The sequence below is a fragment of the Aeromonas sp. DNRA1 genome (genome assembly GCF_963888745.1).
GTDB lineage: Bacteria > Pseudomonadota > Gammaproteobacteria > Enterobacterales > Aeromonadaceae > Aeromonas > Aeromonas hydrophila.
Window position 1 is genome coordinate 285,002 of sequence record NZ_CAWPKQ010000001.1, and the last position, 229,326, is coordinate 514,327.

Consider the following 229,326-nt stretch of genomic DNA (forward strand, 5'->3'; position numbering starts at 1 on the left):
CGCCAGTTCGAACTGCTGCAGTCGCGCCTGCCCTTCCCGCTGGTGACCAATCAACTGGAGATCTCGCCGCTCAACCAGAGCACCACCCTGGACGGTACCCTGGACCAATGCCAGCAACTGCGCATCAAGCCGATGGCCTGGTCCTGCCTCGGTGGCGGGCGCCTGTTCCAGGCCCCCGAATATGCCCCGCTGCGCGCCGAGCTCGAGCAGATCCGCCAGGAAGTGGGCGCCGAGCAGATCGAACAGGTGGTCTACGCCTGGGTCATGATGCTGCCAAGCCAGCCGCTGCCGCTGATAGGCTCCGGCAAGCGGGAGCGCATCGCCGCCGCCGTGGCCGCTGAAGCCATCGTCCTCAATCGCCAGCAGTGGTTCCGCATTCGCAAGGCGGCGCTCGGTTACGACGTACCCTAATTCATCCCGTAAACGCCAAAAACAAAAACGGCATGGGGGAAACCCATGCCGTTTTGCGTTATCGAGGCAGCTCAGCGATGACGCTGGGGGCGACCACGTGGTGCATCTGTCTTCGGCTTGGCCTGGTTGACTGTGATGGTACGGCCACCGATTTCGGTGCCATGCAAACCGGCGATGGCCTTTTCAGCCTCGCCATTGACAGGCATTTCAATGAAGCCAAACCCCTTGGACTGACCGGTATCGCGATCGATGATGATATCGACCTTGTCTACCTGCCCAAATTGGCTGAACACGGTTGTCAGTTCGTCGGCCGTCATCCGGTACGACAGATTACCTACGTAAATCTTCATGCCATCCACTCTCGATTCAAGGTGCCTTCTCTATCCAATCACCAACACAAAGGTAAGGGCACAACCCCCATGCCGGACCTGCCAGGGCATCATGCCTGGGCACTCCCCCGTACGGTTCACTCAAGTCATTGATCTCTTGGGTGAACAGAACGGGCAAGATCAATTCGAGTCACTGGCAGTATCTGAGCTTTGGGGAAGATTGTCGAGAAAATAGTCAGCTCATATTGGGAGCAGAGTATCCAGCAGCCCCTGCAGCGTGCGTCGACCATGCCAGGCGTGCTTAAAGCCAAAGCGATAGATACCGGGCGCCACGACATGGGTGCCTTCCCGACTCAACCCCATCAGCGCGGTGGCGGCCGCCAGCTGCTCATCGTTGAGCGCCAGATCCAGGCTGAAGGCCAGCCACTGACCATCGTGGCCCACCTTGCGATCCCGCTCGACCCCGACCAGTGCCGATCTTGGCAGGGCCTGTGCCCGATCACTGCTGCCATTGAGCAGGTAAAGGTGCGTCTCGTCCCAGGCCAGCTCCGCCAGCCGCCAGCGCTGCCAACTGCGAGGAAGTACCATCATCAGCAGCACTATGCCGCCAAACACCAGCCCCACCCAGGGCAGCAGACCCATGTGCGGATAACCCAGACCGACGGCGGCCAGCACGGTGATCAGGCTCGCCAGCAACAGCACAACCATCACCGGATAGAAACGGCGAGCAGGGGGCATCAGCCAGACCAGTCCCTCTTTGTTCACCAGCTCACTGACCTTCATTCTCTTCTCCTCTTGCCTGTGCGTTTACACGCCCTGGATGCGCCAATTTTGTCGCGCATTGTGCGCGAGCCCGGCACCGGGATGCAACCGGGCTCGCTCATCGGGTGACGGCCTCACCGGACTCTTGGTATCATTCTCTTCATCTGAGCCCATTCGCATGCTTGTCGGGAGTCTCATGCTTGCCACCACCCTGCTCTTCATGGCCAGTACTTTTCTTGCCGAACCTCATCCCCACCAGGCCGAAGCGATTGGCGGCTACTCCGCCGGCTGCCTCAAGAACGGGGTAGCGCTGCCGCTGACCGGCCCCGGCTATCAGGTGATCCGCACCAAGCGACTGCGCTACTACGGCCACCCCGAGCTCATCGCCTACCTGACCACCCTGGCCAACCAGACCCGCATGGCCGGCATGCCGGATCTCTATATCGCCGATCTCGCCATGGCCCACGGCGGTCCCTTCACCTCCGGGCACCGCAGCCACCAGACCGGCCTCGACGCCGACATCTGGTTTCGCATGGCCAACCAGCCCATCTCAACATGGGAGCAGGATGCCCCCAAGGAGTGGGCCCTGATCGATGAGCCCAGCTACCGGGTGCTACCCGGGCGCTTCGGCCCCCAGCAGCTAAACCTGCTGCGCCTGGCAGCCAGCAAGCCCGAGGTCGCCCGCATCTTCATCAATCCTGTGCTCAAGGCCGAGGTGTGCAAACGGGCGCCCGATGAACCCTGGGTCGGCAAGTTGCGTCCCTGGGTCGGCCACTTCAGCCACTTTCATGTGCGTCTGCGCTGCCCGGCCGGCAGCCCGGATTGCCAGCCTCAGGCGCCGATCCCGCCCGGCAACGGCTGCGGCGCCGAGCTGGCCTCCTGGCTCAAAGACAAGCCGCAACTGCCCAAGGTTTCGATGGCTTACCACAAACCCAGGCTGCCCGCCCGTTGTGGCGGTTGACCACATGCTGGTATGGTGAGCCGTTATCTGCAAAAAATGTCAATGGAGAACAACAAGATGGCCACTTCACTCTGGCAGAGGGCAACCCAGTCCCTGTTGGTTATGAGCCTGCTGCTGGGCCTGACCGGTTGCGGCATGAACAATATTCCGACCCTGGATGAGCAGGTCAAGGCGAGCTGGGGCCAGGTCGAGAACCAGTATCAGCGCCGCGCCGATCTGGTCCCCAATCTGGTGGCCACCGTCAAGGGCTACGCCAGCCACGAGCAGGAGACCCTCAAGGCGGTGACCGATGCCAGAGCCCGGGTGGGCAGCCTGCAGATCAGCGATCCCGCCCAGCTCAAGGAGTTTGAAGCGGCCCAGAACCAGCTCTCCGGCGCCCTCTCCCGGCTGATGGTGGTGGTCGAACGCTATCCGGAGCTCAAAGCGGATCAGCAGTTCCTCACCCTGCAGGCCCAGCTGGAAGGCACCGAAAACCGTATCTCGGTGGCCCGGCGCGACTACATAGAAGCGGTTCGTCAGTTCAATACCGAGATCCGCACCTTCCCCGGCGTTATCTGGTCCAAGCTGCTCTACTCGGATCTGGAGGCCAAACCCACGTTCAGCGCCAAGCCCGGTGCTGATGAGGCGCCCAAGGTCAGCTTCCAATGAAGCGCGTGATCCATGCCTTGTTGTCCTGCCTGCTGTTGTGGACGGCGGTGGTGTCCGCCGCCCCCACCTTCCCCGCCTTGAGCGGGCGAGTGGTGGACGAGGCCAACCTGATGTCCCGCAAGCAGGCCCACCAGCTCACCCAGCAGCTGGCGGCATTTGAGAAGCGCAGCGGCATCCAGCTGGTGGTGGTCTCCATCGACACGCTGGCGGGCGACACCATCGAGGAGTACGGCTATCAGCTCGGCCGTCACTGGGGCATCGGCCAGAAGGGAAAAGATAACGGGGTGCTGCTGCTGATCGCCCAGGATGAACGCAAGGTGCGCATCGAGGTGGGTTACGGGCTGGAAGGTGCCCTGCCCGATGCCATCGCCGCCAACATCATCCAGACCCGGATCCTGCCCGCGTTCAAACGCGGCGACATGGTGGCCGGGGTAGTCGCCGGCAGCCAGGCGATCATGCAGGCGCTGGCGGGCGAGTACAAACCGGTAGAGAACGCCAGCAAGGATAAGCTGGGCGGGCCCTGGCTGTTCATTCTGATGGTGATTGTGATGATCGTGCTGCACAACCTGCGTGGCGGTGGTGGCGGCGGCAGAGGTGGCCGGCGCCGCGCCGCTTACCTTGCCGGTGGCTTCGGTGGCGGTCGCTCCGGTGGTGGCTTTGGTGGCGGCGGCGGTTTCAGTGGAGGGGGCGGCAGTTTCGGCGGCGGCGGTGCCTCCGGTGGTTGGTAACAGGGATTAAGAGACAACACATGATTTCGAAACAGTTCTTTCACACGCTGCAGGCCAAGGTCAAACAGGCGGAGCAGGCAACCGATGCCGAGCTGGTGACCGTACTGGCCCCCGCCAGCGACGGCTATCGCTACATCCCCACCCTGTGGGCGGCGCTGCTGGCCATGCTCACCCCGCTGCTGGTATTCGAGCTCGGTTTCTGGCTCGGCTGGTACGAAATCCTGCTGGTGCAGTGGTCGGTCTGGCTGGTGCTGAGCATCCTGTTCCACTGGACCCCCATCAAGATGTACCTGATCCCCAAACAGGTTCGCCAGCACAGGGCCGCCCTGATGGCACGCCTGCAGTTTGTCGAACAGGGGTTGCATCGTACCCGGGACAGGCTGGGGGTGCTGATCTTCGTCTCGGTGGCCGAGCACTACGTGGAGATTCTGGTGGATGACGGCATCGCCCAGCACATCGACAATGGCCAGTGGCAGGAGATCATCGATGACTTCACCCGCCGGGTGCGCAACAAGGAGGTGGAGCAGGGTTTCCTCGAGTGCATCGAGCGGACCAGCGCCATTCTCACCGACGCCTTCCCCGCTACCCGTGACCAGAACGAGCTGCCGGACAGCCTGATCATCCTCGACAAGCCCTGATCCGGTTTAAAAAACCGGCATTCTGCGCAAGGGTTAGGCATTCGGAAAAGATTATGAAAAATAAGGGGAAAAGTGGTTGACCCACACAGCCCTTTCCCCTAAATTACGCCCCGTTCCAGCGCAACGACGCTGCGAGCGAAAATTTGGTGAGGTGTCCGAGTGGCTGAAGGAGCACGCCTGGAAAGTGTGTATACGGCAACGTATCGAGGGTTCGAATCCCTCCCTCACCGCCAAATTTAAAGAACCGACCTGATGGTCGGTTTTTTGCTTCTGGGAGCACAGCAAATCTGATGCTCACAGCGGGTAGGTGAGAACCCTCGCCGGGTTCGAGCAGAGCAGCTTGCTGCGATGAACGGCCGCAGGCCGCCCCGAAGGGGTGAGCCACGCAGTGGCGAATCATCCCTCCCTCACCGCCAAATTTAAAGAACCGACCTGATGGTCGGTTTTTTGCTTTTTGGGTTTTCAGATGCGTAACTCCCGTTAGAAAAAGCAACCCCCCACAGGGGCAAGCAACGTTACCTGTGGCGAACGGCTGGCTTCCACCCCGAAAGGATCACGCAGAGTGACGCATCTCTCCCCATCACCCAATCTAAAAAAAACCGGCTCAGGTGCCGGTTTTTACCTTTCAGCATTTGCAGTCTGATATGCCAGACCCCCTTCTCGTCAAAATCCCGCGACAGCCCCCTCTTTTTCGGTAAAACGCCCTTCGTGGCCCGGCTCCTTGCCACCCGGGAAAGAAATCTGTCCATCAAGGTCAAGGCTCTGACTTTATTGCTCATCGATTGGATATCATTTTGAAAAACTGATACTTAAATAGCTACACTAGCCATTATCAATATTCAGGGATGTATAAAAAATGAGTTTAATCGGCTTGGTCCTGGCATTGATCGCCATCCTGGGCGGCAACATGATCGAGGGTGGACATCCCAGCGCCCTGCTCGATCTGCCCGCCTTCCTCATCGTGATCGGAGGTACCATAGGTGCCGCCTTGACCCAGTTCCCCTTCTCCGTTGTCGGCAGCACTCTCAAGCGTTTCAAGTGGCTGCTGGCCCCCCTCAAACTCGACATGCAGCAGCAGGCCGAACTGCTGGAAAACCTGGCCGGTAACGCCAGACGCAGCGGCATGCTGGCCCTTGAAGGCATGATCGACGAGATCAAGGATCCCTTCCTGCAAAAAGGGGTGCAGATGATGGTCGATGGCTACGAGAAGACCAAGATCCACGAGGTGCTGGAGAACGAGATCGAGTTCGAGCAAGAAGATCTCGAGCAGACCGTCAAATTCTATGAAGCCATGGGCGGCTACTGCCCGACCATGGGGATCGTCGGCGCCGTGTTCGGCCTGATCCACGCCATGGGCCTGCTGGATGCCCCTGACAAACTGGGTGGCGCCATCGCGGTGGCCTTTATCGCCACCATCTATGGGGTATCGGCCGCCAACTTGATCTTCCTGCCCTTCGGCAACCGTTACAAAGCGTTTGCCCATCAGATCCGCCACTACAAGGAGATGACCCTCACCGGTATCCTCTGCATCGTGGACGGCGAATCACAGCAACGCCTGCAAGTCACCCTAGAACCCTACCTCGGAGGCCATGGTGGCAAAAAAGAAAAAGGCTGAAGCGCCGGAGAACCACGAACGCTGGCTGGTCTCCTATGCCGACTTCATGACACTGCTGTTCGCCCTGTTCGTGGTGCTCTACTCCTTTGCCATGGCCAAACAGTCTGAAACCCGGGTGCTGATCCAGGGTTTCATCGAATCGCTGGGCAAAATTGGCCTCATCTCCCCTCCCGCGGGCTCCCCCGTGATGCAGGGCGGTACCGGGATCCTGGAACCCGAGTCCAAGACCACCCCCAGCAGCCCGAAGAAAGAGACGGTATTGGAGAAGGATGCCCCCATGGCCGCCTCGGACCCCTTCAACGAGACCATCGGCGCCTCGGAAAAGCCGAGCGCAACGGAGTCATGGCCTCACAAAACCAAGGAACAGGAGTGGGTACAGGTCACCAAGAAGAAGCTGGAGCAGCAGCTCAAGGCACAGATTGAATCCAAGGACCTGGAAGTGGAACAACTGGGCAGCCAGCTGGTGATCCGCATCGGCGAGAAGGCACTGTTTCCGGCCGACTCAGCCTTCCTGCAGCCCCAGTTCATCCCGCTGGTCAGCAAGATCTCCGGCATTCTGGCTGACATTCCGGGCAAGGTGGTGGTCACCGGCCACACCGACAACTCCCAGGCCCCGGTTGAGCTCTATCGCAGCAACTGGGAACTGTCAGTATTGCGCTCTGCCTCCATCGTGCACACTTTGCTGACCAACCCCAAACTCGACGCCACCCGGGTCATCGCTCAGGGGGTAGCGGATGCCCAGCCCCGCTATCCCAATGACACACCTGAGCATCGTCAGGCAAACCGCCGGGTCGAGATCACCCTCTCCCAGGGCAAGGCTGCCGAAGAGGCGCTACCCATCCTCAAACCCTGATCAAGCAGACCCCGCCTGGCGGGGTCTCTCCTTTCACGATTAGTTTATTTTTCAAACGATCCCGCCATTTCCGCAGCCCCATAAAAGCGAGTGAAAATGATTCTCAAACAGGAAAATTGACTCCGCTAGCAAAATACGTTTTTCCTCCCGCTGATTAATAATTAATCCTTTGAAATGACATGTAAATCAGTACGAAAGTGGCATAATAAGTAACATCCTTGTTAAGTCACGTGATTAATTCGGTTAGGGAAAACTCCTATGTTTGCTGATATAGCTGTCCAGCATTGGGCTTTTGCTGTCTATGTAGTTGGGGCCATCTGCATCTGCCTGACCATGATTGGCCTTGCCGCCCTGCTGGGTGGTCGAGCCTATGGTCGTGCCAAGAACAAACCCTTCGAATCTGGCGTCGATTCGGTGGGCAATGCCCGTCTACGCTTCTCCGCCAAGTTCTATCTGGTTGCCATGTTCTTCGTCATCTTCGACGTCGAGGCACTCTACCTCTTCGCCTGGTCCGTCTCCGTTAGGGAAAGCGGCTGGGTCGGTTTCATCGAAGCCACCATCTTTATCTCCCTGCTGCTGGTAGGACTCGTCTACCTGTGGCGCATTGGCGCCCTCGACTGGGCACCGAAAAAACGCGTCCTGACCGACAAGAAGCCAGACTGAATTACTGATTATCCCTTTGAGGTTGCACCATGAAGTACACCCTGACCCGGATCGACCCAGATGCGCCCGTTGAGCGCTACCCCCAGGAACAGCGCCAGACCGTCGAGGATCCCCTGGCTCAAGAGGCCTCACGCGGCATCATGATCGGGCGCCTCGAAGAGGTGCTGCAAGACACGGTCAACTGGGGCCGCAAGAACTCCCTCTGGCCTTACAACTTCGGCATCTCCTGTTGCTACGTAGAGATGTGTACCGCCTTCACCTCCCCTCATGATGTGGCCCGCTTCGGTGCCGAAGTCATTCGTGCCTCACCGCGCCAGGCCGATTTCATGGTGATCGCCGGCACCCCCTTCATCAAGATGGCCCCCGTCATCCAGCGTCTGTATGAGCAACTGCTCGAACCCAAGTGGGTTATCTCCATGGGTGCCTGTGCCAACTCCGGCGGCATGTACGACATCTACTCGGTCGTTCAGGGCGTCGACAAGTTCCTGCCGGTCGACGTCTATATTCCGGGTTGTCCGCCCCGTCCCGAGGCATTCCTGCAAGCGCTGATGCTGCTGCAGGACTCCATCGGCAAGGAGCGCCGTCCACTCTCCTGGGTGGTTGGCGATCAGGGCATCTATCGCCCCCAAATGCCTGCCGAGAAGGACCGCAAGCGTGGCGAGCGGATCAACGTCACCAACCTGCGCACGCCGGATGAGATCTGACCATGAAACTGACTCGAGAATTTCCCAGCAACTACGCCATGGCCCAGTGGCAACCGAGTGATCACAAAGACGCTCAGGTGATCGGCGAGCTGTTCGCCCATTTCGGTGCCGAACGTTTCACCATCCAGAATACCCGCACCGGCGTACCGGTGGTCTGGCTCTCCCGCGAGCTGCTGCTGGATGTCATGGGCTTCCTGCGCAAGCTCCCCTCCCCGTTCGTGATGCTGTTCGATCTCAGCGCTACCGACGAGCGGATGCGCAGCCATCGCCACGACCTGCCCGACAGCGACTTCACCGTCTTCTATCACCTCATTTCCATCGATCGCAACGCCGACCTGATGCTGAAGGTGCCGCTCAAGGAGGGTGACCTGACGCTGCCCACCGTCAGCCGCCACTTCCCCAACGCCAACTGGTATGAACGGGAAGTGTGGGATCTGATGGGCATCAACTTCGATGGTCACCCCCACCTGACCCGCATCATGATGCCCAAGAGCTGGCAGGGTCACCCGCTGCGCAAGGATTATCCGGCGCGCGCCACCGAATTTGATCCCTTCATGCTCGATGCGGTCAAACAGGATCAGGAGCAGGACAACCTGCTGTTCAAACCGGAAGAGTGGGGCATGAGTCGCGGTAACGAGAACGAGGACTACATGTTCTTGAACCTCGGCCCCAACCACCCCTCCGCCCACGGCGCCTTCCGCCTGGTGCTGCAACTCGATGGCGAGGAGATCCGCGACTGCGTGCCCGACATCGGCTATCACCACCGCGGTGCCGAGAAGATGGGCGAGCGCCAGTCCTGGCACAGCTACATCCCCTACACCGACAGGGTCGAGTACTTAGGCGGGGTGATGAACAACCTGCCCTACGTGCTGGCGGTCGAGAAGCTGGCCGGCATCAAGGTGCCGCAGCGGGTCGACATGATCCGGGTGATGCTGGCTGAGTTGTTCCGCATCCAGAGTCACCTGCTGTTCATCGGTACCTATATCCAGGACGTGGGCGCCATGACCCCGGTCTTCTTCACCTTCACCGACCGGCAGCGGATTTACACCATCATCGAGGCCATCACCGGCGCCCGTATGCATCCGGCCTGGTTTCGCATCGGCGGCGTGGCCCACGATCTGCCCGTCGGCTGGCAGCGACTGGTCCAAGACAACCTGCTGAGCTGGCTGCCCAAGCGGCTGATGGACTATGAGAAGGCCGCCATACGCAACAGCATACTGCGTGGCCGCACCATCGGCGTCGCCGCCTACAATACCGAGCAGGCGCTGGCCTGGGGCACCACGGGCGGTGGTCTGCGTGCCACCGGCCTCAACTTCGACGTGCGCAAGTGGCGCCCCTATTCCGGCTACGATCAGTTCGAATTCGAGGTGCCGGTCGGCGCCAACGGTGATGCCTACGATCGCGCCCTGGTGCGCATCGAGGAGGTGCGCCAGAGCATGCGCATCATCGAGCAGTGCATGAAGAACATGCCGGAAGGGCCGTTCAAGGCAGATCACCCGCTCACCACGCCACCGCCCAAAGAGCGCACCCTGCAGGACATCGAGACCCTGATCACCCACTTCCTGCAAGTGTCGTGGGGCCCGGTCATGCCGGCCGCCGAGTCCTTCCAGATGATCGAGGCGACCAAGGGGATCAACAGTTACTACCTGACCAGCGATGGCTCCACCATGAGCTACCGGACCCGGATCCGCACCCCGAGCTTTGCTCACCTGCAACAGATCCCCTCGGTGATCCGTGGCCAGATGGTGTCGGACCTCATCGTCTATCTGGGCAGTATCGATTTCGTTATGTCGGATGTGGACCGTTGAGTAACGGCTGTTACCAAGACCCGTTACACGACAAAAAGGACAAGCCACAAAAGGTTAAGCCATGAGCCAGCAATGTCAGTGCCAACACAATCAGTCCCCGCAGGGACAGAGTTCATGCCAGGGCAAGGGGAACGATTTCGCCCTGAGCCAGGCAGAACGCGATGCCATCGAGCATGAGAAACACCACTACGAAGATCCCCGTGCTGCCAGCATTGAAGCGCTTAAGATAGTGCAGCAGGCCCGCGGCTGGGTACCTGACGGTGCCATCCACGCCATCGCCGCCGAGCTCGGCATCCCCGCCAGCGACGTGGAGGGGGTCGCCACCTTCTACAGCCAGATCTTCCGCCAGCCGGTTGGTCGCCACATCATCCGCGTCTGCGACAGCATGGTCTGCTACATCAACGGCCACGAACAACTGCTGGCCGGGCTGAAAGAGGTGATGGACCTGGCCCCCGGCCAGACCTCCGCCGACGGCCGCTTCACCCTGCTGCCGGTCTGCTGCCTCGGCAACTGTGACAAGGGGCCGGCGCTGATGATCGACGATGACACCTACGGTGGGCTCGACGCCGTCAGCCTGCTCAAGACCCTGGAGGCTTACCCATGAGTCTGGCATCCCTTGGTACCGCCAACCGCATCGCCCGCGCGGCCGAGACCCATCCCCTCACCTGGCGGCTGCGCGACGACGGCCAGCCGGTCTGGCTGGATGAATACCAGAGCAAGCAGGGTTACGATGCGGCCCGCAAGGCACTGAGCCAGATGAGCCCGAACGAGATCGTCGGCACCGTCAAGGATGCCGGCCTCAAGGGTCGCGGCGGCGCCGGTTTCTCCACCGGTGTGAAGTGGGGCCTGATGCCCAAAGACGAGAGCATGAACATCCGTTACCTGCTCTGCAACGCCGACGAGATGGAGCCGAACACCTACAAAGATCGGCTGTTGATGGAGCAACTGCCCCACCTACTGATCGAGGGGATGATCATCTCGGCCAAGGCCCTCAAGGCCTACCGTGGCTACATCTTCTTGCGCGGCGAGTACGTCGATGCCGCCGCCAACCTGCGCCGCGCGGTGGAGGAGGCCAAGGCTGCCGGTCTGCTCGGCAAGAACATCCTGGGCTCGGGCTTTGACTTCGAGCTGTTCGTCCACACCGGCGCGGGTCGCTACATCTGCGGCGAAGAGACGGCGCTTATCAATTCCCTAGAGGGTCGCCGCGCCAACCCGCGCGCCAAACCCCCTTTCCCCGCCGTTTCCGGCGTCTGGGGCAAGCCGACCTGCGTCAATAACGTCGAAACGCTGTGCAACGTACCCGCCATCATCGGCAACGGTGTGGCCTGGTATCAGGGGCTGGCGCTGCCGGGTTCGGAAGATCACGGCACCAAGCTGATGGGCTTCTCCGGCAAGGTCAACAACCCCGGCCTGTGGGAGCTGCCGTTTGGCATCACCGCCCGTGAGCTGTTCGAAAACTATGCCGGTGGCATGAAGCCCGGCTATCGCCTGAAAGCCTGGCAACCGGGCGGAGCCGGTACCGGCTTCCTGCTGCCCGAGCACCTGGATGCCCAAATGTACGCCGGCGGCATCGGCAAGGTCGGCACCCGGATGGGCACGGGCCTTGCCATGGCGGTGGATGACAGCATCAACATGGTCTCCCTGCTGCGCAACATGGAAGAGTTCTTCGCCCGCGAGTCCTGCGGCTGGTGCACTCCCTGCCGCGATGGCCTGCCCTGGAGTGTCAAGCTGCTGCGCGCGCTGGAGCGAGGCGAAGGTCAGCCAGGGGATCTCGCCACCCTGGAGCAGCTGGTCAGCTTCCTCGGCCCAGGCAAGACCTTCTGCGCCCATGCCCCTGGCGCCATCGAGCCGCTGGGCAGTGCGATGAAGTATTTCCGGTCCGAATTCGAGGCCGGCGTCAAGGCGCCGCAGGATAATCGCAAGCAGCTCAAGGGTATCCAGCCCAACCTGCTGGGCGAGCGCTGGTAAAGCGCGCAGTGCGCCCGCTGAACCGGCGCGAGCCAAAGAATTTATCTCATTGAAGTCAGGGAAGTTGTATGGCCACCATTCATGTAGACGGTAAAGAGTACGAGGTAGACGGGGCAGATAACCTGCTGCAAGCCTGTCTGTCCCTTGGTCTGGACGTCCCCTATTTTTGCTGGCACCCGGCGCTCGGTAGCGTCGGCGCCTGCCGCCAGTGTGCGGTGAAGCAGTATCAGAATGCCGACGACAAGCGCGGCCGCCTGGTCATGTCCTGCATGACCCCCTCCACCGATGGCACCTATATCTCCATCGAGGATGAAGAGGCGAAGGAGTTCCGCAAGACGGTGGTGGAGTGGCAGATGACCAACCACCCCCACGACTGCCCGGTGTGCGAAGAGGGTGGCTCCTGCCACCTGCAGGACATGACGGTGATGACCGGCCACAACAGCCGCCGCTACCGTTTCACCAAGCGCACCCACCAGAATCAGGAGCTAGGCCCCTTCATCAACCACGAGATGAACCGCTGCATCGCCTGCTATCGCTGCGTCCGTTACTACAAGGACTACGCCGGTGGCGAGGATCTCGGGGTCTACGGCGCCCACGACAACGTCTACTTCGGCCGGGTCGAGGACGGCACCCTGGAGAGCGAGTTCTCCGGCAACCTGGTGGAGGTCTGCCCCACCGGCGTGTTCACCGACAAGACCCACTCCGAGCGCTACAACCGCAAGTGGGACATGCAGTTCGCCCCCAGCATCTGCCAAGGGTGTTCGGTCGGCTGCAACATCAGCCCGGGTGAGCGTTATGGCGAGCTGCGCCGCATCGAGAACCGTTATCACGGCGCCCTCAACCACTATTTCCTGTGCGACCGCGGCCGCTTCGGCTACGGCCACGTCAATCTGACCGACCGCCCGAGCCAGCCCCTGCTGCAGGATGGCAATGACAAGCTGGCCATCACGGTGGACGGTGCCCTGAACCGGGCCGCCGATGCCCTGCGCACCGCCGCCGGCGTCATCGGCATCGGCTCGCCCCGCGCCTCGCTGGAGAGCAACTTCGCCCTGCGCGAGCTGGTGGGTGCCGCCAACTTCTACAGCGGTGTCGAGCAAAGCGAATGGGAATGCCTGCAGAAGATGCTGCAGATCCTGCAGCACGGTGGCGTGCGCACCCCCAGCCTGCGCGACATGGAAGAGGCCGACGCCGTGCTGGTGCTCGGCGAGGATGTCACCCAGACCGCCGCCCGCATCGCCCTGGCCCTGCGTCAGGCAGTCAAGGGCAAGGGCCGCGAAATCGCCCGCAAGCTGAAGGTGGACCTGTGGCAGGTCGCCGCGGTACAGACCCTAGCCCAGAACGAGCGCTACCCGCTGCTGATCACCAGCCTGGACAGCACCCGACTGGACGACGTGGCGAGCGGCACCCTGCACGCCCCCCACGCGGATCAGGCGCGCCTCGGCTTCGCCATCGCCCATCTGCTCGATGGCAGCGCCCCAGCCCTGACCGATCTCGCCCCCGAGCAACAGGCCTTGGCCGCCAGCTGGGCAGCGCTGCTCGGCAACGCCAAGAAGCCGCTCATCATCGCCGGCACCGGTGCCCGCAGCCAGGCGCTGCTCGAGGCGGCCAGCAACATCGCCCGCGCCCTCAAGGGCCGTGGCCAGGCCGTGGAGCTCGCTCTGGTAGCCCAGGAGACCAACAGCCTGGGGCTGGCCATGCTGGCCGGCAATGCCGCCCCGCTGGAAGCCGCGTTTGATCGTATCGAAAGAGAAGAGAAGCTCGCGCTGGTGATGCTCGAGAACGATCTCTACCGCCGCGCACCGCGCAGCCGGGTCGATGCCGCCATCGACCATCTTCAGCACTTGCTGGTGATCGACCATCAGGACACCGGCACCGCCCAGAAGGCTAACCTGGTGCTGCCTGCCGCCAGCTTCGCCGAGGCCGATGGTACCCTCATCAACATGGAAGGCCGCGCCCAGCGTTTCTTCCAGGTCTATGCCCCCGCCTTCTACAACGCCGACATCCAGGTGCGCGAGAGCTGGCGCTGGCTGGCCGCCCTGCAAGGCGTGCTGGATCGCAAACCGCTGCGCTGGAACACCTTCGACGAGGTGAGCAGTGCCTGCGCCGCCAGCGCCCCGCTGCTGACCAGCATGCGCGAAGCCGCACCCAACGCGGGTCTGCGCATCCGTGGCATGAAGCTCGCCCGCGAGCCGCACCGCTACAGTGGCCGCACCTCCATGCTGGCGGATCAGAACGTGAGCGAGCCCAGAGTCGCTCAGGATCCCGACTCGCCCTTCAACTTCTCCATGGAAGGCTACGCCGGTGCCCGCCAGCCGCTGCAACAGGTACCGTTCGCCTGGGCGCCGGGCTGGAACTCCCCGTCCGCCTGGAACAAGTTCCAGGATGAAGTGGGTGGCAACCTGCGCGCCGGGGATCCCGGTCGCCGTCTGCTGGAAGCGGGCGAGGACAGCCTCGGCTGGTTCGACGCCGTCCCCGCCCCGTTCAGCGCCAAAGAGGCGCTGCAGGTGGTGAGCTATGACCAACTGTTTGGCGGCGAAGAGCTGTCTGCCAGAAGCCCGGTCATCCAGGCCCGCATGAGCGAGCCCGTGCTGGTAATGAACCCGGCCGACGCCAACCGTCTCGCCCTCAATGCCGGCAGCCAGGTTGCCTTCTCCTGGGGTGGCCACCACTGGCGACTGACCCTGCGTCTGAGCGAGCATTTGAGCACAGGTCTGGTGGGCCTGCCGCTTGGTGTCAACGGTCTGCCGACCGCCCTGCACCAGCAATATCTCGCTAACCTACAGGAGGCCATCGCATGAGCGACTCTCTGATCGATCTGTTGCTGGAAATCGGCAAAGCATTGATCGTGCTGGTGGGGATCGTGGGGGCCGGCGCCTTCATGAGCTTCATCGAGCGCCGTCTGCTGGCGCTGTGGCAGGATCGTTACGGCCCCAACCGGGTAGGCCCCTTCGGCTTGCTGCAGCTGGCGGCCGACATGATCAAGATGTTCTTCAAAGAGGACTGGATCCCGCCGTTCGCCGATCGCCGGATCTTCGTGCTGGCCCCCATCATCGCCTTTACCGCCTTCATCCTGGCGTTTGCGGTGGTGCCCATCACCCCCACCTGGGGCGTGGCGGACCTCAACGTGGGGCTGCTCTACATCCTGGCCATCGCGGGGCTGGCGGTCTACGCCGTGCTGTTCGCAGGCTGGTCGAGCAACAACAAGTACTCATTGCTCGGCAGCCTGCGCGCCTCGGCCCAGACCCTCTCCTACGAGGTGTTTCTCGGCCTCTCCTTGATGGGCATCGTCATCCAGACCGGCAGCTTCAACCTGCGGGATATCGTAGAAGCCCAGGCAGGACTGTGGAACGTGATCCCCCAGATCCTGGGTTTCATCACCTTCCTGTTTGCCGGCGTCGCCGTCACCCACCGCCATCCGTTTGACCAGCCGGAAGCCGAGCAGGAGCTCGCCGACGGTTATCACATCGAGTATGCGGGCATGAAATGGGGTCTGTTCTTCGTGGGCGAGTACATCGGCATCGTGCTGATCTCTTCGCTCATCGTGACCCTGTTCTTCGGTGGCTGGCACGGCCCCTGGCTGCCGCCCTTCATCTGGTTTGCCCTGAAGACCGCCTGTTTCATGGTGTTCTTCATCCTGCTGCGGGCCTCCCTGCCCCGCCCGCGCTTTGACCAGGTGATGTCGTTTGGCTGGAAAGTCTGCCTGCCGTTGACCCTGCTCAACATGCTGGTCACCGGCGCCGTGGTGCTGATGAATGCGCAGTGAGGCCGCAATGGACAGAAAAATTGTGATGCCGTTTGGCTGGAACGTCTGCTTGCCCGCCGCCCTGCATCCCGCTCGGGATGCAGCCGGTGCGGGCTGTGGTGCTGATGAATGTGCAGTGAGGCACGACTATGAAAATTATTAACATCATCAAGGGTGTCGGCACCCAATTGCGCAGCCTGGGGATGGTGTTCTCCCATGCCTGGAGCCCCCGCGAGACCCTCAACTATCCGGAACAGGCCGTCTATGCGGCGCCCCGCTATCGCGGCCGCATCGTGCTGACCCGCGATCCGGACGGCGACGAACGCTGCGTGGCCTGCAACCTGTGTGCGGTGGCCTGCCCGGTCGGCTGCATCTCGCTGCAGAAATCCGAGCGGGAAGATGGTCGCTGGTACCCGGAGTTCTTTCGCATCAACTTCTCCCGCTGCATCTTCTGCGGCCTGTGCGAAGAGGCCTGCCCCACCACCGCTATCCAGCTGACGCCGGATTTCGAGATGGGCGAGTACCGCCGCCAGGATCTGGTGTACGAGAAGGAAGATCTGCTGATAAGCGGACCCGGCAAGTATCCGGATTACAACTTCTACCGCATGAGCGGGATGGCCATCGACGGCAAGCCGAAAGGGGATGCCGAGAACGAAGCCAAGCCCATCGATGTCAAGAGCCTGCTGCCCTGAGGAGTCAATCATGGAACTGGCATTCTATGCCGCGGCCCTGGTCGCCATTTACAGCACGCTGCGGGTGATCAGCACCAGCAATCCGATGCACGCGCTGCTCAATCTCATTATCTCCCTCATCGCCGTGGCCATGATCTTCTTCTGCCTGGGCGCCTCCTTCGCGGGCGCCCTGCAAGTGATCGTCTATGCGGGCGCCATCATGGTGCTGTTCGTGTTCGTGGTGATGATGCTGAACTTGGGCTCGGCCCAGGATCAGGAAAAGAACTGGCTCACCCCCACCACCTGGGTGGGCCCCGGCCTGCTTTCGCTCATTCTGCTGGGTTTTCTGGCCTACGGCATTCTCGGGGTCACCGGCGGTGAACTTGGTCTGACCGACGTCAGTGCCAAAGCGGTCGGCATCGCCCTGTTCGGTCCTTACGTGCTGGCGGTGGAGCTTGCCTCCATCCTGCTGCTGGCGGGTCTGGTCACCGCCTATCACCTGGGCCGTGAAGACAAGAGCGGGGAAGTGCTCTCCGTGCCAAAAGCCTCGGCACATCCGTCTCAAGAAGGAGGTCAATGATGAACGGAATCCCGATGGAACACGGCCTGCTGCTGGCTGCCGTGCTGTTCTGTATCGGCCTGTGCGGCCTGCTGATACGTCGCAACTTGCTGTTTATCCTCATGAGTATCGAGATCATGATGAACGCGTCGGCACTGGCATTCGTGGTGGCTGGCAGCCGCTGGGCCCAGGCTGATGGCCAGATCATGTACATACTGGTGATTTCTCTGGCGGCAGCGGAGGCCAGTATCGGCCTCGCCCTGTTACTGCTGCTCTATCGTCGTTACCACACCCTCAACGTGGACACTGTGAGCGAGATGCGCGGATGAGCCTCCTATACCTGACTTTTCTGTTTCCGCTGCTGGGATGGCTGGTGCTGGCCTTCTCCATCGGTCGTTTCGGCGAGCGTACTGCTGCGCTCATCGGCGTCGGCAGCATAGGGCTGTCGGCCCTCACTACCCTGTGGGTCGGCATCGATTTTCTCAACACCATGCCAGCTGGCGGCGCCTATACCCAGACCCTGTGGCAGTGGATCTCGGTGGGTGAATTCACCCCGACCTTCCGCCTGGCGCTGGACGGCCTGTCGCTGACCATGCTCGGCGTGGTCACCGGGGTGGGTTTCTTCATCCACCTGTTCGCCTCCTGGTACATGCGCGGGGAAGAGGGCTATTCGCGCTTCTTCACCTACACCAACCTGTTCATCGCCAGCATGGTGTTTCTGGTGCTGGCCGATGACCTGCTGTTCGTCTACCTCGGCTGGGAAGGGGTGGGGCTGTGCAGCTACCTGCTGATCGGCTTCTACTACCGCAACCCGGCCAACGGCGCCGCCGCCCTCAAGGCGTTCGTGGTGACCCGGGTCGGCGACGTGTTCCTCGCCATCGGTCTGTTCGTCCTCTACCGGGAGCTGGGTACCCTCAACATTCACGAGTTGCTGGTACGCGCACCGCTGATGTTTGCCGAGGGCTCCCCTGCCCTGTCGTTTGCCTGTCTGATGCTGCTTGGCGGCGCCGTCGGCAAATCGGCCCAGCTGCCGCTGCAAACCTGGCTGGCGGATGCGATGGCGGGCCCGACCCCGGTCTCGGCGCTGATCCACGCGGCCACCATGGTGACCGCCGGTGTCTATCTCATCGCCCGTACCCACGGTCTGTTCCTGCTGGCCCCCGAGATCCTGCATCTGGTGGCGCTGGTCGGTGCCATCACGCTAGTGCTGGCAGGCTTTGCCGCCCTGGTGCAAACCGACATCAAGCGGATCCTGGCTTACTCCACCATGAGCCAGATCGGCTACATGTTCCTGGCCCTCGGTGTTGGCGCCTGGGAAGGGGCCATCTTCCACCTGATGACCCACGCCTTCTTCAAGGCGCTGCTGTTCCTCTCCGCCGGTGCCGTGATCGTCGCGACCCACCATGAGCAGAACATCTTCAAAATGGGAGGCCTGCGCAAGAGCCTGCCGCTGGTCTATGCCTGCTTCCTGGTAGGGGGCTCGGCCCTGGCCGCGCTGCCGCTGGTGACCGCAGGTTTCTACAGTAAAGACGCCATCTTGTGGCAGGTGCAGGCCAGTGGCCAGAGCGCCCTGCTGTGGGCCGGTCTGGGCGGTGCCTTCCTCACCTCCCTCTACACCTTCCGCCTGATCTTCATCGCCTTCCACGGCAAGGAGCAGACCCAGGCTCACGCCGGTCATGGTCTGGCCCATCAGCTGCCGCTGCTGGTCCTGCTGGTGCTCTCCACCGGTATCGGCGCACTGATCGTGCCGCCGCTGGCAGGGGTACTGCCGGCAGGGCCGGGGGATCACATCGAAGAGGGGCGCCATGGGCTGGAGATCACCTCCGCCATCATCGCCATCGCCGGCATTGCCCTGGCCGCCTTCCTGTTCCTGGGTGAGCGCCGTCTGGCCAGCAGCGTGGCCAACAGCGCGCCGGGCAAGTTGCTCAGCACTCTCTGGTTCAATGCCTGGGGCTTTGACTGGCTTTACGATCAGCTGTGGGTCAAGCCGTATCTGCTGGCGACCCGGCTGCTCGGCAAGGATCCGCTGGACTGGATGATGAACCTGCCGGCCTGGCTGGCACAGAGTGGCCACCAGCTGTTGGCCTGGACCGTTTCCGGCAAGTTGCGCTGGTATGCAGCCTCCATGGGGATGGGCGCCGCCCTGATCCTGGCCCTGCTGCTGCTCGGCTGATTCCGTGATGCAGCCCCTGAACTCGCAGCAAGCCCACGGGCCTGCACAGTGACTAGAACATAGACGAGAGCTGATATCGTGACCTTACTCTGGATCTTGTTAATACCCTTCATCGGCGGTCTGCTCTGTTGGCAGACCGAGCGATTCGGCGAGTACTTCGTACGCTGGGTCGCCCTGCTGTCGATGAGCGCCTGCCTGCTGCTCTCCTGCGCCATCTGGTGGAGCGGTGACTTCACCCTGGCAGCCCAGGGCGGCGTGCCCGTCTGGGCCGCCGAACTGCAACTGCCCTGGATCCCCCGCTTCGGCATCTCATTGCACCTGGCGGTGGATGGCTTGTCGCTGTTGATGGTGATCCTCACCTGCTTCATCGGCGTGCTGGCCATCCTCTGTTCCTGGAAGGAAATCGTGCAGCGCATCGGCTTCTTCCACCTCAACCTGTTGTGGATTTTGGGTGGCGTACTCGGCGTCTTCATGGCGCTGGACCTGTTCCTGTTCTTCTTCTTCTGGGAGATGATGCTGGTGCCGATGTACTTCCTGATTGCGCTGTGGGGCCACTCGGTCACCGACGGCAAATCCCGGATCAACGCCGCCACCAAGTTCTTCATCTACACCCAGGTCAGCGGCCTCATCATGCTGGTCGCCATCCTGGGCCTGGTGCTGACTCACCATGCCGCCACCGGCGTGTTCACCTTTGACTATCAGGACTTGCTGAATACCCCGATGAGCAAGGGTGTGCAGTGGCTGCTGATGCTGGGCTTCTTTATCGCCTTCGCGGTCAAGATGCCGCTGGTACCGCTGCACGGCTGGCTGCCGGATGCCCACAGCCAGGCACCGACCGCGGGTTCCGTGGACTTGGCGGGGATCCTGCTGAAAACCGCCGCCTACGGCCTGCTGCGCTTCGCCCTGCCGCTGTTCCCCGAGGCGTCCGCCGAATTTGCCCCCTACGCCATGGTGCTGGGTCTCATCGGCATCGTTTACGGCGCCATCGTGGCGTTCGCCCAGACCGACATCAAACGGTTGGTGGCCTACACCAGCATCTCCCACATGGGCTTCGTGATGATCGCCATCTACTCCGGCAGCGAACTGGCCCTGCAGGGTGCCGTGGTACAGATGATCGCCCACGGCCTCTCCGCCGCCGGCCTCTTCATCCTGTGCGGTCAGCTCTACGAGCGGCTGCACACCCGGGACTTGCGTCTGATGGGCGGGCTGTGGGGTCGTCTGCGCTACCTGCCCGGCGTGATGCTGTTCTTCTCGGTCGCCTCTCTGGGGATGCCGGGCACCGGCAACTTCGTCGGCGAGTTCCTGATCCTCATCGGCAGCTTCCAGGTTGCCCCCGTGCTCACCATCATCGCCACCTTCGGCCTGGTGCTGGCCTCGGTCTACTCCCTCATCATGCTGCAGCGCGCCTGCTTCGGTACCCCCAAGGACGAGAGCGTCCTCAAGGGACTCGACAGCCGCGAGCTGGTGATGATGATGACCATTGCCGGTCTTTTGGTGCTGCTCGGTGTCTATCCCCAACCTGTGCTCGACACCGCGGGCAACAGCCTGCTGAGCGTGCTGCACTGGTACGCCCTGCCCTTCGCAGGAGCATTGCAATGAGAGTGACCGCTGTTAAACCGCTGGCCCTGTTGCCTTCCTTGTCCATTACAGGAGCACTGCAATGACCTTCACCGCTTCGCAACTGCTGGCCCTGCTGCCCCTGTTGCTGACAACCGGGGCCATGGTGGCCCTGATGCTGGCCATCGCCTGGAAACGGTGCGATGACACCGCCTTCGTGGTCACCATCGCCGGTCTCAACCTGGCACTCTTCTCCCTGCCCATCGTGATGGCGCAAGGAGATCAGGGGGTCACCCCGCTGCTGCAGATCGATGGCTACGCCGTCTTCTACATGGGCCTGGTGCTTATCGGCGCCCTGGCGACCTGTACCTTCGGCCGCTCCTGGCTCAAGGGCTATCCGGACAACCGGGAAGAGTTCTACCTGCTGCTGCTGATCGCCACCGCCGGTGGCCTGGTGCTGGCCGGCTCACGTCACCTCGCCTCCCTGTTTATCGGGATCGAGATGCTGACCCTGCCGATGTTCGGTCTGGTGGGCTACGCCTATCGCGAGCGCCACTCGCTGGAGGCCAGCATCAAGTACATGGTGCTCTCCGCCGCCGCCACCGCCTTCCTGCTGTTCGGCATGGCGCTGCTCTATGCCCAGGCCGGCAGCCTGAGCTTCAGCGATCTGGGGCTGACCCTAGCCACCACCCCGGCCCACCACCCGCTGCTGATGGGCGGTCTGGGTCTGATGCTGGTCGGCTTTGCCTTCAAGCTCTCCCTGGCACCGTTCCACCTCTGGACCCCGGACGTGTACGAAGGGGCGCCGGCACCGGTGGCCACCTTCCTCGCCACCGTCAGCAAGATCGCGGTGTTCTGCGTGCTGCTGCGCTTCTACCTGGCGGTGCCCGCCGCAGCGGATCCCATGATCCACTGGCTGCTGGCCGCCATGGCGGTGGTTTCCATCGTCATCGGCAACCTGCTGGCTCTGCTGCAGACCAACATCAAGCGGATGATGGGTTACTCCTCCATCTCCCACTTCGGCTACCTGCTGGCGGTGATCGTGGCGAGCCGTCTCGGCCAGATGCCGGTGGAAGCGGCCGGCGTCTATCTGCTGATGTATCTGTTCACCAGCCTGGGGGCCTTCGGCGTCATCAGCATGATGTCCAGCCCCTATCGCGGCAAGGATGCGGACTCCCTGCACAGCTACCGCGGCCTGTTCTGGCGCCGTCCCTACCTGACCGCCGTGCTGACCGTGATGATGCTCTCGCTGGCCGGTATCCCCATGACGCTCGGCTTCATCGGCAAGTTCTACCTGATCGGGGTGACCGTCGATGCGAAGCTGTGGTGGCTCTCCGGCGCTATCGTGCTCGGCAGTGCGCTGGGTCTCTACTACTATCTGCGGGTCATGGTCACCCTCTACCTGCGCGAACCCGGCATGCAGCTGCGCGACGCCAAGGGAGACTGGGCCATCACCTCCGGTGGTCTGGTGGTGCTGCTCTCCGCCGCGCTGGTGGTGGCGCTGGGTCTCTATCCCCAGCCGGTCATCAGCCTGGTGCAGGGCTTCCAGAACGTGGTGCTGCACTGATTTCACGCCACCCAAAAAAACCGGCCCAAGTGGCCGGTTTTTTTATCTGCCCAGCGCGACTCGCCGAGTCCCCGCCTCGCCTCTCGGGAGCCTGAAGCGGGACGGAGCGTTATCTTTCTCGACCGTCGGCCCACAGCCCCATGCCCCGCTACAACCACCGACCCCCTCTCATCTTCGAAGTGGCGGCACCATGAAGCAGCAGCGCGCTGTCTGCCTCGCCCTTTTCCCCCGCTTCCCTTTGTCCTGCAACGCCCTTTACTGGTCTCACTCCCATAAAAAAACCGGCCACAGGGGCCGGTTTTTTGTTTTCATTGCGAACTTAACCCAGACGTACCCGGGCGTTGCGGAACATCCGCATCCAGGCGCCGTCCTCGCCCCAGTTGTCCGGGTGCCAGGAGTTGGCCACGGTGCGGAACACCCGCTCCGGGTGCGGCATCATGATGGTGGCGCGCCCGTCCGTGGTGGTGACCGCGGTGATACCCGCCGGTGCACCGTTCGGGTTGGCCGGGTACTGCTCGGTCACCTGACCGCGGTTGTCGACGAAGCGCAGCCCCACCAGCCCGCTCTGTTGCAGTGCCGCCAGGTGAGCGGCATCGCGCACCTCCACTCGCCCCTCCCCGTGGGAGACGGCAATCGGCATCACCGAGCCCGCCATGCCGGCGAAGAAGGCCGACGGGGAGTCCTGCACTTCCACCAGGCTGAAGCGGGCCTCGAAGCGCTCGGAGCGGTTGCGCACGAAGCGCGGCCACAGATCGGCCCCCGGGATCAGCTCGCGCAGGTTGGACATCATCTGGCAACCGTTGCACACCCCCAGGGAGAGGGTGTCGCTGCGCTCGAAGAAGCGCTGGAACTGCTCGCGGGCACCGTCGTTGAACAGGATGGACTTGGCCCAGCCTTCGCCCGCCCCCAGCACGTCGCCGTAGGAGAAGCCGCCACAGGCCACCAGGCTCTGGAACGCATCCAGCTTGATGCGCCCCTCGAGGATGTCGCTCATGTGCACGTCCACCGCCGCAAAGCCGGCGCGGTCAAACGCCGCCGCCATCTCCACGTGAGAGTTGACCCCCTGCTCGCGCAGCACCGCCAGACGGGGGGATACCCCGCGGGCAATATAGGGTGCAGCCACATCCTCGGCCGGGTTGTAGCTGAGCTTGGCCTGCAGGCCAGGGTCGGCTGCGTCCTGACGGGCGGCATGCTCCTGATCTGCGCACTCCGGGTTGTCGCGCAGGCGCTGCATCTGCCAGCTGGTCTCGCCCCAGATGGTACGCAGAGCGGTACGGCTGGCGCGGTAGACCTCCTGACCGGCCCGCTGCAGGGTGATGAGATCCCCTTCACGCACCGTACCGAGCACATGGGAGCAAGCCGCCAAGCCGTGACCGGCCAGCAGGGTCATCACCGCTTCTTTATCTTCACGACGCACCTGGATGACGGCGCCCAGCTCTTCGTTGAACAGGGCCGGCAGCAGTTCGCCGCCGATGCGATCCAGCTGCAGGTCGAGGCCGCAGTGACCGGCGAAGGCCATCTCCACCAGAGTGACGAACAGGCCGCCGTCGGAGCGGTCGTGATAGGCGATCAGCTTGCAATCCGCCACCAGCGCCTGAATGGCGTTGAAGAACCCCTTGAGCTGGACCGGGTTGTCCAGATCCGGGGCCTTGTCACCCAGCTGGCGATAGACCTGGGCCAGCGCAGAGGCACCGAGGCGCTGCTTGCCGTTGCCAAGGTCGATGAGGATAAGGTCGGTCTCACCGAGATCGGTACGCAGCTGCGGCGTGACGGTGTTGCGCACATCCTCCACCCGGGCAAACGCCGAGATGAGCAGGGAGAGCGGCGAGGTGACGCTGTGCTCCTTGCCATCCTGTTGCCAGCGGGTCTTCATGGACATGGAGTCCTTGCCCACCGGGATGGTGATGCCAAGGGCCGGGCAGAGCTCCTCGCCCACCGCTTTGACCGCCTCGTAGAGGCCGGCATCTTCGCCCGGGTGACCGGCAGCGGCCATCCAGTTGGCGGAGAGCTTGACCCGTTTGAGCGAGCCGATGTGGGCCGGCGCCAGGTTGGTGAGCGCTTCCGCCACCGCCATACGGGCAGAGGCAGCGTGGGAAAGCAGCGCCACCGGGGTGCGCTCGCCCATGGACATGGCTTCGCCGTGGTAGCTGTCGTAGGTGGCGGCAGTGACGGCGCAATCGGCCACCGGGATCTGCCAGGGACCGACCATCTGATCGCGGTTGACGAGGCCCGTTACGCTGCGATCGCCGATGGTGATGAGGAAGGACTTCTCCGCCACGGTGGGCAGACGCAACACCCGCTCGGCAGCCTCGCCCAGGGTGATGCCATCAAGCGCCAGCGGCTTGCCCTGCGCCGGCAGGCTTGCAACCTCGCGGTGCATCTTAGGGGTCTTGCCCAGCAGCACGTCCAGCGGCAGGTCGATGGGGTGGTTGTCAAAGTGCTCATCCGAGAGAGTGAGATGCTTCTCTTCGGTAGCGGTACCGATGACAGCGTAGGGTGCGCGCTCGCGCTCGCACAGCGCCTTGAACAGCGGCAGCTTCTCCTGGGCCACCGCCAGTACGTAACGCTCCTGGGATTCGTTGCACCAGATCTCGAGCGGGCTCATGCCCGGCTCGTCGTTCGGAATGGCACGCAAGGAGAAACGACCACCGCGATCGCCGTCGCTCACCAGCTCCGGCATGGCATTGGAGAGGCCACCGGCCCCCACGTCGTGGATGAAGACGATGGGGTTGTCGTCCCCCAGCTGCCAGCAGCGGTCGATCACCTCCTGGCAACGACGCTCCATCTCAGGGTTGTCACGCTGCACCGAGGCAAAGTCGAGATCTTCTGCCGACTGGCCGGAGGCCATGCTTGATGCGGCGCCGCCACCCAGACCGATGTTCATGGCCGGGCCGCCCAGCACGATGAGGGCAGCCCCCACCGGGATCTCCCCTTTCTGGACGTGCTCGCTGCGGATGTTGCCGATACCACCTGCCAGCATGATCGGCTTGTGGTAGCCACGCACCTCGACGCCGTTGTGGCTCGGCACCTGCTCTTCGAAGGTACGGAAGTAGCCGAGAATGGCCGGACGGCCGAACTCGTTGTTGAAGGCGGCGCCGCCGAGCGGCCCCTCCTGCATGATGTCAAACGCGCTGACGATGCGGCTCGGCTTGCCGAAATCCTGCTCCCAGGGCTGTTCGAAGCCGGGGATGCGCAAGTTGGAGACCGAGAAGCCCACCAGACCCGCCTTGGGCTTGGCACCGCGACCGGTGGCACCCTCATCGCGAATTTCACCGCCGGAGCCGGTAGCGGCACCCGGGAAGGGGGAGATGGCAGTCGGGTGATTGTGGGTCTCCACCTTCATCAGGATGTCGACGCGCTCCTGATGATAGTGATACTCGCCGCTGGCGGGGCTCGGGAAGAAGCGGCCACCCTGGCTTCCTTCCATCACCGCAGCGTTGTCTTTATAGGCAGACAGGACATGATCCGGCGTCTGCTCGAAGGTGTTCTTGATCATTTTGAACAACGACTTGGGCTGCTGCTCACCGTCGATGGTCCAGTCGGCGTTGAAGATCTTGTGGCGGCAGTGCTCGGAGTTTGCCTGGGCAAACATGTAGAGCTCGATGTCGTTGGGGTTGCGACCCAGCCTGGTGAAATTCTCCACCAGATAGTCAATTTCGTCGTCGGCCAGCGCCAGACCGAGCGCCACGTTGGCGTCGGCCAGCGCGGCGCGACCACCGCCCAGCACATCCACCTGGGTGAAGGGGCGCGGCTCGTGATGGGCAAACAGGGCAACTGCCTCGTTCATCTCGCCAAACACCATCTCCATCATGCGGTCGTGCAGCACGGCGGCCACGTCGGCACGCTGGGCGGCGCTCAGCTCACCCTTGGCCTGCACGTAATAGGCGATGCCGCGTTCGAGCCGCTTGACCTGATTCAGGCCGCAGTTGTGGGCGATGTCGGTTGCTTTGGAAGACCAGGGGGAGATAGTGCCGGGGCGGGGGGTAACGAGAAACAGCTGACCGCTGGGGGTGTGTTCGGGGATGGTCGGGCCGTAGCGCAGGAGCTGGCCCAAGGTCGCTCGCTCCGGGGGCGACAGCGGGCTCGAGAGCTCGGCAAAGTGCACGTATTCGGCATAGACATCCTCTATCTCTACTCCTCTCTCCTGTTTCATCTGCGCGAAGCGTTGCAGCAGTTTTTGGACACGAAACTCAGACAGTGCGGGGGCACCACGCAAGATATCCATATGACCTTTCTCACCAAGTGTTGAAGTGGGGGGGAATTGAGACGCGCGTATTATAGGGATCAGGCCCATGCCGGACAAACGTTTTTCTTGTTTTACCCAGTGTGACTCGGTGCACACTCTCTGGTATAAAGGTGCCTCTTTTTTGACAAATGCCGATTTTTTCAACAAGGGTACTCACCTACTTGCGCTGCATTTTTCGACTGTTTATCGGGCTGATGTTGCTGCTGACCCTGGTCGGTTGCGACTTCTACACCCCCTCCAGCCAGCTGGAGCAGATCCGCCAGCGAGGCGAGATCCGGGTTGGCACCATCTACGGCCCCACCTCTTATTACCAGCGTGACGACACCGCCCAGGGGTTCGATTACGAGCTGGCGAAGAGTTATGCCGACTGGCTGGGGGTCAAGCTGACCATTGTGCCGGTCTACTCCACCGCCGAACTGGTGGAACTGCTGAGAAAGGGCAAGCTGGATCTGGCTGCCGCCGCCATTGTGGTCACCCCGGAGCGACGCCAGCTGTTTCGCTTCGGTCCCGGCTTCTACCAGGTCTCCCCCAAGCTGGTCTATCGCAACGGTTCTCCCAAGCCCAAGGACATCGGCGATCTCAAGGGCAACATAGTGGTGCCGGCCGGTTCCACCGGCGAAGATCTGCTCAAGGAGCTGGCCAAGCAGTACCCCAACCTGAAGTGGAGCACCAATCGGGATGCCGACGTGGAGGAGCTGCTCAAGCAGGTGGCCGACGGCAAGATTGACTACACGGTAGTGCAGGATACCGTGCTGGCCCGCACCCAGCGCTACTACCCCGAGCTCACCGAAGGGATGACCCTGGCCAAGAACCAGACCGTGGCCTGGGCCATGACCAAGCTGCCGGACGACAGCCTCTACGCCAGCATCATCGACTTCTTCGGCCAGCGCTTCATGGACGGCGCCATCGCCAAGCTCGACGAGAAGTACTTTGGCCACGTGCAGAATTTCGACTTCGTCGACACCCGCACCTTCCTGCAGCGGGCCAAGAGCCTGCTGCCCAAGTATCAGGATCTGTTCAAGACCCACGCCAACGTGGTGGACTGGCGCCTGCTGGCCGCCATCAGCTATCAGGAATCCCACTGGGATCCGGAGGCGCGCTCCTACACCGGGGTGCGCGGCATGATGATGCTGACCGAGCCCACCGCCAAGGCGATGGGGGTCAACAACCGGCTGCACCCGGAGGAGAGCATCAAGGGCGGCGCCCGTTATCTGGAGCAGATGATGGAGAAGGTGCCGGCTTCGGTACCCGATGACGAGAAGGTGTGGTTTGCCCTCACCGCCTACAACATCGGTTACGGCCACATGATGGATGCCCGCCGCCTGACCAAGGAGCTCGGCAAGAATCCCGATGCCTGGAGCGATGTGAAAGAGGTGCTGCCGCTGCTGCAGCAGTCGCGCTGGCATCGCAAGGTACGCTACGGCTATGCCCGTGGCGGCGAGGCGCGCAACTACGTCAACAACGTGCGCCAGTACTACCAGAGCCTGCTCTGGCTCGACAACGAGCAACAGAAAGCCCACCGCCGTGAAGAGCTGGACGATGACGACAGCAGCGAGCCGCCCAGTGCCGAGCGCCCCACCGTCATCGCCGAAGTGGTCAAGCAGATCACCCTGCGCTGATCCCTTGTTGACAGGTTTGTTTTTCGGGTGGTTTCTCTGTTACCATCCGACCATACCGGAGCCTATCCGAAACTGTTTTTATCGCGCTATTTCATCCACTTGCACTCGGGATGACAGCACTTTCAGATAGGCTCCCATCATCACCCAAGGCCGGGATGGCCACCCAATGGGAGGAGACCAAGATGCGAGCTCGCAGAAGAACGACACTGGTCAGAAAAGCAAAGTGCGGCTGGAGCCCCAGACGCAAACTCAAGCTCAATGACATCAAACGCAAGATATGGCGGAGAAACCGCTCCTTCACCTTGCTGATAGCAGAACACACAGCATAAACCCGGCAATTGCCGGGTTTTTTATCGCCTCAATTCCCCGCCTGCGGGCTCACCTCAAAGACCACTGCCCGCTTCGATACCAGGCTGTTGCAGTGATTGCAGAAGTAATCCACCGCACCGCAGGCCTTGAGCCGTTCCAGCTCCTGCCGGCAGGTCGGGCAGAGAGCCCGGATCTGGAAACGGGCCTGGCACTGGCTGCAGGTGGTCTCGCGGCTGCGACTGTCCAGCTCGCCCTGACAGGCAGGGCAGTGAAGGTGGCTCATGGTTGGCTCCTTGCAAAGTGAATGTGCAGTGGGCCCACCCACTGCACATTCCCCTCCCCTTTTCCTAGAAAAAACGGCTGCCGGTGAGGGCAGCCGCTGGGCCTTATTTCTTGGCTTTGGCCTTGAGCAGGCGCTTGCGTTGACGCTCCTGGCTCAGGGTCAGGGTATTTTTCTTACCCTCGAACGGGTTGGCCGACTCCTGGAACTCGACCCGGACCGGCGTCCCCATGATCTTCAGCGACTTGCGGAAGTAGTTGATGAGGTAGCGCTTGTAGGAATCCGGCAAGTCGTTGAGCTGGTTGCCGTGGATCACGATGCGCGGCGGGTTGTAGCCACCGGCGTGGGCATATTTGAGCTTGACCCGGCGACCGTTCACCATCGGCGGCTGGTGGTCTTCCTGCGCCATCTGCATGATGCGGGTCAGCATGGCGGTGCTGGTACGGCGGGTGGCAGACTGGTAAGCCTCCTGGATGGACTCGAACAGGTGGCCGACGCCACTGCCGTGCAGGGCGGAGATGAAGTGCACGCGGGCGAAGTCGATGAAGCCCAGACGACGATCCAGCTCGTTCTTGACGTCCTCTTTCACCTTCTGATCCAGACCATCCCACTTGTTCACCACCAGTACCACGGAGCGGCCGGTGTTGAGCACGAAGCCAAGGATGCTCAAGTCCTGATCGGTGATGGTCTCCTGGGCGTCGATCACCAGCAGGCAGACGTTGGCATCTTCAATCGCCTTGAGGGTCTTGATGACGGAGAACTTCTCCACCGTCTCGTGCACCTTGCCGCGACGACGCACACCGGCGGTGTCGATGATGACGTACTTCTGCTCGTCACGCTCCATCGGGATGTAGACGGAGTCGCGGGTGGTACCCGGCATGTCATAGACGATGACCCGATCTTCACCCAGCATGCGGTTGGTCAGGGTGGATTTGCCGACGTTGGGGCGACCGACGATGGCAAACTTGATGGGCAGGTCGGCGAACGGCGTCTCCTTGGTATCTTCCTTGGTGTCCAGTTCACCGGCAGCCACCATGCGCAGCAGGGCTTCTTCGTCGAAGTCCTCTTCTTCCTCATCCTGCGCGGTTTCTTGTGTGGCGGCGTCGACCAGGGTCTCCAGATGGGGGGCCAGCGCCAGCTCCAGCAGGCTCAGTACACCACGACCGTGGGCGGCCGCCATCTGGTAGACCTCGCCCAGGGCCAGACCGTAGAACTCGGACACGGCGGAGTCACCGTCGATGCCGTCGGTCTTGTTGGCCACCAGAAACACCTTCTTGTGGGTCTTGCGCAGGTGCTCGGCGATGGCCTGATCCGCCGCGGTCAAACCGGCACGGGCATCCACCATGAACAGCACCACGTCGGCCTCTTCGATGGCCAGCAGGGACTGTTCGGCCATCTTCAGCTCGATCCCCTCTTCGGTGCCATCGATACCGCCGGTATCCACCACGATAAATTCCAGCTCGCCCAACTTCGCCTGGCCGTACTTGCGGTCCCGGGTCAGACCGGGGAAGTCAGCCACCAGGGCATCCCGGGTACGGGTCAGGCGGTTAAACAGGGTGGATTTCCCCACGTTGGGGCGGCCCACCAGGGCTACTACAGGAGTCATAAAAGCCTCATTCTCAAGACGACAAAGGCTCCGGGTCCGAAGACCAGGAGCCGGATATTCAGATTGACGGGCGATCAGGGACGCTGCAAAGCGTACAACTTGCCGCCACGGCTCTGCACATACAGGGTGTCACCATCCACCAGAGGGGCGGCGTACAGACCACTGCTGTCGAGCTGCTGCATGGCCTTGATGGTACCGTCGGTACGATCCAGCCAATACAGGTAACCTTCCACATCGCCGACCACCACATAGTCACCCAGGATGACGGGGGCGGTCACGGTGCGGTTTTCCAGCTGGGTATTGGACCACAGCTCGAGACCATTGCGACGGTCGACCGCAAACAGGTGGCTGCGGCTGTCGGTCAGCACGATGGCATTGCCGGTCACCGCCATGTCGCGGTAGCCGGAATACTTGCGCTTCCATACCTCGTCACCGGTCATCAGCTTGCGCGCCATCAGCTGGCCATTATAGGCGATGGCATAGAGCTCATCGCCGGCGATCAGCGGGGTGGCGTCCACGTCGACCATCCGATCCAGTTCGGTGGCACCACGCGGGTCGGCGACCTTGGACTGGCGCACCGGCTGACCGTTGCTGAGCAGGGCGATGCCCACCTTGCCATCGGCGCGGCCGTACAGCACGGCGCCGTTGGTGATGATGGGGGCGCCGGCGCTGCGCAGGGTCAACGGCGGCTGTTCTTCCGCCAGGGTCCACTGCAGCTTGCCTTCATCGGTATCGAGCGCCACCAGACGACCCGAAGTCGTCAGCACCACCACCCGGCCATCTTCGACGGCAGGGCTCGCCACCACTTCACCCGGGACCGTAGTCTGCCAAAGCACTTCACCGTTCTCCTGGTTCAGGGCGTACACCACCCCGTTCTCGGAACCCAGGAACAGCTTCCCGTAACGGGATACCAGGCCACCGGAGAGGCGGGCGCTGCGCTTGTCGGCGTTGATCGGCAAGTCAGCCAGATCCACGCTCCACAGCTCCTTGCCGCTTTCGCGGTCAAAGGCGGTCACGTCGCCATCGCGGGCCGCCGCATAAATGCGCTCCTCTTCCACCACCGGCTTGAGCTGGGAGTAGAAGTCGCCGATGCCATCACCCACCGAGGAGGACCAGTTGGTATCGGCCGTGAAGGCGGACTCGACCTTGGGCAGTGGCGCCATCGGGTTGAGATCCTCTTCCGAACTGAACAGGGAGCACCCCTGCAGGGCGAAGGAGACCGCAGCCCCCAACACCACCATCTTGAACAGATTACGCATCCGGAGCCTCACCCGTGGTCACCGCTGGCAACGCCAGATCGTCCATTTTCAGCTTGAGCTCGGCGCTGCCCTGCAGGCCGCCGGCATCGGCCGCCGCCTGATAGGCATCGCGCGCCTCTTCGGCCTTGCCCTGCTTGAGCAGCACGTCGCCGCGCACTTCCGCAACCTGAGCCTTGAAGGCATCGTTGTTGATCTTGCCAAGCTGGGCCAGCGCCTCGTCAGCCTTGCCCTGATCATTCAAAACCCGGGCCAGACGCAGGGCAGCGATGGGACGAATGCTCTCGTCACCGCTGGTGGCCACCTGGGTCAGCTGCTCGGCGGCCAGATCCAGCTTGCCAGCCTTGACGGCGGCGGCGGCCAGCTGCAGGGCAGCCAGTTCGGCATAGGAGTCACCCTTGTGGGCGCTGATGAAGCTTTGCGCCTGCTCGAAGCCGGCGGCATCGCCCTTGGCAAGCTGGGCGGCCATCTCGTTGTAAGCCTGGGAGGCGGCCTCCTGGCTGGTCTGCTGATGCTCGTTGTAGTAGCGCCAGCCAAAGAGTCCAACCAGACCGATAACAGTTCCTGCGATCACCGAGGTTCCGTTCTCTTTCCACCAGCTCTTGATGACCTCAACCTGTTGTTCTTCGGTGGTATAAACTTCCACAGCTTACTCTCCTTTGGCTGCCAGCAGGGCAATGGCGGCGTCGACCGTGACGGTCTGTTGCTCGGCCTGGCCACGCAGATATTTGATGGTGATCTCCCCGTTTTGCACCTCGGTCTCGCCAAGGATCAGGGCAATGGCCGCGCCGCTCTTGTCGGCACGCTTGAGTTGTTTCTTGAAGTTGCCGCCGCCGCAGTGGCTCATCAGGCGCAAGTCAGGCAGGGCATCGCGCAGCCGCTCGGCCAGCTGGAAACCGGCCTGTTCAGTGCCCTCGCCCACCATGGCCAGGTAGACATCCACCGCCGGGCGGATATCAGCGTTGAGTTCGAGGGTCTCGAGCATCAGCACCAGTCGCTCCATGCCCATGGCAAAACCCACAGCCGGCGTCGGTTGACCACCGAGCTGCTCCACCAGACCGTCGTAACGACCACCGGCACAGACGGTGCCCTGAGCGCCCAGACTGTTGGTGACCCACTCGAACACGGTGAGGTTGTAGTAGTCGAGGCCGCGTACCAGCCGCTCGTTCACTTCATACTGGATGCCGGCGGATTCGAGCAGGCGCTTGAGCCCCTCGAAGTGGGCCAGGCTCTCTTCGCCCAGGTGATCGAACAGACGCGGGGCGCCGACCAGAATGGCTTGTACCTTCTCGTCCTTGGAGTCGAGCACCCGCAGCGGGTTGCTGTACATGCGGCGCTGGCTCTCTTCGTCCAGCTGATCCTTGTACTGCTCCAGGTAGGCGACCAGCGCATCGCGGTAAGCGGCGCGTTCGCTGCTCTGGCCGAGGGTGTTGAGCTGCAGGGTCACGTGTTCGCTGATGCCGAACAGACGCCACAGGCGGTGAGTCAGCATGATGAGCTCGGCATCGATGTCCGGCCCGTTGATGCCGAACAGCTCGACCCCGAACTGGTGGAACTGGCGATAACGGCCCTTCTGGGGACGCTCGTGACGGAACATGGGGCCCATGTACCACATCCGGCGTTCCTGATTGTAAAGCAGACCGTGCTCGATGCCGGCCCGCACGCAGCTGGCGGTACCTTCCGGACGCAGGCTCAGGCTGTCGCCGTTACGGTCTTCAAAGGTGTACATCTCTTTTTCGACCACGTCGGTCACTTCACCGATGGCGCGCTTGAACAGATGGGTCTGCTCGACAATCGGCATGCGCACTTCGCTGTAGCCATAGCTGGCCACGACCTGGCGCAGGATCTGTTCTACTTTCTGCCATACCGGGCTCTGCTCCGGCAGGCAATCATTCATACCGCGAATAGCTTGGATCTGTTTTGCCACGTTGATACTCGAGAAAAAGAGGTAAAATTTGGCCGCATTATAGGGATTTTCGACCCCGAGGTAAAATCAGGGTATTCCAATGCGGGATGTAAAATCAGCAACCTAAAGACAGGGCCACCCTGAGTGGCCCTTGGTTGCTCAACCCTCGTCCACCTGGATCTGGTTGGCCGGATCCAGCATGGCGGCCCGGGCGCGAATGCGGCGCTCCAGGGTCGGGATGAGATCCTTGTTGTCGAGCCGGTCCACCCGCTGACCACCCTCGTAGAAGGCGCTCTTGTTAGCCGCCCCCGCCAGACCCAGATCCGAGACCAGCGCCTCGCCCGGGCCGTTCACCACGCAACCGATGATGGAGACATCCATCGGAGTGATAATGTCTTCCAGTCGCTCTTCCAGGGCGTTGACCGTACCGATGACGTCAAACTCCTGGCGGGAGCAGGAGGGACAGGCGATGAAGTTGATGCCGCGGGAGCGGATACGCAGGGATTTCAGGATGTCGAAACCCACCTTGATCTCTTCCACCGGATCGGCCGCCAGCGAGATGCGCAAGGTGTCGCCGATGCCTTCGCTCAGCAGCATGCCAAGACCGATGGCGGACTTCACCGCGCCGGCGCGAAAACCGCCCGCTTCGGTGATGCCAAGGTGCAGCGGCTGTTCAATCTGCTTGGCCAGCAGGCGATAGGCGCCGACTGCCAGGAAGACGTCGGACGCCTTGACGCTCACCTTGAAGTTGTCGAAGTTCAGGCGATCCAGATAGTCCACGTGACGCATGGCTGACTCGAGCAACGCCTCCGGGGTCGGCTCGCCGTACTTCTCCTGAATGTCTTTCTCCAGCGAGCCGCCGTTGACGCCGATGCGGATCGGGATGTTGTAGTGACGGGCACAGTCGACCACGGCGCGGACCCGCTCCTCGTTGCCGATGTTGCCCGGGTTGATGCGCAGGCAATCGGCACCGTACTCGGCCACTTTCAGGGCAATACGGTAGTCGAAGTGGATATCGGCGACGATGGGAATACGGGTCTGCTGCTTGATGAGCTTGAAGGATTCCGCCGCTTCCATGGTGGGCACCGAGACCCGCACGATGTCGGCGCCAACCCGCTCGATCCGCTGGATCTGCTCGACGGTGGCGGCCACGTCCGTGGTCTTGGTGTTGGTCATGGTCTGCACCGTGATGGGGGCATCGCCCCCAACCGGTACATTACCGACCATGATCTGCCTGGATTTACGACGAATGATGGGAGATTCGTGAGCGGACATGGCGGACAGATTACTCCTGCGGCAGTGAGAGGCGAGCAGTCCGGCCGTTGTTGTAACGGCTCATGTCGATGGACTTGCCCTGATATTCGATATTGACGGCCATGGGCGCACCAATGATGAATTTGAGCGGCTCGGGTCCTTCCAGTACCAGTTCGTCATTGGCCTTCTTGAGGCCGCTGAACAGGGTCTTGCCCTTGGCATCCTTGACATCCAGCCAGCAGTCGGCGGTGAAGCTCATCTTCAGCTGGGGCACCTTGGCCGGCTCGCTCGCGGCGGTGTCGGCAGCCGGTTGCGTGGCAGTGGCGGCAGAGGTCGCAACAGCCGTGGTCGCCACGGCGCTGCTGGCATCGACCGGCATCGTGGTCACGGCGGCGCTCGCCACGGGGTCAACCGAGGTCGCGGCCGCAGCGGAAGTTGCCGGAGCAACCACAGGGTCAGCCACGTCCACCGCCGGCGGCACGGTGGCGCTCGGGGTGTTGCTGGTTGCGCCCATTTCAGTCGCGGCCAGGGCCTCGTCACCGGCGGAGCGACGCGCCGTGCTCTGCCACCACCAGGCGACGGAGAGCGCGATCAGCACCAGGATCACCAGCCAGGTGACAACCTTGAGGCGGCTGTCGTTGGCCTGCTGACGGGAGCGACGAGAGAAGCTCTGCATGTCGATGTTGTCGGGGGGCGTCAGCCCCAGCTTGTCATAAGCCGCGAGGATGGTCTCTTCCGGGATACCGACCAGCTTGGCATAAGTACGCAGATAGCCGCGAATGAAGGTATGGGACGTATGCTTGTCATACGTATCCGATTCGATCGCGGCAATCAGGGTCAGACGAAGGTGAATGCGAGACGCAACCTGTTCTCGCGTCCAGCCGAGCTGTTCACGGGCGTTGCGCAGCAGCTGGCCTGGGCCAACTGCCTGGGAGTCGTCTTGAAAATCGTGTGGCTGTTCAGTAGTCATTGGCTAAGTAACGCTTGGCTTGTTGCGAAGTGGGATATTGCCTTACCAGCTCAGTCCCGAATTGGTGAAGTAATGCTGGTTTGTCCATGGCCTGCGCCAGCCGCAATCTCAACCAGAGACTGTTCTCGTTCTCGTCTGACACATCAGCAAAACGGGCGAGATAGGCCTGCACATCAGGCAGCTTGCCATCTTTCATGGAAAGCTCAGCCATGTCCAGCAATAACCTTGGATTGCGGGGATTATACCCCAAGGCCAAGCGATAATACTCGCTTGCTTTATCATTTCTGCGATTTTGCGCGGCGCAAAGTGCCGCGTTTTCATAGGTATCGGCAATCTTGATGTAGTTGGGCTGGCTGACAGCCTGCAGGAAGGCCTTTTCCGCCTCGTCGAAGCGACCACGATTGCAAAGGAAGGCGCCATAGTTGTTCATCGCGTCAGCATTGGACGGATCCATGGCAAGGGCTGTCTTGTAGCTCTCTTCGGCCGCCTTGAAATCCTCCACCTGCTGGTAGAAGTAGGCAAAACCGATGTAAACCTGAGGGTTGGCAGGGTCATACTGCAGCGCGCGGTCAAGATTGAACTTGGCCTGCTCGGCGTTGCCCTGTTGCAGATATTGAATACCCAAATCCAGACGGGTCTGGGCTGCCGCCTTGAGATCGGGCCCCACTTCACGCTGGGTGGAATTCTGGCCAGCGTAAGTGGTCTCGGTAACACAACCAGGCAGCGCGCAGAGCGCTGCCACTACGATCAATGTACGTGTATCCATTCCCTGACTATACAATGGCTTAGCAAGTTAAACCATTTTGACGGAAATCCCATCCTGTTGCATCCGATTTTTCATGGTGCGCTTGGTACGATCGATCACCTCCCCCACCAGCTGGCCGCAGGCCGCATCGATGTCGTCGCCACGGGTCTTGCGCACGATGACGGTGAAGCCGTACTCCATCAAGACCTTGGAAAAACGGTCGATACGGCTGTTGCTCGGCTTGCCGTAGGGATTGCCCGGGAAGGGGTTGAACGGAATCAGGTTGATCTTGCTCGGGGTATCCTTGAGCACCTTGGCCAGCTCGTGGGCGTGCTGCATGTCGTCATTGATATGATCGAGCAGCACATATTCCACCGTCACCCGGCCGCCGTTGGCGTTGGACTTGCCGAGGTAGCGACGAACACCGGCGAGGAACTCCTCGATGTTGTACTTGTCGTTGATCGGCATGATCTCGGAGCGCAGCTTGTCGTTGGGTGCGTGCAGGGATATGGCCAGGGCCACGTCAATCTGGTCGCCCAGCATGTCCAGCGCCGGCACTACGCCGGAGGTGGAGATGGTCACCCGGCGCTTGGAGATACCGTAGCCAAAGTCGTCCATCATCAGGCGCATGGCCGGTACCACGTTGGCGAGGTTGAGCAGCGGCTCACCCATCCCCATCATCACCACGTTGGTGATGGGACGCTTGCCGCCGACGATCTTGGCAGCGCGCCATACCTGGCCGATGATCTCGGAAACTTTCAGGTTGCGGTTGAAGCCTTGCTGGGCGGTAGAGCAGAACTTGCACTCCAGGGCGCAGCCTACCTGGGAGGAGACGCACAGGGTCGCCCGATCCTCTTCCGGAATGTAGACAGTCTCCACCTCCTGACCGCCAACCTGCAGCGCCCACTTGATGGTGCCGTCGGAGGAGCGCTGTTCGCGGCTCACTTCCGGCGCCCGGATCTCGGCGATCGCCTTGAGGCGCTCGCGCAGCACCTTGTTGACGTTGTTCATCTGATCGAAATCATCACAACCAAAGTGATAGATCCACTTCATCACCTGATCTGCCCGAAACGGCTTCTCGCCCAGTTCGACGAAGAAGGCACGCATGGCATCTCGATCAAGATCCAGCAGGTTGGTTTTTGTTTCGCTCATCAAGGGCCTCAGCTCACACACTTCATAAATTATCGGCTGACCTACGTCAGGGGGCGGCATTGTACAAATTATGGGTCCGGCTTTCCACCTGGAGAATAAGTGGATATTGACCGAATGACCAAAAAACAAAAGGGAGCCGAGGCTCCCTTGGGGTTCTTTCGACAGAAATCAGCCGCGCGGGCAGATCTCGGCGTCGGAGAAGAAGTAGGCGATTTCACGGGCAGCGGAGGCCGGTGCATCGGAGCCGTGTACGGCGTTGCGGTCGATGCTCTCGGCGAAGCAGGCACGCAGAGTGCCGGCCAGGGCCTCTTTCGGGTTGGTAGCGCCCATGATTTCACGGTGGCGGCGGATGGCCTCTTCGCCTTCCAGCACCTGGATCATGACGGGGCCGGAGGTCATGAAGCTGACCAGGCCGTCATAAAAAGGCTTGCCCTGGTGCTCGGCATAGAAACCGGCGGCTTGCTCGCTGCTCATGTGCAGCATTTTTGCGGCGATGACTTTCAGGCCAGCGCTCTCGAAACGGTTGTAGATGGCACCGATCAGGTTCTTGCTGACGGCATCCGGCTTGATGATGGAGAAGGTACGTTCGATGGCCATTGAGATCTTTCCTTAACTACAGAGATTTATTGTTAGAATCCATGTTCGGCGGCGATTATACGTAAACAAAAAGCGAAATAACACACAGAAAAGCAACTTTTTATTAAACAAATTCTTCCCTAAAACAACATCACCACTCATCTTGGCCCAGGCCGGCAGGAAAAAATGTGCGCTTGTGCACGATAGTCGTGTTAACCCCCTGAAACCCAGGCTATTGTTCACCCTCTCCCTGTCGAAAGGGCACCCGCAGGTGCCCTTGTCGTTGCCGGTCAGCGGACCTCCGCCAGCAGGGTGTGGGCGATGGTGCGCATCCCCAGGGTGTTGGCCCCCGGTGCCCACAGGTTGTCTCCGTTCTCGCTGAAACAGGCGGCGAGATCGACGTGCAGCCAGCCCTGCCCCTCATTGGCGACGAAGCGGGAGAGGAAGCCCGCAGCGTTGGAGGCACCACCCGGACCGCCGCCCGGCACGGGCCGGCTGTTGGCGGTGTCGGCATAGTGGGACGGGCACTGCTGGCGATGCCAGGGTTCCAGCGGCAGTGGCCAGGCGGGTTCCTGCTCGGCATCCGCATAACCCATGGCACGGCTCACCAGCCCCTTGTCCAGTCCGAACAGGGCGTTGTAACGTCCCCCCAGCGCCATCACCGCCGCCCCGGTGAGGGTCGCGGCGTCGATGACCAGCGGGGCGCCGGAATCCCCGGCCAGCTGCAGGCCGTCGGCCAGCACCAGTCGCCCCTCGGCGTCGGTGTTGACGATCTCCACCGTGGTGCCGTTCTTGTAGGTGAGGATGTCACCCAGCTTGTAGGCGTGGCCGGAGACCAAGTTCTCGGCGCAGCAGAGGATGAGCTTCACCCGCTTGTCGAGGCCACGCAGAATGGCCAGTGCCAGGGCGCCGGTGACGATGGCGGCACCGCCCATGTCGTGCTTCATGGTCAGCATGCCCTGAGAGGTCTTCATGGAGTAGCCGCCAGAGTCGAAGGTGATGCCCTTGCCCACCAGCGCTGCCGCCACCGGGGCTTTGGGATCCTTGCTCGGGTTGAAGTCCAGCTCAAGCAGCACGGGCTCGCGCTCGCTGCCACGGCCGACCTGGTAGAGACCGACCCAGCCCGCCTGCTGCAAGGCTTCGCCCTTGAGGATGCGATGACTGATCCGGTCCGGCGCCAGCTCGGTGATAAAGGCAGCAGCTTCAACCGCCAGCTCCAGCGGCCCCAGCTGTTCCGGCGTTGCATTGGTCATCTCCCGCACCCAGCGCCCGCACAGCCAGCGCGCCTCCAGCTCCTCTCGATCCTCCTCGGACGAAGTGGCCCACTGCAGTTCGACCTCCACCTTGGGGGTCTGCAGCCCTTGGGCAAAGGCCCACTGCTGCTCGCGCTCCCAGTGACCGGCCAGCACCACCTGCTGGATCCCCTGACTGCACAGACGCCGTGCCGCCTGCTGGATATCCAGCAAGGGGCTGGCGGTCACCAGATGGATCACCATGCCGTCGGCGCGGTGGGAGAGCAGCGCCCCCTCACCCCACTCGGCCGGCGCAAACTCTCTGCTCAACCAGACGTTCATGCGCTCACCTCCTGCAACCAGCGGGCAATCGTGCGCAGACCATGGCCCTTGGCCCCGGTCGCCCACAGATCATTGCCCGACTTCTGATAGGAAGCGGCCAGATCCAGGTGCACCCAGCCCTTGCCTTCGTCACGCACGAAGCGCGACAGGAAGGCCGCCGCGGTGGTGGCACCTGCGGTGCCTTCGGCGGACGCCACGTTGCCCAGCTCGGCAAACGCGGAGGTAAGCTGGCCCGCATGCCAGGGCTCCAGCGGCAGCGCCCAGGCCTGCTCGTTTTCGGCTTTGGCGGCAGCCAGCGCGCGTACCTGCTCGGCCTCATCGAGGGCAAACACGGCGTTGTAATCGCGACCCAACGCGGTCTTGGCGGCGCCGGTCAGGGTGGCGGCGTCGAGGATGTAGGCAGCCCCGCTTTCGCTGGCGGCCAGCAGGCCGTCAGCCAACACCAGGCGACCTTCCGCGTCGGTGTTCTGGATCTCGACCGAGATGCCGTTGCGATAGGTGAGGATATCGCCGAGCTTGAAGGCATGGCCGGAGACCAGGTTTTCGGCGCAGCAGAGGATGAGTTTCACTCGCTTGTTCAGGCCGCGGCTGATGGCCAGCGCCAGCGCGCCGGTCACCATGGCGGCGCCGCCCATGTCGGACTTCATCGGCAGCATGTTGTCGGAGGACTTCATGGAGTAGCCACCGGAATCGAAGGTGATCCCCTTGCCCACCAGCGCAGCCTGCACGGGGGCATTGGCATCCCCGGTCGGGTTGTAGTCGAGCTCCAGCAGCACGGGCTCGCGCTCGCTGCCGCGGCCCACCGACCAGATCCCGATGTGACCGGCCTCCTGCAGCGCCTCCCCGGCGGTAATGCGGGCGGTCACCTTGTCACCGGCGAGACTGCGGATGAGCAGCAGGGCGGATTCCGCCAGGCTCATGGGGTAGATCTCCTGCGGGCACCCGTTGGTCACCTCGCGCACCCAGCGGGTCGCTTTGAGCAAAGCCGCCAGCTCGGCAGCCTCCTGATCGCTCTGCTCGCCGAAATCGAGCTCGCGAACCCCCTTGGCGGCATAGAAGCCTTGGGCAAAGGCGTAGCGACGTTCCCCATTCCAGCCCTCACCCACCAGCTTGACGCGCTTGATGCCGCTCGCCTCGAGGCGTCTGGCAGCGCGCTGGATGGCGCGCAGCGCCTCCTTCTCCTGGCCGCAGCCCAGATGGAGATGGGCTTCGTCTCCGTTGAAACTGAGCAGGGCACCCTCGCCCCAGTGGGCGGCAGCAGCCTGGGAAGACAACCGTACGTTCATCATGTCAGCCATGTTCTCTTGCTTCCTTTTTATTGGCACTTTCATCAACGAATAGGGAAATCACGGGCACAAAAAAGGCCGCTCCCTCAAGGGTCACGGCCTTCACCATATCATTACTGCACCACGAGATGCTGCACGCGCAATTCACTCATGTGTAATTAAGGGGTCATCAGTGGCGCTCAGACGCCAGATTCAGGGTGTACTTGGGCAGTTCCACCACCAGATCCTCGTCCGCCAGTCTGGCCTGGCAGCTGAGACGGGATTCCGGCTCCAGCCCCCACGCCTTGTCCAGCATGTCGTCTTCCAGCTCGTCGCTCGGCTCGAGGGAGTCGAAGCCTTCACGCACCACGCAGTGGCAGGTGGTGCAGGCACAGGACTTCTCGCAGGCATGCTCGATCTCGATGCCGTTGCGCAGCGCGATGTCCAGAATGGTTTCACCGGTCGCGCCTTCGAGGGCCGCGCCGTCCGGACAGAGCTCGGGATGGGGCAGAATAATCAGTTTTGGCATATTACACCTTGTTGACGTTTTGTCCGGTCAGCACCTTGCGGATGGAGGCATCCATCCGGCGGGCTGCAAATTCGCCACTGGCAGCGTCCGCCGCCTCGATGGCCTCTTTGATCTGGTTGGTGGTGCCCGTGCTGCGCATGGTCAGCAGATGGGCAATGGCGGCATCCAGCTCGGCTCGCTCGGCGGGGCTCAATAAAGCCTCGCCATCGGCAGCCAGCGCGGCGTTGAGACTCTCGACCACCCGGTCGGCCTCGACCTGCTGCTCCGCCAGCATGCGGGCGTCCATGTCCTGCTGGGCATTGGCGATGGAGGCGCTCAGCATGTTGAGGATGTCATCCTCACCAAGTCCATACGAGGGCTTGACCTGGATCTCGGCCTGCACGCCGGAGGATTTTTCCATGGCGCTGACCGACAGCAGACCGTCCGCATCCACCTGGAAGGTGACGCGAATGTGGGCCGCCCCCGCCGCCATGGGCGGAATGCCGGTCAGGGTGAAGCGGGCCAAGGATCGGCAATCGGCCACCAGCTCGCGCTCGCCCTGCACCACGTGGATCGCCATCGCGGTCTGGCCATCCTTGAAGGTGGTGAACTCCTGGGCGCGGGCCACCGGAATGGTGGTATTGCGCGGGATCACCTTCTCGGCAAGGCCACCCATGGTCTCAAGACCCAGGGAGAGCGGGATGACATCCAGCAGCAGCATCTCGGCGTCGGGCTTGTTGCCCACCAGGATGTCGGCCTGGATGGCGGCACCGATGGCCACCACCTTGTCGGGGTCGATGCTGGTCAAGGGCGGACGCTGGAAGAACTCGCCCACCAGCTCGCGCACCAGCGGCACCCGGGTCGAACCGCCGACCATCACCACTTCCAGCACCTCTTCCTGCTCGAGCCCCGCATCGCGCAGGGCGCGGCGGCAGGCCAGCAGGGTGCGCTTGACCAGCGGCTGGATCAGCTCGTCAAACTGACTGCGGGTGACAGAGCCCTGCCAACAGGCAAAGGTGCAGGGAACGGTGTCGGCGTCGGTCAGACCGTGTTTGACCGCGGCGGCCACATCCAGCAGCTCACGCTGCAGACGGGCATCCAGCTCGCCAGTCAAACCGGCTTGTTCTTTCAACCAGTCTGCCAGCAGGTGATCGAAATCATCGCCGCCGAGGGCCGAATCGCCACCGGTGGCCATCACCTCAAATACCCCGCGATGCAGACGCAGGATGGAGATATCGAAGGTGCCGCCACCCAGGTCATAAACAGCGATCACCCCTTCCTGACCGGAGTCGAGGCCATAGGCGATGGCGGCGGCGGTCGGTTCGTTGAGCAGGCGCAGCACGTGCAGACCGGCCAGGCGGGCCGCATCCTTGGTGCCCTGGCGCTGGGCGTCATCGAAATAGGCGGGCACTGTGATGACCACGCCGTCGAGATCGCCACCGAGGGCGGCAGCGCCCCGCTCGGCCAGTTTCTTGAGGATCTCGGCCGAGACCTGAACCGGGTTGACCAGCCCTTGACGGGTCTGCAACTGCGGCATGCCGTTGTCGGCTGCCACGAATTGATAGGGCTGCTGGCGGGTATCAATGTCGGCCAGCGCCTTGCCCATCATCCGCTTGGCGGAAACGATGGTGTTGTGCGGGTCGAGGGCGGCCTCGCGCTTGGCATCGACGCCGACCCGGATGGTGTCAGCCTGGTAATGCACGACGGAGGGCAGCAGATCACGCCCCTGCTCGTCGCAGAGGGTATCGGCCTGACCGCTGCGCACGGCGGCGACCAGCGAGTTGGTAGTGCCAAGATCGATGCCAACGGCACGTTTGTGCTGATGAGGTGCGGCGCTCTGGCCGGGCTCGGCGATTTGCAGTAATGCCATGGGTAATCAAACTTCCAGCGTTAAAGGATCAAGACTCGAACAGCGAGTCTTCGAATCGTTCCAGCTCCTCGAGGAGCTTGTCGACAAACTTGAGTTTGCGAACACAATCAGCCGCTCGCGGATCCTCGCCTGTGGCGAGGGCCTGGGTCAGCTGCTGCATCAACAACTGGTGATCATGCCTGATCTCCTGGCGAAAATCCTTGATGGCACGCTCAGGGTCAGTCTCCCCTTTCAGGTCGGCCAGCCGCTCGCGCCACTCCAGTTGCTGCATCAGAAACGCGGTATCTTGCAACGTCTGTTGCTCGCCACGAAGTTCAGTGCCACGCAGGGAGAGCAGGTACTCGGCTCGGCGCAGGGGCGCCTTGAGGGTAGTGAAGGCATCGTTGATCTGGGCGGCACGTTGCACCGCAGCCAGCTGCTCCCGCTCGGGGGCGGTGGCAAAACGATCGGGATGAAACTGGGTTTGCAACTGGCGGTAGGTCTCTGCCAGCTGACGGGTATCGAGCTCGAAGCCTTCAACCAGCCCAAACAGCTCGAAATAATTCATGCAGACCTCTTAGACACTGATGCTGCCCCCATGCCGCTCGCGCTCAGGTGGGCGAAGCGGCATGGTTGAACCGGCCGTGGCCGGCCAGTTCAACGGACAAGCGATCATGTGTTGCACACATCTCAGACACTGAAGCTTTCGCCGCAACCACACTCGCCCTTGGCGTTGGGGTTGTTGAACTGGAAGCCCTCGTTGAGGCCCTCCTTGACGAAATCCAGTTCGGTGCCATCCAGGTGGATCAGACTCTTGGCATCGACGATGATCTTAACCCCGTCCTGCTCGAATACCTGATCTTCATCTGCCAGCTCATCGACGAACTCGAGCACATAGGCAAGACCCGAGCAGCCGGTGGTCTTGACGCCTAGGCGCAGGCCGATGCCCTTGCCCCGGTTGGTCAGAAACGAGGAAACCCGTGCCGCTGCGGCATCTGTCATGGTAATGGCCATACTGCGCTCCTGACCTTAGAGACCTTTCTTCTGCTTGTAATCGGCGATGGCGGCCTTGATGGCATCCTCGGCCAGAATGGAGCAGTGGATCTTCACCGGTGGCAGCGCCAGCTCTTCGGCGATGTCGGTGTTCTTGATACCGGCCGCTTCATCCAGGGTCTTGCCCTTGACCCACTCGGTCACCAGAGAGCTGGAGGCGATGGCGGAACCACAACCGTAGGTCTTGAACTTGGCATCTTCGATGATGCCATCGTCGCTGATCTTCAGCTGCAGCTTCATCACGTCACCACAGGCCGGTGCACCGACCATGCCGGTAGCGATGCTGGGATCGTTCTTGTCGAAGCCGCCTACGTTACGGGGGTTCTCGTAGTGGTCGATTACTTTTTCACTGTAAGCCATATCTAACTCCTGCTAATTCCGTTGAACACCGATCCCGCGGATCAGTGATGAGCCCATTCGACCGTGTTCAGATCGACGCCGTCCTTGTACATCTCCCACAGGGGAGACATCTCGCGCAGACGACCGATGGAGTCACGGATAAGCTTGATTGCGTAATCAATCTCTTCCTCGGTGGTGAAGCGACCCATGCTGAAACGGATGGAGCTGTGCGCCAGCTCGTCGTTCAGGCCCAGTGCGCGCAGCACGTAGGAGGGCTCCAGGCTGGCCGAGGTACAGGCAGAACCGGAAGAGACCGCCAGATCCTTCAGCGCCATGATGAGGGATTCCCCTTCCACATAGGCGAAGCTGACGTTGAGGTTGCCCGGCACCCGCTGTTCCAGGTCACCGTTGATGTAGACCTCTTCGATATCCTTGATGCCGTCCCACAGACGCTGACGCAGGGCCATGATGCGCTGACCTTCGCTCACCATCTCTTCCTTGGCGATGCGGAAGGCTTCGCCCATGCCGACGATCTGGTGAGTCGGCAGGGTGCCGGAACGCATGCCGCGCTCATGGCCACCACCGTGCATCTGGGCTTCCAGGCGCACACGCGGCTTGCGACGCACGTAGAGGGCACCAATGCCTTTCGGGCCGTATACCTTGTGAGCGGACATGGAGAGCAGGTCAACCTTGAGCGCCTCCACGTCCACCGGGATCTTGCCCACGCTCTGTACCGCATCCACGTGCAGCAGGATTTTGCGGGAGCGGCACAGCTCGCCGATGGCGGCAATGTTTTGCACCACGCCGATCTCGTTGTTGACGTGCATGATGCTGACCAGGATGGTGTCATCACGCAGGGCGCCTTCGATCTGTTCTTGGGTGAACAGGCCATTGGGCATCGGCTCGAGGTAGGTTACCTCATAGCCTTCGCGCTCCAGCTGGCGACAGGTATCCAGTACCGCCTTGTGTTCGGTCTTGGAGGTAACGATGTGCTTGCCCTTGCCGGCGTAGAAATGGGCGACGCCCTTGATGGCGAGGTTGTTGGATTCAGTCGCACCGGAGGTGAAGACGATCTCGCGCGGGTCGGCACCGATCAGCTCTGCCACTTGATTACGGGCCAGATCGACCGCCTCTTCGGCTTGCCAGCCAAAGCGGTGGGAACGGGAAGCTGGATTGCCGAACAGGCCATCCATGGTGAGACACTGCATCATTTTTTCTGCGACACGCGGGTCCACCGGACAGGTTGCCGAATAATCAAGGTAAATAGGCAGTTTCATGTTTTTCTCCGTTACAGCCAGGGTCATACATCGACCAGCTGTGGAAAGCACGTTTGTTTATAGTTGGACTTTCAAGCTCACATCGCCGCGTTCTGCCCGGTCTACCAGGGACAACACGGTTTTCATTTGTTCATCTTGCTTGCCGGCAATCCGGCGCACATCGGCCTGATCAACCAGCTCGGCCAGGGTGATGTCCCCCAGGAAGCTGGAGATCCGCTCGCTCAGGTCACGCCACAGGGAGTGAGTGAGGCACTGGGTGCCGCCGTGGCAGCCGCCCTTGCCGAGGCACTTGGTGGCATCCACCGATTCGTCGACCGCGGTGATCACCTGACCGACCGAGATGGCATTCGGCGCCAGGCCGAGGCGATAACCGCCGCCCGGGCCACGCACGCTGCTCACCAAGCCATGCTTGCGCAGGCGGGCAAACAGCTGCTCCAGATAGGACAAGGAGATGCCCTGGCGCTCCGAAATATCAGCCAGGGGCACGGGCCCCTGCTCAGCATGCAACGCCACGTCGAGCATGGCAGTCACAGCGTAACGTCCTTTTGAGGTCAGTCTCATATGCCTTACCGTTTTGCGAACCAATCAATATGGGCATATGGTCACATACCCGACTAAATCAGTCAAGTATATGGTTGAGTAATACGGTCGGGTTTAATCCTGCGGTCTCGGTTTTTGTACCGAGGTCAATATGCCGCGCAGGATGTTGAGTTCCACCGCCTCCGGCCGAGCCCGGTTGAACAGGCGGCGCAGCTTGCTCATGACCTGTCCCGGATGGTCATCGGCGATGAAGCCGGTCTTGAGCAGCGTCTGCTCCAGATGCTGATAGAAGCCTTCCAACTGCTCGGCGCTGGGATAATCCACCGCCATGTCGCTCTCGCCGACCTGTTCCTGCTGCAGCCAGTGCATTCGCACCTCATAGCAGAGGGTCTGCACTGCCATGGCCAGGTTGAGGGAGCTGTACTCCGGATTGGCCGCAATGGCCACGTGGTAATGGCACTTTTGCAGCTCGTCGTTGGTCAGGCCGGTGCGTTCACGGCCAAATACCAGCGCCACCGGATGCTGCATCCCCTCGGCTACCAGCTTCTCGCCCGCTTCGCGGGGGTCGAGCATGGGCCAGCTCAGGGTGCGGGAGCGTGCACTGGTACCGATGACCAGACCACAATCCGCTATGGCTTCATCCAGGGTCGACACGATACGGGCATTGGCCAGCAGATCGCTGGCACCGGCGGCCAGCGCATAGGCGTTGTCATCGGGCTGTGCTTGCGGATCAACCAGCACCATCTGGCTCAAGCCCATGGTCTTCATGGCGCGCGCCGCAGAGCCCATGTTGCCGGTGTGAGAAGTGTTTACCAACACGATACGAATCTGATCCAACATGCCCAGTCAATCTTCAGTCAAAAATGGCGCGCAATTGTAACATAGCCAATCGCTATTTTGGCACCGTAAATGGCGCGCCAATTCACAACAATGACGCCGTTTTGCAGAACAAAGCGGTATGAGACGGGTGCGCTGACTGGCTAGACTTGAAGGATGGGAAGGTGAAAAGTGGAGGCAACATGTGCCCACGCTGGCTTTATGAGAGGTTGCCGGTCTGCTATCTGCTGGTGGCGGTCGGCATCATCCTGCTCAGCCACTCCCCGCTGCTCTGGCTGGCGGGCACCTTGCTGTTTGTCGCCGGTGCCACCGTCTGGATGATGCGATCCAGCTATCGGCGTACCGATCTGGTCATCTTCCCGACCAAACGCTGGTTCCAGCCGGAGTGGCTCTACGAGGCCCAGCCGTTCATCTGGCTGGCGCTGGGTCTGCTGCTCTCGCGCCTTCCCAACGCCGGCGCCCTGCTGGCACTGCTGCCCTGTCTGTGGGCCTGTCGCTGCCTGTGGGCTCGCAATCACTACCGCCACCATGCCGATGGGCTGGTCTCACAACTGAGGCGCAACCCCACCCGCCGGCGCAGAGTGCGCCTCTTGCGCTGATCCCGCCTTTGCCCGCTCGATGAAGGTGGCGAGATCCAGCAAGGGATAACGCACCAGGCTTGGCAAACCGTCCAGATCCAGGCTGTCCATCAGGTTTTTCACCTCCAGCCCCAGCTCGGTGTTCCCTTCAATCTTCAGCTTGCGCTGGAAGAAGAGAGAGTCGGGATCTTCCTTGCGTCCGGCAATCAGGATGAGGTCGTTGGTGGTGCCGCTGAAACAGACATCGGCCTGCTCGCAGTAGCGAGCCACCACCAGCTTGCCATCCTGCTCGCTGATGAACCAGCAGAGCTCCAGATCCGAGACTTCGACCTTGAGCCACTTGCCCGCCAGAAATTCAAAGTCGCCATCTGCGATGGCCTCTTTGAACACGCTGGCCAGCAGGCGCTCCATCAGGCTCTGCTGCAAGGAAAATGGCACCAGTTTGAGAGGATGGCGCAGAATGCGGGGAGCCTGTTCGACCAGGCGACGTTGCAGTTGTTGAAACACGATAAACTCCCAGTTTTTTGCGCATTCAAGCACAGGGCCGCAGCCATGATCCTGTTGGAAATCAAACTTGTGCCCACTTACCTCAAGAAGGGTAAAGCCACACAAAGCTGCCTCAGGTCAAAAAGTGGAAGGACGCCGGTGAATACAATCGAGCCACTTTTGCATTTTTACCCTCTCGGAGCGTACCCGATGGAATTACTCTGTCCGGCAGGCAGTTTGCCGGCACTGAAAACAGCCGTGGATAACGGGGCCGATGCGGTCTATATCGGCTTCAAGGATGACACCAACGCCCGCCATTTCGCCGGGCTCAACTTCACCGACAGCAAGCTGGAGAAAGCGGTCGACTATGTGCACCAGCATGGCCGCAAACTCCACATCGCCATCAACACCTTCGCCCACCCGGGCTACGATGCCCGCTGGCAGCAGGCGGTGGACAAGGGCGCCGCACTGGGTGCCGATGCCCTGATCATCGCCGACCTCGCCGTGCTCGACTATGCCAGCCGCCGCTACCCGGATCTGGAACTGCACGTCTCGGTGCAGGCCAGTGCCACTAACGCCGCCGCCATCCGTTTCTACCAACAGCACTTCAACGTCGGTCGGGTGGTGTTGCCGCGCGTCCTCTCCATGCATCAGGTGAGGCAGCTGGCCCGCGAGACCGACGTCGGCCTCGAGGTGTTCGCCTTCGGCAGCCTCTGCATCATGGCGGAGGGGCGCTGCTACCTCTCCTCCTACATGACCGGCGAGAGCCCCAATACCGTCGGCGCCTGCTCACCGGCCAAGTTCGTGCGCTGGGAGGAGACCCCGAGCGGCCTCGAGTCTCGCCTCAACGAGGTGCTGATCGACCGTTACGGCCCCGGGGAAAACGCCGGCTACCCGACCCTGTGCAAGGGCCGCTTCGAGGTGGATGGCCAGACCTACCACGCGCTGGAGGAGCCCACCAGCCTCAATACCCTTGGCCTGTTGCCCGAGCTGTTCCAGACCGGTATCCAGTCGGTCAAGATTGAAGGACGCCAACGCAGCCCCGCCTATGTGGAGCAGGTCACCCGGGTCTGGCGCGCCGCCATCGACGCCTATCAGGCCAATCCGGAAGCCTATCAGGTCAAGGCCGAGTGGGATGCCCAGCTCGCCCGCGTCTCCGAGGGGAGTCAGACCACCCTCGGTGCCTATCATCGCCAGTGGCAATAAGGAGCCCTGTTCATGAAATTCTCTCTCGGCCCCCTGCTCTTCTACTGGCCCAAGGCCGACACCCAGGGCTTCTATCAGGCGGCCGCCGCCAGCCAGGCCGACATCGTCTATCTGGGGGAAACCGTCTGCAGCAAGCGCCGCGAACTGAAAGTGGATGACTGGATTGCCCTCGCCCGTCAGGTGGCCGGCTCGGGCAAGCAGGCGGTGCTCTCCACGCTGGCGCTCATCTCCGCCCCCTCCGAGCTCAAGGAGGTCAAGCGGCTGGTCGACAACGGCGAGCTGATGATCGAGGCCAACGATCTGGGAGCGGTCCAGCTCGCCAGTGAAGCCGGGCTGCCGTTCGTCTGCGGCCCCGCCATCAACGCCTACAACGCCGACGTGCTGCGCATGCTGCTCAAACAGGGGATGCAGCGCTGGGTGATGCCGGTGGAGCTATCCCGCGACTGGCTGGTGCAGCTCAATCAGGATCTGGGCAGGGAGCGCCAGCAGTTCGAGGTGGAGGTGTTCGCCTACGGCCACCTACCGCTCGCCTACTCGGCGCGCTGCTTCACCGCCCGCTCCCTCGACCGGCCCAAGGACAACTGCGAACTGGCCTGCATCGACTACCCCACCGGCCGGCTCGCCAGCAGCCGCGAGGGGCAGAAGGTGTTCAACCTCAACGGCATCCAGACCCAGTCCGGTTATTGCTACAACCTGGGCAACGATCTGGCCGGGATGGAGGGGCTGGTGGATGTGGTGCGTCTCTCCCCCGAGGGGCTGGACACCCTGACGATGCTGGATCGCTTCAAGGCCAATGAACAAGGCCTGGCCCCCCTGCCCCTGCAGCAGGAGCGCGACTGCAACGGTTACTGGCGCCAGATCCCCGGCATGATGCTGGCCCAGTGAGCCGGCGGCATACCATCTGACGGGGGTGACTTACACCGTCGCGTCTGACACCCGGACAGCAAAAAGGCCTCGCAATGAGGCCTTTTCTACATCATTCAAACCGGCAACAGGGCAAGCTCAGGATGCCTGCTTGCTGCTCTTGCCCTGGGCACTCTGGGCACCGGGCGGCAGGGGTTTGCGCGCCATCAGCTCCAGTTCGAGCAGGGCATATCTGTGCTCGATGAAGTCATACACGTTGTTGGCGAGCGCCAGCTTGAAGTAGCTGATGGCTTCCTTGCGGTTGCCCTTGGCCAGTTCAAACTTGCCGAGGTAGAAGTAGGTTTCGCACAGGCGCTCGGCGAGCTCCCGGTTGTCCTTCACCCCTTTCACCACATTGCCCATCAACTGGGTGGCATTGAGTTCGCCGGTATAGAGGCGCACCAGATCCCAGTTCCAGGCATCGTCATCGTACTTGTTGAGCCGCTCGCGCATCCGGCTCATGGCGGCCGGTGCATTGAGCTTCTGTTCGGCCAGATAGAGCCAGATCACCCGGTAGGGATCTTCCGGCTGCGCCTCGTAGAAGCGCTTCATATCGGCCGCGGCCAGCTCGGGACGATTGCCGTAATAGAGCGCAATGCCACGGTTCAGGTAGGCATAGTCATAATCGGGAGCCAGCTCGAGGGCGGAATCAAATGCCTCGTAGGCCTCGTCATAATTCTGCTGCTGCACCAGATAGACACCGATGAAGTTATAGGCTTCGGCAAAATCCGGCTTCTCCCGCAGAGCGCGGTTGAAATCCAGCCGCGCCAGGGAGCGCAAGCCTACCCGGTCAAACACGACAGCACGCTCATAAAACAGTTCAGCCCGTTGCTCCGTGGTCAATTCCATCTCACTGAGCATCTGCCCGAGTCGCGCCAACGCCAACTCGCTCTGGTAAGAGACCTGCAGGGGGGTCGCCAATACCAGTGAAGCGGGTTGCGGCTTGGGAACTTGAGGCGCTTCAACCTGACTGCTACTGCTGCAACCCCACATGGGGAGCAGCAACAGGATACCAAGGAGGTATCCAATCCCTTTCCTGACGTTCAATGAACACTCCGACGCTTACGCTTGACCCGGCATATGGTAAAGGTCAGCCGACACTTTGTCATGTGGCTGAGCCTCTCTCCCTCAAATAAATCAGGATTCGACAGGGTATCCGGCATCACACCAGCCCCGAAAGCCACCATCGACGCTGACCACCCGGCCGTAGCCCATCTTCTGCAGGTTCTCCGCCACCAAAATGGAGCGAAATCCCCCACCACAATAGAGGTAGAGCTCGGTGTCGGGATCCGGGTAACGGGTTTCGATGTCCCGCTCGATCACCCCGCGACCGAGGTAGGTTGCCCCCGGCAGATGGCCCCTGGCCCACTCGCTCTCTTCCCGCACGTCGACCAGGTGAAAGGTACGCCCCTCATCCTGCCAGCGTTTGATCTGGTGCACGTCGGTCTCCCGCACATGGGGACGAATGGCCTCTACCAGTGCCAGAAAACGGGGATTGTGTTGCATGGCTTGCTCCTTGCCTGTTGACCAACAGCCGTGGGTGAAACCGTCATAATGACTCACCCGGACGATAAGAGAAAGGGCGCCTCGCGGCGCCCTTGTCATTTACGGCAGGATCTCTTGCTGATCCGCGCCCTCTTTTTCCACCTGGGTCGGCAGCATGTGCTCCCGCTTGACCCCGAAGAACATGGCGAATGAGCTCGCCACATAGATGGAGGAGTAGGTACCGAAGGCGACACCGATCACCATGGCCACCGAGAAACCGTGGATCAGCGGACCGCCCTTGAGCAGCAGTGCCAGTACCACCACGAAGGTCAAGCCCGAGGTGATGATGGTCCGGCTCAGGGTCTCGGTCATGGAGAGATCCAGGATGTACTCGGTATCCCCTTTGCGCACCTTGCGAAAGTTCTCCCGCAGTCGGTCGAACACTACGATGGTGTCGTTCAGGGAGTAACCCACCAGGGTCATCAATGCCGCCAGCACGGTCAGGTCGAACTCGTATTGGAAGTAGGCAAAGACGCCGAGGGTGATCACCACGTCGTGCACCAGGGAGAGAATGCCCCCCATGGCCAGACGCCATTCGAAGCGCACCGCCACGTAGATCAGGATACAGATGATGGAGGCCAGCATGGCCAGCGCACCGTCGGTCGCCAGCTCGTCACCCACCGAAGGGCCGACGAACTCGACGCGCTTGAGCACGGCCGCAGGATCGATCAGCTTGGCCGCCGCCAGCACCTCGTTGCCCTGCTGCTCCACCTTGACCCCCTCTTTCGGGGTCAGGCGGAACAGTACGTCACGGCTGGAACCGAAGTGTTGCAGGGTCGCCCCTTCAATCTTCTGCTCATCCAGCACCTGGTGCACCTTGTCCAGGCTCACCGACTGCTGGAACCCCACCTCGATGGTGGTACCGCCGGTAAAGTCCAGGCCCCAGTTCAGGCCCCGGTCGAACAGGAAGAACAGGGAGATCACCATCAGCAGGGTAGAGAAGACCACACCCGGCTTGGCATAGCGCATGAAGGGAATGGGCTTTTCAAAATGTAGAATCTGAAACATGTCTCTTCCTTAGATCGGCAGCTTGTCGAGGCGCCGTCCACCCCAGGCCAGGTTGATGATGGCGCGGGATACCGTGATGGCGGTAAACATGGAAGCACTCAGACCAATCCCCAGCGTCAGGGCGAAGCCCTTGATGGCGCCGGTGCCGATACCGAACAGGATCACACAGGTGATGAGCGAGGTGACGTTGGAGTCGGCAATGGTCGAGAATGCCCGATCAAAGCCCAGATGAATGGCCTGCTGCACCCCGCGACCGTTGCGGATCTCTTCACGAATACGCTCGTAGATCAGCACGTTGGCATCCACCGCCATACCCAGCGTCAAGACGATACCGGCGATGCCCGGCAGGGTCATGGTGGCCCCCGGGATCATTGACATAATACCGACGATCAGCACCAGGTTCATGGTGAGGGCGATGTTGGCCACCCAGCCGAACGCACGGTAGTAGATCCCCATGAACAGCACGATCACCAGCATGGCCCAGCCGATGGCTTCCATACCGCTGTCGATGTTCTGCTGACCCAGGCTCGGGCCTATGGTGCGCTCTTCCACGATCTGGATCGGGGCGATCAGCGCACCGGCTCGCAGCAGCAGCGCCAGGTTATGGGCTTCGTTGGCGTTGTCGATGCCGGTGATGCGGAACTGGCTGCCAAGGCGCGACTGGATGGTGGCGACGTTGATCACCTCCTCCTGCTTGCGGAACTTGCGCTTGCCGTCCGGACCCGGCTGACCGACCGGCTTGTATTCGATGAACACGGTAGCCATGCCCTTACCAACGTTGTCCTTGGTAAAGTTGGCCATCTTGTTGCCACCCTGGCCATCAAGCTTGATGTTGACCTGGGGACGGCTGTATTCGTCGAAACCGGACTGGGCACCCACGATGTGGTCACCGGTCAGGATGATGCGCTTTTGCAGCACCACCGGACGTCCGTTGCGATCGTTGTAGACCTTGGAGCTCGGCGGCACCCGACCATCGGCCGCGGCCTGGATGTCGGCAGTCTCATCGACCATGTGGAATTCCAGGGTCGCGGTCGCGCCCAGGATCTCCTTGGCACGGGCGGTGTCCTGAATACCGGGCAGTTCCACCACGATGCGCTCGGCACCCTGCTGTTGTACCAGCGGCTCGGCCACGCCCAGCTCGTTCACCCGGTTGCGGATGATGGTGATGTTCTGCTCGAGGGCGTACTTCTTCACTTCCTTGATCTTGGCTTCACTCAAGGAGGCCAGCAGGACGAACTCGTCCCCCTTCTGCTCGGTGGTGAAGGTGAGATCCGGGTTCTGACGACGCAGGTGAGAGATGGCCTTGGCCTGATCGGCCTCGTCACGGAACAGCACCTGTACCTGATCACCGGCCCGGCGCACGCCGGAATAACGGATCTTCTGGGTACGCAGCTCGGAACGGAAATCCTGCACCATCTGCTCTTGCTGCTTGGTCAGCGCCTCGGCCATGTCCACTTCCATCAGGAAGTGCACACCGCCGCGCAGGTCCAGACCCAGCTTGAGCGGGTTGGCGCCGATGGCTTCGAGCCAGGCAGGCGTGGAAGGGGCCAGGTTAAGAGCGGTAATGAAGTTGTCGCCCAGCTTGTTGGCGACGATGTCGCGCGCCTTGAGCTGCTCTTCGGTATTTTTGAAACGAACCAGGATAAAGCCGTGCTCGAACGCCGCATGCTTGACCGGGATCTGAGCCGCATCGAGCGTCTCTTTCACCAGGTCAAGGGTGTCCAGCTTGACTTCGGCCCCCCGGCTGGCAGAGATCTGCAAGGCCGGGTCTTCGCCGTAAAGATTGGGGGCTGCATATAGAAAACCGATGGCGATCACCACGACCACCATCAGGTATTTCCACAGCGGATAGCGATTTAACACGCTGTGCTCCTCGGGAGATTAGAGGGACTGGATAGAACCCTTGGGCAGAACGGCAGAGACGAAGTCACGTTTGATGGTGACCTGGGTCTGATCGTTCAAGGCCAGCACCAGGTATTCGCTGTCGGCGGATACTTTGGCGATCTTGCCAACCAAGCCACCGGAAGTGAGGACTTCGTCACCCTTGGAGAGGGAGCTCATCAGGTTGCGGTGATCTTTGGCGCGCTTGGCCTGGGGGCGATAGATCATGAAGTAGAAGATGAGGCCGAATACGGCCAGCATGATGATCATTTCCATGCCACCACCCTGTGCACCCGGAACTGCGCCTTCTGCATACGCCTTGGAGATAATGCTCATTTAACAACCTCTTATTGATGTAGATTTGAAAACTAGCTTATATATCGTTGTTATTTCACGTCATTTTCAGCTAACGGAGGCACGGGCTTCCCTTGCCGACGGTAAAACTCAGTTACAAAGTCGTCTAATTTACCCTGCTCGATCGCGTCCCGCAAACCCTGCATCACACGCTGGTAATAACGCAGGTTGTGAATGGTGTTCAGACGGGCACCGAGGATCTCGTTGCACTTGTCCAGATGGTACAAATAACTGCGGGTGTAGTTCTTGCAGGTGTAGCAATCGCAGTCGGCATCCAGGGTGCTGGTGTCCTCGCGATACTTGGCGTTGCGGATCTTGACCACCCCGTCGGTGGTGAACAGGTGGCCGTTGCGGGCGTTGCGGGTCGGCATTACGCAGTCGAACATGTCGATGCCGCGGCGCACCCCTTCCACCAGATCTTCCGGCTTGCCCACGCCCATCAGGTAACGCGGTTTGTCGGCCGGGATTTTCGGGCAGACGTGCTCGAGGATGCGATGCATGTCCTCTTTCGGTTCACCCACCGCCAGACCACCGACCGCGTAACCGTCAAAACCGATCTCCAAGAGACCTTCCAGCGACACATCCCGCAGATCTTCGTACACGGAACCCTGGATGATGCCGAACAGGGCGTTCTTGTTGCCGAGCGCATCGAACTTGTCGCGCGAACGCTTGCCCCAGCGCAGGGACATCTCCATGGACTTGCGCGCCTCTTCGTAAGTGGCCGGGTACGGCGTGCACTCATCGAAGATCATCACGATGTCGGAGCCCAGATCGTACTGGATCTCCATGGATTTCTCGGGGTCGAGGAAGATCTTCTCGCCGTTGATGGGGTGACGGAAGTGCACCCCCGCCTCGGTGATCTTGCGGATGTGGCCCAGGCTGAACACCTGGAAACCGCCGGAGTCGGTCAGGATCGGGCCCTGCCAGTTCATGAAGTCATGCAGATCGCCGTGGGCGCGCATCACTTCCTGCCCCGGCCGCAGCCAGAGGTGGAAGGTGTTGCCGAGCAGGATCTGGGCACCGGTCTCACGCACCTCTTCCGGGGTCATCCCCTTGACGGTGCCGTAGGTGCCGACCGGCATAAAGGCCGGGGTCTGCACGGTGCCGCGCTCGAATACCAGCTGGCCGCGACGGGCACGGCCGTCAGTGGTTTTCAGTTCAAATTTCATTGCTACCTCGTTGCGTCAGAGAAACAGTCTGACAGTAGGGGGCCCGAGGGCCCGGTATAAAGGGCGTGGCTTATGCCTGCGCACGGCGACGGGTGACGAACATGGCGTCCCCGTAGCTGAAGAAACGGTACTGCTCGGCCACGGCCGCCTGGTAGGCCGCCATCACGTTGTCGTAGCCTGCAAAGGCGCTGACCAGCATGATCAGAGTCGACTCCGGCAGATGGAAGTTGGTGACCATGGCATCGACCACCTGGAACTGGTAACCGGGGAAGATGAAGATGTCGGTGTCGCTGAAGAACGGCGCCAGCGGCTTGCCCTGGGCCAGGCTCACCTTGGCGGCGCTCTCGAGCGATCGCACCGAGGTGGTCCCCACCGCAATCACCCGGCCACCGCGGGCGCGCGTCGCGGCGATGGCGTCCACCACCTCCTGCGGCACCTCGGCATACTCCGAGTGCATATGGTGATCTTCAATCTTGTCCACCCGCACCGGCTGGAAGGTGCCCGCCCCGACGTGCAGGGTGACGAACGCCGTTTCCACCCCCTTGGCACGGATCTTCTCGAGCAGCGGCTCGTCGAAGTGCAGGCCGGCAGTCGGCGCCGCTACGGCACCCGGCTTCTGGTTGTAGACGGTCTGGTAGCGCTCCTTGTCGGCATCCTCATCGGGACGGTCGATGTAAGGAGGCAGCGGCATATGGCCGATGGCTTCCAGGATCTCCAGCACGGGGCGTGGGTCGAGGAAATGGATCTCGAACAGGGCATCGTGACGGGCACGCATCTCGGCTTCGACTTTCTCGCCGTCGGCCCCGCCATCCAGAATGAGCCGGGTACCGGGCTTGGGCGATTTGGAAGAGCGCACATGAGCCAGCACGCTGTGCTCGTCCAGCATCCGCTCCACCAGCACCTCCAGCTTGCCGCCGCTGGCCTTCTGGCCAAACATGCGCGCCGGAATGACACGGGTGTTGTTGAATACCAGCAGATCGCCGGGGTTGAGCTGGTCCAGCACATCCACAAATTGACCGTGGCGCAGTGCGCCAGTTTGACCATCGAGCTGCAACAGACGACTGGCGGTACGTTCCGTCATGGGATAGCGGGCAATCAGCTCGTCTGGCAGATCAAAATGAAAATCGGATACTTGCATCTTTCACCTCGGGGGGAATCGGCGGCTAGTCTAGTTATCCCCTTCTTCCAAGGCAACCCAAAAGACCAAAAACCCAAGGGAGACAAGGGATAGCGAGCAATTATGTGAAGCAGGGCCAGTTAAAAAACCTTTAAGGTTTTGTATTGACCCTGATCATGTTTTACCGAGGGGGGCTGGGCTAGGGTGAAAGCAGATACACAAGGAGGCCCACCATGATGACCCTATCCGAGATCATGACTGAACACCCCTTCACCCTGGGTCCGGAAAACAGCGTCAAACAGGCGATGGATCTGATGCAGCAGGAGCGGATCCGCCACATCCCCATCGTTGACGAACAGCATCATCTGCTGGGCCTGGTCACCCTCTCCGACATCCTTGCCACCCGCGAGTCCAAACTGCTGCTGATCAATCCGGAGCGGGAGGCAGAGTTCACCGACAGCGTACAGCTCGACGAGATCATGACCCGCCAGGTGGCCAGCGTGGATCCCCACGCCGGCATCAAGGAGGCGGCGCTCTACCTGCAACGACACAGATACGGCTGCCTGCCGGTACTCAAAGGGCGCAAGTTGATCGGCATCGTCACCGAGTCGGACTTCATTGCCGTCGCCATCAACCTGCTGGAACTGATGGAGGAGCAGGAGCCGCCTGGCGACTTTTGATCTCTATTTAATGTAATAAAATTACAATAAAAGCGTTTTAAGCGCACTTCATCGGCAATAAAGCTGAAACCCTTTCATTTTGATTGAAAAATTACACCATAACCTTGCTTTGTGATCTGCATCACACTATCATGACCGTCATGCAATAGTTGCCGAGCGGAAGACGAGGGATTGTGCACCCGTCCTCTTCCTCTCATATGTCTGCAAGTTTGCACACCCCGTAGTTAGTCTTTGCTGTAAAGCTTTTGTTTATATAGCCATTCCTTGTTTGATGACCCGGCCTTGTCCTTGCGACGACGCCGGGATTTTTTTATCTGTGCATTTCCCCTCCCCTCGCCCCGTGCGTACTGGCGCCTGCATATCGCAAAGCGGCAGCCCCCCATCTATTTACGGTTGGCAGACTGCCACTCGCCCCTTGAAAAGCCGAAGCCGCGCACAGATGTTGAACCTCGACAAGGAGTTATCCCGGCATGCCGGTGATATTCATGTTAGGTACAGCAGCCATGGTTTATCTAATAAGTAGATTTAAGTGATTCAAAATTGCGGCTTTGATCGATTAGGAAAAGTCCCTATGATGAATCCATCGAAAGTTAAACGCCTCGTCCGGCACGACTTTTCAAACCCAGACGGGCATATGTACATCACCAAGGAGCAAATACATGTCTACCTACATCAACACTGAAATCAAGCCGTTCAACGCCACCGCCTACCACAATGGCAAATTCGTTCAGGTGTCTGACGCTGACCTGAAAGGCAAGTGGTCCGTGGTGTTCTTCTACCCGGCTGACTTCACCTTCGTCTGCCCGACCGAGCTGGGTGACCTGGCTGACAACTACGCCGAATTCCAGAAGCTGGGCGTCGAGATCTACTCCGTCTCCACCGACACCCACTTCACTCACAAGGCCTGGCACGACACTTCTGACACCATCCAGAAGATCCAATACCCGATGATCGGCGACCCGACCGGCACCATCACCCGCAACTTCGGCGTGATGATCGAAGAAGCCGGTCTGGCTGACCGCGGTACCTTCGTCATCGACCCGCAAGGCATCATCCAGATCGTTGAAATCAACGCCGGCGGTATCGGTCGTGACGCACTGGAACTGCTGCGCAAGGTCAAAGCTGCCCAGTATGTTGCCGCTCACCCGGGTGAAGTGTGCCCGGCCAAGTGGAAAGAAGGCGACGCCACCCTGGCCCCGTCCCTGGATCTGGTAGGCAAAATCTAAGCCTCCCCGCTCTGAAGACCGGCCCACTCAAGGGCCGGTCTGCTTTCTGGCCTGACAAAACGCTGACCCGCAATCAAAAGAAGGAATTCGAAGATGTTGGATACCAACCTCAAACAACAACTCAACGGTTACTTGCAGTACATCGTCAATCCCATCGAGATCAGCGTGTCCGGCAATGACAGTGACAAATCCGCCGAACTGCTGGCCTTGGCCGGCGAGATCGCCGAGATGTCCCCCAAGATTACCCAGACCTCTGGCACCAATGCCCGCAAGCCTTCCATGAGTGTCGCGCCGAAGGGCCAGGCCCCGCGCGTTCATTTTGCCGGCATCCCCATGGGTCATGAATTTACCTCGCTGGTGCTCGCCCTGCTGCAAAGCGGCGGTCACCCCTCCAAGGCCGATGCGGCCGTGCAGGAGCAGATCCGCAATCTCAAGGGTGAGTTCCACTTCGAGACTTACATTTCGCTCTCCTGCCACAACTGCCCGGACGTGGTGCAGGCCCTCAACCTGATGGCAACCCTGAACCCCGGCATCACCCACACCATGATCGACGGTGCCCTGTTCCAGGACGAGGTCAACGAGCGTCAGATCATGGCGGTACCGAACGTCTACCTGAACGGTCAACCGTTCAGCCAGGGCCGCATTTCGCTGGAAGAGATCGTCGCCAAGCTCGACACCGGCGCCGCCGAACGCAAGGCGCAAGAGCTGAGCGAAAAAGCCCCTTACGACGTACTGGTCGTCGGTGGTGGCCCGGCTGGCGCAGCCGCCGCCATCTATGCCGCTCGCAAAGGCATTCGCACCGCCATCGTCGCCGAACGTTTCGGTGGCCAGGTGATGGACACCATCGGCATCGAGAACTTCATCTCCGTGCCCTACACCGAAGGCCCCAAGCTGGCCGCCAGCCTGGAGCAGCACGTCAAGCAGTACGGCGTGGAAGTGATCACCGAGCAGCGCGCCGCCGCCATCAGCAAGGATGGCTACGTCAACGTGGATCTCGCCTCTGGCGCCACCTTGAAGAGCCGCGCCGTGATCCTGGCGACCGGTGCCCGCTGGCGCGACCTGAACGTGCCTGGCGAGCTCGAGTACCGTACCAAGGGCGTGGCCTACTGCCCGCACTGTGACGGCCCCTTCTTCAAGGGCAAGCGGGTTGCGGTGATCGGGGGCGGCAACTCCGGCATCGAGGCAGCCATCGACTTGGCAGGCATCGTCGAACACGTCACCGTAGTGGAGTTCGCCGACACCCTGCGTGCCGACGAGGTACTGCAGAAGAAGGCGCGCTCCATGGGCAACATCGACATCATCATGAGCGCCCGCACCACTGAAGTGATCGGTGATGGCAGCAAGGTGGTGGGCATGGATTACGAAGATCGCACCACCGGCGAGATCAAGCATCTGGCGGTGGCGGGCATCTTCGTCCAGATCGGTCTGGTGCCGAACACCGAGTTCCTCAAGGGGAGCGACGTGACCCTGACCCGCTTTGGCGAGATCGAGATCGACACCAAGGGCGCCACCTCCCTGCCCGGCGTCTACGCCGCAGGGGACGCCACCACGGTGCCGTTCAAGCAGATCATCATCTCCATGGGCGCCGGGGCGACCGCCGCACTGGGGGCGTTTGATTACCTCATTCGCAATCCGGCGCCGGAAGCGACCAAAGCTGACGCCGTCACCGCCTGATAGCGACCAGATGGACAAAAAGCCGACTCAGTGAGTCGGCTTTTTTTGTTGCTACGCACCCTCGACTCAGCCTGCTTTTGACTGCTGGCCCTCATCCGATCCGGGGGTGGCATAGCTGGCGGGTACCGCCTCCCCCGCCAGGTCCGTTCTCGGCTCCAGCTCCGCCGTCATCGGGGTATTGGGCGGCACCGGGATGAACACCTGATGATCGGCCAGCGGAATGGGCGCTCGCTGCCGCTTGCGCCAGCCGAGATACCCCGCCAGCAACAGGCCACAGAGGGCGAAATAGACGAACAGCCCCTCTGGCCCGAACTGCGCCATGACAAAAGGCGCCAGCAGCGGCCCGGTCATGGCGCCCAGGCTGTAGGCGAGCAGCAACCCCTGATTGGCCCCCAGCACCTGGTCCGGACGCAGCTCGTCACAGGCGTGGCTGAGGCTCAATGGGTAGATGGAGAACGCCATGCCGCCCAGCAGGAACACCAGGCCCCCCATCAGCGGCTCGCGCCAGCCGGCGGGCAGCAGCACCATCAACAGGGCCAGCAGCGCCAGCACGGCGCCAAGCAGCAGGATCACCAGCCGCCGGTCGTAGCGATCGGAGAGACGACCGATGGGGTACTGCAGGCACATCCCCCCCAGGATCACCAGCGCCATCATGTCCGCCACCTTGGAGAGCGACGAACCGCTGTCGGTAAAATAGAGCGGCAGCAGGCCGTAGATGGCCCCGAGGATGAGGCCGGAGGTAAAGCTGCTGCCCATCCCCGCCGGGGTGAGCCGCACCAGCTCCAGCACGCCGACCGGCTGGGGCGCCACCATGGCCGGGGTCGCTACCCGGGAAACCGCCAGCGGGATCACCGACAGGGTCGCCGCCATGGCGCACAGGGCAAACGGGGTCAATACCATGGGATCCACCCACTTGAGCAGCAACTGCCCCATGGCCAGAGAGCCGTAGAGCAGGATCATGTAGAGAGACATCAGCCGGCCCCGGTTGGCCGGCGTGCTGGAGACCAGCATCCAGGACTCCAGCACCACGAACAGACCGCCGGTGGCAAAGCCCCCCACCAGCCGCAGCGCCGCCCAGCTCAGCGGCTCGACCACCATGCCGTGCAGCAGAAACAGAAAGCAGAGCAGGGAGGCGTAGGCCGCATAGGCCCGGATGTGACCCACCCGGATGATGAGGCGGGCATTGACGAAGGCCCCCAGCACCAGACCGCCGAAGTAGGCGGCCGATACCAGGCCGATGGCCTGGGCCGATACCTGCTCGGCAGACAGGCGCACCGTCAGCAGGGTGTTGAACATGCCGTGGCCCAGAATGAAGATCACCAGACTGGTCAGGGGTGAGAGGAACCTTGCGAGTGTCATGGGGTCTCCCTGATTGGCTCAATCGTGAGCAAAACAACCATGGTACCGTCTGCTTCCCGCCCACTTCAACCCGAGCGCCCCGTCAGGGCGCAGACCGCGGGCTATGCTTGCTGGGTATCCCATGATGGAGCGTCCCATCATGGCCATCACAGTGGAGACAGCCGACATGAAACCAGCCCTGCTTTTGGCCAGCCTGCTCTTTACCGGCAGCGCCCTCGCCTTTCACTGCCCCGCCGACATGAAGAAGATCGATGATGCCCTCGCCGCCAAACCCGCCCTCAGCACCGACAAGCTGGCCGAGGTGAAGAAGCTGCGCGCCGAGGGGGAAGTCCTGCACAAGGCGGGCAAGCATCAGGAGTCCGTCGATACCCTGGCCAAGGCAATGGCCATGCTGGGGTTGAACAAGAGTTAGCGCAGGCACCACAGCCCACCGCTGCGAACAGGATCAGCCATGCCCTTGCGGGCCCTCGCCATCGGTGGCAAGGGCCCGCTGTTTATCTGGGCCCCTTGCTCCCCCCGACTGCTACACCCGGCCGCTGTAGAGCAGGGTGTCGTAGTTGAAGGCAATCACGCCATCGACCGCATGGCGGGCAAATTCCCGGGCGATCAGCGCCGTCAGCTCGGCATGGGCTTGCGAGCCGGCCACCGGGGCATAGGAAGAGGAGTTGAGCCGCCCCAGCACCCCGTCGAGATCGAACAGCTGGCGGTTGGCGAAACGATCGAGCCGGAACTCCCCCTCGAAGAAGGCCTGAAAGTCCCCTTCGCCCAGATTGCGGTGATTGACCTCCTCATAATCTCCCGAATAGGTGCGCAGCCCCGCCTCATAAGCCTTGAGAAATGGGGTGTCGGTCAGCCGGTCATTCCAGATGAGGGCGACCCGGCCACCGGGTCTGAGCAGCCGCCAGCACTCCTGCTTGAAGGCGGCGCGATCAAACCAGTGAAACGCCTGCGCCACCGTCACCAGATCCACCGACTCGTCTGCCAGACCGGTGGCTTCGGCACTGCCATCCTGCCACTCGATATTGGCCACTGCCTGCAGCTGGTGCCGGGCCGCCCCGCGCATCTCCGCATTTGGCTCGACCGCCCAGACTTGCGCCACCCGGGGGGCCAACAGCGCGGTCAGGATGCCGGTGCCGGCCCCGATATCGGCCACCCGGGCAGTCGGCCCCATGGCCAACTCGCTGGTCAGAAAATCGAGCATGGCGGCAGGATAACTTGGCCGATATTTCACATAGGCCTCGACCCGGGTCGAGAATCGCTGGGTACTGTCCATTGCCACTCCTTGCGCTGAATCGGTACGAAATCAGGGCCGAGTCAATTGCCCCGCCCCTCATCCTGCCCCGAGTGCAACCGGCAAGGCAATCGCCCCGTCATGGCGATCCAACATCATCGCCACGCACCTGAGCGCCGGGGTCAGCCGATGCGCCTGCCTTGTGCATCCACCACCTGCTCTCCATCTTCCTTGCTGAAGGCCCCTTGCTGGGGGCTCGGCAGGATATCCAGTACCACTTCTGACGGGCGGCATAGCTTGGTGCCAAGCGGGGTCACCACGATGGGCCGGTTGATCAGAATGGGGTGCGCCAGCATGGCATCGACCAGTTCATCGTCGCTGAACTTGTTCTCGGCCAGTCCCAGCGCCTCATAGGGGGGCACGTTCTGGCGTAGCAGGTCGCGAACCGGCATCCCCATGGCGGCAATCAACGCCAGCAGGGTGTCGCGACTGGGCGGTGTCTCCAGATAGTGGATGACGGTCGGTTCAACGCCTGAGTTGCGGATAAGCGCCAGCGTATTGCGGGAAGTGCCGCAGGCCGGGTTGTGGTAAATGGTGATCTGGGCGTCATTCATGATGGGTTCTCTGGGTTGGTGTAAGAGCGCTTCATGCGCAGGGCGACATTGACCAGGGCGATCAGTACGGGAACCTCCACCAGCGGGCCGATCACCCCGGCAAAGGCCTGATCCGAGCTCAGCCCGAACACCGCGATGGCGACGGCGATGGCCAGCTCGAAGTTGTTGCCGGTGGCGGTAAAGGCGATGGAAGCGTTCTTGTCATAGGGGATGCCCAGTTTCTTGCCCACCAGGAAGCTGGTGAAGAACATCAGCACAAAGTAGACCACCAGGGGCACCGCGACCCGCAGCACATCCATGGGCAGTTCGACGATCATCTCCCCCTTGAGGCTGAACATCAGCACGATAGTGAGCAGCAGCGCGATCAGCGTGATGGGGGAAATTGCCGGAATAAAACGCTCGGTGTACCACTTCTCCCCTTTCGCCTTGACCAGATAGTGACGGCTCAGGAAGCCTGCCAGAAAGGGAATGCCCAGATAGATCAGCACGCTTTGCGCGATATCCAGCATGGTGATATCCACCGCAAAGCCCTGCAGGCCAAAAAGCGGTGGCAGCACGGTAATGAACAACCAGGCCATGAAGCTGTAGGTGAGGATCTGGAACGCGCTGTTGAGCGCCACCAGGCCGGCGCCGTACTCCTTGCTGCCGCCGCCGAGATCGTTCCACACCAGCACCATGGCGATGCAGCGCGCCAGACCTATCAAGATGAGCCCCACCATATAGCCCGGCTGATCGTGCAAAAACACCAGCGCGATGACGAACATCAAGATGGGGCCCACCAGCCAGTTCATCACCAATGAGAGGGTGATGGCGCGGCGATCCCGGGTCATGGTTCCCATGGAGCCGTAATTCACCTTGGCCAGCGGCGGGTACATCATCAGGATCAGGCCAATGGCCAAAGGTATATTGGTAGTCCCGACCGACATGGCCTCATTCCACTCGGAGACCTGGGGAAACAGATAGCCAATCCCGACCCCGATGCCCATGGCGACGAAGATCCAGAGGGTCAGATTGCGGTCTAGAAAACGCATTTTTTTGCTGACGGGCAGATCGCAGCAGGCGTTGGTACTCATGAAAAGACTCCCAGAAGGGTAACGAATGGCGGGCAGACAGGGCCCTTACTCTTTATCACAGCAGGCAGGCGCACAGAGGGACTCGACACCTCCCACCCCGCAGGCTTCCGGATGACCGGCGCAGCACTCCTCGGTGAGGTAACCGATAAGATCCAGCATCAGAGGGATGTTGGCGCGATAGCGCAAGAAACGCCCCTCCTGCTCCACCGAGAGCAGGCCCGCGTGCAACATGGCCTTGAGGTGAAACGAGAGGGTATTCGGGGCGATGTCGAGCTCGCTGGCAAGCTGGCCGGCCACCATGCCTTCCAGACCTGCCTTGACCAGCAGGCGCCACACATCGAGACGAATGCCGGATGCGAGGGACTCAAACACCTTGGTAGCGATCGCTTTGTTCATGCAAACCTCCGTCTATCTTTGCATGAATTCAACTATACAAGAAACATTGAAATGATCAAACTCCCCCGCCATTTCAGCGCCATCGTCCCCGCCAATAAAAAGGGCCTTGCACATGCAAGGCCCTTGGTCTCTCTGTTCGGGTCGAAGCAACGCTGCCCTTACTTGGCGTAATCCTCGGTCGGGATGCAGGAGCAGAACAGGTTGCGATCGCCATAGACGTCGTCGATACGGTTGACCGACGGCCACAGCTTGGCGGCGCGCACGGCCTCCGACGGGAACACCGCCTCGGCGCGGCTGTAGCCACGAGACCACTCAGCGTCCATCACGTCATCCTGGGTGTGCGGGGCATGGACCAGCGGGTTGTCGGTGAGGCTCCACTGCCCGTCCTGCACCTTGGCGATCTCGGCGCGAATGGCGGTCATCGCCTCGACGAAGCGGTCCAGCTCGCGCTTGGATTCCGACTCGGTCGGCTCGACCATCAGGGTACCCGCAACCGGGAAGCTCATGGTCGGCGCGTGGAAACCGTAGTCCATCAGCCGCTTGGCCACGTCCATCTCGCTGATGCCGGAGGCTTCTTTGAGCGGGCGGATATCCAGGATGCACTCGTGAGCCACCCGACCGTTGCGACCGGAGTAGAGCACGGGGAAGGATTCACCCAGCTTCTTGGCCAGGTAGTTGGCGTTGAGGATGGCCACCTGAGTGGATTTCTTCAGCCCCTCGTCCCCCAGCATGGCGATGTACATCCAGCTGATGGGCAGGATGCTGGCCGAGCCGAACGGTGCCGCCGACACGGCGCCGTTGTTGCGGCTCTCCTTGTCGGTCTTGACCACGGCGTGACCGGCCACGAACGGTGCCAGGTGTTTCTTCACGCCGATGGGGCCCATGCCCGGGCCGCCACCGCCGTGAGGAATGGCGAAGGTCTTGTGCAGGTTGAGGTGGGACACGTCCGCCCCGATAAAGCCCGGTGCAGTGAGGCCCACCTGGGCGTTCATGTTGGCGCCGTCCAGATAGACCTGACCACCGTGCTGGTGAACGATGTCGCACACCTCCTTGATGGTCTCCTCGTACACCCCGTGGGTGGAGGGATAGGTCACCATCAGACAGCTAAGCTTCTCCCCCGCCTCGGCGGCCTTGGCGCGCAGATCGTCCAGATCCACGTTGCCCGACTTGTCACAGGCGGTGACGATGACCCGCAGGCCCGCCATCTGGGCGGAGGCCGGGTTGGTACCGTGAGCGGATGCCGGAATGAGGCAGATGTCGCGATGCCCCTCGCCACGAGATTCGTGGTACTTCTTGATGGCGAGCAGGCCGGCGTATTCGCCCTGGGCACCGGAGTTGGGCTGCATGCAGACCGCATCGTAACCGGTCACCTTCACCAGCCAGTTTTCGAGGTCGGCCAGCAGCAGCTGATAACCCTTGGCCTGAGCCAGCGGAGCGAACGGGTGCAGCTTGCCAAACTCGGGCCAGGTCACCGGGATCATCTCGGCGGTAGCGTTGAGTTTCATGGTGCAGGAGCCCAGGGAGATCATGGCGTAGTTGAGGGCCAGATCTTTGGCTTCGAGACGGTGGATGTAGCGCAGCATCTCGGTCTCGGAGTGGTACTTGTTGAACACCTCGTGGGTCAGCACGGCATCGGTGCGCAGCAGATCCTGCGGGATGGCGTGATGGGCCTGCGCCGCCTGGTCGAGGGCCTCGATCTCCAGGCCGTGGCCTGCGCCCAGGAACAGTTCAAACAGCTCGGCGACATCAGCGCGGGTGGTGGTTTCAGAGAGCGACACCCCTACCGCGCCATCGAGATCCGCACGCAGGTTGATGCCGAGCCCCTCGGCCTTGGCAATGAGCGCGGCCTTGTCGGCAGTCTGCACGGTCAGGGTATCGAACCAGCTGGCATGCTTGAGGGCCACGCCCTTGGCCTTGAGGCCGAGCGCCAGAATGGTGGTCAGACGGTGCACGCGGGAGGCGATGGTTTTCAGTCCCACCGGGCCGTGGTAGACGGCGTAGAAGCTCGCCATGTTGGCCAGCAGCACCTGAGCGGTACAGATGTTGGAATTGGCCTTCTCGCGGCGGATGTGCTGCTCGCGGGTCTGCATCGCCATGCGCAAGGCGGCCTTGCCACGGGCATCCTTGGAGACACCGATGATGCGGCCCGGCATGGAGCGCTTGTAGGCATCGCGAGTGGCGAAGAAGGCGGCGTGGGGGCCACCGTAGCCCATGGGCACGCCAAAGCGCTGGGCCGAGCCCAACACCACGTCGGCCCCCAGCTCGCCCGGGGATTTGAGCAGCAGCAGGGAGAGCAGGTCGGCACTGACGCAGGCCAGCCCTTTCTGGGCCTGCACGGCAGCAATCAGGGCCCGCAGATCTTTCACTTCACCCGTGGTGGTGGGGTACTGGAACAGGGCACCGAACACCTCTTCGGCGCAGGCCTGTGCAGCCGGGCCGACGGCCACGTCAAAACCGAAGTGGACCGCCCGCTCCTTGACCACGTCGATCACCTGCGGGTGCACGTCGTCGGCCACGAAGAAGAGGTTGGACTTGGACTTGGCCATCCGCTTGGCCAGCGCCATCGCCTCGGCAGCAGCGGTTGCCTCATCCAGCAGGGAGGCACTGGCCAGATCCATGCCGGTCAAGTCCAGGGTCAGCTGCTGGAAGTTGAGCAGGGCTTCGAGACGGCCCTGCGCCAGCTCGGGCTGGTACGGGGTGTAGGCGGTATACCAGCCCGGGTTTTCCAGCACGTTGCGCAGGATGACGTGGGGCACATGGGTATCGTGATAGCCCATGCCGATGTAGCTCTTGGCGACCTTGTTCTGGGCGGCATAGCCCTTGAGCTTGGCCAGCGCTTCCACCTCGGTCATGGAGGCGCCGATGCCGAGCGGACCCGGCCGGCGAATGGCGGCGGGGACGGTCTGCTCAATCAGATCATCCAGGCTCTCGGCGCCCACCACGGCCAGCAGGGCGCGCAGGTCTTCCTCACCCGGCCCGATGTGACGGCGGATGAAATCGGTTTTTTGCTCGAGTTCAAACAGTGACTGGGTCATTTCCCTATTCCTGATAAAAAGTCCTGATAACTAAGTGCCTGACAGCCGGCCTCGGCCGGCTTCACTCATGTTCGGCTGGCAGGGTGGCCACTGCCAGCACCGGATGTCGCTCATAGCGACAGGGGGTCGTCTTGCGGCTGACCGGTTGGCCGCGGGCAAACCGGTGCGGACGACTTCACCCTCGCCGGTCGGCCTCCAGGCCGACGGGCACCTATACAAGCGGGCCCTGCGCATTGGCAGGGCCCGGGGGCATTACTCTTCGTCCACCACGTTCTGGTAGCCTTCGGCATCCAGCAGATTGGCGAGCTCGCCCGCGTCGTCCAGCTTGATGCGGAACAGCCAGCCGGCACCGTAGGGGTCGGAGTTGACCAGCTCGGGGCTGCCTTCCAGCTCTTCGTTGACGGCCAGGATCTCGCCGCTCACCGGGCTGTAGATGTCAGAGGCGGCCTTGACCGACTCGGCCACGGCGCAGTCATCACCGGCACCGACCTGTTTGCCCACTTCCGGCAGATCGACGAACACCATGTCACCCAGCAGCTCCTGGGCGTGCTCGGTGATACCGACCACAGCCTCGCCGTTGGCTTCGACACGGATCCACTCGTGGGAGGTGGCATATTTCAGTTCGCTCGGGATATGGCTCATTTGTGCTTCCTTTATTCACTTGGATCACTTGTCCCGGCGCGTTCGACAGGCGTTGCCGGGGCAAGGGGGTCTGGCGAAGGGCCGCCCCTTCGCCGCAATGGGTCATTACACCAGCTTCTGGCCGTTGCGCACGAAAGCCGGCTTGGTCACTTTGACGGTGACCAGCTTCTTGCGGATCTCCACCGAGGCCTGTTCGCCGATATCACGGGGCACCCGCGCCAACGCAATACTGTACCCCAGGGTGGGCGAGAAAGAGCCGGAGGTGATCACACCTTCCCGCTCTTCTCCACCGGCGGTGGTGAAGGTGACCGGCATACCGCTGCGTAGCACGCCCTTCTCTTCCATCACCAGACCCACCAGCTTGGGCTGGCTGCCGGCGGCTTTCTGGGCTTCCAGCGCGGCGCGGCCGATGAACTGGCGATCGCTCGGTTCCCAGGCGATGGTCCAGGCCATGTTGGCGGCAAGGGGCGAGACGGTTTCGTCCATGTCCTGGCCGTAGAGGTTCATGCCGGCCTCGAGGCGCAGGGTGTCACGGGCACCCAGGCCGCAAGGGGCCACGCCGTTGTCCAGCAGCGCCTGCCACAGATCGCACGCCTGCTCTTGCGGCACCACGATCTCGTAGCCGTCTTCACCGGTGTAGCCGGTGGTAGCGATGAAGAGCTCGCCAGCCTGCACGCCGAAGAAGGGCTTCATGCCTTCCACTGCGGCATTTTGCTCGGCGCTGAACACCTTGGCCACCTTGGCCTTGGCGTTGGGCCCCTGCACCGCGATCATGGCGAGCTCGGGGCGCTCGGTCACGGTCACCCCGAAGTCCTGGGCGTGGTGGCGGATCCAGGCCAGATCCTTCTCGCGGGTGGCGGAGTTGACCACCAAGCGGTAGAAGGTCTCGCCAAGGTAATAGGTGATGAGGTCATCGATGACACCGCCTTCCGGGGTCAGCATGCCGCTGTAGAGGGCCTTGCCGAAGACGGTGAGCTTGGCCACGTCGTTGGCCAGCAGATGTTGCAGGAAGGCTTTGACCCGCTCGCCGGTCAAATCGACGATGGTCATGTGGGAGACGTCGAACATGCCGGCATCGGTGCGCACCTGATGGTGCTCTTCCAGCTGTGAGCCGTAGTTGATGGGCATTTCCCAACCGTGGAAGTCCACCATCTTGGCGCCGGCTTCCAGGTGCTTGGGATGCAGTACTGTAGTCTGGATCATCGCTGTGTTTCCTTAAGCGTTCGCGACAACACTCACGCATCGCTCGCCCGGCAGCCACCATCCGGTTGTCTACCTGGGTAGCAGCAAGCAACGTGCCTGAGTCTGTGCTCGTTCCGGCCCCGCAGGGCAAGAGTGATTCCTTGAACGCAGCGGATTATAAGCCAAGCGGACGCACATGCCGCTCAAAAAAAACTAATCCACCGCCAGTAAACAGACCCCAGACACTAAGGTAAAAACAGTGATAAAAACAGACCAAACCCGGTAATGGCGATATTAAATTTCGATTTTTACCGTTTCGTCACAATTTGGAGAAAAACGTTTCGCTGACCGCCCAGATTAAAGGCTGATACCCAAACCGGGTCATCAGCCTCATCACATTAGTTTTGTTGTGAAAACAGCCGGGTATTATTAGATTTTTTCACCCTTGGCCAGGGCGGGCAGCTCACCTTCCAGCCCCATGGCGGCCCGGATCACGCTTTGCTTGAGCGGCGTCAGCAGATCGAAGGCGCGCAGCCCGGCCCCACGCACCAGCTTCTTGAGCGGATTGCTGCCGGCGAACAGCCGCTTGAGCCCCTCCATCGCCGCCAGCATGCTGGCGGCCTCGCTCTTGCGCCAGCGCTCGTAACCGCGCAGGTTGGCGAGCCGGCCGATGTCCTTGCCCGCCGCCTGATTGCGCAGGATCTGCTCGGCCAGGGCGGCGGCATCCAGCAGCCCCAGGTTGACCCCCTGCCCCGCCAGCGGGTGGATGGTGTGAGCGGCATCCCCCACCAACACCAGCCGCTCGCGGGCAAAGTCGCGGGCATAGCGGGCGGTGAGCGGGATGGCGCTGCGCACCCCTTCCACCTTGCACAACCCCAGTCGGCCGTCGAACGCGGTAGTGAGCTGGCGGTTGAACTGCTCTTCATCGCACTGACAGAGCGCCTCGGCCCGTTTGGCGGGCACCGACCAGACGATGGAGCAGAGATCCGGTTGCCACAGGGGCAGGAAGGCGAGCGGCCCCTCGGGGGTGAAGATCTGACGCGCCACCGCCTCATGGGGCTCGGCACAACGCACCGTCGCCACCAGCGCGTGGTGGCCGTAATCCCAGCTGGTGAGTGGGATGTCGGCCTGCCGGCGCACCCAGGAGTGGGCGCCATCGGCCGCCACCACCAGCTTGGCCGACAGCGCCCGGCCATCTTCCAGCAGCAGCAGGGAGCCCGCCTCGCCGCTTTGCAGGCTGTTCGCCCGGGCCGGGCTCAGCAGCTGGATATTGTCGCCATCGAGGATCGCCTCCAGCAGCGCCAGCTGGATGACCCGGTTCTCGACGATGTGGCCGAGCTCGGGCTGGCGCAGGCTGGCGGCATCAAAAGCGATCCGGCCAAAGCTGTCCTGCTCCCACACCTCCATCTGCCCGTAGGGCTGCAGGCGGCGCGCCTCGATCCCGCGCCAGGCGCCTACCTGCTGCAGGATGCGCTGACTGGCCAGACTCAGGGCACTGACCCGGTTGTCCGGCGCCTCGTCAAGCTCGGACTCCGGCAGCTGGCCCTCGATCACGGCGACCTTGAGCGCACTTCCCTTGAGCGCGGCGGCGAGCCCCAGGCCCACCATGCCGCCCCCTACAATCACCACATCCACGTTTTGCATCTGCATCGTTCTATATCCTTTCTGAGCTGATCGCCGGGATCAGCGAGGGCACGCCCGCAGGCGCACCCGTTCAATACCCATGACGTCACCTCGCCTCAGGGGCGGCACACATCGGCGACAAAGCCCAGGGTGCGGGAGGCCAGCGGCGCCTTGAGGCAGCTCAGCCGCCCCATCAGGGAGAGCGCCAGGTTGCGGCCCGCGACCAGCGGGTCATGATCATTGGAGAAGAGCTGGGCCAGCGAGGAGGTGAGCCAGACCGTCTGGGCCTGATCCCCCCTGCGCAGCTGCCAGTAGCCGCTGAGCACCTCAAAGCTGCCGATATCCTCCCCCGCCGTCAGCGCCCGGCCCACCGCCCGGGTGAGCAGGTCCAGATCGCGCATGCCGAGGTTGAATCCCTGACCGGCGATGGGGTGCAGCAGATGGGCGGCGTTGCCCACCAGCACGGTGCGCTGGGCCAGCGGGTAGTCGGCCACCGTCAGCACCAGCGGATAGACGTGGCGCTGACCGGTTTGCAGGAAACGGCCGAGGCGCCAGCCGAAGGCCTGTTGCAGGCGAGCCAGAAACGCGGCGTCATCGAGCGCCATCAAGGCCGGCGCCTCATCCCGCGCCACGCTCCAGACCAAGGAGGAGAGCCCGCCCTGCATCGGTAGTAGGGCCAGCGGCCCCCCTTGGGTGAAACGCTCGAAAGCCCGTCCGGCCGGGTCTTCGGCCGTCTTGACGGTGGCGATGATGGCGCTCTGACCGTAGTCGTGACGGCTCACCGCCAGCTTGCACTGCTGGCGCACGAAGGAGTTGCCGCCATCGGCCGCCACCAGCAGGCGGGTCTGATAACGCTCGCCACCGGCCAGGGTCAGGTTTACCCCTTCCGTCAATGGCTCCACGCGCTCTAGCTGAGCTGGACACAGCATGCGGATCTGCAGGCTGGCGGCAATCGCCTGCTGCAGCGCAATGCCCGCCGCCGACAGCTCGATCACCTGGCCAAGGGCTGGCAGGCCATACTCCGCCGCCGTCAAGCCGGCCTGGCCGAAGTGGCCCCGATCCGACACATGAATCTGGCTGATGGGGCTGCAATGGGGAGCAAAACGGGACCAGAGCCCGTGCCGGGCCAGCGCCTCGCAGGTGCCGGCGGAGAGCGCGATGGCGCGAGCATCAAAGCCGGGATGCGCATTGAGCTCGGGAGCGCTCGCCTCCAGCAGCAGGATCTGCAGGGGCTTGGGCCCTGGCAGGGCCGCGAGGGAGAGCGCCAGCACGGCGCCGCTCATTCCACCACCGACGATGGCCACATCGACGTGGTTCAGATCAGATTGAGACATGAGATGAGGGGAAAGACTGAAAACGTGGGGTCATGCTAACACAAAGCGTGGGGTCGGGATGCGAAGCCACGGGCAAAAAAGCGCAGTCCCTGTTGTCACTTGCCTCATCACGGCCAACCGGTGTTGGCAACATCCAGAGGTAAAAAGAGCGCCACCAGGCGCTCTTTATCAAGTTCAACCGACTCAGTGCAGGGTCGGCGGTGTGCTCGGGGCATCCGGCCGCTTGCCGAACTCCTCGAAGCTCATCATCACCCCGAGGCGCACGTGCTCGTAGAGCACCAGGAAGGAGGCTTCATTCTCTTCATCTTCCTGATCGAACTCGGCGGAGACCTGGGTGATGCTGGCGATGTCTTGGATCATCTCCTGCAGCTCTTCGGAAGCCTTGGAGAGCTCCTGCTGCACCACGCCGAAACCGGCCAGGAAAGCCTGGGACCAATCCACCAGCGAGTCGATGCGCTCGTCAAGCGGCGCTTCGTCGCTTGGCAGCAGCAGCTCGACCCCTTTCTGGGCCATCAGGCTCTCGATCACCTGGTGATAGAGATCGGTCATCACTTGGCGCACCGGGGCCGGCAGACCGAAACCGTCGTTGACCAGATCATTGAAATGGGGCAGCCAGCTCTTGTCGTCCAGTGCCACACCACCGCACACCAGACCGCAGATCACGCCATGGGCCTCTACAGCCGTCGCCATCAGCTCATGCTGCTCCATCAGGTCGGCCACGGCCGCGTATTTCAGGGGGTTCGTTTTGCTCATCGAAGATCCGCTCAAAGTTCAGGCAAATATGCAGAATTAATGGTCAGGATCCTAGCATTCTCCCCCTTCCAGAGCCAGCAAGGCCTTGAAACTTCTGCATCTGCGCTATATAGTCCCGCCCAGTTGTCCACGTGGATAAAGGCGGAAATCAGCTCCGCCGTATTGAGGAAGGCATGAGCACAGAGGCCGTAGAAATCGTCATTTTGGGACGTCCCTACAAGGTATCCTGTCCCCTGGGACAGCAGGATGCCCTGCGCCAGGCCGCCGACCAGCTGACTGATAAACTCATCGAGCTGCGTCAACGCTCCAAGGTCTCCAGCAACGAACAGCTGGCGGTGATGGCAGCGCTCAATTTTTGCCATGAGCTCTGCCTTGAAAAAGAGAAAAATCACCAATACTCTGAGACCATGGACAAGCGGATCAAGATGCTGCAACGCACCATCGAAGCGGCCTTGATCGAGCACGGACAATATGGCGAATCCAGCGACGAAGGCCTGCAGCCCTAATCGTCCACCGTTTTAAAATTCCCTGGGGTGTTTGTCAGCCGGTTCAAGTCCCCGAGCCGATATTCATACCAAACAGGGGATCTGCCTTCTGGCTATTGCGCATGCTCGGCACGACCGAGAAGCCTGCGGTCAGATCCGATCCCCGCCTTGAACCGACGGTTCAAGGGCCCAAACCGGCAACGGCATCTCCGGGGTACCAATAGCAAAAAGCCCGTCACCAGCGTGACGGGCTTTTTCTTTATCTCCTGCACCATCCCTCTCCCCTGCCGCTGCAACCCTTCAGCACTGCCCGCGCCACCAACCACACCAGAAGCGGCACATAAAAAACCCGCCGGCTTGGGCGGGTCTTTTTTATGCGCTCGGCTCAGACAGCCATCTGTTGATGGGGTGAGCCGTGGTGGCGCAGCCAGAGGAAACTCAGCGCCACGATCAGCACCATCAGAGTCATGATGGCTCCCAGGGTCACCTGCCCTTCCATCGGGAAGCAGGCTGCCAGCAGCGTCACGATACCGGCCCCCAGGTTCTGCATGCCGCCGAGGATGGCACCGGCGGTGCCCGCCTGACCCGGGAAGGGTTCGATGGCACAAGAAGTGGCGGTCGGATAGAGAATGCCACTGCCGATGAAGTAGACTGCGGCGCCACCAACCAGGGAGGCCGCACTCACTACCCCGAACAGACCCGGCAACAGGATGATCAACGACCCCAGCGCCAGGAAGACGATGCCAAGGCGCATCAGTTTGCCCTGACTCAGGCGAAAACTGAGCTTGGCGGAGAGCCAGGCACCGAACAGATAACCGGGCAGCGGCAGCACGAACAGCACGCTGACGGTACGGGCACTCAATTTGAGCACATCGCCGAGCAGCACGCCCGCCGCAGCCTCGAATACTGCCAGACCGGCAAAGGTCGCCATCAGGCAAAGCAGGTTGCCCTGAAAGCGCGGATTGCCGAGCACATGGCGATAGGCGGCACCGACTCGCAGCGGCTGTTGGCGCGCGGTCGCCGGCAGCGTTTCAGCAAACCAGGCCAGCAGCGCCAGGGTCGTTACCGCACCGAAGCCGAACAGGAACCAGTACCCGGCACGCCAGTTGAACAGCTCGGTCAACCAGCCACCCAGCACCGGCGCCAGCAGCGGGGAGAAGATCACCCCCATGCTCACTAGGCTGTTGGCCCGGTTGAGTTCGGCGCCGCTGTAGCGATCGCGCATCACGGTCCGGCTCATGGCGCCGCCTGCCCCGGTGCCCAGCCCCTGAATGAAGCTGCCCACCAGCAGCGCCATGAAGCTTGGGATCAACTGAATGGTCAGGGTGCCCACCAGAAACACCATCATGCCGATCAGCAGGATGGGGCGACGACCTATGCGATCCGAGAGCGGGCCGTAAACAAACTGGGAGAGCCCGTACGGGATCAGGTAACAGGCCATCACCGCCTGCAACTGGCCGGAGGCCACGTTGAAGTCCCCCGCCATCATGGGAATGGAGGGCACATACAGGGTCTGGGTCATCTGGCCCACAGCGACCATCAGAATGGTCAGAAAAAACAGCGGATAAAAACTGTGCCGATACATATCTCAGTCCCGAAAATCATCAAAAAGCTGCCGCACCCCTGGCAGAAACCTGCAGAGGGGATCCAAAAACACAGAGTCAATCAAAGGTGAAAATACAAGGCGGAGAACCCGCACCGGCCGGGAGCAGGACACCCCCTAGGCTTGCGGTGATCTTAGTGATTCAGATCACGAAAAACGAACGAATCTTTATAATCAGCTTTCCCTAGTTTTTCTAATGCGACGGGGTTTTTAGCCCCGTCAGCAATAAAAATCAACGTGTTACCATCTGCTGGGCCTGTTTGACCAGGTCCTCCGGCTTCTCGTTGCGCGGCGGTATGGTGATCCCCTTCTGGCAGGCGGGCTTCTCGGCCATCCGGTCCATCCAGGCTTGCAGATGGGGCAACCACTCGATGGAGATGCCGCTCCAGTCATAAATGCGCACCCAGGGCCAGGTGGCGATGTCGGCGATGCTGTACTCGTCGGCCAGATATTCGTGATGAGCCAGATGGCTGTCGAGCACCTCGAACAGACGGCGCCCCTCCTTCTGGTAGCGCTCGATGGCGGCCGGGATCTTCTCCGGGAAATAGCGATAGAAGACGTTGGCCTGCCCCATCATGGGACCGACCCCGCCCATCTGGAACATCAGCCACTGGATGGCCTGGGAGCGGCGCTTGGGATCTGCCGGCAGCAGCTTGCCCGCCTTCTCCGCCAGATAGAGGAGGATGGCGCCGGACTCGAACACGGCGAAGTCACCATTATCCCGATCGACGATGGCCGGGATACGGCCGTTGGGGTTGATGGCCAGAAACTCGGGCTTCTTCTGATCCAGCGCCGACAGATCGAGCGGGATCACCCGATAGGGCAAACCCAGCTCTTCGAGGGCAATTGCCACCTTGAAGCCGTTGGGCGTAGCGGCGGTATAAAAGTCGATCATCATGAACTCCTTGTGATTCACACATTGGTGAAAAGACGGCCACAGCCTCACTCATGCAAGACGACAACAGACACAGATCGGATGCCGCACCGGCATTTGCTCCGGCGCCTGCATGGCAAAGCGGCACAATACTGGTCAGTTATGACAAATATTGTGCCGCTTGAACAGCCTGGACGCAGGGAAGAGCGCGACTAGTTACACAGCCCCATGGGTTGGCGCTGGCGCAGCAGGATCAGGCGGGACAAGAGCGGGAAGTAGGATTCCAGTTTGCTCAGCAGCACCCGGCTGCAGGCGGGATCGGCGAGTTCCGACTCTTCCAGCACTATGCCGTTTGAGACGAAGTAGAAGCGCGGGTCACGCACGTCCGGCCCCTGAATGGTGAGAGTCGCATCGCCTTTGCGCATCAGCAGCGGCAACACCGGCAAGCCGAACGTATCGCTGTTGCGCTGCCAGGCGAATTCCGGCCAGGCCGCGTCGCCATCGAGCAGCAAGATCGCCGCCTCTTCCTTGCCTGGCTGCCATTGGCAAGGCTGGGCAATGCTCACCTCGTTGAAGTAGTCGCCATATCCGGTCGATGCGCGCAAGGCAGCCAGCAGCCCCTGGGTAGTGATTGCCGACGGTTTTTGACTGACTAATGACAAATTCATGATCCACGTCCCTATGCTCAATGCAGCCTGTTATTCGGCTGCTGCCCATAAGACTAGACCAAAAGGAGCCTATATTGGAGCCGTCAGATCTGGCAGTCGCCAAGGCTGGGGGGATGGCGTATAACGGTTGCCATTCTCGCGAAGACTGGTATGATATCGCGTCCTTTTATTCCCCCGTTCTTTAACATCCAGTGGTGAACCTATGCATCCGATGCTGAATATCGCCGTGCGCGCTGCGCGCAACGCCGGTCAAGTAGTAGTAAAAGCCTTCTCTCAACCCGAGAACATCGAGGTTATCCAGAAAGGCAGCAATGACTTCGTGACCAACGTTGACCGTGAAGCCGAAGCGGCCATCATTCACACCATCAAAAAGTCTTACCCGGAACACAGCATCGTGGCTGAAGAGTCTGGTGAGATTACCGGTACCAATCCGGACTACCAATGGATCATTGACCCACTGGATGGCACGACCAACCTGGTCAAAGGCATTCCGCACTTTGCCGTCTCCATCGCCCTGCGCGTGAAGGGCAAGACTGAACAAGCCGTTGTTTACGATCCGATCCGTGACGAGCTGTTTACTGCTACCCGTGGTAGTGGTGCCCAGCTGAACGGTTATCGCATCCGTGTCGGCAAGGCCAAAGAGCTGGCCGGCACCATCCTGGCGACCGGTTTCCCATTCAAGCAGAAGCACCACATCGAGCCGTACCTGAAGATGTTCCAGAGCATGTTCATCGAGTGTGCCGACATCCGTCGTGCCGGCTCTGCCGCGCTGGATCTGGCCTACGTGGCTGCCGGTCGCGTCGACGGCTTCTGGGAAATTGGCTTGAAGCCCTGGGATACCGCAGCCGGTGAGCTGCTGGCCAAAGAGGCTGGCGCCATCGTCACTGACTTCGTCGGTGGTCACAACTACGAAAACTCCGGCAACATCGTGGTTGCCAACCCGCGCGTTCTGAAAGAGATGCTCGGCAAGATCCGTGAAAACCTGCCGGAGTCCCTGGCCAAATAAGCCAGCCTCGCGCAGCGCACGTACCACAAACCCGGCCAAGGCCGGGTTTTTTTATGGCCGCCAGCAAGGAACGCGTGCCTGTGTGCGCCCATATCCCTAAACGCCATTGCCCTACCTATTCCATCGGGGTGGCTGCATCCGTTACCCAGCCAGGGTGGCCCTTTGCTAGCTATATCTTCAACACGGCACGAGGATGCGACCCCCTCCGAACCGCGCTGCGCCACCATCCGGCCTCACCCCTCAGACTGCTCTCACATCGACCTGGCTGTCGGCTTCTGCCGTCGCGAGCTTGCCGCACCGTTCACCGAACCCGTGTTGTTATCCCTTCATTGCAAATCACATGACCTAGACAGTGGCTACGGCCAATAACAAACAACCCGGCCAGAGCCGGGTTGTTTGGGTGCCTGCCAATGCAGGCAGCGGTTGCGTCGCCCTCCCTGGCGCGCAGCAGCATTATGCCAGACGGAAACGACCGATGGTCTGACGCAGACCGGCGGCCAGCTGGCTCAGCTCCAGGCAGGCGCGGGCGGTATGATCGGCCCCAACGGCGACCTCGTTGGAGGATTCGTTGATCCGCTCCACGTTGCGACCCAGCTCATCGGAGACCGCATCCTGCTCGCCACAGGCGCTGGCGATCTGAATGGCCATGTCGGCAATCTGGGCCACCGCCTCTTCAATCTGCTGGATGCCGTTGCTGGTCTGCTCGCTCTGCTCCACACACTGGCGGATCATCTCGCAGCTCTGGCCGGTCACCTCTTTGGCCTGGTTGGCACGTGCCTGCAGGGTTTCGATGATGGCTACGATCTCGCCGGTGGAGGCCTGGGTGCGCCCCGCCAGGGTACGTACCTCGTCGGCCACCACCGCAAAACCGCGGCCCTGCTCGCCGGCGCGGGCAGCCTCGATGGCGGCGTTGAGTGCCAGCAGGTTGGTCTGATCGGCGATGCCGCGGATCACGTCAACTACCACGTTGATCTGAGCGGATTCACGCTCCAGTTCGGTAACCAGAGTGCCCGCCTGTTCAATCTCTTCGGCAACCCGGGTAATGGACATCAGCGAGCTCTGCACATCCTGATTGCCACGGCGTGCCAAGGCATTGGCGGAGCTGGCCGACTCAGATGCGGTCTCGGTGTTGCCCGCCACATCGGCCACGGTGGCCTTCATCTGAGCCATGGCGGTGGCGACCAGCGAGATCTCCTGCTGCTGGCTCTGGATCCCCTGTGCCGATTGCTCGGAGACGGCGCTCACCTCTTCAATGGCGGCACCCAGCTGAGTCACAGCCGCCACCACCTCTTCAATCAGGCCGCGCAGGTTGTCCTGCATCTTGAGGGAGGCCTTGGCCAGCATGCCCAGCTCGTCGCGACCGATGTGCTGGCGATCCAGCTGATGGGTCAGATCGCCGGCTGCGATGGCGTTGGCCTGCGCCACCACGGCCTGCAGCGGCAGGCAAATCTGGCGGGTCAGGAACCAGGTCATGGCTACCATGAACAGCAGCAGGCTGCCGATGCTCACCATGGCAAAACTGGTCACCATGTTGACGCTGTCAAGCAGGCTGCCACGGTTCTCTTTCACGAAACCGAGGTTCACTGCCACCAGACCGTTGACCGCCTGCTCCAACTCGCCATAAATGGGGTTGGACTGGAACAGCTGATCCTTGGCCTGGGCCAGCTGACCCTGCACCAGCAGTTGATCCACCACATTGACCGAGTTCAGATAGCGTTGCCACTCCTGCTTGGCGCGGTTGAACACCTGGCGCTCATGGTCGGCACCGACCGTGGCCTCATAGGCACGAAAGGCCTGCTCGACCTTTTGGACGCTGGCCTGGATCCGGCCGCGACGGGCCTGCAGATCGGTGGCGTCATCTACCATCAGCAGGGCAAACTGGGCACGGCGCACGTAGGATACGTCGTAGAGCAGGTTCTCGACCGAGAGCACGCTCGGCAGGGTGGAGTCGGTAAAATTCAGCACGCGATCGCGCACGCCGCGCAACTCGCTGGAGAGAAAAATACCGAATATCACGTTGACGGCGGCAATGACCGCAAAGACCACGGCAATCTTTTTGCCGATAGACAGATTTTTGTAAAACATGGTGGCTGGTGATCCTCGACTGCTGACAAGCAGGTGCACAGTGGCGATCACATCCGTATGAACTGGTAACCCGGACTTTCCTGACGGGAGATGGGACGTTGCGAAAGACCAAGGGAAGGGTGGGTTTCGCGAGGGCGGCACTTTACCACAAACCTGCCTACTCCTTCACCAGCTTTTGCCGCAACAAAGCAAGTTGTTTTTCCGTACAACCTGATCTTCATCACAAACTATTCAAGGCGACCAAATCATTTCAAATAGTTAGCCGATGAATGCAATCGATGCACCGGCATGGACAAGTCAGGCCCGGCTCGCTGTAATGCAAGAGTCCCCGGATGGCGCCTCGCCGTCCCCGCCATCAAGCAAGAGAGGTGATCTTCATGGATAACGCGTCGGCCCTGCCCCTTTCCTCCTGGTCTGCCCAGCTGCGCGAGCAACTGCGGGCACGCCCGGTGATCGCCATCGGCCTGCTCGTTGCACTGGCGGCCGTCGTGCTGTTGCTGCTGCAGAGCCTGGTGATGCTGGCCGCCGGCGACATCAGCCCCGGCGTTCGCTACGGCCTGCTCGGCGGCCTGGCCGGCTTTGCCGCCACCGCGCTCGGGGCCTTGCCTGCCCTCTTTCTGCGCTCGGTCCCCCAACGGGTGGAAGACAGCATGCTGGGCTTTGCCGCCGGCATGATGCTGGCGGCCAGCGCCTTCTCCCTGCTGCTGCCAGGGCTCGAGGCGGCAGAGGGGCTCACCGGCAACGGCTTTCTTGCCGCCGCCGTGGTGGTGGCAGGCATGACCCTCGGGGTGCTCCTGATGCTGGGGCTCGATCAATTCACTCCCCATGAGCATGACAAGACCGGCCCCTGTGGTCCCGGTCACGAGAGCTGCTCCCGGGTCTGGTTGTTCGTGTTCGCCATCGCCCTGCACAACCTGCCGGAGGGGATGGCCATCGGGGTGAGCTTCTCGCAGGGTGACATGTCGGTAGGTCTCCCGCTCACCACTGCCATCGCGTTGCAGGACATTCCGGAAGGGCTGGCGGTGGCGCTCGCCATGTGCGCCGCAGGTTTTCGCCCCGGCAAAGCCGTGCTGGTCGCCATCGGCAGCGGCCTGCTTGAGCCGCTCGGGGCACTGCTCGGCGTCGGCCTATCCAGCGGGCTGGCCATCGCCTATCCCATCGGCCTCGGACTGGCAGCCGGCGCCATGCTGTTCGTGGTCTCCCACGAGGTGATCCCCGAGACTCACCGCAATGGCCACCAGACCCACGCCACCCTGGGCCTGATGGCCGGGTTTGCCTTGATGATGACCCTCGATACGGCGCTTGGTTGATAAGATTCTGATATATGGCGTAATGTTTCAGCACTAGCGCCGTGACATCGGCGGGCAACGTCGCATTTCCCCACACATCGAGGGCCAGCATGACATGATATTCCGGGTGATGATGCTGGGTTGTCTGCTGGCAGTCGCTCATCGGGTCGTCTCTGCCACCGAAATATATCGCACGGCGGCGCAACCCGAATCCGCCCCCAAATACACCCAGATGGCGGATGGCCGCATCGGAGGATTCTGCGTCGAGCTGTTTCGGCTGCTGGAACGCCAGGAGCCCGCCCTGCGCATCCAGGGCGATCAGCGCTTTGTGCCCCTCAAGCGGCTGGAGAAACAGGTGCGTTTCGGCCAGCTCGACTTCATCTGCGGCGTGGGCGACAACCCGGGCCGTCGCAACCACTTCCTCTATCTGCAGCCCCCCATCTTCACCGTGCGCTACCACCTGGCGGTACGCAGCGATGATCCGGTCGAGATCCACCAGTGGGATGACGTCAGGGCCCTTGGCGAGAAGGGCATCATCCTCATCAATCACGGCAGCGGCGCCATCGAACGGCTGCAGGCCCTGCAGGGGCTCATCATCGACAGCGGCGGGATCAACAGTGCTGCCAATTACGACAAGCTGTTGATGAAACGAGGGCGCTTCGTCTACTACCGCTCACCCGGCTTCGAGGGCGACTTGCTGCGCCACCATCTGAGCGGCCAAATTCGTATCCTCCCCACCGCCATGGAAACCATCCCCTTCTATATCCTGTTTTACCAGCGCACCTCCCCTGCCCGGCTGGCCCTGTTCGCCAATGCCCTGCAACGGCTGGCGGAAAGCGGCGAGCTGGCGGATCTGGCCAAGCGCTACCCTTAAGCGCCCCTTCACATCGCGCAGCATCGGAATGCTCGGCGCCATTGCCAACTTTTGTTATGATCCACAGCAACTTATTCGGCCGCATGGCCATCAAGACGAGGTGAGTGATGAAAGTAGGTATTATCGGCGCCATGGAACAGGAAGTGGCCCTGCTGCGCAGCCAGATGAGCAACCCGACCACCCTGCAACTGGGCGGCTGCGAGTTCTATCAGGGCACCCTGGCAGGCAAAGAAGTGATCCTGACCCGCTCCGGCATCGGTAAAGTGGCCGCCAGCGTCGCCACCAGCCTGCTGCTGGAAAAATTCGCCCCCGACTACGTCATCAATACCGGTTCTGCCGGCGGCTTTGCCCAGGACCTTCACATCGGTGACGTGGTGATCGCCAGCGAGATGCGCTTCCACGATGTGGATGTCACCGCTTTTGGCTACGAGATGGGCCAGATGGCGCAGCAACCGGCCGCCTTCCCCTGCGACGAGACGCTCATCGCTGTCGCCCAGGATTGCATCGCCGAGCAGGGCAAGCATCAAACCAAAGTCGGCCTCATCTGCACCGGCGATCAGTTCATGTGCAAGCCGGACGCCATCACCAAAGCCCGTGCCGACTTCCCGCAGATGCTGGCGGTCGAGATGGAAGGGGCTGCCATCGGCCAGGTGTGCCACATGTTCAAGGTGCCCTATCTGGTGGTGCGTGCCATGTCTGACATCGCCGGCAAGGAACAGGTTGAATCCTTCGATGCCTTCATCGAGGTGGCCGGCAAGCACTCCGCCGAAGTGATCATCAAGATGCTCGGCAAGCTGTGATCCCACTCACCACGCTGGAACAGATGGCCGCCACTCCGGCGGCCATCTTGCTCGGTGCCGCCCTGCTGGAGGCCATCGTGCCCTGGCCAGCCCACTATCGGCTCTCCGCCATCGTGCCGCTGCTGACCCGGCTGGGTCACAAGGTGTGCCGCCCCGATGGTACCCCCGGGCAGCAATTGCAGGCCGGTCTGCTGGCCATGCTGATTGTCTGGCTGCCTTGCGCCGCCGGACTCTGGGCGGTGCGCAATCTCTCGCTCTCAGAGCCGCTGTTCGATCTGCTGTTTCTGCTGTTGATGCTGGAGTCGCGTCCGCTGCGGGAGCTGGCCCGTGCCACTCGCTCGCTGACAGACCAGGATACCTTGGTGGTGGCCCGGCTGCAGGCCTCCCCCTGGCTCAGGCGCGATACCGGCAAGCTCTCTCTGATGGGGCTTGCCAAGGCTGTCAGCGAAAGTTGCGCCCTGCGCCTGATAGGACAGTGGGCTGGCCCTCTGCTGGGATTTGCCCTGGCGGGAGTTCAAGGCGCCCTCCTATGGCGCCTCGCCCAGTTGATGAATCAGGGCTGGAGCCCGAAACAGCCAGCCTTTACCCACTTTGGCCGGGCCGCCGCCGTGCTCTATCAGGCTCTGTGCACCCCAGCCATCTTGTTGCTGGCACTGCCCTTGTGCCTGACCCAGCTGCGCCAGCTGGCAAGCCGGCTGCGCACGGCGATACGCTGGCCCTACCCCGCCATGGGAATTCTGCTGGCGCTGCTGTCCGGCTCGCTGGGCTGCAAACTCGGTGGCCCCCGCTACTATCAGGGCAGCTTGATCCGTTTTCCCGTGTTTGACGCCGCCGCAGAGCCGGAGGCCGGCACGGCCCTGCGCCTGCTCAACCGTCTGCAGCAAGCCGGTTGGGGCTGGTTGGCGCTGGCATTGCTGCTCACTGTGCTGGAGCAGCTGCATGGCTAAATGGTTCACCCTGCTCTACCTGTTGTGCGTGTCGCCAGCCCTGCTGGCCGGGACGCCTGCACGCATCGTCAGCCTCACCCCCCATCTGACCGAACTGCTGTTTGCCATCGGCGCCGGCGATCGCATCGTGGCCACCGACGATGCCTCCGATTATCCGCCCGAGGTCAAACGCCTGCCCCAGGTGGCCAACTACCGCAGCATCAATCTGGAAGCCCTGCTGGCCCAAAAGCCCGACTTGATCGTCGCCTGGCGCTCCGCCCAATCCCGCATGCTGGCCCCTGTCGAGCAGCTGGGGATCCCGGTGTTCTATTCAGAACCGACCGACTTTGCCTCCCTCGCCACCGAGATGCGGACCTTGGGAAAAACATTGGGGGTGGAACAAACCGCCAATGCCGAGGCCGAGGCCTATCTCGTCCGCCTGACCGCACTTGGGCAGCGCTACGGCAAGCCCAAGCATATCAAGGTGTTTTATCAGCTCTGGTATCCACCGCTCACCAGCGTTAGCGGCAATGCCTGGCCCGCCCAGGCCATCGAACTGTGCGGTGGGGACAACGTGATGGCAACTGCCCGCACGCCCTACCCCCAGGTCAGCCTGGAGCAGGTGATCAAGGCCAATCCGGCGCTGATCCTGGCGGGGAGTCAAGACCCCGACGCTCTGTACCACTGGCAACAGTGGCCCAATCTGGACGCCGTCCGCCATCAGCGCCTGCGCCTCATCAATTCGGATGAACTGCATCGTTTCACCCCAAGAGCCCTCAACGCCGTGGAGCAGATATGTCGGGCCATTGAAGAGGCACAACAGCCGAACCAGTAAGCCGCGTTGCTTGGTTATTTTCACAATAAGAAACACCGGCAAGCGCCGGTGTTTCTTATTCAGCAGACATGTGATGAGAGATAGCCGTTATTTCTGCTTGAAGATATCCAATCCGACGAAATAGACGGAATCGTGACGCTGGAAGGCATCGGCATAAATCGGCTTCGCATCATCAAAGAACCGCTCGAGGATGGCCTCGGCCTCTTTTATCTTGGCTTCGAACTTGTCAGGAGCAGCGTCAAGCAGGGTCATCATCAAACCTATGATGTTGGCGTAGAAATAGTTCATCGAGCCAATCAAAATGCGATAAAGATGGCAATCACGGCTCATCAGCAAATAAAGAAGATAATCGTGATGACGCTGCATCATGGCCAATATCTCATTGTGTTCGTATTTGACCGTTTGCCAGTCGGTACGCAACTTCTCCAGCAAATCGTCAAACAACGGTACGTTGAGCGCGGCATTGAAGTCGATACTGGTCATGTCGAACGGCTGGAAGCTGCGCACCATCAGCTCATCAAGCAGAGCGATTTTATCCAGCTCAGGGCCGCTGATTTGCAGAGCATCAACCCGTTGAGGGATGGCACCATCAATGTAAGCACCATCACTGCAATTCAGGCAGCGTATATCCGGATGGCCAGTCAGCACGCGCGTCATATTATGAATGGCCAGACCAAACAGGTGATTGATCCGCACTTCCCCGCCAAAATTGCCCGGAGCCGGGAATGTATCCTTCAAATTCTCGTCGTACTTGGCTTCTTTCTTCTCGTTGTAATAGAGGCTCAGACTGGAGTGATGCTTGTCTGCATACTTGTAGCCATTGTCTATCCCGAACAGGTATACCTGCTTGAAACCGAGCAGAGCAGCATAGTTGACACCGGTATTGCCAACGAAGGGGTTGGAAAACTCAATGGACTCATATTCGAAAGCCTGACCCAAACGGCTGGCCAGCATGGCAAACATGGGTTCATTAGGTTTGAAAGTCAGCCCCGTTTTGCGGAAAAAGGTCTTGCACTCGGGGTGGATCACATCGACGCTGAGGAATACTGCATTCTTGAGAAAATCATCCGCACCGAGAATGCGCAGGAAATCTGCCGAGCTCTTGGTTCGCTCCACCGCCACGTATATGTCAGGCTTGATACCCGCCTTGTGCAGGGCACTGACGGCGGTACCGCAGGCGATGATGATGGCTTTCCCCTGATGTTGCCGAATAAAATCGATGCTCTGATCCAGCGACGGCCCGTTACCGACCACGAATACCGGTACCTGCTCGGCCAATGAGGTATCCCGCTCCCGCTTCAGAAACGGCGTACCATCCTGCAGATGGGTGTGACTGTGGGCCAGCGCATAAATATTGTCATCGAAGAAGCCCCAGCCCGTCTTGAGCAGATAAAGCTCACCCTCAGCCTTGTCGATCAAATCATGCAGCTTGGGTGAGTGATAATGACAGAATGAGAAGTAACTCGCCGACCAGAAGGCGCCCTTGCGATGCAAGGCTTCCATCATGTCGGCCACCAGCAGTTGCTCATCCACACCGATGAAAAGGTGCAGGCTCAGCGACTCCTGTTCCATATATTCGAGAAGTTGGTGCCAGTCGAAACAATAAAGTGAGGCATAGAACATGTCGAGGTCGGGCTCGAAGGCAAACAGATTCCTGACCCTGCATTTCTCATAAAGATAGCCAAGCTGATAGCCCAGTCCGATCCCGTACATGAATGACAAGGGAATATCCGCATCCAGCGCCTTGCGAAGCGGTAATCCCTCAAGGGAAGCATTCTCTTTGAGCTCTGAAATAGCATTGTTGTAGGCAATATGGATTTGGCCTTCCAGATACCATTGAGGGACAAAATCGATGCATTGCAATACGCTCTGTTCGATCACCTCGGCAATCTGGGCTTGCGCTTCGGCAAAGGGATCGTCCCCATACAGGGAAACCTTGTCATCAAGCCACAATATATTTGGAATGCCATTTTCATTACAGAAAAATCGAAAAGGTCTGGTTGGCTGGTACTCTTTGAAAAAGGCATGGATCCCTGGCATGTATTTTTCAAAGGCGGCCATATTAAGCTGATGGCGAACAGGCAATACCGCCAGCATGGCTGCCTCCTGTTCTTTTTGAACTGCAAGACGGGAAAGCTCTTCCTCTGCACTTTCTATGTTTTTATTAAAATCCATTCGATATTTAACCCGCATTCGACTTGTAAAGGCTTGTTGCTCGCCCAGCCTTGGAGAATTGGCGCAATTCATCTTCTGCCAGACTCCTGGCGCTCGCGATTCGCTCATGGATCATTTGAAACTGCAACAGAGCTTGCTGCTGTTCCATATCAAGGTGGCTTTCCACGGGGAACTCCCGAAACACACCATCGAAAGCATCAAGATAGTGATCCATTTGTGCCTCCGCTGCCGACAACTCATTTCTCTCCAGCAGCAGCAACAGCTGACTACCGTGAGCCATCAATCCGGACAAAATGGCATCGCTCATTCCGTCCTGCCCGCTTTTTGCTGGGCAATGGCCTTGTCACGCTCTTCGACCGGAATGGCATCCCAGCCGCTTTTGACGGTCAGCATCAGGGTCATCACCTCATCAATGGCTGCGATGTCCATGTCGCGGCTGGCATCCATCATGCGCACCTTCATATAGTCGTAAAGTGCAAACAGATCTTCAGGCACCTTGCCATAGGAGAGATCCAGCGAGTCCTGTAGACCGTTGATGATCGCCATGGTCTTGGAGATGGACTGGGACTTTGCCTCGAAATCACGACGCTCGATGGCACCACGAGCCTGGGCAAGCCGCTCAAGACAGCCCTGCATCAGCAACTGGATCACCCGGTAGGGATCTGCTACAGCCAGCTCAGACTGCAGATTCTGGGTGGTATAGGCCTTGATATTTTTCCGATACATACGAGGCACGGCTCCTGACTACGTATTAATTCGATTTGGTATTGAGCAGATTGAGATAAGAGGCCGACTTGTTCATCTTGGCCAACATGGAGTCCAGGCTGCCATAACGAGCCCGCAAGGTCTCCTGATACTTGGTCAGCTGAGAGGTAACATCAGACTCCTTACGGCTGACCTCGCGCAGATCGGAATTGAGCGAATCCTCCCGCTTGGCCAGCAGGCCACCGGTCTTGGAGTAGGTTTCCAGCTGGCCGGCCAGTTTACCAGCCACCCCATCTTTGCCGCCAAAAACAGCCACCACTTGGTCAAAGTTTTTGTCGATGGCTTCGCTGAACTTGGTGTCATCAATGGAGAGAACCCCTTTGTTGTCCATCTTCACACCCATCTGGAAAATCGTTGAATAGGTTGAAGATTTTTGTGAGGGTTCGGTAATGGCACCGTTCATCATGTTGATCACGGCGCGTGTCGTCGCGTCACCAGCCAAGGCCCCGCCATCATTCTGGCTTTTTCCAGCCACGATGGAGTTGCGTTTGCCCAGTTCACTGCTCTTCTTCACCAGGGCGTTGTAACCATCGACAAAGCTCTTGACCATGTCTTTGATACCGGCCTTGTCAGTGGTCACTTCAACCTTGTTAGAGCTGTAGGTCTTGACGGGATTGCCGCCTGCATCAGTAGAGGTCGTACTGTCCGACTCTCTGAGTACGGTCAGTTTGAGCCCGACGATGGTGCCATCAAAGGTATTGGTCGCGCTAGTCAGCGAGTTGCCATCCACCTTGATCTTAGCATCCTGAGCAGTCTGACTTTGCGTCAACTTGGACACTAGGTTGTCGGTCAACTCGGTTGTATTGCCGGTGACCTGCAGATCCTTGCCACTACCGCTGACCCCGGAATCGATCATCAGCTTGGACTTGCCATCGGAGGTATTCATGATGTTGACGCTCAAACCGAAGTTGTCTGCGTCATTGTTGATGCGCTTTCGAATGGATTGCAGCGAATCGCCGGCTTTGACATCGACATCAAAGGTCTTGTCGCCCGCCTTGAACGTCAATTTTCCGTCTTGGGTGATAAGAGGGGTAGTCGACGAGTCGAAGGTACCGTCAAATTTGCTGGTTTTTGCCAGCTGTTCGACGCTGATATCATATTGCCCATTCGAGGCCCCAGCCTTGCTCTCCACCTTGAGCACAGGCTTGTCCTTGTCCTGGGTAATGTTGATGGAGCGTTTGTTGAACGCGTCATCTTTCGCCATCGCCTGCAGGGTAGTCACGAAAGAGGCAATGGCAGATTTCAGCTGCCCCACACCGGAGAGAGTGATTTGAGTGTTGGTCTTCTTGGTGGTGATGGGCTGCATCAGCTGTGCTTTTTTGGCATCGACGCTGGCAGCAATCACTGACTCCAGATCGAGTCCAGAGCCGGCACCTGCAGACGTAATGGTGGGCATACTCACTCTCCTCTTAAGTTTTCATATCAGATCTCGTTATCGAGCAGCAACCCGGCGCGTGAACCACCTCCGGTCGCATCACTCTCACGCAGATCTTTAATTCGTTTGCTGATAGCCAGCAACTCTTCGCTCGGGATTTGCCGGATCATTGACTTGGTCTCGGCGTCGACCACCTTGATCACCACCTGATCCAGATCCTTTTCAACACTGAAATTGACGGTCCAGCCTTGCAACTTGCTGAACTCTTGCAACTTTTGGACCTCATTTTCAATGTCTGCCTGAGGAACATCCTGCTTGGCGATTTTTTCACCAGACTGTCCCGCCTGCTGTTTTTTCACATCCTGTGCCGTCACCCGCTGCTCTTCCGTCGTGCCAGATAGCACTTGAGCGGCCGACTGGCCGCTCTTGCTACTTGACTGAAGAGAAGAAGGAGTGACCGATGACGGGATCCCAATTTCATTGGCCATATCGTCGCTCCTCTTTCTATCTCATCACTGCGTTTCTGTTAACCCAGCAGGGACAGAGCAGATTGCGGTCTTTGGTTGGCTTGCGCCAGGATGCTGGACGCAGCCTGTTGCAGAATGTTCTGCTTGGTCAGGTTGGCCGTCTCGGTCGCAAAGTCTGCGTCACGGATACGAGAACGTGCTGCGCTCAGGTTTTCGGAGACGTTGGACTGGTTGCGAATGGTCGAGTCAAAGCGGTTCTGTACCGCACCCAGCTCTGCCCGCTTGCTGTCAACCGCCTTGATCATGAAGTCAAGGTTCGCCATGGCAGTCTGTGCATCCTTGGCAGTAGTGATGCTACTGACGCTGGTAGAGGTCACCGCTGACGTGCCCTTGGTGATAGTGTAAGGTTCGCCGGAGGCACTGGTCGCAACAGTCGCACTACCCTTGGTTGACGCTGCAATACCGCTGATGGTGAATGCAGAAGTCATCTTGAAAGTGATGGTTTGACCTGCATCGGCACCTACCTGGAACGACCCTTTGTAGTTGCCATCCAGCAGCTTTTGACCACCAAAGGTGGTGTCGTTCGAGATACGGTTGATCTCGGTGGTCAGTTGGTCAAATTCTTGCTGCAGCGCAGTACGGTCGTCGGTGTTGTTGGAGCCGTTGGCAGATTGCTGTGCCAGCGTACGCATGCGTTGCAGCATGCTGGTCACCTCATCCATGGCACCTTCAGCCGTTTGGGCGACAGAGATACCGTCGTTGGCGTTGCGGTTACCTTGATCCAAGCCGTTGATCTGAGAGGTCAAACGGTTGGAGATCTGCAGACCGGCAGCATCGTCCTTGGCGGTGTTGATACGCAGACCGGAAGCCAGTCTGGTATAGGACGTATCCAGGGACTTGTTGGTGTTCATCAGGTTACGCTGGGCGTTCAGTGATGAAGTATTCGTGTTGATATACATGGCCATAAAATATTCTCCCGAAGAACATGCGACTGCGGGTTGCGCCGCCAAAGCGGCGTCCCACCGTTAGAAGAACAGGTTGAACGAGCCTGAGTCTTCTGGCGGGTGTCTGTTTGAACGGACAGGCCACCCGCAGTAGTGCAAACGTTGGATTCCGAACACCCCTCGATTGCTTCACTTTATTTAACGGCAGCACAGCCACAAGCTTTAGGAAAATAATTGCCGAAGGCGGCAAGTTTTATCCGGTAAACGGCAAGACAGCGGCAAGCTATCTCCAAAGATCTTGAGTACAGCCTAACGCGGGAGTGAAGAAGATGAGCCGAGAGTATTGGCACAGTTTGTGCTTAGCTATGGGGGAGTGGCGTCAATTTGACGGCACAATAAAAAGAGGCCGGAAAATCCGGCCTAAAACGAGCATACGCTCAGGAGAATATGACCAAGCGTGACAGAACTGAACAGCTGTACAACACTTGGCTTTACTAATAAGAGAATACATTCTCTCCCGATAGAACAGAGTGCGAACCGAACACCCCTTTGTTCCATCTCTTGACCAGGGCGGCCTGAACAACCGCCCTGTTTTCTTTTATCAACCCTGCAGCAGGGAGAGTGCTGACTGCGGACGCTGGTTTGCCTGAGACAGTATGGTCGAGGCAGCCTGTTGCAGAATGTTCTGCTTGGTCAGGTTGGCGGTCTCGGTCGCGAAATCGGCATCGCGGATCCGTGAACGCGCGGCACTGACGTTTTCAGAGACGTTCGCCTGGTTGCGAATGGTTGAATCAAACCGGTTCTGCACCGCACCCAGTTCAGCACGCTTGCTGTCCACCACCTTGATCATGTAATCCAGGTTAGCCATGGCCGATTGTGCATCTTTGGCGGTAGTAATACTCCCAATACTGGTTGTCGTCACTGTCCCACTCGGATTCTTCGCCACTGAATAGGGCTCGCCGGTTGTTGTTGTTGTAACTGTTGCATTACCCTTCGTTGCTGATGCCATTCCAGATATGCTGAAAGCTGTGGTCATCCGGAACGTGATGGTCTGACCCGCGTCGGCACCAACCTGGAAGGAGCCAACATAACCACCATTGAGCAGATTCTGGCCACCAAAGGTAGTGTCTTTGGACACCCGGTCGATTTCAGTCATCAGCTGAGTGTACTCTTGCTGCAACGCGGTACGGTCATCGGTGTTGTTGGAACCGTTGGCAGACTGCTGAGACAGGGTACGCATCCGTTGCAACATGGAGGTGATTTCATCCATGGCGCCTTCAGCAGTCTGGGCGACGGAAATGCCGTCGTTGGCGTTGCGGTTGCCCTGATCCAGACCATTGATCTGAGAGGTCAAACGGTTGGAGATCTGCAGGCCGGCGGCATCGTCTTTGGCGCTGTTGATGCGCAGACCAGATGCCAGACGGGTGTAGGATGTATCCAGAGATTTGTTGGTGTTCATCAGGTTACGCTGAGCGTTAAGCGATGAAACGTTCGTATTGATATAAAGACCCATGACTATTCTCCTAAGCTATTAAATTTACTATCTAATTTGCTCGAACTTTATTGTCTTTCCTGTTCGATGCGTCTTATTTAACGGCCTCTTTTTCGATGTCTTTAGCATTATTTTCAACGCTTCATCGCATTAACGCCGCTTACCCTATTTATCGGCATGTTCTCGTTGAACTTGAGGAAAAAAATGCTCTGTTCTTCCCGCTAAGTTCACTAGGCAAACAACAGAGGGCGATAGGCGAGGCAGCGTGAACCTTGCTGGCCATCTGGTACCGTTCAGATACCATGACGACGGCCAGCAACATCACCGCCAGCAAAAACTTGGTCTGGCTCCCACTTCTTGCAGGCAGCCATTGGTCAGACGCCGCAATCCCCCCTAAAATCGCGGCCCCATCAACAATTGGACGTGAGTTGTTCTCCATGCAGACACTGGTTGAGCAGATTGTTTACATCAGCGACATGTTTGGTACTGCGGTATTCGCGTTTTCGGGGGTTTTGGTGGCGGGCCGCCTCAGGATGGACGGTTTTGGTGTCATGGTGTTGGCGGCAGTCACCGCCATCGGGGGCGGTACCATCCGCGACATGATCCTGGGGGCCACCCCCGTCTTCTGGGTACGCGACCCTCTCTATATCTGGGTGGTCATTGCCACGGCGCTCATCGGCATGTGGATGGTCAAGCTGCCCCGCCGCATGCCCTGGTACGTGCTGCCGGTCGCCGACGCCTTCGGGCTGGCACTCTTTACCGTGATCGGGGCGCAAAAAGCCCTCAACTTTGGTACATCAGGGCTGATAGCTGTATTGATGGGCACCATGACAGGGGTGGCTGGCGGCATGATCAGGGACGTGCTGGCCCGGGAAGTGCCCATGGTCTTGCAAAAAGAGATCTATGCCACCGCCTGCATCCTGGGGGGCATCCTCTATACCCTGGCACTGGAGATAAACGTGGATCGGGTGACCGCCATGCTCATCTGCATGACGGCGGTGTTCGGTTTGCGGGTGGCGGCCATCTATTGGCATTTGTCACTGCCCACCTTCTCCCTGCAGCGCAATTGATGCCGTGGCCAGGGGGCGAGTCGCACTCCTGGCCAGGTTGCGTTGAACCAAGCAGGCTTTTCTGTTGTCATAGGATTCAGTGTTGTAAGCCGGAATCCCTCATGCAAAAACTTGGACTCATCACATCACTGCTATTGATGAATGTGGCAACGGCGCAGGCCGAAGCGCAGGTACTGTTTGGACGGCTGGCTTCCACTCCGGTGCAGCAGTTCAACCAGCAGATCCGACAGGCAAGCACTGCCCAGCAGAGTTGGGTCAATGACTATCGTGAAGTGGCATTGCGTTTTGTCGGCCACAGCGACATCCCCAGTCGCATCCAGGCACAACAGCTGGACAACGATCTGGTGCTCTCCGTTGCCCTTGACGGCACCAAGAGCGACATGATCTACATCCTGACCCTGTTTCGCAGCAACAACCTGTGGCAGATGCGCCAGGCTGAGATGGGGTGGCGCTGCCAGGGGCAATCCACCTTTACCCCGGTACCCTGCCCTTAACGCAGGCCCTCTCTACCGAGTGAAATAAAAAATCCGGCTCATTGGCCGGATTTTTTATGCATGCGTGAACGTCATATTACGGACGGTACACCTTGACGTTGGCAAAGCCCTTCTCTTTCAGATAGAGCGCCTGCAGCTTGCTCATCACGCCGCGATCGCAGTAGAGCAGGTAGGTCTTCTCCTTGGGCAAATCGCCAAAGGCGGTGGCCAGCTTGAAGAAGGGGATATGCATGACCTCACGCCCTTCCACCTGCAACGGCTTCTCGTCGTGCTCGTCCATGGCGCGGATATCGAGGATCACCTCGTTGTCGCCACTCTCGGCGGTAGTCTCCACTTCCTGCACCTCGGCAGCGGTCTCTTCACCGATGCGACGAATGTCGAGGTAACGGGCCTCGGCCACCACCTTGTCCAGAATGGCGAAGTCGAAGTTCCCCTCTTCCTCTTCAATGCGCGCCAAATCGGCCTTCACGGTCGGCTTCTTGGAGATAACACCGCAATACTCCGGCATGGTCTCGGCGAACTCCAGAGTACCGATGCGACGGGCTTCGCTGATGATGTCCGGCTTGTCCCAGGTGATGAGCGGGCGCAGGATCACCTTGTCGGTCACCCGGTCGATGACGTTCAGGTTGGTGAGGGTCTGGCTGGAAACCTGACCCACGCACTCGCCGGTCACCAGCGCCGGGATCTGGAACTCGTCGGCCACCTTGGCGGCGGCACGCATCATCATCCGCTTGAGCACCACGCCCATCTGGCCGTTGTCGATCTTCTCGAGGATCTCGGCCACTACCGGCTCGAAGTCCACCGCGGTGAAACGCACCCGGTGGGAAGAGCCGAAGCGGTTCCACAGGTGATAGGCCACCTGCTTGACGCCGATCTCGTGAGCGGCACCACCCAGATTGAAGAAGCAGTAGTGCACCCGGCAGCCACGCTTGATGAACTGGAAGGAGGCCACACCGGAGTCAAAACCGCCGGAGATAAGGCTCAGCACATCTTCCTGGGTGGCGATGGGCATGCCGCTCAGGCCCTGGTGGATGGCGCTGACGATGAAGAGCTCCTCGCCATCGATCTCGAGGTTGATCTTCACATCCGGGTTCTTGAGGCGCACGCCGTTGCTCACGCAGTGCTGGTTCAGGCCACCGCCCACGTAGCGTTCCACTTCGAGGGAGGAGAACTCGTGCTTGCCGTGGCGCTTGGCGCGCACACAGAAGGTTTTGCCCTCGAGCTGGTCACCCCACACGGCTTTCACCTGCTCGAAGATGTCGTGCAGGTCGGTAAACTTGCTGGCCTGAACCTCGAGGAAGGCCTGAATGCCGGGAATGCAGGCCAGGGCTTCGATGGCCTGTTCACGGAACTGGTCATTGCGGGAGCTCACGATCAGCTTGTCCCAATCCATCCGCACCCGGGCATCGTCGTCGAAGCGGCGCAGGACATTGCGGATATTGCCCTGCAGGATCTTGATAAAGCGCTGGCGAACCGACTTGCTCTTGATGGTGATTTCCGGGAACAGCTTGATAATGAACTTCATGGTAATGACTCGGGTGACCTTGATTTAAGGGCGCGAATTATATCAGAACTTTGTGGCCAGCGCCTACTGGATGAGCGTTTGCTCACATTCCCCCACGCAGTATTTGCCGTGCAGCGCCAATCTTGCGTATATTCCCGAACCTGCGTCCCGGCAACATTCCTGACCACAGACCCATTCGATGAAGACCTACATCTACTACCCCGGCATGGAAGTGCGCGACGAGCTGTGGCTCAAGTTTGCCCTGCTCTATCTGGAGCGGCTCGCCTTCGTCTTCACCGTCAGTGAGAAGAGCGGCCTTACCGCCCTGCTGCAGACGCTCGAACAGGAGACGGACCTGCTGGCCGAGCGACCGGATGCCACCTTCTTTGCCGCCATCACCCCCCAGCTGGAGAGTCAGCTGAGCAGCCTGCTCGCCCCCGATTTCGTGCGTCACAAGGTGTTTGGCAACAAGGAGCTGATCGGTCGCTGGCGCACGCCAGCCAACCACGACTGCTTCTGCCCGGCCCAGGCGGGGCTGGAGCGGCTGCACGGCTTTTGCCTGGCACACGGTTTTGCCAGCCGGGAAGAGGGCGGGTTCAGGATGGCACGGCGCTTTGCCAACCTGCTCTCCATGCGACTCGCCCGCGAGTGGGCACTCGCCAATGAGGGGGCCCTCATCACCGATCACGACTATCTCGACCGGCTGCTCCACCTGCTTGAATCCCGCTATCACAACCGCGGTGGCCAGGATTGCTTCCACCTCGAGATCCCGCTGCAAGTGCCCACTCACTTGGCCGACATCCCGTTTGCAGAACTGATCGCCCTGCGCAGTCGCAGCGGCTTTCGCCAGCAGCTGGCCGAATTTAATCAGGCGCTCGATGCCCTGCTCGCCATGCTGGGCAGCGGCTACGCCGAGCCCGCCGTGCTGACCCGCTTCGAGCAGGCCCAGCAGGGGCTCAACCAGCTGCTGGGGCCGCAGACCCAGAGTCTGCCGCTCACTACCCTGGTGAGTACCGGCCTGCCTGCCATGGCGATGATCCATCGCCTCAAGGCAAGCCATCCGGACAGCAAGCTGGTGTTTCACTCCATCAAGAAGAGCCACTTCCACCAGCGCAAGAGTCAGCACTTTTTCACCCGGCTGGGGCAGGTCAAGCCCTGAATCCGCGACGCCCTGCTAGGAAATCGACAATCCGCTGACGACATCGCAGCCATCCCCCGATGTCGTCAATATTCTGACCCCCCAAAGAGAGGCGCCTCCCCTCAGGAGGGATTCTCCAGCCGAAACTCGATGCGATCGCTGTTGCCCGCCTCGTCCACCACCACCAGCTGATAACGACCCGCCACACTCAGCACCTGATCCCCGTCCCAGCGCAGCCGCTGTCCGTTGAGAAACCAGGCCTGCTTGCCAACCCCCCCAAGCACCTTGGGCTGCAACCGATAGCGCTGGCTGCGAATAAGGTTGCCCTCCCCCAGCGCCACGATGCGAATGGGAGCCTGCTGCTCGGCACTCTGCCCCTCCCCTGCACAACCACTGGCCAGCAGCGCCTGACGCCGCTCGCCGGGGGACCGCCACGGCTCCAGCGACAATGGCCAGAGGGCCCGAAAACCGGATTGCGCCACATCGGGGCAACGGGTCAGAGTCGGCTTGCCCGCGGCGGTCAGTGCGACCTGGCGCAGCGGCGAGGACCAGTCCATGGGATCCGGCAAGGTGGGAGGATCGCGCCCTTCCAGCAACCAGGCGCTCTGGCGCTGCAGACAGGCCTCAGGCAGGGTTGCGCTCGCCTTGCGCCCCAGTGGCCAGCACACTTCGGCCTCGCTCACCGTGTTGGGCTGTGCCGGCAGAGGGCTGTTGTCCGAGAGCCGCGAGTAGACCGAAAGCAGCAGCGGCACCGCTGCGCTCTGGCCGTAAAAACCAGGCATGGGGGTACCGTCGGGGCGCCCAAGCCAGACGCCGATGGTCCAGCGACCGGAGACCCCCATCGCCCAGCTGTCGCGATAGCCGTAGCTGGTACCGGTCTTCCAGGCCAGCCGGTTGACCCGGCCGGTCGCCTCGCTGGCAAAGGGTTGGTCCGCCCGTCCCTGCGCGCTCAATATTTGCCAGATGATCCAGGCCGCGCCCGGACTCAGCAAGGGGCGCGACACCTCCTGCTGCCCCGCCAGCCAGACCGGCATCGCCACCAGCCCCTCCCGGGTCAGCGCACTGTAGAGCGCCACCAGCTGCTCGAGCCGAATGCCCGCCGCCCCCAGCGCGATGGCCGGATTGGGTTTGTCGGAGAGCGCCAGCCGCACTCCGGCGTTGTCGAGGCGACTGACCAGTTTGTCAGGCCCCAGCGCCTCCAGCACCTGCACCGCCGGCACGTTGAGGGATTGCTGCAGCGCCTGCGCAAGGGTCACCGGCCCCTGAAAGGCGCCGGAGAAATTGGCGGGGCGATACTCCGAGCCCAGTCTCGGTGCATCGGAGAGCAGGGAGGCCGAGTGCACCAACCCTTCATCCATGGCCAGACCGTATATGAAGGGCTTGAGGGTGGAGCCGGGAGAGCGGATCGCCTGCACCATGTCGAGATAACCGTGGCGGCGCAAATTGCCATACTCGGCGCTCCCTACATAGGCGCGCACCGCCATGGTTTTGTTATCTACCAACAGCAACGCCGCTGAGGTCTGCTCGGGGAAGCGACGGATATAGCTCGCCACCCGCCCCTCCAACCAACGCTGCAGATCGCCGTCTATGGTGGTGTGCACCAGCGCCCCGGCCTGATTATCGGCGGCAAGGCGGGCAAACAGCGGCGCCTCCATCGGCGTGAAGTGACCGCGGGCCAGCACCGGCTCGATGCGTCCCTCCAGCCACGCCTGTTCGGGCCAGACCCCCTGCGCTACCAGTCGCTGCATCACCTTGTCACGGGCGGTGCGGGCCCGCTCGGGATGGCGGTCCGGCCGGTTGCGGCTGGGAGCCTGCGGCAGCACCGCCAACAGCGCAGCCTCGGCATAGGTAAGCTTGGCGGCGCTCTTGCCGAGATAGGCAAAACTTGCCGCCTGCACCCCCTCCAGGTTGCCGCCAAACGGCGCCCGATTGAGGTAGACGGTGAGCAGGGTGCGCTTGTCATAGTGCCACTCCAGTTGCAGCGCACGCACCATCTGGCGCAGCTTGCCGGGCACGCTCCGGTGGTAGGGCTCGATAAGACGCGCCACCTGCATGGTAAGGGTCGAGCCGCCCGATACAGCCCGCCCATAGCGCAGCCACTGCCAGACCCCGCGCACCATGGCCACCGGATTGACCCCGGGATGACGCCAGAAGTAGCGATCCTCGTAGCCCAGCAGCGCCTCGATATAGCGGGGGGAGACCTGCTCTAGGGTCACGGGATAGCGCCACACGCCGCTGGTATCGGCAAAGGCGCGCAGCGGTCGCCCCTTCATGTCGAGCACCACCCGTGCGTAGGCAGGGTCGAGCGGTGGCGGCGGGAAGAGTCTATCCAGCGCCAGCAATGACAGGAGCAGTGCTACAACGCCCAGCACCGAGAAACACAGCCAGCGTGGCAGGCGACCAAGCCAGCGCCAGCCAGCGCGGCCACTGCGAACTAATTTCAGCCAGCCACGCTGCCAGAAAGTGAGCGGGCGAACCCGCTCAAGGGAGGGTTTGTTACTCAGAGATACGCACCTCGTGGATATCTTCACCCACGGCACGCAACTCGGGGCGGTACATATCCTCCACCTGGGTCGGCGGCACCTGATAGCGACCCGGAGTCACCGCCCGCATCAGGTAGACCAGTTGCTGGTTGCTCCCCTCGCTCAGATCCAGCGCTGCCGTGTAGCGGTCATCGCGAAACTCCTGATGCTTGAGATAGTCGTTCCACTCGCTTTGCCACGCCGGTTTCCCCTCGATGGAGAGCTCTTCGAGCTTGATGCTGTTGCCAAGGGTCGGATTCTCCAGCTCGAAGCCAGCGGGCACCATCTCCACCAGCAGGGCATCGGGCACCGCCGATTCACTGCTGACATTGAGCCGCACCACCACCAGATCGCCCACCTTCACCTTGGTCGGGTCAAAACGCTGACCGTCGCTGTTGAACCAGCTGCGGGTCACGCTCATCCCCTTGCTGATCCGTGCCGGTGCCTGTTCGGGGTAACCGACCAGAGTGCGCTGCACATAGAGCGAGCCCTTGCCCTCGTTGGTGACGGTGCTCGCGGCCAGTGCCTCGGGGGCACCCTGCTGCAGCGGAGCCGAACCGCTCAGGGATCCACTGCCAAGAGAGGAAGTCACCCTGGCCTGCCAGTCGACGGCCGGGTCGAAGCGGGCGAGTCGCAGCAGGGCGAGCCGCTCCTGAGTGCTGAGCCACTGACGATGGGCCAGGGTATCGGCCACCTTGGCACTGAGGGCTGGCCAGCGCTCCGCAGCCAGCTTGTGCTGGCGCAGCAAGGAGAGCTCAAGGGCTTCATCGCGCAGCGGCGAGCCGTAATCACCCAGATAGTCATCACCGCGCTCGGTCGCCAATGCCCGACTGAGGGCCTTGGCGGCGTTCTGCTCATCCCCCATGGCCGAGAGGGACAGCGAGAGGTGCAAGAGTGGCAAACCGGAGCGTGCGTGATCGGCCTGCTGCTCCCAGATAAGGCGCAGGGTAGCGAGCGGCGCCTTGCCCACCCGGGCCAGCACATAGGCGCTGTAAGTCTGATAGGCCAGCCGGCTATGCTCGGGGGCACTGCTCCAGCGCTCGCCGTACTGGCTGTCGGTGAGATAGTTTTGCAGCCGGTTCAGCGCCTGATTGAGCATAGCCTCCGGCACTGCATCGCCTGCCTCCTTGCGCGCCAGCAGATAGTCAGCGGCATAGGCGGTGAGCCACTGCTCCTCGTCGGAGCGACCATCCCACAGGCCAAAACCGCCGCTGGGCAGTTGCAACCGCTGCAGCCGCTGTAGCAGGGCGCGTTGCACATCCGCCTCGCTCGCCGCTTTCTTGCTCTCTGCGGATTTGCGCCAAGCGGCCCGCTCATCCGCCGTGGTCAGCAAGTAAGGCCAGGCACGGGACAAGGTCTGCTCCAGACAGGCGTAGGGGTAGTCAGCCAGCGCCTGCCACTGGGCTGCCGGATCCCAAGGGGGAGTGCCGGAAAGGCTGAGCAGCCCCTGCAGGTTGGCGCGATCCAGCCCGACCAGCTCAGCTGGCGCAAAGCTCATCTGTTGGCCGGGAGCCAACATCTGATAGCGCTGGCGAGTCTCGGCAGGCCAGGGGGAACGCAGCGGCAAATACCAGTCGCGGCTGATGGCAAAATCCTTGCCGCTGGCCGCCAACTGCAGGCTTGCCACGCCGCTCGCCCCGGTCACGGTGAGCGGCAGGGTCAGCCACTGCTCCTCGCCGTTTTTAAGGGAAAGGGTGCCGGGCAGCTCGCCATTTGCCTTGAGCCCGCCGTTGAGGGTCCAGGCAAGGGAGAGGGTCTGATCCTCGCCGCTCGTGTTGCGCAGCTGCACCAGCGCCCGGGTCTCATCGCCTCTGGCGCCAAAGCGCGGCCAGCCAATTTCGGCCACCAAGGGCGCCACCACCTTGACGGCGCGCTCGGCCTCCCCGACTTGCTGTTCGTTCCAGGCCAGCGCCATCAGTGCCAGCTCGCCGTTGAAGTTGGGCAGATCGAGCGGGATCACCGCCTTGCCCTGCTGGTCAAAACTCACCTCGCCGCTCCAGAGCGCAGCTATCTCGACCCGGCTCTCCAGCGCGCCGCCCTTTTTCAGCGGCGCCCGGTCACCCCCATAATTGAGGCGGGCCAGCTTGCCATCCTGCGGCGGGATCACCTGGCCGTAGTTGTCGAACAAATCTTGAGCGAAGCGCTTGCGACCAAAGAAGATCTCGAACGGGTCGAGCGGCTGGTAGTTGCTGATGTTGAGCACGCCCCGATCCACCGCCGCCAGCACCACCCGCCCCCGACTGTTGGGGGTGGAGGTGGCGGTCACTTCCAGCCGGGTAAGCGGCACCGCTTTATCAGGCGCGCTCAGGGTGAGCGGAAGACGGCGAGCTTCCCGATCCAGGGTGAGCGGCACCAGCCCGACCGAGCGCAGGCTCTGTCCCTGCTGGCTGCTGACCGGTTTGGAGGCGCTGTCTGGCGCGGCGATCTGGGCCGAGATATGCAGATCGTGGCGCTGCCACTCGGGACTGACCGGGATCTCGAACTCGCCGCGGGCATCCTTGGCATTGCCACCGGCCCCCATGAGCTCGATGCGCTGCCACCAGCGCAGGCCGTCGCCATCTTCCACCATCAGCAACCCTTTGCCGGGGCGCGGGGCCACCAGGGTCACTTTGGCCTTGTCACCCGCCTGATAGGCGCGCTTGTCGAGGGTGATGGCAATCTTGTCAGGCCGCGCCTGCTCGCCACCGCCGCCCCAAGCGTAGCTGCCGATCTCCACCCGTAGGCTGGATTGATGGCCCTGACTATTCTCCACCTCCAATCGATACCAGCCCGCCGCCAGTTGCAGCGTGAGCGGGGTCGGCCCCTTGCCATCCAACTGCAGGGTCTGCTCCTGTTCCAGATAGGGCTGGCTGTTGAACTCGTACTTCCACCCCTCCCCATCGGCGTAGTGCCAGTAGTAGTCGCGGTACTCGTTGATAAGGCGCACCTTCACCGCCCCCGCCACCGGCTGGCCTTGCTCATCAAGGTTGAGGATCTGGAAGGGGAGCGGCTTACCCCCCTCTACTCGATCCGCCACGAAGTCGGCCTTGAGGGCCGGCCACTGGCTGCCCATGGGCCAGCCATACTGGGTGCGGCTGCGATTGACGGCGCGACCACCGGGCTCGGCGAGCGACACCCGATAGGCCACCTCCAGTGGCCCGAGGGCGCGCACCCCATCGAGCTCATCAGCTAACGAAAAAGTCCCCTGCCCCTGCGCATCGAGGGTGAGATTGAGGGGCTCGAGATCTTTGGCCTGCTCGGCGAGCAGCACGTCACCCAGAGTGAACTCCTGCCACTGGGTAAAGGGCATGGTGGCGCGGCTGATCTTTACCTCCGCCTTGGCCTTGGTCGCACTGGCCGGCGCGCCGTAGAGATAGTCCCCTTGCAGTGGAAGAGTGAGGGCGGCGTCCAGACTCGTCACTTCCCCATCCGGCCCCTTGCCAAGCTGCAGTTTCAGCCGCTCCGGCAGAAATTCCTCCACCAAAAAGGGCCACTCGAAGCGGCTGCCAGCGGAGGTCTTGAGGTTGATTGTCCAGCGCCCGAGCGGCGCATCATCCGGTAGACGCAGACCGTAGTGGGCCGCGCCAAGATTGTCCGGCAGCAGCCGTTTCTGTTCGAGCAGTTGGCCGTCCGGCTGCTTCACCTCCAGCTCTACCGCCATGCCCGGCAGCAGCTGGCCATCCTGCCCCTTGAGCAAAATCTCGCTGTCGAGCCGCTCGCCGGGGCGATAGAGGTCGCGCCCGCTAAAGAGATACAACTGCTGGGCCTGCCAGGGCTGGGTACCGAGATCGAAGGTGGAGAGATCGAGCGCCGCCCCATCGAGGCGCAGCACCGCCAGATGGTTGCCCTGTTCAGCCAGCAGCAAGCGGGCACCCTGCACCTGATCGAAGCGACGATGGCCCTGCGGATCCGTGGTTTGCACCTGCAACCGGTTGCCCTTCTCGTCGAGCAGGGAGAGCTGCACATCCTTGAGCGGGTCGGCGCTGGCCAGGGAGCTCACGAACACCTCCAGTTGATCACGGTAGCGGCGGGCACTGAGCCCCATGTCGCTCACCGCAAAATAGGTGGTCTCCTTGCGCCAGTCGTAGTTACCAAGAGGTGACATCACCGCAAAGTAGACGCCAGCCTCCACCAGCTGCGGCTCCTTCACATTGATGAGGCGGGTCTCGCGCCGGTTGGCATCGAGCTCCAGCGCGTAGCGGCCGCTGAACACCCGCTTGGCCCGCTGGGTGATCTGCTCAAGCTCCCAGTTGCCCATGCCGGCACCGGGGCGATACTCGGCCAGGAAGCGGGGCAGATATTCGGCATCGACCCGGAAGAAGTCGATATTGACCTCGTCCACGTTGACCGCACTGATGGGCAGGCGCAGCTCGTCACGCAGCGGCAATACCATGCCGCTCGCGGTAAAGGAGGCCCCCGCCTCCAGCGGCCGGGTCTTGAGGGTCCAGCTCTGGGGGGATGGGCCCAGCCCCGCCTTGAGGCTCACTTCATAGCTTTTATCGGGCTGGACGTTAGGGAAATAGAGGGTGCGACCATCTTCGGCGAGGATCCACTCACCCTGCACCTGCTTGCCCCCTTCACTGACCCCGAGCCAGCTCTGCCAATTTGCCTTGGGCGCCAAGGGGCCGGAGAAGACCAGCGCCAGCGCCGGGGCATCCCGATATTGACGGGCATTGGCCTGCACCACGGCGCTTGGGGCACCCGTTTCCTGCTGCGCGGCAGGCTGTGTAGTCGGCCCACTGGCTGTGACATGAGTGACAGACTTGTCGGGGCCGCAGCCGCTCAGCAGCAGCGCAGTGAGCCCCGCCAGCAGCAGGGCCGACCAGCGGCGCCCGGGGACGGCCGTCTGTTGCGGTGAGGAACAAGAGAAGCGAGGGTGAGAGTCGACGCGGCGCATAAAATGTCATCCCTGATTGGCTCGCTGCCAGTGCAGCGCAATAGCCAACAGGATAAGGGATCAGGCTCGCTTGACACAAAACTCATTGCAGTTAAAACGCCAGCAGCCTCCGCCAGATGCAACAGCGCCGACCCTGGGGTCGGCGCTCGCTTGTGGCTGTGACGAGTTACTCCATTACCGCCATCTGCCAGGTCTTGAAGCCGCCGGAGAGGTTCTTGACCTTGAAGCCGTGCTGGCTCAGCAGGCGACAGGCAACGTGGCCACGCAGCCCGACCTGACAGCTGATGAGCAGCTCTTTATCCCTGGGCAGCTCATGAAGCCGGCCGCGCAGTTCATCGAGGGGGATGTGCAAGGCGCCCGGGATGCGACCCAGCTTGTCGAGTTCGGGGCCATTGCGCACGTCCAGTACCTGCTGATGGGGGTGACGGTCCTCTACCTCGGCTGCGTGGCAGAGCAGGGTATCCCCCTTCAAGTGGTTGCTGGCCACGAAGCCGGCCATGTTGATCACGTCCTTGGCCGAGCCGAAGGGCGGCGCATAGGTGAGCTCCAGATCCTGCAGATCAAACACGGTGAGACCGGCGCGCTGGGCCACTGCCAGCACGTCGATGCGCTTGTCGACCCCGTCCTTGCCGATGGCCTGGGCGCCATAAATCTTGCCATCGGGGGCAAACAGCAGCTTGAGGCTGACCGGGTGGGCTCCGGGGTAGTAACCGGCGTGACTGCCCGGGTGGACATAGGCCTTCTCGAACGGCAGCCCCAGCTGCAGCAGCCGCTTCTCATTGAGGCCGGTGCTGGCTACCGCCAGATCGAACAGCTTGCAGATGGCGGTGCCCTGGGTCTTCTTGTAGGTTTCGCAGCGCCCCAGCATGTTGTCGGCGGCGATGCGCCCCTGCCGGTTGGCGGGGCCCGCCAGCGGGATCAGCACTGATTCGCCGGTGACGAAGTCGGTCTCCTCCACCGCATCCCCCACCGCATAGATGAAGGGATCCGAGGTTCGCATGCCGGCGTCCACCTTGATGCCGCCGCGCGGCCCCAGCTCCAGCCCCGCCTTGGCGGCGAGCAGGGTCTCGGGCTTGACGCCGATGGCGAGGATCAGCATGCCGGTATCGAGCCGGGTGCCATCACTCAAGGTCAGGCGTAATCCACCCCGTTGTTCAGTGGCCACGGCAGCGGTTTTTTCCGCCAGCACATCCAGGCTCTCGATGGCCGAGAGGCCGGTGCGCAGGCGCAGATCGATGCCCTCCTCCCGGATACGGGCATGGAGCATGTTGGCCATCTCTTTATCCACCGGCGCCATCACCTGATCGGAGAGCTCCAGCAAGGTGACGTCCAGCTTGCGCTGGTGCAACGCCTCCATCATCTCCAGCCCGATGAAACCGCCTCCCACCACGGTGACGTGGCGCGGCTGATCGTGCGCCAGCGCCGCCAGAATGCGATCCATGTCGAGAATATTGCGCAAGGTGTAGACACCCGGGCTGTCGATGCCGGGGAACGGAGGCCGGATGGGGGCCGCACCCGGGCTCAGCAGCAGCACGTCATAGGCTTCACGGCACTCTTCGCCGGTCAGCAAGTTGCGCACCAGCAGGCTCTTGCCGGCCTTGTCTATCTCGATGACGTCGTGAAAGACCCGCACATCCACGTTGAAGCGGCGTTTGAAGCTCTGGGGGGTCTGCAACAGCAGTGCATCCCGGTTGGGGATGTCGCCCCCGATGTGATAGGGCAGCCCACAGTTGGCGAAGCTGACGAACTCGCCCCGCTCGAACACCACAATTTCCGCTTCTTCGCTCAGACGGCGGGCTCTGGCCGCCGCAGAGGCACCACCAGCCACACCGCCTACAATCAGGATCCGTTTCATCAGCAAGACTCCAGTCAACGACAGATTGCCATTAAATTAGTGATTTCTAATTTAGAATTCAATGAAATTTTGTTTGTACCGATTTTGCAGTATTCTTGCCACCCGACAGTCGTTCAACAGGATGTTATCAGTTCATGTCGTCAACCGCGCTCAGTCACCTTTCTTCTGCCAGCCAGACACCGCTGTTCTTTCGTCTGGACGTGCGCAGCCAGCGGCTGGTCGCCCTGACCGATGTGATGCAAACCCCGCTCTACTGGCTCGATGAGCCCAGAGGCCCCTGGCCGGCCCAGTTGCCGGATGCGCTGCGCCTGCCCATCGAGCAGGCGCTCACCAGCGGCCATGGCGGCAAGCTGGTGCTGCGCTTTGCCGGCCAGCAATGGCACGTCGCCCTCTCCCACGAACAAGATGCCTTCTGGCTCATCTGCCTGCAGACCCTGCGCCAGGAGCCGGTGGCCGATCTGGCGCTGCACCTGCCGCGCCTGAGCCAGATGGCGAGCCAGCAGCAGTTTGCCGCCATGCTGGAGACCCTCAAGGAGAGCCTGGGGGCCGATCGCCTCATTCTCTGGCACTATCAGGCCAACGGTCCCCTCGGCAGCGAACAGCTGACCCCGGTCTTCACTCTCGGTGCCGACGAAGTGGCCGCCATTCGCGGCGACAGCCGCTACATCCGCGCCCTGCGCACCCGCAAGTCCCTGAGCTTTTCGGAGGCGGCGCACCAGCCCATGCTGAGCCAGCACTACTACCTGGCCAATGCGGGGGTGAGCTCGCGCCTCGACGGCGCATTGCTGGAGCAGGAAAAACTCATCGGCGTGCTGAGCCTCGAATACCTCAACGCCACCCCGCTTAGCGAGGAGATGCTGCAACTGGTGCGGCACAGTGCCCAGTTGCTCGGCCACTGGCAACCGCTCCCCGAACCTGTGCACAACCCTGTGCTGGCCCTGCCGGCCGAGCTCGCCCTGCTGACCGGCATCGCCTATTGCCGCGCGCTGGTGCGCTGGGGCATGAGCGTCAGTGGCGCGCGCATCGGCTGGCTTGGCGAGTACCAACCCCGTGGCCAGGATCTCTGGATGATCCCGCGCTGTGTGCTGGAGGGGGAGACCTTCTCTGTGCTCAAACCCATCCAGATGGACCCGGGCCCCGGCCAGGAACTGTTCCAGCACGGCCAGGCGGTCTATGTGGAAGACCTGCCCCTGCGCTACCCCCAGGCCAGCCAGCTGCTGGCACTCAATGCCCCCGTCTATGTCGGCATTCCGCTGCACGGCCAGCACGGCGCCCCCATCGGCCAGCTCACCCTGTTGCTCGACACACCGCTGGCCGACCCCATGCCACTGCTCGACGCCCTCAGCAGCCAGCACGAGCGGGCTGCCGTCGAACTGCAGCGCTTGGCAGCCGACGATGCACTGCGGCTGGCCGAGGTGGCCTTCAACACCCACGACGGCCTGCTGGTGATGGATCACAAAGGGATCATCCTCAAGGTCAACCGCTCCTTTGTCCGCATTACCGGTTTTGCCGACGATGAGATGATCGGCCAGCATATCGTCCGGCTCAGGCCCACCTACTATGGCGATCACCTGGCGCAGGATGTGCGCGAGGCGGTGGCGGCACAGGAGTTCTGGATGGGGGAAGAGCGCTGTCTGCACAAGGATGGCCACCTGTTCCCGGTGCGCTTGATGGTAAGCGGCGTGCAGGACGAGCACGGCGAGATCAGCCACTACGTCTGCAGCTTCTATGACATCAGCCAGGAGAAGGAGGCGGCACGCCACATCGAGCAACTCGCTTACTATGACGATCTGTGCGGCCTCTACAACCGCCGCAGCCTCAACGACATCATGCAGCGCACTCTGCAGGAGGCCAGCGGCCAGTGGGGCGCCCTGCTGCTGGTGGATCTGGACAACTTCAAGTCGATCAACGACTCCCTCGGCCATGCCTGCGGCGATCTGCTGTTGCAGGCGGTGGTGGAGCGGCTCAAGGGGCTGCCGCAGGACAACCTGGTGCTGGCCCGCATCTCGGGGGACGAATTCGCCCTGCTGTTCAGCGCCTTGGGCCAGGGCTATGTCACCGCCAAGATCCTGGCCGAACACTTCGCCCGCGAGCTGATGGGGCTGTTTCGCATTCCGTTCGATATCGAGGATCACAAGCTGCACTGCAGCGCCTCGGTGGGGATCAGCCTCTTCTCCAGCGAGGACAAGGATCACCTGGTGCTGATGCAGCAGGCCGACACCGCCACCCACATGGCCAAGCGATCCGGCCAGGGCAACTATGTGTTCTTCAGCGAAGCGATGGCGGAGAAAGAGAAGAGCAAGCTGGCGCTCAACAACCAGCTGCGCGACGCCCTGCGCCACCACGAGCTGCAGTTGCACTATCAGCCGCAATACCGGGTCGACAACGGTGCGCTGTCCGGCATCGAGGCGCTGCTGCGCTGGCAGCGCAGCGATGGCAGCATGGTGCCACCTGCGGAGTTCATCCCCATTGCCGAGGAGACCAGCCTCATCCAGGACATCGGCTACTGGGTGATGAAGACCGCCTGCGCCCAGTACAGCTTCTGGCTCAATCGCGGGCTAGCCATCCCCCACCTGTCGGTCAACGTCAGCGCCCGCCAGTTCCACACCGTCGGCTTCGTGCAGCAGGTGGAATACATACTGCGCGATACCGGGGTGCCTCCTTCCCGCCTGCTGCTGGAGGTGACCGAATCCGTGGTGCTGGAGAACCGGCTGGAGAGCATCGCCAGAATGCGCCAGCTCAAGGAGCTCGGCATCCTGCTCTCCATCGATGATTTCGGCACCGGCTACTCGTCGCTCGCCTACCTGCGCGACCTGCCGGCGGACGAGGTGAAGCTTGACAGAAGCTTCATTCAGACCCTGGTACACAGCGAACAGGACAAGGCCATCGTCAAGGCGATCCTGGAACTGGCCAAGGTTTTTCGTTTTACCGTCACCGCCGAAGGGGTGGAGGATGAAGAGCAGCTCGCCATCCTCAAATCCCTCGGATGCCAGCATTATCAAGGCTTCCTGACCAGCCGGCCGCTCACCGCCAAAGCCCTCGAGAGCCTTCTGGGTGCCGCGGTACCGGGCTAAACATGTAGGATTTATAGGGCTTTATGTAATAAAATAACGGCCTGCTCGAATCATTGGAGTCGTCTATGTCTGTCATTAATCGGATCCCCGCTGTCGAAGTCAGCGCCACCGCCGCTGAAACCAGTGTGACCGCCGATGCATCCGGGGTCATTGGCCGGATCCATTCCGTTGAAACCTGTGGCACCGTCGATGGCCCCGGAATACGCTTCATCGTGTTCATGCAAGGCTGCCTGATGCGCTGCAAGTACTGCCACAACCGCGACACCTGGGACACCCAGGGCGGCCGCGAGGTGACAGTGCCGGAGTTGATGAGCGACATCACCAGCTATCGTCACTTCATGAATGCCTCGGGCGGCGGCGTCACTGCCTCCGGTGGCGAAGCCATGCTGCAGCAAAATTTCATCGCCGAACTGTTCGCCGCCTGCAAGGAGAAGGGCATCCACACCTGCCTCGATACCAACGGCTTCGTGCGTCACTACGACGAGCAGCTCGACAAGGTGCTCGACAATACCGATCTGGTGCTGCTCGACATCAAGCAGATCAACGACGACAAGCACATTCCGCTGACCCACGTCAGCAACAAGTACACCCTGGAGTTTGCCCGTTATCTGGCCGCCAAGGGCAAGACCATGTGGATCCGCTACGTGGTGGTACCGACCTGGTCGGACGACGACGAGAGCGCCGAGGGGCTCGGCCAGTTCATCGCCGAACTGGGAGAGTGCGTCGAGAAGGTGGAGCTGCTGCCCTATCACGAACTCGGCAAGCACAAGTGGGACGTACTGGGCGACACCTATGATCTCAACGGGATCAAACCGCCCAGCAAGGAGACCATGGACCGCGTCCAGGGCATCCTCGCCAAATATCACAACAACGTCAAATACTGATAGCTCAGGGGCTGGCCGGGAACACGCCGGCCCCTTTCACATCGGGCTTCGCCCATCTGCATGCCGTCACCGGACAAGGATCTGCCATGAGTGAAGGACAAGCCGCCGCCCTGCTGCTCTGGGTACTGCTGCTCATATTCAGCCTGCGCGGCGCTTTGCTGCGCACCCTCTACCACAATCCGCTCTATCAGCATCTCTGCCTCGGTGGCGCCATCGTGCTGGTACCGCTCTGGACCCTGCGGGCCGGCCTGCACGAGGGATTGGATGTGCACTTTCTCGGCCTCACCAGCCTGACCCTGCTGCTGGGCTGGCGTCTCGCCCTGCTCGCCCCCTGCCTCACCCTGCTGGTGCTCAGCTATTTTGGCGTCATCCCGCTGGCCGAGATCGGCTGGCAGGGCCTCATCGGCGTGGCCTTGCCGGTCGCCACCACCTGGCTGCTGTTTCTGGCCAGCTGGGCCTGGCTGCCGCGCCACCTGTTCGTCTACCTGTTCGTGGTGGCCTTTCTTGGCGGCGCCCTCTCCATCTCGGTCAAGGTGATGGCCAGCGCCCTCCTGATGGGTCTTAGCGACACTTACCCCTGGTACACCATCAGCGCCGACTACCTCTCCATCTGGCCGCTGCTGCTCTTCCCCGAAGCGCTGCTCAACGGCATGACCATGACCCTGCTCGCCATCTACCGCCCACACTGGGTCAACACCTTCTTCGACCGGGAATACCTGGGCCGCTGATCTAGACATTAGGCTTGATTATCACCCGAAAAACAAAAGCCCCTGAAGACAGGGGCTTGGCTCATGCAATGCAGTAAAAAATAGCTAGAAGCGATATTCAATGTGGATGGAGTGACTATCCAGACCCGGGTTATGCTCATACATGTTGGCGTTGGACATGTGCTCATATTGATAGCCAATCAGCCAGTTTGAAGTCAGTGCATAGCCAAGACCAATACCACTTGAAAACTGGAACGGCCCACCGTAGTCCTTGAAGCCATTGCCGCGGTGGCCGAATTCATGCTCCGCCAGCCAGAGCACTTCAACCGGGATCCAGACCACCCAGTTGCCCCACAGACACTCAGCCCTGGCGCCAGTCCCGAGTCTGGCAGTGCTGTCATCTCCTACCTTCAATAAACCACCCCGTGCACCCAGACCGAGTTGACAGCCTGTGTCGCCCCAACGCCAAAACATATGGTGGTATTTCACATCAACACTATAGATGTCGAGTTTCTCATTTTCAGCGGGCTTGCCGAGCTGCAACGCCATAATGTCATCGCCGGCAACAACGTTCGTGCCGGCACTCAAGGTCGCCAGCGCCCCGGCAAGCAAAAGCATATTAGCGTTCATCTTCCCCTCCAACGTCCTTGTTGTTCTGCGTAGCCACACTCAAGTTTGAATGGGTACATATCAGGCATAGTCAGTGAGGAAGATGTTTGTCAATTGGATATGAAAAACTAAAAATTTCAACATTTCAGGGGGAATAGTCTAGCAAGATGAGAAATTAACAACTGATTACAGAACAAATCAAAAAAGAGGATGTTATTTGAACAGCAGAGCAATAGTGACGCACTTATTTGAAAATGAAAAATGCAAGAAATCAAGATCACAAAAACAGTATTTTAATGAAAAAACATCGTATGTAAGAAAAGTCTTAATTGATCACTTTTTCACCATTAATACTCATCCGATCTGTGTCAATCACCATAAAATTGCAAAAAAAACACATTAACAACAAATGGTTAGAATTGACAGTTGACTTTTTCACCAATTAATATTGCGTGTTGACTCAATTGCAACTGGTGGGTAGTATGCAGCACAAATAAAATTAAGCATGACGCGCATCACAGAATGACGCGAGATGCACGGGTTGATTACTTGCTTTGCAAGTCCATTTATGTTTGCTGTTTGCAGCAAACAACGCCTCGCTATAGCCCCTATTTTATTTTCGTTAAACACAATCTGCTTTTTTTCTTCGGGAATATGTCATTGCCGTGCGGTAGCTATGCCCAAAAATGACCATTCACGCCTCAATCATTAACATTGCGGCAACATTCGCAATCTATTTGACGTTGAGTGATGAAATATCCGCCGTTCAATGCATTGCTGTTTTGCCAAACGTTTATGTTAGAGTCGCCCCCTCTTGATTTACACATGCTGACGAAAGATTAAAAATTGAACACCCCCATTCTATCTACTCACCGCCGAACCTCGCTGGCCGTGCTGAAGGATGTCACCTTCGGCCTGCTGATGCGTGAACTGAAGACCCGTTTCGGCAGTTACCGGATGGGCTACGCCTGGGCTGTTCTCGATCCCTTGCTGACGATTGCCCTGTTCTGTTTCGTGTTCGGTATGCGTCAGCGCAGCGGCTTTGGCGGGGTAGAAGCCCCCGTTTTTGTTGCTGCTGGGTATCTTCCTTTTCTCATGTTCCAAAACATGAGCAATCAATTGCAATCCGCAGTCAGTGCCAACAAGGGGTTGTTTTGCTATCGGCAGGTAACACCGTTTGCCACCCTGTTTTCCCGTTTCTTGCTGGAAACCCTGATTGGTGTACTGGTTGCCTTTGTACTGATCTTGGGACTTATCTGGTTTGGTTTCGATGCCATGCCCGCCGACCCGCTGGCCGTGCTGACCGGCTATGGATTGCTGATGATTTTTTCATTCGCGTTGGGAACCTTGTTCTGCGTTGCGACTTCGCTTTCCGAGGAAGCGCGCAAACTAATTCCCATTCTGATGCGCCCCATGATGTGGATCTCAGCCGTATTCTTTCCCTTGGCTGCGGTGCCACAGAGCTATCAGCATCTATTACTATGGAATCCTGTTGTGCACGCCCTCGAGCTTATCCGTTCCGGCTGGATCGCTGGCTTCCAGACTCAGGGAGGCAGCTGGGGCTATCTCACAGGTATCACATTGATATTACTCACCTTTGCCATGAGTGCCTATCGCCTCAGCCATCGCCGCTTAATTGCAAGCTAACCGTATGATCACGCTGGAAAACGTCTCAAAATATTATCCGACTAAATTTGGTCGTCATTACGTGCTTAAAAATGTCAGCTTCACCCTGCCGGGAGATCGCAATATCGGCATTCTCGGCGCCAACGGTGCCGGCAAATCGACCTTGCTGAGATTGCTCGGCGGCATGGATATGCCCAACAAGGGTAAAGTGACTCGCCATAGCCGGGTTTCCTGGCCACTGGCCCTGAGCGGCGGCTTTCAGGGCAGCATGACGGGTCGCGAAAATACCCGCTTCGTCTGCCGCATCCATGGCGTTCACGACACCGCTGCCGTGGAGGAGTGGGTCAAGGAGTTCTCGGAAATCGGCCAGCACTTTGAACTGCCCATTAAAGGCTACTCCAGTGGTATGAAATCCAAGTTTTCCTTCGCCGTCAGCATGGCCTTTGATTTCGATATCTACCTCACCGACGAGATCACCTCGGTAGGGGATGCCAGATTCAAGCAAAAGTGCATCGATGTCTTCACCCAAAAGCGGCAGACCGCCAGCTTGATCATGGTATCGCACGACATGAAAACTTTACGCCAACAGTGTGATATGGGCATCGTGCTGCAAAACGGGCAATTGACCCTGCACGATGACATTGAAGACGCCATCACCATCTATCAAAAGCTCTGATTTTTCCTTTTAAGCCTTGCCACGGATACCTATGACCAAAGCCAATCTCAGTGCCCTGCTTGAGCGAAAACTTCGCAAATTCAAGCGGGACCCAAAACTCTTTCTCATCGATTCCAAGGGTTATCGAGTAGCCCGCCAGTCGTGGAAAAAAGCAATCAAGCTAGGTAGTTTTTTATGGATCCTAGGTTGCTTCATGTTAGCAACGTTCTATTACAGTTTTGTGGCAAGCGATCGCTACGTCAGTCAAGCCAGCCTTATCATCAAGCAGGCTGATCAGCTCAAGATGATGCCGGATGCCCTCTCCATGCTGGGGCTGGGTGGTAGCAATCATCAGGATGTGCTGGTGATCCAGGATTACCTTAAATCCTGGGACATGCTCAATACACTGGATAAAAAACTGCAATTAAAACAGCACTACCAGAGCGACAACGCAGATCTTTTCTCCCGACTGCCGGCAGACGCCAGTCGCGAAGAGTTTCTGGCCTTCTATCGTGACCACCTGACCGTCAGCCTGGATGAACTGTCCGGGGTATTGACAGTCAGTTTGCAAGCCTTTGAGCCTGAGTATGCCAAACAGGTGGTCGCGCTGATGCTCAAGGAGAGCGAAGGATTCATCAACCGGCTGAGCCGTCAGGTCGCCGTCGAGCAACTCAAGTTCGTCGAATCTCAGGTTGCCCGCTCCCACGAGCGGCTGCTGAGTGAACGGGAAAAGATGCTCGCCTTCCAGAACCAGCACCAACTGATGAGCCCCGAGGCTACCAGTACCGCCATGATGGGCGTGGTGTCTGAGCTGGAAGCGGAACTGGTACGCCAGGACGCCGAGCTTAAACGCCTACAGATCTACATGAACCCCAATGCCCCTGACGTGGTGGCGGTAAAAGATCGGGTGGATGCCCTCACCCGCCAGCTGGCGCAAGAAAAACAGCGGCTGACTGGCAGCGAGAAACAAGCCCTCAACGAGGTCAATGCCGATTATCAGGCGGTTCAAGTACAAACCCAGCTGGCAGCCGATGTCTACAAGACGGGTCTGGTCAGCATGGAACAGGCCCGCGTCGAAGCCTATCGCAAACTGAAGCATCTGCTGGTGGTCAGCCAACCCAGTTTGGCCGAAGAGGCTGAATATCCCCGTCGTCTCTACAACCTGGCAACCATAGGCGTGCTGCTTTGTCTTTTCTACGGTCTGGTCGTGATGGGTCTGGCGACCCTGCGTGAACACCAGGACTGATCAGGAGTGATTTTTTGAAGATGTTATCCCATTTGAACCTGAAGCCCAGCCTGCTGGCGCTGGGCCTGGGCATGTTGCTGCAACCTGCGTTCGCCCTCGAGATCTCGCAAGAAGCAGCCCCGGTGCGCAAGGTCATTACCGACACCCAGACCCAGGATCCGGTCTTTGGCAACTGGCTGTTTCGCGGCGAATTCGCCCGCGAATCCTTCAATGGCTTCAACCCGGATTACCGCATCTCCATTGGCGATCGCGTACAGGTACAGCTCTGGGGCGGCGTCGAGTTTGATCAACCGCTGACGGTCGATCATCAAGGCAATATCTTTCTGCCCAAGGTGGGCCCCATCAAGGTAGCCGGGGTACGCAACGAGCAGCTCAACGACACCCTGCTGGGCGCCATCACCACCGTTTATCAGAAGAACGTCAGCGTGTATGCCACCCTGGATGTCAGCCAACCAGTCAAGATCTTCGTGACTGGCTTTGTCAAACAGCCGGGTCTGTTTGCCGGCCAATCGGGGGATTCCATCCTCTATTTTCTCGACAAGGCCGGTGGCATCTCCCCCGAGCGCGGCAGCTATCTGGATGTGGCCCTCAAGCGCAATGGGCAAACCTTGCGTCATTACAATCTCTACCAGTTCCTGATCAATGGCACCCTGCTGCCGACCCAGTTGCGTGATGGCGACATCATAGTGGTGGCACCACTGCGCTATCAGACCACGGTCAGAGGCAAGGTTGCCAACGCCAACAAGTTCGAGCTGAGCAAGCCCCATGTCACCTTGACCGAGCTGATGCAGATGGCCAGGCCCGACCCCGATGCCACCCATATCCGGGTCAGCCGCAATCAGGGGGAAGATATCCGCATGGACTACTACCCCATCAATGATCAGCAGATGAGCAGCCACATGGTCAGCTCCGGTGATACCGTGGAGGTGATTGCTGACAAGCGTTACGCCTCCATCGCGGTACGGGTGGAAGGGGAACACGACAGTGCCCAGGAGTATGTGCTCAAGTACGGCGCTCGCCTTGGCGACATCCTCAACGGGTTGAAACTGACCCAGGATGCCGATCTCAGTGCCATCCAGCTCTATCGGGAATCGGTCAAGGTTCGTCAAAAAGAGATGCTGCAATCCTCGCTCAAGGCGCTGGAAGCCAGCATCCTGACCGCCCGCTCCTCGTCCGAAGGTGAGGCCAAGCTGCGCAACAGCGAAGCTCAGCTTCTGATGCAGTGGGTGGAGCGTGCCAAAGACATCCAGCCCAACGGCCAGGTGGTACTGGCCAATGGCACCAATATGGAAGACGTACGGCTCGAACCGGGCGATATCATCCGTATCCCGCGCCAGACCAACCTGATCATGGTGCATGGGGATGTGATGTTCCCGAACGCGATCCTGATGGACAGCAAGCGTACCGTGGCCGATTACATCAATCTGGCCGGCGGCTTTACCCAGAAAGCCAGCAACTCCCGCATCCTGCTGCTGCACCGTGATGGCACCTTCAGCCAGATCGAGAAGAGCGACCTGGATAACAAAGAGATTGCCATCAAACCGGGTGACGAGATCTTCGTACTGCCGCAGGTCGATACCAAGTCACTGCAGATCACCAAGGATATTACCGAAGTGCTCTATCAGATCGCCATTTCGGCGCGAGCATTGGTACTTTTGTAAGCTTTATAGGAGGGGGCCACCCCTCCTTAAAAATATAATTAAAGAAAAACTCATTCAGCAATTCAAATAAAAATAACACTCTTCCAAGATGACCACCTATAAGCATAAAACTGCCAATAGCTAATTATAGTGCACGGGGTATTATGTACTATGTCAAAATTCAGCAAGCTAATTAAAAACCCAAATGCATTCCTTAATGACTCACCAGCCTATCAGACAATTAGAATTTCATTGTCGTCTGTCAAGAGCATGAGTAACTTTCAAAAAAATGTAAGTATTGAGTCATTAAAAAATGATATATCATCATTAACTGAAATAGTTGTAACTAAAGAGAGCTTTTTAAAACGCTCTCTGCATATAGGCATACTTAAAGGCTCTGCATTCTCCATTTACAACTTCATGTTATGCCTACACAAAGAAAAAGATATAGAAGTTTCTTTTATAACCAAGAGATCTGTATTTAAATTTGGAAAACTTGGTGTTTATAGATTTATAAAGGAACTGAACACTTACGGTGAAATAAGCTGTAAAATTGGGGGGATAAAGTTAAATATAAGTTATTGGCTGGAGAAAGGTGATTGCTACGAATCAATAAACGATCATGCTGTAGCAAAGCGCATTTATAAGTCTTCGTCATACAAAATTCAACCCTTTAAAAAAGGGTCAATATTTTATATAAATGAAATATTTCCATCTCTCCCTTCACCAAGCTACAGCTTCAAGATCGATGTAGTATACACATGGGTAGATCATACAGATGAGGTATGGAGGAAGTTATACTTAGAATATAAAGCCAAACAAAACAACAGTGTAGATAGTGTAAAGTTAGGTAGATTCTTTAACCGTGATGAACTTAAGTTTTCGCTAAGGTCTCTGGAGTTATATGCGCCATGGGTAAACAATATTTATATTGTGACAAATTGCCGCCCCCCAGCTTGGCTAAATACCAAAAACAAAAGAATTAAAATTATAAAGCATGAAGACATCATGCCGAAAGAAAGTCTGCCAACATTCAATTCACATGCAATAGAAGCTAACATACATAACATCCCTAACCTATCAAACTACTTTCTCTATTTGAACGACGATTTCTTCTTTTCTAGCCATGTTCATAGAGAAGATTTTTTCTTGTCTAATGGCGTATCAATCTCCAATTTGGAACCATATGGTGTCGTTAATGGAATTATATCTAAAGGTAATCCTGATTATATAAATGCAGCGATAAATGGTCAGAGGCTACTTGCTAAAAAGTTTAATATCACACCAACACAACTTCATCAACACTCTCCTTACGCATTGCGAAAGGACATATTAAAAGAAATCTGTAGCTTATATTACGAGGAGACTTTAATAACTACAAAAAATAAATTCAGGAGTAAAAATGATATTTCTATCCCCTCCTTCCTTTATCATCATTACTCATATATAAAGCGGCAATCAAGCATTGGGCGTCTTTCTTCCATTTATATAGGTTATAAAAAAAGAGTAAATTTCAATAAAATTATAAATAAAGATATAAAAACCTTTTGTATAAATGATAGCGGTAGCAGCCATTCTGACATGAAGTGGAATGATAATATTAAATCTTATCTAGAAAGAACATACAGAAACAAATCTAGTTTTGAAAACTAGTTATAACTAATAATTTACGGGACATGAAATGCTTTCAATAAACAAAATTGAAAAAGGTGCATCCAATAATTTTTCCATTTCAGCAAAATTAAGTGATGGGTTGCAAAACAGGAGTGTCAAGCTAATAGCAACAAAAAATAAAAAGCAATTGGAAATAGGAAAGTTCTTCTTCAAAAAAAATAAATCAAAGTGTAACCTCAATAATGTTGAATTGTTAGAAAAGGGAAACTACAAGCTTGATGCAATATCTTCTAATGGCAATGTTATTGATGTTTCATTCATAAGTGAAAATATCCCGTCTCTTCTACACTGTAGCTCTAGCGTTATTAAAATAAATAAAGATACTTTATCTCTTGAGGTTACACCTGTAAGTTTATTAACATCAAATGTTATTGTTAAAAAAATCATTGATGATGAAAATAATCTTTATATAACCATAGAGAGCACACTACCTGAAAATTATAATTTAAAATGTATTACTGCACGTCACAGGGTTAATAACATAGAAGAGGATAGCTTTTACTCTATAGACAAAATCAATAATGAACCCTATACAATTACATTCCCCAAGTACAAAAGTTTTTCGAAGTCAGGGATATGGGATTTTTACGTTAAGATTGAGTCCAATGGAATAGAAAGCTTTATTCGTTTAAACTCTGCACCAGAGACATTAGCTGTACAGACTATAAATAATTTATATAATAATCAGCTTTTCAAATTCCAACCATATATAACTCAGGATGGCCAACTAAGTCTCAATGTCCGTGACTTGACAACAACATTCTCTAAACAAGATTCTATTCGATATTCTGAAAACAGTTTCCTAATTAAAGCAGCTGTCAATGATAGCTATCTTGATCTTTTCAAGAGTATTAGAGCGAAATTATTTATTGCTGATGATATAGTAAAAACAATTCCAGTAAAATTTAATAAGTCTGGTCGTTTAGAAATAAACCTTGCCTTCGATATTTTCAAAGAATTAAGCACGCAAGCTAGAAACAATGCCATTCTTTGTTGGGAACTCACTCTTAAGAATGGTGAAGTCCATCTTCTTCCGGTAAGTCACATGCTTGATGAAGATCACGTTAAAAGCTGTGACGTATTAATATATCCACCAGTATCGGTAGATTTTAATAACGAAAAATTTAACTTAAAGCCTTTCTTCAATACATCACATCACCTTAATTTCTCTTGCACTCAAGAGTGTGAGTTTAGTATTAAAGATATATCTATTGGTGAAAGAATTGAAGTGTGTTTGGATGTTAGTTCAAATGCACACGATGTTGATTTGATTGCTGTGTCCGGCAAAGATGATTATATTATTGAATTTTATAAAACAGACTCTAAATATGTCAGCAAAATAAAAGTCAGTGAAATCCCGGATAATGATAACGCATACTTCCTCCATTATGTAAAAAACAGTACCAAGAATATAATAAACAATGTATTGCCTAAAGTCAGAAATAAATTTAAAGCTTTTAAAAACAACAAAACTTTATTAAACAACGATATTTATCTTTCTTGTGTCGTTTGCAAAAAAAATCTAACCAGTATTGAAGTAAGAAAATTAAGAGAGCATGAAAAGAGTATTAGTAAGCTATCTCTATTTTTAGCAAAAATCACGGCTGCGGCAGCAAAAAAAATAATCAAGAAGGATATTTGGTTAGTCGGTGAAAATCTCGGCGATGTTGCGCAAGATAATGGTTTTGCATTCTTTAAGCATGCTCTCGAGTTAAATAATGAAAAGGTTTACTATGTAATTAGAGATAATAGTGTTCACTATCATAAGTTATCCAAATTCAAGGATAACACAATAATATATGACTCATTTAAACATAAGGTTATGTATCACCTTGCACAAAAGCTAATCGTTGCACATGGTATTCGCGATGTACTTCCTTCCATAAAGCATCCTGTCATATATAGAAATGATAAAGACATCGTTTATCTACAGCACGGTGTTTTAGCAATGAAACGTATAGGTATGAGTGGTGCTTCATACAATAACAAGATCACTAAATTCGTTGTCTCATCAGAAAATGAAAAAAGAATGATGATCCGAGACTCGAAGTTTAGGGCCGATCAAATTATCGTCTCAGGGCTCCCCAGATTTGATGATCTATATAACCACATAGATAAACCAAAACGACAAATATTCATTATGCCCACTTGGCGAGATTGGCTGGTAAACTCAGAGCAAAGCTTCATTGAATCAGAGTTTTATCAAAACTATAGCCGCCTCCTATCAGACAGCAGTCTAGATGAGTTTTTACAAAAAAATAATTACATAATTAAGCTCCTACCCCATAATGAAATCTACAAAAAGTATATGCACCTTTTCTCGTCTGAGTGTAAAAATATACTGATTGCTGACCTGTCCGTTGAAACAGTACAAAAGCTTATTACTGAGAGTTCGGGCATGGTTACAGATTACTCCAGTGTGGCTTGGGACTTTTTATTTATGCGTAAGCCAACCTTATTTTTCCAGTTTGATGTCAATGAGTACCTTACAAAACGTGGAGCATATGTAAGTTTTCAGAGCTCTCTGCCAGGTCAAATATGCAACACATACGATTCCTTCATTGAAAATCTGAGGAGTATGATTGAGAAAGATTGTAAATTCGAAAATAGACATCTCTCAAAGCTAAAAATGTTTATAAACAACATTGATAATAAAAATAGCGATCGAGTTTACAAAGAAATCTCCAGCTCTAAAGAAGGGAAATGAAATTGAACGTAACAATTCTTGCATATAATATATTCGGCATCGGTGGGACAGTTAAAACTATAGTAAACACTGCGAACCACCTTGTAGACAATGGGTTTAAAGTTGAAATCATTAGCATCAAAAGAACTAGTGACAATCCTAGCTTTCCAATCGACAAGCGCATAAAGATTAGAACAATATCGGACTCTAGAGCTAAATATAAATATCATGGCCTAAATATATACGGCACTCTAGCTAAAAAGGCTTTATCAAAAATCCCAAGTGTGTTGATTCATAAAGATGAAGATCTCTATCACAACTTTTCTCTCTACACCGATTATCGACTTTTGAAACGTCTTAAACGCATAAAAGATGGTGCTCTTATAACAACAATCCCTTCTTTCAATTTAATTTCAGCGAAATTTTTACCAAGTAACATCATCAAAATCGGGCAAGAGCACAAAGAATATAATGTTCATTCAGATAAGTTACAGTCAAAAATAAAGCGTCACTATGATAAATTACATGCACTGACCTGTTTAACAGACAATGCCACGAACTACTACTCAGATTTGCTTAAGGGTAAGAGAACTCGAGTTATTAATGTACCTAATGCAACTAAGCTTGGTACAACTCCAGCACCTCTTGAATCAAAACAGGTCATTGCCATCGGCAGGTTTGTGGAAGACAAGGGTTTTGACAATCTTGTTTTGGCATTCGAAAAGATCGTGCACAAGCATCCTGAATGGAAACTGAAAATATTCGGTGATGGTGAGTTAAAAACTAATATTAGAGATATGATTCACCAACGTGGTCTTTTCAATAATATTTTTATTTATCCATCCACCAAAAATGTATCACAAGAGATAAGACGCTCGTCCGTATATGCCCTCTCTTCGAATAGCGAGTCATTTGGCATGGTGGTAATCGAGGCAATGGCCGAAGGTGTTCCATGCGTAGCTTTTGAGTGTGACGGCCCCAAAAAAATCATTAATAATAATCATGATGGAATTCTAGTTCCTTGTGGTGATATTGAAGCATTCAGCAATAATTTATTAGCATTGATCGAGAATACTGGAAAGAGGAAACAGCTAGGTGGTAATGCCTTTCATTCAGCGAAGAATTACGGCCTATCTACAGTAGGGAAAAAATGGGAGTCAATATTGTTAAGCTTACATCAATCGGCATCTCATAATTAAGGTTGTAACGCATGTTCAATATTGACCCCATACCTAGCCAAAAGAACTATCTTAATGTTCGTGTATATCGCACATCTAACTCAACAATCAACAATTGGGATAGAGTCACTCTTGAATTTTATCTTAAGGATCGCTTAATAACCAATGCCTACTATGTGAATGGTTTGCAGTTAGATAGTGAAAGATTGATCAGGAACATTCCTATACCTGCTAATACACTATCGATAAAGCTAAATCACTTTGGTGACTTCAATATTTCTTCCGTAAGTTTAGAAAAAGATAGAACTATAACGGATTTCGAATCCAAACTTATATCCGAGCAGTTGGATTGTTACAATGGTCAATTTTTTTTCAACTATCCAAGCAAGCTCCCCCCCAGAAAGTTAATCGTTACATTACCAGGCATGGGGAACAACATAGATATAAATTCTCAACATGCATTAATGACTATGCAATCTTTTCCATTTAAGGAAGATGTATATAGACTTCACTTAGTTGACTTTTTCTGGGCAAATGGTTCCTGTTTGATTTTTGACGAAAATAATCGTTACAACATAGACAACATAATCTCTATCATTGATAGTATTTTAGTTAATAATAATATCTCTCCATCTGAATGCCATATAATAACTGCATCAAAAGGGTGCTTTGCTGGCTATGAAATAATGCAAAGGAAACAATATAAATTTGCTTTTTTTGCTCCTATAACTAATGTAGCAAAGTTCAATGAAAACTCTCCCGTATTTAGATTCACATCTAGAGAAATGATCAACAAAGGTTATAAGTTTGCCAAGCCTAACTTTCTAAAAAACGCTACTGTTTATACATCCTTAAAAGATCCTGGTATCGAGTTAGGATTACTATCAGAGTGCTTGCATACTATTGACCAGAATTTAATGCACTCTCAAATTACAAAGCATTTCATGGGCCAATATCTCTCATCTGAGAATATAATTTGAATAAGGGTTGTTCATGACAATAAAAAAAGCCGTTTTCCCCGTTGCGGGTATGGGTACCCGCTTCCTGCCCGCTACCAAGGCATGTCCGAAAGAAATGTTGCCAGTGGTCGACAAGCCGCTGATCCAGTATGCAGTTGAGGAGGCCATTGCCGCCGGTATAACCGACCTGATATTCGTCACCTCATGGACCAAGCGTGCCATCGAGGATCACTTCGATAGCAATTTCGAGCTTGAATACAAGCTCGAGCAAGCCGGTAAGAAGGCTCTGCTCGATGCCGTCAAGAACATCATTCCTGCTGGCGTCAACTGCTTCTATGTGCGGCAAACCGAAGCTTTGGGGCTGGGTCATGCCGTGTTGTGTGCCAAGCAAATCGTCGGTAATGAGCCGTTTGCCGTGTTGCTGGCTGACGACATGATCCACTGTGACAAGACTCCCTGCCTCGACACCATGATTGGTCTCGCCAGCGAGAGCCATTGCTCGGTCGTGGCAGTGGAAGCTGTGCCGATGGAAAAAGTCAGCCAGTATGGCGTCATTGCGCCACAAGCGGTGAGCGAACGCCTGTATAAACTCAATGGCGTCGTGGAGAAACCGCCCCGTGAGGAGGCGCCATCCAACCTATCCATCGTTGGCCGATATGTACTGCAACCACGCATTTTCGAGCTACTTGAGCAGACCCAACGCGGGGCCGGTGGCGAGATCCAGTTGACCGATGCCATTGCCGATTTGCTCAAGGAGCAAGAGGTCATGGCTTACGAGTTTGACGGTATCCGCTACGACTGCGGCAGCAAACTGGGCCATATGAAAGCCAACATTGAATATGGCCTGCGCCATCCCGAGTTGTCGGACACGCTGCGAGCCTATCTTGAAGAACTGCTGTCGCACTGAGTGTAGGGCACCATGTCGCAAGAGCTCAGTGTTATTACACCGTTCCACTTTCAGAAAAGTGGGCGGGGTAGTCTGGATTCTGCGATGAAGAGACTGGAGGCATGCCTCCAGTCTCTTTTTATCGCAGGCAATCTGGATATTTTGATTCCGACCAACCAACGCAATCTGCTAGTAGGGCAGCTTGATGCCCGGATCTTGGAAGACTCACAGCCTTTTCCTATCTATTCGCCTGGACTGGCGCGCAGCCATGGTATTGAACACAGTACCGCACGCACGCTCTTTATCATGGATGCAGATCTCCTTTGCTCACCGCAACTGGCAAAGCAACTTCCTGAGCGAAGCCGACTGTATGCTCATGCAGGGCAACCCTCTTTTGAGATGTATCCCTGCCTCTATCTGACCAAGGAAGAGACTGAGCGCTTTGACGGGGATTTTCAGGGCTGCCTGGAATCCTTTCTTCGCGGTGAAAACCACAGGGTGGAGGGGATTGCCCTGGCCAGCAGTTGCCTGCTGATGAACCGCGAGTGGTTTTTGCAGTTGGGGGGCTTTGATGAGCAATTTGTCGGCCATGGCGGCGAAGATCTCGAACTGATAGACCGCCTTACCCGTCACTATCCCATCGGGCCGAGGCCGGATGACTATGCCCTCAATATCAAGGCCCAGCATCCGGGGGATTATCAGGGCTTTCGGCGCTATTTCAGCTATTATGCGCTGCCCCATCTGTTTGCCGGCCGGTTTCTGGTGCACCAGTGGCATCCGCGCCCCCTGACCCACCCATACCACAAACGGCGGGCAGGTAATGATCAACTGCTCGAGCAGATGCTGGCCCGCAGTGATGCAGAGCGGGGCCCGTTGAAAGGGCCCGTGGTGCCCTGCAACGACCTTGGTGGGGAACTGCCCGATTTTCGGGAGTGGATGATCCACTTGCAGGAGGAGGCAGGCTACCCGGTGCAAGAGTATCCGGGTCTGCTTCGCTGGCAGGATGGCATCAAACCCAAGCGCCCTTTGTGGCGCAAGCTGCGCAAGCTCTATCTCAACCCTCGGGCTTTTTTCAGAGACATGTTCAACCCCAGGTCTCGCTGAACTTTTTATCTGAGCAATTTGCATGACTCTATGGACACAATCCGGCGGCATTATGGCTCGCAGCACCCAGATCGGTGCCTGCCTAGGCCAGCCCCTGGCTCGCTTCACATCCCCTGGTGAGCCACAGCCAGGTGATGTGCTTATTGGCTGGGGCCAAAAGGCCAACACCCGCCAGATCAAGGCGCAGGCTCAGACACTGGGCCTGCCCTACTGGCAACTGGAAGACGGTTTTATTGGCTATATCGGCCACCCCGCCAAGGGGGGGATGGCGGTATCGCTGATCGCCGATCCGGTAGGCATCTATTACGATGCCCGCCAACCCAGCCGGCTCGAACAGCTGATTGCCACCCCTTGCGATGCCGATACGCTGGCGCGGGCCGAGCGACTGATCGGCGAGCTGGTACGCCTTGGGGTGACCAAGTACAACTGTTATGCCAGTCGCCCCGATACCGTCTCAACTGCCGGGCCCCACAGCCCATCGGTTGCCGAAGTGAAAGGGCTGCCGACGGCACTGGCTCAACGTCTGCTGCAAGACGCCAGACCCAGAGTCTTGCTGGTCGATCAGGTGGCCGGCGATCTCTCCATCCCCGGCGCGCTGGCCAGCGAAGCCGATTTTGTTGCCATGGTGGAAGCGGCGCGTCGCAACCACCCCCATGCCCGTTTGCTGCTGCGCACCCATCCCGATACCCGCTTTGGCAAGAAGAGCGGCGTGTTGGCCAGACTGAAGCTCAGCGATGTGGAGGTCGTGGCCGACCATTGTCATCCCCACGCGCTGCTGAGCCTGGTGGATGCCGTCTATACCGTCTCATCCCAGCTCGGCTTTGAGGGGCTGCTGCTGGGCAAGCCGGTCTACTGCTTCGGCATGCCGTTTTATGCCGGCTGGGGGCTGACCCACGACAGCAAGCAGTGTGAGCGTCGCAACCTGCAGGTATCTCTGGCCCAGCTGGTGGCGGCGGCCTTGATCCACTACCCACGCTACCTTGACCCCGTGCTTGGCCAACGCTGCGAAGTCGAAGAGGTTGTCGCCATCATCGCCCGCCAACAAAAGCCCGCTCCCCGTTGGCGCAGGCTCTATCTGGTCGGTTTTTCGCTGTGGAAGCGCGCCTTTATGCAGGCGTTTTGCCATCACCTGGCCGAGGAGCTTCGTTTTGTTCGCAAGCCTCCCAAGCGGTTGACCGGCGATGAGCAGGTGTTGGTCTGGGGTAGCCGCCACCCTGACCTCACCTCGGCCATCCGGGTGGAAGATGGTTTTATCCGCTCTCGCGGGCTGGGTTCCAACCTGTGTCGTCCCTCTTCCCTCTCCATCGATCCGGTGGGGATCTATTTTGACTGCCGCACCCCAAGCGGGCTCGAGCAGCTGCTCAATTACCAGCAACTGACCGAACAGGAGGTCATGCGAGGCCAGGCCCTGCTTGACCTGCTCAAGCAACACGGCGTCAGCAAATACAATGTGGGCACAGTACAGCCGTTCACACCACCGACCGATGGTCGCACGCGGGTGCTGGTGGTGGGCCAGGTCGATGGGGATGCCTCCATCCTGACCGGTAGCCCGACCATTCGCAGCAATGAGCAGTTGCTGTGGGCCGTGCGGGCCGCCAAACCCGAGGCCCATATTATCTACAAGCCGCATCCGGATGTGGTGGCAGGAAATCGTGCCGGTGCCATTTCAGCAGCCTGCCTGGCGGAGTGCGTCGACAGCCAGGTACTCGATATCGGTCTGACCAGCCTCTACCCCCATGTGGATGAGCTGCATACCATGACCTCCCTGAGCGGGTTCGAGGCACTGGTGCAAGGGGTCAAGGTCACGACCTGGGGCCAGCCCTTCTACAGTGGTTGGGGCCTGACCACGGATGCCCACCCTCCTGCTCGTCGCCAGCGCAATCTGCCTTTGGCCGCCCTGGTCTATCTGACCCTGGTGGCTTATCCGCTCTACATCGACTGGCAGACCGGGCTCTGGATAAGCCCGGAGCAGTTGATCCGCCAGCTGGCGCAGCAGGGCCACTCCTCGACCCAGAAGTCGAGCCGCTGGCAACGCTGGCAGCTCAAGCTGAGTTATCTGGCCCAGACCCTGTGGCAACGACCATCCCTCCCCCAGCTCATGAGATAAGCCGTACATGAAGATTTTGTTGTTGCAAGGGCCGCTCGGCCCCTTCTTCCAGACCCTGAGCCAGGCACTGAGCGATGCCGGCCACCAGGTGTACAAGATCCATTTCAACGGGGGGGATGAGTGCTGGCCATGCGCCGGCCATAACGAGCGTTTTACCGGCAAGCCGGAGAGCTGGAACACCTTTTTTCGCCGCTTCATCAAGCGCAACGGCATCGACAGCCTGATCTGCTACGGGGATTGCCGCTATTACCATCTGCAAGCCATTCGTATCTGCAAGCAGAAGAAAATCGCCGTCTGGGCCATGGAAGAGGGGTACCTGCGTCCCGACTACGTGACGCTGGAGCAAGGGGGTGTGAATGCCTTCAGCCCGCTCTATGCCAAGCGTGACAAGCTGGTCGAGCTGACCTGGTCTGAGCCCTATCAGGCACAGTTGCAGGTGGGCAAAACCTTTGCCCGGCGTGCCTGGTATGCCAGCCGCTATCACATCAACAAGAGCCTGTTTCGCTGGCGCTATCCTCACTTCGTCAACCACAGACCCTGGAGCCTTTACCAGGAAGCCAGCGGCTGGGTTGCCGGAGGTTTGGTGAAATGGCGTTACCGCTGGGCAGACCGCCGTTTGCTGAAAGCCTTGCCGGCACACAAGGAACATATCTTCTTTGTCCCCCTGCAGGTCACCGAAGACTTCCAAATCCGCGAACATTCAGATTTGAGCGGTGTCGAGGAGATGGTGGCACAGGTGATGAACTCGTTTGCCGAGCATGCTCGCCACGAGGATGTGCTGCTGTTCAAGCACCACCCCATGGATCGGGGCTATGTCAGCTACCAGTCCCAGATCAACCGGTTGGTCACCCTGCTCGGGCTGGAAGGGCGGGTGTTTTATGGCTATGACCTGCCGCTGCCGGCACTCTATCCCCTGCTCAAAGGGGTCATCACCATCAACAGCACGGTCGGTCTCTCCGCCCTGCTGCACGATGTACCGACCTTCTGCATGGGGCGTGCCCTCTATGATCTGCCGGGGCTCACGACCCGTGGCACGCTGGAGAAGTTCTGGCACAAGCAGAGCCCGGTCTGCAGCGAGACGTTCGAGCGCATGCGCCAGTCCCTGCTGCATCTGACCCAGATCAATGCCAGCTTCTATCGGCATCTGGAGATAGGTGCCATGGCCGTGGTGCAGAAGATCCAGCAGCACGACGAGCAGCGCATACCGAACAGACAGAGCAAACGTGCCCTCAATCCAGCCGGGCTTATCGGTGCCCTCGGCATGTTGAGTTCATTTGGTTTTGTGGCAGACGAGATGTTGGCGCCCCTTGGCATGCTGTGACGCTTGTTCTCTTTCTTGACCGACAAAAAAGCCCGCGATTGCGGGCTTTTTTTATGGCGTTTACACGGTGCGGGGGCGCAGGTGGGCGTGCCAGCGGGCTTCCCATTTCTTGAACAGCCAGACGATGACGAAGGTCAGCAGCATGTAGAGCAGGCCGGCGGTCAGGAACGCTTCGAACGGGCTGTAGTAGCGGGAGTTGATGATCCGCGCAGCGCCGGTCAGATCGACGATGGTGATGATGCCCGCCACCGCCGAGCCCTGCAGCATGAAGATCACCTCGTTGCTGTAGGCCGGCAGTGCCCGGCGAAACGAGTTGGGCAAAATGATCCGGGTCAGGGTCTGCCAGCGGGTCATGCCGAAAGCGTTGGCCGCCTCAATCTGTCCCTTGGGCATGTTGAGCACAGCGCCGCGCACGATCTCGGCGGTGTAGGCACCGGTGTTCAGGGTGAACGCCAGCAGGGCGCAGAACCAGGCTTCGGCAAACAGATCCCAGGCAACGCTGTTTTTCAGCCACTCCCACTGGGCGGCGCCGTAGTAGATGATGAACAGCTGCACCAGCAGCGGGGTGCCGCGAAAGAAGTAGATGTAGGCCCAGATCGGCCCCTTGATCAGCCAATTGCGGCTGTTGCGCAGGATACCGAGCGGCACCGCCAGCATCAGCCCGAGGATCAAGGAAGCCGCCACCAGCAGCACCGTGGTGTAGAGGCCCTGCCAGTAGGTGGGCCATTCGGTGAGAATGATTGAGAAATCCATGGCTTACCTCGTCTTTATCGCATAGTGACGCTCGGCCCATTTCAGTGCCGAGGTGGAGACCGCAGTGAAGATCAGGAAGATCAGGGCCACCGCCATGTAGAAGGTGAAGGGCAGCTGGGTCGAACCCGCCGCCAGGGACGCTTTGCGCACCATGTCATCGAGCCCGATGATGGAGACCAGCGCCGTGGTTTTCAGCAGTACCAGCCAGTTGTTGCCAAACCCTGGCAGGGCGTGGCGCATCATCTGGGGAAACAGGATCCGCACAAACACCTGGGTGGCCCGCATGCCGAAGGCGCGGGCCGCTTCCAGCTCGCCCTTGTCCACCGCCAGAATGGCACCGCGGAAGGTCTCGGTCATGTAGGCGCCGAAGATGAAGCCGATGGTGGCGACCCCGGCCGCAAACGGGCTGATGTCGATGTAATCGGGCAGCAGGGAGACCCACTCCTGGTTTGGATTGCTCGCCAGCAGGTAATTGTTGTAGCTCTCGTTGACCCAGGTACAGAGGTTGTTGATGAGCACCTGGCCGCCGAAGAACAGCAGCATCATCAGCACCAGATCGGGGATGCCGCGAATGACGGTGGTGTAGGCGGTGGCAAAGCCACGGGCCCACTTGTAGGGGGAGAGCTTGGCCAGCGCCCCCAGCATGCCGAGCACCAGCGCCAGCAGCAGGGAGGCCAGCGCCACTTCCAGGGTGACCCAGGCCCCCTCCAGCAGGGAGGTTTCGTATCCTTTCAAATCAAACATATGCGGCTCCATTGCAACTCATTGAGCAGAATCTTCCGACCCAATATCCTTTCAAACCAAACACATGCAGCTCCATTGCAACTAAGCGGGCCCATCGCTCCCTTGCGAGAGACAACGGGCCCGATGACTACAGACTAGGGTCAACCTGTCGTGATGATTCGCCGCAATTGCGCCGGCGGCTACCGCGGTAGCGCGCCTTCAGGGTTACTCGCCGTATACGTCGAAGTCGAAGTACTTGTCGTTGATCGCCTTGTACTTGCCATTGGCACGCAGCGCCAGGATGGCGGCGTTGAATTTTTCTTTCAGATCCTTGTCGGCCTTGCGCACCGCGATGCCGGCACCCTCGCCAAACCACTTGGGATCGGTCAGTTTCGGGCCGATGAACTCGAACCCATCGCCACCCTCTTTCTTGAGCAGGCCGTCGCTGATGGCGGCGGAGTCGGCCATCACGTAGTCAACCCGGCCGGATTTCAGATCGAGATAGGCCTCGTCTGCAGTGCCATAACGCTTGATGGTGGCGTTGGGGAAGTTGTCGGTGATGTAGGTGTCCATGGAGGTGGCGCGCTGCACGGCCACCGTCTTGCCACTCATGAACTCCTTGTCGAGCTTGATCTCGGTGCCCTTCTTGGCGGCGAAGCGGGCCGGAATGTGCTGGTACTTCTGGGTGAAGTCCACCTTCTTCTTGCGCTCTTCGGTGATATCCATGGTGGCGATGATGGCGTCATACTTGCGCGACAGCAGCGCCGGAATGATGCCGTCCCAGTCCTGTTTGATCAGGGTGCACTTCACCTTCATCTCCTCGCACAGGGCATTGGCGATGTCGATGTCGAAACCTTTCACCTCGCCGCTCGGCTCGGTCCAGGAGAAGGGGGGATAGGCACCTTCCACCCCGATCCGCACCTCTTTCCACTCCTTGGCCATCAGGCTGCCGGAAGACAGGGCAGTGACTATGGCGGTCGCCAGCATCAGCTTGTTCATGTATCTCTCCTTGATAAAGTCATCGACTGTTGCAATTGCAGATTATTGGGGTTCAGCCCCGGCCATCAATAGATGGAGGAGATGAATTGCTTGAACCGTTCGGACTTGGGATGGGCGAAGATCTCCTTGGGATTGCCCTCCTCCTCCACACGGCCCTGATGCAAAAACATTACCTTGTTCGACACATCGCGGGCAAACGACATCTCATGGGTCACCACCAGCATGGTGCGCCCCTCTTCGGCCAGCTCGCGCATCAGGCCGAGTACTTCGCCTACCAGCTCGGGATCGAGCGCCGAGGTGGGTTCGTCAAACAGCATCACCTCGGGCTCCACCGCCAGCGCCCGGGCAATGGCCGCCCGCTGCTGCTGGCCGCCGGAGAGGTGGCCTGGGTAGTAGTCGCGCCGCTCCCACAGACCCACCCGGTTGAGCAGGTGTTCCGCCTTGGCCATCGCCTCGGCGCGGGGCACCTTGAGCACCTGGATCGGCACCTCGATGATGTTCTGCATGATGGTCATGTGGGACCAGAGATTGAAGCTTTGAAACACCATGGCCAAGCGGCTGCGAATGCGCTCCACCTGGCGCACGTCCTCCGGCAACCGTTCACCGGCCCGGTTGGTTTTCATGCGAATAAGTTCGCCATGGAGGGAAACCGTGCCGGAAGAGGGTGTTTCCAGCAAATTGATACAACGAAGAAAGGTCGACTTCCCCGAACCGGAGGAGCCGATAAGGGAGATGACATCCCCCTTGTGGGCGGTCATATCGATGCCCTTGAGCACTTCGTGGGTGCCGAAATACTTGTGCAGATCACGAACTTCCAGTGCGGCAACGTCGCTCATCCATTACAACCTTGTCTGTCCCTAGACGCCGCTGGGGCGTGACTCACGCCATCGTTTATTTAACAAAAAGTTAACCGACGGCAACCTTCAGCGAAAATATCACTCGGATAGTTAAAAAACAATACAGAACCGGGGTCTTTGGTGTTTTGTCTGTATTTTTATTGGCCAAACAGGTATTTTTCAGCACTTTGTCTGCATAAAACGCTAATCCACCCTGCCCGGCGACACCGCCTTTTTATACCCCCAGCGCAAGGCTGGCAAGAAGATTCCTACGTTTTGCCCGCAAGTCACCCAGATTGACTTTATTCAACCATGCAGTACGCGCATCCTGTTGAAAAATGGGCCTGTCAGGCCGCGTTCTGGCTGCACCAGAATAGGCCAGCGCCCCAATAGCGGGCTTCATTTCGCACCAAAAACATAACATATTGATAAAAAAGCTCCGGATGGAGCAGACAAACACACAAATATGTGACACAGGCCCAATAAGTGATGATAAGGTGTCATTTTTGTCAGTTTTTGTGATCGAGGCCCCGATGTTGCTCAATGTGTTGCTGATCCTGCTGCCGCTGGTAATCGGCTATCTGGTACCCCTCTCCTCTGCCCGTTTGATCAAGCTGGTCAATCAATCGCTGGGCAAGATGGTCTATCTCATTTTGTTCCTGATGGGGCTGGGGCTCGCCTACGTGGAGAACCTGGGCAGCAATCTGGCGGTGATCTTCAAGGTGGCCGGGCTGATGCTCGCCGCCATTACCCTGTGCAACCTGCTGGCCCTCTGGTGGCTGGACCGGCGCTCACCTCCCACCCACGAGGCCAGCGACGGCCCGATGCCGAGCAAGCTGCACCTGTTGTGGGAATCCCTGCAGCTCTGTTTCGTGGTGCTGGGCGGCGTCTTGCTCGGGCTGCTGGTCGACCTGCGCGCCCTGCCCATCGACAAATGGAGCGAGTGGGCACTGATGTTGTTGCTGTTTCTCATCGGGGTGCAGATGCGCAACTCCGGCATGCGGCTGCGCCAGATCCTGCTCAACCCCTGGGGCATGAAGATCGCCGCCACCGTCATCGTCAGCAGCTGGCTGGGCAGCCTGCTGGCCGCCCAGCTGCTCGGCATGCCGCTGACCCACGGCCTGGCCCTCAGCTCCAGCTTCGGCTGGTATTCGCTCTCCGGTATCCTGGTGGCCGACAAGCTGGGCCCGGTGCTGGGCTCCGCCGCCTTCATCAACGATCTGGGGCGCGAGCTCATCGCCATCCTGATCATTCCGATGCTGATGCGCCGCCACCCCTCCGCCGCCATCGGCTATGGCGGCGCCACGGCGCTGGACTTCACCCTGCCGGTCATCCAGAAATCCGGCGGCATCCAGGTGGTACCGGTGGCCATCGTCTCCGGCTTTATCCTGAGCCTGCTCGGCCCCATCCTGATCCTGGGCTTCCTGGCCATCTGATGGCCCCTGAGCCACCCACCGCCAACAACGACAAGCCCGGCACTGCTGCCGGGCTTGTCGTTTAAAAGAGGGGAGCAGGCATGACAGGCTCCCGGTCAACTAGCGGCCTTCAGGTGCGCCAGCGGCCGCCGCTCATCACCCGCTCGATGGTAAGCGTATCGGGGTCGATCAGCAGCAGATCCGCATCCTGCCCCACCGCCAGCGTGCCCTTGGTCGCCAGCCCCAGTGCCCTGGCCGGATTGGCCGTCACCACCGCCAGCGCCACCTCCAGCGCAACCCCCTTGTCGCAACTCTCCACCAGCGCCTGCCACAGACTGCCTATCTGACCGCAGCGCAGCTCGATGAGGCGCCCCTCGCCATCAAAGCGCGGCAGGCTGGCATTGGCGTCCGAGCTGAAGCTGATACGATCGGCAGGCACCCCGGCTGCCAGCAGCTCTACCAGGGCGTCGGCCGCCAGCCGCTCGCCATCGTCCAGCAAGTCCGGGAAACTCGAGGTGGTGAGATCGACCCAGCCGCCGGCCCGCCCCCACTCGATGGCCTCGGCAAACAGCCAGGGATTGCGGTTGCAATGGGTGGGATAGAGCTGGCGCAGCGGGATGTCGGTGCCATCGCGCAGTGCCCGCAGCGGCGCCAGCGCCCCGCGCCCGTCCCCCAGATGAAAGAAGCTGACCCCGCTCTTGCCGGCGAGCAGCCCGGCCACCCGCGCCTCGCTCACCAGGCGTGCCAGCTCGTCGTGGGTCGGCGCGCTGGATCTGTGATCGCTGATGGCCACTTCCCCCACCCCCAGCACCTCGGGGATGAGCATGATGTCCGACTCCACCGTGCCGGTGAGGGTCTTGACCGGCAGATGGTAGGAGCCGGTATACATGAAGGCGCTCACCCCGGCGGCGCGAAACTCGCGCACCTTGCCGAGCACCTGGGCCGGACTGCGGGTCAGGCTGTCGGTACCAAGCGCCGCCACCAGGGTAGTGACCCCTGCCCTCAGCGCCTCCCTTGCCGCCAGCTCCGGCGTGCGAAAACCAAAGCCCCCCTCGCCACCACCGCCGGTGATGTGGGCCAGCGGATCCACCAGCCCGGGCACCAGATAGCGACCGCGGCCATCCACCCGCGTCAGCGGCCAGTCGGCGGGGACTGACAAGCCCTGGCCCATCCAGGCAATGCGGCCATCGGCCACCAGCAGATCCTGGCGGCCCAGCGCAGTCGGGCCGTAGAGTTCGGCGCCCTCGATCAGGGTCAACATGTGCATGCTCCTCGTGATGATGATGGGCGCCACAAAGCGCCAGCCATGCTGCACTCTACCCAGCCGGCGGTCATGGAGGGAAGCACTTCCTCACGGCTGAGCGCCCGTTCCCATAGGCAAGGGCCGCCGGATCCGCTAGGCTCAGCGACAATTCCCCTGGCTGACGTCACCCTTCATGAACTATCTGGCTCACCTGCATCTGGCAGCCCATACCCACAGCTCCCTCACCGGCAACCTGCTGGGGGATTTCGTCAAGGGCGCCCTGCCGAGCGCGCTCGGTACCGAACTAGACGAGGGGATCTGGCTGCACCGCAAGATAGATGCCTTTACCGACAGTCACCCCGAACACAGGGCGGCAGTGGCCTGCTTCGAGGCCCCCTGGCGCCGCTTTGGCGGTATCCTGGTGGACATGCTCTACGACCATTGGCTCAGCCTGCACTGGCCGCAGTTTCATGACGAGGCCCTGCCCCGTTTCCTGCAGCAGAGTTACCGGCACCTGCTGGTGGATGCAGACAGCCTGCCGGATGGGTTGCCGCTGCCCCTCAGACGGATGGCGGAGCAGGACTGGATCGCCTCCTATCAGCACAAAGAGGGGCTGGCACAGGCCCTCAACGGCATCGGCCGCCGGCTGCGCCGCCCCCTGCCGCTCGGCGATGCGCTGCTCACCCTCAGGGAGGCCCAATGGCAAGGGTGCGAGGCAGGCTTTCTGCGCTTCTACCCCCAGCTGATGAGCCACAGCGTGCAGCAGCTGGCCCACTATCGCGAAACCGGCGGCCACGCCGGCTTGCGGCCATAAAAAAGGCCCCGTAGGGGGCCTTCTACCAACGCTTCATCAGGCCCCTGGCGTGGCAGGCAGGAAGGTGAACGCCTTGGCCGGCACGAACTTGTCCGCCGTTTCCCCCGCATAGAGCTGACGCTCGGTCAGCGGGAGTTTCTTGACCGGGGCGCCCGCACTCAAGTCCAGCTGGTCCATGCTCACCCAGAAGGTGTTGGGCAGATGGGTCAGCTCGAAGAAGTAGCGGCGATGCTGTTGATCCGACACGCTGCGCCACAGGGTGGTGGAGATGTTGGGTTGATCCGGAGTGCTGATCCCCATGGGCACCGAGACGTTGCGCATCACGCTCATCACACCGGCCACGGCCTCATTGGCCTGATCCGTCTTGGGCAGGGTCTTGATATAAAAAGAGGCCCGGGCGAAACGATCCGCCGACCGGTTGGTGCCCGGCAGCATGGTGAGCCCGCCTATCTCCTCCCAGTACTCGTTGAGTGCCAGCTGCTTGTCGAACACGGGGGAGTTGGTCATCACCTGATAGCTGCGGTCGTGGTGGATCTGCAACTTGCCATCCACGTACTGGAAAATGGCCGAGTCGCCGCTGGCATCCGAGATGGAGAGGTGCAGCTGGCCCGGCTTGCCATCCGGCGTCAGGGTGGTTACCACATAAAACTCGTCCTTCGACAGGGCGGCGACCGCCTCGCTGACGGTGGCAAAATTGTCCAGCACATACTGGGCCCAGAGGGAGATGGAGAGCGTCTTGCGCGGATCCTTGTCACTCGGAGTCACATACTCGGACTCTGTCAGGTAGAGCAGGTTGGCCACCAGCCCCTTTTCGTTCATGCCATCGGCGGTACCCGCGTCAAACCCTGCGGCGACCAGGGAGCCATAGCGCGCGTTCCACGTCATGGAGTGCGGCCCGGCCGCCCCGCTCCGTTCGATGCCGCGCGGCAAGGCCCAGAGGTTGGTCGGCATGGCGGCGCGCCAGTCCATGGTACGGCCGGTCACCACCAGACCGCTGTCGCCCTGATAAACGGCGCGGGTGCAGGCATCGGCCAGCGAACTGACCGACAGGGCCATGGTCAAGGCCAACAGGGTTTTCTGGAGCAAGGGTCTGGATTGGCGTTTCATAGGGTGCATCACTCAAGGCTGGTGAAAACGACAGGCTAACGGCGGCCGCTGTATGGGAGCTTAATGAGGATAGTCAGCCGCCCGCCCCCCTCCCACCTCGCGGCGGCCAAGATGTGATCACGTCGACATAGTTACAGCAAGATCAGCGAGATACAGCGGACATCTGCGTTGCCAGCAAGCCCTTGCCCCACCCGCTGTCACGTCAACCCCGGTCGTGTCGGGGCAACGCATCCATAAAAAAACCGGACTCAAGGTCCGGTTTGCACAGAGCAGGCGCGCTGACGCGGGCCTCAGTGGTCTTGCGCCGAAGGCTCGCCCTTCTTCTTGCGAATGCTCAGGCCCAGCTCGCGGCCGCGCAGGCGGGCGTAATAGATGGTACCGATGAAGGCGAGCACGGTAAACACCAGCTCCACCACCGCCAGCCACCGCTCCCCCTCATCCGTGGTGATCAGGGTCAGGGCGTGCAGGAAGTAGGGCATCAGCACGAAGTTGCCCCAGGCGTGGGTGTAGGGGTTGCCCTGCACGATCCCCTTGAGCGGGAACAGCAGCGGCACCGTCCAGATCACCGGCAGCAGCCAGGGATTGAGATCCGGGTGGGGCGAGAGCCACAGATGCCAGAGGCTGACCCAGCCCAGCAGGCCAAAGAAGCCGACCAGGGTCAGCAGGCGGGCGAAGCGGGTGCTCACTTGAGGATCTCCAGCACCTGCTCGGGCGGACGGCCGATGCGGGCCTGACCGTTCTTGATCACGATGGGCCGCTCGATGAGCTTGGGATACTGATGCATGGCGCGAATGAGGTCATCACCGCTCACTTCGCCAAGCCCCAGATCCTTGTAGAGATCTTCCTTGGTGCGCATCAGCTGACGCGGATCACTGAACCCCAGCTGGCTCAGCAGAGTGCGGATCTCTGCCTCGCTCGGGGCCTGCTCCAGATAGAGCACCACATCCGGGGCGATCCCGTGCTGTTCCAGCAAGGCCAGGGTTTCACGGCTCTTGGAGCAGCGCGGATTGTGGTAGATTTGGGTCTCGCTCATGATAACTCCCTGATTAATCGCAAGATGGGACAAGAAACGGCGCTATTGTAGGGGAAACTGATGGTCAGGGTAAGCGCGAGAGTGCAGGAATTGAAACGAATTTGTTGGCTGATTGTGGCCGGCCTGCTGACGGCCTGCAGCCCGGCTCCCCAATTCACCGGAAGCCAGAACCAGCCGGTGGCCCTGGCCGACTTTGCCGGCAAGCCGCTGTTGGTCAACTACTTCGCCCCCTGGTGTGCCCCCTGCCTGCGGGAGATACCGCTGCTGGAGGCACTGGCTCATGAGGGGCAGATCACCGTGGTGATGGTCAACTACGACCCGGCCACCCCGGCCGAGCTCGCCAAACTGGCCGGGCAGTACCGCATCGAGGTGCCGCTGCTCATCGCAAGGCAGGAGGCGAGCCTCCCCTTCCCCCGCCCCGCCGGGCTGCCCACCAGCTATCTGCTCGATGGCGAGGGCAAGCTCCAGCAGACCCTGGTGGGTGAGCTCAACTCATCGCGGGTCGAGGCCCTCAGGGCATCCGTCAAGCCGGTTGGCCACTGACGCCAACGCCGCTGACGGCGCCAGCCGGCTGGCGTTCCCGCCATTCTCTTCGCCATCATAAAACGACAAGGGCGCACCTCGGTGCGCCCTTGTCGTGAGTGAGAGCCACTGGCCCGTCAACCCTTGAGGCTGTCGAGATCCTTCTTGGCCCGCTCCAGCTCGGTGATGCGCGCCTCCAGTCTGGCCAGGGTCAACTTGTCGTTGGTGGTGCCGCGCGCCACGATCAGCTCGTCGATGGCCGCCTGGTAGTCACCGCGCAGGGAGAGCATCTCGGCCCGTGCCATGTGCAGATCGGTCATCCTGCCCGCCTTGCGATAGGCATCGGAGAGCAGGCTCCAGGCCAGGTTGTTCTCTTCGTGCTCGCGGGCATAGGGGTCGAGAATGGCAATGGACTTCTTGTAGTTGCCCCCTTCCAGATAGGCGTTGCCGAGGTTCACCACCACCACCTCGTTGTCCGGCATGCGGGTGCGGAACTTCTCGAGCCGGGCGATGGCCTGGGCGCTGCGCCCCTTGGCCAGGTCGATGTCAGTGAGGGCATCCACCACGAACAGATCTTCGGGGTGACGGGTCGCCAGCTCCTGCATCAGGGCGTCGGCCTCGTCGGTGCGCTTGAGCTGCAGCAGCGCCAGCGCCTTGCCGTAGGTGGCCGCATCCTTGAGCGGGTAGTCCCCCTTCTGCAGGCGGTTGTCGAAATAGGTGAGCAGGGCCTGCGGGCTCTCGGTGCCGAAACGCACCTGGATGCGCACCTTGGCCAGCCAGAAGTCGAGACTCGGCGGTAGATCCCGGCGACCGTAGCTGCCCGCCCGGGCACGCGCCTCGCTGATCCGGGTCTCCGGCAGCGGGTGCGTCAGCAGCATCTCGGGCGGCTTGCTGGCGTAGCGATACTCGGCCGCCAGCTTCTGGAAGAAGTTGGCCATGCCCATGGGATCGAAGCCGGCGTCGTAAAGGGTCTTCATGCCGATCCGGTCCGCTTCGTATTCGTTGTCGCGGGTGTAGTTGATGGCCGACTGCATGGAGAGACCCAGCGTGGTCTGCAGCGCGGCGATCCCGGCGGTGGGGTTGATCACCGCCAGCGCGATGGAGCCCACCAGCCCGGCCAGGGTCATGGCGGAGCTGCTCGCCTGCGCTTCCATGTAGCGGGCGATGTGGCGCTGGGTCACGTGGGTGATTTCGTGCGCTAGTACCGAGGCGAGTTCGCTCTCGCTGTCGGCATAGAGAAACAGGCCGGTGTGCACCTTGACCCGCCCGCCGAGGAAGGCAGCCGCGTTGATGCTGGGGTCGTTGATGAGGAAGAAGGTAAACGGAAAACGCACGCCATCGGCGTTGGAGAGCAGCCGCTGGCCCAGATCGTCGATGTACTGGCTCAAGACGGGATCATCGATGATCGGCAAGCCGGCCCGGGCAAAGCGCATGAAGGCGTTGCCGTAGCGCACCTCCTGCTCGATGGGCAGGGCGGCCACCCCGGCGGTGCCGATGTCGGGAAGCTGGTTGTTGGCCTGGGCATGGAAAGTGGCACCCATCAGGGAAGCCAGCAGGGGGAGCGATGCCATCAGGGGGGAAAAGCGTGCCACGTTATCTCTATCTCCAATCAGACCCTACCGGGACACCGGCAGAATACCCTTGCCCATCAAGGGCTACAAGCGTTGTTTCGCGCTCTCATCACGGCCATAATAGCCGCCTCACGCGCGATGGAGCCTCCATGGAATACCTCGACCTGACCCCCTGGCGCTGCCCCGAGCCGCTGATCCGGCTCAAGCTCTGGCTGCGTCAGGCCAACGCCGGTCAATCCCTGTCCATCCGGCTGGCCGATGCCGGCTCCCGGCAGGACATTCCCGCCTATCTGCAACGCCAGGGTCATGCCTTCACGTTGCAGGAGGCGCCAGACAATACCCTCTCTTTGCAGTTGGTGGTCGGGGCCAAGCACCACGGCAAGCCCCAGTAACCTAAGGATGTCGCCATGTTAGAAGTCATCAAGCGCTGGTATCAGACCCGTTTCTCCGATCCCGATGCCGTCACCCTGTTCCTGCTGCTGGTGGCCTGTTTTGCCGTGCTCTGGCTGTTCGGCGATCTCTTGGCGCCGCTCTTGGTGGCGCTGGTGATGGCCTACCTGCTGGAGTGGCCGGTGAGCCGGCTGCAGCGGGCCGGGCTCTCCCGTACCCTGGCCACCAGTCTCATCCTGCTGTTGTTCATCGCCCTCACCGCCATGGCGTTCCTCGGGCTCATCCCGACCCTGGCGAGCCAGGGGCTGAACCTCGCCAAGGAGTCCCCGGCCATGCTCTCCCATGCCCAGGACTATGTGCGCACCCTGCCGGAGCAGTACCCCGAGCTCATCAATGTCACCCTGGTGGAGACCATCATCGACAACATCCGCCAGCGCATCCTGACCGGGGGCGAGCAGCTGGTGAGCGCCTCCCTCAGCTCCCTCATCAACGTGGTGGCCATCCTCATCTACGCCATCCTGGTGCCGCTGATGGTGTTCTTCATGCTCAAGGACAAGCAGATCCTGATGGGCGGACTGCGCCGCTTCCTGCCGCGCAACCGCACCCTGGTCAACCGGGTCTGGGTGGAGATGAACGAGCAGATCCTCAACTACATCCGCGGCAAGGTCATCGAGATCCTGATCGTCGGGGTGATCAGCTATGTGGCCTTCGCCATGCTGGGGCTGCGCTACTCGGTGCTGCTGGCGGTGGCGGTCGGCTTCTCGGTGCTGATCCCCTACATAGGCGCTGCCGCGGTGACGGTACCGGTGGCCATGGTGGCCCTGTTCCAGTGGGGACTGACGCCGGAGTTCACCTGGCTGATGGTGGTCTACACCGTTATTCAGGTGCTCACCGGCAACGTGCTGGAGCCCATCCTCTTCTCCGAGGCGCTCAACCTCCATCCGGTGGCCATCATCATTGCCGTGCTGGTATTCGGCGGCCTGTGGGGATTCTGGGGGGTCTTCTTCGCCATTCCCCTCGCCACCCTGGTCAAGGCTGTGCTCAACGCCTGGCCCAAGCGCGAAGAGCTGCCCGCAGCGACCAAATAGTGCGATAGTCGTCCCACCATCAGTGACAACGGAGTGTCCATGCGCGTGTTGCAATCCATCAAACGGGCGGGGCTGGCGGCCCTGCTCCTCACCGTGCTGCCTGCCCGGGCCGACATTGACCTCGGCTCGCTGGATCTGCTCTCCAGTGCCAACCCCAGCAGCCCGGTGCCACGGGGGCTGGTGGGCGGCGCCGTCCTCCTCGGCGGGCAGGCCCGCTATCAGGCGCAGGACAACACCCTCTACCCCATTCCGGGCTTTCTCTATTTCGGCGAGCAATTCATGTACCTGGGAGACCGCGCCCGCTACTACCTGCACAAGGATGAGCACGTCGCCCTCTACGGTTATGGCCGGGTGCGCTTTGGCAACCTGGATCCCGCCGATGAACCGGCGTTTACCGGCATGGACGAGCGCAAGGGGCAGCTGGAGGGGGGGATCGGTGGCAACCTCATCACGCCCTACGCCCTCTTGACCGTGCGGGCCAGCAGCGACATCAGCGGCCGCAGCAAGGGTCAGGAGCTGCTGCTATGGGCCGATTTTCCCATCCTGCGCGACAAGCTGCTGATCATGCCGGGGATGGGGCTGATGCTGCGCAGCGACAAGCTGGCCAATTACTATTTCGGCGGCATCGCCGAGCATGAGGCAAACGCCCAGCGGCCGGCCTGGGATACCGGCGCCACCCTCTCTCCGATGGCGGCGCTCATCACCAGCTACCGCTTCAGTCCCGACTGGATCGGCATGTTTGCCATGAACTACGAATGGTATGACGGCGACATCGAGCACAGCCCGCTGGTCCAGCACACTGGCGAACTCTATGCCGGCGTGGGGATCGGCTACATCTGGTAGCCGGCACCGCAGCCAACGACTAGGCCACACACTCGCACAACAAGAAGGGAGCCATCGGCTCCCTTCTTGTTTATCTTCAGTACACACCTTAGAGCGCAGCCAGAAACGCGCCGAGCTGCTCATTGACGAAGGCCGGATTTTCCAGCGACGAGATGTGGCCGGCCGCCGGGACCTCCTTGAACGGGCAACCCAGCACCTCGGCCATCAGGTAGCCTTCCAGCACCGGCCGAGCCTTGTCCTGACTGCCGGTCATCACCAGCGCAGGCACGCTGATCGCTTCCAGCCACTCGATGCGATCCTCGCGGGTCACGAAGCTGCGGCCCACCGCCACCATGGCGGCCACCTTGTCGGCCGGCCAGGCGGCGAGACGCGCCTTGAAACCGCTCATCAGGTCGGCATCCGGCTGGTCGGCAAAAAACAGCGGTGCCACCTGCTCGACGATGGGGGCCGGGATGGTGCCAAGCTGCTCGATCATCGCCAGCATGCCGAGGTAGCGCTCGCAGGTGATCTGCGGCTCGAGGCCGACGAAGCTGTCCATCAGCACCAGGCCCTTGAGGCGTGCGGGAGCCATGCGTGCCAGCTCGACGCCCCACATGCCGCCGATGGAGAGCCCCACCAGCACGAACTCATCGATGCCGAGCGCATCGAGCAGCGCCAGATGATCGCGGGCCAGGGTTGCCAGGGTGCAGGCCCCCTCGGGCAGTGCGTCGGAGTCGCCGTGGCCCCACAGCTCGGGCACGATGCAGCGATACTGCCCCTTGAGAGCCTCGATTTGCGGCGCCCACATGGCGCTGTCCCACAGGTAGCTGTGACCAAACAACAGTACCGGGCCCTGCCCCTCGTCCAGATAGGCCATTTGGCGGCCCGCGATCTCCATAAATTGCTTCATGTTTTCTCCTGTTTCTGGTGCCGACTATTGACGGGGCGGCAGTGTAGCACGACCCTCTTGGCAGTGACGCCTGCCTGGTGCAATCTGGAAAGGACTCAATAAGGAGACGAACATGCCGAAGGACAAGAGCAAGAAGCGCCCGCGCCTGGAAAAGAAAACCTACGAGCACCACCTGGCCCATCTGCAGGAGGAGCTGGTCAAGCTGCAGGAGTGGGTCAAGCAGGAGGGGCTCAAAGTAGTGGTGCTGTTCGAGGGGCGCGATGCCGCTGGCAAGGGGGGCGTCATCAAGGCGATCACCGAGCCCCTCAACCCCCGGGTTTGCCGGGTCACGGCGCTGCCCGCCCCCTCGGATCGCGAGCGCTCCCAGTGGTACTTTCAGCGCTACGTGGCGCACCTGCCCGCCGCCGGCGAGATGGTGCTGTTCGACCGCTCCTGGTACAACCGGGCCGGGGTCGAGCGGGTAATGGGTTTTTGCAGCGACAACGAGTATCGCGAGTTTCTGCGCGCCTGCCCCGAGTTCGAGCGGATGCTGATCCGCTCCGGCATCACGGTGATCAAATACTGGTTCTCGGTCAGCGACGAGGAGCAGGAGAAACGGTTCAAGGAGCGGATCAACACCCCCATCAAGCGCTGGAAGTTCAGCCCGATGGACCTGCAGTCCCGCTCGCGCTGGGTGGAGTACTCCCGCGCCAAGGACGACATGTTCACCTACACCGACACCGAGGATTGCCCCTGGTTCGTGGTGGAGGCGGACGACAAGCGCCGTGCCCGCCTCAACTGCATCTCCCACCTGCTGGGCAAGGTGCCCTATGAGGCGATCCACTACGAGCCCATCACCCTGCCCCCCATCAACACCGAGGGGTATGAGCGCCCGCCGCTGGCCAGCCAGCACTTCGTGCCCGACATTACCGCCGCACTCGAGGGCTGAGCCCTGCCACCTCGCCTGCCGTTTTCGCCAAACGGCAGGCAATAAAAAGCCGGTTTTGCGACCGGCAAAAAGGCATTGACTAAAGAAAGGAAAACCTCGGCAGCCGCCCCTGGTCAGGTGCGGATGTATTTGGCCGTGCGCGGGAAGGCTTGCTCCTTGGCATCGAACAGGTAGCAGGCTTCGGCCGGAATACCGACGCTGTACTGCTGACCGGTGGCCACGTCCACGTCGGAGCTGGCCTTGACGGTGAAGTCGTGGCCTGCCACGTCCATGTAGACGAAGGACTCGGCCCCCAGGTGTTCAGCCACCTGTACCACCCCGCTCACCTTGCTGTCAGCATGGGGGTGATCCAGCGGCACCAGGTGCTCGGGACGAATACCCAGCTCCACCTTGTCGCCGACTGCGCCGCTACGGGCATCGACCCGGGCACGCACGGTATCGCCAGTGGTCAGCTTGACCACGCACTCCTGCTCGCCAATCTCCACCAACTCGCCGGCCAGGAAGTTCATCTTGGGAGAGCCGATGAAACCGGCCACGAACTTGTTGTCCGGGTTGTGGTAGAGCTCGAGCGGGGTGCCGAACTGCTCCAGGTTGGTGGTCGCCTCACCCTTGAGGGGGCTCAGCACCACGATGCGGTTGGCCAGGGTCATGGCCTCCACCTGGTCGTGGGTCACGTAGATGATGGTGGAGTTGAGCTCCTTGTGCAGCTTGGCGATCTCGATGCGCATCTTGACCCGCAGGGCGGCATCCAGGTTGGACAGAGGCTCGTCAAACAGGAACACCTGCGGCTGCTGGACGATGGAGCGGCCGATGGCGACCCGCTGGCGCTGACCGCCGGAGAGTGCCTTGGGCTTGCGGTCCAGCAGCGGCTCGAGACCCAGGATCTCGGCGGCACGCATCACCCGCTTGTGGATGTTCTCCTTATCCATCTTCTTGAGCTTCAGGCCAAAGGCCATGTTCTCGTAGATGTTCATGTGCGGATAGAGGGCATAGGACTGGAACACCATGCCCACGTTGCGCTCTACCGGCGGTACGTCGTTCATGTAACGACCGCCGATGGTCAGCTCGCCGCTGGTGATGTCTTCCAGACCCGCGATCATCCGCAGCAAGGTGGACTTGCCGCAACCGGACGGACCGACGAAGACGATGAACTCCCCTTCCTTGATGGCCAGGTTGATATTGCGCAGGGTGTCCTTGTGAACAGCCGGGTCGTAATTTTTGCGAACGTTGTTGAGTACTACTTCAGCCATGTCGAGCTCCGCTCTTGAATCTTTGCAAATCGTGATGGCGGGGGGAGTCGGCTCCCCCGGCCATGAACCTTAACCTTTCACGCCGCCGGCAGTGAGACCACCTACCAGCCAGCGCTGTGCGAGCAGGAACACCACTGTGATGGGGAAGCCCGACAGCACGGCCGCCGCGGCAAAGTCACCCCACAGGTAGTTCTGCGGATAGAGGTACTGCTGGGCCCCGACCGCCAGGGTCAGATTGTTCACATCCTGCAGCAGGATGGAGGCCATGGGCACCTCGGTAATGGAACCGATGAAGGCCAGGATGAACACCACCGCCAGGATGGGCACCGACAGGGGCAGCAGGATCAGGCGGAATGCCTGCCACGGGGTGGCACCGTCGATGGCCGCCGCTTCCTCCAGGGAGGAGTCGATGGTCTCGAAGTAGCCCTTGATGGTCCAGACGTGCAGGGCGATGCCGCCCATGTAGGCCAGGATCAGGCCGCCGTGGGTGTTGAGACCCAGCCAGGGGATGTAGTCACCAATCTTGTTGAAGAGCGCATAGATGGCCACCAGTGCCAGCACCGCCGGGAACATCTGGAAAATCAGCATGCCCTGCAGGATGGTGGACTTGCCACGAAAACGCAGGCGGGCAAATGCGTAGGCACAGGTGGTGGAGAGCACCACTATCATCAGGGCGGTGATGCCCGCGATCTTGATGGAGTTCCACAACCAGGTCAGCACCGGGAACGGCGGCGGCGTGATGCTGCCGTCGGCGTTGGTGATGGACATGCCCAGCGCCAGCTTCCAGTGATCCAGGGTCGGGTTGGAGGGGATGATCTCCCCTACCGCGAAGTTACCGTTTCTAAACGAGATGGCGATGACCATGATCAGCGGGAAGATGATCAGTGCCAGGAAGCCCCACATCACCAGGTGGGTTGCCCACACCCGGTATTTGACTGATTTGGGTTGTACGATTGCCATGTTGAAGCCTCCTTACAGTTGCTTGTCGGCTTTGGACAATTTCAGGTTGAGCAAGGCCAGCGCACCCACGATGAGGAAGATGGCGGTGGCGATGGCACTGGCCAGACCGTAGTCCTGACCACCCGAGCCCTGGAACGCGATCCGGTAGGTGTAGCTCACCAGCAAGTCGGTGGTACCGGCCGGGGTGCTGGCGCCTATGATGTCCGGCGCGCCGTTGGTCAACAACTGGATGAGCACGAAGTTGTTGAAGTTGAAGGCGAACGAGGCAATCAACAGCGGGGTCAGCGGCTTCATCAAGAGCGGTACGGTGATCTTGAAGAAGTTCTGCACCGGACCGGCACCGTCCATGGCGGACGCTTCATAGAGATCTTCCGGAATGGCTTTGAGCAGGCCCATGCAGAGGATCATCATGTAGGGGTAGCCAAGCCAGGTATTGACGATGAGGATCATCACCTTGGCCAGGAAGGGGTTGGTATACCAGTCCGGTTTGATGCCGAACGCCGCTTCCAGGAACAGGTTGATCTCACCGAAGTTCTGGTTGAACAAGCCCTTGAACACCAGGATGGAGATGAACGCCGGGATGGCATAGGGCAGGATCAGCATGACCCGGTAGAAGCCGCGCCCCTTGAGGGACTCCCACTGCACCAGACAGGCCAGCACCATGCCGATGGCCAGGGTGAAGCCCACCGAACAGGCGGAGAAGATCACGGTCCAGACGAAGATCTGCAGGAACGGTGCCTGGATACCCGGATCGGTGACGATGCGGGCGAAGTTCTTCCAGCCCACGCTCACCACGAAGCCTGGCGCCACGCTCTTGCCGACAAACTGGCCCTGCTCGTCGATGTATTGATAGAAGCCGGTGTCGCCGTTGGGCAGCATCAGCTCGCCGCTCTGGTTGTCACGCAGCAGGTTGCTGTCTTTGATCACCACCCCGGACTTGAGCACGGCTCCGTCCAGCAGACGGGTGTACTGCTGCTTCTGGGCGGCGAACTTGCGCAGGCTGCTCAGGGTCAGGTGGGTTCCGCCATCCGGCAGCACCAGATCGAGTGCGCTCAGGTGGGTGCGATGGTCGACGATGGCCCGGATGGGTGCCACCTTGTCCACGGCCTCCCCTTCCAGGGGTTGCAGTTGAACAACCTGTACCGGCTCATGGACTCTGCCCTCGCGGACAGCCAGTTCACGGGCCTTGTTGCTCATCAGGGTAACGGGTTGACTGATAAAGGATTGGTCGTCCTGTTTCAGCAGCAGCTGAAACTGATTGTTCTCACCACCCAAGAGGGTGAAATCGAATTCACCGCCCGCCACCTTGTAGGTTTTTTTCAGATGGTAATCTCGCGCCTGCTCGATGGAGAGCAGGTTGGATCCCGAATAGTTGGTGAAGGCGATGCCGATCGTGTAGGCAAGAGGGAAGATGATAAAAACAACCATGCCGGCCACACCGGGGAAGATATAGCGGTGGGCATAGGTCTTCTTGTTCATGAAGACATACAGACCGACGGAGACCACCACCAGATCCAGCAGAGCGAATACCCACTCACCGCTGGCGTACATCATCACGGCTGCATAACCGTTGAGGATGGCTACCAGAGCAGCAATGGTCCACTTAAGCCAGGTGTGCTTATCCTTCGGACCGGCATAGGATTCAATAGAAGGTACTACTTCCATGCCAATTAACCTTTATAACGCCAAGAGAGATTTGAGAGAGTGGGAGGCCGTTGCGGCCTCCCGGGTAGTGCGTGCTTACTGAACGATACGCTTGGCAGCGGTATCCAGGGCTTCGTCAACGCTCTGACGGCCGGAGGTTACGTTCTTGAGGGCAGTTTCGAAGGAGGACCAGAAACGGCTCATCTCAGGCACGGACGGCATCGGCTCGCCATTCTGGGCGTTTTGCATGGTTGCCTTGATGTGCGGATCGGATTCCAGGGTCTTCTGGAAGGACTTCAGCGCCACGGCGCCCAGCGGCTTGTCGGCGTTGACCGGTGCCAGACCGGCGTCGGTCAGCAGGTAGTTTTCCAGGAACTCGATGGCCAGATCCTTGTTCGGGCTGGCGGCGTTGATGGTGGCACCCAGCACGCCAACGAAGGCCTTCGCCGGTTTGCCCTTCAGGGTCGGCAGCGGCGCTACGCCGTACTTGATGCCGCTCTTGTCCAGGTTGCTCCAGGCCCAGGGACCGTTGATCATCATGGCCACTTCGCCCTTGTTGAACTTGGCGTCCATCACACCGTAGTCAATGCCTTTTTCCAGGTGACCGGACTTGATCATCTCGGAGATGTAGCCCACACCTGCCTTGGCACCCGCGTTGGCCACGCCGGTATCTTTCACGTCATAACCGGTAGCGGTTTTCTTGAAGGCATAACCACCGTTGGCAGCCACCAGCGGGTAGCTGAAATAGGGGGTGTCATAGGCCCACATGATGGCGCGCTTGCCGTTCTTCTTCAGAGTCTCGTCAATCTTGGCGATCTCTTCGAAGGTCTTCGGCGGCTCCGGCAGCAGATCCTTGTTGTAAATCAGGCTGACCGCTTCCACGGCAACCGGGTAGCCGTAGGTCTTGCCATCGACGGTCATGGCATCCCAGGCGAACTGTTCAAACTTGGCTTTGGTGGCTGCATTCGGGGTCACGGGGACCAGCAGACCGGCCTTGACCCACTCACCGTAACGGTCGTGAGCCCAGAAGAAGATGTCCGGGCCGTTGCCGGTGGCAGCGGCTTGCTGGAATTTCACTTCCACCTGATCAGGGTGCGCAACCGTCACCTTGATGCCGGTTTCGGCTTCAAACTTCTTACCTACTTCGGCCAGACCATTGTATCCCTTGTCACCGTTAATCCAGATGGTCAGTTGACCTTCGTCAATGGCGGCAGTGGCAGAGCAAGCCACGCCCAGAGTAGCCAGACCGATCAGGGATGACAGCAATTTCTTTTTCATGAGCCTTTCCTTGTATTAGTTCCGCGCTGTAAGAGCATTGTGTGCGAGATGAATATTATCCCAAGCCGTTACCGCCTCACATGACGCAACTCGCATTTTTGAAACGCAATTACGTATTTTCTTCCAGAAAGTTCTGAAAACATTTTCTTATTTCAGGGGGTTATCGCCATTTATTGGCATATTTATCGCCAAATTAAGAAATTAAATTACCAAAGAGAAATAAAAAAACATGAATGAAAGGGTTTTCACCTCACTGAAAACCCTTTCACGGGGATTATTCTGTTTAATTTGTTAACAAAGCACCGAGTTGGTTTCGCTGCTGCCTACCCCGTTAAATAAAAAGACACCGCAGCGAAGTGCGGTGTCTTTTTGCCAAAACTGGAAAGCAGATCACATTACGACTGGCGCAGCAGCTGATCCTTGAGGTTGGGCGGAACCCCCTTGATGGTCAGGGTATCGGTCTGGGGATCGTAGAACACCCGGCTGTTGAGCAGCTTCTGCTCGAAGCTCAAAGTCAGCCCGCCACCGGAGCCGACGAACTTGGTCAAGCCGCGCAGGGTCGAACGGTCGGCCGGGAAGCGATCTTCCAGTTCATACTCCTGACCGATGAAGCTGTAAAAATCGAGATCGCCATCACCCGGCAATTCCGCCGACAGCTCCTTGATCTCGATCTCTTCACCGGCGCTGGCCTGCTCGGTACAATATTTGAAGACCTGTTTCTTGTAGTCGTTGCGCTCGGCCGGCTCCAGCTGGCGGCTGTCGCAATAATCGTCCACCGCCTGCAGTAGCCCCTTATTCTGGATCTTGGCATCCATCCCCTCGCGGGCACCCAGCAGATCCATGAAAAAGTCCCCCAGCTTGCGACCGACCCGGCCCTTGCTGAAGGTGATATAACGGCGTGAATCCGGCTGGGTTTTCCATTCGGTCAGATCGATGCGGGCCACCAGGTTCAATTTGCCGATATCCAGATACTGGATGTGACGCAGCTCGAGCGCCTCGCTGACGGTGACGCTCTCCTTGCCCTCCAGCAGGGCAATCATCAGATAATCCACCCCCACGTAGTTGTATTTGGCAAACAGCAGCACCCCCTGCTCGTCGAGGGCGTGCTCCACCAGCTGCTTGACCAGCAGCTGGGTCATCTCGACCGAGAAGGGGACAAAGTCGGTCTGTTCGCCGAGCAGCCGTTCGAGGGCGATGCGAAAGAGCGGAGAAGGCTGTTTGGGGGCGCTCTCCCCCTCCGCCAGCTCGGCGACGGCGGCCTCGGGGTCGGCAAAGAAGCCGAAGCCCTTGCCCCCCTTGCCGTTGTAAATGCGATGCAGCTCCGCCATCAGCCCCTGTACCGCCTCATCGGCAGGCAGAAGCTGGCTGCGGGTGTCGGCGTGAGGTTGACCATCGCCGCCCTGGCGCAGGGAGTGAAGAATGATCTTGTCGATATCGAGACTCATGTCACAAAGCCATAGTGTTAGCCGAAAGGGTGAAGTATTATAAGGCGCTTTGAACCGAGATGAACCCAAGATTATGCCCATCGTATCAAAGTACAATAACGAGCAGTTTGACGCCCTGATGAACGACCTGATCACCGCCCTAGAGAAGCACAAGGCGCCGGTGGATCTGAGTCTGATGGTGCTCGGCAACCTGACCACCAATATCATCAATGGCATGGCCCCGGCCCAGCGTCAGGCGATCACCGAAAAATACATCCAGGCGCTCACCGCCTCGGTGGATCATCGCCACGATGCTCACTGAGTCTCTTCGCATTCTTTGATGTTTTTCAAGCAGATGGATCACTATGGTCGAAACCGGCAACCCCTATCGTGATAATGTTTCTCGCCTGATCACCTGGGGGCATTGGTTCTCCTTCTTCAACATCATTCTGGCCATGCTGATTGCCACCCGCTACCTGGGGGCAATCAGCTGGCCGTCGACCACGCTCGGCGTGACCTATCTCATCATCAGCTGGATCGGTCACTTCTCGTTTCTGAGCTTTGTCACCTATCTGTTGACGATCTTCCCCCTGAGTTTCGTGCTGCCCAAAGAGAAGCCGCTGCGCTTCATCTCGGCCATCATCGCCACCCTGGCGCTGGTGCTGCTGCTCATCGACACCCAGGTGTTCCAGCTGTTCAAGTTCCACTTGAACGGCCAGGTGTGGCAGTTGCTGCTGGATCAGGCCCAGACCGAGGAGGGCTCGATCTGGAGCATCATCTTCGTGGCTGTGCCCACCATCTTTCTGGTGCAGCTGCTGCTGTCGGCCTATGTGTGGCGCAAGATCAACAAGCGCAAGCGCCGTCAGTACGGCAATCAGGTGGGGCTGGCCCTGCTGGTCTGCTTCATCCTGACCCACGTGGTCAACAGCTGGGCCGATGCCACCCTGTATCAGCCCATCACCATGCAGCGCGCCAACTTCCCGCTCTCCTACCCGATGACCGCCAAGAGCTTCCTCGCCAAGCACGGCTGGCTGGATCTGGATCAGTACGAGAAGAAGGCCGAGTCACAGGATGGTGACAATGCGAGCCGCTTGCGCTACCCGCTGCGCCCGCTCAGCGTCAACGCCCCGCTGACCCACAAGAACCTGCTGATCGTGGTGGTCGACTCCCTGCGGGCCGACATGCTCAACAACATCAACATGCCCAATCTGCAGCGCTATGCGGATCAGCACCTCAACTTTGCCAACCACATGAGCGGCGGCAACGACGATGTGATGGGGATGTTCAGCCTGTTCTACGGCCTGCCGGGCCACTACTACGACGACATTCGCAACGACAAGACGCCGCCGGTGCTGTTCGACGAGATGCTGCGCCAGGACTACCAGTTCGGCCTGTTCGGCGCGCTGGAAGATGCCCAGAAGTACCGCCAGAGCATTCTCTCCGGCCTGCGCAAGCAGGTGTTCGTCTCCGAGCAGACCGACGACACCCAGCTCATCGGCGACTGGCAGCAGTGGCTTGCCAAGCGCTCGCCAGACCGGCCCTGGTTCTCACTGGTCTATCTGTCGAGCCCGGGCGACTATCAGCTGCCGGCCAACGTGAAGGGGCCCTTCCAGCCGGAGCTCACCAAGTTCAACCCAGCTACCGCCTATCAGGCCGAGAACCTGGTGAAGCTGGAGAACCGTTACAAGAATGCGGTCTTCTATACCGACCAGTTGCTGGAACAGATGCTGGCACAGCTGCAACAGCAGGGGCTCGGCGAGCAGACCATCGTCGTGGTCACCGCCAACCACGGTCAGGAGTTCAACGAGACCCAGAACAACAGCTGGGGCTATGGCACCAACTACTCGCCCTATCAGGTGCAGGTACCGTTCGTGCTGGCCTGGCCGGGCAACGATAGCCTGCCGACGAGCCCGGTGAGCAGCCACCTGGATCTGGTGCCAACCCTGATGCAGAGCATGCTGGGAGTGCGCAATGCGCCACGAGACTACAGCATCGGCCGCAACCTGTTCGACACCAGCCCGCGCAACTGGCTGCTGGCGGGGGATCAGCGCGACTTTGCCATCTATCAGGGCAACACCATCACCCACTTCAACAAGCAGGGTGATTTCGAGCTGCTGGAGCGAAACAGCTACCGTCCCATCAAGCACGGCACCCCCGACATGGGCGTCATGATCCAGGTGATGAACGAGCTGAACCGCTTCTATCGCGCCCCCTGATAACCGCCTCATGCACCTCGAAAACCCGCTCCTGCAGCGGGTTTTTTATTGCCGCCTGCATCTGGGCATGACCTGAAAAGCTCCAAGCAGACTCGTTGCCGCCCTCCCCCGTTGCATCCCCTGTCTACCCACCCAGCGCCCTGCAGGCGCAAACGTTGGCCCGCCTTTCTACTGACACATCAATCAAAAAATGCAGCCTGATCAGGATCATAAAAACAAAATGATAATGATTATCAATCGTTGATCTGATTGGATCTCTTTGCAATAATCCGCGGCCTTCAGGCTTAAATAATAATTATTCTCACAATGAAAACACTACTTCACTACTGGCCCATGCTGCTGTCTGGTACAGCGCTGGCTGCCGGCGATCCCGCTGGAATAGACACCTCCGGCACCACCCCGCCCAAGGCGCGCGAGACCATAGTCGTCAAGGGTCAGCGGGTCGAACAGAAACTGTCCGACATCTCGGGCTCCATCACCGTCATCACCGAAGAGGATCTGGAGCGCCAAATCGCCACCGAGCTCACCGACGTGTTCAAGAACGAACCCGGCGTCTCGGTGACCGGCTCGGCAGGTCGGCCGCAAAATATCACCATCCGTGGCATTGGCGGCAACCGGGTGTTGATCATCAAGGACGGGGTCCGGGTCAGCGACGGCTTCGGCGCCAACGACCTCAACGACAAGGTGGGTCGTTTCAGCTTCGATCTCGATGACGTTAAGCAGATCGAAGTGGCCAAAGGGGCCGGTTCCGCCCTGCACGGCTCTGACGCCATCGGCGGCACCGTGGTCATCACCACCAAGCAGCCGGAGGATTACCTGCAGGGGCAGGATGCCTACCTCAGCAGCAAGGTGCTGCACGATGGCAGCAGCGACAAGCAGAAACTGAGCGCCACCGGCGCCGCCCGCTGGGGCGAGAGCGCCCACCTGCTGCGCCTCTCCGGCTGGCAGGGGCACGAGACCGCCAACTACGACCAGAACCGCATCCCGGCGGATCTCGATGGCCTCAGCGCCTCCACCAGCTCTAGCCTGACCCTCAATGAACAGCATCTGCTGCGCGTTGAGTTCGACTACTTCGAAGATAACGCCAAGCGGGATCAGGGGCCGCGCGAAATTCCCCAGCCCGACGGCAAGTGGCAGGTGCGCCAGTATCGCGAGAACGGTACCCAACGCTCTCAGGGCGGCAAGCTGAGCTGGGAGGCGCAGGATCTCGGCCACCCGCTGGCCGACCGCTTTACCTGGAACCTGCACGGCAACTACGCCAAGAACACTGCCAACAAGCGCAGCCTGCTGCAAAATGACGAGCTGAGCGGTTACCCCCGCTATCGCAGCGAACGTGAGCTGGCCACCTTCACCGAGCACCTGCTCGGCAGCGAGCTGGATATCCGCCGCGATCTGGTCACCGGTGCCATCAAGCACAAGCTGAGCTACGGCATCGAGCTGGAGCGCACCCGGCACGAGCGGCCAGTAGAAAAACTGATGCTGGAAGCCGGCATTCCCCAACCTAGCCAGTCCGCCCCCTTCAGCAGCGCCCGCACCGATCGGGCTGGCATCTGGCTGGGTGACGTGGCGACCCTGGGCCAATGGCAGTTCACCCCGACCCTGCGCATGGATCAGCAGTGGCTGAGCCCGCAGGACGGTCGGGGCGAGAGCAACCACAGCGGACACCTTTCGCCAAGCCTGGCCACCAGCTACCGCTTTAACGAGCAGTGGCGCAGCTGGCTGAGCTACGCCAACGGTTTCAGCGCCCCCTCCTACGACAAGGTATACGGCAACATCCCCCACTACTTTGCCCTACCGCCGTTCGAGATCATCGCCAACCCGAACCTCAAGGAGGAGACCAGCCACAGTTTCGAGTGGGGGGTGAGCGGTGAAGGAGATGAGTGGAGCATCAAACCGGCCCTGTTCTACAACCGCTACTACAACTTCATCGACTGGCGTCAGGTGGGCTTTCGCCTGAATGACGGGATCATGCTGCGTCAATACCGCAACGTCGCCAAATCCGAAACCTGGGGTGCCGAGCTCGCCGCCAGCTACTGGCTGACCCAGCAGTGGGAGCTGGCCACCAAGCTGGGCTGGGTCGACGGCAAGACCAGCCAGGGCGAATCGCCGCGCAACCTCACCCCGCTTGAGGGCAACACCCGCCTCAGCTATCAGGCCAACGACTGGAGCCTGGGGCTGCAGGCCGACTACGCCACCGCCATGAGCCGGGTGCCCACCTGCGGCAACAGCCTGACCAAGCAGCAGGGTGAATGCATGAAAACCGCCGGCTGGCTCAGCTTCGCCCTGACCGCCGACTGGCAGATCACTGACGCCCTCAAGGCCAACCTCAAGCTCGATAACCTGCTCGACACCCGCTACACCCGCTATCAGGACGTCGCCGGGCAGGAAGCGGGCACGGATGAGGGCCTTTATACCCAGACCGGCCGCTCCCTGAGCGCCAGCCTGCGCTACACCTTTGTGGGGCTCTGATGCACGCACTCTTGATGCTGGCCAGCCTGCTGGCCAATCCGGCGCCCGCCCAGTCTGCTGCCATTGCGACAGCCGGCACCCCGAGCCAGGCCATCGCCACATCGGCGTCGCTCGCGGCCCCGCTTATCCCTCACCGCCCGCTGCCGATGCAGGGGGAGCGGGCCCGGCTCGATCCCTATGGCGGCTGGCGCGACGACAGCCGCCAGGATCCCGCCCTGCTGGCCCTGCTGGGCGAGCAAAACCGCTGGACCGAGCAGCAGCTCGCCGGCCAGTGGCCGCTGGAGCAGGCTCTGCAGGCCGAGTGGCAGGCGCAAGCACGCGGTGAACCCATGCCACAAGAGTGGCTGAGCGAAGCGGACAGCCAGTGGCGGATGGAAGCCGACGGCAGCCTGTGGCAGCGAGACAGCGAGCAGGCTGAGCCCCGCCAACGACTGGCGGCCCGCCAGCCGGCCAGCGGCTACTACGAGCTCGCCAGCTGGGTCCTGCACCCGAACGGGCGCTGGCTGGCCCTGGCCGAAGATCTGCAGGGCGATCGGGATTACCGCATCACCCTGCTCGACCTGGCCGACGGTAAGCCCCTGGCCATCCTGACCCACCGGGCCAGCGATCTGCTCTGGAGCCTGGATGGCAAGACCCTCTACACCATCGCCAACGAACCTCGCACCCTGCGCCCCTGGCAGCTGTGGGCCTGGCGCGATGGCAAGGAGCAGCAGATCCACCAGGAGGCGGATCCCGCCTGGCTGCTCAGCCTCTATCGCACCACGGATCGGCGCCACCTGCTGCTGCAGAGCAACAACCACGACAGCGCCGAGCAGTACCTGCTGGACGCGGGCACACCGGCTCTGCTCAAGGTCCGTCAGGCTGGCCTCGAGTACTACCTGGATACCCAGGGGGAGCGGGTGCTGCTCAAAAGTAACCGGGACGGAGCCCTCAGCCTCTATCAGGTGGCCGACCTGAGCCAGGTAGCCAAGGGAGAGTGGCAACTGCTCTGGTCTGGCGAGCAGAGAAGCCTCGAGAAGTGGCGCCTGTTTGCCGACTACACGGTGCTGCAATATCGCCATCACGGGGATGACTGGCTCGATGTGCTGGATGGCCGCGGCCGGCTCAGCCATCGCCTGCTGCTGACCGAGGGGGCCGGCACAGCCTGGATCCAAGGCGCCCACAACCCCGCCAGCGGGCAGATCCTGATCCGTCGCCAGGGCATGGCCGAGCCGCCGCACCAGCGCCTGCTCGATCTCGCCAGCGGCCGCTGGCTGCCAGACGCCCGGGCCGCCCTCCCCTCCCCCTACCAGAGCGAGCGCCGCTGGGTAGTGGGCAAGGATGGCGTCAAGGTACCGGTCTCCCTGGTGTGGCGCAAGGACATCCACGCCCCCAAGGCGCTGCTGCTCTACGGCTATGGCGCCTATGGCACCCCCATGCGTCCCTACTACCAGCCGCAGGTGCTGAGCCTGCTGGATCGCGGCTTCGTCTACGCCATCGCCCACGTGCGCGGCGGCGGCATGCTGGGGGATGCGTGGTATCTGGCGGGACGCGGCCGCCACAAGCAGCACAGCGTGGACGACTTCCTGACCGTGGCCGCTGCGCTCGCCCAGGATCCCGCCATCGACCCCGCCCGGCTGTTTGCCATGGGCGGCAGCGCCGGCGGCCTGCTGGTGGCAGCGGCACTCAACCAGGCGCCGACCCGCTTCGCCGGGGCCGTGCTGCAGGTACCCTTCGTCGATCTCATCGGCACCATGAGCGATCCCGAGCTGCCGCTCACCCGTCAGGAGTACGCCGAATGGGGCAACCCGGCCATTGCCACCGATTACGCCGCCATGCGCCGCCTGAGCCCTTACGACAACCTGCATGCGGCCCCCTATCCCCCCGTCTATGTGACGGCCGGGCTGCACGACAGTCAGGTGCCCTATTGGGAGCCGCTCAAGTGGGTGGCCCGCCTGCGGGAACACAGCACGGGAGCGGGCCCCTATCTGCTCAGCACGGCCCTCGACGGCGGCCACCGCACCAGCCCGGGCAACGCGCGCCAGCAGGCGGCCCGCGAGTACGCCTTCCTGCTCACCCTGGCAGGCGCCCGCCGGTGATCCCTTTTCTCATTTTTGTGTTGGAGTAAACCATGAAACCCTCTTCCCTGGCCCTCTGGCTGGCGGCAACCCTGCTCTCCCAGCCGCTGCTGGCGGCCGAGCTGCAGTTTGTCGATGAACAACCGCTGACCACCACGCCCCAGAAGTGGCTCGAACAGCGCCTTGGCGTAAGCCTGACCCCCGACTACGAGCGGGCCAGCCTGCTCGGCCATCACTACAGCTTCCGCCAGCTGGTCAACGGCCTGCCAGTGGCCACCATTCAAGCCGCCGTCAGCGTCGATTCGACCGGCAAGCCCTGGCGCATCTATCACAACAGCCGGCCACTGCAGAGCAGCGAACCCGGCTGCGACGCCACCGGCAATCTGGAACCCCTGCTGGAGCAGCTGCGCGATGGCGGCAGCGACATCGACACCCTTGGTCCGGTTGAAGCCTGGTACTGGCGCGACGGTGACACCCTGGTGCCGGCCCTGCGCCAGCGGGTGCGCGAGCATCAGACAGGCAACGCCAAGGCCAGCTATGTGCAGCTCTTCGCCAGCTGTGACGGCAGCCGCGAGCTCGGTCGCTGGATGGATGCGGCCACCACCCAGGCCAGCCGCATCGCCGACGCCGGCGACACCCAACTGGAGGCTCGGGTATTCGATCCGGATCCCCGAACCCAGCTGCGCGACGCCAGCCTGGTCTGGCACGAAGCCCTGCAACTGGCGGACGCCGCCTATCAGGACAAGGTGCCGCTGCCAGTCACCCTAGCGGGTGGACGCTATCTGCTGAGCGGCCCCCACGCCCGGGTGGTGGATGCCATGGAGCCGGACACAGCCCCCTTCAGCGCCGACAACCCGCAGGCGTTTCGCCTCACCCGCGATGATCGCGGCTTTGCCGACATCAACGCCTACTACCACCTGGATCTGGCCCAGCGCCACCTCAAGCGCCTGGGCTTTAACGACCTCATTCCGGGGGCGCTCGACATCGACACCGAGGCCGGCTATCAGGACAACTCTCTCTACGATCCGTTCGAACGCAGGCTGGAGCTGGGTCGCAGTGGCGTGCCCGATGCCGAGGATCCCATGGTGATCTGGCACGAGTTCGGCCATGCGGTGCAGCACCACATAGTGCCGGATCTGGGGGACGAGGCGGACTGGGGCGCCATCGGCGAGGGCTTCAGTGACTACCTGGCCGCCAGCCACCGCCAGCGCAGCGAAGCCGGCCGCCAGTTCGAACCCGCCATGGTGTTCAACTGGGATGCCCGCTTCACCGACCGCACCCCGCGTCAGCTGGACGATCTGCGCGCCCGCTACCACCCGGATTACAACTACCCGGCCCACCGCACCATCAACGGCAGCAATGGCGATCAGCTGTGGGGCACCCCGTTGTTCCAGGCGCTGCTGGCCGCGGTCGCCGAGCAGGGGGAAGGGGCGCGGGACGAGTTTGATCGCCTGATCATCGAGTCCCACTTCGGTCTCGGCCCGGCCATTCGCATGCCGCAACTGGCCCGCATCACGGTGGATACCGCCGCCCGGCTCTACCCGGCGCGCCCCTATGCCAGGCTGCTGGAGCAGGCGTTTCGCCAGCACAGCCTGTTGCAGGCACCGGTCAATGTGGGCCTGAGTGATGGCAGCGTCATCGAGCTGGGGCAGCGCCAGTCGGTACAGCTGACCCTCACCAACCAGGGCAAGGCGCCGGTCACCCTCAATGAGCTGGCCCTCACCCTGCCAACCGGATTACAGGCCGATCCTTACAGCTGGCAACCGGCGACCCTTGCAGCGGGTGCCAGCATGACCACCACCCTGCGCCTGCTGGCCCAGAGCCCGCTCGCCTGTGGCGACGAGGTGGCGCTGCCGGTGAGCCTGACCATGAGCGGCACCAGCCCGACCGAGCGCCAGTGGCAGCAGTCGCTGACCCTGCCCATCGGTGCCCCCATCGTCAGCCGTGCCAGCGGCCAGCCGCTCACCTTGAGCGATGCCATGAGCGACGAGGTGCGTGGCCTCAGTGAAACCAGCCTGCTGATAGAGAGCAGCGAGGCCAGGGTGAGTGACCGGCTGCAGCTGAACCTGGATCTGCAACACCCGGCGCTCGATGAGCTGGAGATCTGGCTCAACTCCCCCTCCGGCACCCGCATCCAGATCTGGAACAAGGGCTACAGCCCATTGCCGCGCCTTAAAGGAGTATTCCCCACCGAGCTACTGCCTCTGCAGCCCTTCAGCGCGCTGGAAGGGGAGCCGCTGGCCGGTCGCTGGACCCTGGAGATAGTGGACAGCAAGCCCGGCAATCGGGGCCGCATCAACGGCTGGAGCATCAGCCAGCGCACCGGCGCCCAGTGCAGCAAGCCGGTCACTCCGCCCGATGACGGCATCATCCACTTCCAGGTGGATGACGGCAGCGGCGGCGGGGCAGCCAACCTGCTCTGGTTGCTGCCGCTGGCACTCTGGCGCCGCCTACGCCAGCGCACCTGAATCCACCCCATCCATATATAAGAAGAGGGGGGCCAAGGCCCCCTTGCCCAAGGACAAGAGATGACACCATATTACTCCCGCCTAGCCTGCCTGCTGGCCCCCCTGCTCACCGCCTGTGGCGGTGGCGGCTCGGACGAGGCGCCGCTGGCGGCCCCCGACTACAGCCTGACCGTGACCCTGCCCGAAGCTGGCACCCTGTGCGTCAACCTCAACCAGAATGCATCTTGTGATGCGGGGGAGCCCAGTGTCAGCGGCGCGGCCGGTACTCACCGGTTGAGCGGCAGCGCCCCGGCCCTGTTGACCAGTACCTTGCTGTTCTTGCCAAGCAACCCGGCCGCCCCCGTGCTGCTGCACCCCGCCGCCCGGCTCGACGGCCAGCATCTGACCCCCAGCCCGCTCAGCACCCTGCTGCAATACCGCATCGCCGAGGGGCAGCCCCCGAGGCAAGCCCTCGACCAGCTGCTGAGTGCGCTGGCACCGCTGCAACCGGGCCAGGAGCTGGCCACTCTGACGCAGCTGACCGACTTCAACCTGGCGCTGGGCCAGCTGTTGCAGGCGATCGTCGAGGCCGATCTACAGGCGCAGGAGGGCTTCTCGATAGCCACCCTGCATATGCTGGTGTGGCCGGCCATCGACAGCCTGCTGCCCGAGCTGGCCAGCCATTTTGCCCTGCACGGCGAGCTGGCCAGCCAGCAGGCAGACGTCCGCGCACGGCTGCAGCAACAGCATTCCCATCCGCTGATCACCGGCAGCGGCGTCACCACCTACACGGACGGGGTCGACTATCTGCTCACCCAGGAGCCCGCCGACCACCCGGGACAGGAAGCCAGCCTCAACAAGGCGCCGCTGCACTATCGCAAGCTCGACGGCCAGGGGCAGCCGCTGGCCGATGACGCCCCCGTCTGGGAGTGCGTGGAGGATCTCAATACCGGCCTGGTCTGGGAGAAGAAGCTCGATGATCCCGCCAGCCCGCGCGATCTGCACCGCACCTTCGCCTGGGAACTCGGTGACTATCACCCCACTCAGGAGGAACGTGACTACGCCTGCCCCGAGGGCGAGGCCATCTGCACCACGGAACAGTACCGCCAGTGGCTCAACGCTCAACAGCTGTGCGGCATCACCAGCTGGCGCATGCCCCACTCGCGCGAGCTGATGAGCCTGCAGCACTACGGCTCCCTCTCCCGCCAGGACGACCAGCCGGTGAGCATGGACGTGCGCTACTTCCCCGATGTCGGCACCAACCCCACCATGGTGTTCAACGGCTACTACTGGAGCCAGACCTTGACCCCGTCGCGCCGGCTGGAGAGCGCCCCCATCAGCGCCATTGCCCATATTTTCCTTGGCGATGACGCAGGCACCGACTACGCCACCCCAGTTCAAAACAGCAATGATGCCAACGGTCTGCAACTGCGACTGGTGGCGGAGGTAACCCGATGAACCGCTTGATGTTGACCCTGCTGCTGATCCTTGGCAGCCCCCTCGCCCTGGCCACCGCCATCTGTGATGACAGCATGCCCAGAACCAGCCCCACAGCCCGCTTCATCGACCGCGGCAACGGCACCGTCACGGATCGCTCCACCGGCCTGACCTGGATGCGCTGCCAGCTCGGCCAGACCTGGCGCAACCAGAGCTGTCAAGGCGAACCGACCCGGCTTTACTGGCAGCAGGCCCTGCTGACCGCCGAGCGGATCCGCACCGAGCCTAGCCATGCCCTGTACAACTTCGGCGGCCACGGCGGCTGGCGCCTGCCCACCATCAAGGAGCTGGCCAGCGTGCTTGAGTCCGCCTGCTACAAGCCGGCGCTCAACGAAACCATCTTCCCCCGTGCCATGGCCGGTGAAGGAAAAGAGGTGACCGACGGCTACGTCTATCTCTGGTCCTCGACCCCGGTACCGGCCAGCAAGGGGGTTGCCTATCTGGATATCACCAGCGGCGCCGTCGGCATGCGGGCGCCCGGCGCCTGGGCCAAGCAGGTGTTGCTGGTGCGCTGATGAAGCCGGGTGGCCAGGGGATCCTGATGAACACAGGATCCCGACTGGCCACCCGCATTTGGCACCCGGCCTGTCGCTTAGCCTCTCTTCCGTCCTGTCAGAAAATAGCCCGAACACGTCATTGTGTGCCGGATCTGCGTCATTTTACGCAGTTTTTACGTAGCAGATCGCTGGCATGAAACGGGCAGAGCGGTTAGTCTAGCGGCGTTGAACCAACCCCATGAGGTACAGATGAAAACCGTATTGCGTTTTAGCCTGCTGGGCGCCTTGTTGCTGGGCGGCCATGCCTTCGCCGCCGAACCGAAAAAATTTGATATCAGCATGTTCCCGGCCGCCGAAGTGAACCAGGAACGTGTGGTGATCCGCCTGCCGGAAGTCGAGAACGAAGCCGACATGATGGTCGAGCTGCAGGTCGGCAAAAAAATGATGGTCGATTGCAATGTGCCGCGCTTTGCCGGCAACCTGGAACAGCACAGCGTCAAAGGCTGGGGCTACAACTACCTGATGCTCGGCAAGGTGTCCGATCCCATCAGCACCCTGATGGCCTGCCCGGATGGCCAGAAGAAAGAGACCTTCGTCCAGATCTACGGTCAGGGCTTCTTCGTGAACTACAACTCCAAGCTGCCATTCGTGCTCTACGTACCGCAGGAATATGAAGTGCGCTACCGTCTGTGGCGTGCCGATACCCTGGCTCAGCCAGCCATGATAGAATGAGTCTCCATCGAGACCAAACCTCCCGCTTTGGTTCATGAATACAACAAAATAGAGCGCCGAATGGCGCTTTATTTTTAGCCAAATGTCGTCTGACCAGAGGCTCGAACCTTTACAGAACCTGACATAACTCCGCTTTTTTTCTCACTTTTTTGCACTTAACCCCGGCTCAGACCCACTGGATCATGGCTAAACCGCTTTCGATTAAAGATATTTATCCATATAGTGAAAAAATTGATTTTGCACTCTGCGACGGCCTGATGATACTTGCCCGCAAAGGTCAAACTAACCAGAAAAAGAGCACTATGAGCTTCGAATCAGACAAGCGTTTCAACGACTTCAAACATTTTCCCCGTGGCCTGCGTCGCAGTGGCGAATTCACTGTGGCCGAAGCGGACAGTCTGGAAAAATACGGCACCGCCATGCTCGCGCTCTATCAGGGCAACCTGGCCCCGCGCGATGACGTAGAAAGCGCCTTTATCGAACAAGTCAAATCCGGCGCCGCCGGCAGCAACCCCCACGCCAAGGTATGGTTCAAGTATCTGAAGGTGATCGGTCCCAAGCGCGTGCATCGTCTGTGCACCGTCGCCGGCGGTGCCAACGAGGAGACCGGCGGTGGCGGCTTTGAAGGTGGCAGCGGTGGTGGCAGCGACGAGTCCATCGATTAATGGATACCGAACTGCTTCGGACGTTTATCGAGGTCAGCAAGACCCGGCACTTCGGCCGGGCAGCTGAAAATCTCTACCTGACCCAGTCGGCGGTGAGCTTTCGGATCCGCCAGCTCGAACAGCAACTCGGGGTCAGTCTGTTTGCCCGTCATCGCAACAACATCCGCCTGACCGCTTCCGGTGAGCGTCTGCTACCTTACGCAGACGCCATCTTGCATACCCTGGGCCGCGCCAAGCAGGACGTGGCCCTCTCCCCCGGTTTCAGCCAGCAGCTCGCCATCGGTGCCCCTGCGGTATTCTGGGAGCTCGACTTCAACGACTGGCTCAACCATGTCTATGCCCTGGCCCCCGGTCTGGCGGTGCGGCTCGAAACCGCCTCCCGCGAGCACCTGTGCCGCCAGTTGCTGGAACGCTCCCTCGATCTCGCCCTGCTCTCCGAGCCGACCAAGATAGACGAGATTGCCCTGCACCCCATCGGCGAGCTGGTGTTCGAGCTGGTGAGCCGGGATGCCGCCGCCAACGCCGACAGCCTGATGCAGATGCCGCACATTCATCTGGATTGGGGCACCAGCTTTGAGCCCCAGCCCAGCCGGCTGCAGAGCCTGCAAAAGACCCCGGTGCTGCATTCGAGCTCCGCCAACATGGCGCTGCAGTTCGTGCTGGCCAACGGTGGTGCCGCCTATCTGCCGCGGCGCATGGTGAGCCCCTTCCTGGAGCAGGGGCGCCTGCACCTGGTGGAAGGCGCTCAGGCCTTGAGCCGTCCGCTCTACCTCGCCTATCTGGAAAAATCCGATCGCCGGGAGCTGATCGATCAGTTGCTGACCCTGCCGCTGGGCTGGGATGGCGCCGATCTACGCTTGCCGCAGCCAGAATAGAGGCGGTACAGCGCGCAAGCGGGAATGCAAAAGCAAAAGGGGCCGACAGGCCCCTTTTGCTTTTAGTTATTCTCAGCCGTGATGGCGACGATCGTTGGCCTGGGCCAGCAGGGTGCGACTCTCGCGCAGGAACTCGTCCGCCCGCTCGCCGAAGAAGCCGGAGACCTGACTGAAGGCCTCGATGAAGCCCTCCCGGTCCCCCCGTTCCAGCAGACCCAGCGCCTCGCCGAAGTTCTGGTAGTAACGGCGGATCATCGCCAGATTCTGCGGCGACGACAGTATGATGTCGGCGTAGAGGTGGGGATCCTGGGCGAACAGCCGTCCCACCATGGCCAGCTCCAGCCGATAGATGGGGGAGCTCAACGCCAGCAGGCGATCGATGTTGGCCTGCTCGCGGGAGAGGTGCCAGCCGTAGGCGAAAGTGGCAAAGTGGCGCAGCGCCTGGATGAAGGTCATCGCCTCGTCGTGGGCCTTGGCCTCTACCTGCTGCAAACGCGCCCCCCAGATGGTCATCTGTTCCAGCAGCCACTGGCTGGCGGCGCCGTCGCGCCCCTGACAGCAGACGATCACCTGCTTGGCGAGGCTCGCCACGTCCGGCCCGAACATGGGGTGCAGCCCCAGCACCGGCCCCTGGTGTACCGCCAGCATATGGGCAAGCGGTTCGCTCTTGACGCTGGTCACGTCCACCAGCAGGCAGTCCGCCGGCAGGTTGCCGAGCCGATCGATCACCTCGCAGGTAACGTCGATGGGCACCGCCACCATCACCAGTCCGGCCCCGAGCAGGATCTCGTCGGCGCGCGGCCAGTCGGCCTGCCCCAGGGTCTCGACCCGGTAGCCCGAGAGGCTGAACAGGTTGCCGAACAGGCGGCCAAGCTGCCCCTCGCCACCGATGATCACCACCTTGCCGAGCTCAGGCTTCATGCACTTGAAGTGGTGCTCCTTGTCGCTGGCGGATTCCAGAATATAGGACTCGCGCATCACCCGGCGCAGCACGTCCTCGATGAGATCTCCCGGCACCCCCAGTGCCTCGGCCTCGGCGCGGCGGCGGGCCAGCATGCTCGCCTCCCGATCCGGTGCATAGATGGGCAGGCCGTGCCGGCTCTTCACTTCCCCCACTTCCCCCACCAGGGCGAGACGGGCAGCCAGCAGATCAATCAGCTGCTTGTCCACCGCATCGATTTTGTCCCTGAGGGCATTCAACTCTTCAGCCATATCCGGTCCCTGCGGCGCCGCCCGCAGCGACGCCCTGTGATTCAAGAGGCAACGAGGTGTCACCGCCTCGGCCGGGGACACCTCGATTGTTCAATCAGTGCTGACAAGATACCACGGCTTATGCCTTGGTTCTGGCCAAAAGTGGTGCCGCCAGCTGGCTGTGGCAGCGGGCCAGCAGCACATCCGTGGTCTCCCAGTCAATGCAGGCATCGGTGATGGAGACGCCGTAGCGCATCTCGCACTTGGGCTGCTCGCTGGACTGGTTGCCTTCGAACAGGTTGGATTCGAGCATCACCCCGATGATGGAGCGGTTGCCCTCCTGGATCTGGTGGATCACGTTGTCCGCCACCTTGGGCTGCAGGCGGTGATCCTTGCTGGAGTTGCCGTGGCTGCAATCCACTACCAGGCCGGGCAGCAGGCCCGCCTTCTCCAGCGCCTCTTCCGCCAGCGACACATTGACCGAGTCGTAGTTCGGGTGCTTGCCGCCGCGCAGGATCACATGACCATCCGGGTTGCCCTGGGTCTGCAGCAACGCGACCTGGCCCTGCTGGTTGATCCCCATGAAGGCGTGGGGGCTGGAGGCCGCCTGCAGCGCATTGATGGCGGTGCCCAGGTTGCCGTCGGTGCCGTTCTTGAAGCCGACCGGCATGGAGAGACCGGAGGCCATCTCCCTGTGGGTCTGGGATTCGGTGGTACGGGCACCGATGGCCGACCAGGAGAAAAGCTCGGCCAGGTATTGCGGGCTGATGGGGTCGAGCGCCTCGGTCGCCAGCGGCAACTCCAGCTCGGCCAGCCAGCAGAGCAGCTCGCGGGCGCGGTGCAGCCCCAGCTCCACGTCGAAGGTGCCGTCCAGATTCGGATCGTTGATAAAGCCCTTCCAGCCGACCGTGGTGCGCGGCTTCTCAAAGTAGACCCGCATGACAATGTAGAGAGAGTCCTGGTAGGCGTCATGCAGCGCTTTGAGTCTGGTTGCGTACTCTTTGGCGGCATCCATGTCGTGGATGGAGCAGGGACCACAGATCACCAGCAAGCGGTGATCACGACGGTGGATGATGTCGGCGATGGTATTGCGGGCCCCTTGCACGAATGCCAGCGCGCGATCGGAGATGGGCAGTTTCTCCTTGAGCTGGGCAGGCGTGATCATCACTTGTTCGGACTGGATATGGATGTTGTTCAGGGGATCTCTTTGCATGTTCTCATTCTCTCTACTGTTTCAAGCCAATCGCACTGATCGTTCAGTTTTGTTTACACAAGTCAGTGCTTTGTTACGCAACCGCCCTCACCTTACCAATTAAAAACAAACAATCAAGTGAAACCAGTGGATTTATTCGCTAACAGATGGATAAATGACCACAAAAGAGACTATTTCGGCCAGAAAGTAGCGGTCCGCGCATGCTCCACACACCAATGTCGTAAATATATCGTTACACCCCTTCTATCTTCTCTTGCCCACCGACATAAAAAAGCGGGGCACCTGGCCCCGCTTGCATTCCCGTGTTGCTCTTCTTTTATTATTTGCCGTGAGCCTTGATCACCTCGACCGCCTTGTCGGGGAAGTCGCTGAATACCCCGTCCACATCGGCCTGATAGAGGAAGATGTTGAGCAGGTCGGTGAAGTCTTTCGCATAGGCCGGGATCTGGCCCTCATCCTGACGGAAGGTATAAGGATGCACTTTGAGGCCGGCCGCGTGGGCCTCTTTCACCATGCCGGTGAAGGTCGGTTTGCCCAGGGTCCCCGGCTCCGGCACTATCATCGGCTTCCAGGGGCCGATCCCCTCGGCATAGCCGGCGATCTCCTTCATGGCGCCCGGCTTGAACATCCAGTCATAGCTGTAGGGGGTCGCCTTGCCCTTGGCGTCATAGACCATGGTCTCGTTCCAGTCGGTCTCGGCCATCAGCTGCACCAGCTTTAAGTCCATGCCCATGGCGGGCATCAGTTCGCTGTTGATGCGCTTGAGCTCGTTGGTATCGAAACACTGCAGATAGACCTTGTCGCTCTTGCTGGTGTAGCCGTACTCCTTCAACACCTTGAGCACCGCCTTGGAGATGTCCTTGCCCTCGTGGCGGAACAGCCAGGGGGCCTTTATCTCCGGGTAGATACCGATGTTCTTGCCGGTGCTCTTGTTGAGCCCCTGGATCATCTCGATCTCCTCCTGGAAGGTATGGATCTTGAAGCTCGACTTCCACAGCGGGAAGCGGGCCGGATAGACCGGCACCTGCTTGCCGTCCACCAGCTGGAACGGCTCGGTCATGCGCAGGGAGCGCACCTCGTCCAGGGTGAAATCCACCACATAGTAGCGACCATCCGGGCGGGCCCGGCCGGGGAAGCGCTCGGCCACATCGGTGATGCCATCGAGGAAGTGATCGTGCATCACCACCAGCTGGTCATCCTTGGTCATCACCAGATCCTGCTCCAGATAGTCGGCCCCCATGCCATAGGCCAATGCCTTGGACTCCAGGGTGTGCTCGGGCAGGTAGCCGGAGGCCCCCCGGTGAGCGATCACTATCTTGCCTTCATCGGCTGCCAGTGCGGGCAATACCAGGGCGGCCCCCAGACCAAGGGCAAGCAGGGAGAGAGTGTGTTTTTTCATGCGCGGTGCTCTTTGTTATTGTTTATGGGATGTAGGTTATTGTTATAACAGAGGTTTATTGCATTTTTACGGCGGGCGGCCAGGGCCGCCCACTAGGGGGGATCAGCAGGCTTCGGGCAGGGCGTGGTGGTGTTCGCTGAGCCAGGCAGCCAGTTGCTGCTGCTCGGCTTCGGACAGACGCAGCCCCAGCTTGCTGCGGCGCCACAGAATGTCTTCCAGGCTGCAGGCCCACTCCCGCTCGATAAGGTAGCGCACTTCAGATTCGTATAGTCCGGCACCAAAGTGCTGGCCACGCTCCTGATGCAGCCAGAGGCGGGCATGGGCGCCATAGGCCTCGGCAATGCGCAGGGCGCTGCGATCATCGAGCCAGTCAAATTCCAGCGCAAAGGCGCGCGCCAGTTCGCGCACCGAACAGTCGAACTCGCCACCGGGCAGCCGGCTGTTGGCGGTCCAGTCATCCCCCATCTGGCTGAACCAGGGCTTGAGCTTGTTGCAGGCAGCCTGGGCCAGCTTGCGGTAGGTGGTGAGCTTGCCGCCAAACACCGACAACAGCGGCGCACCATCGGATTCGCCGGACAGTTCGAGGGTGTAGTCGCGGGTCACCGCCTGCGGCGAGTCGGACTCGTCATCGCACAGCGGACGCACCCCGGCATAGGTCCAGATCACGTCTTTGGGGGCGATCTGACGGGTGAAGTGGGCGTTGACCACCTTGCACAGGTAGTTGATCTCGGCGTCGCTGATCTTGGCTTCACGCGGGCTGCCCTTGTGCTCCACGTCCGTGGTGCCGATCAGCGAGTAGTCCTGCTGATAAGGGATGACAAAGACGATGCGGTTGTCCTCGTTTTGCAGGATGTAGGCCTCTTCGCGCTCATGGATGCGCGGCACTATCATGTGGCTGCCCTTGATCAGGCGAATGCCGCGCGGGGATTTCTCGTGCAGGCTCTCGTCATAGAAGGTCTTGACCCAGGGGCCGGCCGCATTGACCAGACCGCGGCAAGTGACGTTGAACTGCTCGCCCCCTTCCCGCTCCAGGGTCAGGGTCCAGTGTTTGGAGCCGCGCACCGCCTTGACGCAGCGGGTGCGGGTCTGCACGTCGGCGCCCTTGTCGCGCGCCATCATGGCATTGAGCACCACCAGCCGGGCGTCGTCGACCCAGGCGTCCGAATACTCGAACCCCTTGTTGATGCCGGCGGTGAGGCCGTCCTGCGGCAGGAAGCGCACGCCGCAGCTGCCCTTGAGCTTGTCGCGCTTGGCCAGGTTGTCATAGAGGAACAGGCCGGCGCGGATCATCCAGGCCGGGCGCAGGTGCGGGCGATGGGGCAGCCGAAAACGCATGGGACGGGCGATGTGGGGGGCCATGCCGAGCAGCACCTCCCGCTCCGCCAGCGCCTCTTTTACCAGCCGGAATTCGTAGTGTTCGAGGTAGCGCAGGCCGCCATGGATCAGCTTGCTGGAGTTGGAAGAGGTGGCAGAGGCAAGATCGCGCGCCTCGAACAGGGCAACCTTCAGACCCCGCCCCGCTGCATCAGCCGCAATGCCTACCCCGTTGATGCCGCCGCCGACGACGACCAGATCATAATGTTCGCTCATGTTCACCTACTTTCTTATTTTGACCTTGCGAAACCGTCGCAATGTTTGATTTCGCTCATATTAGAGCATGAAAAAATGATAAACGAACATTTTATGGAGAAAATGTGATCGCGATTGTTTTGGCAATGCTAAAAATGCTGCCGGTCGGTGATAAAGCGGCGCCGCTTGGGGAAAACGGGGGCGAGGCTGTGAGCGAGATCGCGCTTTTGGGGACATCAGCACGGCATTGGCGGTGGAGTGAAGGCGGGCAGAAGTGCGGAGAGGCTGAAAACGAAGCGGCCGCCCGATGGCGGCCTGGTGCTGGAACGGGTTAACGGCGACTCAGCAGATGTGGCACTCGATCTGATGTTGGGACATCAACCGCATCAGCTTCTCCGGCGGCTCCTGGTCGGTGAACAGGGCGTGGATCTGACTGAGGTTACCGAGGTTGACCATGGCGTTGCGGCCAAACTTGGTGTGGTCGGCGGCCAGGAACACCTGGCGGGAGTGGGCGATGATGGCCTGGGCAATCTTCACCTCGTGGTAGTCGAAGTCGAGCAATGAGCCGTCGCTGTCGATGCCCGAGATACCGATAACGCCGTAGTCCATGCGAAATTGGCCGATGAAGTCGCGGGTCGCCTCCCCCACGATGCCGCCGTCCCGGTTGCGAATTTCGCCGCCGGCGATGATGACGGTGAAGTCATCCTTGGCAGTGAGGATGCTGGCCACGTTGAGGTTGTTGGTGACGATGCGCAGCTCGCGGTGATCGAGCAGGGCACGGGCGATGGCTTCGGTGGTGGTGCCGATATCGATGAACAGCGATGAACCGTCGGGAATATTGGCGGCCACTTCACGGGCGATACGCTCTTTCTCCTTGAGCTGCATCACCTTGCGGGCGCTGTAGGCGGTGTTGACGGTACTCGAATGCAGGGAGGCCCCGCCATGATGACGCCGGATCTTGTTCTGCTCGGCGAGATCGTTGAGATCCCGGCGAATGGTCTGGGGGCTGACGTCAAAGTGGGTCACCAGATCCTCGGTCGAGACAAAGCCCTGCCGCGTCAGGACGTCCAGGATCTCCAGATGTCGTTGGGTTTGCTTCACGCTTGAACTCCGATGATGAGACGAAAAAAGGCCCCGGCAGATGCGGGGCCTTGGGGAGTTTACCTGATCCCTTTTCCAATCGATAAGGGCAGGATCACGTTTTATGCCTTATGGGCAGCCGCTTTGGCGGCAATCGACTGGTTCTCGTGCTTGAGGGTCATCGCCAGCAGGATGATGGAGAGCACGCAGGAAGCGGTCAGCACCATGAAGCCGCCATCCCAGCCGAAGTGGTCAACGGTGTAGCCCAGCATGGCGTTGGCCGCGACCGCACCACCCAGATAACCGAACAGACCGGTGAAGCCTGCCGCAGTACCGGCAGCCTTCTTCGGCGCCAGCTCCAGGGCATAGAGGCCAATCAGCATGACGGGGCCGTAGATGAGGAAGCCGATGGCCACCAGCGCCATCATGTCGACGGTCGGGTTGCCGGCCGGGTTGAACCAGTAGACCAGCACGGCCAGGGTCACCAGCACCATGAACAGGATGCCGGCCGGCGCACGGCGGCCCTGGAACATCTTGTCAGAGATCCAGCCGCACAGCAGGGTGCCCGGAATACCCGCCCACTCGTAGAGGAAGTACGCCCAGGAGGAGTTGTCGACGCTGAAGTCCTTGGCCTCTTTCAGGTAGGTCGGCGCCCAGTCCAGCACACCGTAGCGAATGAGGTAAACGAAGGCGTTGGCTATGGCGATGTACCACAGCAGCTTGTTGTGCAGCACGTACTTGACGAAGATCTCCTTGGCGGAAAACTCCTGCTCGTGGCTTTCGTTGTAGTCCTTCGGATAGTCGTTCTTGTGCTCCTCGATGGGAGGCAGACCCACGGATTGCGGGGTGTCACGCATCACGAAGAAGGCGATCACCGCGATGGCGGCGGCGGCAGCAGCCGGCACATAGAAGGCACTGCGCCAGTCGTTGAACCAGCCCATCCCCAGAATGAACAGCGGGCCTATCATGCCGCCACCCACGTTGTGGGCCACGTTCCAGACCGCGACCACTTCGCCGCGCTCCTTCTGTGACCACCAGTGCACCATGGTGCGACCGCAGGGCGGCCAGCCCATGCCCTGTGCCCAGCCGTTCAGGAACAACAGCACGAACATGATGGCGATGCTGGAGGTGGCCCAGTGCATGGTCCCCATCATGAACATGATGCCGGCCGACAGCAGCAGACCAGCGGAGAGGAAGTAGCGGGCGTTGGAGCGGTCCGACACGTTCCCCATCAGGAACTTGGAGAGACCGTAGGCGATGGAGACGCCGGACAGCGCCAGACCCAGATCACCGCGGGAGAAGCCCTGTTCGATCAGATAGGGCATCGCCAGACTGAAGTTTTTCCGTACCAGGTAGTAACCGGCATAACCGAAGAAGATCCCGAAAAACACCTGCCAACGCATGCGTTTGTAGAAGGGGTCGACCTTGTCGGCCGGAAGCCTGTCTATGTGTGGTGCAGGCCTGAAGAGACTAAGCATGTTCTGCTTCCTTATTGTTGTTGTGGGCGGTTGAGGGTGCCCTGTCCATGCTGACCAATCAGATGAGTCCTGATTCGAAAGCGAGCCTATTGTGCTCACATGTGAACATTTAATCTGTGATGGAGGCTGAAATATTGCAGTTTTATTACAAAAGAAAGTGTCAAATGAGCAATCACTCATCAGCCGCAATCCCTTGTGTAGCAAGGCTTTTGGCTACCCACTAAGTGGTATAACCACTGTATCAACTTGCTTTCCGTCACATTTTCTTAGCAATGAGTGGGATCTTGTCCACATTTCCTGCGGGGAGGGAGTGGTGAATGGGCGATTTAGGTTTATTTTCTCTCTCGTCCGAGAACGAGCGCAAACGAGCATAACGTTTGCGTCAGCTCAAAAAACAAGAAGAAACGTTTTCGGACGCAATAATGGGAATGAAAAACAACAAAACGGAACATCAAACCTACTCTGGGTGGATATAAGGAATAACGGTATGAGCATACAAAGACCCAATACCCTGCTTGGCGAATGCATCGCCGAGTTTATCGGAACCGGCCTGCTGATCTTCTTCGGTGTCGGCTGCGTGGCCGCACTGGTACTGGCGGGAGCCAACTTCGGGCAATGGGAAATCTCCATTACTTGGGGTCTGGGCGTCGCCATCGCCATCTATGTCACCGGCGGTATCTCCGGTGCCCACCTCAACCCGGCCGTGACCCTGGCGCTGATGACCTTCTGCGGGTTCGACAAGCGCAAAGTGGTGCCCTACATCATCGCCCAGGTTGCCGGCGCCTTCTGCTTCGCGGCGCTGGTCTACTTCCTCTATGGTAACCTTTTCACCCAGTGGGAAGTGACCCACAACGTGGTGCGCGGCAGCGTCGAGAGCCTCGGCAGCGCCGGCATCTTCTCTACCTACCCGAACGCACTGCTCTCCAACATGCAGGCCTTCGCGGTCGAGATGGTGATCACCGCCGTGCTGATGCTGGGCATCATGGCACTGGGTGACAACAACAACGGTGCCCCCAAAGGCTTCGCCGCCGCCCTGCTGATCGGTATCCTGATCGCGGTGATCGGCGCCTCCCTTGGCCCGTTAACCGGTTTCGCCATGAACCCGGCCCGTGATTTCGGCCCCAAACTGTTCGCCTTCCTGGCCGGCTGGGGTGACGTGGCCATGACCGGTGGTCGTGACAACCCCTACTTCTGGGTTCCCATCCTCGGCCCCATCGTCGGTGCCCAGATCGGTACTGCCCTCTATGTAAAAGTGTTGGCTCCCTGTGTGCCGGGCAACCGTGTTGCCGCCACCGAGCAAGCTGCCCAAACCGCCAAAGAAGAGGCCGCCGCCTAAGAGCGGCCCTCCCCAACGTGTAACAACGTGGAAAATAAAAACGTGGAGAACATCATGTCTGCTGAAAAGAAATATGTCGTCGCTCTGGACCAGGGAACCACCTCTTCCCGCGCCATCGTGTTTGATCAGGATGCCAACATAGTCGGTACCTCCCAGCGCGAATTCACCCAGCACTACCCGAAAGCGGGCTGGGTAGAGCACGACCCGATGGAGATCTGGGCGACCCAATCCTCCGTCTTCACCGAAGTGCTGGCCAAGACTGGCCTTCGCAGCGAAGAGATCGCCGCCATCGGCATCACCAACCAGCGTGAAACCACAGTGGTATGGGAAAAGGCCACCGGCAAACCCATCTACAACGCCATCGTCTGGCAGTGCCGCCGTACCGCGGCCATCTGTGAAGAACTGAAAGCGCGCGGCCTGGAAGAGTACGTGCGTGAAAACACCGGTCTGGTGCTGGACGCCTATTTCTCCGGCACCAAGGTGAAGTGGATCCTCGACAACGTCGAAGGGGCCCGCGAGAAGGCGATGAACGGCGAACTGCTGTTCGGCACCATCGATACCTGGCTGGTGTGGAAGATGACCAACGGCGAAGTGCACGTCACCGACCCGACCAACGCCTCCCGTACCATGCTCTACAACATCCGCGACCTGAAGTGGGATCAGCGCATGCTGGATGAGCTGGGCATCCCCATGTCCATGCTGCCGGAAGTGAAGCCCTCTTCCGAAGTGTACGGCTACACCACCCGTGGCGGCGGCTCCCGCATCCCCATCGCTGGTATCGCCGGTGACCAGCAGTCTGCCCTGTTCGGCCAGCTCTGCTTCGAGAAAGGGATGGCCAAGAACACCTACGGCACCGGCTGCTTCATGCTGATGAATACCGGCACTGAGCCGGTTCGCTCCAGCAACGGCCTGCTGACCACCGTCGCCATCGGCCCGAAAGGGGAAGTGAATTATGCCCTCGAGGGTGCGGTATTCATGGGCGGCGCCACCATCCAGTGGCTGCGTGACGAGCTGAAGATCATTCACGATGCCCGCGATACCGACTACTTCGCCTCCAAGGTTGGCGACACTAACGGCGTCTACCTGGTACCGGCCTTCGTCGGCCTGGGCGCTCCCTACTGGGATCCGTATGCTCGCGGCACCATGGTCGGCCTGACCCGCGGCGCCAACCGCAACCACATCATCCGTGCCGCGCTGGAATCCATCGCCTATCAAAGCCGCGATGTGCTGGATGCGATGCAGCAGGACTCCGGCATCAAGCTGGCCGCCCTTAAGGTGGACGGTGGCGCGGTAGCCAACGACTTCCTGATGCAGTTCCAGGCCGACATGATGCACACCCCGGTGGTGCGTCCGACTCGCATCGAGACCACCGCCATGGGTGCCGCCTTCCTGGCGGGTCTGGCAGTCGGCTTCTGGAAGAGCTCGGATGAGCTGGAAGACAAGTTCAGCGTGGACCGCGAGTTCATCCCACAGATGGACCGCGACGATCGCGCCAAGCGCTACAACGGCTGGAAGAAGGCGGTGGAACGTTCACGCCGCTGGGCAGAAGAGGAGTGATCGGGCAACCGACACAGCTCTGAGCTGAAAAATGTGAGAGGCCGACAGCGATGTCGGCCTCTCTGTTTTTTAGCGCAGCCCCGATGATAACACCCCCTATCCTGCCTCGGCAGGCACCCCAAGCACGGCAGGCCCTTTCTATCGTGTGGCCCGGTCAGAATTGGGGCGCTAAAGCATCTCGCTGCCGAGCTGCTCTTTGAGGAAATCGAGCCAGACCCGCAGCCGGATGTCACGCTGGGCATCGGAGTAGAACACCGCATTGATGGGGCGCGAGGCACCGCTGTTGCTGCGGGCCAGCACCTCCACCAAGGCCCCGCTCATCCGATCCTGCCCGGTCATGAAATCCGACAGACAGACGATCCCCTGCCCCCGCAGCGCCAGCTGGCGCAGGGTTTCACCGCTGCTGGCGCGCAGGGTCGGGGTGATGGGAAAGCGGTCCCCCTGCTCCTGGCTCAGCAACGGCCAGTGGTTGAGGTGATCGGGGTGCAAAAAACCGAGCAGCTCGTGCCCGCTCAGCAGATCCGCCGGTTGGCGCGGGGTACCGCGCTCACGCAAATAGTCGGGGGACGCCAGCAGCCGCAGCCGCGAGCGGCCCAGCGGCAGCGCCCGCAGGGAAGAATCTGTCAGCTCGCCGATGCGAATGGCCATGTCCACCCGCCGCTCCATCAGGTTGATAAAGCCCTCGGAGCTGTGCAGTTGCAGCTCAATGGCGGGGTAGCGGCGGCGAAACTCGCCGATGATGGGCACCAGCCGGTGCAGGATAAAGGGGGTAGCAGCATCGACCCGCAATACCCCCTCCGGCTGCTCGCGGCGCATCAGCAGCAGCCCCTCCGCCTCGCTCATCTCGGTCAGGATTTTCACCGCCCGCTGATAGAACCAGCTCCCCTCCTCGGTCAGGCTGACCCGCCTCGTGGTACGGTTGAGCAGCACGGTGGCGAGTTTCTCTTCGAGGCGCTTGATGCCGCGGCTCACCACCGAGTTGTCCATGCCGAGATTCTCCGCCGCCTGGCGAAAGCTGCCCGCCTCCACCACCGCCACAAACAGGGTCAGTTCATCAGAATGGGTCTTCATTGCTGCAATCCAGACAAGAGTAATGGGCCTTTATAGGCGCAATGTCCTTGGGTTGGCAAGGGCGCTCTGGCAGCCGTGCCGGTATTTCAGGGAGAAAAACCAGATATGAGCGCTATCCCTCAACCTGCTTAATCCGTAGAATGCCGCAAAAAAGGCATCATATGACGCCACATTGATATAGGACACATCAATGACATTTGAAGAACGACTGACCATAGCCCATCAGACTCTGGCTGACCAAGGCATCAAGGAATCCGACTACAACCCATGGGTGTTCAAGCTGCTGCGCAAACTCGGCTGCACCGTCAAGCCACCTTATTACGCGGGCTGGCTGGTCAATTATCTTTGTGCCAGCCTCAATATCGCGCCGATCTGGGGTCTGATCATGTGGACGTTCGTTTGGCACCCGGAGGGAAGATCCTTCGTATCAGCCTTGTTCAGTACAACGCTATTCGCTGGCCTGTTTGGCCTCGCCACCTTAATCAGGCTCTGGCAAAGGCGCAGACAGTTTGGTTTGACCCCATGGGAACAGCTGGCATGCCAACCCACCAGTACAGGCGCAACAGAAAAAGCGTGAAGAACCCTGCGGATTGCCACCAGGTGCCATGCCCCCTTTGCAAAACAAACCTCATAGACACGGACCCCCACCTTGCCCGATTTCGTCAAATTCATAATCAGTTTTTCAGTTAACTGCTTCATTCAAATCGCAATTCTTCTTGTGCTTCTCACTTACCGGCTTTTCCGCCACCACAATGGCAACTGGCGCAGCTATCGACGCCGTTGGGATCCTCTCCCTCTCTTCGTCTCCATTTTCCTTGGTATGGTAATCGCAAGAAGGCTTCATCCAGTCATCATGGCGACCCTGGAGTAATCGAAAGCGTACAGATAAATAACGTGACCACGAGCCCACATCGCGTTGTTGGTTTGCCAGTAGAATGCGGCAATACGGCACCGTATGACACCAAACACTTCAAGGAAAGCATCATGGAGTTCGAACACAGACTCGTGGCCGCCCATCGGGAGCTGGCAGAGAAGGGCGTGCAGACGCTCAACTACAACCCGCCGATCACCAGGCTGCTGCGAAAGGCTGGGTTCACCATCAGGCCGCCCCACTACGAACGCTTTCTGGTCAATGTCCTTGCTCTGGGGCTGCCCACTGGTGCGATATGGGGGGTGTTGATGTGGTTCTTCGGCTGGCAAGATGAGGTGAGCCCCGCATTCGCCCTGCGCCAGAGTCTGCTGTTCGGCATAGGGTTCGGTCTGCTGATGGCAAGTTGGCTCTGGTTTCGGCGCAAGCAGCTCAAGCTGACCCCTTGGGACGCTTTGCCCCACTCAACGATCCGCACGCAAAAACGCTGGCAACCGAAATAATCACCGACAAGGAGATCCTTATGACCAAGGCCCATGAAAAACTGAACTATGTGGAGTTTGCAGCCAGGGATCTTGCCGCCACCAAGGCCTTCTTTCAGGCCGCTTTCGGCTGGCAATTTGCCGACTATGGCCCCGATTATTGCGCCTTCGAGGGAGAAGGGCTGGATGGCGGCTTCTATCGCGCCGATCTCTGCAGCCAGAGCGCGCAAGGCGGCGCCCTGCTGGTGTTCTACAGCGCCGATATTGAAGCGACCCAGAGCAAGGTTGCCGGCGCCGGGGGCACCATAGTTCGCCCCCTGTTCGATTTTCCCGGTGGCCGCCGCTTTCACTTTGTCGAGCCCAGCGGCAATGAGTTTGCGGTTTGGTCCGAGCCGGCCAATGCCTGATGGCAAGGGGGCGCCCCGGCGCTCCCTGCTCCTTTTACCCCCCTGACTTTCTCATCGCCACCTCAAACCGATCCATTCATTGCTGCTCTTATCTCAATAGTGTTTTGCGACAGCGGCCCTGTTTCGGACAAGTCTCGGTGGGCATACTGACTCTTCGTTTTTGCAAGGAGGTTCAGATGTCTTCACTCGTGATTGTGATTGCCCAGCTTGAAGCCAAACCCGAATTCGCCACCCAGTTTCGCGCCGCCCTCGATCCGCTGATCACCGCCACCTTGCAGGAGGCTGGCTGCCTGCGCTACCAGCTGCATCAGGATTTGGACAATCCCCACTGCTGGATGCTCTACGAGGTATGGGAGAGCGATGCCGCCCTCAGCGCCCATCAGGGCCAGCCCCACTTTACCGAATTCGTCGCCAAGGCCGAGCCCTGGTTTGCCGGCAGTACCATTCGCCGCTATCAGCCGCTGGACGCCTGATTTTCCACGCCGCTGAGCGCCCTTTTGCAACCTATTTGAGGAATAACATGATGAAGATGCCCAACCTGGGTCTTGGAACCTTTCGCCTGACCGGCCAACCCCTGCGTGACTCCCTGCTGCAAGGGCTCGAGCTTGGCTACCGCCACATCGACACCGCCCAGATCTACGCCAACGAGGCCGAAGTGGGCCAGCTGATGAGCGAGAGTGGCGTGTCCCGCCAGGATATCTATCTGACCACCAAGGTGTGGACCAGCGAGTTCGGTCGGGGCAAGCTGATCCCGAGCCTGAAGGTGAGCCTGGAAAAACTGGGCACCGACTATCTGGATCTGGCGCTTATTCACTGGCCCTCCCCCAAGGATGAGGTGCCGATGGCGGTCTATCTGGAGCAGCTGGCCGAGGCCAAAGCCCGGGGCCTGACCCGCGAGATCGGGGTCTCCAACTTCACCGTGGCCCAGCTTAAAGAAGCCATCGAGATTTTGGGGCCGGGCGTCATCGCACATCAGCAGGTGGAGATCCACCCGCTGCTGCAAAACCGCAAGGTGGTGGAGTTCTGCCAGGCCCACGGCATCGCCATCACCGCCTATATGCCGCTCGCCTATGGCAAGGTGCTCACCGAGCCGCTGCTGATGGAGATCGGCCAGCGCCACGGCGTCTCGGCGGCCCAGGTGTCGCTGGCCTGGCTGCTGGCTCAGGGCATGACGGTGATCCCGAGCTCCACCAAACGGGAGAATCTGGCCGCCAACCTTGCGGCGCTGAAGGTGCAACTCAGTCGCGATGAGATGGCCGCCATCGCTACCCTGGAGCGGGGCGAGCGCTGCGCCAACCCGGATTTTGCGCCGGATTGGGACTAATCAGCAGGTTCAACCGGATTGTTCCCTCTCCCCATGGGAGAGGGCTAGGGTGAGGGTATAGCAGACTACCCTAGGCTAGTTTTGCTGCATATACAGAATGCCCCCTCATCCCCGACCCTTCTCCCGCCAGGGGAGAAGGGAGGTAAGAACGATCCGGGATATTTATCCAACCCCTAGCGGGAGGCACAATGCCTCCCGCTTTTTTTGTCCCCAATACCGCGCGTCACTGCCACCCGCGCCGCTGGCCCCCTCCCCTGCAACCTTCCGCTGCCCTTCCCTCTTTATTCCCAGTTCGGTCTGTACGCTTTGTCTCTGCACCCACCTCGCACGCTACGGCCGCTCTTGCCGCAGTTGCCTCGACCACTCCCAATACCCCATTTCACGGCCCCATTGCTGCTGATTTGGCAAAAGTAATTTGATGTTGCCGTCATTTTTACCAACAAACGCCCTCGGCATACTGGCGCCATTCTCCCGTCGGGAGTCCCTATCCAAGGAGTTGTTATGCCACTGGCGTTATTTGCCCTCACCCTGAGTGCCTTTGCGATCGGCACCACCGAATTCGTGATCGTGGGGCTTATTCCCACCATCGCCGAACAGCTGAATGTCTCGCTCCCCTCGGCGGGCCTCCTGGTCAGCCTCTACGCCCTTGGCGTGGCCATCGGCGCCCCCGTGCTGACGGCATTGACCGGCAAGGTGCCGCGCAAGTGGCTGCTGGTGGGGCTGATGGCGCTCTTCACCGCCGGCAATCTGCTGGCCTGGCAGGCCCCCGGTTACGAGAGCCTGATCCTGGCCCGCATCCTCACCGGGCTGGCGCACGGGGTCTTCTTCTCGGTAGGCAGCACCATCGCCACCGGCTTGGTGGCCAAGGAGAAAGCGGCCAGCGCCATCGCCATCATGTTCAGCGGCCTCACCATCGCGCTGGTGACCGGCGTACCGCTCGGTACCTGGATTGGTCAGGTCTTTGGCTGGCGCGAAACCTTTCTGGTGGTGAGCCTCTTGGGCCTCGTCGCCATGGTGGGCAGCCTGCTGCTGATCCCGAGCAACCTGCCCAAGGGGGCGGCCTCGACCATCCGCGAACAGCTCTCGGTACTGACCAAAAAGCCCTTGCTGCTGGTCTACGCCAAGACGGCGCTCGGTTACGGCGGCGCCTTCACGGCGTTTACCTTCCTCGCCCCCATCCTGCAGCAGGTGAGTGGCTTTAGTGCCGGTGCGGTGAGCCTCATTCTGCTGGTCTACGGGGTATCGGTCGCCGTCGGCAATATCTGGGGTGGCAAGCTGGCCGACAAGATGGGCCCGCTGCCTGCGCTGAAGCTGTTGTTTGCCGGTCTCGCATTGGTGCTGCTGGTGCTCACCTTCACCGCGTCGCACCCGGTGCTGGCGGTGCTCACCGTGCTGGTGTGGGGCGCCTTTGCCTTTGGCAACGTGCCGGGTCTGCAGGTGCTGGTAGTGAAACAGGCCGAGCAGCACACCCCCAGGGCGGTGGACGTGGCATCGGGCCTCAATATCGCCGCCTTCAACGTCGGCATTGCGCTGGGCTCGGTGGTTGGTGGCCTGGTGGTGGAACACCTGGGGTTGATGCACACCCCCTGGATCGGCGCGCTGATCGTGCTGCTGGCCTACGGCCTCACCCATGTCAGCGAGCGGCAGGCCGCCCGGGTTGCCCTCCCCGCCTAAGCGAGCCCTCCAGCAGGATGCAAAAAGGCCGACACTTGTGTCGGCCTTTTCATGGCTGCGTCTCAAGACTCCTTGAGATCCTCATCGGCAGCCCAGCGCGCCTCCAGCCAGAGCAGGTTGACCAGCCCGCACAACAGGGCGAAGCCCAGTCCCAGAATCCAGGTGAAATACCACATATCGCATGATCCTTTGGTTGAAGAGGGTTAGTAGAGGCTATGGCCGTACTGGCGGATCTGCTGGGCACTCATCTTGCCGCGCACCACCCGGTAGACCCAGAGGGTGTAGCCGATGTTGATGGGCATCAGCACCCCGACAATCCCCAGCATGATGAAGAGGGTACGCTCGCTGGAGGTGCTGTCCCACAGGGTCAGGCTGCTGGACGGATCCAGCGACGAGGGCAACACGAACGGGAACAGGGCGATGGCAATGGTCAGCATCATGCTGGCGCAGGCACCGCCACTGGCGAGCAGGGCCGTGCGCGGCAGCTCGCGGGCGCTGGCCAGGCTGCTCACCATGGGCAGCACCAGACCGAGCGCCGGCACGCCCCAGAGCCAGGGATGGGCGACGAAGTTGGCAAGCCAGCCCTGCTGGGCCACCCCCACCTCCTTCATCAGCGGGGTGAGCGCCCCGTTGATATCCCCTATCTCCAGCACCCGGTAGCCGGCCATCTGGCTGAGCCAGACGCCGCCCAGGGCAAACAGGCCGCTCGCCAGCGGACCGAGCCAGAGGCTCTGGCGGGCGCAGCGCCGGGCGATCTCCCCCTGGGTCTTGCACTGCAGGAAGCTGGCACCGTGCAGCAACAGCAGCGCCAGTGCCGTCCCCATGCAGGTCAACAGCAGCGGCCAGTGGAAGTCAAAGGCACCGTAGTGGATGCGAAGGGCCGCATCGAAGCGAAACGGCAGCCCCTGCAGCAGAAAGCCCAAGGTAGCGCCAAACACAAGGGTCGGCAGCAGACCGCCCACCACCAGGGCGCGATCCCACCAGCGGCGCCAGACCGGGTCCGCCAGCTTGCTGCGATAGTCAAAACCGACCGGCCGCAGGAACAGGCCGAACAGCAGGAACATGAAGGGCACGTAGAGCGCCGAGAAGGCGGCGGCATAGACCAGCGGCCAGGCGGCGAACAGGGCGCCGGCCCCGGCGATGAGCCACACCTGGTTGCCCTCCCACACCGGCCCCACGCTGTTGAGCAGCACCCGCCGCTCCTCGTCGTTCTTGGCCACCACCGGCAACAGCATGGCCACGCCGAGATCGAAGCCATCCATCACCACGAAGCCGACTAGCATGAACAGCACCAGCCCCCACCAGATCAATTTCAGGGTTTCGTAATCCATCAGGCAGGACTCCCGTTTTGCAACACTTCACCTTGATAGCGACCCGTCTGCAGGCTGGCGGGCCCTTTGCGGATCACATGACGCAACAAGAACAACTCCACCACCAGCAGGCTGGTGTAGATGAGACAGATGGAGATCAGGCTGAACCAGAGCTGGCCCGGGGTCAGCAAGGAGACGGACGCCGAGACCGGCAGCACATCGCTGATTGTCCACGGCTGGCGACCGAACTCGGCCACGAACCAGCCCGCCTCGATGGCAATCCAGGGCAGCGGAATAGACCAGAACAGGGCCTTGAGCAGACGCGGGGATTGCACCAGCTTGCCCCGGCACAGCTGCAGGAAGGCAGCGGCAAAGAGCGCCAGCAGCACCACGCCGATACCCACCATCAGCCTAAAGCTCCAGAACAGCGGCGCCACCTGGGGGATGGAGTCCGCCACCGCCTTGGCGATGGCCGCCTCGTCCGCCTTGCCAATCTCCTTGGCATAGGGGGTGAGCAAGAGGCCGTAACCCAGATCCTGGCGATGACGCTCGAAGGTCGCTCGCGCCGCCTGGTTGCTGCCATCGGCCCGCATCGCTTCGAGCGCCTCGTGGGCCAGCATGCCGCTGCGAATGCGCGCCTCGTGCCGCGCCTTGAGATCTGTGAGGCCCGTCACCTGCTCATCGAGGGAGCGGGTGGCGATGATGCCCATCAGATAGGGGATCTTCACCGCGGCATGGGTGGTCTCGGCGGCCTGATCCGGAAAGCCGAACAGGGTGAAGGAGGCCGGCGCCGGCTCGGTGTGCCACTCCGCCTCGATGGCGGCCAGCTTCACCTGCTGCACCTCGCCGGTGCGATAGCCCGACTCGTCGCCAAGCACGATGACCGAGAGGATGGCCGCCAGACCAAAGCCCGAGGCGATGGCAAAGGAGCGCAGGGCGAAGCGCACCTCCATGCGGCGCAGCAGATACCAGCTGCTCACCCCCATCACGAACAGGGAGGCTGCCACATAACCCGCCGCCACCGTGTGCACGAACTTGACCTGGGCCACCGGATTGAAGATCACCGCGGCCACGTCCACCAGCTCCATGCGCATGGTCATGGGGTTGAACTCGGCGCCGACCGGGTTCTGCATCCAGCCGTTGGCGATCAGGATCCAAAGCGCGGAGAGGTTGGAGCCGAGCGCCACCAGCATGGTCACCAGCAGGTGCTGACCGCGGGAGAGCTTGTCCCAGCCAAAGAAGAACAGGCCCACCAGGGTGGACTCGAGGAAGAAGGCCATCAGCCCCTCCACCGCCAGCGGCGTGCCGAAGATATCGCCGACATAGTGGGAGTAGTAGGCCCAGTTGGTACCGAACTGGAACTCCAGGGTAATGCCGGTGGTCACCCCCATCACGAAGTTGATGCCAAACAGCTTGCCCCAGAAACGGGTGATGTCTTTGTAGATCACCTTGCCGGTCATCACGTAGGCCGACTCGGCGATCACCAGGATCCAGGACAGCCCCAGGGTGAGGGGCACAAACAGAAAGTGGAACATCGCCGTCGCCCCGAACTGCATTCGGGAGAGGCTGACCACATCATCCAGGCTTATCATGCATGACTCTCTATGTTGCATTTAACAGACAGGTTTTCGCCCGTTAAGTACATCACGGTCCATGACACCTATAACAGATGCAGTTATAGTGAAATACACCTATAACAGTTTAAGCCCACCATGTCCCTATACGGCCAGCTGGCAGATCAGCTGCAACAGCAGATAACGAGCGGCCTCTGGCAGCCGGGGGAGCGCATACCCTCCATCCGCCAGAGCTGCAAGACCCATGGCCTCAGCCCCATGACAGTGCTGCAGGCCTACCAACTGCTGGAGAGCCGCGGCCTCATCCTGGCGCGACCCCAATCTGGCTACTACGTCAAGGCCGCCCCCTCCCGCCCGGCAGTCAGCCAGCCCCAGCAGGCGCACTACAGCGGTTCGGTGGACATCAACGATCTGGTGTTCGAGGTGTTGCAGGCCAGCAAGTCGCGGGAGCTGGTGCCGCTCGGCATGGCGGTGGCCGATCCCACCCTGTTCCCCCACCCCCAGCTCGGCCGGGCGCTGGCCAGCAGCATGCGTCGGCTCGACCCCTTCAGCACGGTGGCAGATCTGCCCCCCGGCAACGAGGCGCTGCGCCGGGCCATCGCCCAGCGCTACGCCGGCGAGGGGCTGGCGGTGGACCCCCAACAGATCATCATTACCACCGGTGCCATGGAGGCACTCTCCCTCAGCCTGCAGGTACTGACCGAGCCAGGCGACTGGGTGGTGGTGGAGTCCCCCACCTTCTACGGCGCCCTGCAGGCCATCGAGCGACTCAAGCTCAATGCGGTGGAGATCCCGGTGATCCCGGGGGTGGGTATCGATCTCGCCCTGCTGGAGGAGGCCCTCGCCCAGCGCCCCATCAAGGCGTGCTGGTTGATGGGCAATGTCCAGCACCCGCTCGGTCACACCATGCCGGATGAGCACAAGCAGGCGCTGATGACGCTGCTCAACCGGCGTGGGGTGGCACTGGTGGAGGACGACGTCTATGCCGAGGTCTACTTCGGCCGCGAGCGGCCAAGGCCCATCAAGTATTGGGATACCAGTGGCGACAGCCTGCTGTGCAGCTCCTTTTCCAAGTGCCTGGCGCCCGGCTTTCGGGTCGGCTGGGTGGTGGCCGGCCGCCACGCCGAGCGGGTGCAGCGACTGCAGCTGATGTCGACCCTCTCCACCAATGTGCCAAGCCAGCTGGCGCTGGCCGAGATGCTGCGCCAGGGCGGTGTGGATGCCCACTTTCGCCGGCTGCGCCACACCCTGGCCCAGCGCCAGCAGCAGATGCGGGCTGCCCTGCTGCGCCTGCTGCCGGGGGAAGTGAGCATCTCCTCCCCCGATGGCGGCTACTTTCTCTGGCTCGAGTTTGACCCGCGTCTCGACAGCCGCGCCCTGCATGCCCAGGCGCTGGCCAGCGGTTTTTCACTGGCCCCCGGCGCCCTCTTCTCCAGCAAGGGGCTGCACAACCACTGCCTGCGCCTCAACAGCTCCCATCCCTGGAGTCCGCAGCTGGAAGCTGCCCTGATCAAACTGGCCGGGCTTATCGACACCACACTCAAACAGGGCGCGTCATATGAATAGAGCTCTGGCTCAATCACACATGACCCGGGTGGGAAGCATATGGGAACAGGTATTTGCCCGGCCACCAATAAGGAGTGCCATTTAATGGCAGTTGTCAGATATTTTCACCAGAGTGGCGTCAAGGACAGCATCATTATTATCGGCAAAGACAGCAATCCCCTTTACCATTCCCCCCTGCTTGAGAACGCCTGACAGCAGGGCTTCATCCACAGTGTCGGCGTTGAACACCTGATTATTTCTGCCGTATGCTTTCAAACACATCTTTGATAAATCAATATCACCACCTGATAGTTTGGCCAAGGCAATATCAAAGGTTTTTGTGTACGCGTTGTTGGTTCCTATCGATATCGAACCGTGCGATTTTTCTGTGGCATACACGGCGATATCCCCAACCGTTGCCGCATTGGCAGCGAAACCGGAACCAGCCAGTACCAGAGCGGCTGCGACAATAGAGTTTTTCATCTCAATCTCCTGATAAAAAATGCAAACAGACCCGCCTTATAAAAAATAGAAAGGTCATCAGTCAATATTATTTGGCGCCATGGCTGAATTTATTAAATCGCCACCATGACGGGTTAAGGTCATTTTCAAAATATGATCTTCACCCACCCACAGTAAAGGGTGAAATTACATTTACTTACAATTGCACAAGTTGTTACGAAATATAACAAGCATGACTTGCAACGCTATTTCACATCAATGACTATGCAGCAAAATAATATTGTTTCACTCAATATTGGCAATCGATGACCAAAGAACGACAGACAATAATTTGGCGACAAGAGCAAACAACAGAGGCCCGTCACGGGCCTCTGTGTGGGAGATAACCTGACTTATCTGGCCATGGTCTGTGACAACATCTTGAACCCCAACGCCTCGTAGAGTGCCTTGGCGCGCTCGTTGAATGCCATCACCTCCAGCCGGATCTGGTGGGCACCCTGCGCCTTGCCCCACTCGTCACAATGGGCGATCAGCGCCTTGCCGATGCCTTGGGATCGATACCCTTCATCAACCACCACGGTGCCGATGCGGCAAATGGGCTGTTTGCTCAGAAACGGGATGGTTTCGTTGATGTCGATGCGCGCAGTCAGAAAACCCACCACGGCCCCCTCCTGCTCGGCGACACAAAACAGCCGCCCTTCGGCGGAGATGGCCGCCAGTAAGAAAGCCCGCTCCTCGGGGGATGGAGGGCAAAAGACCTGCGGGGCCTGCTCGAAGTGGATCTCTCCTATCTGCCGGTTCAGCTCGAGGATGGCGTCGATGTCCTGCTCTTGTGCCTTGCGTATTTCCAATGAATGCTCCTTGCCTCTGTGTCCTGGCGATGATGTGCCTGAGCGATGCGACGGTCTCATCTGCTCCCTTTTGGCCGAAGAGTCATCATAGTGGCTGCCCGCGCCAATAAGAAGTGCCGTGACCAGTGACTAGTGACCAGACACAACAAGGCCCCATGACGGGGCCTCATCGACAATCCTTGTCCCTGACGGGGTTCAGGCCGGCTGCGCCAGCTGGGCCACCTGCCGCTCGATGCTGCCTTTGAGGTTGTCATCGAGCTTGAGGGCGCGGGCCAGCTCATCCAGATAACCGCGCTCCATGAAGTGATCCACCTCGATGGCAAGCAGGGAGGCGAGGTAGACCTCGGTCGCCAGCTCCATGTCGGTCACTTCCCGTGCCAGGGCGTGGGGGTCGAGCGGGCGGGCCAGCTCGGCATCAATCCAGCGGGCGGCATCGCTCTGCCCCTGCTCGGTCAGGTACTGCTGGATCTTCTGGCGCTCGTCGCCGTCGATATGACCGTCAGCACGCGCTGCCGCCACCATGGCGCGCACCAGAAGAGCAGCGCGCGCATCCAGCGCATTGCCTTGCAGGGTATCGAGGGGCTGGGTCGGCTGGGCCGGGCTTGACTGCTGGGCCTGCCAATCCTGATAGAGCTTGTAGGCCAGCCCGCCGAGCGCCGCCGCCCCGCCCACCGCCGCCACCTTGCCGCCATATTTGCGCATCTTCTTGTTGCCAAGCAGCAGGGCCATGGCGCCGGCCGCGAGGCCCCCTTGCGCCATCCCCTTCATCTGCGCCTTGCGGCTGTCGCCGCCTTCGTTGAGCCAGCCTTTGCCAGCGCCCAACAACTGATCAAGCATCTGTTTCATCATGACTCCTCGCAATTGACTCCCCCATGCTTGCGCCGGGCCGATGAACCAAGAGTGAATGAGGCCCCATTATCGCAGCAGAGCCTGTGCATCCCATCGCCATTCGCGGTATACCTGAAACAGGTCAACAAGGAGCAACCGGATGCGCACCCTCACCCCATGGATCCCCTTCGGCCTGGCCCTGCTGTGCGGCCCCGCCCATGCCGCCAGCGAGCTTGATCGTCCGGCCCAGCAAGCCAAGCTGGATACCGCCTGCCAGCAGGCCCAGCAGCAGCTGGTCGAGCAGCAACGGATCGACGCCTGCATCAAGGCGGGCGGCAAGGCCGCCAAATGCCAGCAGGAGTTCGCCAGTTTTGGTCAGCGCGAGGGTAACAAGCGGCCCGATCTCAACAACCTGGTCCCCTGCCAGCAGGCAGATGCCTATCGCAAGAGCTACCGGCAATGACCCTCAATCAAGGAGCCCCCATGACCCCACCCCGCGAGCTGACCCTGCAGTTTCTGGCCGAGCCCGCCGACGTCAACTTCGGCGGCAAGGTACACGGCGGCATGGTGATGAAGTGGATCGATCAGGCCGGCTACGCCTGCGCCGCCGGCTGGTGCGGCGGCTACGCGGTGACCGTCTATGTGGGGGGGATCCGTTTTCTGCGCCCCATCCAGATAGGCCAGCTGGTGGAGGTACACGCCCAGGTGATCCACACCGGCACCACCAGCATGCACCTGGCGGTGGATGTCTACAGCCGCCATCCGGCCAGCCGGGAGCGCCACAAGACCACCCACTGCATCATCATCTTCGTGGCCATGGACGAGAGCGGCAAACCGACCCAGGTGCCCCAGTGGCAACCGCAAAACGAGAGCGATCGGCAACTACAGCAGTACGCCCTCAAATTGATGGCCCTGCGCGAGCAGATCGAGCAGGAGATGCGCCAGCACCTCTAGCCGGGTCGCCCGCAACACCAGACAGGTCCCCATCCGGAAGCGGCCCTGTATAATGGCGTTTTCCCCGTTACGGAGTCTGTCATGTCATTGGAAACTGCCCCGCCCGAGGTCCAGCTCGCGGTGGATCTCATCGAACTGCTGGAGACCAACCGGATTGAACCGGCCCTCGCCCTGGCGGCGCTGGCCATCGTCTCCGCGGACTATCAGCGCAAGCTCAACGAAGGCAAGGAGTGCTGAGCAAGGTTGCCTTGCCACCCCATCTCGCCCAGGAGGTGTCATGACTGATCCCATCCGTTTTGAAACCGGTCGCCCCATGCTGCTTGGCGGCCTGCGCCGTCACCATGCCTTCGCCCACGCCGACTTCGGCGGCCAATGGCGCGATTTCAGCGCCCTGGGTCCGCTGCCGGGCCAGCTGGGCGAGCATGCCTACGGCGTCATCTGCGGCGTGACCGCCACCGAGTGCGAATACATGTGTGCGGTGGAGGTCGCCGCGCTGGAGCTGCTGCCCAAGACGCTGGAGCGTGTGCGCATCGAGCCCCAGACCTATGCCGTCTTCCTGCATCAGGGGCATGTCTCGACCATGCCGCACACCTGGCAGCAGGCGCTGGACTGGCTGGCGCAGTCCGCTTACCAGTCGGCCCACAAGCCCGATTTCGAGCGCTATGGCGCCGCCTTTGACCCGGACACCGGCAGCGGTGAGGTCGAACTCTGGCTCGCCGTGCTGCCGCGCCAGACCATCGCCTGAGCATCCAGTGCTCGCGGCCCTGATAAACCGGCAAGGTTTAACCCAGACGAGGGGCTGACTCGGCGCTCGGGCAGTGCAAGGATATGGCTCCCTTACTGCCCGAGAGTTGTTATGGATAACCAGGAATGTCTCGACCAGGCCGGTCTCTGGAGCCGCTCCGCCCGCATCATGACGCTGGCCTGCCTCATCGTCTTCATGGCCCAGATGGCCACCACCGTTTACCTCCCCTCCCTGCCCGTGGTGATGACGGATCTCGCCATGACCCGGCAAGGGGCCGAGCTCTCCATCTCGCTGTTCGTGATCGGCGCCGCCCTGCCGGTGCTGTTCTGGGGCGCCGCCGCCGATCGCTACGGTCGCCGGCTGCCCCTCGCCCTGTCACTCTTGCTGTTTGTCGGCCTCAGCCTGCTGCTGGCCACCACCAGCCAGGGGCCGCTGCTGCTGATCCTGCGCACCCTGCAAGGGGTGGCGGCCGGCGGGGCGGCCATCATCGCCCGCATCCTGGTGCGGGATCACTGGCACGGCGATGAGCTGGCCCGCCGCCTCTCGGTGCTCTCCATCGCCTTCATCACTGCCCTCGGCGGCGGTCAGTGGATAGGCGGCCTCATCAGCCGTTATGCCCATTGGCAACTGGGATTCGTGCTGATGGCCGGGGTTGGTGTGCTGGCGCTGCTCTTGATGAGCAGCCTGTCGCTGCAGGGGCCCAATCCGGCGGCGACGGGCGGCGGCATGTGGGCCCGTTACGCCAGCCTGCTGCACCGCCCCGGCTTTTTCTGGCCGGCCTGCGCCGGTGGCATCGGCTTTGCCATCACGGTAACCCTGCAGGAGGTGAGCCCCTTCGTGCTGCAGCAGGGGTTTGCCCTCGAGGTCACCACCTTCGGCAGCCTGGGGTTGCTGATCGGCATCGCCTACTTCGCCGGCGCCATGACGGTCAACCGGCGGGTTGCCCGGGTGGGGGGCCGCCAGCTGATGCGCCAGGGGGCCGCACTCATACTGCTGGCGGCCGGCGGCATGCTGCTGCTCTGGGCACTGGGCGCCTTGCGGGGCAGCGGTGGATTGATGGCCATGATGACCTGCTACTGCCTCATCATCTTCGGGCAGGCGGTGCTCTTTCCCAACAGCATGGCGCTGGCGGTGAGCGATGGCCGCGAGCACGGCGCCTACGCCATGGCCCTGTGCGGCTTCCTGCAGCAGGGGGTGGCTGGGGTGGCTGCCGCCGGCGCCACCCTGGTGAGCCATCACGGTGCCTGGGCTCCGCTCGTCTTCACCCTGGCGCTCATCACCCTGCTCATCGTGCGCATCAGGGTGCGCTAAGCAGCGCCCCAGCCTGCGTCCCTTCACCGTTCAGCGGGCCCCATCACCCGATCACACAGGCTGATGAGGGCCTCGCAGAGGCGAGTGAGCGGCTCGCCGCGCTCCGCCCCCAAGTGCAGTGCCAGCTCCACCGGCGCCACTGCCGGCCAGTGGATCAGCTCCTGCTGATCCGGCTGCAGCAAGCGCCGGGGCAGCAGGCTGACCCCGATCCCGGCGCTCACCGCCCCCTGCAGGCTGGCCAGACTGGCGCTGACGTAGGCGATGCGCCAGCGCCGCCCCATCCCGTCGAGTGCCTCGGTCACCTGCCGCCGATAGAGCCCTTCGCTCGGGAACACCACCAGTGGCAGGGGATCCCGCTCGCTGGCGGGCCAGGCTCGGCTGTCGACCCAGGCGAGCGGCTCGCGCCAGCAGGCGCGCGGCGCCCCCTGTCCCCGCGCCTGTTTGACCAGCGCCAAGTCCAGCTCGCCGGCCTCGAAGCGCTGCCAGATCTCGTGGCTGAGGCCGCTGTGCACCTCCAACCGCACCTGCGGGTAATCGCGGGCAAAGGCTGCCAGCACCGGGGCGATGGCACCGGCGGCAAAATCCTCCGGTACCCCCAGGCTCAGCTGCAGGCTGGCCTCGGCCACCTGCTCCTCGGCCCGGGCCAGCAAGGCCAGGATGCTGCGGGCCAGCCCCAGCAGCTTTTCTCCCTCTGCCGTGGTTACCACCTGGCGACCAGAGCGGTCCAGCAGCGGGCAGCCGAGCTGCTGTTCGAGCCGCCGCATCTGCTGGCTGATGGTGGATTGGGTGAGGTGCACCCGTTCACCGGCACGGGTAAAACTGCCGCTGTCGACGATGGCGACAAAGCTGCGCAGCAAGAGGGGATCCAGCATGGTGACTCCATTTACAAAACCACTGGATGTCATTCTATCATTTAATTTCCCCATGACTGATTCCCCCGCTAGGCTGGTCTCCTCCCATCCCCTGCCTCGAGGATCCGTCATGCCCCACTCCCTTGCCGAACCCGCCGGCGCACGCCTGATCGCGTCGCTGACCGCCAATCCCAGCCATCAGGAGTGGCTGGAACAGGCTCTGCAACTGGCCCTCTTCAACCGCCAGCAGGGAGGCCGCCCCTTTGCCGCCCTGCTGGTGCAAGGCAACCAGCTGGTGACCAGCGCCGTCAACGGCATGCACCAGGATGGCGACCCCACCCGCCACGCCGAGCTGGAAGCACTGCGCCAGGCCAGCCAGGTCGGGCCGCTGGCGGGCGCCATCGTCTACGCCAGCGGTCACCCCTGCCCCATGTGCCTGAGCGCCCTGGTGATGAACGGCATTGCCGCCGTCTATTACGCCTTCGATAACGAGGATGCGGCCCCGTTCGGCTTTGACAGCACGGCCGCCTACCACAAGCTGGGCCTGCCCCTCGCCCCTGCTCCACTGCCGCTCATCAAGCTGCCAAGCCCGCTGGCCGCCGCCGAGCTCTACGGTGCACAAGACCATGCTTGAGGCCCGCATCGATACGCGCCAGCAGCAGGCCCTGCTGGTGCTGGTGATCCTGATCGGGCTCAACTTGCGGCCGTTTCTCACCGCCATCGGCCCCCTCAGCCGCGACATTGCCGAGGCGCTCGGGCTTGGCATGGATACCCTGGCCTGGCTGACCCTGCTGCCGCTCTGGCTCATCGGCGGCGGCGTGCTGCTCACCCCGGCCCTGCGCAGTCGCACCGGGCCGCGTCAGCTGCTGGGGACGGCCCTGCTGCTGCTGGGACTGGGCAGCGCCATGCGCTTTGAGGCAGGCAGCGGCGCCCTGCTCATCGCCAGCGCCGCCCTCTGCGGGCTGGGTTCGGCCCTGGTACAAGGGGTACTGCCCGGCCTCATCAAGCAGGCGTTTGCGCAGAAGGTGCCGCTGGTGATGGGCATCTTCTCGGCCTGCATGATGGGGGGCGGGGCGCTGGGTGCCAGTCTCACCCCGCAGCTCGCCGCCCGGCTCGACTGGTCCCAGGCGCTGGCGCTGTGGAGCCTGCCGGTGCTGCTGGCCATGAGCTGGCTCGGCTGGCGGGTACGGCTGCCCGCGACGCCGGTGGCAGTGCCAAGCGGCGGCAAGCAGCGTCTCATCAGCCTGCCCCGCAGCTGGCTGCTGATAAGCTGCTTTGGCATCATCAACAGCGGTTACGGCATCGTGGTGGCCTGGCTGGCGCCGGCCTACATGGCGCAGGGCTGGAGCCCCCAGCAGGGGGGCGAGCTGGTGGCCTGGCTGGCACTGGCCCAGACCGTGAGCGGCCTCGGCCTGCCGCTGCTGGCCGCCCGCCGGCTCGATCGCCGCCCCTGGATGGGATTGGCCATCGCCATGCAACTGGCGGGCTTTGGCGGCCTCTGGCTGGCGCCAACTGCCGCCCCCATCCTCTGGTGCATGCTGTGCGGCGCCGGGCTTGGCGGCAGCTTCTCCCTCATCATGGTCATCGCGCTCGATCACCTGCCGGACCCGCGCCGCGCCGGCACCCTCAGCGCCCTGATGCAGGGATTTGGTTTCATGCTGGCGGCCACTGGCCCCTGGGTGGCGGCACGCCTGCATCACCTGAGCGGTGACTTCGCCGCCGCCTGGCAGTGGCAGCTGGCCGATCTGGTGCTGATGAGCCTGCTGGTTCTGCGCCTGGATCCGCGCCGCTACCCCAGCGCCATGAAGCTGGCCACACCGTCTCCCGCCCCTACCCCCATCAGCTGATCTGTGCTTGCCTCCTCTTTCCCGAATGAGGAGGCAAGCTCACCACCCTCCAGCCTCTCCCCATTCCTTGCTCGCTTTCCGGTATCGGGCCTGCTGAGCAAACCATCAGCAAAAACTTCATATCCATTTGATTTGTAACATATTAAACCTTCCCATATGGTGGGTTGCGCCGCCATATGAGCCCATTAAGGTAAGGCACTCAGACGAGAATTAATCTCGTTTCGTCTGACAGGGAAGAGGCTGTATTCATCAAGGAGGAGAACGCCACGCGTTAGTGGTTTTGCCATTACTCAAAGGAAATCACATGCAGACAAACACAAAATGGGCTTCTCTACTCGGTGGCTTGGCCATGCTAGGCGGTGCCATCTCACCGGTCATGGCCGACGAGTCATTCAACCTGTGGCAGGAGTGCGCCACCCGCTGCACTCTGGATCTGGCCCAAGGGGTGCGCGCCAGCCAGCTCGATGTCGCCGGCCTGCTGGGTGAACAGGCCGGATCAGGGGTGCTGCACTACTCCATGGTATTGGAAGAAGGGGGAGACAGCCTCAAGCTGGCCCTCGGCAATGCGCTGACCTTGCGCACGGATGGCACCACCATCACCCTGACCAGCGCCACCGCGGGCAAGGGCCCGCGCACCTACAGCTATACCCGCCAGGGACACGGCAACTGGTCGCTGCACTGGCTGGTTCCCGTCGGCGACGATGCGCCCGCCAGCATCAAGGTCTTCTTCCACGAGCTGGATGCAGGATCCGAGGTGAGCCATATCTCCCCCATCTACAGCATCGAAGTGAGCGACGACCTGCTGCGCAGCATGGCCAGCAACTCGACACTCTTCGTCAGGCACGTGGAAAACAATCAGATCAATCGCAGCCTCACCCTCAGTGCGGCCGGTGTCGGCTTCGTGGCGGCGCCCACCCAGCACAGCCGTCAGAAGCGCTGGAGCGAGTGGCACACCGGCAAGGTGTTGTGCCTGCTGGATCCGCTGGATGCGGTCTACAACTACCTGTCGCAGCGCACCTGCAACCTGGGTGATACCTGGGAAGGCAAGGTCTACCGGGTATTGGCCGGCGCACCCGCCTCTCACGATACCCATATCGTGCCGACCGCCATCAGTCATCGTCTGCACTTTGCCAAGGGAGACGGTCTGGCGGCCCTCACCACTCATCAGGTTTGCGCCATACCGCTTGAATCCCTGGCCAGAAGCCGTCAACCCAGAGGCTGGGAAGAGCTCAGCCAGTGTGGCTATCCGGTCCACAATCTCATCACCCTCTATCTGCTGACCCGCCTGCCATGGTCCCAGCTTGATACCGTGATCACCCAGGCGCTGGCCAACACCACGCCAGAGGATGGCTCAACGCCACGAGGGCAGCTAGCGCAAGCCATTCGGGAAAACCCGGCCCAGGCACGGCTGGCCCTGAGCATGGCTGCCGCCCAGAGCGACGCCTTCAGCCACCAGCAGGCGGGCAATAGCCAAGAGCAGGCCGCCAGCGCCGACGTGGTCAATCTCACCTGCCCTGCCGCCGATCTCAACTGCCTGGCGCCAGCCGACAGCGCCGATGCCCTGCAGGAGCGGGACTATCCAAACGGTGCCAGCTTCCTGGGTGACGGGGACGAAGTCAGCTTCAGCACGGCCGGTACTCGCAACTGGCCGGTGACCCGCCTGGAGCAAGCCCATCGCCAACTGCTGGCGCGCGGTTATCTCTTCGTCGGTTATCACGGCACCTTCCTCGAAGCCGCCCACAGCATAGTGTTTGAAGGGGTGCATGAACGGGATCAATCCTCCATCGCCCCTTGGCAAGGCTTCTATGTCGCTGGCGATCCGGCCCTCGCCTACGGTTACGCCCAGGATCAGGAAGCGGATGCCCGTGGCCGCATCCGCAATGGCGTGCTGCTGCGGGTGTATGTGCCCCGCGCCGCACTGCCCCACCTCTACGCGACCCAGCAGACCCTGGCCGCTCCCGGCGCCGTCGATGAGGTCGGCCGCCTGATTGGTCACCCCCTGCCGCTGCAGCTGGAGGCCATCACAGGACCGGAAGAGGAAGGTGGACGCCTGGAAACCATTCTGGGTTGGCGGCTGGCGGAGCAAGCGGTGGTGATCCCCTCCACCATACCGACGGATCCGCGCAACGTCGGCGGCGATCTTGACCTTGCCAGCGTACCGCAGGAAGAGAGAGCCATCAGCGCCTTGCCTGATTACACCACTCAGCCCCGCGAAGACCTCTGAATCGCGGTTCATCGATACAAAAACACCGGCCTGTGGCCGGTGTTTTTTACTGTCAACGCGGGGAGTGAGAGGGGGCTTAACGCCCCTTCTTCTGCCGCCCACCCTGACCGGCGCGCGGTTTGCCGGCGGCCGGTTTGGCCCCCTTGTTCGGGGCGCCTTTGCCTGCGCTCCCTTTGGCCGCGCCGCCTTTGCCGGCAGCACCCTTGCCGACCGAGCTCTTGCTTTCGAATGCCGACGGCCCCGGCACGTTGGGACGCCCGCCAATCTCGTGGTCATCATCCCGGCGCGGTTTTTTGCCCGGTGCCGGCTTGCCGGCTTGTGCGGCGGACGCCTTGGGTTTACCGCCCTGTCCGGCGGCAGCTTGCCCGCCTTTGGCCGGTTTCACCTCGGAGGAGGAGTCTTCAATCAGCTTGAACAGCTCGATCAGCTCGTCGTCGGTGAGATCGCGCCACTCGCCCACCGGCAGCCCCTTGAGGCTGACGTTCATGATGCGGATACGCTCGAGCTTGGTCACCTCGAAGCCAAAGTGCTCGCACATGCGGCGGATCTGGCGGTTCAGCCCCTGCACTAGCGTGATGCGAAACACGAACGGCGCCTCTTTCTTCACCTTGCACTTCTTGGTGACGGCACCGAGGATCGGCACCCCGGCGCCCATGCCCCGGATAAACTCGTCGGTGACCGGCTTGTCCACAGTCACCAGATACTCTTTCTCGTGATCGTTGCCCGCCCGCAGGATCTTGTTGACCAGATCGCCGTGGTTGGTCAGGAAGATGAGCCCCTGGGAGTCTTTGTCGAGCCGGCCGATGGGGAAGATGCGGGTACTGTGGTTGACGAAGTCGACGATGTTGTCCTTCTCGCCCGCCTCGGTGGTGGAGACGATACCCACCGGTTTGTTGAGGACGATGAACACCAGGCTGTCCGCCTCGCGCGGCTCGATCACCTGGCCATTGACCTTGACCAGATCCCCGGCAAACACCTGATCCCCCACCCCGGCCCGCTTGCCGTTGATGAAGACGTTGCCCTGCTCGATAAAGCGGTCGGCCTCGCGGCGCGAGCAGATGCCGCTCTCGCTGATGTATTTGTTCAGGCGCATGGATTCCTCAGCCAGCATGGGTCACCTGCCACTGGCCTGCGGCCTGGATCCGGGTCATCAGGGCGGCACGCTGACGGTTCACTAACTCAAAATTGTGCATATCATTCCATCTTCAAAAAAGGCCGCTACCGACCTGTCCGGCAAAAAGCGCCGACACATTAACATATTGCCCCCTGACACACGCCGGATAGTTGCACTCGGCCCGCTCCCTTCTCGCAAAATGCGCCCCCTGTCACGCGGTCAGCCCTCGGCATTGCATCGTCATGCGCAGCCATTCGATTACCGCCAGCACCGCCGAAGTCAGCATGGCAATGGCCACTTCCGCCGTTGTGCGGGATTTTATCGCTACGCCATAAAGATGCATGAAATATGCAAAAAACAATAACCCAAGCCAAATGACAGCAACATTTTCTTGCTATTTATCAATCAAAAATGCATAAAAAGATTTTGATTCGCGCAAATTATCTGCCCCTATCAACGCTCTTTTCTGCTGTTTTCGGCAATTCGCACAACAATTTTCGCTCAACTGCGAAAAACACAAAATATTCACCTGCATCCAGGCCTGACAAAAACCATAAATTTGGCTGCAGGGTGTGCACTTTTCTCTGGCAAGAGGCCACTTTTACCCTTCACTACAGGAGTTACAGATGAGTCATTCCCTCTCCCAGGCGGATTTTCTGGCCCAGGTCGCCAGCCGCAACCCCCACCAACCGGAGTTCATTCAGGCCGTGAGCGAGGTGATCTCCTCCATCTGGCCCTATGTGGCGCGCCACCCCCGCTATCTGCAGCACGGCCTGCTGGAGCGGCTGGTGGAGCCGGAGCGGATGATCCAGTTTCGGGTGAGCTGGGTGGATGATCGAGGCCAGGTGCAGGTGAACCGGGGCTACCGGGTGCAGCACAGCTCCGCCATCGGTCCCTTCAAGGGAGGGATGCGCTTTCACCCCTCGGTGGATACCTCGGTGCTCAAGTTCCTCGCCTTCGAGCAGACCTTCAAGAATGCCCTCACCACCTTGCCCATGGGCGGCGGCAAGGGGGGCAGCGATTTTGATCCCAAGGGCAAGAGCGAGGGTGAGGTGATGCGCTTTTGCCAGGCGCTGATGCTGGAGCTGCATCGCCACCTCGGCGCCGACACCGACGTGCCGGCCGGCGACATCGGGGTGGGTGGGCGCGAGGTGAGCTACATGGCTGGCATGATGAAGAAGCTCACCAACAGTGCCGAGTGCGTCTTTACCGGCAAGGGGCTCTCCTTTGGCGGCAGCCTGATCCGCCCGGAAGCCACCGGTTACGGCCTGCTCTATTTCGTCGAGGCCATGCTGGCCAACCGGGGACAATCCCTGAACGGCATGACGGTCTCTGTGTCCGGTTCGGGCAACGTGGCCCAGTACGCCATCGAGAAGGCGATGGCCCTCGGCGCCCGGGTCATCACCGCCTCCGACTCCGGCGGCACCGTCTACGATCCGGCGGGCTTTACCCCCGAGAAACTGGCGCGGCTGATGGCGCTCAAAAACGAGCAACGCAAGCGCATCGCCGATTACGCCCACGAGGAGGGGCTGGAGTTTTTCAGCGGCCGCACTCCCTGGCATCTGCCGACGGACGTCGCCCTCCCCTGCGCCACCCAGAACGAGCTGGAGGAGTCTGACGCCGCCACCTTGATTGCCAATGGCGTGCAACTGGTAGCCGAGGGGGCCAACATGCCGAGCAGCGCCGCCGCCATCCGTCGTCTGCACGAGGCCAAGGTGCTGTTTGCCCCGGGCAAGGCCGCCAACGCCGGCGGGGTCGCCACCTCGGGCCTCGAGATGAGCCAGAATGCCCAGCGCCTCTGCTGGAGTCGGGAGGAGGTGGATGCCCGCCTCAAGAGGATCATGACCAGCATCCACGCCACCTGTGTGCACTATGGCCAGGATGAGACGGGTCACGTGAACTACGAAAGCGGCGCCAACATCGCCGGCTTCGTCAAGGTGGCCGACGCCATGCTGGCTCAGGGAGTCTGCTGACGCCGCCAACGACCGCACAGACGGACAGCATTACGACAGAGGGCAGCCCCGGGGTTGCCCTCTGTTTGAGTGGATGAGCCGCTCACTGTCTGTACTTATCACCTTGTTTCCCTTAGGCTTTAAGCCAGCTTTCGACCCTTAGTACGGCCACCTTGGACGCGGGGCCGCCCCTCTTTTATCAGTGCCAAGGACTCTCCCATGCTGGCTCGCACCCGCCGCCTCGTTCGCCGCCTTCTTCTCAGCCTGCTGGGCTTGCTGTTGCTCGGCTGGACCCTGGTCGCCTACTTCGCCTGGCAGGCGGCGCCGTTGCAGCCCTGGCACACCCTGGTACCGCCCGAGCTCAGCGCCGAGCAGCTCGATAACAGCGACTGGCAGGCCTATCTGGCCCACGAGCAGCAGCTGTTCAAGCTGGTGACCAAGGAGGTGATCGCCAGAACGCCGCCGGAGCAGCAGCTCGACAGCAATCGCTACTATCAGGATGCACCCATCAATCCGGCTCATTTTGCAACCGACTGGAACCGTTCCTATCTGCTGCGCCCGAGCGGCGAGGTGAAAGGGGTAGCGGTGTTCCTGCACGGTTTGACCGACTCCCCCTACAGCCTGCGCCACCTGGCCCAGCGCTACCGCGAGCAGGGCTTCATAGCCCTGGGGCTGCGCATTCCGGGCCACGGCACCGTGCCGGCCGGGCTGGTCGACATCGAATGGGAGACCTGGCTGGCGGCCACCCGGCTGGCGGTGCGCGAGGCCAGGGTGCTGGCGCCAAGCCCGCTGCCGCTGCATCTGGTGGGGTTTTCCAACGGCGGCGCGCTGGCGGTGAAATATGCGCTCGATGCGGAAGGTGACAAGACGGGCGCACTGGCAAGGCCCGATCGGCTGGTGCTTATCTCCCCCATGATAGGGGTGACCCGCTTTGCCCGCTTCGCCGGTCTCAAGGCGGTGCCCGCCCTGCTGCCCGCCTTTGCCAGCGCCGCCTGGCTCGACACCATGCCGGAGTTCAACCCCTTCAAGTACAACTCGTTTCCGGTCAACGGCGCGCGCCAGTCCTACCGGCTGACCCACGCCATCCAGCAGCAGGTGCGTGAGCAGGCCGCTAGCGGCGAGTTGGCGGCCTTCCCGCCCACCCTCACCTTCCAGTCGGTGATGGACTACACCGTCAGTACCCGCTCCATCATCGCCGATCTCTACCACTTCCTGCCTGCCAACGGCAGCGAGCTGGTGCTGTTCGACATCAACCGAGGCACCCTGTTCGGCCCATTGCTGAGCAGCGCCTCCGAGCTGGCGCTGAGCCACCTGCTGCCGCGCCCGCCGCTCTCCTACCGGCTGACGGTGGTAGGCAACCAGGCGCCCGCCAGCACCCGCACCCAGGCCAGCAGTTTGCCGGCCGGTGGCGGGCCTGAGCAGATCCAGCCCCTCGACATCGATTACCCCAGGGAGATCTACTCCCTCTCCCACGTGGCCCTGCCCTTCCCGATGGATGACCCCCTCTACGGCATGGCGCCACGGCCCGAGCAACGGGAACAATACGGCATCAATTTGGGGGGGTTGGCCCTGCGCGGTGAGCGCGGGGTGCTGATCGTCAACCCCGGCGCCCTCACCCGCACCTCCTCCAACCCCTTCTTCCCCTATCTGCAGGAGAAGGTGATAGAGACGCTGACGGCGCCAGCCGAACCGCCGGCCGGCAAGCAGCCAACCCCGGTCTGGGACAGCGAAGACGAGGCCGCCTATCAGGCGGAGAGGGAACAGTTTCTACAAGATGCGCAGGAGAGCGAGGCACCCTTCTAGGCTATGTTCCTAAAGTGGTTGTTCAGGAAGGGGAGAGACACCGGCCTGAGGCCGGTGTTTGATTAATATTTTGATTCAAGAATGATTATCATGAACCAATGAGGTTAAGTGCCCTCTAATTTCTTCATGAACTTTTCTATCTGCTGAAAAAACCGCCTTTCTATTCCCTCCTTTCAACTCAATAACTAGATATGGAGGGGTTGCCATCATTACAAATCCAGTTTTATTATCACTAAATCGGAATGTACCTGCATTATAGCCAAGTAATCCAATTCCGTTCTTCCGAAGAGTTGGTTTATCATGGCGAGGTAACGTCATTTCATATACATCTGATACGTGCTCGATATCATTAAAAATGAAGGTCTCATTGTACATAAGACTAGATAATGTGATCGAATTATTATCTATAATCACTTTAGATGATACGATTTGTAGTGTACCTATCATTAGGAGCACGCCACCTAATGCAAGGGAAAAAATTGAAACTCCGAAGGATAACCTCTTTGTAAAAATAAATTCCGAGCCAGAGGTAAATACTACAGGTAAAATAAACAGCATTAATACAGCGTATGCAATACTTTGAATCGACCAAGGAATATCATAGGTCATTGTACTTCTCCTACAACTCCAAGGGAGTCAAGAACAATATTATCAAGAGCTCTTAGTGCCGTCTCTTGTTGTTCATCGGTAATACTTACCATCCCTAGATTTATTACAGCTTGGAGAACAGCTCTTGCTTCTTTTCTCTTGAAATCAACAATCGCTTTACTGTAAAGCATGGGGATTTCAGATTGTTTGGAAAACGCTTCTATTAATGATAGTTGATCTCTCATGGACCTCTCAAGACTCCCCACTGAGTATGGCTCATGGCAGTTTACACCACATCCATCAATAGTCACTGCTACGTTCACAGCTACCGAAATTTGAACGGCTACGTTAAGCGCTGCTGCGACGTTGACTGCTGCTCCAGCATAGGTAACAACAGCAACTGCGATGAATGCAACACACGCTGCTGCCACTGAGCATGCCCTAGGCTCAACTCGGCTGGCACTAAATACTGAGACCAGTTGCTCCAAGTCTGTTTGAGAAACATCATTTAATGTTTGGTTTGTATTGAAGCCATCCTCAATAGTCGCTCTGATAACTTTGTTTTTAGTAATTAGATTTTCAATTTTATTGGTTAAGTGCGATTCTGCATTACTATCTAATATTCCCTCAGCCATTAAATTATTTATAAGTTGTTCGTAGTCTCCCTTTTTTGCCAGAGCAAGATTATTCTCTGAAGCTAGAGACGTTAATATTTTATATTCTTTAGAACTGGTAATGTGTTTTTTACTTGTATCAGATATCTTCAACGAGTTAACCGCTTTGGTATATTCCTTTGGTGTGAGCTTTGCCCCAATGAGAACACTCCAGGTATTTGATAGGTTTTCAACGTCTGCCCATATTTCGGGTGGAAGATGAACCCTGCTCATAGAGAGCCGTAGCGATGTAGTCACAGCGTTATTGCTGAGTTTCACACTTTCAGGTTCGCCAAACTTTCTTTTCTTTAGTGTATTGTCGTTGTCTTCAGCCAATACAGTGTTCGCATTCAGTCCAACAAAACTAATAAGGCCGTATTCCACGTATTTTTTCATTGTATCCTCTAGCTCACCGCTGGTTTGTAGTCGCAGACTTAGTTAATAAGTATTTGTTCAGCACGTATGGAATATAGTGCTGGTAGCGTTTTTTAAGGCTTATAATAATTTCAGGATCTTTATGGAGCATTACACAAGCCTCGCATTGGTGGCTTACATTCTTTGTTTTATTGTTTCCCTCCCCAAGTAGACTATCTATTATTTTTATTGGGCCATCGACTTTAATCCATAATTTTAAGAAATCATTTTTTTGGTGCTCTACATATCCACTTAAGTCATGGATTTCACCCACTTTCATTTCATTGATGTGTTCCAAAGTAAGGCCGCAGCATGCTGATATTTTTTTCTTGGGTGTTATGACAATGTTTTCGAATACTTGGTCACAGCCTTTATCAATAGCATCTCTGTCTATATATCCTCTCGCTGTACTATCCTCAAAAAATGTCATCCACGCATTAGACTGCAACTTAAATTTAGTATCGTCTGCTTGTAGTTTTTTTATTAAATCATTCTTCTGTATGCTTTCTAAGCAACTTGATGAGTCGGTATCTTTCTCGACTGTAACCAGTGTGAAAATATTATTTTCAGTTAATGCCTCTACTGCATTAAGTACTGTTTTTTCCGAAACCCAACGTTGATGATCGAGGCCAGTACTGATATTTATTTCACTGATTCCAGAGTCATGCAGCTTCCGTGCATAACGGACTGCCATGTCAACGTTCTTCGCCCAGTATGCATTTGTAACGCAGCGAGTCTGTCGTCCATAACTTGTACAATGCTTAATGGCGGTAAAAAGATCCTCTTTGAGCATGAAGCACTCACCTCCGGTGAATACAACAATTTCAATGTCAGGATACATTTCTATTGCAGAGTCAATGGCTCCCAGTATCTCTTTAAGGCTAAGTCGATGTGTGATCTTGGGGGTACACTCAAAACAGCACTCAGCACAAGCGGCTGTGCACTGGTAAGTTGTTATTATTGTTAGTGTTTTAGGGGATATTACGATTAGGTCTTCAATAGCCACACTCATGTGATAACGCTTCCTACACGCTAATGGAATTCATTATCATTTGCATCTATGTGGATAATGACAATACCCATTTGGAGCTTGATTATCATGTTGTTAGTTTTCGAATGAGACCAATCCGTCAGAGCCTTATTAGAACTGGCATTATGAAGACTGTATCAGCTGCGCGTTCCTAGGCTGTGTTCTTAACGTGTTCATATTTCAGGTGCAGCAATTTCAAGCCATGAACTGGGCCTCTAAAGAGGCCTGATTTACGTGGTTTTGAAGTGAATAAATGCTGTGTTTTTGGAGGGATAGGGCTCTACAAAGTGGTGAGACTGCTTTTCAACCACTTTAGGAACGCAGCCTAGAGCCCGTTGCGGCGGTGCAGCAGTATGGGGCCGACCAGGAAGATCTTCTGCACTTGCTCAGGCAGGGCTGCATCCACCGTCAATCGCCCGATGCCAAGCGCCATCAGGGATAACGGCTGATCTCTATCAGGTTGTGATCCGGATCCAGGCAGTAGACCGACTCGATGGGGCCGCAGGCTCCACTCTTGGTCACCGGCCCCTCCACTATCTCCACCCCATGGCAATGGAGCTGGGCGATGACCTGATCCAGCGGCCACCGAGTGATGAGGCAGAGATCACCCGAGCCCACCTGCGCCCGGTTGCGCGGCTCCTGCCCCAACAGTTGCAGGTTGATCTTCTGGTTGCCAAAGCGCAGGGCCCGGCGCCCCGCCCCGAAGGTGATGGCTTCCATGTTGAGCACCGAGCTGTAAAACGCGACGGCCCGCTCGATATCACTGACCGTCAATACCAGATGGTCGATATGGCTGATCATGTCCCCTCCTGGTTTATGTGTGTCGATAGCGCTGGCCCGACAGACTGACCTGTGGGCGCCCTCATCATACCCAAGTGCACACCCAGCATCTGTGCTGAATGGCGCAAAGATGGCCGAGCAAAGCCGCTAGCTGAGTGAAGGTGGCGTTGACCTTCACTGCTGCATACCACACGCCTGATCACGCTGGGCCAGCAGGGTTTCATCATCACTGTCCATCGCGGCCAGAATGGCTTGATTGCAAGCGCGTTCGGCCTGCCGGGCAGCATCCGGTTTACTCTCGCGAATATCGGCGATCATGGGGCGGTAGTTAACTGAAGCTGCGCAATACATGGCGCGATACTGAGGCTGCTGCGAGTGGCTGTCATCCTGGCGCGACAACTGATCGCACAGCTTGCTAAATAGCGCTGCCGCCTTGACGGTGCATTGGCTGAAGCGCCGTGCATCCTGCTCGTAACTGCGGCAGACGCTTTTCGGCTGCAACTGCCAAAACTGGAAGGCAAAGGGGATTTGTTCCCCCTCATACTCCACCACCAGCGACTTGAGCTCAGTGCCATAAATATCCGATACCTGCTGCTGTACCAGATTGAGATAAGCCGAGAAAAGATAAGAAACCGGATCCATCACCACCTCCTTGTGGTTGACCTGAGTGAACTGACGTTTGTAACTCCCCCTGCGCTAAGCCCCTAATGAAAGGAGCCACTCTAGCCTACCGTTTACTATCAGCTAATTGCTTGATGATGAACACATTATTGTACTGACACAGCTGAAACATGGTGTCAATTGGATTAAGATGCGTGCCATATCAGGTAACTCGGATGGGGCCATCTCGATCAAGTCGGGGCTCTGGGCGACCGAGAAACAGTGCTGAGGAGCCAGTTTTGCGCGGGACATGGACAGAAGAGGAACTAAGGGCGACGGTCAGCGTCTACCTGGCGATACGCACCATGGAGCAAAATGGCGTCCCCTTCGTCAAAAAGCGCTATTACACCGAACTCGCTAACCAGTTTGGACGCACCGAGAAGGCATTCGAGTATCGAATGCAGAACATCTCCTATATCTGCGCCCTGCTAGGGCGGACCTGGGTGTCAGGTCTCAAGCCGGCTAAAAACGTGGGCCCCCACAATGCCCCCATCATAGAACGCCTGCTCTGTGAACTCGATGGCCAACCCTATACCGGCAAGGCTGCCTTTGAGCATCAAGTGAGCCGCTACAAGATCAAGCCAACACTCCCCATGCCCACAGGCATCCAAGAACCACAGCAGCGTTATGGAGCCAACCCTAGTTATGGGCGAGATCCAAAGGTGAAGGCTTGGGTATTGATGACGGCGGCGGGCCATTGCGAGAGCTGCGCACAACCGGCCCCTTTTCATGCCACCACCGGAGACGCCTTCTTAGAGGTGCATCATCTGCGCACACTCGCCGAAGGGGGTTCGGATACCATCAGCAACACGGTGGCGCTCTGCCCTAATTGCCACCGTGAGCTGCACTATGGCGTCAACCAGGCACAAAAACGTGAGGCCCTTTACCAGGCGCTGCCCAGGCTGGTGCGAGAATAACGCGCCTTCTGCGCTCATAAAAAAACGGCTCGCCAATGGCGAGCCGTTTTGGTTGGGGTCAGCAGGGGATCCGCTCGATGCGACCGCCACTGAGTTTGAAGAAGGCATCCTGCGGCAGCTCCTGCAGCCAGGTGGTGGTGTAGTCCAGGTCCGCATAGGCGCCGCGCAGCATGGCACCGAACAGGCCGTGGGAGACCACAATGGCGCGCTCGGCGATCTGCTCATCCTGCAGCCAGCTCAGGGCCCGGCCTTGAATGCTTTGAAAACTCTCCCCCTCGGGGGCTTGCAGATACCAGTCTGGCTGTTCCAGATCCAGCTCGGGGTGGGCCGCCAGCAGCTCGGGCACCCGGCGACTCTCCCACTCCCCCATCCCCAGCTCCACCAGCCGCTCGTCCCAGACGATACGCTCTTGGTCCAGTCCAAGTTGCTGGCATACCCGCTCCGCGGTCTGGCGCGCCCGGCCGAGGGGGCTGGCGTAAATGGTCCAGTCGGTGGGCTCGGCCAGTAGCTTGGCCAGACGGGCCCCCATGGCGAGGGCCTGGGCTTCGCCCTTGGCGGTCAGTTCGGAGTTGCAGCGCCCCTGCAGCCGCAGTTCGGCGTTGTAACGGGTCTGGCCGTGGCGCAGCAGATAGAGGGTACGGGACATGGTTTCTCCAGCAGGTTCAATGAGATAACAAAAACAGAAGAGGCATGATAACAGATGCACCGGGGCAGCCAAGGCGCAGGCGGGGGGCGGAAAAAACAAAACGGGTCAATGCTGACCCGTTAATGCTGGCTGGCGCCGTGCTCAGCCCTTCTTGATCTCCCGCAGATAGCGGTAGATGGAGTGAACCGAGATGCCGAGCTGGCGGGCCGCTATCTGGGCGCTGTCTTTGAGCTCGAAGATGCCGAGCTCGTGCAGCTGGTTGACCATGACCCGGGTCTTCTGGGACGGGGGCACCGCCTCGTTGCCGCGCACCTCGGCACTGACGGTGTCGATGGTGCTGTTGAGGGCCTCGTCGATGTTGCGGGCAAACACCTCAGGGGTGGCATGACCATCGTGGCCGTGCAGGCACTCCGGCATCATGGTGCGCAGCACGGATTGCAGCGGGGCATCCATGTCGGTGTTGATGCAGAGCAAGCCGATGGCCTGTCCTTCACCATTGCGAATAACGGTGGTGAGCGAACGCAGCGTCTTGCCGGTGGCACACTTGGTCATGTAGGGGCTGGAGATATCCTGCCCGCTCTTGAGTTTCATCATCGCCAGGTTGGTGATGGGAGCACCCACGCTGCGCCCCGTGATGTGGCCGTTGGCAATCTTGATGATCGACGGATTGCGCGCATCCAGGCTGTGCAACAGCACCTCGGTGTGCTGACCATACATGGCGGCGATGCCGTCCACGATGATCTCCATCGCCTTGAGGATCTCGAAATCGGTCTGACTCAGCTCTTGCAGCTTCACATTGAAACCTTATAAAAGGGCCGCCGACCCGGGCAAGGGCGGCAGCCGACAGGGACACTCAGGCGGACATGATATCAATAATGGTGCTGTCTGTGGCAGACATGCCGTCTTTGACCATCTGGCCCACGTTGCGAATGGTCTGCTCCACGTTGCCCGCCACGATCCCCTGCCCCGACACTGCATGGCTGTTGAGCGCCATCAGAAAGCCGCGTACCGCCGCCCCGGAGGAGGTGCTCACCTTCATGGCGCAGGAGGCCTTGGCGCCATCGCACACCATGCCGGCGCTGTCGCTCAGCACGTTCTGAATGGCGTGGCAGGATTGCTCGAAACTGCCGCCCGCCAGATAGACCATGGCCATGGCGGCCGCCGCGCTGGTGACCGTGTTGCCGCAAAAGGCCGACAACGGCGGATAGTGGGACTTGATGTAGATGGCCCCCAGGTGGCTCATGATGAGGGCGCGGGCCAGTTGTTCTTCGCTGGCACCGAAGCGCTCGGCGATCACCACCACCGGGATGGTGGCGGCGATGCCCTGGTTGCCGCTGCCAAAGTTGCTCATGGCCGGCAGGCTGGCACCCCCCATGCGGGCATCGGAGGCCGCCGCGGTGCGCATCACGATGCGGTTCATCACGTCCTCGCCGATGAGGCCGGCCTGGATGTTCTGCTGCATGGTGCGGCCAATTTCGAGGCCGTAGGGGTTGTTCATCCCCTCGTCGGAGAGTTTGCTGTTGAGCTCGGAGGCCTGCAGGATAAAGCGGATCTGCTCGAACTCCACCTGGGTGGCGAACTCATAAATGGCGGCGATGCTGATGTCGACCCCATCGCAAATGGCACCGGTGGCGCCACCCTGGCCCTGCTCGGCCGTGAAGGTCACTTCATCATTGCGGCGCTGCTCGACGATGCGGGTATGGCCACCGCACAGGGTCACCTCGGCGCTGTGCTCGGTGCCCTCTGCATCAAGGCCCAGCAGCCGGACCCGGCAATAGATGAACTCAGGGGCCGAGGTGCGGCTCACCTGCACCTGGCCTGCATCGATCAGCTCCTGCGCCTCTGCGACCTGGGCCGGCGTGATGGCGGCCAACACCTCCAGCCCGGCCTCGGCGTTGCCGCCGATGGCGCCGGCGGCTGCGGCAATGGCGAGCCCGATCTTGCCGGTGCCCGGCACATAGACTCCCATGGAGTTCTTGTAGAGGTTGTCCGAGACCACCACCTCCAGCCGGACGGGCTTGCAGCCCAGTTGCCGGGCGGCCACGGCGGCGGCATAAGCGGCGGCGATGGGCTCGGTACAACCCAGCGCCGGTTTGACAACCTGTTGAATAATCTGCAGATACTGCTGCCACGCTTGCTTCATCAGAACACCCTTTCTATCAACATTAACCAGCGATGTGAGCGATCGCTTCCACTTCCACCCTGACACCCATCGGCAGATCCTTCACGGCAAAGCAGCTGCGGGCCGGGCAATCTTTCAGGAAATAGCGTTTATAGACCTCGTTGAACGCGGCAAAATCACTGATCTCGGCGAGATAGCAGGTGGTCTTGAGCACGGTATCCAGGTTGCCGCCGGCGGCCTCCAAGACATGCTTGAGGTTCTCCAGCGCCTGACGGCTCTGGGCTTCGATGCCCCCTTCCACCACGCCGCCCTGCTGTTTGCACACCGGCAGCTGGCCGGAGGTAAAGATGAGGTCGCCATAGGCTGTGCCATGGCTGTAGGGACCGATGGCATCGGGTGCGGCATCCGCCACTATGATCTTTTTCATATTGCCACTCCTTAAAATGCAATTATTTTTGCAATCAATAGTCTCGTCTTGTTCAACATTATTTGCTCATTAGGCATTCCATTCAACTAAAACCTGCAAAAACAGCGATAAATTCGGTAGAAGGTGCAAATTGAAAGCGTGATCTGTCTCCCTCTTTAGGTAGAAGAGCGATAAAAAGCATTGTTTTGCCGCTTTTTATTCAACTATATTTGCGCCTGATTTTTACCCCTACAAAAACAAGGTATTTTATGGACGCGCACAGTACGACACTCACCCGGCCCGTGATGGGCACGCTGGAATGGAAAGAAGCGGTTCGTTTTGACAGCACCGACTGGGGCTGGGTCATCATGAGCATCGGCATGGCCATCGGGGCGGGGATCGTCTTCCTGCCGGTGCAGGTGGGACTGATGGGGCTGTGGGTGTTTCTGCTGTCGGCGGTGATCGGCTACCCGGCCATGTACATGTTCCAGCGCCTCTTCATCAATACCCTGGCCACCTCGCCCGAGTGCAAGGACTACCCCAGCGTCATCAGCGGCTACCTCGGCAAGAACTGGGGCGTGCTGCTCGGCGCCCTCTACTTCGTGATGCTGGTGATCTGGGTGTTCGTCTACTCCACCGCCATCACCAATGACAGCGCCTCCTTCCTGCAAAGCTTCGGGGTCACCCAGCAACTGCTCTCCGAGAATCCCTTCTACGGGCTGGTGCTGATCTGCGCCCTGGTGGCGCTGGCCTCGCGCGGCGAAAACCTGCTGTTCAAGATCTCCACTTTTATGGTGCTGACCAAAATCAGCGTGGTGGCGGTGCTCGGCCTGATGATGGTGGGCAAGTGGGATGCCGCCAACATCACCGCCATGCCGGCCAGCGGTGACTGGCTGAAGGATGCCATCGTCATGCTCCCCTTCACCCTCACCTCCATTCTCTTCATCCAGAGTCTGAGCCCCATGGTGATCTCCTACCGCTCGCGGGAAAAATCCCTGGAAGTGGCTCGCTTCAAGGCGATGCGCGCCATGAACATCGCCTTCGGCATCCTGTTCGTGGTGGTGTTCTTCTACGCCGTCTCCTTCACCCTGGCCATGGGCCACGAGCAGGCGGTCAAGGCCTCCGAGGAGAACATCTCGGCGCTGGCCATGGTGGCCCAGGGCATGCCGGGCCAGACCCTCAAGCTGCTCAGCCTCACCCTCAACATCTTCGCGGTGATGACCGCCTACTTCGGCGTCTATCTGGGCTTTCGCGAGGCCTGCCAGGGGCTGGCGATGAACCTGCTGCGCCGGGTGATGCCGGAAGATCGCATCAACAAGGGGCTGGTAGGCAAGGGCATCATGCTGTTCACCGTGCTGCTCTCCTGGGGGGCCATCGTGCTCAACGCCCCGGTGCTGAGCTTCACCTCCATCTGCAGCCCCATCTTCGGCATGGTGGGTTGCCTCATCCCGGCCTATCTGGTCTATCAGGTGCCGGCGCTGCACAAGTACAAGGGGGTCTCCCTCTACATCATCATCGTCACCGGCCTGCTGCTCTGCGTCTCGCCCTTCCTGGCGTTCAACTGAGCCGCGACCTTCTCCCATCGGCAACGGGCCACCCTGAGGGTGGTCCGTTTTTCTGACCCATTCAGCCCCCCTCGCCACGGGAAAAAGCCAAGGGGATCACAACTTCCATCCCGCCCCCAGCCGAGCCCCCCGGCGAGGAGTAATATCCAGCCATCCCGCTACACGCCCCGTCGGGGCCCGAGGCTTCATATGAAATGGATATTCACGCCCGCCATCCGGCTCGGCAATCAGCTCTCCTTCAAGTACAAGTTTTTGCTCTGGTCCTGCCTGATGCTGCTGCCGCTGGCCTACAGCATGACCAACCTGCTGGGTCGGCTGCAGGACGACAACGCCCAGGCCCGCAAGGAGCTGGCCGGCGTGGTCAAGCTGGCGCCGCTGCCCGCCATCGAGCAGGCCCTGCTGACCCATCGCAACCTGGTCACCCGGCACGGCTATGAGCAGAACCCGGTCGGTGAAGAGGAGGTCAAGGCCGCAGCCCGGGCCGTCGATGCGAGCCTGGCCGCCTTTGCCGCCAGTGGACAGCAAAACCCCACCTTCGATGCCCTCGCCCAGGAGTGGTCCAGCCTGCAAAACGAGGCGCTGGGGCTCGAGGTGGATCAGAGTAACCTGCGCCACGACAAGCTGCTGACCGAGGTGCGCCACCTCTACAAGAGCATCACCGCCGCCAGCAGCCTGGTGCAGGATCCCGCACTCGGCACCTACTACATGGTGGTGCTCGCCAGCGAGCGACTGCCCCAGCTGCGCGATCTGCTGGCCCAGGTGCGGGACAGGGCTGCCACCATCGCCGACTTCGGCCTGTTTCAGGCGCAAGGGTATAGCGCACTGCGCTTTCGCCTCGACCTCATCAACGCCACCCTGCAGGAGCTGGAGGCCGATCTGACCCTGCTCTATGAGATGGCGCCTGCCTATCGCAACGAGCTGGGCCAGCAGACCGACGCCCTGCTGCAACAGGCCCATCAGGGGGTCGACACCCTGGAAAACAAGATGATGAAGGATCAGCAGGTGCAGCTCTCCAGCAAGGAGGTGTTGGCACTGGGGGATGGGCTGGATACCGCCATCACGGCGCTGGCCGGTCAGGTGCGCCAGCGGCTGGAGGCGGATCTGCACCAGCGCATGACCGCCAACCAGCACCACTTCTGGTGGGTGACCGGGCCGCTGACCGCCATCCTGCTGGTCTACCTCTACCTGATGATTGGCGCCTACCTCTCCTTGCGCGCCACCGTGGGCCGGGTGCGGGAGATCGCCGCCCGGGTCAACGCCCAGGATCTCGGCCAACAGATCGAGATCGTCGGCCAGGATGAGCTGGCGGCCATCAGCCGGGATTACAACGTGACCCTGCAGACCCTGCGCACCCTGATGCTGCGGGTGCGGGAGAACGGCGTCAGCGTGGTGGAGAGCGCCACCGAAATCGAAGCGCGGACCTGCCGCTCCCAGGAGGTGATCGCCGATCAGCAAGGGGAGACCCATCAGGTGGCCACCGCCATCAAGGAGCTGGCTGCCACCTCCCACGACATGGCGGGCAACGCCCAGCAGGCCGCCCGCATGACCCAGGAGGCGCAGGCCGTGGTGGGCCAAGGCGAGGCGGTGGTCGAGCGTACCATCAAGGCCATCGACCACATCAACCGCGAGGTGCTGCGCACCGCCGAAACCATTGGCCAGCTGGAGCAGCAGTGCAGCCAGATTGGTGGCGTGATCGGGGTGATCCGCGGCATCGCCGAGCAGACCAACCTGCTGGCGCTCAACGCCGCCATCGAGGCGGCCCGCGCCGGTGAGCAGGGGCGCGGCTTCGCGGTGGTGGCCGACGAGGTGCGCTCGCTAGCCAACCGCACCCAGGGGGCCACGGTCGAGATCCAGCAGATGATCGAGCAGTTGCAAACCGGTGCCCGTGCCTCGGTCAGCGCCATGTCCGCCGCCAGCCGCGAGGCGCAGGAGGGGGTCGGTCTGGCCCAGGAGGCTCAGCAGGCCTTTGGTGCCATCACCGAGCGGGTGGGCAGCATGGTCGACACCAACTCGGTGATCGCCAGCGCCATCGAGCAGCAGGGGGCCGTGGTCAACGAAATAGAGCGCAACGTGGTGCGCATCTCCGATGGCAGCGACGAGGCGCTGCAGGTGGCCAACGCCGCCCGCGACGCCGCCCGCCAGATCCACCAGCTCACCGAGCAGCTGCGTGCCATGGTGCAAAGCTTCGTGCTCTGAGCCAGCACCTTTCACCTCCGCCATCGCCAGCCCCTTGCCAGGGCTGGCTTTTTTGCCAATTCAGACCGTCAGACAGCATTGTTTTTCTTGGCGAAAAAAGTATCAACTGCCCATTGTGCGCTGAGGATAAAGCGGGGTAATCTTCAGCCACAACAAGATTCGAACGTTACCTTTATTGCCTGCAACAGGCCCGGGGATCAGTTCGACGCCCGAGAGGCAGTTCGACGATAGGAAGCTCGCATCACGACACACAAGTTCAAGCGAGGTATCGCAAATGGCGAAGTACCAGTTTTTCTCTATCCCGGCCTCCAACCGGCAGCAATACACCTTTATCGACATGGCCTCCCCCACCTTCCTGCCCGAGAAAGAGGCGCTGCTGGCGCAGGGGTTCGAGGTGGAAGAGGATTTCATCGACGCGGTCAACCCGCGCGAGGCGGTGGAGAAGTATCGCTCCAACTTCCTCTACGTAGCCGATGAGATAGGCAAGTCGGACGCCGGTTACGCCGCGGCCATCGCCGTGCAGGCGCTCGGCAAGGCACTGCAGGGGCAGAAACGGAGCAATTGAGCTGATAAATGAAGTGCGGCCATCGGCAAGCTGCCGATGGCCGCAGGCAATGCTGGCAATGTAGTTCAGCAGCGGGCGAGCTGGCGGAGCATCTCGATAAGCTCCTCCTCGCTGCTGGGCTCATAAGCGAGCTGCAGGCTCGGCGCGGCGCCCCCCATCAGCATGTAGACGTGGGTGCTGCAGTGATCGTAGTGATACCACTTACCGTCGATACAGACGTCGGTATAGCATCTCGGGTCCCTTTCAAGTTCCATACGCACATCCTTTTGTTACATCCCTTCAACATCACTCCGACCGTAAGATAACCCGGCCACTGCAAACTTGATGCAGATCAAGGGAAGCGACGGCCGCCCCGGATATCTGCCGGATCTGCGGCCCATGGTGCCCAACACCGACATCCATCAGCCACACAAAGCGCAAGAGTCACCCTGCCAGCGCCTGCTGCGGCGGATCGTGTGCAACAAAAACGGCGCCCGCAGGCGCCGTTTTTTTTATCTCCGCGCCACGTGGGTCTCGCGGGGCGGGTGAACAAGCCTTGGGCTTATTCGTCTTCCAGGTAGGCGTAGCCTTGCAGACCCAGCTCCAGCTCGTCGAGCAGGGCCTTGCGGGTCGCGTCGTCCAGCGCCGGGTGGGAGACGATGCGTTGGTAGTTCTCGCGGATGACGGACGGGTCGATGTTGACGTAACGCAGCAGCTGGTCGACGGTGTCGCCGCGCACCACGTTGCGAATGTCCATCTTGCCTTCGTCATCGAGCCACACTTCCGCGCAGTGGGTGTCACCGAACAGGTTGTGCAGATCCCCCAGGATCTCCTGATAGGCACCCACCAGGAAGAAGCCGACGTGGCACTCTTCGTTCTCGCCATACACCGGCATCGGCAGGGTGCTCTCGACCCCCAGACCGTCGACGTAGTGCTCGACCTGACCGTCGGAGTCACAGGTGATGTCCATCAGGATGCCGCGGCGGGTGAGCGGACGCTCGAGGCCGGCCAGCGGCATCACCGGGAACACCTGACCGATACCCCAGGCATCCGGCAGGGACTGGAACAGGGAGAAGTTGGCAAAGCACTTGTCAGCCAGTTTCTCGGAGAGCTCGTCAGCCAGCGCACGGTGGTTGCGGTTGACCGGGTTGAGCAGCTCTTTGAGCGCCAGACAGGTGTTCTGGTGCAGCATCTCGGCCCAGGCGCGTTGCTCCAGGTTCAGGAGACCCATGGTGTACTGGGTATTGACGTCGCCCAGGTCTGCCACCGAGTCGTGGAAGATCTCCAGCAGGGAGGGATCTTCGCTGCGCAGGTCCAGCCAGCCTTTCCACATGTTCTGCAGAATGGTGGGCGCATCCTCGTCCGGTGCGCTGATGTCGTTCATCTCCACCCCTTCGGCACCAATGATGTTGGTAACCAGCACGGCGTGGTGAGCGGTCAGGGCACGGCCGGACTCGCTGATGATGGTCGGGTGAGGCAGGTCGAACTCGCGGCAGACATCGCCGATGCCCCACACCACGTTGTTGGCGTACTCCGAGAGGCTGTAGTTGGCGGAGCAGTGGCTCTGGGAACGGGTTCCCTCGTAGTCCACCCCCAGGCCGCCACCCACGTCAACCACTTCGATGTTGGCACCGAGGCGACGCAGTTCGGCGTAGAAACGGCCGCACTCGCGGATGCCGCCCTGGATGTCGCGGATGTTGGCGATCTGGGAACCCAGGTGGAAGTGCAGCAGTTGCAGGCAGTCCAGCTTGCCCAGCCCGCGCAGACGCTCGATCAGCGCCAGGATCTGGGAGGCGGACAGACCAAATTTGGACATGGAGCCGCCGCTCGATTCCCACATGCCGGAGCCGGTGGACGCGAGCTTGGCACGCACCCCGATGTTGGGCTTGATGTTGAGACGAGCTGACTCGTCCAGCACCATTTCCAGCTCGGAGGGCTTCTCCACCACGATGTAGACCTTGTGGCCCATCAGGTTGCCCAAGAGGGCATGGCGGATATATTCGCGGTCTTTGTAACCGTTGCAGACGATCACCGAGCCTTGCTCATGGTGATGGGACAGCACGGCCAGCAGTTCCGGTTTGGAACCAGCTTCCAGGCCAAGCCGGGGCTTGTCGCTGTAGGACTGGCTGATGGTCTCGATGACGCGACGCTGCTGGTTTACCTTGATCGGGTAAACGCAGAGGTAGTCCCCTTCATAGCCTGACTTCTCGATGGCCTGACCGAAGGCGTTGAACAGCGCATCGACCCGACTCTTGAGGATGTCGGGGAAACGCAGCAGTACCGGAGTGGTCAGCCCGGATTGACGCAACTGTTCGATGGCGTCGGAGAGCACGATCTGTGCATCAGGGCGTGATTTGTCGGGAGCGACGGTCACATGACCGGCGTCATTGATGTTGAAAAAACCCGCACCCCAGTAGGGAACGTTGTAGACCTTCAAGGAGTCCTTGCTGGACCAGTTAGTCATGGGCTATGCCTCGCAAATGAGCGGCCGGTGGCCGCCTTCGTTACCCTCAATCACATCCAGACCATCGATGACAAGGTGCGGCGCGCCGAGGCGGCCTGCCGGCTCGGGAAGGGCGACTCCTGCAACCTGCGCGCACTACGCGGCGGGTTAACCCGGGCCCTTCCGTCACATCCCTTGCACATCGCGGCAAGCCTAGGCTGCCTGGTGGATCTTGGGGAAGTAACGAGTCTTGATGTGGGGCTGGTGGCTTTACATCAAGCTCAACGGTATGCGGTGCTGTGCTAACAGCGCCGCGGTACTTTGATGACGGACTGCATCAGCCACGCGGTCCGTTCATCATTCGGCAGCCATCACGACAGCAAGGGAAGGTTTCAAGGAAGAGAAGCGAAGGCGTCAGCACGCGTGCGTGTTGATAGACGACAACAACCACAGCCAGCTCAGCACCAGTGACCGCCCATGACAAGGGAAGATGATGAGCCGTTGGCTCACTCGGTCAGCTGGACATTGAGTGTCCGTTGTTCTCCCTGATACCGGAGCCTAACCGGTATTAAAGAAACCATACCCTAGCAGTGTCTGTCGTTGCTGCGTGCCTCGCCCTATAGGCGTCTGATCTTCCGGGAGTCTGGCGGCTTCTGCCTGCTCAGGGTTACCCTTGGATCGGCGCGGAGTGTACACACTTACCGCCAGCGGTGACAATAAAAAATAGTGTTCAAAAACTGCTTTTAATAAGGCGTTCAAATCTTGCTGCCTGCAGGCCTGGCACGTGGGGGAAGAAGTCCGCCCACCCCCTCTTTTCCACCCTGAAAATAACGCCGGTTTGCGCCATCCGTTGTCGCCCCCGACACCATAAGTAATGAGCGCCTGCCGAGCCACATCACAAGCCGCTTAAAAATGTCAGCAATTGGATATTTTATGCTGCGCTTGATATCAACAACCACAGCCTGAACCACCTTACACGTTTACCGCCAGATCTTCGCCAAAAAATGCGGCAAAAACTGCGCTGACGCAAAAAGCCGCGCCGCCAGATTGGCCACAATGGCCCCTCCCCACCGGTACGAGGCTTGCCAATGGATACCTTGCTTGAGCGTTTTCTGCGTTACGTGACTTTTCATACCCGCTCCGATGCGACCAATCCCGCCTGTCCCAGCAGCGAGGGACAGCTCGTCTTCGCCCGCGCCCTGTGCGACGAGATGCAGCAGATGGGACTGAGCCGGGTCACCCTGGACCAATACGGCTACCTCACCGCCTGCCTGCCGGGCAACCAGCCGGACGCGCCGGCCATCGGCCTCATCGCCCACATGGATACCGCCGACTACGAGGCGGCGCACGTGGTGCCCCAGATCATCGAAAACTATCAGGGCGGCGACATCTGTCTGGGCAAGGGGGATGAGGTGCTGGCCATTCGCGACTACCGCTTCCTGAAAAACTACCTGGGGCAGGATCTCATCACCACCGACGGCAGCACCCTGCTGGGAGCCGACGACAAAGCGGGCATCGCCGAGATCCTCACCGCCATCGACCACCTGCTGGCCCACCCCGAGATCCCCCGTGGCGATGTCTGGGTCGGTTTTACCCCGGACGAGGAGATAGGCCGCGGCGCCGACCGCTTCCCGCTGGACCGCTTCCCGGCCAAATGGGCCTATACGGTAGACGGCGGCGAGCTGGGTGAGCTCGAATACGAGAACTTCAACGCGGCCAGCGCCACCGTGCGCTTTATCGGCAACAACGTGCACCCCGGCACCGCCAAGGGCAGCATGATCAACAGCCAGACCCTGGCCGCCCGCTTCCACGCTGCCATGCCCGCCGAGCAGACTCCGGAGTGCACCGACAGGTATGAGGGCTTCTTCCATCTGGCCCAGATGAACGGCACAGTGGAAGAGACCAGCCTGCACTACATCATCCGCGACTTCGACGACGAGGGCTTCGCCGCCCGCAAGGCCCAGCTCAAGGAGCGGGTCGCCTCGCTGCAGCTGGAGGCGCCCAGGGCGCGCATCGAGCTCACCCTGACCGACAGCTATCGCAACATGCGCAGCCAAATAGAGCCGCACATGCACATCGTCGAGCTGGCCAAGGCCGCCATGCAGGCCGCCGACGTCACCCCGAGGATCAAGCCCATTCGCGGCGGTACCGACGGCGCACGGCTCTCCTTTATGGGGCTGCCCTGCCCCAACCTGTTTACCGGCGGCCACAACTTCCACGGCAAGCACGAGTTCATCCCGCTGCAATCCATGGAGAAAGCGGTCACCACCCTGGTGGAGCTGGTGCGCCTGACTTCGGCCTGGCGCGGCTAAACCGGCCATCGTCACCGCCATGACCAAAGAGGGGAGCCGGTTAAGCGGCTCCCCTCTTTGCCATCAAACTGTCATGCCGCTGCCATGGGGCGGGAACAGAAGGGCGTCACGCTAGGGTAACGACTCATCGGAGCCCAGCCCATGTTCAGTGTCGATGCCCTGCTACAACAACACCTGCCCCGCCTCTCGGCCCACGGCCTGCTGCGCCCCCTGCTCCGGCAGGGGCTGCGCTGGCTGCTGCACGAGCAGGCGTTTCAACGCTTTGCCACGAGCCATCCTCACCTGCGCGGACTCGACTTCGTCGAGCAGGCGCTGACCGAGCTCGACTTCGACTACCGGGTGAGCGAAGCCCAGCTCGAGCACATTCCGGCCAGCGGCCGGGTCATCATCGTCGCCAATCACCCCATCGGCTCCCTCGACGGGCTGGCCCTGCTGCGCCTGCTCGGCCGCATCCGGCCGGACGTCAAGATAGTGGCCAATCAGCTGCTGGCCCAGCTGACGCCGCTGCGCCCCCTGCTGCTGCCGGTGGACAACCTGGGCGGCAAGACCGACCGGCGCGCCATTCTGGCGATGGGAGAACACCTGGCGAGCGAAGGAGCGCTGGTGATCTTTCCCGCCGGCGAGGTGTCGCGCCTCGGCCCCAAGGGGGTCAAGGACGGCCCCTGGCAGGCAGGCTTCATCAAGCTGGCTCAGCGCACCCGTACCCCGCTGGTGCCCATCCACCTGGACGGGCGCAATAGCCTCTCCTTCTATCTCGCCGCCTGGCTCCACAACGACTGGGCGGGGCTGTTGCTGGTCAAGCAGCTGTTTCGCCAGCAAGGGAAACGCATCGGCATCACCATCGGTGCCCGCATCCCGGTGAGCGGAGTGCAGGAGCTGCCCGCCAAGAGCGCGGCCCGGCTGGTACGCAGCCACCTCTACCGAGTCGGGCGCGGCAAGCGGGGTTTGCTGGCCACCGAGGCCCCCATCGCCCTGCCGGAAGAGCGCCGTCAGCTCAAACAGGCCATCGACGCCTGCGAGGCGCTCGGCCACACCCCGGACGGTCAGGGGATCTACCTCTACCGACGCCACGAGCTGAGCCATTCGGTGATCCTGCGTGAACTGGGACGCCTGCGGGAGATCGCGTTTCGGGCGGTGGGGGAAGGCTCCGGCAGGCGGCGGGATCTCGACGTCTTCGACGATGACTACCACCACCTCATTCTCTGGGATCCGGCCCGGCTCGAGATCATCGGCGCCTACCGTTTCGCGCCAGTGGCCGAACTGCTGGCCAGCAAGGGGCTCGATGGCCTCTACAGCCACACTCTGTTCGGCTTTGAAGAGAAATTGCTGCCCAGGCTGGAGCTTGCCATCGAGCTTGGCCGCAGCTTCATCCAGCCCGCCTACTGGGGCAAGAGGGGGCTCGATTACCTCTGGTTCGGCATCGGCGCCTATCTGGCGCGTTATCCTCGCTATCGCTACCTGTTTGGCCCGGTGTCGCTCTCCGGCAGCCTGCCGGCGGCGGCCAAGGATTTGCTGGTGAGCTTCTATCGCCAGCATTTTGCCCCCGAGCTCGCACTCGCCCCCTCGCGCCGCCCCTACCCCGCCACGCCACCACTGTTTGCGGGGCAGGATTACGGCGCGGATCTGCGGGAGCTCAAGGCTCGCCTCGACAACCTGGGCTGCGCCATCCCCACCCTCTACAAGCAGTACTCCGAGCTGTGCGAGCCAGGCGGCGTGCAGTTCATGGATTTCGGTATCGACCCCGATTTCAACCACTGCATCGATGGGCTGGTGTGGGTGGATGTGAGCCGCCTCAAGCCCCACAAGCGGGCCCGCTATATCGGCCTCCCCGCCGAAGATGAGCCGGGTACAGCTGCCGACCGTTGACCGGACGCCACAACGAGAGAGGGAGGCCTGTGCCTCCCTCTCTTTAGTCATTGGTGCTGTGGCCTACTCGGCGGCCGGCTTGCGATCGGCATGGCCCAGGTCACGCTCGGGGGCGATGACATCGCGCACCCGCTGCGTGATCTCCTTGGCCTCGGGGAAGCCATCGTCGGCCACCCGATCCCACACCAGCACCCCGTCCACCAGGATGCGAAACTCACCCTTGCTGGCCGGCACCAGCGCCACCTCGCCCAGATCGCTGTCGAAGGTGGAGAGCAGCTCCTGGGCCAGCCAGGCGGCGCGCAGCATCCAGCGGCAGAGGGTGCAGTAGCGGATCTCGATGCGGGGTTTGGGGCTGGAAAGCGTCGTCTCGCTCATGTGGTCACTCCATCAATGGCGGCTAAGAAAAAGGCACTCACTGGGCGACCCCGTGGAAGTCGGCCAGCCAGTGACGGGCAATGGTGCGCATGGTCGACTGCGGCAGGTCGAACAGGCCGGGGGCCAGCGGCTGCAACGCCAGCTGACGCACCCCTTCGATGATCTCCGCCAGCACCAGATAGACATATTCGCCGATGACGGCGCCATGGACGAAGTTGACCGCCTCGCCCCGGTTGAGCAGGAAGATGGTGCTGCCGTCGGGACGGGTCAGTGCCAACACGTGGGGGCACACCTCCTCGCTCGGCCAGGGTAGCTGTGAGAGGCAGAACGCAAATTCGTCGTCCGCCGAGGTGACTGAAGCAACCATGGTGCCTGGGCGCAGCTGCTGCAGATCCGCCAAGTCCAGCGCGCCGTTGCCGGTGGAGCAGATCACCAGCTCGGCCCGACCGAGGGCTTCGGCCTTGCCCACCAGCTTGAAGCCGTGGGAAAGCGCCTCCACCTGGCGCAGCACGTCGGTCTCCACCAGCTCCAGGTGCAGGTTGCGGCATCTGAGCTCGCGGGCGATGCTGCGGCCCACCTTACCGTAGCCGAACAGGGCGGCCTGGCAGACATTGAAAGTACGGTTGAGGGTGCGGGCCAGGGATTCGGCGGAGTAGACCACGCTCAGACCAATCTGGATATCCTCGGCCTGCTTGAGGGGGCTGCGCGCCACCGAGATGACCGGGGTGGCCAGCACCTCCTGCTCGTAGCGCTGATGGCCGTTTTCGGTCATCTCCACCACCCCGAGGAAGCGGGGGCCGAAATACTCGCTGAGGGTAGCCTGGGTTCTGGCGAAATAGCCCCCGATATCGAGGATGATCAGCCGCTCATGGGGCGCCACCAGCGGGGCTATGTGCTCGATCACCCCCTGCGGGGTATTGGTCCACTGGCGATTGAGGGGCAGTACCGGATAGTGTTGCTGGGCCCAGGTCAGGGTCGGTCCATGCACTGACTTGGGTTTGGGCAGGATGGCGCCAATCCGCCCGATCTGATCGAGGGCCTGGATAAACTGGGGGCGATCGGGAAGCAGATGGGTAACCAGCAGGATGCAGAGTCCGTCGAGACGTCCCTGCTCGGTGAAATGGCGAAAAAACAGATGCTCAGATCCTTGACTGCGCAACTGTGGCCTCCTTAGCGCGCCGCAAACAAGCAGGCAAACAGAACCCGGTCAGACCGGGTTCTGTGTGTGTCCAGATAATTGAAAATCCTTTTTATCTGAAAGCACTATGGGGCTCAATCTTTATCTGTGCAGACTATGACGAAGTCGGCAACTTTCGGGTTAATTGTCTGTTTTTTATGCTAAAAATCAGTACAACGAGGCTTCCGGCCACACCTTCCAGAGACTGAGTCCGGCTCCTGCGCCCGCCATCAGGATCAATACGAACCAGCGCTGGATCCAGGGCTTGCTGCGCAAGGTCCACTCCAGCAGCGGCAGCAGCCAGACCGGCAGCAGCACCAGCAGCGGCACTTCCACGTATTGCCAGGCGAGCATCTGGACAAAGGCCAGCGCCAATCCGAGCGCTGCGGGCGCCACCTGGCTGCCGGCAAAGGCCCCGAGCAGGGCACGGAAACCGGCGAACGCCGCCAGCGCGCCGGCCAGCTGGGCAATCAGCAGGCTGCCGTCGATGCCGATCACCAGCGCCAGCCAGATGAAGCCGAGGGCAAAGCCGAGCCCCTCGCGGCTGTCACCGCGCAGCCCGGTCCATCCCAGCCAGGCGATGGCAGGCAGCAACGCCAGCCAGATGGCAGGCTCGCTCGCCAGCACCGAGGCCAGCCCCTGCCACCACACCAGCGCCCCCAGAGCGGCACACAGCGCAAGCGCGGCCCGCTGGTCGGCCAGCTGCGCCGCCAGGGCGGGCACCAGCAGGGTCAGCGGCAGCCACTGCCACGCTTTGACCGGCAGCCCGTAGGCTCCGCCCAGCAGACAGCCCACCAACCAGAGCGCCAGGGCGCCCCACAGATACCCCAGCCGCGGCCAGCGCCACGACAGCAAAGCGGCTCCCAAAGGAGCCGCCAGGGTTTGCAGCAGGAGTGCCGCGCCCATTACTTGCGCACGCCTTCGACGAACAGATTGATGCTCATCTCGTCGGGGATGTTCGGCACCATGTAGTTCACGCCAAAATCGCTGCGCTTGATGGTGGTGGTGGCGTTGAAGCCGCTGCGGTAGCCACCCCAGGGATCCTTGCCTTCACCGATGTGGACCAGATCGAAGGCCACTTCCTTGGACACGCCGTGCAGGGTCAGGGTGCCTTTCAGTACGCCTTTATCCTTAGTGCCCTCATAGCCGGAGCTGACGAAGGTCATCTTGGGGAACTGCTTCACGTCGAGGAAATCGGGGCTGCGCAGGTGTTTGTCGCGCGGCTCGTGGTTGGAGTCCACGCTGGCGGCGTCAATTTCGAAGCTCGCCTTGGCCGCCGCCGGGTTGGCGTCGTCCATGCTGAAGGTGCCGCTGAAGGTATTGAAACGGCCCACCAGTTCGGAGAAGCCGAGGTGACCCACCTTGAACTGCACCGTGGTGTGCGCCGCATCGACATCGTAATCGGCCGCCATCAGGGGGGCCGCCATAAACAGGCAGGAGGCCAGCAGGGCCTTGGTCATTTTCATCCGTTCGTTCCTTCATATTGGGGGTTCACAACAACAACCAAGATGCTAACCTCCATATCGGAATAGATAATCAGCGATTTATTAAAATAATTATCAACTGAGAGTGAAAGATGGACCAGATAGCCGCCATGCGCACCTTCATCAAGGTGGTGGAGTGTCAAAGTTTTACCAAGGCCGCCAACCAGCTCGGCATCTCGGTCGCCATGACCTCCAAGCTGATGCAGCAGCTGGAGGAGTCGCTCTCCACCCGGCTGTTGTCGCGCACCACCCGCCAGGTCAACCCCACCGAGGCCGGCCAGTTCTACTACCAGCGCTCCCAGGCGCTGCTGGCGGAGCTCGAAGAGACCCACAGCCAGCTCACCCGCAACAACCAGCAACCCCAGGGCACCCTCAAGCTGTCGGTGCCGATGGATTTTGGCTACCTGCACCTCTCCCCCGCCCTGCCGCTGTTTCGTGAACGCTACCCGGACCTGAAGCTGGAGATAGAGTACAGCGACCGACGGGTGGCGCTGGTGGAAGAGGGGTTCGATCTGGCGCTGCGCATCGGCAACCTGCCGGACTCCTCCCTGGTGGCCAAGCCGCTGGCCATGATGCGGCTGGAGGTATGTGCCAGCCCGGCCTATCTGGCCCGCCGAGGCACGCCGAGCACCCCGGAGGATCTCAAGCAGCACGACTGCCTGCTCTACACCCTGACCCAGCCGGACTGGGTGTTCAAACGGGATGGCGAGCAGCTGAGCGTGCGCCCGCAGGGGCCGCTGCGGGCCAACAACGGGGTGGCCCTGACCCGGGCGGCCTGTGACGATCAGGGCATCATACTGCAGCCCACCTTCATCGTCGGCGATGCGCTGCGCTCCGGCGCCCTGGTGTCACTGCTGCCGGAGTGGGAGAAGGGGCAGGTGGGGCTCTATGCCCTCTATCCGCACCGCCGTTTCGTCTCGGCCAAGGTGCGCTGTTTCATCGAATTCGTGCAGGAGCGTTATCTCGCCCCCCACTACTGGGATCGCAAGGCTTAAGTTTTGCCGCGGTGACAGAATGGCTATGAGGCGACGCTATCGGCAGGCAGCGGCAGCTCGGCCACCAGCAGCAGGTCGTGCAGGCTCAGCTGCCAGCGCGGCAGGCGCTGGCGCAGGGTCGCCAACTGCGCCTCGTCAAAGGCATAGGGCAAGGTGATGTGCAGACAGTGGCAGTCGAGCATGCCGGCCAGCTGCAGTGTCAGGATGAGATTGGCCTCGTCGGTCTTGTGCTTGTTGATGCGCTTGCCCAGTTCATGGCGAAAATGGGTCTCGGGATCCTGGGTCATCGCCTGCCAGCCGTAACCAAACAGTGGAATGAAGGCGCTGACGACCCCCAGCGCGGTCAACGGCTGTTTGGGCGGGTGATAGAGGGCGTTGAGATCCAGCTCGATGGGCGTTAGATGCAGCTCACGATTGCCGGACAAAATATTATTACTCATTGGATAACCCTGTTGATTCCACTAGACTGCGCCGCATATTTGACCTGACATGCCAACGAGGTGCTGATGCTAAGCGATATCGAGATCTCCCGCCAGTCCCCCCGTCTCCCCATTCACGCGCTGGCCGAACGCCTCGCCATCCCTTCGCACCAGCTCCATCCTTACGGTCATTACAAGGGCAAACTCAACCTCGAGCTGCTCAAGTCTCTCCCCAAACCGGCGGGCAAGCTGGTGCTGGTGAGCGCTATCACCCCCACCCCGCTTGGCGAGGGCAAGACGGTGACCACCCTCGGCCTCTCCATGGGGCTCAACCATATCGGTCAGCCCAGCATCGCCACCATCCGCCAGCCGAGCCTGGGCCCGGTGTTCGGGGTCAAGGGGGGCTCCGCCGGTGGCGGTCACGCCCAGGTGGTGCCGATGGAGGAGATGAACCTCCACCTCACCGGCGATTTTCACGCCCTCACCGCCGCCCACAACCTGGCGGCGGCGGCCCTCGATGCCCGCCTGTTCCATGAGCGCAAGCTCGGCGACCAGTTCAGCGCCAGAACCGGTTTGCAGCGGCTCGATATCGATGCAGACAACATCCTCTGGCCGCGCACCCTTGACATGAACGACCGCGCCCTACGCCACCTCACGATTGGACAGGGGGCCGCCGCCGATGGCGTCGAGCGCCAGGATCGCTTCGTCATCACCGCCGCCTCCGAGCTGATGGCCATTCTGGCGCTGGCGAGCGATCTGAAAGACCTGCGCCAGCGCATCGGCCGCATCCAGCTGGCCCGGGACCTGCGCGGCAAGCCCATCACCGCCGAGCAGCTGGAAGTGGCGGGGGCCATGACGGTGCTGCTCAAAGAGGCCCTGCAACCAACCCTGATGCAGACCACCGAGCAGACCCCGGTGCTGGTGCACGCCGGCCCCTTTGCCAACATCGCCCACGGCAACTCCTCGGTGATCGCCGATCGCATGGCCCTCGGCATCACCGATTACGTGGTGACCGAGGCGGGCTTTGGCTCCGATATGGGGCTGGAGAAGTTCTTCAACATCAAGCACCGCCAGTCCGGCATCACGCCGGCCTGCGTGGTGCTGGTAGCGACGGTGCGCGGCCTCAAGGCCAACAGTGGCCTGCTCGACATTCGACCGGGCCAGCCGCTGCCGGAAAGCCTGCTGCGCGAGGATCTGCCGACCCTCGAGCAGGGCTGCGCCAACCTCGGCTGGCACATCGCCAATGCCCGCCGCTACGGGGTGCCGGTGGTGGTCGCCATCAACCGCTTCCCCACCGACAGCGAAGCCGAACTGGCCTTGCTGGCCCGCGCGGCGCTGCGAGCCGGCGCTTGTGGCAGCGCCATCTCCAGCGCCTTTACCCAGGGTGGGTCCGGTGCCAGCGAGCTGGCCCAGGTCGTGGTGGCCGCCTGTGAGCAGCCAGGCAAAGTCAAACTGCTCTACCCCGACGAGATGAGCCTCGACGCCAAGCTGGCGACCCTGGTGGAGTGCGGTTATGGCGGGCGCGGCGTGCAGCTCTCTGAGCGCGCACGCCAGCAGCTGGCACAACTCTCTGCCGAGGGGTGGGATCACTTGCCGGTCTGCGTGGCCAAGACGCCGCTCTCCATCAGCCATGATCCGGCCCTCAAGGGGGTGCCAACGGACTTCGAGGTGCCCATCGAGGAGGTGAAGCTGTGCGCCGGTGCCGGTTTCGTCTATGCCCTTGCGGGCCCCATCATGACCATGCCGGGCCTTGGCAGCCTGCCGGCCTACCGTCATATCGACATCGACGATAACGGCGAGATAGTCGGCCTGAGCTGATGGTTGATGGGAGTGGCAGTTGCAGGCCAAGCCACCGCCTCGACAGCCTGCCGGCCTACCGTCATATCGATATCGACGATATCGTCGGCCTGAGCTAAATGGTCGGATAAAGGGTCTGGCGCCGGCCGATGACGCTGTGCTAATCCACCCTGCGATCAGCAAACCTGCCAGAAACAACAAGGCCCCACCGATTGGCGGGGCCTTCTGTTATCTGTGACCAAGGGTCAGCCTTAGAGGGTAAAGCGCTGGGTCATATGGTGCAGCGTATTGGCCAGCTTGCTCAGCTCCACACAAGCCTGGGCGGTCTGCTGGGCCCCCAGGGCGTTCTCGTCGGCCGCATTGTGGATGTTGACGATGCTGCGGTTAAGCTCTTCTGTCACCGCGTTCTGCTCCTCGGTGGCGGTGGCGATCAGGGTGTTCATGTCGGTGATCTGGGTGACGGCACCATTGATGGTGTCGATGCTGCTGCCCGCTTCCCGGGCCAGCCCCACGCTCTCCTGCATCTGCTGGCGACTCAGCTGCATGGCGCTGCCCGCCTCGGCGGTACGCTCCTGCAACACCTCGATCATCTTGCTGATCTCGGCGGTGGAGTTCTGGGTGCGCTGGGCCAGGGAGCGCACCTCGTCGGCAACGACCGCAAAGCCACGACCCTGCTCGCCGGCACGGGCCGCCTCGATGGCCGCGTTGAGCGCCAGCAGGTTGGTCTGCTCGGCGATACCGCGAATGACGTCCAGCACCATGCTGATGTTGTTGCTGTCCTGCTCCAGCTGCTGCACCACGGCGCCCGCCTGCTCAATCTTCACCGACACCTCCTCGATGCTGCTGATGGCGCTGCGCACTACCTGATTACCCTGGGTCGAGGTGCGGGAGGCATCCTTGGCGGCACTCATGGCGTCCGTGGTGTTGCGGGCCACCTCGTTGACGGTGGACTGCATCTCGTTCATGGCGGTGGCGACCTGGGAAACCTCGCTCTGCTGGCGAGCCATGCCGGTAGCAGATTGCTCGGAGATGGCGCTCACCTCCTCCACCGCGCTGCTAAGCTGGCTCACCGAGCCGGCGATCTCGCTCACCAGATCCGCAAGCGCACCCTGCATGCGATCGATGGCTGCGCCGAGCTGGCCCAGCTCGTCACGCTTGAAGCGACTGCCGCGGATCCACTCCTGCAGTTCGCCTTTGCCCAGATCACCGCTCGCGATGCGCTGCGCCTGACGGGCCAGCATCACCAAGGGATCGCGGATCTGGCGGGTCAGCACGGTGGAGAGCACGCCCGCCAGCCCCAGTCCCAGCAGCAGGGCGATGATGATGCTCAGCTTGGCGCTGTCAAACGCCTCCACTACCTGGGCACGGGAGTTGACGGAGTAGCCGTGGTTGATGCGGATCAGATCCGCCACCGACTTGGCCAGATTGGTATAGAGGGTGACTCCCTCGCTCATGAACAGCTGCTGGGCCTCGGCCAGCTGGCCACCATCCTGCATCAACCGCACGCGCTGGTGCAGGCCGACGTACTTGTCCCAGTCCTGCTTGACGATGTCGAAGGTGCGACGCTCCTCCACATCCTCTGCCCAGATGGTGGCGTCGTGGGCTTTGACCTGCCGGGCAACCTCTTGCAGGCTCTGCTCGCTGAGATCCCGATAGTGGGCTCTCTGCTGCGGATCGGCCGCCACCAGAAACACATCCAGTTCATAGCGGCGCAGAGTGTTGATGGTCTCACCCAGGGTGCTGGTGCGCACCACGGCGGGCAGTATGCTGTCGGTAAAGCCGATGGCCGCCCGGTTCATGTTGCCGAACTGCAGCAACGAGAAACCGCCGATAAAGGCCATCATCAGGCCGAGCACGGCAAAGCCTGCGGTGAGTTTCTTGCCAATGGTCATGGTACTGGTATTCATGGCGTGTCCTGGATATGAGTGAACAGATAACGCTCGTCTGGACCGTAGCGATACGATCCGCAGTCACCGCCTCCATGGCGGCTCATCCAGCCTTGATGAATCTATGTCCTTGCATGAACGAGGCGAACAGTGTTGCCAAAGTGCCGATCTGCCCAAGTGCCGATCTGCCCAAGCGCCGAGCCCAAGCCGCAATGGCACATGGCAGGGAAACGGCAGCAAGACCCCGGTCGAGAGAGCCGCCGGAACAGGCACCTTGCTGACTTGGATGCGCTCCCCAGGAGTGCACCCAAGCCATGGAAAGATATATCGACCGGGCCTGCCAATCCCTTGAGGAAAATCGTCGGGGCAACCAGCGGGCAGTCAGGAGAAGGAAAAAGGAGGGGAAATATCAAGGAGACACGGCGCTGCGGCGCCATGTCTCCTTGCCTGTCAGCTCTTCAGGCCGGCCAGGAATTCGGCGCGGGTATCGGGCTGGGTCTTGAACACCCCACCGAGGGAAGTGGTGGTGGTATAGGAGGTGGAGTCCATCACGCCGCGGGCCTTCACGCAGAAGTGGGTCGCCTTGATGCTGATGGCCACGTCCTTGGTGCCGAGCAGGGTCTGCAACGCCAGCAGGATCTGCTGGGTCAGTCGCTCCTGCACCTGGGGACGGCGGGCAAAGAACTGCACGATGCGGTTGATTTTCGACAGCCCGATCACCTTGCCACGGGGGATGTAGGCCACATGGGCCAGCCCATCGATGGTGACGAAGTGGTGCTCGCAGGTGCTGGTGAGGCTGATGTCCCGCACCATGATCATCTCGTCCACCTTCATCTTGTTCTCGATCACCGTCACCTTGGGGAAGGTGGCGTAATCGAGGCCGGAGAAGATCTCGTTGACGTACATTTTGGCGATGCGGTGCGGCGTCTCCGCCAGACTGTCATCGGCCAGATCCAGCCCCAGCGTCTCCATGATGGCGCGCATGTGGCCTTCGATCTTCTCCCGCTTCTGCTGACCGTCCAGTGCATTGGCCACCAGAGGTGTTTCGAGGCCCTCGGCCTCGAGGGCGGCCCTGACCAACAGGGCTTCCCGACTTAAGCTCGTCATCTTGTTCCTCTCCCACGCTCAGGGACTGTGATGGCCGCCTTGTCTATGACGGCATTCTGTTTTGGCGCAATAGTAAACGGCGATTATTGTCATAATTCAAGCTAACTCAAGCCCGTTCCCTGACTTTATGCCAATCCGGCGAATTTTACCCCGCCGGCGCTCCCCATACGGGGGTACCCTTTCGCTCCGGTCGCTGCCTATCTGTGCAGCCAGTTGGTTTTATCCCGCGGCAACCTGCCCATCCAGCAGGATTTTTGGGATAATCCGCCCTCTACTCCCCCTCCATCACACAATGAGGTCATGACATGGGATTTGATACCAGCGGACTACTCCCCCTGAGCGACGCCCTGCAGGGCATGCTGGCACAGCTTGACGGCTGCAGCGAGAGCGAACAGCTGCCCCTGCCAGAGGCCCTTGGCCGGGTACTCGCCATGGATATCGCCTCCCCTCTCTCCGTGCCTCCGTTCGACAACTCCGCCATGGATGGTTACGCGGTGCGGCTGGCGGATCTCGCCGGCGGCGCCCCCCTCATCATGGCGGGCAAGGCCTTTGCCGGTCAGCCCTATCAGGGTGAGTGGCCCGCCGGCCACTGCGTGCGCATCATGACCGGCGCCCCGGTGCCCGCCGGGACGGATGCGGTGGTGATGCAAGAAGAAACGCAGGCCGACGGCGACAGGATCACCTTTTTGACCAC

At 60.4% G+C, this 229,326-nt stretch carries 205 protein-coding genes, 1 tRNA gene and 2 other RNA genes (2 of these 208 only partly in view); 102 read left to right on the forward strand and 106 right to left on the reverse strand.

Annotation, left to right across the window (positions count from 1 at the left end; genetic code table 11):
• Positions 1–411: the 3' portion of an aldo/keto reductase gene (locus tag AACQ43_RS01275; RefSeq protein ID WP_168965513.1), read on the forward strand. Its footprint begins 489 nt before the window's first position; only the last 411 of its 900 coding nucleotides appear in the window; its start codon lies off the left edge, out of view; it ends in the stop codon at positions 409–411.
• 71 nt (positions 412–482) lie between these two features.
• On the opposite strand, the gene AACQ43_RS01280 is transcribed toward AACQ43_RS01275, so the two are convergent.
• Positions 483–761 (reverse strand): RNA recognition motif domain-containing protein, encoded by a 279-nt coding sequence (locus AACQ43_RS01280; RefSeq protein ID WP_026080382.1) that lies wholly within the window; start codon positions 759–761, stop codon positions 483–485.
• A gap of 219 nt (positions 762–980) precedes the next feature.
• Entirely contained in the window at positions 981–1,523 is a 543-nt protein-coding gene (locus tag AACQ43_RS01285) for a hypothetical protein (RefSeq protein WP_168965515.1), read from the reverse strand.
• Positions 1,524–1,698: 175 nt separating this feature from the next.
• Between AACQ43_RS01285 and mepA the strand changes: the two genes are divergently transcribed.
• From mepA to nuoN, 21 genes are all read left to right on the forward strand, one after another.
• The gene (gene mepA / locus AACQ43_RS01290; protein ID WP_060389098.1) at positions 1,699–2,463 is read left to right on the forward strand and encodes a penicillin-insensitive murein endopeptidase; all 765 of its coding nucleotides are present in this window, start codon (positions 1,699–1,701) and stop codon (positions 2,461–2,463) included.
• Between the two features lie 42 nt (positions 2,464–2,505).
• Entirely contained in the window at positions 2,506–3,111 is a 606-nt protein-coding gene (locus AACQ43_RS01295; protein ID WP_168965517.1) for a LemA family protein, read from the forward strand.
• The gene (locus AACQ43_RS01300; protein WP_168965519.1) at positions 3,108–3,839 is read left to right on the forward strand and encodes a TPM domain-containing protein; all 732 of its coding nucleotides are present in this window, start codon (positions 3,108–3,110) and stop codon (positions 3,837–3,839) included. The genes AACQ43_RS01295 and AACQ43_RS01300 overlap by 4 nt, the downstream gene beginning before the upstream one ends.
• Before the next feature lie 20 nt (positions 3,840–3,859).
• The gene (locus AACQ43_RS01305; RefSeq protein WP_168965521.1) at positions 3,860–4,477 is read left to right on the forward strand and encodes a TPM domain-containing protein; all 618 of its coding nucleotides are present in this window, start codon (positions 3,860–3,862) and stop codon (positions 4,475–4,477) included.
• A 145-nt stretch (positions 4,478–4,622) separates the two neighbouring features.
• Positions 4,623–4,710: transfer RNA gene (locus tag AACQ43_RS01310), tRNA-Ser, on the forward strand.
• A 54-nt stretch (positions 4,711–4,764) separates the two neighbouring features.
• Positions 4,765–4,893, forward strand: a non-coding RNA gene (locus AACQ43_RS01315) — RtT sRNA.
• 440 nt (positions 4,894–5,333) lie between these two features.
• Positions 5,334–6,092 (forward strand): flagellar motor protein, encoded by a 759-nt coding sequence (locus AACQ43_RS01320; RefSeq protein ID WP_076359669.1) that lies wholly within the window; start codon positions 5,334–5,336, stop codon positions 6,090–6,092.
• Positions 6,067–6,945 (forward strand): flagellar motor protein MotB, encoded by an 879-nt coding sequence (locus tag AACQ43_RS01325; RefSeq protein WP_168965523.1) that lies wholly within the window; start codon positions 6,067–6,069, stop codon positions 6,943–6,945. Before AACQ43_RS01320 ends, AACQ43_RS01325 begins: the two co-directional genes overlap by 26 nt.
• Before the next feature lie 258 nt (positions 6,946–7,203).
• Positions 7,204–7,608 carry an NADH-quinone oxidoreductase subunit A gene (locus AACQ43_RS01330; RefSeq protein WP_016350419.1) on the forward strand — a complete coding sequence of 135 codons (405 nt, stop codon included), beginning with the start codon at positions 7,204–7,206 and terminating at the stop codon, positions 7,606–7,608.
• 29 nt (positions 7,609–7,637) lie between these two features.
• Positions 7,638–8,312 carry a NuoB/complex I 20 kDa subunit family protein gene (locus AACQ43_RS01335; RefSeq protein ID WP_005299840.1) on the forward strand — a complete coding sequence of 225 codons (675 nt, stop codon included), beginning with the start codon at positions 7,638–7,640 and terminating at the stop codon, positions 8,310–8,312.
• 2 nt (positions 8,313–8,314) lie between these two features.
• Complete coding sequence (gene nuoC / locus AACQ43_RS01340) at positions 8,315–10,120, forward strand: NADH-quinone oxidoreductase subunit C/D (RefSeq protein WP_168965525.1); 1,806 nt, start codon at positions 8,315–8,317, stop codon at positions 10,118–10,120.
• A 61-nt stretch (positions 10,121–10,181) separates the two neighbouring features.
• Entirely contained in the window at positions 10,182–10,724 is a 543-nt protein-coding gene (gene nuoE, locus AACQ43_RS01345) for an NADH-quinone oxidoreductase subunit NuoE (protein WP_076359673.1), read from the forward strand.
• Positions 10,721–12,088, forward strand: a complete 1,368-nt coding sequence (nuoF, locus tag AACQ43_RS01350) for an NADH-quinone oxidoreductase subunit NuoF (RefSeq protein ID WP_102988977.1) — start codon at positions 10,721–10,723, stop codon at positions 12,086–12,088. The genes nuoE and nuoF overlap by 4 nt, the downstream gene beginning before the upstream one ends.
• Positions 12,089–12,156: 68 nt before the next feature.
• On the forward strand, positions 12,157–14,886 hold the full coding sequence (nuoG, locus tag AACQ43_RS01355) for an NADH-quinone oxidoreductase subunit NuoG (RefSeq protein WP_168965527.1): 2,730 nt from the start codon (positions 12,157–12,159) through the stop codon (positions 14,884–14,886).
• Positions 14,883–15,851, forward strand: a complete 969-nt coding sequence (gene nuoH / locus AACQ43_RS01360; RefSeq protein WP_011705661.1) for an NADH-quinone oxidoreductase subunit NuoH — start codon at positions 14,883–14,885, stop codon at positions 15,849–15,851. The genes nuoG and nuoH overlap by 4 nt, the downstream gene beginning before the upstream one ends.
• Positions 15,852–15,979: 128 nt before the next feature.
• A complete protein-coding gene (nuoI, locus tag AACQ43_RS01365; RefSeq protein WP_011705660.1) occupies positions 15,980–16,522 on the forward strand; it encodes an NADH-quinone oxidoreductase subunit NuoI in 543 nt (180 codons plus the stop codon).
• Positions 16,523–16,532: 10 nt separating this feature from the next.
• Positions 16,533–17,081, forward strand: coding sequence for an NADH-quinone oxidoreductase subunit J (gene nuoJ, locus AACQ43_RS01370; RefSeq protein WP_011705659.1), 549 nt, complete (start codon positions 16,533–16,535; stop codon positions 17,079–17,081).
• Positions 17,081–17,389 carry an NADH-quinone oxidoreductase subunit NuoK gene (gene nuoK / locus AACQ43_RS01375; RefSeq protein ID WP_005299823.1) on the forward strand — a complete coding sequence of 103 codons (309 nt, stop codon included), beginning with the start codon at positions 17,081–17,083 and terminating at the stop codon, positions 17,387–17,389. The genes nuoJ and nuoK overlap by 1 nt, the downstream gene beginning before the upstream one ends.
• Positions 17,386–19,233: an NADH-quinone oxidoreductase subunit L gene (gene nuoL, locus AACQ43_RS01380; RefSeq protein WP_168965529.1), complete on the forward strand. Its 1,848-nt coding sequence runs from the start codon at positions 17,386–17,388 to the stop codon at positions 19,231–19,233. Before nuoK ends, nuoL begins: the two co-directional genes overlap by 4 nt.
• Positions 19,234–19,311: 78 nt before the next feature.
• Positions 19,312–20,832, forward strand: coding sequence for an NADH-quinone oxidoreductase subunit M (gene nuoM, locus AACQ43_RS01385; protein WP_016350413.1), 1,521 nt, complete (start codon positions 19,312–19,314; stop codon positions 20,830–20,832).
• 61 nt (positions 20,833–20,893) lie between these two features.
• The gene (gene nuoN / locus AACQ43_RS01390) at positions 20,894–22,357 is read left to right on the forward strand and encodes an NADH-quinone oxidoreductase subunit NuoN (RefSeq protein WP_017410206.1); all 1,464 of its coding nucleotides are present in this window, start codon (positions 20,894–20,896) and stop codon (positions 22,355–22,357) included.
• Positions 22,358–22,676: 319 nt separating this feature from the next.
• On the opposite strand, the gene purL is transcribed toward nuoN, so the two are convergent.
• Positions 22,677–26,582, reverse strand: coding sequence for a phosphoribosylformylglycinamidine synthase (purL, locus tag AACQ43_RS01395; protein ID WP_168965531.1), 3,906 nt, complete (start codon positions 26,580–26,582; stop codon positions 22,677–22,679).
• 149 nt (positions 26,583–26,731) lie between these two features.
• Between purL and mltF the strand changes: the two genes are divergently transcribed.
• A complete protein-coding gene (gene mltF / locus AACQ43_RS01400) occupies positions 26,732–28,222 on the forward strand; it encodes a membrane-bound lytic murein transglycosylase MltF (protein ID WP_076359685.1) in 1,491 nt (496 codons plus the stop codon).
• A 358-nt stretch (positions 28,223–28,580) separates the two neighbouring features.
• On the opposite strand, the gene AACQ43_RS01405 is transcribed toward mltF, so the two are convergent.
• The 20 genes from AACQ43_RS01405 to trmJ all read right to left on the reverse strand — a co-directional run bounded on the left by AACQ43_RS01405 (position 28,581) and on the right by trmJ (position 47,521).
• The gene (locus AACQ43_RS01405; RefSeq protein ID WP_041216326.1) at positions 28,581–28,814 is read right to left on the reverse strand and encodes a zinc ribbon domain-containing protein; all 234 of its coding nucleotides are present in this window, start codon (positions 28,812–28,814) and stop codon (positions 28,581–28,583) included.
• A gap of 103 nt (positions 28,815–28,917) precedes the next feature.
• The gene (gene der / locus AACQ43_RS01410) at positions 28,918–30,417 is read right to left on the reverse strand and encodes a ribosome biogenesis GTPase Der (RefSeq protein WP_011705649.1); all 1,500 of its coding nucleotides are present in this window, start codon (positions 30,415–30,417) and stop codon (positions 28,918–28,920) included.
• A 74-nt stretch (positions 30,418–30,491) separates the two neighbouring features.
• The gene (gene bamB / locus AACQ43_RS01415; protein WP_146061877.1) at positions 30,492–31,676 is read right to left on the reverse strand and encodes an outer membrane protein assembly factor BamB; all 1,185 of its coding nucleotides are present in this window, start codon (positions 31,674–31,676) and stop codon (positions 30,492–30,494) included.
• The gene (locus AACQ43_RS01420) at positions 31,669–32,319 is read right to left on the reverse strand and encodes a YfgM family protein (RefSeq protein WP_076359689.1); all 651 of its coding nucleotides are present in this window, start codon (positions 32,317–32,319) and stop codon (positions 31,669–31,671) included. Before AACQ43_RS01420 ends, bamB begins: the two co-directional genes overlap by 8 nt.
• 3 nt (positions 32,320–32,322) lie before the next feature.
• Positions 32,323–33,600: a histidine--tRNA ligase gene (hisS, locus tag AACQ43_RS01425; RefSeq protein ID WP_101148888.1), complete on the reverse strand. Its 1,278-nt coding sequence runs from the start codon at positions 33,598–33,600 to the stop codon at positions 32,323–32,325.
• Positions 33,601–33,738: 138 nt separating this feature from the next.
• The gene (gene ispG / locus AACQ43_RS01430; protein WP_168965533.1) at positions 33,739–34,854 is read right to left on the reverse strand and encodes a flavodoxin-dependent (E)-4-hydroxy-3-methylbut-2-enyl-diphosphate synthase; all 1,116 of its coding nucleotides are present in this window, start codon (positions 34,852–34,854) and stop codon (positions 33,739–33,741) included.
• Between the two features lie 10 nt (positions 34,855–34,864).
• Positions 34,865–35,803 carry a cytoskeleton protein RodZ gene (gene rodZ / locus AACQ43_RS01435; RefSeq protein WP_073349805.1) on the reverse strand — a complete coding sequence of 313 codons (939 nt, stop codon included), beginning with the start codon at positions 35,801–35,803 and terminating at the stop codon, positions 34,865–34,867.
• Complete coding sequence (tapF, locus tag AACQ43_RS01440; protein WP_211162438.1) at positions 35,793–36,584, reverse strand: PilW family type IVa pilus biogenesis/stability lipoprotein TapF; 792 nt, start codon at positions 36,582–36,584, stop codon at positions 35,793–35,795. The genes rodZ and tapF overlap by 11 nt, the downstream gene beginning before the upstream one ends.
• A 12-nt stretch (positions 36,585–36,596) precedes the next feature.
• Positions 36,597–37,700: a bifunctional tRNA (adenosine(37)-C2)-methyltransferase TrmG/ribosomal RNA large subunit methyltransferase RlmN gene (locus AACQ43_RS01445; RefSeq protein WP_011705642.1), complete on the reverse strand. Its 1,104-nt coding sequence runs from the start codon at positions 37,698–37,700 to the stop codon at positions 36,597–36,599.
• 168 nt (positions 37,701–37,868) lie between these two features.
• Positions 37,869–38,297 (reverse strand): nucleoside-diphosphate kinase, encoded by a 429-nt coding sequence (gene ndk, locus AACQ43_RS01450; RefSeq protein ID WP_011705641.1) that lies wholly within the window; start codon positions 38,295–38,297, stop codon positions 37,869–37,871.
• A 269-nt stretch (positions 38,298–38,566) separates the two neighbouring features.
• The gene (pepB, locus tag AACQ43_RS01455) at positions 38,567–39,850 is read right to left on the reverse strand and encodes an aminopeptidase PepB (protein ID WP_076359697.1); all 1,284 of its coding nucleotides are present in this window, start codon (positions 39,848–39,850) and stop codon (positions 38,567–38,569) included.
• On the reverse strand, positions 39,847–41,148 hold the full coding sequence (gene pepB / locus AACQ43_RS01460) for an aminopeptidase PepB (protein ID WP_076359699.1): 1,302 nt from the start codon (positions 41,146–41,148) through the stop codon (positions 39,847–39,849). Before pepB (AACQ43_RS01460) ends, pepB (AACQ43_RS01455) begins: the two co-directional genes overlap by 4 nt.
• A 157-nt stretch (positions 41,149–41,305) precedes the next feature.
• Entirely contained in the window at positions 41,306–41,644 is a 339-nt protein-coding gene (fdx, locus tag AACQ43_RS01465) for an ISC system 2Fe-2S type ferredoxin (RefSeq protein WP_005299781.1), read from the reverse strand.
• A 1-nt stretch (position 41,645) separates the two neighbouring features.
• Entirely contained in the window at positions 41,646–43,493 is a 1,848-nt protein-coding gene (gene hscA, locus AACQ43_RS01470) for a Fe-S protein assembly chaperone HscA (RefSeq protein ID WP_168965537.1), read from the reverse strand.
• A gap of 28 nt (positions 43,494–43,521) precedes the next feature.
• The gene (gene hscB, locus AACQ43_RS01475; protein ID WP_016350399.1) at positions 43,522–44,040 is read right to left on the reverse strand and encodes a co-chaperone HscB; all 519 of its coding nucleotides are present in this window, start codon (positions 44,038–44,040) and stop codon (positions 43,522–43,524) included.
• Between the two features lie 122 nt (positions 44,041–44,162).
• Entirely contained in the window at positions 44,163–44,486 is a 324-nt protein-coding gene (gene iscA / locus AACQ43_RS01480) for an iron-sulfur cluster assembly protein IscA (RefSeq protein ID WP_011705636.1), read from the reverse strand.
• Positions 44,487–44,501: 15 nt separating this feature from the next.
• Positions 44,502–44,885 (reverse strand): Fe-S cluster assembly scaffold IscU, encoded by a 384-nt coding sequence (gene iscU, locus AACQ43_RS01485; protein WP_005299770.1) that lies wholly within the window; start codon positions 44,883–44,885, stop codon positions 44,502–44,504.
• 41 nt (positions 44,886–44,926) lie between these two features.
• Positions 44,927–46,141: an IscS subfamily cysteine desulfurase gene (locus tag AACQ43_RS01490; RefSeq protein ID WP_168965539.1), complete on the reverse strand. Its 1,215-nt coding sequence runs from the start codon at positions 46,139–46,141 to the stop codon at positions 44,927–44,929.
• Positions 46,142–46,198: 57 nt separating this feature from the next.
• Positions 46,199–46,702 carry a Fe-S cluster assembly transcriptional regulator IscR gene (gene iscR / locus AACQ43_RS01495; protein ID WP_011705634.1) on the reverse strand — a complete coding sequence of 168 codons (504 nt, stop codon included), beginning with the start codon at positions 46,700–46,702 and terminating at the stop codon, positions 46,199–46,201.
• Positions 46,703–46,795: 93 nt separating this feature from the next.
• A complete protein-coding gene (gene trmJ / locus AACQ43_RS01500) occupies positions 46,796–47,521 on the reverse strand; it encodes a tRNA (cytosine(32)/uridine(32)-2'-O)-methyltransferase TrmJ (RefSeq protein ID WP_168965541.1) in 726 nt (241 codons plus the stop codon).
• Between the two features lie 179 nt (positions 47,522–47,700).
• Between trmJ and AACQ43_RS01505 the strand changes: the two genes are divergently transcribed.
• On the forward strand, positions 47,701–48,117 hold the full coding sequence (locus AACQ43_RS01505) for a hypothetical protein (protein ID WP_011705632.1): 417 nt from the start codon (positions 47,701–47,703) through the stop codon (positions 48,115–48,117).
• Here the strand turns inward: AACQ43_RS01505 and ubiT are convergent.
• Entirely contained in the window at positions 48,064–48,603 is a 540-nt protein-coding gene (gene ubiT, locus AACQ43_RS01510) for a ubiquinone anaerobic biosynthesis accessory factor UbiT (protein WP_146061872.1), read from the reverse strand. The genes AACQ43_RS01505 and ubiT overlap by 54 nt on opposite strands.
• Positions 48,604–48,792: 189 nt before the next feature.
• Here ubiT and ubiU point away from each other — a divergent pair, with 189 nt between their 5' ends.
• Together ubiU and AACQ43_RS01520 are read left to right on the forward strand one after the other, a co-directional pair.
• Positions 48,793–49,788 (forward strand): ubiquinone anaerobic biosynthesis protein UbiU, encoded by a 996-nt coding sequence (gene ubiU, locus AACQ43_RS01515; protein WP_168965543.1) that lies wholly within the window; start codon positions 48,793–48,795, stop codon positions 49,786–49,788.
• 12 nt (positions 49,789–49,800) lie between these two features.
• The gene (locus tag AACQ43_RS01520) at positions 49,801–50,673 is read left to right on the forward strand and encodes a U32 family peptidase (RefSeq protein ID WP_168965545.1); all 873 of its coding nucleotides are present in this window, start codon (positions 49,801–49,803) and stop codon (positions 50,671–50,673) included.
• Between the two features lie 117 nt (positions 50,674–50,790).
• On the opposite strand, the gene nlpI is transcribed toward AACQ43_RS01520, so the two are convergent.
• From nlpI to queA, 7 genes are all read right to left on the reverse strand, one after another.
• On the reverse strand, positions 50,791–51,738 hold the full coding sequence (gene nlpI, locus AACQ43_RS01525; RefSeq protein WP_280940144.1) for a lipoprotein NlpI: 948 nt from the start codon (positions 51,736–51,738) through the stop codon (positions 50,791–50,793).
• 90 nt (positions 51,739–51,828) lie between these two features.
• Positions 51,829–52,197, reverse strand: coding sequence for a rhodanese-like domain-containing protein (locus AACQ43_RS01530; RefSeq protein WP_011705627.1), 369 nt, complete (start codon positions 52,195–52,197; stop codon positions 51,829–51,831).
• Positions 52,198–52,296: 99 nt separating this feature from the next.
• On the reverse strand, positions 52,297–53,244 hold the full coding sequence (gene secF / locus AACQ43_RS01535) for a protein translocase subunit SecF (protein WP_017410226.1): 948 nt from the start codon (positions 53,242–53,244) through the stop codon (positions 52,297–52,299).
• A gap of 9 nt (positions 53,245–53,253) precedes the next feature.
• On the reverse strand, positions 53,254–55,107 hold the full coding sequence (gene secD / locus AACQ43_RS01540; RefSeq protein WP_016350391.1) for a protein translocase subunit SecD: 1,854 nt from the start codon (positions 55,105–55,107) through the stop codon (positions 53,254–53,256).
• An 18-nt stretch (positions 55,108–55,125) separates the two neighbouring features.
• On the reverse strand, positions 55,126–55,461 hold the full coding sequence (yajC, locus tag AACQ43_RS01545; RefSeq protein WP_011705624.1) for a preprotein translocase subunit YajC: 336 nt from the start codon (positions 55,459–55,461) through the stop codon (positions 55,126–55,128).
• A 50-nt stretch (positions 55,462–55,511) separates the two neighbouring features.
• Positions 55,512–56,648: a tRNA guanosine(34) transglycosylase Tgt gene (gene tgt / locus AACQ43_RS01550; RefSeq protein ID WP_016350389.1), complete on the reverse strand. Its 1,137-nt coding sequence runs from the start codon at positions 56,646–56,648 to the stop codon at positions 55,512–55,514.
• A gap of 70 nt (positions 56,649–56,718) precedes the next feature.
• Entirely contained in the window at positions 56,719–57,786 is a 1,068-nt protein-coding gene (queA, locus tag AACQ43_RS01555; RefSeq protein ID WP_168965547.1) for a tRNA preQ1(34) S-adenosylmethionine ribosyltransferase-isomerase QueA, read from the reverse strand.
• Positions 57,787–57,998: 212 nt separating this feature from the next.
• Here queA and AACQ43_RS01560 point away from each other — a divergent pair, with 212 nt between their 5' ends.
• The 3 genes from AACQ43_RS01560 to ahpF all read left to right on the forward strand — a co-directional run bounded on the left by AACQ43_RS01560 (position 57,999) and on the right by ahpF (position 61,345).
• On the forward strand, positions 57,999–58,445 hold the full coding sequence (locus tag AACQ43_RS01560; protein ID WP_011705622.1) for a CBS domain-containing protein: 447 nt from the start codon (positions 57,999–58,001) through the stop codon (positions 58,443–58,445).
• A 659-nt stretch (positions 58,446–59,104) separates the two neighbouring features.
• Positions 59,105–59,671, forward strand: a complete 567-nt coding sequence (ahpC, locus tag AACQ43_RS01565; protein WP_011705621.1) for an alkyl hydroperoxide reductase subunit C — start codon at positions 59,105–59,107, stop codon at positions 59,669–59,671.
• A gap of 93 nt (positions 59,672–59,764) precedes the next feature.
• Positions 59,765–61,345, forward strand: a complete 1,581-nt coding sequence (gene ahpF, locus AACQ43_RS01570) for an alkyl hydroperoxide reductase subunit F (protein ID WP_168965549.1) — start codon at positions 59,765–59,767, stop codon at positions 61,343–61,345.
• Positions 61,346–61,411: 66 nt separating this feature from the next.
• Here the strand turns inward: ahpF and AACQ43_RS01575 are convergent, their stop codons facing one another.
• Positions 61,412–62,704: an MFS transporter gene (locus tag AACQ43_RS01575; protein WP_168965551.1), complete on the reverse strand. Its 1,293-nt coding sequence runs from the start codon at positions 62,702–62,704 to the stop codon at positions 61,412–61,414.
• Positions 62,705–62,870: 166 nt separating this feature from the next.
• On the opposite strand from AACQ43_RS01575, the gene AACQ43_RS01580 reads away from it, so the two are divergent.
• Positions 62,871–63,116, forward strand: a complete 246-nt coding sequence (locus AACQ43_RS01580; protein WP_168966458.1) for a hypothetical protein — start codon at positions 62,871–62,873, stop codon at positions 63,114–63,116.
• A gap of 111 nt (positions 63,117–63,227) precedes the next feature.
• On the opposite strand, the gene AACQ43_RS01585 is transcribed toward AACQ43_RS01580, so the two are convergent.
• From AACQ43_RS01585 to AACQ43_RS01630, 10 genes are all read right to left on the reverse strand, one after another.
• A complete protein-coding gene (locus tag AACQ43_RS01585; RefSeq protein WP_168965553.1) occupies positions 63,228–63,977 on the reverse strand; it encodes a class I SAM-dependent methyltransferase in 750 nt (249 codons plus the stop codon).
• A 140-nt stretch (positions 63,978–64,117) separates the two neighbouring features.
• The gene (gene arsC, locus AACQ43_RS01590; RefSeq protein ID WP_118881452.1) at positions 64,118–64,549 is read right to left on the reverse strand and encodes a glutaredoxin-dependent arsenate reductase; all 432 of its coding nucleotides are present in this window, start codon (positions 64,547–64,549) and stop codon (positions 64,118–64,120) included.
• Positions 64,546–65,622, reverse strand: a complete 1,077-nt coding sequence (gene arsB, locus AACQ43_RS01595; protein ID WP_168965555.1) for an ACR3 family arsenite efflux transporter — start codon at positions 65,620–65,622, stop codon at positions 64,546–64,548. Before arsB ends, arsC (AACQ43_RS01590) begins: the two co-directional genes overlap by 4 nt.
• Before the next feature lie 45 nt (positions 65,623–65,667).
• Complete coding sequence (locus AACQ43_RS01600; RefSeq protein ID WP_168965558.1) at positions 65,668–66,018, reverse strand: ArsR/SmtB family transcription factor; 351 nt, start codon at positions 66,016–66,018, stop codon at positions 65,668–65,670.
• Between the two features lie 158 nt (positions 66,019–66,176).
• Positions 66,177–69,053, reverse strand: coding sequence for an aminomethyl-transferring glycine dehydrogenase (gene gcvP, locus AACQ43_RS01605; RefSeq protein WP_168965560.1), 2,877 nt, complete (start codon positions 69,051–69,053; stop codon positions 66,177–66,179).
• Positions 69,054–69,305: 252 nt separating this feature from the next.
• Entirely contained in the window at positions 69,306–69,695 is a 390-nt protein-coding gene (gcvH, locus tag AACQ43_RS01610) for a glycine cleavage system protein GcvH (protein WP_010634317.1), read from the reverse strand.
• Positions 69,696–69,800: 105 nt separating this feature from the next.
• Positions 69,801–70,898: a glycine cleavage system aminomethyltransferase GcvT gene (gene gcvT / locus AACQ43_RS01615; RefSeq protein ID WP_168965562.1), complete on the reverse strand. Its 1,098-nt coding sequence runs from the start codon at positions 70,896–70,898 to the stop codon at positions 69,801–69,803.
• Between the two features lie 408 nt (positions 70,899–71,306).
• Entirely contained in the window at positions 71,307–72,527 is a 1,221-nt protein-coding gene (locus AACQ43_RS01620; protein WP_168965564.1) for an FAD-dependent 2-octaprenylphenol hydroxylase, read from the reverse strand.
• Positions 72,528–72,616: 89 nt separating this feature from the next.
• Positions 72,617–73,834, reverse strand: coding sequence for a 2-octaprenyl-6-methoxyphenyl hydroxylase (ubiH, locus tag AACQ43_RS01625; protein WP_168965566.1), 1,218 nt, complete (start codon positions 73,832–73,834; stop codon positions 72,617–72,619).
• Positions 73,835–74,017: 183 nt separating this feature from the next.
• Complete coding sequence (locus AACQ43_RS01630) at positions 74,018–74,587, reverse strand: UPF0149 family protein (RefSeq protein ID WP_011705605.1); 570 nt, start codon at positions 74,585–74,587, stop codon at positions 74,018–74,020.
• Positions 74,588–74,760: 173 nt separating this feature from the next.
• Here AACQ43_RS01630 and zapA point away from each other — a divergent pair, with 173 nt between their 5' ends.
• Both zapA and ssrS read left to right on the forward strand, forming a co-directional pair.
• Complete coding sequence (gene zapA / locus AACQ43_RS01635; RefSeq protein ID WP_016350376.1) at positions 74,761–75,093, forward strand: cell division protein ZapA; 333 nt, start codon at positions 74,761–74,763, stop codon at positions 75,091–75,093.
• Positions 75,094–75,109: 16 nt separating this feature from the next.
• Positions 75,110–75,292: non-coding RNA, 6S RNA (gene ssrS / locus AACQ43_RS01640), on the forward strand.
• 165 nt (positions 75,293–75,457) lie between these two features.
• On the opposite strand, the gene emrD is transcribed toward ssrS, so the two are convergent.
• The 3 genes from emrD to AACQ43_RS01655 form a co-directional block, all read right to left on the reverse strand.
• Complete coding sequence (gene emrD / locus AACQ43_RS01645) at positions 75,458–76,657, reverse strand: multidrug efflux MFS transporter EmrD (RefSeq protein WP_016350375.1); 1,200 nt, start codon at positions 76,655–76,657, stop codon at positions 75,458–75,460.
• A 250-nt stretch (positions 76,658–76,907) separates the two neighbouring features.
• Complete coding sequence (locus tag AACQ43_RS01650) at positions 76,908–77,570, reverse strand: glutathione S-transferase family protein (RefSeq protein WP_168965568.1); 663 nt, start codon at positions 77,568–77,570, stop codon at positions 76,908–76,910.
• Between the two features lie 191 nt (positions 77,571–77,761).
• Entirely contained in the window at positions 77,762–78,217 is a 456-nt protein-coding gene (locus AACQ43_RS01655) for a hypothetical protein (RefSeq protein WP_011705601.1), read from the reverse strand.
• 202 nt (positions 78,218–78,419) lie between these two features.
• Here AACQ43_RS01655 and suhB point away from each other — a divergent pair, with 202 nt between their 5' ends.
• Positions 78,420–79,223 carry an inositol-1-monophosphatase gene (gene suhB, locus AACQ43_RS01660; protein WP_016350372.1) on the forward strand — a complete coding sequence of 268 codons (804 nt, stop codon included), beginning with the start codon at positions 78,420–78,422 and terminating at the stop codon, positions 79,221–79,223.
• Between the two features lie 453 nt (positions 79,224–79,676).
• Here the strand turns inward: suhB and AACQ43_RS01665 are convergent, their stop codons facing one another.
• Positions 79,677–81,308, reverse strand: a complete 1,632-nt coding sequence (locus AACQ43_RS01665) for a methyl-accepting chemotaxis protein (protein WP_168965570.1) — start codon at positions 81,306–81,308, stop codon at positions 79,677–79,679.
• 377 nt (positions 81,309–81,685) lie between these two features.
• On the opposite strand from AACQ43_RS01665, the gene AACQ43_RS01670 reads away from it, so the two are divergent.
• The 5 genes from AACQ43_RS01670 to AACQ43_RS01690 all read left to right on the forward strand — a co-directional run bounded on the left by AACQ43_RS01670 (position 81,686) and on the right by AACQ43_RS01690 (position 86,032).
• A complete protein-coding gene (locus AACQ43_RS01670) occupies positions 81,686–82,618 on the forward strand; it encodes a ZIP family metal transporter (RefSeq protein WP_024946105.1) in 933 nt (310 codons plus the stop codon).
• A gap of 94 nt (positions 82,619–82,712) precedes the next feature.
• The gene (locus AACQ43_RS01675; RefSeq protein ID WP_043118914.1) at positions 82,713–83,471 is read left to right on the forward strand and encodes a substrate-binding periplasmic protein; all 759 of its coding nucleotides are present in this window, start codon (positions 82,713–82,715) and stop codon (positions 83,469–83,471) included.
• A gap of 107 nt (positions 83,472–83,578) precedes the next feature.
• Positions 83,579–84,271 (forward strand): 5'-methylthioadenosine/S-adenosylhomocysteine nucleosidase, encoded by a 693-nt coding sequence (mtnN, locus tag AACQ43_RS01680; RefSeq protein WP_168965572.1) that lies wholly within the window; start codon positions 83,579–83,581, stop codon positions 84,269–84,271.
• Positions 84,268–85,218 carry a cobalamin biosynthesis protein gene (locus AACQ43_RS01685; RefSeq protein ID WP_168965574.1) on the forward strand — a complete coding sequence of 317 codons (951 nt, stop codon included), beginning with the start codon at positions 84,268–84,270 and terminating at the stop codon, positions 85,216–85,218. Before mtnN ends, AACQ43_RS01685 begins: the two co-directional genes overlap by 4 nt.
• The gene (locus AACQ43_RS01690) at positions 85,211–86,032 is read left to right on the forward strand and encodes a cobalamin-binding protein (protein ID WP_168965576.1); all 822 of its coding nucleotides are present in this window, start codon (positions 85,211–85,213) and stop codon (positions 86,030–86,032) included. Before AACQ43_RS01685 ends, AACQ43_RS01690 begins: the two co-directional genes overlap by 8 nt.
• An 87-nt stretch (positions 86,033–86,119) precedes the next feature.
• Here AACQ43_RS01690 and AACQ43_RS01695 read toward each other — a convergent pair whose 3' ends face one another.
• The 7 genes from AACQ43_RS01695 to flaA form a co-directional block, all read right to left on the reverse strand.
• Positions 86,120–88,207, reverse strand: a complete 2,088-nt coding sequence (locus AACQ43_RS01695; RefSeq protein WP_168966460.1) for a 6-hydroxymethylpterin diphosphokinase MptE-like protein — start codon at positions 88,205–88,207, stop codon at positions 86,120–86,122.
• Positions 88,208–88,214: 7 nt separating this feature from the next.
• Entirely contained in the window at positions 88,215–88,514 is a 300-nt protein-coding gene (locus tag AACQ43_RS01700; RefSeq protein ID WP_017410248.1) for a hypothetical protein, read from the reverse strand.
• Positions 88,511–88,933, reverse strand: coding sequence for a flagellar export chaperone FliS (fliS, locus tag AACQ43_RS01705; RefSeq protein ID WP_043166537.1), 423 nt, complete (start codon positions 88,931–88,933; stop codon positions 88,511–88,513). Before fliS ends, AACQ43_RS01700 begins: the two co-directional genes overlap by 4 nt.
• A gap of 25 nt (positions 88,934–88,958) precedes the next feature.
• Positions 88,959–90,368, reverse strand: a complete 1,410-nt coding sequence (gene fliD, locus AACQ43_RS01710) for a flagellar filament capping protein FliD (protein WP_168965578.1) — start codon at positions 90,366–90,368, stop codon at positions 88,959–88,961.
• Between the two features lie 26 nt (positions 90,369–90,394).
• Entirely contained in the window at positions 90,395–90,835 is a 441-nt protein-coding gene (locus tag AACQ43_RS01715; protein WP_168965580.1) for a flagellar protein FlaG, read from the reverse strand.
• Between the two features lie 38 nt (positions 90,836–90,873).
• Positions 90,874–91,779 (reverse strand): flagellin B, encoded by a 906-nt coding sequence (gene flaB, locus AACQ43_RS01720; protein WP_168965582.1) that lies wholly within the window; start codon positions 91,777–91,779, stop codon positions 90,874–90,876.
• A gap of 580 nt (positions 91,780–92,359) precedes the next feature.
• Entirely contained in the window at positions 92,360–93,271 is a 912-nt protein-coding gene (gene flaA / locus AACQ43_RS01725; protein ID WP_076359762.1) for a flagellin A, read from the reverse strand.
• A gap of 416 nt (positions 93,272–93,687) precedes the next feature.
• On the opposite strand from flaA, the gene AACQ43_RS01730 reads away from it, so the two are divergent.
• Positions 93,688–94,320 carry a trimeric intracellular cation channel family protein gene (locus AACQ43_RS01730; RefSeq protein WP_011705587.1) on the forward strand — a complete coding sequence of 211 codons (633 nt, stop codon included), beginning with the start codon at positions 93,688–93,690 and terminating at the stop codon, positions 94,318–94,320.
• Between the two features lie 101 nt (positions 94,321–94,421).
• Entirely contained in the window at positions 94,422–94,814 is a 393-nt protein-coding gene (locus AACQ43_RS01735; RefSeq protein ID WP_039214967.1) for a hypothetical protein, read from the forward strand.
• Positions 94,815–94,890: 76 nt separating this feature from the next.
• On the opposite strand, the gene thiI is transcribed toward AACQ43_RS01735, so the two are convergent.
• The gene (gene thiI, locus AACQ43_RS01740) at positions 94,891–96,339 is read right to left on the reverse strand and encodes a tRNA uracil 4-sulfurtransferase ThiI (protein WP_168965584.1); all 1,449 of its coding nucleotides are present in this window, start codon (positions 96,337–96,339) and stop codon (positions 94,891–94,893) included.
• A 178-nt stretch (positions 96,340–96,517) separates the two neighbouring features.
• Here thiI and AACQ43_RS01745 point away from each other — a divergent pair, with 178 nt between their 5' ends.
• Entirely contained in the window at positions 96,518–97,477 is a 960-nt protein-coding gene (locus tag AACQ43_RS01745) for a hypothetical protein (RefSeq protein WP_139705734.1), read from the forward strand.
• A gap of 101 nt (positions 97,478–97,578) precedes the next feature.
• Here AACQ43_RS01745 and pbpC read toward each other — a convergent pair whose 3' ends face one another.
• The 3 genes from pbpC to AACQ43_RS01760 all read right to left on the reverse strand — a co-directional run bounded on the left by pbpC (position 97,579) and on the right by AACQ43_RS01760 (position 106,709).
• Entirely contained in the window at positions 97,579–99,987 is a 2,409-nt protein-coding gene (gene pbpC, locus AACQ43_RS01750) for a penicillin-binding protein 1C (protein WP_168965586.1), read from the reverse strand.
• A complete protein-coding gene (locus AACQ43_RS01755) occupies positions 99,953–104,854 on the reverse strand; it encodes an alpha-2-macroglobulin family protein (protein ID WP_168965588.1) in 4,902 nt (1,633 codons plus the stop codon). The genes pbpC and AACQ43_RS01755 overlap by 35 nt, the downstream gene beginning before the upstream one ends.
• A gap of 166 nt (positions 104,855–105,020) precedes the next feature.
• Positions 105,021–106,709: an FAD-dependent oxidoreductase gene (locus AACQ43_RS01760; protein WP_168965590.1), complete on the reverse strand. Its 1,689-nt coding sequence runs from the start codon at positions 106,707–106,709 to the stop codon at positions 105,021–105,023.
• 134 nt (positions 106,710–106,843) lie between these two features.
• Here AACQ43_RS01760 and AACQ43_RS01765 point away from each other — a divergent pair, with 134 nt between their 5' ends.
• From AACQ43_RS01765 to AACQ43_RS01775, 3 genes are all read left to right on the forward strand, one after another.
• Positions 106,844–109,783, forward strand: coding sequence for a sensor domain-containing phosphodiesterase (locus tag AACQ43_RS01765; RefSeq protein ID WP_168965592.1), 2,940 nt, complete (start codon positions 106,844–106,846; stop codon positions 109,781–109,783).
• 65 nt (positions 109,784–109,848) lie between these two features.
• Positions 109,849–110,667, forward strand: a complete 819-nt coding sequence (gene pflA, locus AACQ43_RS01770) for a pyruvate formate lyase 1-activating protein (RefSeq protein ID WP_011705579.1) — start codon at positions 109,849–109,851, stop codon at positions 110,665–110,667.
• Positions 110,668–110,753: 86 nt separating this feature from the next.
• On the forward strand, positions 110,754–111,395 hold the full coding sequence (locus AACQ43_RS01775) for an energy-coupling factor ABC transporter permease (RefSeq protein ID WP_168965593.1): 642 nt from the start codon (positions 110,754–110,756) through the stop codon (positions 111,393–111,395).
• 84 nt (positions 111,396–111,479) lie between these two features.
• Here the strand turns inward: AACQ43_RS01775 and AACQ43_RS01780 are convergent, their stop codons facing one another.
• Positions 111,480–112,004 (reverse strand): acyloxyacyl hydrolase, encoded by a 525-nt coding sequence (locus tag AACQ43_RS01780; protein ID WP_168965594.1) that lies wholly within the window; start codon positions 112,002–112,004, stop codon positions 111,480–111,482.
• Positions 112,005–112,829: 825 nt separating this feature from the next.
• Between AACQ43_RS01780 and AACQ43_RS01785 the strand changes: the two genes are divergently transcribed.
• The 12 genes from AACQ43_RS01785 to AACQ43_RS01840 all read left to right on the forward strand — a co-directional run bounded on the left by AACQ43_RS01785 (position 112,830) and on the right by AACQ43_RS01840 (position 129,065).
• The gene (locus AACQ43_RS01785) at positions 112,830–113,630 is read left to right on the forward strand and encodes an ABC transporter permease (RefSeq protein ID WP_168965596.1); all 801 of its coding nucleotides are present in this window, start codon (positions 112,830–112,832) and stop codon (positions 113,628–113,630) included.
• Positions 113,631–113,634: 4 nt separating this feature from the next.
• A complete protein-coding gene (locus AACQ43_RS01790) occupies positions 113,635–114,285 on the forward strand; it encodes an ABC transporter ATP-binding protein (protein WP_168965598.1) in 651 nt (216 codons plus the stop codon).
• A gap of 31 nt (positions 114,286–114,316) precedes the next feature.
• Positions 114,317–115,510 (forward strand): sugar transporter, encoded by a 1,194-nt coding sequence (locus AACQ43_RS01795; protein WP_168965600.1) that lies wholly within the window; start codon positions 114,317–114,319, stop codon positions 115,508–115,510.
• A 32-nt stretch (positions 115,511–115,542) separates the two neighbouring features.
• A complete protein-coding gene (locus AACQ43_RS01800) occupies positions 115,543–117,171 on the forward strand; it encodes a polysaccharide biosynthesis/export family protein (RefSeq protein ID WP_168966462.1) in 1,629 nt (542 codons plus the stop codon).
• A 150-nt stretch (positions 117,172–117,321) separates the two neighbouring features.
• On the forward strand, positions 117,322–118,803 hold the full coding sequence (locus AACQ43_RS01805; RefSeq protein WP_168965602.1) for a stealth conserved region 3 domain-containing protein: 1,482 nt from the start codon (positions 117,322–117,324) through the stop codon (positions 118,801–118,803).
• Between the two features lie 28 nt (positions 118,804–118,831).
• Entirely contained in the window at positions 118,832–121,531 is a 2,700-nt protein-coding gene (locus AACQ43_RS01810; protein ID WP_168965604.1) for a CDP-glycerol glycerophosphotransferase family protein, read from the forward strand.
• On the forward strand, positions 121,528–122,709 hold the full coding sequence (locus AACQ43_RS01815) for a glycosyltransferase family 4 protein (RefSeq protein WP_168965606.1): 1,182 nt from the start codon (positions 121,528–121,530) through the stop codon (positions 122,707–122,709). The genes AACQ43_RS01810 and AACQ43_RS01815 overlap by 4 nt, the downstream gene beginning before the upstream one ends.
• A gap of 11 nt (positions 122,710–122,720) precedes the next feature.
• The gene (locus AACQ43_RS01820; protein WP_168965608.1) at positions 122,721–123,668 is read left to right on the forward strand and encodes a hypothetical protein; all 948 of its coding nucleotides are present in this window, start codon (positions 122,721–122,723) and stop codon (positions 123,666–123,668) included.
• A gap of 13 nt (positions 123,669–123,681) precedes the next feature.
• Entirely contained in the window at positions 123,682–124,554 is an 873-nt protein-coding gene (gene galU, locus AACQ43_RS01825; RefSeq protein ID WP_168965610.1) for a UTP--glucose-1-phosphate uridylyltransferase GalU, read from the forward strand.
• A gap of 84 nt (positions 124,555–124,638) precedes the next feature.
• Positions 124,639–125,637 (forward strand): galactosyltransferase-related protein, encoded by a 999-nt coding sequence (locus tag AACQ43_RS01830; protein WP_248280951.1) that lies wholly within the window; start codon positions 124,639–124,641, stop codon positions 125,635–125,637.
• Positions 125,638–125,659: 22 nt separating this feature from the next.
• Positions 125,660–127,744: a capsular polysaccharide biosynthesis protein gene (locus AACQ43_RS01835; RefSeq protein WP_339353968.1), complete on the forward strand. Its 2,085-nt coding sequence runs from the start codon at positions 125,660–125,662 to the stop codon at positions 127,742–127,744.
• Between the two features lie 7 nt (positions 127,745–127,751).
• Positions 127,752–129,065 carry a capsule biosynthesis protein gene (locus AACQ43_RS01840; RefSeq protein ID WP_168965612.1) on the forward strand — a complete coding sequence of 438 codons (1,314 nt, stop codon included), beginning with the start codon at positions 127,752–127,754 and terminating at the stop codon, positions 129,063–129,065.
• A gap of 60 nt (positions 129,066–129,125) precedes the next feature.
• Here the strand turns inward: AACQ43_RS01840 and AACQ43_RS01845 are convergent, their stop codons facing one another.
• From AACQ43_RS01845 to AACQ43_RS01860, 4 genes are all read right to left on the reverse strand, one after another.
• The gene (locus AACQ43_RS01845; RefSeq protein WP_011705577.1) at positions 129,126–129,818 is read right to left on the reverse strand and encodes an ABC transporter permease; all 693 of its coding nucleotides are present in this window, start codon (positions 129,816–129,818) and stop codon (positions 129,126–129,128) included.
• A 3-nt stretch (positions 129,819–129,821) separates the two neighbouring features.
• On the reverse strand, positions 129,822–130,562 hold the full coding sequence (locus AACQ43_RS01850) for an ABC transporter permease (RefSeq protein ID WP_011705576.1): 741 nt from the start codon (positions 130,560–130,562) through the stop codon (positions 129,822–129,824).
• Positions 130,563–130,766: 204 nt separating this feature from the next.
• Positions 130,767–131,540, reverse strand: a complete 774-nt coding sequence (locus AACQ43_RS01855; protein WP_029301292.1) for an ABC transporter substrate-binding protein — start codon at positions 131,538–131,540, stop codon at positions 130,767–130,769.
• A 65-nt stretch (positions 131,541–131,605) separates the two neighbouring features.
• Entirely contained in the window at positions 131,606–132,376 is a 771-nt protein-coding gene (locus AACQ43_RS01860) for an ABC transporter ATP-binding protein (protein WP_011705574.1), read from the reverse strand.
• A 533-nt stretch (positions 132,377–132,909) separates the two neighbouring features.
• Here AACQ43_RS01860 and AACQ43_RS01865 point away from each other — a divergent pair.
• Positions 132,910–133,812, forward strand: a complete 903-nt coding sequence (locus AACQ43_RS01865) for a lysine exporter LysO family protein (protein ID WP_168966468.1) — start codon at positions 132,910–132,912, stop codon at positions 133,810–133,812.
• 109 nt (positions 133,813–133,921) lie between these two features.
• Here the strand turns inward: AACQ43_RS01865 and iadA are convergent, their stop codons facing one another.
• Complete coding sequence (gene iadA, locus AACQ43_RS01870; RefSeq protein ID WP_168965614.1) at positions 133,922–135,052, reverse strand: beta-aspartyl-peptidase; 1,131 nt, start codon at positions 135,050–135,052, stop codon at positions 133,922–133,924.
• A 175-nt stretch (positions 135,053–135,227) separates the two neighbouring features.
• On the opposite strand from iadA, the gene AACQ43_RS01875 reads away from it, so the two are divergent.
• Positions 135,228–135,848, forward strand: a complete 621-nt coding sequence (locus AACQ43_RS01875; RefSeq protein WP_168965616.1) for an acyl carrier protein phosphodiesterase — start codon at positions 135,228–135,230, stop codon at positions 135,846–135,848.
• Between the two features lie 36 nt (positions 135,849–135,884).
• On the opposite strand, the gene AACQ43_RS01880 is transcribed toward AACQ43_RS01875, so the two are convergent.
• The 3 genes from AACQ43_RS01880 to arsC (AACQ43_RS01890) form a co-directional block, all read right to left on the reverse strand.
• Complete coding sequence (locus tag AACQ43_RS01880; protein WP_168965618.1) at positions 135,885–136,955, reverse strand: linear amide C-N hydrolase; 1,071 nt, start codon at positions 136,953–136,955, stop codon at positions 135,885–135,887.
• A 290-nt stretch (positions 136,956–137,245) separates the two neighbouring features.
• Positions 137,246–137,641, reverse strand: coding sequence for a DUF2069 domain-containing protein (locus tag AACQ43_RS01885; RefSeq protein ID WP_168965620.1), 396 nt, complete (start codon positions 137,639–137,641; stop codon positions 137,246–137,248).
• Positions 137,638–137,988, reverse strand: a complete 351-nt coding sequence (gene arsC, locus AACQ43_RS01890) for an arsenate reductase (glutaredoxin) (RefSeq protein WP_168965622.1) — start codon at positions 137,986–137,988, stop codon at positions 137,638–137,640. The genes AACQ43_RS01885 and arsC (AACQ43_RS01890) overlap by 4 nt, the downstream gene beginning before the upstream one ends.
• A gap of 60 nt (positions 137,989–138,048) precedes the next feature.
• Here arsC (AACQ43_RS01890) and AACQ43_RS01895 point away from each other — a divergent pair, with 60 nt between their 5' ends.
• Positions 138,049–138,531, forward strand: a complete 483-nt coding sequence (locus AACQ43_RS01895) for a TlpA family protein disulfide reductase (protein WP_168965624.1) — start codon at positions 138,049–138,051, stop codon at positions 138,529–138,531.
• 116 nt (positions 138,532–138,647) lie between these two features.
• On the opposite strand, the gene AACQ43_RS01900 is transcribed toward AACQ43_RS01895, so the two are convergent.
• Positions 138,648–140,102, reverse strand: a complete 1,455-nt coding sequence (locus AACQ43_RS01900) for a beta-barrel assembly-enhancing protease (RefSeq protein ID WP_348981351.1) — start codon at positions 140,100–140,102, stop codon at positions 138,648–138,650.
• A 128-nt stretch (positions 140,103–140,230) separates the two neighbouring features.
• Here AACQ43_RS01900 and AACQ43_RS01905 point away from each other — a divergent pair, with 128 nt between their 5' ends.
• From AACQ43_RS01905 to AACQ43_RS01915, 3 genes are read left to right on the forward strand one after another with little or no spacing between them, the layout of a single operon-like run.
• Positions 140,231–140,473 (forward strand): sulfurtransferase TusA family protein, encoded by a 243-nt coding sequence (locus tag AACQ43_RS01905; protein WP_017409936.1) that lies wholly within the window; start codon positions 140,231–140,233, stop codon positions 140,471–140,473.
• 15 nt (positions 140,474–140,488) lie between these two features.
• Positions 140,489–141,559, forward strand: a complete 1,071-nt coding sequence (locus AACQ43_RS01910) for an AI-2E family transporter (RefSeq protein ID WP_029301299.1) — start codon at positions 140,489–140,491, stop codon at positions 141,557–141,559.
• Between the two features lie 39 nt (positions 141,560–141,598).
• Complete coding sequence (locus tag AACQ43_RS01915) at positions 141,599–142,402, forward strand: MipA/OmpV family protein (RefSeq protein ID WP_168965626.1); 804 nt, start codon at positions 141,599–141,601, stop codon at positions 142,400–142,402.
• 88 nt (positions 142,403–142,490) lie between these two features.
• Here the strand turns inward: AACQ43_RS01915 and AACQ43_RS01920 are convergent, their stop codons facing one another.
• Positions 142,491–143,291, reverse strand: coding sequence for an alpha/beta fold hydrolase (locus AACQ43_RS01920; protein ID WP_168965628.1), 801 nt, complete (start codon positions 143,289–143,291; stop codon positions 142,491–142,493).
• A gap of 112 nt (positions 143,292–143,403) precedes the next feature.
• Between AACQ43_RS01920 and ppk2 the strand changes: the two genes are divergently transcribed.
• Positions 143,404–144,219: a polyphosphate kinase 2 gene (gene ppk2, locus AACQ43_RS01925; protein ID WP_029301302.1), complete on the forward strand. Its 816-nt coding sequence runs from the start codon at positions 143,404–143,406 to the stop codon at positions 144,217–144,219.
• A gap of 113 nt (positions 144,220–144,332) precedes the next feature.
• Here ppk2 and AACQ43_RS01930 read toward each other — a convergent pair whose 3' ends face one another.
• The 5 genes from AACQ43_RS01930 to yejK form a co-directional block, all read right to left on the reverse strand.
• Entirely contained in the window at positions 144,333–145,469 is a 1,137-nt protein-coding gene (locus tag AACQ43_RS01930; RefSeq protein ID WP_011705560.1) for an ABC transporter ATP-binding protein, read from the reverse strand.
• A gap of 69 nt (positions 145,470–145,538) precedes the next feature.
• The gene (malG, locus tag AACQ43_RS01935) at positions 145,539–146,429 is read right to left on the reverse strand and encodes a maltose ABC transporter permease MalG (protein ID WP_005299600.1); all 891 of its coding nucleotides are present in this window, start codon (positions 146,427–146,429) and stop codon (positions 145,539–145,541) included.
• A gap of 12 nt (positions 146,430–146,441) precedes the next feature.
• Entirely contained in the window at positions 146,442–148,094 is a 1,653-nt protein-coding gene (gene malF / locus AACQ43_RS01940) for a maltose ABC transporter permease MalF (RefSeq protein WP_043166496.1), read from the reverse strand.
• 75 nt (positions 148,095–148,169) lie between these two features.
• The gene (malE, locus tag AACQ43_RS01945) at positions 148,170–149,351 is read right to left on the reverse strand and encodes a maltose/maltodextrin ABC transporter substrate-binding protein MalE (RefSeq protein WP_011705558.1); all 1,182 of its coding nucleotides are present in this window, start codon (positions 149,349–149,351) and stop codon (positions 148,170–148,172) included.
• Between the two features lie 395 nt (positions 149,352–149,746).
• Complete coding sequence (yejK, locus tag AACQ43_RS01950; RefSeq protein WP_016350315.1) at positions 149,747–150,796, reverse strand: nucleoid-associated protein YejK; 1,050 nt, start codon at positions 150,794–150,796, stop codon at positions 149,747–149,749.
• A gap of 73 nt (positions 150,797–150,869) precedes the next feature.
• On the opposite strand from yejK, the gene AACQ43_RS01955 reads away from it, so the two are divergent.
• The 10 genes from AACQ43_RS01955 to hdfR all read left to right on the forward strand — a co-directional run bounded on the left by AACQ43_RS01955 (position 150,870) and on the right by hdfR (position 164,230).
• Positions 150,870–151,097 carry a YejL family protein gene (locus tag AACQ43_RS01955; RefSeq protein ID WP_011705556.1) on the forward strand — a complete coding sequence of 76 codons (228 nt, stop codon included), beginning with the start codon at positions 150,870–150,872 and terminating at the stop codon, positions 151,095–151,097.
• A gap of 43 nt (positions 151,098–151,140) precedes the next feature.
• Positions 151,141–152,991, forward strand: a complete 1,851-nt coding sequence (locus tag AACQ43_RS01960; RefSeq protein WP_029301303.1) for a DUF3413 domain-containing protein — start codon at positions 151,141–151,143, stop codon at positions 152,989–152,991.
• A gap of 306 nt (positions 152,992–153,297) precedes the next feature.
• Entirely contained in the window at positions 153,298–155,460 is a 2,163-nt protein-coding gene (locus AACQ43_RS01965; protein WP_168965630.1) for a TonB-dependent hemoglobin/transferrin/lactoferrin family receptor, read from the forward strand.
• Positions 155,460–157,538, forward strand: coding sequence for a prolyl oligopeptidase family serine peptidase (locus AACQ43_RS01970; RefSeq protein WP_168965632.1), 2,079 nt, complete (start codon positions 155,460–155,462; stop codon positions 157,536–157,538). Before AACQ43_RS01965 ends, AACQ43_RS01970 begins: the two co-directional genes overlap by 1 nt.
• Positions 157,539–157,570: 32 nt before the next feature.
• Positions 157,571–159,985 carry a proprotein convertase P-domain-containing protein gene (locus tag AACQ43_RS01975; RefSeq protein ID WP_168965634.1) on the forward strand — a complete coding sequence of 805 codons (2,415 nt, stop codon included), beginning with the start codon at positions 157,571–157,573 and terminating at the stop codon, positions 159,983–159,985.
• 60 nt (positions 159,986–160,045) lie between these two features.
• Positions 160,046–161,422 carry an Lcl C-terminal domain-containing protein gene (locus tag AACQ43_RS01980; protein WP_168965636.1) on the forward strand — a complete coding sequence of 459 codons (1,377 nt, stop codon included), beginning with the start codon at positions 160,046–160,048 and terminating at the stop codon, positions 161,420–161,422.
• A complete protein-coding gene (locus tag AACQ43_RS01985; protein ID WP_076359817.1) occupies positions 161,419–161,976 on the forward strand; it encodes an Lcl C-terminal domain-containing protein in 558 nt (185 codons plus the stop codon). Before AACQ43_RS01980 ends, AACQ43_RS01985 begins: the two co-directional genes overlap by 4 nt.
• Positions 161,977–162,207: 231 nt before the next feature.
• The gene (gene eco, locus AACQ43_RS01990) at positions 162,208–162,690 is read left to right on the forward strand and encodes a serine protease inhibitor ecotin (protein ID WP_005299572.1); all 483 of its coding nucleotides are present in this window, start codon (positions 162,208–162,210) and stop codon (positions 162,688–162,690) included.
• Positions 162,691–162,992: 302 nt separating this feature from the next.
• The gene (gene maoP, locus AACQ43_RS01995; RefSeq protein WP_016350309.1) at positions 162,993–163,355 is read left to right on the forward strand and encodes a DUF413 domain-containing protein; all 363 of its coding nucleotides are present in this window, start codon (positions 162,993–162,995) and stop codon (positions 163,353–163,355) included.
• Complete coding sequence (gene hdfR, locus AACQ43_RS02000) at positions 163,355–164,230, forward strand: HTH-type transcriptional regulator HdfR (RefSeq protein ID WP_016350308.1); 876 nt, start codon at positions 163,355–163,357, stop codon at positions 164,228–164,230. The genes maoP and hdfR overlap by 1 nt, the downstream gene beginning before the upstream one ends.
• A 72-nt stretch (positions 164,231–164,302) precedes the next feature.
• On the opposite strand, the gene tyrA is transcribed toward hdfR, so the two are convergent.
• From tyrA to glpT, 6 genes are all read right to left on the reverse strand, one after another.
• A complete protein-coding gene (gene tyrA, locus AACQ43_RS02005) occupies positions 164,303–165,442 on the reverse strand; it encodes a bifunctional chorismate mutase/prephenate dehydrogenase (protein WP_168965638.1) in 1,140 nt (379 codons plus the stop codon).
• Positions 165,443–165,560: 118 nt separating this feature from the next.
• Entirely contained in the window at positions 165,561–166,634 is a 1,074-nt protein-coding gene (locus AACQ43_RS02010) for a 3-deoxy-7-phosphoheptulonate synthase (protein ID WP_168965640.1), read from the reverse strand.
• Positions 166,635–166,953: 319 nt separating this feature from the next.
• Complete coding sequence (gene glpQ / locus AACQ43_RS02015) at positions 166,954–168,033, reverse strand: glycerophosphodiester phosphodiesterase (RefSeq protein WP_168965642.1); 1,080 nt, start codon at positions 168,031–168,033, stop codon at positions 166,954–166,956.
• Between the two features lie 102 nt (positions 168,034–168,135).
• Complete coding sequence (gene glpD, locus AACQ43_RS02020) at positions 168,136–169,623, reverse strand: glycerol-3-phosphate dehydrogenase (RefSeq protein WP_168965644.1); 1,488 nt, start codon at positions 169,621–169,623, stop codon at positions 168,136–168,138.
• A gap of 321 nt (positions 169,624–169,944) precedes the next feature.
• Complete coding sequence (locus AACQ43_RS02025) at positions 169,945–170,703, reverse strand: DeoR/GlpR family transcriptional regulator (protein WP_011705542.1); 759 nt, start codon at positions 170,701–170,703, stop codon at positions 169,945–169,947.
• Positions 170,704–170,804: 101 nt separating this feature from the next.
• On the reverse strand, positions 170,805–172,160 hold the full coding sequence (gene glpT, locus AACQ43_RS02030) for a glycerol-3-phosphate transporter (RefSeq protein ID WP_076359829.1): 1,356 nt from the start codon (positions 172,158–172,160) through the stop codon (positions 170,805–170,807).
• 487 nt (positions 172,161–172,647) lie between these two features.
• Between glpT and AACQ43_RS02035 the strand changes: the two genes are divergently transcribed.
• Together AACQ43_RS02035 and glpK are read left to right on the forward strand one after the other, a co-directional pair.
• Positions 172,648–173,496 (forward strand): MIP/aquaporin family protein, encoded by an 849-nt coding sequence (locus tag AACQ43_RS02035; RefSeq protein ID WP_029301314.1) that lies wholly within the window; start codon positions 172,648–172,650, stop codon positions 173,494–173,496.
• A 54-nt stretch (positions 173,497–173,550) separates the two neighbouring features.
• The gene (glpK, locus tag AACQ43_RS02040) at positions 173,551–175,053 is read left to right on the forward strand and encodes a glycerol kinase GlpK (RefSeq protein WP_076359831.1); all 1,503 of its coding nucleotides are present in this window, start codon (positions 173,551–173,553) and stop codon (positions 175,051–175,053) included.
• Positions 175,054–175,221: 168 nt separating this feature from the next.
• On the opposite strand, the gene AACQ43_RS02045 is transcribed toward glpK, so the two are convergent.
• Positions 175,222–176,124 (reverse strand): LysR substrate-binding domain-containing protein, encoded by a 903-nt coding sequence (locus tag AACQ43_RS02045; RefSeq protein WP_139706580.1) that lies wholly within the window; start codon positions 176,122–176,124, stop codon positions 175,222–175,224.
• Between the two features lie 190 nt (positions 176,125–176,314).
• Between AACQ43_RS02045 and AACQ43_RS02050 the strand changes: the two genes are divergently transcribed.
• From AACQ43_RS02050 to AACQ43_RS02075, 6 genes are all read left to right on the forward strand, one after another.
• The gene (locus tag AACQ43_RS02050) at positions 176,315–176,701 is read left to right on the forward strand and encodes a DUF6404 family protein (RefSeq protein WP_168965646.1); all 387 of its coding nucleotides are present in this window, start codon (positions 176,315–176,317) and stop codon (positions 176,699–176,701) included.
• A 407-nt stretch (positions 176,702–177,108) separates the two neighbouring features.
• Positions 177,109–177,495: a DUF6404 family protein gene (locus AACQ43_RS02055; RefSeq protein ID WP_168965648.1), complete on the forward strand. Its 387-nt coding sequence runs from the start codon at positions 177,109–177,111 to the stop codon at positions 177,493–177,495.
• Positions 177,496–177,515: 20 nt separating this feature from the next.
• On the forward strand, positions 177,516–177,881 hold the full coding sequence (locus AACQ43_RS02060) for a VOC family protein (protein ID WP_139389211.1): 366 nt from the start codon (positions 177,516–177,518) through the stop codon (positions 177,879–177,881).
• A gap of 176 nt (positions 177,882–178,057) precedes the next feature.
• Positions 178,058–178,354 carry a putative quinol monooxygenase gene (locus tag AACQ43_RS02065; protein WP_168965650.1) on the forward strand — a complete coding sequence of 99 codons (297 nt, stop codon included), beginning with the start codon at positions 178,058–178,060 and terminating at the stop codon, positions 178,352–178,354.
• Between the two features lie 47 nt (positions 178,355–178,401).
• Positions 178,402–179,205, forward strand: coding sequence for a 2,5-didehydrogluconate reductase DkgB (dkgB, locus tag AACQ43_RS02070; protein WP_168965653.1), 804 nt, complete (start codon positions 178,402–178,404; stop codon positions 179,203–179,205).
• A gap of 501 nt (positions 179,206–179,706) precedes the next feature.
• The gene (locus AACQ43_RS02075; protein ID WP_168965655.1) at positions 179,707–180,879 is read left to right on the forward strand and encodes an MFS transporter; all 1,173 of its coding nucleotides are present in this window, start codon (positions 179,707–179,709) and stop codon (positions 180,877–180,879) included.
• A 62-nt stretch (positions 180,880–180,941) separates the two neighbouring features.
• Here AACQ43_RS02075 and cydX read toward each other — a convergent pair whose 3' ends face one another.
• The 3 genes from cydX to AACQ43_RS02090 are packed head-to-tail and all read right to left on the reverse strand — an operon-like array spanning position 180,942 to position 183,781.
• On the reverse strand, positions 180,942–181,055 hold the full coding sequence (gene cydX, locus AACQ43_RS02080) for a cytochrome bd-I oxidase subunit CydX (protein WP_005310033.1): 114 nt from the start codon (positions 181,053–181,055) through the stop codon (positions 180,942–180,944).
• A gap of 27 nt (positions 181,056–181,082) precedes the next feature.
• On the reverse strand, positions 181,083–182,210 hold the full coding sequence (gene cydB / locus AACQ43_RS02085) for a cytochrome d ubiquinol oxidase subunit II (RefSeq protein WP_168965657.1): 1,128 nt from the start codon (positions 182,208–182,210) through the stop codon (positions 181,083–181,085).
• A complete protein-coding gene (locus AACQ43_RS02090) occupies positions 182,210–183,781 on the reverse strand; it encodes a cytochrome ubiquinol oxidase subunit I (protein ID WP_118881503.1) in 1,572 nt (523 codons plus the stop codon). The genes cydB and AACQ43_RS02090 overlap by 1 nt, the downstream gene beginning before the upstream one ends.
• Before the next feature lie 120 nt (positions 183,782–183,901).
• On the opposite strand from AACQ43_RS02090, the gene AACQ43_RS02095 reads away from it, so the two are divergent.
• A complete protein-coding gene (locus tag AACQ43_RS02095) occupies positions 183,902–185,329 on the forward strand; it encodes an aminotransferase-like domain-containing protein (protein WP_168965659.1) in 1,428 nt (475 codons plus the stop codon).
• A gap of 81 nt (positions 185,330–185,410) precedes the next feature.
• On the opposite strand, the gene AACQ43_RS02100 is transcribed toward AACQ43_RS02095, so the two are convergent.
• From AACQ43_RS02100 to AACQ43_RS02110, 3 genes are all read right to left on the reverse strand, one after another.
• The gene (locus AACQ43_RS02100; RefSeq protein WP_076359853.1) at positions 185,411–185,791 is read right to left on the reverse strand and encodes a DUF4354 family protein; all 381 of its coding nucleotides are present in this window, start codon (positions 185,789–185,791) and stop codon (positions 185,411–185,413) included.
• Positions 185,792–186,162: 371 nt separating this feature from the next.
• Entirely contained in the window at positions 186,163–186,681 is a 519-nt protein-coding gene (locus AACQ43_RS02105; protein WP_211162439.1) for a GNAT family N-acetyltransferase, read from the reverse strand.
• 135 nt (positions 186,682–186,816) lie between these two features.
• Positions 186,817–187,467, reverse strand: coding sequence for a tellurite resistance TerB family protein (locus tag AACQ43_RS02110; protein WP_017409909.1), 651 nt, complete (start codon positions 187,465–187,467; stop codon positions 186,817–186,819).
• 142 nt (positions 187,468–187,609) lie between these two features.
• Here AACQ43_RS02110 and AACQ43_RS02115 point away from each other — a divergent pair, with 142 nt between their 5' ends.
• From AACQ43_RS02115 to AACQ43_RS02135, 5 genes are all read left to right on the forward strand, one after another.
• Positions 187,610–187,912 carry a hypothetical protein gene (locus AACQ43_RS02115; protein ID WP_076359859.1) on the forward strand — a complete coding sequence of 101 codons (303 nt, stop codon included), beginning with the start codon at positions 187,610–187,612 and terminating at the stop codon, positions 187,910–187,912.
• 20 nt (positions 187,913–187,932) lie between these two features.
• Positions 187,933–188,403 (forward strand): acyl-CoA thioesterase, encoded by a 471-nt coding sequence (locus AACQ43_RS02120; protein WP_045790183.1) that lies wholly within the window; start codon positions 187,933–187,935, stop codon positions 188,401–188,403.
• Positions 188,404–188,484: 81 nt separating this feature from the next.
• The gene (gene rsmS, locus AACQ43_RS02125; protein ID WP_005299504.1) at positions 188,485–188,640 is read left to right on the forward strand and encodes a pleiotropic regulatory protein RsmS; all 156 of its coding nucleotides are present in this window, start codon (positions 188,485–188,487) and stop codon (positions 188,638–188,640) included.
• Between the two features lie 40 nt (positions 188,641–188,680).
• Positions 188,681–189,148, forward strand: a complete 468-nt coding sequence (locus AACQ43_RS02130) for a GyrI-like domain-containing protein (protein WP_076359861.1) — start codon at positions 188,681–188,683, stop codon at positions 189,146–189,148.
• A 111-nt stretch (positions 189,149–189,259) separates the two neighbouring features.
• Positions 189,260–190,459, forward strand: coding sequence for an MFS transporter (locus AACQ43_RS02135; RefSeq protein WP_168965663.1), 1,200 nt, complete (start codon positions 189,260–189,262; stop codon positions 190,457–190,459).
• A 23-nt stretch (positions 190,460–190,482) separates the two neighbouring features.
• Here AACQ43_RS02135 and AACQ43_RS02140 read toward each other — a convergent pair whose 3' ends face one another.
• Positions 190,483–191,331 carry a LysR family transcriptional regulator gene (locus AACQ43_RS02140; RefSeq protein WP_076359865.1) on the reverse strand — a complete coding sequence of 283 codons (849 nt, stop codon included), beginning with the start codon at positions 191,329–191,331 and terminating at the stop codon, positions 190,483–190,485.
• Between the two features lie 109 nt (positions 191,332–191,440).
• Here AACQ43_RS02140 and AACQ43_RS02145 point away from each other — a divergent pair, with 109 nt between their 5' ends.
• From AACQ43_RS02145 to AACQ43_RS02155, 3 genes are all read left to right on the forward strand, one after another.
• Positions 191,441–191,944, forward strand: a complete 504-nt coding sequence (locus tag AACQ43_RS02145) for a nucleoside deaminase (protein WP_168965665.1) — start codon at positions 191,441–191,443, stop codon at positions 191,942–191,944.
• Positions 191,937–193,157: a cyanate transporter gene (locus AACQ43_RS02150; protein WP_168966470.1), complete on the forward strand. Its 1,221-nt coding sequence runs from the start codon at positions 191,937–191,939 to the stop codon at positions 193,155–193,157. Before AACQ43_RS02145 ends, AACQ43_RS02150 begins: the two co-directional genes overlap by 8 nt.
• A 343-nt stretch (positions 193,158–193,500) precedes the next feature.
• A complete protein-coding gene (locus AACQ43_RS02155) occupies positions 193,501–195,381 on the forward strand; it encodes an exotoxin A binding domain-containing protein (protein WP_168966472.1) in 1,881 nt (626 codons plus the stop codon).
• 76 nt (positions 195,382–195,457) lie between these two features.
• Here AACQ43_RS02155 and rluF read toward each other — a convergent pair whose 3' ends face one another.
• Complete coding sequence (gene rluF, locus AACQ43_RS02160) at positions 195,458–196,492, reverse strand: 23S rRNA pseudouridine(2604) synthase RluF (RefSeq protein WP_168965667.1); 1,035 nt, start codon at positions 196,490–196,492, stop codon at positions 195,458–195,460.
• Between the two features lie 629 nt (positions 196,493–197,121).
• Here rluF and gdhA point away from each other — a divergent pair.
• Entirely contained in the window at positions 197,122–198,468 is a 1,347-nt protein-coding gene (gdhA, locus tag AACQ43_RS02165) for an NADP-specific glutamate dehydrogenase (RefSeq protein WP_168965669.1), read from the forward strand.
• A gap of 198 nt (positions 198,469–198,666) precedes the next feature.
• A complete protein-coding gene (locus AACQ43_RS02170; RefSeq protein ID WP_168965671.1) occupies positions 198,667–200,250 on the forward strand; it encodes an alpha/beta hydrolase in 1,584 nt (527 codons plus the stop codon).
• A gap of 75 nt (positions 200,251–200,325) precedes the next feature.
• Here AACQ43_RS02170 and AACQ43_RS02175 read toward each other — a convergent pair whose 3' ends face one another.
• The 5 genes from AACQ43_RS02175 to AACQ43_RS02195 form a co-directional block, all read right to left on the reverse strand.
• The gene (locus AACQ43_RS02175; protein WP_168965673.1) at positions 200,326–200,859 is read right to left on the reverse strand and encodes a hypothetical protein; all 534 of its coding nucleotides are present in this window, start codon (positions 200,857–200,859) and stop codon (positions 200,326–200,328) included.
• A complete protein-coding gene (locus tag AACQ43_RS02180; protein WP_168965675.1) occupies positions 200,856–201,887 on the reverse strand; it encodes a hypothetical protein in 1,032 nt (343 codons plus the stop codon). The genes AACQ43_RS02175 and AACQ43_RS02180 overlap by 4 nt, the downstream gene beginning before the upstream one ends.
• Positions 201,888–201,900: 13 nt before the next feature.
• Positions 201,901–202,917 (reverse strand): radical SAM protein, encoded by a 1,017-nt coding sequence (locus tag AACQ43_RS02185; RefSeq protein WP_168965677.1) that lies wholly within the window; start codon positions 202,915–202,917, stop codon positions 201,901–201,903.
• 450 nt (positions 202,918–203,367) lie between these two features.
• Positions 203,368–203,736: a VOC family protein gene (locus AACQ43_RS02190; protein ID WP_168965679.1), complete on the reverse strand. Its 369-nt coding sequence runs from the start codon at positions 203,734–203,736 to the stop codon at positions 203,368–203,370.
• Positions 203,737–203,889: 153 nt separating this feature from the next.
• Entirely contained in the window at positions 203,890–204,357 is a 468-nt protein-coding gene (locus tag AACQ43_RS02195) for a hypothetical protein (RefSeq protein WP_168965681.1), read from the reverse strand.
• 257 nt (positions 204,358–204,614) lie between these two features.
• Between AACQ43_RS02195 and AACQ43_RS02200 the strand changes: the two genes are divergently transcribed.
• Positions 204,615–205,292 carry an HNH endonuclease gene (locus AACQ43_RS02200; protein WP_248280952.1) on the forward strand — a complete coding sequence of 226 codons (678 nt, stop codon included), beginning with the start codon at positions 204,615–204,617 and terminating at the stop codon, positions 205,290–205,292.
• A 58-nt stretch (positions 205,293–205,350) separates the two neighbouring features.
• Here AACQ43_RS02200 and AACQ43_RS02205 read toward each other — a convergent pair whose 3' ends face one another.
• The 4 genes from AACQ43_RS02205 to AACQ43_RS02220 all read right to left on the reverse strand — a co-directional run bounded on the left by AACQ43_RS02205 (position 205,351) and on the right by AACQ43_RS02220 (position 208,487).
• Entirely contained in the window at positions 205,351–205,938 is a 588-nt protein-coding gene (locus AACQ43_RS02205; RefSeq protein ID WP_168965685.1) for a histidine phosphatase family protein, read from the reverse strand.
• Positions 205,939–206,079: 141 nt separating this feature from the next.
• Positions 206,080–206,733 carry a helix-turn-helix transcriptional regulator gene (locus AACQ43_RS02210; RefSeq protein WP_005299461.1) on the reverse strand — a complete coding sequence of 218 codons (654 nt, stop codon included), beginning with the start codon at positions 206,731–206,733 and terminating at the stop codon, positions 206,080–206,082.
• A gap of 58 nt (positions 206,734–206,791) precedes the next feature.
• Positions 206,792–208,081 (reverse strand): L-cysteine desulfidase family protein, encoded by a 1,290-nt coding sequence (locus AACQ43_RS02215; protein ID WP_168965687.1) that lies wholly within the window; start codon positions 208,079–208,081, stop codon positions 206,792–206,794.
• 22 nt (positions 208,082–208,103) lie between these two features.
• Positions 208,104–208,487 (reverse strand): Rid family detoxifying hydrolase, encoded by a 384-nt coding sequence (locus AACQ43_RS02220; protein ID WP_005299455.1) that lies wholly within the window; start codon positions 208,485–208,487, stop codon positions 208,104–208,106.
• Between the two features lie 248 nt (positions 208,488–208,735).
• On the opposite strand from AACQ43_RS02220, the gene AACQ43_RS02225 reads away from it, so the two are divergent.
• The 3 genes from AACQ43_RS02225 (at position 208,736) to AACQ43_RS02235 (ending at position 212,792) form a co-directional block, all read left to right on the forward strand.
• On the forward strand, positions 208,736–210,031 hold the full coding sequence (locus AACQ43_RS02225) for an amino acid permease (protein WP_041218311.1): 1,296 nt from the start codon (positions 208,736–208,738) through the stop codon (positions 210,029–210,031).
• Positions 210,032–210,220: 189 nt separating this feature from the next.
• The gene (locus AACQ43_RS02230) at positions 210,221–212,227 is read left to right on the forward strand and encodes a methyl-accepting chemotaxis protein (protein WP_168965689.1); all 2,007 of its coding nucleotides are present in this window, start codon (positions 210,221–210,223) and stop codon (positions 212,225–212,227) included.
• Positions 212,228–212,501: 274 nt separating this feature from the next.
• A complete protein-coding gene (locus tag AACQ43_RS02235; RefSeq protein ID WP_168965691.1) occupies positions 212,502–212,792 on the forward strand; it encodes a hypothetical protein in 291 nt (96 codons plus the stop codon).
• A 65-nt stretch (positions 212,793–212,857) separates the two neighbouring features.
• On the opposite strand, the gene AACQ43_RS02240 is transcribed toward AACQ43_RS02235, so the two are convergent.
• Both AACQ43_RS02240 and speA read right to left on the reverse strand, forming a co-directional pair.
• Positions 212,858–213,046: a hypothetical protein gene (locus AACQ43_RS02240; protein ID WP_011705509.1), complete on the reverse strand. Its 189-nt coding sequence runs from the start codon at positions 213,044–213,046 to the stop codon at positions 212,858–212,860.
• A gap of 287 nt (positions 213,047–213,333) precedes the next feature.
• The gene (gene speA, locus AACQ43_RS02245; RefSeq protein WP_017409891.1) at positions 213,334–215,235 is read right to left on the reverse strand and encodes a biosynthetic arginine decarboxylase; all 1,902 of its coding nucleotides are present in this window, start codon (positions 215,233–215,235) and stop codon (positions 213,334–213,336) included.
• Between the two features lie 27 nt (positions 215,236–215,262).
• Between speA and AACQ43_RS02250 the strand changes: the two genes are divergently transcribed.
• The 3 genes from AACQ43_RS02250 (at position 215,263) to AACQ43_RS02260 (ending at position 219,392) form a co-directional block, all read left to right on the forward strand.
• Positions 215,263–215,520 (forward strand): hypothetical protein, encoded by a 258-nt coding sequence (locus AACQ43_RS02250; RefSeq protein WP_043160732.1) that lies wholly within the window; start codon positions 215,263–215,265, stop codon positions 215,518–215,520.
• A gap of 782 nt (positions 215,521–216,302) precedes the next feature.
• Complete coding sequence (pepT, locus tag AACQ43_RS02255) at positions 216,303–217,526, forward strand: peptidase T (RefSeq protein ID WP_168965693.1); 1,224 nt, start codon at positions 216,303–216,305, stop codon at positions 217,524–217,526.
• A 141-nt stretch (positions 217,527–217,667) separates the two neighbouring features.
• Positions 217,668–219,392: a lysophospholipid acyltransferase family protein gene (locus tag AACQ43_RS02260; protein WP_168965695.1), complete on the forward strand. Its 1,725-nt coding sequence runs from the start codon at positions 217,668–217,670 to the stop codon at positions 219,390–219,392.
• Between the two features lie 63 nt (positions 219,393–219,455).
• Here the strand turns inward: AACQ43_RS02260 and AACQ43_RS02265 are convergent, their stop codons facing one another.
• The 4 genes from AACQ43_RS02265 to AACQ43_RS02280 form a co-directional block, all read right to left on the reverse strand.
• A complete protein-coding gene (locus AACQ43_RS02265; protein WP_168965697.1) occupies positions 219,456–219,767 on the reverse strand; it encodes a SelT/SelW/SelH family protein in 312 nt (103 codons plus the stop codon).
• Positions 219,768–219,804: 37 nt separating this feature from the next.
• Entirely contained in the window at positions 219,805–220,926 is a 1,122-nt protein-coding gene (locus AACQ43_RS02270; protein WP_076359897.1) for an adenosylhomocysteinase, read from the reverse strand.
• A 186-nt stretch (positions 220,927–221,112) separates the two neighbouring features.
• The gene (locus AACQ43_RS02275; RefSeq protein WP_168965699.1) at positions 221,113–221,850 is read right to left on the reverse strand and encodes a hypothetical protein; all 738 of its coding nucleotides are present in this window, start codon (positions 221,848–221,850) and stop codon (positions 221,113–221,115) included.
• Positions 221,850–222,410 carry a YceI family protein gene (locus AACQ43_RS02280; RefSeq protein ID WP_011705502.1) on the reverse strand — a complete coding sequence of 187 codons (561 nt, stop codon included), beginning with the start codon at positions 222,408–222,410 and terminating at the stop codon, positions 221,850–221,852. Before AACQ43_RS02280 ends, AACQ43_RS02275 begins: the two co-directional genes overlap by 1 nt.
• A gap of 110 nt (positions 222,411–222,520) precedes the next feature.
• On the opposite strand from AACQ43_RS02280, the gene AACQ43_RS02285 reads away from it, so the two are divergent.
• Entirely contained in the window at positions 222,521–223,423 is a 903-nt protein-coding gene (locus tag AACQ43_RS02285; RefSeq protein WP_017409884.1) for a LysR family transcriptional regulator, read from the forward strand.
• 23 nt (positions 223,424–223,446) lie between these two features.
• Here the strand turns inward: AACQ43_RS02285 and AACQ43_RS02290 are convergent, their stop codons facing one another.
• Positions 223,447–223,863: a hypothetical protein gene (locus AACQ43_RS02290; RefSeq protein WP_168965701.1), complete on the reverse strand. Its 417-nt coding sequence runs from the start codon at positions 223,861–223,863 to the stop codon at positions 223,447–223,449.
• Positions 223,864–223,929: 66 nt separating this feature from the next.
• Here AACQ43_RS02290 and AACQ43_RS02295 point away from each other — a divergent pair, with 66 nt between their 5' ends.
• Positions 223,930–225,660: a formate--tetrahydrofolate ligase gene (locus tag AACQ43_RS02295; RefSeq protein ID WP_168965703.1), complete on the forward strand. Its 1,731-nt coding sequence runs from the start codon at positions 223,930–223,932 to the stop codon at positions 225,658–225,660.
• A 230-nt stretch (positions 225,661–225,890) separates the two neighbouring features.
• Here the strand turns inward: AACQ43_RS02295 and AACQ43_RS02300 are convergent, their stop codons facing one another.
• Positions 225,891–227,546, reverse strand: a complete 1,656-nt coding sequence (locus AACQ43_RS02300) for a methyl-accepting chemotaxis protein (protein WP_029303421.1) — start codon at positions 227,544–227,546, stop codon at positions 225,891–225,893.
• 429 nt (positions 227,547–227,975) lie between these two features.
• Complete coding sequence (gene folE / locus AACQ43_RS02305) at positions 227,976–228,632, reverse strand: GTP cyclohydrolase I FolE (protein ID WP_076359909.1); 657 nt, start codon at positions 228,630–228,632, stop codon at positions 227,976–227,978.
• Between the two features lie 305 nt (positions 228,633–228,937).
• On the opposite strand from folE, the gene moeA reads away from it, so the two are divergent.
• Positions 228,938–229,326 carry the start of a molybdopterin molybdotransferase MoeA gene (gene moeA, locus AACQ43_RS02310; RefSeq protein ID WP_168965705.1) on the forward strand. 838 nt of this gene lie beyond the right edge of the window, so only the first 389 of its 1,227 coding nucleotides appear in the window; the start codon lies at positions 228,938–228,940; its stop codon lies off the right edge, out of view.

What these genes read in the sequence shown, in the direction of transcription:
- AACQ43_RS01280 (WP_026080382.1), bottom strand. Translation starts at nt 761, where the DNA reads ATGAAGATTTACGTAGGTAATCTGTCGTACCGGATGACGGCCGACGAA.
- AACQ43_RS01285 (WP_168965515.1), bottom strand. Translation starts at nt 1,523, where the DNA reads ATGAAGGTCAGTGAGCTGGTGAACAAAGAGGGACTGGTCTGGCTGATG.
- mepA (WP_060389098.1), top strand. Translation starts at nt 1,699, where the DNA reads ATGCTTGCCACCACCCTGCTCTTCATGGCCAGTACTTTTCTTGCCGAA.
- AACQ43_RS01295 (WP_168965517.1), top strand. Translation starts at nt 2,506, where the DNA reads ATGGAGAACAACAAGATGGCCACTTCACTCTGGCAGAGGGCAACCCAG.
- AACQ43_RS01300 (WP_168965519.1), top strand. Translation starts at nt 3,108, where the DNA reads ATGAAGCGCGTGATCCATGCCTTGTTGTCCTGCCTGCTGTTGTGGACG.
- AACQ43_RS01305 (WP_168965521.1), top strand. Translation starts at nt 3,860, where the DNA reads ATGATTTCGAAACAGTTCTTTCACACGCTGCAGGCCAAGGTCAAACAG.
- AACQ43_RS01320 (WP_076359669.1), top strand. Translation starts at nt 5,334, where the DNA reads ATGAGTTTAATCGGCTTGGTCCTGGCATTGATCGCCATCCTGGGCGGC.
- AACQ43_RS01325 (WP_168965523.1), top strand. Translation starts at nt 6,067, where the DNA reads ATGGTGGCAAAAAAGAAAAAGGCTGAAGCGCCGGAGAACCACGAACGC.
- AACQ43_RS01330 (WP_016350419.1), top strand. Translation starts at nt 7,204, where the DNA reads ATGTTTGCTGATATAGCTGTCCAGCATTGGGCTTTTGCTGTCTATGTA.
- AACQ43_RS01335 (WP_005299840.1), top strand. Translation starts at nt 7,638, where the DNA reads ATGAAGTACACCCTGACCCGGATCGACCCAGATGCGCCCGTTGAGCGC.
- nuoC (WP_168965525.1), top strand. Translation starts at nt 8,315, where the DNA reads ATGAAACTGACTCGAGAATTTCCCAGCAACTACGCCATGGCCCAGTGG.
- nuoE (WP_076359673.1), top strand. Translation starts at nt 10,182, where the DNA reads ATGAGCCAGCAATGTCAGTGCCAACACAATCAGTCCCCGCAGGGACAG.
- nuoF (WP_102988977.1), top strand. Translation starts at nt 10,721, where the DNA reads ATGAGTCTGGCATCCCTTGGTACCGCCAACCGCATCGCCCGCGCGGCC.
- nuoG (WP_168965527.1), top strand. Translation starts at nt 12,157, where the DNA reads ATGGCCACCATTCATGTAGACGGTAAAGAGTACGAGGTAGACGGGGCA.
- nuoH (WP_011705661.1), top strand. Translation starts at nt 14,883, where the DNA reads ATGAGCGACTCTCTGATCGATCTGTTGCTGGAAATCGGCAAAGCATTG.
- nuoI (WP_011705660.1), top strand. Translation starts at nt 15,980, where the DNA reads ATGAAAATTATTAACATCATCAAGGGTGTCGGCACCCAATTGCGCAGC.
- nuoJ (WP_011705659.1), top strand. Translation starts at nt 16,533, where the DNA reads ATGGAACTGGCATTCTATGCCGCGGCCCTGGTCGCCATTTACAGCACG.
- nuoK (WP_005299823.1), top strand. Translation starts at nt 17,081, where the DNA reads ATGAACGGAATCCCGATGGAACACGGCCTGCTGCTGGCTGCCGTGCTG.
- nuoL (WP_168965529.1), top strand. Translation starts at nt 17,386, where the DNA reads ATGAGCCTCCTATACCTGACTTTTCTGTTTCCGCTGCTGGGATGGCTG.
- nuoN (WP_017410206.1), top strand. Translation starts at nt 20,894, where the DNA reads ATGACCTTCACCGCTTCGCAACTGCTGGCCCTGCTGCCCCTGTTGCTG.
- purL (WP_168965531.1), bottom strand. Translation starts at nt 26,582, where the DNA reads ATGGATATCTTGCGTGGTGCCCCCGCACTGTCTGAGTTTCGTGTCCAA.
- mltF (WP_076359685.1), top strand. Translation starts at nt 26,732, where the DNA reads ATGCCGATTTTTTCAACAAGGGTACTCACCTACTTGCGCTGCATTTTT.
- AACQ43_RS01405 (WP_041216326.1), bottom strand. Translation starts at nt 28,814, where the DNA reads ATGAGCCACCTTCACTGCCCTGCCTGTCAGGGCGAGCTGGACAGTCGC.
- der (WP_011705649.1), bottom strand. Translation starts at nt 30,417, where the DNA reads ATGACTCCTGTAGTAGCCCTGGTGGGCCGCCCCAACGTGGGGAAATCC.
- bamB (WP_146061877.1), bottom strand. Translation starts at nt 31,676, where the DNA reads ATGCGTAATCTGTTCAAGATGGTGGTGTTGGGGGCTGCGGTCTCCTTC.
- ispG (WP_168965533.1), bottom strand. Translation starts at nt 34,854, where the DNA reads ATGTCCGCTCACGAATCTCCCATCATTCGTCGTAAATCCAGGCAGATC.
- rodZ (WP_073349805.1), bottom strand. Translation starts at nt 35,803, where the DNA reads ATGACTACTGAACAGCCACACGATTTTCAAGACGACTCCCAGGCAGTT.
- AACQ43_RS01445 (WP_011705642.1), bottom strand. Translation starts at nt 37,700, where the DNA reads ATGAGCGAAACAAAAACCAACCTGCTGGATCTTGATCGAGATGCCATG.
- ndk (WP_011705641.1), bottom strand. Translation starts at nt 38,297, where the DNA reads ATGGCCATCGAACGTACCTTCTCCATCATCAAGCCGGATGCCGTCAGC.
- pepB (WP_076359697.1), bottom strand. Translation starts at nt 39,850, where the DNA reads ATGAACGTCTGGTTGAGCAGAGAGTTTGCGCCGGCCGAGTGGGGTGAG.
- pepB (WP_076359699.1), bottom strand. Translation starts at nt 41,148, where the DNA reads ATGGCTGACATGATGAACGTACGGTTGTCTTCCCAGGCTGCTGCCGCC.
- fdx (WP_005299781.1), bottom strand. Translation starts at nt 41,644, where the DNA reads ATGCCAAAACTGATTATTCTGCCCCATCCCGAGCTCTGTCCGGACGGC.
- hscA (WP_168965537.1), bottom strand. Translation starts at nt 43,493, where the DNA reads ATGGCATTACTGCAAATCGCCGAGCCCGGCCAGAGCGCCGCACCTCAT.
- hscB (WP_016350399.1), bottom strand. Translation starts at nt 44,040, where the DNA reads ATGAATTATTTCGAGCTGTTTGGGCTGGTTGAAGGCTTCGAGCTCGAT.
- iscA (WP_011705636.1), bottom strand. Translation starts at nt 44,486, where the DNA reads ATGGCCATTACCATGACAGATGCCGCAGCGGCACGGGTTTCCTCGTTT.
- iscU (WP_005299770.1), bottom strand. Translation starts at nt 44,885, where the DNA reads ATGGCTTACAGTGAAAAAGTAATCGACCACTACGAGAACCCCCGTAAC.
- AACQ43_RS01490 (WP_168965539.1), bottom strand. Translation starts at nt 46,141, where the DNA reads ATGAAACTGCCTATTTACCTTGATTATTCGGCAACCTGTCCGGTGGAC.
- iscR (WP_011705634.1), bottom strand. Translation starts at nt 46,702, where the DNA reads ATGAGACTGACCTCAAAAGGACGTTACGCTGTGACTGCCATGCTCGAC.
- trmJ (WP_168965541.1), bottom strand. Translation starts at nt 47,521, where the DNA reads ATGTTGGATCAGATTCGTATCGTGTTGGTAAACACTTCTCACACCGGC.
- AACQ43_RS01505 (WP_011705632.1), top strand. Translation starts at nt 47,701, where the DNA reads ATGTGCCCACGCTGGCTTTATGAGAGGTTGCCGGTCTGCTATCTGCTG.
- ubiU (WP_168965543.1), top strand. Translation starts at nt 48,793, where the DNA reads ATGGAATTACTCTGTCCGGCAGGCAGTTTGCCGGCACTGAAAACAGCC.
- AACQ43_RS01520 (WP_168965545.1), top strand. Translation starts at nt 49,801, where the DNA reads ATGAAATTCTCTCTCGGCCCCCTGCTCTTCTACTGGCCCAAGGCCGAC.
- AACQ43_RS01530 (WP_011705627.1), bottom strand. Translation starts at nt 52,197, where the DNA reads ATGCAACACAATCCCCGTTTTCTGGCACTGGTAGAGGCCATTCGTCCC.
- secF (WP_017410226.1), bottom strand. Translation starts at nt 53,244, where the DNA reads ATGTTTCAGATTCTACATTTTGAAAAGCCCATTCCCTTCATGCGCTAT.
- yajC (WP_011705624.1), bottom strand. Translation starts at nt 55,461, where the DNA reads ATGAGCATTATCTCCAAGGCGTATGCAGAAGGCGCAGTTCCGGGTGCA.
- tgt (WP_016350389.1), bottom strand. Translation starts at nt 56,648, where the DNA reads ATGAAATTTGAACTGAAAACCACTGACGGCCGTGCCCGTCGCGGCCAG.
- queA (WP_168965547.1), bottom strand. Translation starts at nt 57,786, where the DNA reads ATGCAAGTATCCGATTTTCATTTTGATCTGCCAGACGAGCTGATTGCC.
- AACQ43_RS01560 (WP_011705622.1), top strand. Translation starts at nt 57,999, where the DNA reads ATGATGACCCTATCCGAGATCATGACTGAACACCCCTTCACCCTGGGT.
- ahpC (WP_011705621.1), top strand. Translation starts at nt 59,105, where the DNA reads ATGTCTACCTACATCAACACTGAAATCAAGCCGTTCAACGCCACCGCC.
- ahpF (WP_168965549.1), top strand. Translation starts at nt 59,765, where the DNA reads ATGTTGGATACCAACCTCAAACAACAACTCAACGGTTACTTGCAGTAC.
- AACQ43_RS01575 (WP_168965551.1), bottom strand. Translation starts at nt 62,704, where the DNA reads ATGACACTCGCAAGGTTCCTCTCACCCCTGACCAGTCTGGTGATCTTC.
- AACQ43_RS01580 (WP_168966458.1), top strand. Translation starts at nt 62,871, where the DNA reads ATGAAACCAGCCCTGCTTTTGGCCAGCCTGCTCTTTACCGGCAGCGCC.
- AACQ43_RS01585 (WP_168965553.1), bottom strand. Translation starts at nt 63,977, where the DNA reads ATGGACAGTACCCAGCGATTCTCGACCCGGGTCGAGGCCTATGTGAAA.
- arsC (WP_118881452.1), bottom strand. Translation starts at nt 64,549, where the DNA reads ATGAATGACGCCCAGATCACCATTTACCACAACCCGGCCTGCGGCACT.
- arsB (WP_168965555.1), bottom strand. Translation starts at nt 65,622, where the DNA reads ATGAGTACCAACGCCTGCTGCGATCTGCCCGTCAGCAAAAAAATGCGT.
- AACQ43_RS01600 (WP_168965558.1), bottom strand. Translation starts at nt 66,018, where the DNA reads ATGAACAAAGCGATCGCTACCAAGGTGTTTGAGTCCCTCGCATCCGGC.
- gcvP (WP_168965560.1), bottom strand. Translation starts at nt 69,053, where the DNA reads ATGACCCAGTCACTGTTTGAACTCGAGCAAAAAACCGATTTCATCCGC.
- gcvH (WP_010634317.1), bottom strand. Translation starts at nt 69,695, where the DNA reads ATGAGCCATATCCCGAGCGAACTGAAATATGCCACCTCCCACGAGTGG.
- gcvT (WP_168965562.1), bottom strand. Translation starts at nt 70,898, where the DNA reads ATGATCCAGACTACAGTACTGCATCCCAAGCACCTGGAAGCCGGCGCC.
- AACQ43_RS01620 (WP_168965564.1), bottom strand. Translation starts at nt 72,527, where the DNA reads ATGCAGATGCAAAACGTGGATGTGGTGATTGTAGGGGGCGGCATGGTG.
- ubiH (WP_168965566.1), bottom strand. Translation starts at nt 73,834, where the DNA reads ATGTCTCAATCTGATCTGAACCACGTCGATGTGGCCATCGTCGGTGGT.
- AACQ43_RS01630 (WP_011705605.1), bottom strand. Translation starts at nt 74,587, where the DNA reads ATGAGCAAAACGAACCCCCTGAAATACGCGGCCGTGGCCGACCTGATG.
- zapA (WP_016350376.1), top strand. Translation starts at nt 74,761, where the DNA reads ATGAGCACAGAGGCCGTAGAAATCGTCATTTTGGGACGTCCCTACAAG.
- emrD (WP_016350375.1), bottom strand. Translation starts at nt 76,657, where the DNA reads ATGTATCGGCACAGTTTTTATCCGCTGTTTTTTCTGACCATTCTGATG.
- AACQ43_RS01650 (WP_168965568.1), bottom strand. Translation starts at nt 77,570, where the DNA reads ATGATCGACTTTTATACCGCCGCTACGCCCAACGGCTTCAAGGTGGCA.
- AACQ43_RS01655 (WP_011705601.1), bottom strand. Translation starts at nt 78,217, where the DNA reads ATGAATTTGTCATTAGTCAGTCAAAAACCGTCGGCAATCACTACCCAG.
- suhB (WP_016350372.1), top strand. Translation starts at nt 78,420, where the DNA reads ATGCATCCGATGCTGAATATCGCCGTGCGCGCTGCGCGCAACGCCGGT.
- AACQ43_RS01665 (WP_168965570.1), bottom strand. Translation starts at nt 81,308, where the DNA reads ATGTTTTACAAAAATCTGTCTATCGGCAAAAAGATTGCCGTGGTCTTT.
- AACQ43_RS01670 (WP_024946105.1), top strand. Translation starts at nt 81,686, where the DNA reads ATGGATAACGCGTCGGCCCTGCCCCTTTCCTCCTGGTCTGCCCAGCTG.
- AACQ43_RS01675 (WP_043118914.1), top strand. Translation starts at nt 82,713, where the DNA reads ATGATATTCCGGGTGATGATGCTGGGTTGTCTGCTGGCAGTCGCTCAT.
- mtnN (WP_168965572.1), top strand. Translation starts at nt 83,579, where the DNA reads ATGAAAGTAGGTATTATCGGCGCCATGGAACAGGAAGTGGCCCTGCTG.
- AACQ43_RS01690 (WP_168965576.1), top strand. Translation starts at nt 85,211, where the DNA reads ATGGCTAAATGGTTCACCCTGCTCTACCTGTTGTGCGTGTCGCCAGCC.
- AACQ43_RS01695 (WP_168966460.1), bottom strand. Translation starts at nt 88,207, where the DNA reads ATGGATTTTAATAAAAACATAGAAAGTGCAGAGGAAGAGCTTTCCCGT.
- AACQ43_RS01700 (WP_017410248.1), bottom strand. Translation starts at nt 88,514, where the DNA reads ATGAGCGATGCCATTTTGTCCGGATTGATGGCTCACGGTAGTCAGCTG.
- fliS (WP_043166537.1), bottom strand. Translation starts at nt 88,933, where the DNA reads ATGTATCGGAAAAATATCAAGGCCTATACCACCCAGAATCTGCAGTCT.
- fliD (WP_168965578.1), bottom strand. Translation starts at nt 90,368, where the DNA reads ATGCCCACCATTACGTCTGCAGGTGCCGGCTCTGGACTCGATCTGGAG.
- AACQ43_RS01715 (WP_168965580.1), bottom strand. Translation starts at nt 90,835, where the DNA reads ATGGCCAATGAAATTGGGATCCCGTCATCGGTCACTCCTTCTTCTCTT.
- flaB (WP_168965582.1), bottom strand. Translation starts at nt 91,779, where the DNA reads ATGGCCATGTATATCAACACGAATACTTCATCACTGAACGCCCAGCGT.
- flaA (WP_076359762.1), bottom strand. Translation starts at nt 93,271, where the DNA reads ATGGGTCTTTATATCAATACGAACGTTTCATCGCTTAACGCTCAGCGT.
- AACQ43_RS01730 (WP_011705587.1), top strand. Translation starts at nt 93,688, where the DNA reads ATGCAGACACTGGTTGAGCAGATTGTTTACATCAGCGACATGTTTGGT.
- AACQ43_RS01735 (WP_039214967.1), top strand. Translation starts at nt 94,422, where the DNA reads ATGCAAAAACTTGGACTCATCACATCACTGCTATTGATGAATGTGGCA.
- thiI (WP_168965584.1), bottom strand. Translation starts at nt 96,339, where the DNA reads ATGAAGTTCATTATCAAGCTGTTCCCGGAAATCACCATCAAGAGCAAG.
- AACQ43_RS01745 (WP_139705734.1), top strand. Translation starts at nt 96,518, where the DNA reads ATGAAGACCTACATCTACTACCCCGGCATGGAAGTGCGCGACGAGCTG.
- AACQ43_RS01755 (WP_168965588.1), bottom strand. Translation starts at nt 104,854, where the DNA reads ATGCGCCGCGTCGACTCTCACCCTCGCTTCTCTTGTTCCTCACCGCAA.
- AACQ43_RS01760 (WP_168965590.1), bottom strand. Translation starts at nt 106,709, where the DNA reads ATGAAACGGATCCTGATTGTAGGCGGTGTGGCTGGTGGTGCCTCTGCG.
- AACQ43_RS01765 (WP_168965592.1), top strand. Translation starts at nt 106,844, where the DNA reads ATGTCGTCAACCGCGCTCAGTCACCTTTCTTCTGCCAGCCAGACACCG.
- pflA (WP_011705579.1), top strand. Translation starts at nt 109,849, where the DNA reads ATGTCTGTCATTAATCGGATCCCCGCTGTCGAAGTCAGCGCCACCGCC.
- AACQ43_RS01775 (WP_168965593.1), top strand. Translation starts at nt 110,754, where the DNA reads ATGAGTGAAGGACAAGCCGCCGCCCTGCTGCTCTGGGTACTGCTGCTC.
- AACQ43_RS01780 (WP_168965594.1), bottom strand. Translation starts at nt 112,004, where the DNA reads ATGAACGCTAATATGCTTTTGCTTGCCGGGGCGCTGGCGACCTTGAGT.
- AACQ43_RS01790 (WP_168965598.1), top strand. Translation starts at nt 113,635, where the DNA reads ATGATCACGCTGGAAAACGTCTCAAAATATTATCCGACTAAATTTGGT.
- AACQ43_RS01795 (WP_168965600.1), top strand. Translation starts at nt 114,317, where the DNA reads ATGACCAAAGCCAATCTCAGTGCCCTGCTTGAGCGAAAACTTCGCAAA.
- AACQ43_RS01805 (WP_168965602.1), top strand. Translation starts at nt 117,322, where the DNA reads ATGTCAAAATTCAGCAAGCTAATTAAAAACCCAAATGCATTCCTTAAT.
- AACQ43_RS01810 (WP_168965604.1), top strand. Translation starts at nt 118,832, where the DNA reads ATGCTTTCAATAAACAAAATTGAAAAAGGTGCATCCAATAATTTTTCC.
- AACQ43_RS01815 (WP_168965606.1), top strand. Translation starts at nt 121,528, where the DNA reads ATGAAATTGAACGTAACAATTCTTGCATATAATATATTCGGCATCGGT.
- AACQ43_RS01820 (WP_168965608.1), top strand. Translation starts at nt 122,721, where the DNA reads ATGTTCAATATTGACCCCATACCTAGCCAAAAGAACTATCTTAATGTT.
- galU (WP_168965610.1), top strand. Translation starts at nt 123,682, where the DNA reads ATGACAATAAAAAAAGCCGTTTTCCCCGTTGCGGGTATGGGTACCCGC.
- AACQ43_RS01830 (WP_248280951.1), top strand. Translation starts at nt 124,639, where the DNA reads ATGAAGAGACTGGAGGCATGCCTCCAGTCTCTTTTTATCGCAGGCAAT.
- AACQ43_RS01835 (WP_339353968.1), top strand. Translation starts at nt 125,660, where the DNA reads ATGACTCTATGGACACAATCCGGCGGCATTATGGCTCGCAGCACCCAG.
- AACQ43_RS01840 (WP_168965612.1), top strand. Translation starts at nt 127,752, where the DNA reads ATGAAGATTTTGTTGTTGCAAGGGCCGCTCGGCCCCTTCTTCCAGACC.
- AACQ43_RS01845 (WP_011705577.1), bottom strand. Translation starts at nt 129,818, where the DNA reads ATGGATTTCTCAATCATTCTCACCGAATGGCCCACCTACTGGCAGGGC.
- AACQ43_RS01850 (WP_011705576.1), bottom strand. Translation starts at nt 130,562, where the DNA reads ATGTTTGATTTGAAAGGATACGAAACCTCCCTGCTGGAGGGGGCCTGG.
- AACQ43_RS01855 (WP_029301292.1), bottom strand. Translation starts at nt 131,540, where the DNA reads ATGAACAAGCTGATGCTGGCGACCGCCATAGTCACTGCCCTGTCTTCC.
- AACQ43_RS01860 (WP_011705574.1), bottom strand. Translation starts at nt 132,376, where the DNA reads ATGAGCGACGTTGCCGCACTGGAAGTTCGTGATCTGCACAAGTATTTC.
- AACQ43_RS01865 (WP_168966468.1), top strand. Translation starts at nt 132,910, where the DNA reads ATGTTGCTCAATGTGTTGCTGATCCTGCTGCCGCTGGTAATCGGCTAT.
- iadA (WP_168965614.1), bottom strand. Translation starts at nt 135,052, where the DNA reads ATGTTGACCCTGATCGAGGGCGCCGAACTCTACGGCCCGACTGCGCTG.
- AACQ43_RS01875 (WP_168965616.1), top strand. Translation starts at nt 135,228, where the DNA reads ATGAACTATCTGGCTCACCTGCATCTGGCAGCCCATACCCACAGCTCC.
- AACQ43_RS01880 (WP_168965618.1), bottom strand. Translation starts at nt 136,955, where the DNA reads ATGAAACGCCAATCCAGACCCTTGCTCCAGAAAACCCTGTTGGCCTTG.
- arsC (WP_168965622.1), bottom strand. Translation starts at nt 137,988, where the DNA reads ATGAGCGAGACCCAAATCTACCACAATCCGCGCTGCTCCAAGAGCCGT.
- AACQ43_RS01895 (WP_168965624.1), top strand. Translation starts at nt 138,049, where the DNA reads ATGGTCAGGGTAAGCGCGAGAGTGCAGGAATTGAAACGAATTTGTTGG.
- AACQ43_RS01905 (WP_017409936.1), top strand. Translation starts at nt 140,231, where the DNA reads ATGGAATACCTCGACCTGACCCCCTGGCGCTGCCCCGAGCCGCTGATC.
- AACQ43_RS01910 (WP_029301299.1), top strand. Translation starts at nt 140,489, where the DNA reads ATGTTAGAAGTCATCAAGCGCTGGTATCAGACCCGTTTCTCCGATCCC.
- AACQ43_RS01915 (WP_168965626.1), top strand. Translation starts at nt 141,599, where the DNA reads ATGCGCGTGTTGCAATCCATCAAACGGGCGGGGCTGGCGGCCCTGCTC.
- AACQ43_RS01920 (WP_168965628.1), bottom strand. Translation starts at nt 143,291, where the DNA reads ATGAAGCAATTTATGGAGATCGCGGGCCGCCAAATGGCCTATCTGGAC.
- ppk2 (WP_029301302.1), top strand. Translation starts at nt 143,404, where the DNA reads ATGCCGAAGGACAAGAGCAAGAAGCGCCCGCGCCTGGAAAAGAAAACC.
- AACQ43_RS01930 (WP_011705560.1), bottom strand. Translation starts at nt 145,469, where the DNA reads ATGGCTGAAGTAGTACTCAACAACGTTCGCAAAAATTACGACCCGGCT.
- malG (WP_005299600.1), bottom strand. Translation starts at nt 146,429, where the DNA reads ATGGCAATCGTACAACCCAAATCAGTCAAATACCGGGTGTGGGCAACC.
- malF (WP_043166496.1), bottom strand. Translation starts at nt 148,094, where the DNA reads ATGGAAGTAGTACCTTCTATTGAATCCTATGCCGGTCCGAAGGATAAG.
- malE (WP_011705558.1), bottom strand. Translation starts at nt 149,351, where the DNA reads ATGAAAAAGAAATTGCTGTCATCCCTGATCGGTCTGGCTACTCTGGGC.
- yejK (WP_016350315.1), bottom strand. Translation starts at nt 150,796, where the DNA reads ATGAGTCTCGATATCGACAAGATCATTCTTCACTCCCTGCGCCAGGGC.
- AACQ43_RS01955 (WP_011705556.1), top strand. Translation starts at nt 150,870, where the DNA reads ATGCCCATCGTATCAAAGTACAATAACGAGCAGTTTGACGCCCTGATG.
- AACQ43_RS01960 (WP_029301303.1), top strand. Translation starts at nt 151,141, where the DNA reads ATGGTCGAAACCGGCAACCCCTATCGTGATAATGTTTCTCGCCTGATC.
- AACQ43_RS01965 (WP_168965630.1), top strand. Translation starts at nt 153,298, where the DNA reads ATGAAAACACTACTTCACTACTGGCCCATGCTGCTGTCTGGTACAGCG.
- AACQ43_RS01970 (WP_168965632.1), top strand. Translation starts at nt 155,460, where the DNA reads ATGCACGCACTCTTGATGCTGGCCAGCCTGCTGGCCAATCCGGCGCCC.
- AACQ43_RS01975 (WP_168965634.1), top strand. Translation starts at nt 157,571, where the DNA reads ATGAAACCCTCTTCCCTGGCCCTCTGGCTGGCGGCAACCCTGCTCTCC.
- AACQ43_RS01980 (WP_168965636.1), top strand. Translation starts at nt 160,046, where the DNA reads ATGACACCATATTACTCCCGCCTAGCCTGCCTGCTGGCCCCCCTGCTC.
- AACQ43_RS01985 (WP_076359817.1), top strand. Translation starts at nt 161,419, where the DNA reads ATGAACCGCTTGATGTTGACCCTGCTGCTGATCCTTGGCAGCCCCCTC.
- eco (WP_005299572.1), top strand. Translation starts at nt 162,208, where the DNA reads ATGAAAACCGTATTGCGTTTTAGCCTGCTGGGCGCCTTGTTGCTGGGC.
- maoP (WP_016350309.1), top strand. Translation starts at nt 162,993, where the DNA reads ATGAGCTTCGAATCAGACAAGCGTTTCAACGACTTCAAACATTTTCCC.
- hdfR (WP_016350308.1), top strand. Translation starts at nt 163,355, where the DNA reads ATGGATACCGAACTGCTTCGGACGTTTATCGAGGTCAGCAAGACCCGG.
- tyrA (WP_168965638.1), bottom strand. Translation starts at nt 165,442, where the DNA reads ATGGCTGAAGAGTTGAATGCCCTCAGGGACAAAATCGATGCGGTGGAC.
- AACQ43_RS02010 (WP_168965640.1), bottom strand. Translation starts at nt 166,634, where the DNA reads ATGCAAAGAGATCCCCTGAACAACATCCATATCCAGTCCGAACAAGTG.
- glpQ (WP_168965642.1), bottom strand. Translation starts at nt 168,033, where the DNA reads ATGAAAAAACACACTCTCTCCCTGCTTGCCCTTGGTCTGGGGGCCGCC.
- glpD (WP_168965644.1), bottom strand. Translation starts at nt 169,623, where the DNA reads ATGAGCGAACATTATGATCTGGTCGTCGTCGGCGGCGGCATCAACGGG.
- glpT (WP_076359829.1), bottom strand. Translation starts at nt 172,160, where the DNA reads ATGCTTAGTCTCTTCAGGCCTGCACCACACATAGACAGGCTTCCGGCC.
- AACQ43_RS02035 (WP_029301314.1), top strand. Translation starts at nt 172,648, where the DNA reads ATGAGCATACAAAGACCCAATACCCTGCTTGGCGAATGCATCGCCGAG.
- glpK (WP_076359831.1), top strand. Translation starts at nt 173,551, where the DNA reads ATGTCTGCTGAAAAGAAATATGTCGTCGCTCTGGACCAGGGAACCACC.
- AACQ43_RS02045 (WP_139706580.1), bottom strand. Translation starts at nt 176,124, where the DNA reads ATGAAGACCCATTCTGATGAACTGACCCTGTTTGTGGCGGTGGTGGAG.
- AACQ43_RS02050 (WP_168965646.1), top strand. Translation starts at nt 176,315, where the DNA reads ATGACATTTGAAGAACGACTGACCATAGCCCATCAGACTCTGGCTGAC.
- AACQ43_RS02055 (WP_168965648.1), top strand. Translation starts at nt 177,109, where the DNA reads ATGGAGTTCGAACACAGACTCGTGGCCGCCCATCGGGAGCTGGCAGAG.
- AACQ43_RS02060 (WP_139389211.1), top strand. Translation starts at nt 177,516, where the DNA reads ATGACCAAGGCCCATGAAAAACTGAACTATGTGGAGTTTGCAGCCAGG.
- AACQ43_RS02065 (WP_168965650.1), top strand. Translation starts at nt 178,058, where the DNA reads ATGTCTTCACTCGTGATTGTGATTGCCCAGCTTGAAGCCAAACCCGAA.
- dkgB (WP_168965653.1), top strand. Translation starts at nt 178,402, where the DNA reads ATGATGAAGATGCCCAACCTGGGTCTTGGAACCTTTCGCCTGACCGGC.
- AACQ43_RS02075 (WP_168965655.1), top strand. Translation starts at nt 179,707, where the DNA reads ATGCCACTGGCGTTATTTGCCCTCACCCTGAGTGCCTTTGCGATCGGC.
- cydX (WP_005310033.1), bottom strand. Translation starts at nt 181,055, where the DNA reads ATGTGGTATTTCACCTGGATTCTGGGACTGGGCTTCGCCCTGTTGTGC.
- cydB (WP_168965657.1), bottom strand. Translation starts at nt 182,210, where the DNA reads ATGGATTACGAAACCCTGAAATTGATCTGGTGGGGGCTGGTGCTGTTC.
- AACQ43_RS02090 (WP_118881503.1), bottom strand. Translation starts at nt 183,781, where the DNA reads ATGATAAGCCTGGATGATGTGGTCAGCCTCTCCCGAATGCAGTTCGGG.
- AACQ43_RS02095 (WP_168965659.1), top strand. Translation starts at nt 183,902, where the DNA reads ATGTCCCTATACGGCCAGCTGGCAGATCAGCTGCAACAGCAGATAACG.
- AACQ43_RS02100 (WP_076359853.1), bottom strand. Translation starts at nt 185,791, where the DNA reads ATGAAAAACTCTATTGTCGCAGCCGCTCTGGTACTGGCTGGTTCCGGT.
- AACQ43_RS02105 (WP_211162439.1), bottom strand. Translation starts at nt 186,681, where the DNA reads ATGAGACCGTCGCATCGCTCAGGCACATCATCGCCAGGACACAGAGGC.
- AACQ43_RS02110 (WP_017409909.1), bottom strand. Translation starts at nt 187,467, where the DNA reads ATGAAACAGATGCTTGATCAGTTGTTGGGCGCTGGCAAAGGCTGGCTC.
- AACQ43_RS02115 (WP_076359859.1), top strand. Translation starts at nt 187,610, where the DNA reads ATGCGCACCCTCACCCCATGGATCCCCTTCGGCCTGGCCCTGCTGTGC.
- AACQ43_RS02120 (WP_045790183.1), top strand. Translation starts at nt 187,933, where the DNA reads ATGACCCCACCCCGCGAGCTGACCCTGCAGTTTCTGGCCGAGCCCGCC.
- rsmS (WP_005299504.1), top strand. Translation starts at nt 188,485, where the DNA reads ATGTCATTGGAAACTGCCCCGCCCGAGGTCCAGCTCGCGGTGGATCTC.
- AACQ43_RS02130 (WP_076359861.1), top strand. Translation starts at nt 188,681, where the DNA reads ATGACTGATCCCATCCGTTTTGAAACCGGTCGCCCCATGCTGCTTGGC.
- AACQ43_RS02135 (WP_168965663.1), top strand. Translation starts at nt 189,260, where the DNA reads ATGGATAACCAGGAATGTCTCGACCAGGCCGGTCTCTGGAGCCGCTCC.
- AACQ43_RS02140 (WP_076359865.1), bottom strand. Translation starts at nt 191,331, where the DNA reads ATGCTGGATCCCCTCTTGCTGCGCAGCTTTGTCGCCATCGTCGACAGC.
- AACQ43_RS02145 (WP_168965665.1), top strand. Translation starts at nt 191,441, where the DNA reads ATGCCCCACTCCCTTGCCGAACCCGCCGGCGCACGCCTGATCGCGTCG.
- AACQ43_RS02150 (WP_168966470.1), top strand. Translation starts at nt 191,937, where the DNA reads ATGCTTGAGGCCCGCATCGATACGCGCCAGCAGCAGGCCCTGCTGGTG.
- rluF (WP_168965667.1), bottom strand. Translation starts at nt 196,492, where the DNA reads ATGCTGGCTGAGGAATCCATGCGCCTGAACAAATACATCAGCGAGAGC.
- gdhA (WP_168965669.1), top strand. Translation starts at nt 197,122, where the DNA reads ATGAGTCATTCCCTCTCCCAGGCGGATTTTCTGGCCCAGGTCGCCAGC.
- AACQ43_RS02170 (WP_168965671.1), top strand. Translation starts at nt 198,667, where the DNA reads ATGCTGGCTCGCACCCGCCGCCTCGTTCGCCGCCTTCTTCTCAGCCTG.
- AACQ43_RS02175 (WP_168965673.1), bottom strand. Translation starts at nt 200,859, where the DNA reads ATGACCTATGATATTCCTTGGTCGATTCAAAGTATTGCATACGCTGTA.
- AACQ43_RS02180 (WP_168965675.1), bottom strand. Translation starts at nt 201,887, where the DNA reads ATGAAAAAATACGTGGAATACGGCCTTATTAGTTTTGTTGGACTGAAT.
- AACQ43_RS02185 (WP_168965677.1), bottom strand. Translation starts at nt 202,917, where the DNA reads ATGAGTGTGGCTATTGAAGACCTAATCGTAATATCCCCTAAAACACTA.
- AACQ43_RS02190 (WP_168965679.1), bottom strand. Translation starts at nt 203,736, where the DNA reads ATGATCAGCCATATCGACCATCTGGTATTGACGGTCAGTGATATCGAG.
- AACQ43_RS02195 (WP_168965681.1), bottom strand. Translation starts at nt 204,357, where the DNA reads ATGGATCCGGTTTCTTATCTTTTCTCGGCTTATCTCAATCTGGTACAG.
- AACQ43_RS02205 (WP_168965685.1), bottom strand. Translation starts at nt 205,938, where the DNA reads ATGTCCCGTACCCTCTATCTGCTGCGCCACGGCCAGACCCGTTACAAC.
- AACQ43_RS02215 (WP_168965687.1), bottom strand. Translation starts at nt 208,081, where the DNA reads ATGAAGCAAGCGTGGCAGCAGTATCTGCAGATTATTCAACAGGTTGTC.
- AACQ43_RS02220 (WP_005299455.1), bottom strand. Translation starts at nt 208,487, where the DNA reads ATGAAAAAGATCATAGTGGCGGATGCCGCACCCGATGCCATCGGTCCC.
- AACQ43_RS02225 (WP_041218311.1), top strand. Translation starts at nt 208,736, where the DNA reads ATGGACGCGCACAGTACGACACTCACCCGGCCCGTGATGGGCACGCTG.
- AACQ43_RS02230 (WP_168965689.1), top strand. Translation starts at nt 210,221, where the DNA reads ATGAAATGGATATTCACGCCCGCCATCCGGCTCGGCAATCAGCTCTCC.
- AACQ43_RS02235 (WP_168965691.1), top strand. Translation starts at nt 212,502, where the DNA reads ATGGCGAAGTACCAGTTTTTCTCTATCCCGGCCTCCAACCGGCAGCAA.
- AACQ43_RS02240 (WP_011705509.1), bottom strand. Translation starts at nt 213,046, where the DNA reads ATGGAACTTGAAAGGGACCCGAGATGCTATACCGACGTCTGTATCGAC.
- speA (WP_017409891.1), bottom strand. Translation starts at nt 215,235, where the DNA reads ATGACTAACTGGTCCAGCAAGGACTCCTTGAAGGTCTACAACGTTCCC.
- pepT (WP_168965693.1), top strand. Translation starts at nt 216,303, where the DNA reads ATGGATACCTTGCTTGAGCGTTTTCTGCGTTACGTGACTTTTCATACC.
- AACQ43_RS02260 (WP_168965695.1), top strand. Translation starts at nt 217,668, where the DNA reads ATGTTCAGTGTCGATGCCCTGCTACAACAACACCTGCCCCGCCTCTCG.
- AACQ43_RS02265 (WP_168965697.1), bottom strand. Translation starts at nt 219,767, where the DNA reads ATGAGCGAGACGACGCTTTCCAGCCCCAAACCCCGCATCGAGATCCGC.
- AACQ43_RS02275 (WP_168965699.1), bottom strand. Translation starts at nt 221,850, where the DNA reads ATGGGCGCGGCACTCCTGCTGCAAACCCTGGCGGCTCCTTTGGGAGCC.
- AACQ43_RS02280 (WP_011705502.1), bottom strand. Translation starts at nt 222,410, where the DNA reads ATGAAAATGACCAAGGCCCTGCTGGCCTCCTGCCTGTTTATGGCGGCC.
- AACQ43_RS02285 (WP_017409884.1), top strand. Translation starts at nt 222,521, where the DNA reads ATGGACCAGATAGCCGCCATGCGCACCTTCATCAAGGTGGTGGAGTGT.
- AACQ43_RS02290 (WP_168965701.1), bottom strand. Translation starts at nt 223,863, where the DNA reads ATGAGTAATAATATTTTGTCCGGCAATCGTGAGCTGCATCTAACGCCC.
- AACQ43_RS02295 (WP_168965703.1), top strand. Translation starts at nt 223,930, where the DNA reads ATGCTAAGCGATATCGAGATCTCCCGCCAGTCCCCCCGTCTCCCCATT.
- AACQ43_RS02300 (WP_029303421.1), bottom strand. Translation starts at nt 227,546, where the DNA reads ATGAATACCAGTACCATGACCATTGGCAAGAAACTCACCGCAGGCTTT.
- folE (WP_076359909.1), bottom strand. Translation starts at nt 228,632, where the DNA reads ATGACGAGCTTAAGTCGGGAAGCCCTGTTGGTCAGGGCCGCCCTCGAG.